The organism is Undibacterium sp. TC9W (genome assembly GCF_049339865.1).
GTDB lineage: Bacteria > Pseudomonadota > Gammaproteobacteria > Burkholderiales > Burkholderiaceae_D > Undibacterium.
This window is the reverse complement of record NZ_JBMPPJ010000004.1, coordinates 115,344-346,029: the sequence shown is the minus strand read 5'-3', so window position 1 is coordinate 346,029 and position 230,686 is coordinate 115,344. Positions and strand designations below refer to the sequence as shown.

The 230,686-nt window shown below is 51.8% G+C and carries 209 protein-coding genes and 4 pseudogenes (2 of these 213 only partly in view); 107 read left to right on the top strand and 106 right to left on the bottom strand.

Translation table 11 applies throughout. From position 1 onward, the window contains the following. From ACO0LN_RS07540 to ACO0LN_RS07525, 4 genes are all read left to right on the top strand, one after another. Window positions 1-1,574, top strand: partial view of a TonB-dependent receptor plug domain-containing protein gene (locus tag ACO0LN_RS07540; RefSeq protein ID WP_422972432.1) — the 3' portion only. 1,144 nt of this gene lie to the left of the window's left edge; the window shows 1,574 of its 2,718 coding nt (coding positions 1,145-2,718); the start codon falls outside the window, past its left edge; the stop codon is at window positions 1,572-1,574. 505 nt (window positions 1,575-2,079) lie between these two features. After that, complete coding sequence (locus tag ACO0LN_RS07535) at window positions 2,080-2,562, top strand: hypothetical protein (protein WP_162043091.1); 483 nt, start codon at window positions 2,080-2,082, stop codon at window positions 2,560-2,562. 11 nt (window positions 2,563-2,573) lie between these two features. Beyond that, complete coding sequence (locus tag ACO0LN_RS07530; RefSeq protein WP_422972430.1) at window positions 2,574-3,662, top strand: phospholipase effector Tle1 domain-containing protein; 1,089 nt, start codon at window positions 2,574-2,576, stop codon at window positions 3,660-3,662. Further along, complete coding sequence (locus ACO0LN_RS07525) at window positions 3,616-3,849, top strand: hypothetical protein (RefSeq protein WP_422972428.1); 234 nt, start codon at window positions 3,616-3,618, stop codon at window positions 3,847-3,849. The genes ACO0LN_RS07530 and ACO0LN_RS07525 overlap by 47 nt, the downstream gene beginning before the upstream one ends. Window positions 3,850-3,913: 64 nt before the next feature. Here ACO0LN_RS07525 and ACO0LN_RS07520 read toward each other — a convergent pair whose 3' ends face one another. From ACO0LN_RS07520 to ACO0LN_RS07500, 5 genes are all read right to left on the bottom strand, one after another. Beyond that, window positions 3,914-4,357 (bottom strand): thioesterase family protein, encoded by a 444-nt coding sequence (locus ACO0LN_RS07520; protein ID WP_422972426.1) that lies wholly within the window; start codon window positions 4,355-4,357, stop codon window positions 3,914-3,916. 67 nt (window positions 4,358-4,424) lie between these two features. Then, window positions 4,425-5,129: a hypothetical protein gene (locus ACO0LN_RS07515; protein ID WP_422972424.1), complete on the bottom strand. Its 705-nt coding sequence runs from the start codon at window positions 5,127-5,129 to the stop codon at window positions 4,425-4,427. Window positions 5,130-5,357: 228 nt separating this feature from the next. Beyond that, window positions 5,358-5,828 (bottom strand): nuclear transport factor 2 family protein, encoded by a 471-nt coding sequence (locus tag ACO0LN_RS07510; protein WP_422972422.1) that lies wholly within the window; start codon window positions 5,826-5,828, stop codon window positions 5,358-5,360. A gap of 17 nt (window positions 5,829-5,845) precedes the next feature. Then, window positions 5,846-6,454, bottom strand: a complete 609-nt coding sequence (locus tag ACO0LN_RS07505) for a transglutaminase-like domain-containing protein (protein WP_422972420.1) — start codon at window positions 6,452-6,454, stop codon at window positions 5,846-5,848. Between the two features lie 57 nt (window positions 6,455-6,511). Further along, complete coding sequence (locus ACO0LN_RS07500; RefSeq protein WP_422972418.1) at window positions 6,512-6,925, bottom strand: GNAT family N-acetyltransferase; 414 nt, start codon at window positions 6,923-6,925, stop codon at window positions 6,512-6,514. A 353-nt stretch (window positions 6,926-7,278) separates the two neighbouring features. On the opposite strand from ACO0LN_RS07500, the gene corA reads away from it, so the two are divergent. The 3 genes from corA to ACO0LN_RS07485 all read left to right on the top strand — a co-directional run bounded on the left by corA (window position 7,279) and on the right by ACO0LN_RS07485 (window position 9,450). After that, window positions 7,279-8,247, top strand: coding sequence for a magnesium/cobalt transporter CorA (gene corA, locus ACO0LN_RS07495; RefSeq protein ID WP_162043097.1), 969 nt, complete (start codon window positions 7,279-7,281; stop codon window positions 8,245-8,247). Window positions 8,248-8,470: 223 nt separating this feature from the next. Continuing rightward, a complete protein-coding gene (locus tag ACO0LN_RS07490; RefSeq protein WP_422972416.1) occupies window positions 8,471-8,866 on the top strand; it encodes a VOC family protein in 396 nt (131 codons plus the stop codon). A 173-nt stretch (window positions 8,867-9,039) separates the two neighbouring features. Continuing rightward, window positions 9,040-9,450 carry a VOC family protein gene (locus ACO0LN_RS07485; protein ID WP_422972414.1) on the top strand — a complete coding sequence of 137 codons (411 nt, stop codon included), beginning with the start codon at window positions 9,040-9,042 and terminating at the stop codon, window positions 9,448-9,450. A gap of 3 nt (window positions 9,451-9,453) precedes the next feature. Here ACO0LN_RS07485 and ACO0LN_RS07480 read toward each other — a convergent pair whose 3' ends face one another. The 3 genes from ACO0LN_RS07480 to ACO0LN_RS07470 all read right to left on the bottom strand — a co-directional run bounded on the left by ACO0LN_RS07480 (window position 9,454) and on the right by ACO0LN_RS07470 (window position 12,322). Further along, the gene (locus tag ACO0LN_RS07480) at window positions 9,454-10,653 is read right to left on the bottom strand and encodes a DUF4272 domain-containing protein (RefSeq protein WP_422972412.1); all 1,200 of its coding nucleotides are present in this window, start codon (window positions 10,651-10,653) and stop codon (window positions 9,454-9,456) included. Between the two features lie 216 nt (window positions 10,654-10,869). Then, entirely contained in the window at window positions 10,870-11,685 is an 816-nt protein-coding gene (locus ACO0LN_RS07475) for a substrate-binding periplasmic protein (protein WP_422972410.1), read from the bottom strand. 172 nt (window positions 11,686-11,857) lie between these two features. After that, window positions 11,858-12,322, bottom strand: a complete 465-nt coding sequence (locus ACO0LN_RS07470; RefSeq protein WP_162060557.1) for a MarR family winged helix-turn-helix transcriptional regulator — start codon at window positions 12,320-12,322, stop codon at window positions 11,858-11,860. Between the two features lie 123 nt (window positions 12,323-12,445). On the opposite strand from ACO0LN_RS07470, the gene ACO0LN_RS07465 reads away from it, so the two are divergent. From ACO0LN_RS07465 to ACO0LN_RS07450, 4 genes are all read left to right on the top strand, one after another. Next, window positions 12,446-12,868 (top strand): nuclear transport factor 2 family protein, encoded by a 423-nt coding sequence (locus ACO0LN_RS07465; protein ID WP_422972408.1) that lies wholly within the window; start codon window positions 12,446-12,448, stop codon window positions 12,866-12,868. Further along, on the top strand, window positions 12,865-13,230 hold the full coding sequence (locus ACO0LN_RS07460; RefSeq protein ID WP_422972406.1) for a hypothetical protein: 366 nt from the start codon (window positions 12,865-12,867) through the stop codon (window positions 13,228-13,230). Before ACO0LN_RS07465 ends, ACO0LN_RS07460 begins: the two co-directional genes overlap by 4 nt. A 134-nt stretch (window positions 13,231-13,364) precedes the next feature. Then, window positions 13,365-14,405: a YHYH protein gene (locus ACO0LN_RS07455; protein WP_422972404.1), complete on the top strand. Its 1,041-nt coding sequence runs from the start codon at window positions 13,365-13,367 to the stop codon at window positions 14,403-14,405. A gap of 109 nt (window positions 14,406-14,514) precedes the next feature. Then, a complete protein-coding gene (locus ACO0LN_RS07450) occupies window positions 14,515-15,177 on the top strand; it encodes an SCO family protein (protein ID WP_422972402.1) in 663 nt (220 codons plus the stop codon). 89 nt (window positions 15,178-15,266) lie between these two features. On the opposite strand, the gene ACO0LN_RS07445 is transcribed toward ACO0LN_RS07450, so the two are convergent. Then, window positions 15,267-15,518: a hypothetical protein gene (locus tag ACO0LN_RS07445; RefSeq protein ID WP_422972400.1), complete on the bottom strand. Its 252-nt coding sequence runs from the start codon at window positions 15,516-15,518 to the stop codon at window positions 15,267-15,269. Window positions 15,519-15,758: 240 nt separating this feature from the next. Here ACO0LN_RS07445 and ACO0LN_RS07440 point away from each other — a divergent pair, with 240 nt between their 5' ends. The 6 genes from ACO0LN_RS07440 to ACO0LN_RS07415 all read left to right on the top strand — a co-directional run bounded on the left by ACO0LN_RS07440 (window position 15,759) and on the right by ACO0LN_RS07415 (window position 20,660). Beyond that, window positions 15,759-16,775: an SPFH domain-containing protein gene (locus ACO0LN_RS07440; RefSeq protein ID WP_422972398.1), complete on the top strand. Its 1,017-nt coding sequence runs from the start codon at window positions 15,759-15,761 to the stop codon at window positions 16,773-16,775. 14 nt (window positions 16,776-16,789) lie between these two features. Next, on the top strand, window positions 16,790-17,767 hold the full coding sequence (locus tag ACO0LN_RS07435; RefSeq protein ID WP_422972396.1) for a sugar kinase: 978 nt from the start codon (window positions 16,790-16,792) through the stop codon (window positions 17,765-17,767). A 129-nt stretch (window positions 17,768-17,896) separates the two neighbouring features. Next, window positions 17,897-18,835, top strand: coding sequence for an ADP-ribosylglycohydrolase family protein (locus ACO0LN_RS07430; RefSeq protein WP_422972395.1), 939 nt, complete (start codon window positions 17,897-17,899; stop codon window positions 18,833-18,835). After that, window positions 18,832-19,290 (top strand): macro domain-containing protein, encoded by a 459-nt coding sequence (locus ACO0LN_RS07425; RefSeq protein ID WP_422972393.1) that lies wholly within the window; start codon window positions 18,832-18,834, stop codon window positions 19,288-19,290. Before ACO0LN_RS07430 ends, ACO0LN_RS07425 begins: the two co-directional genes overlap by 4 nt. Window positions 19,291-19,368: 78 nt before the next feature. After that, a complete protein-coding gene (locus ACO0LN_RS07420) occupies window positions 19,369-20,034 on the top strand; it encodes an immunity protein Imm33 domain-containing protein (RefSeq protein ID WP_422972391.1) in 666 nt (221 codons plus the stop codon). Between the two features lie 92 nt (window positions 20,035-20,126). Next, window positions 20,127-20,660, top strand: coding sequence for a hypothetical protein (locus ACO0LN_RS07415; RefSeq protein ID WP_422972389.1), 534 nt, complete (start codon window positions 20,127-20,129; stop codon window positions 20,658-20,660). A 258-nt stretch (window positions 20,661-20,918) separates the two neighbouring features. Here ACO0LN_RS07415 and ACO0LN_RS07410 read toward each other — a convergent pair whose 3' ends face one another. The 3 genes from ACO0LN_RS07410 to polA all read right to left on the bottom strand — a co-directional run bounded on the left by ACO0LN_RS07410 (window position 20,919) and on the right by polA (window position 24,927). Further along, complete coding sequence (locus tag ACO0LN_RS07410; RefSeq protein ID WP_422972387.1) at window positions 20,919-21,326, bottom strand: hypothetical protein; 408 nt, start codon at window positions 21,324-21,326, stop codon at window positions 20,919-20,921. A gap of 38 nt (window positions 21,327-21,364) precedes the next feature. Further along, window positions 21,365-21,892, bottom strand: coding sequence for an REP-associated tyrosine transposase (locus ACO0LN_RS07405; RefSeq protein ID WP_422972385.1), 528 nt, complete (start codon window positions 21,890-21,892; stop codon window positions 21,365-21,367). A 248-nt stretch (window positions 21,893-22,140) separates the two neighbouring features. Continuing rightward, on the bottom strand, window positions 22,141-24,927 hold the full coding sequence (gene polA, locus ACO0LN_RS07400) for a DNA polymerase I (protein WP_422972383.1): 2,787 nt from the start codon (window positions 24,925-24,927) through the stop codon (window positions 22,141-22,143). Between polA and ACO0LN_RS07395 the strand changes: the two genes are divergently transcribed. The 3 genes from ACO0LN_RS07395 (at window position 24,928) to ACO0LN_RS07385 (ending at window position 27,236) form a co-directional block, all read left to right on the top strand. Further along, complete coding sequence (locus tag ACO0LN_RS07395) at window positions 24,928-25,665, top strand: TIGR00730 family Rossman fold protein (protein WP_422972381.1); 738 nt, start codon at window positions 24,928-24,930, stop codon at window positions 25,663-25,665. Window positions 25,666-25,911: 246 nt separating this feature from the next. Further along, entirely contained in the window at window positions 25,912-26,469 is a 558-nt protein-coding gene (locus tag ACO0LN_RS07390) for a GNAT family N-acetyltransferase (RefSeq protein ID WP_422972379.1), read from the top strand. Beyond that, entirely contained in the window at window positions 26,466-27,236 is a 771-nt protein-coding gene (locus tag ACO0LN_RS07385) for a hypothetical protein (protein WP_422972377.1), read from the top strand. The genes ACO0LN_RS07390 and ACO0LN_RS07385 overlap by 4 nt, the downstream gene beginning before the upstream one ends. Before the next feature lie 7 nt (window positions 27,237-27,243). Here the strand turns inward: ACO0LN_RS07385 and ACO0LN_RS07380 are convergent, their stop codons facing one another. After that, window positions 27,244-27,576, bottom strand: a complete 333-nt coding sequence (locus ACO0LN_RS07380) for a carboxymuconolactone decarboxylase family protein (RefSeq protein WP_422972375.1) — start codon at window positions 27,574-27,576, stop codon at window positions 27,244-27,246. Between the two features lie 259 nt (window positions 27,577-27,835). Between ACO0LN_RS07380 and ACO0LN_RS07375 the strand changes: the two genes are divergently transcribed. After that, entirely contained in the window at window positions 27,836-28,324 is a 489-nt protein-coding gene (locus ACO0LN_RS07375) for a hypothetical protein (protein ID WP_422972373.1), read from the top strand. On the opposite strand, the gene ACO0LN_RS07370 is transcribed toward ACO0LN_RS07375, so the two are convergent. After that, on the bottom strand, window positions 28,228-28,590 hold the full coding sequence (locus tag ACO0LN_RS07370) for a carboxymuconolactone decarboxylase family protein (RefSeq protein ID WP_422972371.1): 363 nt from the start codon (window positions 28,588-28,590) through the stop codon (window positions 28,228-28,230). The two genes, ACO0LN_RS07375 and ACO0LN_RS07370, sit on opposite strands and share 97 nt — an antisense overlap. A 218-nt stretch (window positions 28,591-28,808) precedes the next feature. On the opposite strand from ACO0LN_RS07370, the gene ACO0LN_RS07365 reads away from it, so the two are divergent. Then, window positions 28,809-29,369: a hypothetical protein gene (locus tag ACO0LN_RS07365; protein WP_422972369.1), complete on the top strand. Its 561-nt coding sequence runs from the start codon at window positions 28,809-28,811 to the stop codon at window positions 29,367-29,369. Between the two features lie 135 nt (window positions 29,370-29,504). On the opposite strand, the gene ACO0LN_RS07360 is transcribed toward ACO0LN_RS07365, so the two are convergent. The 8 genes from ACO0LN_RS07360 to mpl form a co-directional block, all read right to left on the bottom strand. After that, window positions 29,505-30,053: a hypothetical protein gene (locus tag ACO0LN_RS07360; protein ID WP_422972367.1), complete on the bottom strand. Its 549-nt coding sequence runs from the start codon at window positions 30,051-30,053 to the stop codon at window positions 29,505-29,507. After that, on the bottom strand, window positions 30,050-30,745 hold the full coding sequence (mtgA, locus tag ACO0LN_RS07355) for a monofunctional biosynthetic peptidoglycan transglycosylase (RefSeq protein WP_422972366.1): 696 nt from the start codon (window positions 30,743-30,745) through the stop codon (window positions 30,050-30,052). The genes ACO0LN_RS07360 and mtgA overlap by 4 nt, the downstream gene beginning before the upstream one ends. Continuing rightward, window positions 30,745-31,581 carry a shikimate dehydrogenase gene (gene aroE / locus ACO0LN_RS07350; RefSeq protein ID WP_422972364.1) on the bottom strand — a complete coding sequence of 279 codons (837 nt, stop codon included), beginning with the start codon at window positions 31,579-31,581 and terminating at the stop codon, window positions 30,745-30,747. Before aroE ends, mtgA begins: the two co-directional genes overlap by 1 nt. Continuing rightward, complete coding sequence (locus ACO0LN_RS07345; protein WP_422972362.1) at window positions 31,578-32,669, bottom strand: TonB C-terminal domain-containing protein; 1,092 nt, start codon at window positions 32,667-32,669, stop codon at window positions 31,578-31,580. Before ACO0LN_RS07345 ends, aroE begins: the two co-directional genes overlap by 4 nt. A 2-nt stretch (window positions 32,670-32,671) precedes the next feature. Continuing rightward, window positions 32,672-34,774 carry a ribonuclease catalytic domain-containing protein gene (locus tag ACO0LN_RS07340; RefSeq protein ID WP_422972360.1) on the bottom strand — a complete coding sequence of 701 codons (2,103 nt, stop codon included), beginning with the start codon at window positions 34,772-34,774 and terminating at the stop codon, window positions 32,672-32,674. A gap of 594 nt (window positions 34,775-35,368) precedes the next feature. After that, complete coding sequence (locus ACO0LN_RS07335) at window positions 35,369-35,935, bottom strand: chorismate--pyruvate lyase family protein (protein WP_422972358.1); 567 nt, start codon at window positions 35,933-35,935, stop codon at window positions 35,369-35,371. Between the two features lie 34 nt (window positions 35,936-35,969). Next, window positions 35,970-36,542, bottom strand: a complete 573-nt coding sequence (locus ACO0LN_RS07330; protein ID WP_422972356.1) for a YqiA/YcfP family alpha/beta fold hydrolase — start codon at window positions 36,540-36,542, stop codon at window positions 35,970-35,972. Beyond that, window positions 36,539-37,966, bottom strand: a complete 1,428-nt coding sequence (gene mpl, locus ACO0LN_RS07325; protein ID WP_422972354.1) for a UDP-N-acetylmuramate:L-alanyl-gamma-D-glutamyl-meso-diaminopimelate ligase — start codon at window positions 37,964-37,966, stop codon at window positions 36,539-36,541. Before mpl ends, ACO0LN_RS07330 begins: the two co-directional genes overlap by 4 nt. Window positions 37,967-38,137: 171 nt before the next feature. Here mpl and ACO0LN_RS07320 point away from each other — a divergent pair, with 171 nt between their 5' ends. The 3 genes from ACO0LN_RS07320 to ACO0LN_RS07310 all read left to right on the top strand — a co-directional run bounded on the left by ACO0LN_RS07320 (window position 38,138) and on the right by ACO0LN_RS07310 (window position 40,806). Continuing rightward, window positions 38,138-38,740, top strand: coding sequence for a hypothetical protein (locus ACO0LN_RS07320; RefSeq protein WP_162043130.1), 603 nt, complete (start codon window positions 38,138-38,140; stop codon window positions 38,738-38,740). A 160-nt stretch (window positions 38,741-38,900) separates the two neighbouring features. Beyond that, a complete protein-coding gene (locus ACO0LN_RS07315) occupies window positions 38,901-40,445 on the top strand; it encodes a hypothetical protein (protein ID WP_422972352.1) in 1,545 nt (514 codons plus the stop codon). A gap of 79 nt (window positions 40,446-40,524) precedes the next feature. Then, window positions 40,525-40,806: a hypothetical protein gene (locus ACO0LN_RS07310; RefSeq protein ID WP_422972350.1), complete on the top strand. Its 282-nt coding sequence runs from the start codon at window positions 40,525-40,527 to the stop codon at window positions 40,804-40,806. Window positions 40,807-40,835: 29 nt separating this feature from the next. Here ACO0LN_RS07310 and ACO0LN_RS07305 read toward each other — a convergent pair whose 3' ends face one another. The 11 genes from ACO0LN_RS07305 to ACO0LN_RS07255 all read right to left on the bottom strand — a co-directional run bounded on the left by ACO0LN_RS07305 (window position 40,836) and on the right by ACO0LN_RS07255 (window position 54,804). After that, window positions 40,836-42,527: a DUF1444 family protein gene (locus tag ACO0LN_RS07305; protein ID WP_422972348.1), complete on the bottom strand. Its 1,692-nt coding sequence runs from the start codon at window positions 42,525-42,527 to the stop codon at window positions 40,836-40,838. Between the two features lie 122 nt (window positions 42,528-42,649). After that, window positions 42,650-43,696 (bottom strand): M48 family metalloprotease, encoded by a 1,047-nt coding sequence (locus tag ACO0LN_RS07300; protein WP_422972346.1) that lies wholly within the window; start codon window positions 43,694-43,696, stop codon window positions 42,650-42,652. A gap of 7 nt (window positions 43,697-43,703) precedes the next feature. Beyond that, window positions 43,704-44,963 (bottom strand): YjgN family protein, encoded by a 1,260-nt coding sequence (locus ACO0LN_RS07295; RefSeq protein ID WP_422972344.1) that lies wholly within the window; start codon window positions 44,961-44,963, stop codon window positions 43,704-43,706. A 129-nt stretch (window positions 44,964-45,092) separates the two neighbouring features. After that, complete coding sequence (locus tag ACO0LN_RS07290; RefSeq protein WP_422972342.1) at window positions 45,093-46,967, bottom strand: DUF3426 domain-containing protein; 1,875 nt, start codon at window positions 46,965-46,967, stop codon at window positions 45,093-45,095. Between the two features lie 7 nt (window positions 46,968-46,974). Next, the gene (prmA, locus tag ACO0LN_RS07285) at window positions 46,975-47,886 is read right to left on the bottom strand and encodes a 50S ribosomal protein L11 methyltransferase (RefSeq protein WP_422972341.1); all 912 of its coding nucleotides are present in this window, start codon (window positions 47,884-47,886) and stop codon (window positions 46,975-46,977) included. 507 nt (window positions 47,887-48,393) lie between these two features. After that, window positions 48,394-49,761, bottom strand: coding sequence for an acetyl-CoA carboxylase biotin carboxylase subunit (gene accC, locus ACO0LN_RS07280; RefSeq protein ID WP_422972339.1), 1,368 nt, complete (start codon window positions 49,759-49,761; stop codon window positions 48,394-48,396). A gap of 109 nt (window positions 49,762-49,870) precedes the next feature. Further along, complete coding sequence (gene accB, locus ACO0LN_RS07275) at window positions 49,871-50,323, bottom strand: acetyl-CoA carboxylase biotin carboxyl carrier protein (protein ID WP_422950912.1); 453 nt, start codon at window positions 50,321-50,323, stop codon at window positions 49,871-49,873. Window positions 50,324-50,468: 145 nt separating this feature from the next. Next, window positions 50,469-50,906 carry a type II 3-dehydroquinate dehydratase gene (gene aroQ, locus ACO0LN_RS07270; protein WP_422972337.1) on the bottom strand — a complete coding sequence of 146 codons (438 nt, stop codon included), beginning with the start codon at window positions 50,904-50,906 and terminating at the stop codon, window positions 50,469-50,471. A gap of 78 nt (window positions 50,907-50,984) precedes the next feature. Beyond that, complete coding sequence (locus ACO0LN_RS07265) at window positions 50,985-51,521, bottom strand: redoxin family protein (protein ID WP_422972335.1); 537 nt, start codon at window positions 51,519-51,521, stop codon at window positions 50,985-50,987. Between the two features lie 289 nt (window positions 51,522-51,810). Further along, on the bottom strand, window positions 51,811-54,321 hold the full coding sequence (locus tag ACO0LN_RS07260) for a VIT and vWA domain-containing protein (protein WP_422972333.1): 2,511 nt from the start codon (window positions 54,319-54,321) through the stop codon (window positions 51,811-51,813). A gap of 54 nt (window positions 54,322-54,375) precedes the next feature. After that, window positions 54,376-54,804: a MerR family transcriptional regulator gene (locus ACO0LN_RS07255; RefSeq protein ID WP_422972331.1), complete on the bottom strand. Its 429-nt coding sequence runs from the start codon at window positions 54,802-54,804 to the stop codon at window positions 54,376-54,378. A gap of 141 nt (window positions 54,805-54,945) precedes the next feature. Between ACO0LN_RS07255 and ACO0LN_RS07250 the strand changes: the two genes are divergently transcribed. Beyond that, window positions 54,946-55,455, top strand: coding sequence for a hypothetical protein (locus ACO0LN_RS07250; RefSeq protein WP_422972329.1), 510 nt, complete (start codon window positions 54,946-54,948; stop codon window positions 55,453-55,455). 139 nt (window positions 55,456-55,594) lie between these two features. Here the strand turns inward: ACO0LN_RS07250 and ACO0LN_RS07245 are convergent, their stop codons facing one another. The 4 genes from ACO0LN_RS07245 to ACO0LN_RS07230 form a co-directional block, all read right to left on the bottom strand. After that, window positions 55,595-57,154 carry a DHA2 family efflux MFS transporter permease subunit gene (locus ACO0LN_RS07245; protein WP_422972327.1) on the bottom strand — a complete coding sequence of 520 codons (1,560 nt, stop codon included), beginning with the start codon at window positions 57,152-57,154 and terminating at the stop codon, window positions 55,595-55,597. After that, window positions 57,154-58,407, bottom strand: coding sequence for an HlyD family efflux transporter periplasmic adaptor subunit (locus ACO0LN_RS07240; RefSeq protein ID WP_422972325.1), 1,254 nt, complete (start codon window positions 58,405-58,407; stop codon window positions 57,154-57,156). Before ACO0LN_RS07240 ends, ACO0LN_RS07245 begins: the two co-directional genes overlap by 1 nt. Then, entirely contained in the window at window positions 58,404-59,936 is a 1,533-nt protein-coding gene (locus ACO0LN_RS07235; protein ID WP_422972323.1) for an efflux transporter outer membrane subunit, read from the bottom strand. Before ACO0LN_RS07235 ends, ACO0LN_RS07240 begins: the two co-directional genes overlap by 4 nt. A 70-nt stretch (window positions 59,937-60,006) precedes the next feature. Continuing rightward, entirely contained in the window at window positions 60,007-60,492 is a 486-nt protein-coding gene (locus ACO0LN_RS07230; RefSeq protein ID WP_162060596.1) for a MarR family winged helix-turn-helix transcriptional regulator, read from the bottom strand. Window positions 60,493-60,991: 499 nt separating this feature from the next. Here ACO0LN_RS07230 and ACO0LN_RS07225 point away from each other — a divergent pair, with 499 nt between their 5' ends. Next, complete coding sequence (locus tag ACO0LN_RS07225) at window positions 60,992-61,876, top strand: sensor domain-containing diguanylate cyclase (protein WP_422972321.1); 885 nt, start codon at window positions 60,992-60,994, stop codon at window positions 61,874-61,876. A 12-nt stretch (window positions 61,877-61,888) separates the two neighbouring features. On the opposite strand, the gene ACO0LN_RS07220 is transcribed toward ACO0LN_RS07225, so the two are convergent. Beyond that, complete coding sequence (locus ACO0LN_RS07220; RefSeq protein ID WP_422972319.1) at window positions 61,889-62,302, bottom strand: hypothetical protein; 414 nt, start codon at window positions 62,300-62,302, stop codon at window positions 61,889-61,891. A 123-nt stretch (window positions 62,303-62,425) separates the two neighbouring features. Next, a complete protein-coding gene (locus ACO0LN_RS07215) occupies window positions 62,426-64,354 on the bottom strand; it encodes a phosphatase PAP2 family protein (RefSeq protein ID WP_422972524.1) in 1,929 nt (642 codons plus the stop codon). Window positions 64,355-64,589: 235 nt separating this feature from the next. On the opposite strand from ACO0LN_RS07215, the gene ACO0LN_RS07210 reads away from it, so the two are divergent. From ACO0LN_RS07210 to ACO0LN_RS07190, 5 genes are all read left to right on the top strand, one after another. Then, the gene (locus tag ACO0LN_RS07210) at window positions 64,590-65,669 is read left to right on the top strand and encodes an endo-1,4-beta-xylanase (RefSeq protein WP_422972317.1); all 1,080 of its coding nucleotides are present in this window, start codon (window positions 64,590-64,592) and stop codon (window positions 65,667-65,669) included. A 168-nt stretch (window positions 65,670-65,837) separates the two neighbouring features. Continuing rightward, window positions 65,838-66,635 carry a DUF4019 domain-containing protein gene (locus ACO0LN_RS07205; protein ID WP_422972315.1) on the top strand — a complete coding sequence of 266 codons (798 nt, stop codon included), beginning with the start codon at window positions 65,838-65,840 and terminating at the stop codon, window positions 66,633-66,635. Window positions 66,636-66,644: 9 nt separating this feature from the next. Beyond that, window positions 66,645-66,968: a hypothetical protein gene (locus ACO0LN_RS07200; protein WP_422972313.1), complete on the top strand. Its 324-nt coding sequence runs from the start codon at window positions 66,645-66,647 to the stop codon at window positions 66,966-66,968. Further along, on the top strand, window positions 66,899-67,543 hold the full coding sequence (locus ACO0LN_RS07195) for a hypothetical protein (RefSeq protein ID WP_422972311.1): 645 nt from the start codon (window positions 66,899-66,901) through the stop codon (window positions 67,541-67,543). The genes ACO0LN_RS07200 and ACO0LN_RS07195 overlap by 70 nt, the downstream gene beginning before the upstream one ends. Before the next feature lie 19 nt (window positions 67,544-67,562). Continuing rightward, on the top strand, window positions 67,563-68,072 hold the full coding sequence (locus tag ACO0LN_RS07190; RefSeq protein ID WP_422972309.1) for a hypothetical protein: 510 nt from the start codon (window positions 67,563-67,565) through the stop codon (window positions 68,070-68,072). A 164-nt stretch (window positions 68,073-68,236) separates the two neighbouring features. On the opposite strand, the gene ACO0LN_RS07185 is transcribed toward ACO0LN_RS07190, so the two are convergent. Beyond that, window positions 68,237-69,388: a hypothetical protein gene (locus ACO0LN_RS07185; RefSeq protein ID WP_422972307.1), complete on the bottom strand. Its 1,152-nt coding sequence runs from the start codon at window positions 69,386-69,388 to the stop codon at window positions 68,237-68,239. A 248-nt stretch (window positions 69,389-69,636) separates the two neighbouring features. On the opposite strand from ACO0LN_RS07185, the gene ACO0LN_RS07180 reads away from it, so the two are divergent. Beyond that, a complete protein-coding gene (locus tag ACO0LN_RS07180) occupies window positions 69,637-70,080 on the top strand; it encodes an NIF family HAD-type phosphatase (RefSeq protein ID WP_422972305.1) in 444 nt (147 codons plus the stop codon). A 78-nt stretch (window positions 70,081-70,158) separates the two neighbouring features. Here the strand turns inward: ACO0LN_RS07180 and ACO0LN_RS07175 are convergent, their stop codons facing one another. From ACO0LN_RS07175 to ACO0LN_RS07155, 5 genes are all read right to left on the bottom strand, one after another. Further along, window positions 70,159-70,392: a hypothetical protein gene (locus ACO0LN_RS07175; RefSeq protein ID WP_422972303.1), complete on the bottom strand. Its 234-nt coding sequence runs from the start codon at window positions 70,390-70,392 to the stop codon at window positions 70,159-70,161. A gap of 27 nt (window positions 70,393-70,419) precedes the next feature. After that, window positions 70,420-71,070: a YdcF family protein gene (locus ACO0LN_RS07170; RefSeq protein WP_422972301.1), complete on the bottom strand. Its 651-nt coding sequence runs from the start codon at window positions 71,068-71,070 to the stop codon at window positions 70,420-70,422. A 9-nt stretch (window positions 71,071-71,079) separates the two neighbouring features. Further along, complete coding sequence (locus tag ACO0LN_RS07165; RefSeq protein WP_422972299.1) at window positions 71,080-71,772, bottom strand: hypothetical protein; 693 nt, start codon at window positions 71,770-71,772, stop codon at window positions 71,080-71,082. 91 nt (window positions 71,773-71,863) lie between these two features. Next, window positions 71,864-73,129 (bottom strand): M56 family metallopeptidase, encoded by a 1,266-nt coding sequence (locus ACO0LN_RS07160; RefSeq protein WP_422972297.1) that lies wholly within the window; start codon window positions 73,127-73,129, stop codon window positions 71,864-71,866. Then, window positions 73,119-73,496 carry a BlaI/MecI/CopY family transcriptional regulator gene (locus tag ACO0LN_RS07155; protein WP_422972295.1) on the bottom strand — a complete coding sequence of 126 codons (378 nt, stop codon included), beginning with the start codon at window positions 73,494-73,496 and terminating at the stop codon, window positions 73,119-73,121. Before ACO0LN_RS07155 ends, ACO0LN_RS07160 begins: the two co-directional genes overlap by 11 nt. Window positions 73,497-73,727: 231 nt before the next feature. Between ACO0LN_RS07155 and ACO0LN_RS07150 the strand changes: the two genes are divergently transcribed. From ACO0LN_RS07150 to ACO0LN_RS07125, 6 genes are all read left to right on the top strand, one after another. Further along, window positions 73,728-75,380 (top strand): glycoside hydrolase 43 family protein, encoded by a 1,653-nt coding sequence (locus ACO0LN_RS07150; RefSeq protein WP_422972293.1) that lies wholly within the window; start codon window positions 73,728-73,730, stop codon window positions 75,378-75,380. Window positions 75,381-75,657: 277 nt separating this feature from the next. Beyond that, complete coding sequence (locus ACO0LN_RS07145) at window positions 75,658-76,386, top strand: response regulator (protein ID WP_422972291.1); 729 nt, start codon at window positions 75,658-75,660, stop codon at window positions 76,384-76,386. After that, window positions 76,383-77,915 (top strand): sensor histidine kinase N-terminal domain-containing protein, encoded by a 1,533-nt coding sequence (locus ACO0LN_RS07140; protein WP_422972289.1) that lies wholly within the window; start codon window positions 76,383-76,385, stop codon window positions 77,913-77,915. The genes ACO0LN_RS07145 and ACO0LN_RS07140 overlap by 4 nt, the downstream gene beginning before the upstream one ends. After that, window positions 77,912-78,178 carry a DUF4212 domain-containing protein gene (locus tag ACO0LN_RS07135; protein WP_422972287.1) on the top strand — a complete coding sequence of 89 codons (267 nt, stop codon included), beginning with the start codon at window positions 77,912-77,914 and terminating at the stop codon, window positions 78,176-78,178. The genes ACO0LN_RS07140 and ACO0LN_RS07135 overlap by 4 nt, the downstream gene beginning before the upstream one ends. Window positions 78,179-78,182: 4 nt before the next feature. Further along, window positions 78,183-80,219 carry a sodium:solute symporter family protein gene (locus ACO0LN_RS07130; protein ID WP_422972285.1) on the top strand — a complete coding sequence of 679 codons (2,037 nt, stop codon included), beginning with the start codon at window positions 78,183-78,185 and terminating at the stop codon, window positions 80,217-80,219. 13 nt (window positions 80,220-80,232) lie between these two features. Then, window positions 80,233-80,577 carry a hypothetical protein gene (locus tag ACO0LN_RS07125; RefSeq protein ID WP_422972283.1) on the top strand — a complete coding sequence of 115 codons (345 nt, stop codon included), beginning with the start codon at window positions 80,233-80,235 and terminating at the stop codon, window positions 80,575-80,577. 147 nt (window positions 80,578-80,724) lie between these two features. On the opposite strand, the gene ACO0LN_RS07120 is transcribed toward ACO0LN_RS07125, so the two are convergent. Further along, complete coding sequence (locus ACO0LN_RS07120; protein WP_422972281.1) at window positions 80,725-81,747, bottom strand: GlxA family transcriptional regulator; 1,023 nt, start codon at window positions 81,745-81,747, stop codon at window positions 80,725-80,727. Between the two features lie 95 nt (window positions 81,748-81,842). On the opposite strand from ACO0LN_RS07120, the gene ACO0LN_RS07115 reads away from it, so the two are divergent. Then, a complete protein-coding gene (locus tag ACO0LN_RS07115; RefSeq protein ID WP_422972279.1) occupies window positions 81,843-82,454 on the top strand; it encodes a LysE family translocator in 612 nt (203 codons plus the stop codon). Window positions 82,455-82,535: 81 nt separating this feature from the next. On the opposite strand, the gene ACO0LN_RS07110 is transcribed toward ACO0LN_RS07115, so the two are convergent. After that, on the bottom strand, window positions 82,536-83,633 hold the full coding sequence (locus tag ACO0LN_RS07110; RefSeq protein ID WP_422972277.1) for an MBL fold metallo-hydrolase: 1,098 nt from the start codon (window positions 83,631-83,633) through the stop codon (window positions 82,536-82,538). A 226-nt stretch (window positions 83,634-83,859) separates the two neighbouring features. On the opposite strand from ACO0LN_RS07110, the gene ACO0LN_RS07105 reads away from it, so the two are divergent. Continuing rightward, on the top strand, window positions 83,860-84,471 hold the full coding sequence (locus ACO0LN_RS07105) for a TetR/AcrR family transcriptional regulator (RefSeq protein WP_422972275.1): 612 nt from the start codon (window positions 83,860-83,862) through the stop codon (window positions 84,469-84,471). Between the two features lie 43 nt (window positions 84,472-84,514). Here ACO0LN_RS07105 and ACO0LN_RS07100 read toward each other — a convergent pair whose 3' ends face one another. Then, a complete protein-coding gene (locus tag ACO0LN_RS07100; protein WP_422972273.1) occupies window positions 84,515-88,408 on the bottom strand; it encodes an NACHT domain-containing protein in 3,894 nt (1,297 codons plus the stop codon). A 149-nt stretch (window positions 88,409-88,557) separates the two neighbouring features. After that, window positions 88,558-89,064, bottom strand: coding sequence for a MarR family winged helix-turn-helix transcriptional regulator (locus ACO0LN_RS07095; protein ID WP_422972271.1), 507 nt, complete (start codon window positions 89,062-89,064; stop codon window positions 88,558-88,560). Between the two features lie 204 nt (window positions 89,065-89,268). On the opposite strand from ACO0LN_RS07095, the gene ACO0LN_RS07090 reads away from it, so the two are divergent. Both ACO0LN_RS07090 and ACO0LN_RS07085 read left to right on the top strand, forming a co-directional pair. After that, on the top strand, window positions 89,269-90,150 hold the full coding sequence (locus tag ACO0LN_RS07090) for an EamA family transporter (RefSeq protein WP_422972269.1): 882 nt from the start codon (window positions 89,269-89,271) through the stop codon (window positions 90,148-90,150). Window positions 90,151-90,186: 36 nt separating this feature from the next. Then, entirely contained in the window at window positions 90,187-90,804 is a 618-nt protein-coding gene (locus ACO0LN_RS07085) for a nitroreductase family protein (RefSeq protein WP_422972267.1), read from the top strand. 14 nt (window positions 90,805-90,818) lie between these two features. Here the strand turns inward: ACO0LN_RS07085 and ACO0LN_RS07080 are convergent, their stop codons facing one another. The 5 genes from ACO0LN_RS07080 to can form a co-directional block, all read right to left on the bottom strand. Continuing rightward, on the bottom strand, window positions 90,819-91,532 hold the full coding sequence (locus ACO0LN_RS07080) for an SDR family NAD(P)-dependent oxidoreductase (RefSeq protein WP_422972265.1): 714 nt from the start codon (window positions 91,530-91,532) through the stop codon (window positions 90,819-90,821). Then, on the bottom strand, window positions 91,529-91,768 hold the full coding sequence (locus tag ACO0LN_RS07075) for a TIGR02450 family Trp-rich protein (RefSeq protein WP_422972263.1): 240 nt from the start codon (window positions 91,766-91,768) through the stop codon (window positions 91,529-91,531). Before ACO0LN_RS07075 ends, ACO0LN_RS07080 begins: the two co-directional genes overlap by 4 nt. A 30-nt stretch (window positions 91,769-91,798) precedes the next feature. After that, on the bottom strand, window positions 91,799-93,346 hold the full coding sequence (locus ACO0LN_RS07070; RefSeq protein WP_422972261.1) for a cryptochrome/photolyase family protein: 1,548 nt from the start codon (window positions 93,344-93,346) through the stop codon (window positions 91,799-91,801). A 26-nt stretch (window positions 93,347-93,372) separates the two neighbouring features. Further along, entirely contained in the window at window positions 93,373-93,540 is a 168-nt protein-coding gene (locus ACO0LN_RS07065) for a DUF2256 domain-containing protein (protein WP_422972259.1), read from the bottom strand. A 114-nt stretch (window positions 93,541-93,654) separates the two neighbouring features. After that, window positions 93,655-94,323 (bottom strand): carbonate dehydratase, encoded by a 669-nt coding sequence (gene can / locus ACO0LN_RS07060; RefSeq protein WP_422972257.1) that lies wholly within the window; start codon window positions 94,321-94,323, stop codon window positions 93,655-93,657. A 180-nt stretch (window positions 94,324-94,503) separates the two neighbouring features. Between can and ACO0LN_RS07055 the strand changes: the two genes are divergently transcribed. After that, a complete protein-coding gene (locus tag ACO0LN_RS07055) occupies window positions 94,504-95,199 on the top strand; it encodes a hypothetical protein (RefSeq protein WP_422972255.1) in 696 nt (231 codons plus the stop codon). A 38-nt stretch (window positions 95,200-95,237) separates the two neighbouring features. Here the strand turns inward: ACO0LN_RS07055 and ACO0LN_RS07050 are convergent, their stop codons facing one another. The 3 genes from ACO0LN_RS07050 to ACO0LN_RS07040 are packed head-to-tail and all read right to left on the bottom strand — an operon-like array spanning window position 95,238 to window position 97,696. Continuing rightward, the gene (locus ACO0LN_RS07050) at window positions 95,238-95,810 is read right to left on the bottom strand and encodes a hypothetical protein (RefSeq protein ID WP_422972253.1); all 573 of its coding nucleotides are present in this window, start codon (window positions 95,808-95,810) and stop codon (window positions 95,238-95,240) included. Between the two features lie 39 nt (window positions 95,811-95,849). After that, window positions 95,850-96,989 carry a hypothetical protein gene (locus ACO0LN_RS07045; protein WP_422972251.1) on the bottom strand — a complete coding sequence of 380 codons (1,140 nt, stop codon included), beginning with the start codon at window positions 96,987-96,989 and terminating at the stop codon, window positions 95,850-95,852. Continuing rightward, window positions 96,986-97,696, bottom strand: a complete 711-nt coding sequence (locus ACO0LN_RS07040) for a glutathione S-transferase N-terminal domain-containing protein (protein WP_162060634.1) — start codon at window positions 97,694-97,696, stop codon at window positions 96,986-96,988. The genes ACO0LN_RS07045 and ACO0LN_RS07040 overlap by 4 nt, the downstream gene beginning before the upstream one ends. A gap of 165 nt (window positions 97,697-97,861) precedes the next feature. On the opposite strand from ACO0LN_RS07040, the gene ACO0LN_RS07035 reads away from it, so the two are divergent. Then, entirely contained in the window at window positions 97,862-100,024 is a 2,163-nt protein-coding gene (locus ACO0LN_RS07035; RefSeq protein WP_422972249.1) for a DUF7133 domain-containing protein, read from the top strand. 84 nt (window positions 100,025-100,108) lie between these two features. Next, window positions 100,109-100,849, top strand: a complete 741-nt coding sequence (locus tag ACO0LN_RS07030; RefSeq protein ID WP_422972247.1) for a hypothetical protein — start codon at window positions 100,109-100,111, stop codon at window positions 100,847-100,849. Window positions 100,850-100,894: 45 nt separating this feature from the next. Here ACO0LN_RS07030 and ACO0LN_RS07025 read toward each other — a convergent pair whose 3' ends face one another. The 8 genes from ACO0LN_RS07025 to ACO0LN_RS06990 form a co-directional block, all read right to left on the bottom strand. Next, window positions 100,895-101,707, bottom strand: coding sequence for a TOBE domain-containing protein (locus tag ACO0LN_RS07025; protein WP_422972245.1), 813 nt, complete (start codon window positions 101,705-101,707; stop codon window positions 100,895-100,897). 22 nt (window positions 101,708-101,729) lie between these two features. Continuing rightward, a complete protein-coding gene (locus tag ACO0LN_RS07020; RefSeq protein ID WP_422972243.1) occupies window positions 101,730-102,413 on the bottom strand; it encodes an ABC transporter ATP-binding protein in 684 nt (227 codons plus the stop codon). 9 nt (window positions 102,414-102,422) lie between these two features. Then, window positions 102,423-103,097, bottom strand: a complete 675-nt coding sequence (modB, locus tag ACO0LN_RS07015; RefSeq protein WP_422972241.1) for a molybdate ABC transporter permease subunit — start codon at window positions 103,095-103,097, stop codon at window positions 102,423-102,425. A gap of 16 nt (window positions 103,098-103,113) precedes the next feature. Beyond that, complete coding sequence (gene modA / locus ACO0LN_RS07010; RefSeq protein ID WP_422972239.1) at window positions 103,114-103,872, bottom strand: molybdate ABC transporter substrate-binding protein; 759 nt, start codon at window positions 103,870-103,872, stop codon at window positions 103,114-103,116. Window positions 103,873-104,065: 193 nt separating this feature from the next. After that, window positions 104,066-104,413, bottom strand: coding sequence for a hypothetical protein (locus ACO0LN_RS07005; protein ID WP_422972237.1), 348 nt, complete (start codon window positions 104,411-104,413; stop codon window positions 104,066-104,068). A gap of 400 nt (window positions 104,414-104,813) precedes the next feature. Further along, on the bottom strand, window positions 104,814-105,158 hold the full coding sequence (locus ACO0LN_RS07000; RefSeq protein ID WP_422972235.1) for a hypothetical protein: 345 nt from the start codon (window positions 105,156-105,158) through the stop codon (window positions 104,814-104,816). Between the two features lie 140 nt (window positions 105,159-105,298). Then, window positions 105,299-105,901, bottom strand: coding sequence for a chalcone isomerase family protein (locus ACO0LN_RS06995; RefSeq protein WP_422972233.1), 603 nt, complete (start codon window positions 105,899-105,901; stop codon window positions 105,299-105,301). Window positions 105,902-105,971: 70 nt separating this feature from the next. Next, window positions 105,972-108,950, bottom strand: coding sequence for an EAL domain-containing protein (locus ACO0LN_RS06990; protein ID WP_422972522.1), 2,979 nt, complete (start codon window positions 108,948-108,950; stop codon window positions 105,972-105,974). Between the two features lie 159 nt (window positions 108,951-109,109). On the opposite strand from ACO0LN_RS06990, the gene ACO0LN_RS06985 reads away from it, so the two are divergent. Continuing rightward, window positions 109,110-109,241, top strand: a complete 132-nt coding sequence (locus tag ACO0LN_RS06985) for a hypothetical protein (protein WP_422972231.1) — start codon at window positions 109,110-109,112, stop codon at window positions 109,239-109,241. A 26-nt stretch (window positions 109,242-109,267) separates the two neighbouring features. Here the strand turns inward: ACO0LN_RS06985 and dnaJ are convergent, their stop codons facing one another. The 3 genes from dnaJ to grpE all read right to left on the bottom strand — a co-directional run bounded on the left by dnaJ (window position 109,268) and on the right by grpE (window position 113,208). Further along, window positions 109,268-110,389, bottom strand: a complete 1,122-nt coding sequence (gene dnaJ, locus ACO0LN_RS06980; RefSeq protein WP_422972229.1) for a molecular chaperone DnaJ — start codon at window positions 110,387-110,389, stop codon at window positions 109,268-109,270. 134 nt (window positions 110,390-110,523) lie between these two features. Next, window positions 110,524-112,464, bottom strand: coding sequence for a molecular chaperone DnaK (gene dnaK, locus ACO0LN_RS06975; RefSeq protein WP_422950840.1), 1,941 nt, complete (start codon window positions 112,462-112,464; stop codon window positions 110,524-110,526). A gap of 141 nt (window positions 112,465-112,605) precedes the next feature. Continuing rightward, window positions 112,606-113,208 carry a nucleotide exchange factor GrpE gene (gene grpE, locus ACO0LN_RS06970; protein WP_422950839.1) on the bottom strand — a complete coding sequence of 201 codons (603 nt, stop codon included), beginning with the start codon at window positions 113,206-113,208 and terminating at the stop codon, window positions 112,606-112,608. A 595-nt stretch (window positions 113,209-113,803) separates the two neighbouring features. Here grpE and rfbB point away from each other — a divergent pair. The 15 genes from rfbB (at window position 113,804) to ACO0LN_RS06895 (ending at window position 129,579) form a co-directional block, all read left to right on the top strand. Continuing rightward, window positions 113,804-114,880, top strand: a complete 1,077-nt coding sequence (gene rfbB / locus ACO0LN_RS06965; protein ID WP_422972227.1) for a dTDP-glucose 4,6-dehydratase — start codon at window positions 113,804-113,806, stop codon at window positions 114,878-114,880. Further along, the gene (rfbA, locus tag ACO0LN_RS06960) at window positions 114,877-115,785 is read left to right on the top strand and encodes a glucose-1-phosphate thymidylyltransferase RfbA (RefSeq protein WP_232063086.1); all 909 of its coding nucleotides are present in this window, start codon (window positions 114,877-114,879) and stop codon (window positions 115,783-115,785) included. The genes rfbB and rfbA overlap by 4 nt, the downstream gene beginning before the upstream one ends. A 17-nt stretch (window positions 115,786-115,802) precedes the next feature. After that, window positions 115,803-116,348 (top strand): dTDP-4-dehydrorhamnose 3,5-epimerase, encoded by a 546-nt coding sequence (rfbC, locus tag ACO0LN_RS06955; RefSeq protein WP_162043202.1) that lies wholly within the window; start codon window positions 115,803-115,805, stop codon window positions 116,346-116,348. After that, on the top strand, window positions 116,345-117,322 hold the full coding sequence (rfbD, locus tag ACO0LN_RS06950) for a dTDP-4-dehydrorhamnose reductase (protein ID WP_422972225.1): 978 nt from the start codon (window positions 116,345-116,347) through the stop codon (window positions 117,320-117,322). The genes rfbC and rfbD overlap by 4 nt, the downstream gene beginning before the upstream one ends. Beyond that, window positions 117,319-117,720, top strand: coding sequence for a sugar 3,4-ketoisomerase (locus tag ACO0LN_RS06945; protein WP_162060650.1), 402 nt, complete (start codon window positions 117,319-117,321; stop codon window positions 117,718-117,720). The genes rfbD and ACO0LN_RS06945 overlap by 4 nt, the downstream gene beginning before the upstream one ends. Before the next feature lie 114 nt (window positions 117,721-117,834). Then, entirely contained in the window at window positions 117,835-118,959 is a 1,125-nt protein-coding gene (locus ACO0LN_RS06940) for a DegT/DnrJ/EryC1/StrS family aminotransferase (RefSeq protein ID WP_422972223.1), read from the top strand. Window positions 118,960-118,961: 2 nt separating this feature from the next. Continuing rightward, window positions 118,962-120,209: an O-antigen translocase gene (locus tag ACO0LN_RS06935; RefSeq protein ID WP_422972221.1), complete on the top strand. Its 1,248-nt coding sequence runs from the start codon at window positions 118,962-118,964 to the stop codon at window positions 120,207-120,209. After that, a complete protein-coding gene (locus ACO0LN_RS06930; protein ID WP_422972219.1) occupies window positions 120,196-121,629 on the top strand; it encodes a hypothetical protein in 1,434 nt (477 codons plus the stop codon). The genes ACO0LN_RS06935 and ACO0LN_RS06930 overlap by 14 nt, the downstream gene beginning before the upstream one ends. A 15-nt stretch (window positions 121,630-121,644) precedes the next feature. Beyond that, complete coding sequence (locus ACO0LN_RS06925) at window positions 121,645-122,436, top strand: glycosyltransferase family 2 protein (RefSeq protein ID WP_162043208.1); 792 nt, start codon at window positions 121,645-121,647, stop codon at window positions 122,434-122,436. Between the two features lie 3 nt (window positions 122,437-122,439). Then, window positions 122,440-123,396 (top strand): UDP-glucose 4-epimerase family protein, encoded by a 957-nt coding sequence (locus tag ACO0LN_RS06920; RefSeq protein ID WP_422972217.1) that lies wholly within the window; start codon window positions 122,440-122,442, stop codon window positions 123,394-123,396. Window positions 123,397-123,404: 8 nt separating this feature from the next. Next, a complete protein-coding gene (locus tag ACO0LN_RS06915; RefSeq protein ID WP_422972520.1) occupies window positions 123,405-123,965 on the top strand; it encodes a sugar transferase in 561 nt (186 codons plus the stop codon). Window positions 123,966-123,983: 18 nt separating this feature from the next. After that, window positions 123,984-125,912, top strand: a complete 1,929-nt coding sequence (locus ACO0LN_RS06910) for a polysaccharide biosynthesis protein (protein WP_422972518.1) — start codon at window positions 123,984-123,986, stop codon at window positions 125,910-125,912. 24 nt (window positions 125,913-125,936) lie between these two features. After that, window positions 125,937-127,313, top strand: a complete 1,377-nt coding sequence (locus tag ACO0LN_RS06905; protein ID WP_422972215.1) for a phosphomannomutase/phosphoglucomutase — start codon at window positions 125,937-125,939, stop codon at window positions 127,311-127,313. A 172-nt stretch (window positions 127,314-127,485) separates the two neighbouring features. Continuing rightward, a complete protein-coding gene (waaC, locus tag ACO0LN_RS06900; protein WP_422972213.1) occupies window positions 127,486-128,481 on the top strand; it encodes a lipopolysaccharide heptosyltransferase I in 996 nt (331 codons plus the stop codon). Window positions 128,482-128,751: 270 nt separating this feature from the next. After that, window positions 128,752-129,579, top strand: coding sequence for a helix-turn-helix domain-containing protein (locus ACO0LN_RS06895; RefSeq protein WP_422972211.1), 828 nt, complete (start codon window positions 128,752-128,754; stop codon window positions 129,577-129,579). Between the two features lie 21 nt (window positions 129,580-129,600). Here ACO0LN_RS06895 and ACO0LN_RS06890 read toward each other — a convergent pair whose 3' ends face one another. From ACO0LN_RS06890 to ACO0LN_RS06870, 5 genes are all read right to left on the bottom strand, one after another. Continuing rightward, window positions 129,601-130,593 (bottom strand): proline dehydrogenase family protein, encoded by a 993-nt coding sequence (locus ACO0LN_RS06890; protein WP_422972209.1) that lies wholly within the window; start codon window positions 130,591-130,593, stop codon window positions 129,601-129,603. Between the two features lie 238 nt (window positions 130,594-130,831). Then, window positions 130,832-131,272 (bottom strand): hypothetical protein, encoded by a 441-nt coding sequence (locus ACO0LN_RS06885; RefSeq protein WP_422972207.1) that lies wholly within the window; start codon window positions 131,270-131,272, stop codon window positions 130,832-130,834. Between the two features lie 53 nt (window positions 131,273-131,325). Continuing rightward, window positions 131,326-132,015, bottom strand: coding sequence for a TonB family protein (locus ACO0LN_RS06880; protein ID WP_422972205.1), 690 nt, complete (start codon window positions 132,013-132,015; stop codon window positions 131,326-131,328). 63 nt (window positions 132,016-132,078) lie between these two features. Continuing rightward, a complete protein-coding gene (gene kdsA / locus ACO0LN_RS06875) occupies window positions 132,079-132,924 on the bottom strand; it encodes a 3-deoxy-8-phosphooctulonate synthase (RefSeq protein ID WP_110256067.1) in 846 nt (281 codons plus the stop codon). A 172-nt stretch (window positions 132,925-133,096) separates the two neighbouring features. Next, window positions 133,097-134,095: a hypothetical protein gene (locus ACO0LN_RS06870; RefSeq protein WP_422972203.1), complete on the bottom strand. Its 999-nt coding sequence runs from the start codon at window positions 134,093-134,095 to the stop codon at window positions 133,097-133,099. Between the two features lie 391 nt (window positions 134,096-134,486). Here ACO0LN_RS06870 and ACO0LN_RS06865 point away from each other — a divergent pair, with 391 nt between their 5' ends. Together ACO0LN_RS06865 and waaA are read left to right on the top strand one after the other, a co-directional pair. Then, on the top strand, window positions 134,487-135,389 hold the full coding sequence (locus ACO0LN_RS06865; protein ID WP_422972201.1) for a DMT family transporter: 903 nt from the start codon (window positions 134,487-134,489) through the stop codon (window positions 135,387-135,389). A 3-nt stretch (window positions 135,390-135,392) separates the two neighbouring features. Continuing rightward, window positions 135,393-136,670: a lipid IV(A) 3-deoxy-D-manno-octulosonic acid transferase gene (waaA, locus tag ACO0LN_RS06860; protein ID WP_422972199.1), complete on the top strand. Its 1,278-nt coding sequence runs from the start codon at window positions 135,393-135,395 to the stop codon at window positions 136,668-136,670. Here the strand turns inward: waaA and ACO0LN_RS06855 are convergent. Continuing rightward, window positions 136,665-141,953, bottom strand: coding sequence for a two-component regulator propeller domain-containing protein (locus ACO0LN_RS06855; protein ID WP_422972197.1), 5,289 nt, complete (start codon window positions 141,951-141,953; stop codon window positions 136,665-136,667). The two genes, waaA and ACO0LN_RS06855, sit on opposite strands and share 6 nt — an antisense overlap. A gap of 699 nt (window positions 141,954-142,652) precedes the next feature. On the opposite strand from ACO0LN_RS06855, the gene ACO0LN_RS06850 reads away from it, so the two are divergent. Next, entirely contained in the window at window positions 142,653-145,142 is a 2,490-nt protein-coding gene (locus tag ACO0LN_RS06850; protein WP_422972195.1) for an adenosylcobalamin-dependent ribonucleoside-diphosphate reductase, read from the top strand. Between the two features lie 828 nt (window positions 145,143-145,970). On the opposite strand, the pseudogene ACO0LN_RS06845 reads toward ACO0LN_RS06850, so the two are convergent. Further along, a pseudogene (locus tag ACO0LN_RS06845) lies at window positions 145,971-146,676 on the bottom strand (IS6 family transposase). Between the two features lie 69 nt (window positions 146,677-146,745). Here ACO0LN_RS06845 and ACO0LN_RS06840 point away from each other — a divergent pair. Together ACO0LN_RS06840 and ACO0LN_RS06835 are read left to right on the top strand one after the other, a co-directional pair. Beyond that, window positions 146,746-146,835 (top strand): annotated as a pseudogene (locus tag ACO0LN_RS06840) (IS6 family transposase); the annotation flags it as partial. 518 nt (window positions 146,836-147,353) lie between these two features. After that, the gene (locus ACO0LN_RS06835) at window positions 147,354-147,752 is read left to right on the top strand and encodes a hypothetical protein (RefSeq protein WP_422972193.1); all 399 of its coding nucleotides are present in this window, start codon (window positions 147,354-147,356) and stop codon (window positions 147,750-147,752) included. A 145-nt stretch (window positions 147,753-147,897) separates the two neighbouring features. Here the strand turns inward: ACO0LN_RS06835 and ACO0LN_RS06830 are convergent. Next, window positions 147,898-148,197: pseudogene (locus ACO0LN_RS06830) on the bottom strand (IS3 family transposase); the annotation flags it as partial. A 105-nt stretch (window positions 148,198-148,302) separates the two neighbouring features. Between ACO0LN_RS06830 and ACO0LN_RS06825 the strand changes: the two are divergent. Further along, window positions 148,303-148,917, top strand: coding sequence for a tetratricopeptide repeat protein (locus ACO0LN_RS06825; RefSeq protein WP_422972516.1), 615 nt, complete (start codon window positions 148,303-148,305; stop codon window positions 148,915-148,917). Window positions 148,918-149,542: 625 nt separating this feature from the next. Here ACO0LN_RS06825 and ACO0LN_RS06820 read toward each other — a convergent pair. The 4 genes from ACO0LN_RS06820 to ACO0LN_RS06805 form a co-directional block, all read right to left on the bottom strand. Next, window positions 149,543-150,460 carry a CapA family protein gene (locus ACO0LN_RS06820; protein ID WP_422972191.1) on the bottom strand — a complete coding sequence of 306 codons (918 nt, stop codon included), beginning with the start codon at window positions 150,458-150,460 and terminating at the stop codon, window positions 149,543-149,545. A 47-nt stretch (window positions 150,461-150,507) separates the two neighbouring features. Beyond that, window positions 150,508-150,942, bottom strand: a complete 435-nt coding sequence (locus ACO0LN_RS06815; protein WP_422972189.1) for a hypothetical protein — start codon at window positions 150,940-150,942, stop codon at window positions 150,508-150,510. Between the two features lie 230 nt (window positions 150,943-151,172). Continuing rightward, on the bottom strand, window positions 151,173-153,251 hold the full coding sequence (locus ACO0LN_RS06810; RefSeq protein ID WP_422972187.1) for a multicopper oxidase family protein: 2,079 nt from the start codon (window positions 153,249-153,251) through the stop codon (window positions 151,173-151,175). Between the two features lie 272 nt (window positions 153,252-153,523). Beyond that, entirely contained in the window at window positions 153,524-153,802 is a 279-nt protein-coding gene (locus ACO0LN_RS06805) for a hypothetical protein (protein WP_422972185.1), read from the bottom strand. A gap of 18 nt (window positions 153,803-153,820) precedes the next feature. Here ACO0LN_RS06805 and ACO0LN_RS06800 point away from each other — a divergent pair, with 18 nt between their 5' ends. The 3 genes and pseudogenes from ACO0LN_RS06800 to ACO0LN_RS06790 all read left to right on the top strand — a co-directional run bounded on the left by ACO0LN_RS06800 (window position 153,821) and on the right by ACO0LN_RS06790 (window position 154,737). After that, a complete protein-coding gene (locus ACO0LN_RS06800; protein WP_422972184.1) occupies window positions 153,821-154,210 on the top strand; it encodes a tautomerase in 390 nt (129 codons plus the stop codon). A gap of 219 nt (window positions 154,211-154,429) precedes the next feature. After that, window positions 154,430-154,513, top strand: a pseudogene (locus ACO0LN_RS06795) (MarR family transcriptional regulator); the annotation flags it as partial. Window positions 154,514-154,602: 89 nt separating this feature from the next. Next, window positions 154,603-154,737: a hypothetical protein gene (locus tag ACO0LN_RS06790; RefSeq protein WP_422972528.1), complete on the top strand. Its 135-nt coding sequence runs from the start codon at window positions 154,603-154,605 to the stop codon at window positions 154,735-154,737. A gap of 1 nt (window position 154,738) precedes the next feature. On the opposite strand, the gene ACO0LN_RS06785 is transcribed toward ACO0LN_RS06790, so the two are convergent. After that, window positions 154,739-155,854 (bottom strand): catalase family protein, encoded by a 1,116-nt coding sequence (locus ACO0LN_RS06785; RefSeq protein WP_422972182.1) that lies wholly within the window; start codon window positions 155,852-155,854, stop codon window positions 154,739-154,741. Between the two features lie 247 nt (window positions 155,855-156,101). On the opposite strand from ACO0LN_RS06785, the gene ACO0LN_RS06780 reads away from it, so the two are divergent. Next, the gene (locus tag ACO0LN_RS06780; protein WP_422972180.1) at window positions 156,102-156,626 is read left to right on the top strand and encodes a hypothetical protein; all 525 of its coding nucleotides are present in this window, start codon (window positions 156,102-156,104) and stop codon (window positions 156,624-156,626) included. Between the two features lie 134 nt (window positions 156,627-156,760). On the opposite strand, the gene ACO0LN_RS06775 is transcribed toward ACO0LN_RS06780, so the two are convergent. The 4 genes from ACO0LN_RS06775 to msrB all read right to left on the bottom strand — a co-directional run bounded on the left by ACO0LN_RS06775 (window position 156,761) and on the right by msrB (window position 161,500). After that, a complete protein-coding gene (locus tag ACO0LN_RS06775) occupies window positions 156,761-158,203 on the bottom strand; it encodes a coniferyl aldehyde dehydrogenase (RefSeq protein ID WP_422972178.1) in 1,443 nt (480 codons plus the stop codon). Window positions 158,204-158,373: 170 nt separating this feature from the next. Then, window positions 158,374-159,081, bottom strand: coding sequence for a peptide-methionine (S)-S-oxide reductase MsrA (msrA, locus tag ACO0LN_RS06770; protein WP_422972176.1), 708 nt, complete (start codon window positions 159,079-159,081; stop codon window positions 158,374-158,376). Between the two features lie 24 nt (window positions 159,082-159,105). Further along, window positions 159,106-160,983 (bottom strand): cytochrome c biogenesis protein DipZ, encoded by a 1,878-nt coding sequence (locus ACO0LN_RS06765; RefSeq protein WP_422972174.1) that lies wholly within the window; start codon window positions 160,981-160,983, stop codon window positions 159,106-159,108. Between the two features lie 40 nt (window positions 160,984-161,023). Further along, entirely contained in the window at window positions 161,024-161,500 is a 477-nt protein-coding gene (gene msrB, locus ACO0LN_RS06760) for a peptide-methionine (R)-S-oxide reductase MsrB (RefSeq protein ID WP_422972172.1), read from the bottom strand. A gap of 153 nt (window positions 161,501-161,653) precedes the next feature. Here msrB and ACO0LN_RS06755 point away from each other — a divergent pair, with 153 nt between their 5' ends. The 3 genes from ACO0LN_RS06755 (at window position 161,654) to ACO0LN_RS06745 (ending at window position 164,646) form a co-directional block, all read left to right on the top strand. Next, on the top strand, window positions 161,654-162,370 hold the full coding sequence (locus ACO0LN_RS06755; RefSeq protein WP_422972170.1) for a response regulator transcription factor: 717 nt from the start codon (window positions 161,654-161,656) through the stop codon (window positions 162,368-162,370). After that, window positions 162,325-163,878, top strand: a complete 1,554-nt coding sequence (locus ACO0LN_RS06750; RefSeq protein WP_422972168.1) for a HAMP domain-containing sensor histidine kinase — start codon at window positions 162,325-162,327, stop codon at window positions 163,876-163,878. Before ACO0LN_RS06755 ends, ACO0LN_RS06750 begins: the two co-directional genes overlap by 46 nt. A 126-nt stretch (window positions 163,879-164,004) precedes the next feature. Further along, window positions 164,005-164,646 carry a phosphohydrolase gene (locus ACO0LN_RS06745; protein WP_422972166.1) on the top strand — a complete coding sequence of 214 codons (642 nt, stop codon included), beginning with the start codon at window positions 164,005-164,007 and terminating at the stop codon, window positions 164,644-164,646. A gap of 87 nt (window positions 164,647-164,733) precedes the next feature. Here ACO0LN_RS06745 and ACO0LN_RS06740 read toward each other — a convergent pair whose 3' ends face one another. Continuing rightward, complete coding sequence (locus ACO0LN_RS06740) at window positions 164,734-165,285, bottom strand: fasciclin domain-containing protein (RefSeq protein ID WP_422972164.1); 552 nt, start codon at window positions 165,283-165,285, stop codon at window positions 164,734-164,736. A gap of 396 nt (window positions 165,286-165,681) precedes the next feature. On the opposite strand from ACO0LN_RS06740, the gene ACO0LN_RS06735 reads away from it, so the two are divergent. The 11 genes from ACO0LN_RS06735 to ACO0LN_RS06685 all read left to right on the top strand — a co-directional run bounded on the left by ACO0LN_RS06735 (window position 165,682) and on the right by ACO0LN_RS06685 (window position 180,494). Beyond that, window positions 165,682-167,745, top strand: coding sequence for a TonB-dependent receptor (locus tag ACO0LN_RS06735; RefSeq protein ID WP_422972162.1), 2,064 nt, complete (start codon window positions 165,682-165,684; stop codon window positions 167,743-167,745). Window positions 167,746-167,806: 61 nt separating this feature from the next. Beyond that, window positions 167,807-168,262 (top strand): nickel-responsive transcriptional regulator NikR, encoded by a 456-nt coding sequence (gene nikR / locus ACO0LN_RS06730; RefSeq protein ID WP_422972160.1) that lies wholly within the window; start codon window positions 167,807-167,809, stop codon window positions 168,260-168,262. A 412-nt stretch (window positions 168,263-168,674) separates the two neighbouring features. After that, complete coding sequence (locus ACO0LN_RS06725; protein ID WP_422972158.1) at window positions 168,675-171,113, top strand: TonB-dependent siderophore receptor; 2,439 nt, start codon at window positions 168,675-168,677, stop codon at window positions 171,111-171,113. 4 nt (window positions 171,114-171,117) lie between these two features. Beyond that, window positions 171,118-171,414, top strand: coding sequence for an iron uptake protein (locus ACO0LN_RS06720; protein WP_422972156.1), 297 nt, complete (start codon window positions 171,118-171,120; stop codon window positions 171,412-171,414). Between the two features lie 14 nt (window positions 171,415-171,428). Further along, on the top strand, window positions 171,429-173,102 hold the full coding sequence (locus ACO0LN_RS06715; RefSeq protein ID WP_422972154.1) for a PepSY-associated TM helix domain-containing protein: 1,674 nt from the start codon (window positions 171,429-171,431) through the stop codon (window positions 173,100-173,102). Continuing rightward, complete coding sequence (locus tag ACO0LN_RS06710; protein ID WP_422972152.1) at window positions 173,095-173,406, top strand: DUF3325 domain-containing protein; 312 nt, start codon at window positions 173,095-173,097, stop codon at window positions 173,404-173,406. The genes ACO0LN_RS06715 and ACO0LN_RS06710 overlap by 8 nt, the downstream gene beginning before the upstream one ends. Window positions 173,407-173,546: 140 nt before the next feature. Beyond that, window positions 173,547-174,623, top strand: coding sequence for a ligase-associated DNA damage response exonuclease (locus ACO0LN_RS06705; RefSeq protein WP_422972150.1), 1,077 nt, complete (start codon window positions 173,547-173,549; stop codon window positions 174,621-174,623). Then, a complete protein-coding gene (locus ACO0LN_RS06700; protein WP_422972148.1) occupies window positions 174,616-176,262 on the top strand; it encodes an ATP-dependent DNA ligase in 1,647 nt (548 codons plus the stop codon). The genes ACO0LN_RS06705 and ACO0LN_RS06700 overlap by 8 nt, the downstream gene beginning before the upstream one ends. Further along, window positions 176,246-178,708 carry a ligase-associated DNA damage response DEXH box helicase gene (locus ACO0LN_RS06695; RefSeq protein WP_422972146.1) on the top strand — a complete coding sequence of 821 codons (2,463 nt, stop codon included), beginning with the start codon at window positions 176,246-176,248 and terminating at the stop codon, window positions 178,706-178,708. Before ACO0LN_RS06700 ends, ACO0LN_RS06695 begins: the two co-directional genes overlap by 17 nt. Then, window positions 178,705-179,355 (top strand): ligase-associated DNA damage response endonuclease PdeM, encoded by a 651-nt coding sequence (gene pdeM / locus ACO0LN_RS06690; RefSeq protein ID WP_422972144.1) that lies wholly within the window; start codon window positions 178,705-178,707, stop codon window positions 179,353-179,355. Before ACO0LN_RS06695 ends, pdeM begins: the two co-directional genes overlap by 4 nt. Window positions 179,356-179,495: 140 nt before the next feature. After that, window positions 179,496-180,494, top strand: coding sequence for a Ku protein (locus ACO0LN_RS06685; RefSeq protein WP_422972142.1), 999 nt, complete (start codon window positions 179,496-179,498; stop codon window positions 180,492-180,494). An 85-nt stretch (window positions 180,495-180,579) separates the two neighbouring features. Here the strand turns inward: ACO0LN_RS06685 and ACO0LN_RS06680 are convergent, their stop codons facing one another. Next, window positions 180,580-180,756: a DUF3606 domain-containing protein gene (locus ACO0LN_RS06680; protein ID WP_422950786.1), complete on the bottom strand. Its 177-nt coding sequence runs from the start codon at window positions 180,754-180,756 to the stop codon at window positions 180,580-180,582. Window positions 180,757-180,817: 61 nt separating this feature from the next. After that, on the bottom strand, window positions 180,818-180,973 hold the full coding sequence (locus tag ACO0LN_RS06675; RefSeq protein ID WP_422972140.1) for a hypothetical protein: 156 nt from the start codon (window positions 180,971-180,973) through the stop codon (window positions 180,818-180,820). Window positions 180,974-181,218: 245 nt separating this feature from the next. Between ACO0LN_RS06675 and ligD the strand changes: the two genes are divergently transcribed. Further along, window positions 181,219-183,834, top strand: a complete 2,616-nt coding sequence (gene ligD / locus ACO0LN_RS06670; RefSeq protein ID WP_422972138.1) for a DNA ligase D — start codon at window positions 181,219-181,221, stop codon at window positions 183,832-183,834. Between the two features lie 240 nt (window positions 183,835-184,074). Further along, window positions 184,075-184,281: a hypothetical protein gene (locus tag ACO0LN_RS06665; protein WP_422972136.1), complete on the top strand. Its 207-nt coding sequence runs from the start codon at window positions 184,075-184,077 to the stop codon at window positions 184,279-184,281. 128 nt (window positions 184,282-184,409) lie between these two features. On the opposite strand, the gene ACO0LN_RS06660 is transcribed toward ACO0LN_RS06665, so the two are convergent. From ACO0LN_RS06660 to ACO0LN_RS06645, 4 genes are read right to left on the bottom strand one after another with little or no spacing between them, the layout of a single operon-like run. Next, window positions 184,410-185,873: an efflux transporter outer membrane subunit gene (locus tag ACO0LN_RS06660; RefSeq protein ID WP_422972134.1), complete on the bottom strand. Its 1,464-nt coding sequence runs from the start codon at window positions 185,871-185,873 to the stop codon at window positions 184,410-184,412. Window positions 185,874-185,885: 12 nt separating this feature from the next. Continuing rightward, window positions 185,886-189,113 carry an efflux RND transporter permease subunit gene (locus ACO0LN_RS06655; RefSeq protein ID WP_422972132.1) on the bottom strand — a complete coding sequence of 1,076 codons (3,228 nt, stop codon included), beginning with the start codon at window positions 189,111-189,113 and terminating at the stop codon, window positions 185,886-185,888. A 40-nt stretch (window positions 189,114-189,153) separates the two neighbouring features. Continuing rightward, window positions 189,154-190,395 carry an efflux RND transporter periplasmic adaptor subunit gene (locus ACO0LN_RS06650; RefSeq protein ID WP_422972130.1) on the bottom strand — a complete coding sequence of 414 codons (1,242 nt, stop codon included), beginning with the start codon at window positions 190,393-190,395 and terminating at the stop codon, window positions 189,154-189,156. Window positions 190,396-190,453: 58 nt separating this feature from the next. Then, window positions 190,454-191,383 (bottom strand): alpha/beta hydrolase, encoded by a 930-nt coding sequence (locus ACO0LN_RS06645; protein ID WP_422972128.1) that lies wholly within the window; start codon window positions 191,381-191,383, stop codon window positions 190,454-190,456. Window positions 191,384-191,570: 187 nt separating this feature from the next. On the opposite strand from ACO0LN_RS06645, the gene ACO0LN_RS06640 reads away from it, so the two are divergent. Further along, window positions 191,571-192,602: a LysR family transcriptional regulator gene (locus ACO0LN_RS06640; protein ID WP_422972126.1), complete on the top strand. Its 1,032-nt coding sequence runs from the start codon at window positions 191,571-191,573 to the stop codon at window positions 192,600-192,602. On the opposite strand, the gene ACO0LN_RS06635 is transcribed toward ACO0LN_RS06640, so the two are convergent. Both ACO0LN_RS06635 and arsA read right to left on the bottom strand, forming a co-directional pair. Further along, window positions 192,599-194,593: an ATP-binding protein gene (locus ACO0LN_RS06635; RefSeq protein WP_422972124.1), complete on the bottom strand. Its 1,995-nt coding sequence runs from the start codon at window positions 194,591-194,593 to the stop codon at window positions 192,599-192,601. The two genes, ACO0LN_RS06640 and ACO0LN_RS06635, sit on opposite strands and share 4 nt — an antisense overlap. Window positions 194,594-194,765: 172 nt before the next feature. Beyond that, window positions 194,766-196,529, bottom strand: a complete 1,764-nt coding sequence (gene arsA, locus ACO0LN_RS06630; protein ID WP_422972121.1) for an arsenical pump-driving ATPase — start codon at window positions 196,527-196,529, stop codon at window positions 194,766-194,768. A gap of 463 nt (window positions 196,530-196,992) precedes the next feature. Here arsA and arsC point away from each other — a divergent pair, with 463 nt between their 5' ends. Then, the gene (arsC, locus tag ACO0LN_RS06625) at window positions 196,993-197,421 is read left to right on the top strand and encodes an arsenate reductase (glutaredoxin) (protein ID WP_422972119.1); all 429 of its coding nucleotides are present in this window, start codon (window positions 196,993-196,995) and stop codon (window positions 197,419-197,421) included. A gap of 10 nt (window positions 197,422-197,431) precedes the next feature. Beyond that, a complete protein-coding gene (gene arsH, locus ACO0LN_RS06620) occupies window positions 197,432-198,124 on the top strand; it encodes an arsenical resistance protein ArsH (RefSeq protein WP_422972514.1) in 693 nt (230 codons plus the stop codon). Between the two features lie 77 nt (window positions 198,125-198,201). On the opposite strand, the gene ACO0LN_RS06615 is transcribed toward arsH, so the two are convergent. After that, window positions 198,202-198,555, bottom strand: coding sequence for a CZB domain-containing protein (locus ACO0LN_RS06615; protein ID WP_162060718.1), 354 nt, complete (start codon window positions 198,553-198,555; stop codon window positions 198,202-198,204). Between the two features lie 567 nt (window positions 198,556-199,122). On the opposite strand from ACO0LN_RS06615, the gene ACO0LN_RS06610 reads away from it, so the two are divergent. The 5 genes from ACO0LN_RS06610 to ACO0LN_RS06590 all read left to right on the top strand — a co-directional run bounded on the left by ACO0LN_RS06610 (window position 199,123) and on the right by ACO0LN_RS06590 (window position 204,630). Then, window positions 199,123-199,581, top strand: a complete 459-nt coding sequence (locus ACO0LN_RS06610; protein WP_422972117.1) for a hypothetical protein — start codon at window positions 199,123-199,125, stop codon at window positions 199,579-199,581. Between the two features lie 238 nt (window positions 199,582-199,819). Next, window positions 199,820-200,977 carry a hypothetical protein gene (locus ACO0LN_RS06605; RefSeq protein WP_422972116.1) on the top strand — a complete coding sequence of 386 codons (1,158 nt, stop codon included), beginning with the start codon at window positions 199,820-199,822 and terminating at the stop codon, window positions 200,975-200,977. Between the two features lie 190 nt (window positions 200,978-201,167). Next, window positions 201,168-202,277 carry an aminoglycoside phosphotransferase family protein gene (locus ACO0LN_RS06600; protein ID WP_422972114.1) on the top strand — a complete coding sequence of 370 codons (1,110 nt, stop codon included), beginning with the start codon at window positions 201,168-201,170 and terminating at the stop codon, window positions 202,275-202,277. Then, window positions 202,274-203,296: a T3SS effector HopA1 family protein gene (locus ACO0LN_RS06595; protein ID WP_422972112.1), complete on the top strand. Its 1,023-nt coding sequence runs from the start codon at window positions 202,274-202,276 to the stop codon at window positions 203,294-203,296. Before ACO0LN_RS06600 ends, ACO0LN_RS06595 begins: the two co-directional genes overlap by 4 nt. Continuing rightward, a complete protein-coding gene (locus ACO0LN_RS06590; RefSeq protein WP_422972110.1) occupies window positions 203,293-204,630 on the top strand; it encodes a lanthionine synthetase LanC family protein in 1,338 nt (445 codons plus the stop codon). Before ACO0LN_RS06595 ends, ACO0LN_RS06590 begins: the two co-directional genes overlap by 4 nt. A gap of 136 nt (window positions 204,631-204,766) precedes the next feature. On the opposite strand, the gene ACO0LN_RS06585 is transcribed toward ACO0LN_RS06590, so the two are convergent. The 3 genes from ACO0LN_RS06585 to ACO0LN_RS06575 all read right to left on the bottom strand — a co-directional run bounded on the left by ACO0LN_RS06585 (window position 204,767) and on the right by ACO0LN_RS06575 (window position 207,164). Next, on the bottom strand, window positions 204,767-205,066 hold the full coding sequence (locus tag ACO0LN_RS06585; RefSeq protein ID WP_162060724.1) for a DUF1843 domain-containing protein: 300 nt from the start codon (window positions 205,064-205,066) through the stop codon (window positions 204,767-204,769). Window positions 205,067-205,185: 119 nt separating this feature from the next. Next, a complete protein-coding gene (locus ACO0LN_RS06580; RefSeq protein WP_422972108.1) occupies window positions 205,186-206,655 on the bottom strand; it encodes a GDL motif peptide-associated radical SAM/SPASM maturase in 1,470 nt (489 codons plus the stop codon). A gap of 56 nt (window positions 206,656-206,711) precedes the next feature. Next, a complete protein-coding gene (locus tag ACO0LN_RS06575; protein WP_232063093.1) occupies window positions 206,712-207,164 on the bottom strand; it encodes a DUF1843 domain-containing protein in 453 nt (150 codons plus the stop codon). Window positions 207,165-207,390: 226 nt separating this feature from the next. Between ACO0LN_RS06575 and ACO0LN_RS06570 the strand changes: the two genes are divergently transcribed. Both ACO0LN_RS06570 and ACO0LN_RS06565 read left to right on the top strand, forming a co-directional pair. Next, window positions 207,391-208,008, top strand: coding sequence for a class I SAM-dependent methyltransferase (locus ACO0LN_RS06570; RefSeq protein ID WP_422972106.1), 618 nt, complete (start codon window positions 207,391-207,393; stop codon window positions 208,006-208,008). A 119-nt stretch (window positions 208,009-208,127) separates the two neighbouring features. Beyond that, a complete protein-coding gene (locus tag ACO0LN_RS06565; RefSeq protein WP_422972104.1) occupies window positions 208,128-209,213 on the top strand; it encodes a hypothetical protein in 1,086 nt (361 codons plus the stop codon). A 1-nt stretch (window position 209,214) separates the two neighbouring features. Here ACO0LN_RS06565 and ACO0LN_RS06560 read toward each other — a convergent pair whose 3' ends face one another. The 6 genes from ACO0LN_RS06560 to ACO0LN_RS06535 form a co-directional block, all read right to left on the bottom strand. Then, window positions 209,215-209,649, bottom strand: coding sequence for a hypothetical protein (locus tag ACO0LN_RS06560; protein WP_422972102.1), 435 nt, complete (start codon window positions 209,647-209,649; stop codon window positions 209,215-209,217). A 31-nt stretch (window positions 209,650-209,680) separates the two neighbouring features. Continuing rightward, window positions 209,681-210,580: an EboA domain-containing protein gene (locus ACO0LN_RS06555; RefSeq protein WP_422972100.1), complete on the bottom strand. Its 900-nt coding sequence runs from the start codon at window positions 210,578-210,580 to the stop codon at window positions 209,681-209,683. 23 nt (window positions 210,581-210,603) lie between these two features. Next, a complete protein-coding gene (locus ACO0LN_RS06550; protein ID WP_422972098.1) occupies window positions 210,604-211,563 on the bottom strand; it encodes a UbiA family prenyltransferase in 960 nt (319 codons plus the stop codon). Further along, on the bottom strand, window positions 211,560-212,780 hold the full coding sequence (eboE, locus tag ACO0LN_RS06545) for a metabolite traffic protein EboE (RefSeq protein ID WP_422972096.1): 1,221 nt from the start codon (window positions 212,778-212,780) through the stop codon (window positions 211,560-211,562). Before eboE ends, ACO0LN_RS06550 begins: the two co-directional genes overlap by 4 nt. A gap of 7 nt (window positions 212,781-212,787) precedes the next feature. After that, window positions 212,788-214,071 carry a 3-dehydroquinate synthase gene (locus ACO0LN_RS06540; protein WP_422972094.1) on the bottom strand — a complete coding sequence of 428 codons (1,284 nt, stop codon included), beginning with the start codon at window positions 214,069-214,071 and terminating at the stop codon, window positions 212,788-212,790. Window positions 214,072-214,223: 152 nt separating this feature from the next. Next, entirely contained in the window at window positions 214,224-216,902 is a 2,679-nt protein-coding gene (locus ACO0LN_RS06535) for a ferritin-like domain-containing protein (protein WP_422972092.1), read from the bottom strand. Between the two features lie 363 nt (window positions 216,903-217,265). On the opposite strand from ACO0LN_RS06535, the gene ACO0LN_RS06530 reads away from it, so the two are divergent. From ACO0LN_RS06530 to ACO0LN_RS06520, 3 genes are all read left to right on the top strand, one after another. Next, window positions 217,266-218,738: a nucleotide pyrophosphatase/phosphodiesterase family protein gene (locus ACO0LN_RS06530; RefSeq protein ID WP_422972090.1), complete on the top strand. Its 1,473-nt coding sequence runs from the start codon at window positions 217,266-217,268 to the stop codon at window positions 218,736-218,738. Next, a complete protein-coding gene (locus tag ACO0LN_RS06525; protein WP_422972088.1) occupies window positions 218,735-219,856 on the top strand; it encodes a TatD family hydrolase in 1,122 nt (373 codons plus the stop codon). Before ACO0LN_RS06530 ends, ACO0LN_RS06525 begins: the two co-directional genes overlap by 4 nt. A 102-nt stretch (window positions 219,857-219,958) precedes the next feature. Continuing rightward, window positions 219,959-222,733 (top strand): tetratricopeptide repeat protein, encoded by a 2,775-nt coding sequence (locus ACO0LN_RS06520; RefSeq protein WP_422972086.1) that lies wholly within the window; start codon window positions 219,959-219,961, stop codon window positions 222,731-222,733. 39 nt (window positions 222,734-222,772) lie between these two features. Here ACO0LN_RS06520 and ACO0LN_RS06515 read toward each other — a convergent pair whose 3' ends face one another. Continuing rightward, the gene (locus ACO0LN_RS06515) at window positions 222,773-223,351 is read right to left on the bottom strand and encodes a 5-formyltetrahydrofolate cyclo-ligase (protein ID WP_422972084.1); all 579 of its coding nucleotides are present in this window, start codon (window positions 223,349-223,351) and stop codon (window positions 222,773-222,775) included. A 33-nt stretch (window positions 223,352-223,384) separates the two neighbouring features. Here ACO0LN_RS06515 and ACO0LN_RS06510 point away from each other — a divergent pair, with 33 nt between their 5' ends. From ACO0LN_RS06510 to ACO0LN_RS06495, 4 genes are all read left to right on the top strand, one after another. Further along, entirely contained in the window at window positions 223,385-225,343 is a 1,959-nt protein-coding gene (locus ACO0LN_RS06510; RefSeq protein ID WP_422972082.1) for a transglycosylase SLT domain-containing protein, read from the top strand. 18 nt (window positions 225,344-225,361) lie between these two features. Beyond that, window positions 225,362-226,075 (top strand): glutathione S-transferase family protein, encoded by a 714-nt coding sequence (locus tag ACO0LN_RS06505; RefSeq protein WP_422972080.1) that lies wholly within the window; start codon window positions 225,362-225,364, stop codon window positions 226,073-226,075. Between the two features lie 34 nt (window positions 226,076-226,109). Next, window positions 226,110-227,246 (top strand): multifunctional CCA tRNA nucleotidyl transferase/2'3'-cyclic phosphodiesterase/2'nucleotidase/phosphatase, encoded by a 1,137-nt coding sequence (gene cca / locus ACO0LN_RS06500; RefSeq protein ID WP_422972078.1) that lies wholly within the window; start codon window positions 226,110-226,112, stop codon window positions 227,244-227,246. Window positions 227,247-227,433: 187 nt separating this feature from the next. Next, window positions 227,434-228,120, top strand: coding sequence for a GNAT family N-acetyltransferase (locus ACO0LN_RS06495; RefSeq protein ID WP_422972076.1), 687 nt, complete (start codon window positions 227,434-227,436; stop codon window positions 228,118-228,120). 617 nt (window positions 228,121-228,737) lie between these two features. Here ACO0LN_RS06495 and ACO0LN_RS06490 read toward each other — a convergent pair. Then, the gene (locus tag ACO0LN_RS06490; protein ID WP_422972074.1) at window positions 228,738-229,241 is read right to left on the bottom strand and encodes an Lrp/AsnC family transcriptional regulator; all 504 of its coding nucleotides are present in this window, start codon (window positions 229,239-229,241) and stop codon (window positions 228,738-228,740) included. A gap of 178 nt (window positions 229,242-229,419) precedes the next feature. Here ACO0LN_RS06490 and hppD point away from each other — a divergent pair, with 178 nt between their 5' ends. After that, complete coding sequence (hppD, locus tag ACO0LN_RS06485; RefSeq protein ID WP_422972072.1) at window positions 229,420-230,532, top strand: 4-hydroxyphenylpyruvate dioxygenase; 1,113 nt, start codon at window positions 229,420-229,422, stop codon at window positions 230,530-230,532. Window positions 230,533-230,606: 74 nt separating this feature from the next. Continuing rightward, on the top strand, window positions 230,607-230,686 hold the start of the coding sequence (phhA, locus tag ACO0LN_RS06480) for a phenylalanine 4-monooxygenase (protein WP_422972070.1). 826 nt of this gene lie beyond the right edge of the window; the window shows 80 of its 906 coding nt (coding positions 1-80); its start codon is at window positions 230,607-230,609; its stop codon lies off the right edge, out of view.

The following is a 230,686-nucleotide window of genomic DNA, read 5'->3' as shown; positions in this document are numbered from 1 at the left end:
ACCGCCTGTGGGATGACCAGTCTGCCGGCATCAATCTCGGCATCAAAGGCGTGATCCCCGGCACGCAATGGAATTATGAAGCAGCGTATAGCGCCTCCGCTTACCGCAGCGAAAACATGGCACCGCGCACGCTGGCGAATATAGACCAGTTTTTTCTGGGACCCAAGCTGGGTCTGGATGCCGCAGGCATCGCCATCTATGCACCTGATCCAAAACGCCTGACGCAAAGGCTGACACCGGCAGAATTTGACCAGATCACCTCGGCATCTCGCAGCTCAGACAGTTCACGCACGCAAACACTGAGCCTGGCTGTCAACACTGAATTATGGAAACTGCCCGCAGGCGCGGTCAAGACTGCCGCCATTGCCGAGATAGGCCGCCAGAGTTTTGATAACCTGCCTGATCCCAAGATCAACCAGGGCGTGTTCAACACTGTCACCAAATCAGATGATGTGCGTGGCTCGCGCCAGCGTTATGCACTCGGTGCCGAAGTCTATGTGCCGCTGCTCAAGGAAGTCACCGCCAGCCTGGCTGGCCGCTATGATGATTATCACTTCGCTGGCCGCAAGGATGGCAAGCTGACCTATAACGGCGGCCTGGAGATTCGCCCGACTTCTGAGCTTTTATTCCGTGCCAATTACGCCACCAGCTTCCGCGCACCGGACATGAACTACATCTTCAAGGCGCGTGGCACTGGCTATTATTCCAGCACCACTGACTATTACCGCTGCAAGGCTGAAGGCCAGGAACTCAAGGATTGTGATTATGCGAATTACTCACCAGGTGCCAACTACGTGCAGTTTGGCAGCCCTGACCTGAAGTCAGAAAAAGGCAAATCCTTTGGCCTGGGCGTGGTCTGGTCACCCAGCAATCAGTTTGATATCTCGCTTGATTACTGGAACATCAAGATCAGCGACATGGTCGTCAACCTCAGTGCCGACCAGCTCTTGCGCGATGAAGCTGATTGCCGCACCGGCAAGCGCGATATAGGCTCCAGCCTGTGTGCTGATACCATCAACCGTATCAAGCGCTACCCCAAAGATGCGTTGAGCCATGCCGGTGAAATACAGGAGATTTGGGTCAATCCCATCAATGCGGCTTATCAGGCCACCAGTGGCATCGACATCAGCGGCAAGTATCAGCTCAAAACCAGTGCTTATGGCAGCTTCAGCATCAAGGCCAATTACAGCAAGACCCTGAGCAAAAAATCCAAGCAGTTTGAAGGCGATGCCCTGTATGATGATTTGGCCGACCTTGGCAACACCGACTGGCGCGACAAGCTCATCACCAGCGTCAATTGGGTAAAAGGAGATTTTTCCAATACCCTGACAGTCACGCGCTATGGCAAGATACCGAATGGCTCTGGCCAGTATTACCTGTCACCTACCGGCATCGCCAGCTGGAGCACAGTCTATCAGGCCAATAAAAACCTGAGCGTATCCGTCATCGTCAACAATGTCTTGAACAAGATCAAGTATGACTTTAGCGGTGGCTGGCCTAACTACCCGGTCGGTTCATTCAGCCCGCTTGGCCGCCAGGGCTGGGTGGAAGTCAATTACAAGTTTGGTGCATGATGATGTAGTACTTATTGCTACTCTCCGGCCTGGTGAGTAGCAATTGCTGGCTGATGTACATTTTCCCTTCAATCTCCCAATGTCACTCTGCTACTGGCATGCTGCATGGCTACTCATGATGCAAGCATCTCCAAAGACAGACCGTCTACACGGTTGGCCTTATAAATATCGCATGCTGTAATGATGCATGAAACTCTGGACAATTTCGCACTATCAATGATATAAACATAAGGAATATTTAATGTTGTGCAGGGTGACGCTTGAATTTTCCTGAGGCAACTAATTGATACACTCAATCTGAATGGGCAGTAGTGAGGCGAGAGATTAAAGTAATGTATTTCCACATTCTTTTTCCAGCCTCGCCTGACTCGGATCAGCATGCACTATCACGGTCTAATTGCAAATGTTAACGTTAAAAACTGACACTGTATCAAGAAGAAAAGTGCTGAAATGGACGGCGTCTATACTGACTATTCTTTTACAAACACAAATGGGAAGCCTCGCCATGGCAGCAGAAGATGATGTTTTGAAATTCGATTCACACGATCTGAATATCCAGGTCTACAGTGCTGGCGATTTACGGCTTGTTTATGCGGGCTTGCCGCACGAACTCGCGTTTGGTGAAACTGCCAGAGAAAAAACTCCCGCAGATGCAGCCCGTTACCCTGGGTCTGGCTCAGGCCCCTATTTGAGTTTCGCGAGTTTGGTGGAAATGGAATGGCGTTCAAAAGATGGGACTCATTTTAAACATACGCTTGATCTGGACAGCATTTTTAAAGACAGGAAAGTGCTACATGATGAAAATCCTGCTGACATTTACAAACCCATGCCTATATCAGGCCGTCGCCCCACCCTTATTATTGAAGTAAATGACAGAACTGTGAATGTATATATGTTCACCAGCATACAACTGATTCCCAAAGACCCAAATGCACTTCTGAGAGACGAGCGGGATCATCGCGTTCTCGCCTATTCCAAGACATTTTGACTGACTGAATTATGACGACTGCAGGCAACGACGGCGTGGACGTAAAAATCGCAACGCCTGAACAATTAGCCAGTTATACGAAAGCACAAGAACAGATAGATACATTTAAAGTACCCAATCTGTATGACGCCAAAAATCCAAATGCCAGAGTTTTCGTTGCACTATTTGATGGTACAGGCAACGATGCAATTAATGATCCGGCCCATATTACCAATGTAGGATTGTTCAGCAAGCAACTTGAAAATATCAACGGGAAGAATCCTAATATAGTAAGTCAATATGTGGCAGGTCCAGGAACGCAAAGCGGTGTAATGGGTACTGTTGATGGCGCACTTGGCGTGACATACAACGCACGCATAGAAATGATGTATGAGAAATTTGAACGGCAGAGTAACCGTTGGCTCCAGGAAAATCCGGATGCCAAAATCAGTGTCGTTTCTGTGGGTTTCAGTCGTGGTGCTGAGCAAGCTGCTGGCTTTTCCCGCATTGTTGCTGAGCGTGGTGTTCAGAACATTCTAGGCAAGGTCGATCGCCCAGCAAGCAATAATTCTGAACAGTCTGATATCTCTTATACAGTTCCCGCATTAGTCAAAGGCGACACCATACCGCAAGCCCTGGGTTTGTTTGATCCTGTTGCCACCGGCGTGCCCTCAATGAATGACAGAAGGCCGCCAGATACCGTGATTACGGGTATCCAGATTCGGGCGGCGGATGAGCGCAGGCTGCAATTTCCGGCAACCAATTATAGCAATGACGGCTTGTCGGCAGATGGTAGATTCTTGAAGGTCATGGTCGCCGGTGCGCACAGTGATATTGGCGGTGGCTATGAAAAGAATGGCCTGCCTTACCGTAATTTCAATATGATGTCGCAGTTCCTGAATGGCACGCTGGGCGACAATCTCATCAAGAAACTTGATGTTCCTGCAGACCCTGGCATGAGCGTAATACATGATTCATCACAGCATAAAGTGTACTGGATCAAGATGTCAGAACGTGGGGAAAGTAATAGCCTTGATTTATTCGGTAAAAAAAATGGAGCCCATGAACCCGGCAATGGAGCAGTACACAAAAAATGCCAAAGCCCTGGGTACCCAGAATAGTCCAAATGAGATCAGGCTGGACAGCAAGGACGCCGCCAAAACCTTGCCAGCCACAGCACAGGAAGACAAGAATAATGCCAGGCCAGCAGCAGATACTAGCTTGCTGACGGTGGCTGACAGCCCTTCCAGCCGCATGCTGGCGCAATTCAGGGAAGTGCCCCGGACTCCGGCTCAACCCAAGTTGTAGGAATGTCTCCTTCATCTGCCCACATGTCTTGACCAAAAAAGACATGAGCTGTTTTTCAGGCAAATCAATCCAGAAAATTCACCCGTGCAAACTTGGCCTTGAAGTCTTCCGGCATTTCCACCACGCGCCCGGCGCGGTAATCAAAAAACACAAAACCTGATTTTGCCATGGCGACCAGGGTCTGGTCTGCTGGCCGGGTGATGCGGAAGGTGATGTCGCCACCATATTTGTTAAAGTCCATGACACCGACTTCAAACAGCAACTGGTCGCGCGCATGAGCTTCTGCCTTGTAGGTCGTTGCGAGGTCAGTCACGATGATACCGCTGCCACCAGCGGCAGTTTCGCGTATGCCAAAGTCATACAGGAAGCGTGCCCGCGCTTCAGAAATCATGGAGATCATGGAGTCATTACCCAAGTGGTTGGCGCCATTGATGTCAGTCACCCTGACTGTCAACTGGGTAGTGAAATAATATTGGTCTTCGGGAAAATATAGTTGCAGGCGAGCCATGATAAACAAGAAAACGCGGTAAAAGACGTATTTTACCGCGTCTGCTGTACATCCTTCGCTTTATGCCTCAGCCAGCTATCCAATCCGTGACTGCCTGCCATTGTGGAATTTGCGGCAATACAATAAAACTCAGTTGCTGCAAGATCAGGATGCCCAATACCATCCAGTATGGTGTCTTGAATTTACCGAGACGCAGGTCATAAGCGATAAGGCCAAGCAGGATGATGTCAGTGAAAAAATAGCCTGCATGAAACGCTGCAGGGAATGAATTGATACCAGGAATAAAATTACCAAACACCCTGGCAGCGGCAGGAGGGAAGGCAAGCAAAGCCGTACATGCCATCCAGCGGGAATGCAGTGCGCGGGTGCGGCGATAATGGATGGCCAGGCAATATGCGGTCGCAAAACCTATCAGGGTCGTGATATCGACAAAAGCCAGGCGACTGCCAAATGCCTTGGAAAAACCATTTTTCCCCGACACCATGACCTGCATGATAAGGATGCCAGAGATAATGAATAAAGGCGCAATCACCATCGACAGCTTGCCTATCGTACGGTGTAAGTTCAATTGCCTGTGCGTGGCCAGCCAGCTTTGCAAAACCAGCATGAGCATCCAGACCGTGGCGACCATGCCGTGAAAATGATGCTTGAAATCCAGCTGCGCCAGGCGGCCAAAATAAGAAGGATAAAAACCAATCAGCACCAGCAGGAACAATGATGCAAAATAAATCGGTGACCTGGGATTATTGCTATTACTGATGGCTGTTTGCATGGGACCGTACTCTTTCCGCGAAAAAAATCAGACAGGCAAAAACAGTGCGGCGTCCACTATTCTCTCTCCACAAATGAAGGACGAAAAGGAAATGAAATGCTTAAATTTTAAGCAAAATATCGCACCCCCGAACAGTAGTTCAGAATGTATTAGCTGTCAATTGAGCAAACAAATACTGTGTATGAAAATGCCTGAACACAGGGCTGCCTAGGCATTTTGCATGCACGCTCAAGTGTGTTTTTGCAACACGGATCTCGGGAAGCCAAATAGTGAATATCCATTAGTGAATATCCAGTAGCAGATATCCAGAGCAACTGGACCTGACTCAGGCGTCCAGTATTTTTCCCCCAGAGCGACGGACGCACTCTGTATCAAGCCATTTTTGATTTCATAGATGGCGATCATTTCCATGCGCCCTGTACCTTCTGGAAAAGTGCGTGTGACTTCTTCATGGTCAATGACGATGTGGCCTATCACTTCACGACGCAAGAGCCTGGCATGCAGATTCGGCTCGGCAAAGCGCACCGCCATGCGTGGGCGTATTTCTGCGTGACCTGTTGCCAGCAACTTGCCCGGAAATTCAAATTGCTGTGCATCGATGGCATAGGTCTTGAGTATGGCATCAACATCACGGGCATTATAGGCATCGAGCTGGGCCTGGACGACGGTTTCAGGGCTTAGGTCATTGGTAGTTGTCATGGTTTCAGATAATCGTTTCAAAGTAAATGTGCGAGGCGGACGGGTGTGGGATCATTACTCAAATCACCGTCAGGCAAGTGGGCCATCACCGCTTCTACCGTTGGCTGCGTCAACAATGACTGCAGCACCGCTGCATGCGGCTCTGCCCAGATACCGGCGAAATCCTGTTCGCCTGGCCTGGTAAGGGCAAAGGCCAGTTGTTCTTTTGGCGGACAAAATTCTGCATCCACACCAAGCTTGTTGCCACGTGCGTCCAACCGGTACCAGCCATGTTCTGGTAAGTAAGCGGCATTCAGGCCATGCAGGCAAAATGGCGGTTCTGTACCTATGGTCAGGCGCTGATAGCACAGGCCGGCAGGAATGCCATTGGCACGCAACAGGGCAGCCAGCAAATGGCTCTTAGCATAGCAGTAACCTGTACCGTGGGCCAGCACATCAGATGCCTTGCAGGTCACGGGATTCTGGCGGTAGTCCCAGCTATGCCTGATCTGGTCACGCACAAAATGAAAGCAGCGTCGCGCGATATCAGCCTGCCCGCCACCGGCGGCTGCCAATTCTTGCGCCTGCGCCAGCACGGCGGGGTGCTGCCAGTCGATATAGGTGGTACTTGCCAGAAATTCTTGCATGCGAGCTTTCGTAAAAAATAGGTTCTGAAATGGATTCTGAATTGGCTCTGAATTGCGTCAGATTTTATAAGCCATGCCCACCGAAGCGGGTGCCGTGTGCAGGAATCCAAATTGCGCGTACAGATGCTGCGCCGGACCATCCGCAATGAGACTGACATAGGCTGACTCTGGCGCATTCTGCTGCAGGTAGTGGGTGATCTCACGCATGATCATCTTGCCCAGGCCCTTGCCCTGATGCTCCGGCAAGACTGCGATATCGACGACATGAAATGAAGTACCACCATCACCAACAACACGCCCCATACCAACGACCAGCTCACCTAACATGATTTGCACGGCAAACAGGCTGGCAGGCAAACCACGCGCCGCCGCTTCTACTGTCTTGGTGCTTAAACCGGATGCCTTGCGCAAGTGGCAGTAAGTGGCAATATCAGGGATGGCGGCAACCGCCTGGTAAGTGTTTGTGCTCATGCTGTTCTTCAGATTAATTTTTACACTGGTTTGTTGATTTCAATGAGCAGGGAAATTTATCACAGATAGGCGAGAAATGTGTGCCAGCACCCAGCAGGGTGCGCCATGCGCACAGGTTCGTATCAAGCCCAGTAGTTCGCCCCGGACATCTACGCAAGTTAAAAGACACGGCAATGGTGCGCGCGGCGCACCGTACGAAAATGCCAAATCCCCTTCAATGAGAAAAAATTAAACAAAAGACATATAAATCCTGACCAAAAACCCAAATAAAATCCCGCACCAACTCGCCCACAGGCATAAAACAGGTTTACAATCCAGCCAAACCAAAGACTTTGCTTTCCTGGAATTTGCCTATGATTAATGTCTTCGTCTTGCATAACGGCCGCCTGAGCCAGATCAATGTGGAAAACCGTGCTGATCTTGAAAATACCCTGCCTATCTGGGTCGATCTGACTGACCCCAATGAAGAAGAGCGCGAATGGGTAAAGAGTATCTATGGCGTGACCTTGCCGGGGGAAGACGAGGTCAAGGATATCGAGGCATCAGCACGGTATTACGAGGCCGATAATGGTGACCTGCATTTGCGCACCGACTTTCTGATTGACGATGACGATGAACCGGCGCGCACGGTGACGGTGGCCTTCATCCTGGCGCGTGATATTTTATTCTCTGTTCATACGATCGATTTGCCAGTGTTCCGCCTGGTGCGCATGCGTGCGCGTTCGCGTCCTGGTTCGATTGCTGATTACAAGGATGTGCTGCTGGACCTGTATGCGACCGATGCCGAGTATTCTGCCGATGCGCTCGAAGGTATTTATCAAAACCTGGAAGACGTCAGCCGCAGCGTGCTGCAAAAAAACTTCAGCGATCAGGATGCCGCCGCCGCGCTGAACTCGATTGCTGTTGAAGAAGATTTGAATGGCCGCATACGCCGCAACATGATGGACACGCGTCGCGCTGTCAGCTTCTTGATGCGCGGGCGTTTGCTCAATGCCGACCAGTTTGAAGAAGCCCGCCAGATTTTGCGCGATATAGAATCACTTGATGGTCATACCTCCTTCCTGTTCGACAAGATCAACTTCCTGATGGATGCGACCGTCGGTTTCATCAACATCAACCAGAACAAGATCATCAAGATTTTCTCGGTCGCCAGCGTGGCCTTCCTGCCGCCTACCCTGATCGCCAGTATCTATGGCATGAACTTCAAGGGCTGGTTCCCGGAACTGGACTGGCAACTCGGTTACCCGTTCGCGCTGGCGCTGATGCTGGCTTCAGCGATTACGCCGTTCTGGTACTTCCGCCGTCGCGGCTGGCTGAAATGATAGGACTTACGCAAAACCGCCCCAGCTGCGTTGCAGCTCCGGTAGTTAGTAAATACTGTACTAAAGTACTGTCTTCGTCGCTTCGGTGTAGTCGGGGTTTCAGGCAACATGTTGCCTGCCGACTTAACGGGCATCCCTTGCAAGGGATGCCTCCTAACGCGATAGCCTTGCTGGGACAATTTTGCATAAGCCCTATTAAAAACAGATTTTAGGAAGAGCGCATATGCCCGCCATCGCCCTTGGTCACTACAATTTGCGTGGCGACCGTGCCACGCTGGAAAAACTTAAGGATTTTTATATCCACTATGTGGGTCTGACAGAAGGCCCTCGCCCGCTGAAGAGCTTTGGTTTCTGGCTTTATGCCGGTAACCGTGATGTCTTGCACCTGTCAGAAAACCGACCCGGAGAAACCCGCCAGACCGCGTTAAAAACCGGTTTCGACCATGTGGCTTTCGCCTGCACCCATCTGCCTGCCATGTTGGAAAAATTGCAGGCCGCTGGCATTGTGTATCGCCATGCCACGGTGGAAGCATCCGCAGGTTTTGCAACCCAGCACCAGGTGTTTTTTAGCGACCCTGAAGGCAATGGCATAGAGCTTAATTTTTCTGAAGGTGCTTGAGTAATCTTCTGTGTTCGTCCGACAAATACGCTCTCAGTAAGGTGCACCATGCGCACCGATTATGTACGCGGCCATGATGCTGTAGCGTGCGTCATGCGCACCCTACCAGGCACCAGCAAAATTCATCAAACAGGTTTAAGATAAGAAATCGCCACTACTGACGAATCTTAACCATGTTCAAGATACGCGAGATCGATCATCTGGTGCTGAGGGTAAAAGACCTGGACAGCATGCTGCATTTTTATTGTGATGTATTGGGCTGCACTATCGAGCGCAGGCAGGAAGAAATTGGCCTGACACAGTTGCGTGCAGGCAGGTCACTGATAGACCTGATCACGGTTACAGGTAAACTGGGCCGCATGGGTGGAGCTGCACCTGGCAAGGAAGGCCATAATATGGACCACCTGTGTCTGCGCGTTGAACCCTTTGATCTGTCCAGCATACAGGCGCATCTGCGAAGCCATGATGTCAGCGTTGGAGAGGTCGGCCAGCGCTATGGTGCCGAGGGTGAAGGCTTATCGATCTACATCACTGACCCGGAAGGCAATGTCGTTGAATTGAAAGGGCCGCCAGACAGCCCATAAAGATCAGGTCGGTGTATCCACCTCATCCCAGTCTGCATTTTCAAAATTGACCAGCCAGCTAAGAGCATAGTGCCGCTCATAGATGACACCGGCTTCCAGGTTCAGCGGTAGCGCTTCTTCTTTCATCCTGTTCTGGCGTACCAGCCAGTGCAGGCGATAATGCAGGTCCAGCGCATCGAGTATCTGGCTGGCCGGGCGTGTTTTTGCCTTTGCCATGGCGGCGTCAAAATCCATGTTCATGATGGTACGTGCCGTCAGCGGCACATCGCAGATATCGTCGGCAAAAGGTAATTCTTCCTGCAAGCCCAGCGCCCATTCCAGCACATACAGGGATTCATAACGCCAGGCAAATTGCGGCAGGATATCTTCTGTCGGTTCTTCTGTCTCGAGAAATTCGCGCTCTACCGGTGACAACCATGCATGCACCTGCGGGAAGCGCTCCGTCAATTCATAAGCAGGAATGGGCTGGTTCGTTGCCACAGATTCTGCGCGCAAGGCGACGACATACAAGGCCAGAGCCCGCCCCAATATCTCAACCGCCGGACGTAATTGCAACTCGGCCTCGCTGACCAGTGGCGGCAGATGGGCAGGCAGTTGTATGCCCATTTCAGCCAGCAAGGTATCGGTACGCGCCTTTCTTTGCCAGGCCAGTGCCGGATAAGGGATGGCCGCGCCGGTTTCGATACCGCCATCAGCAGCGCCCAGTAAGACATAGCCATGCGGGTCGCGGATATCACCATCAGGCATGAAGGCGATGGCATTTGCCGCCACGGCCCAGTCGGAATAGGCATCAAGCTGGCTTTCATCCAGCCACAGGCTAAGGTGTTGCTGCACCCGCTGGATATGGCGCATCACATGATAACGCTGATGTGTCATCTGCCCGTCACCACGCTTGAGTACATAGCCGATAAAGCCTTGCAGATGCCCATGCAGCTCCGGGTCGCTCATATCGCGCTGGCTATTGAGCTTGTGCGGGAAATTCAGGGGTGGTAATTGCGCGCAGGTGCAATAGGCATTGATCAGTATGCTGCTGGCGCTGTCAGCATCAATCTCGGTTTCTGCTACCGCTGTTACTGTTGCGCTTGCTTCTGCAGTTGCTACTGCCGCTACCTCTGCCACCGCCAAACTTGCAGAGCCTGGTGATGGTACCTGTTCTACAGCAGAAGATTTTCCGGAAATGAGATTCTTTAATTTTTTCAGCATGACGCAAACAGAAATGGAGATTAATCTGCTGATTCAGCATTGACACTTGTTACGCAGCCAAGATCACTGTTCAGCATGAAAGCGTAACAGGATAAGGGCAATGTAAAAGCCGTGGGCCAGCTTTTACATGTAGAAACAGAATTGAAAACAGGCAATGTTTTGCACGAATGCCTTGCAGGCAAATACAGATTGGCAGGCACGCGTCTGGTGCAGGAATCAATGCCCACCCTCTACCCTGTGCACTTCCATGGGAGGGGCTTCGCCGGGTAACCATTTCTGGTGTATTTTTTGAAAGCTGCCATCCTTCTTCATTTGCCGCAGGGCGTTTTCCCACAGGGTGATGCTTGCTGCCGGGGTTTTAAGGGAAAACGCCAGATACAGTTCCAGGCTATCCAGCACCATAACTTCTTCTACATCGGCCACGCTGCGGCCACTTTCCTGAAGTACAGAGTTGACAGCCAGGCTACCCTCCACCCACAAGTCAAAACGCCGTGCAAACAGCATCCTTGAAGAATTGAGCGGGGAATCAGCCTGGGCCAGATTGATGAAGCCCTTCTTTTTTGCGGCATCAGCAAAGATGCTGCCACGGTAAGCACCGATTGGCAGCTTGTAGATATCCGTATCGAGGGCCTTGAGTCTTGCTGCTTCACCCTTGCGTGTATAGACAGCGGTCTTGGATATCGCTATCGGGCCAAGCATATGCATGAGTTTTTCGCGCTCTGGCGAGCGACCAAGGCTGAACAGCAGCACGTTGTCATCTTCCAGCACGGCCTTGTAGCCACGTGCCCAGGGCACCAGTTGTATCGATTCCTTATTGCCCGTGATGGCTTGCATGGCCTGGACGATATCGACTGCCATGCCATCAATACCCGATTTGGTCTTGAAGTTCATCGGTGGCCAGTCTTCCGTGTAGATTGTGAGCTTTTGCGCTTGCGCTGCATGGGCAAACACAAGACACAAGATGCCAAACATCAGCGCCGGCAAGCGCCGTGCGCACATCTGCTGCAAAAACAAGAGAGCCTGGCTGAGCATATTTCTCCTGAAGCATGGCATGCCCCTACGTGGACATGTGCTTAATAGTACGCCCGTGCTTCACTGCGGAAAATGTCAATATGGCGATTTAAGAGCCCATGAAACGATTTTTTACTTTTTTATTGATATAAATTACATCATCAGTGCGGATCAGGACGAATTGCATGAACAGCTATTTGCGTCCATCACCAGACTCCTCCAGGTGCTGATAAATCTCTTGCAAGATATTCCTGAGCTGTTTGATCTTGCCCTCGCCCACCAGTGTCGAAAGATAAGCCTCTCCCTGCCGGGATAATTCTATGCTGGCATTCACCACCTCTTCGCCACGCGCTGTCAGCTTCACGGTATTGGCCCGTTTGTCATGCGGGTCCGGCGCAATTTCCAGCAAGCCGGCAGCCTGCATCTGATCGACCAGATATCCCATGCTTTGCTTGGTCATGCCGGCACGCGCCGCCAGGTCCACCACGCGCGCGCCTCCCAAAGGCATATTGCGCAATACCGCACTATAAGCAGGACGCACATCATCAAAGCCCAGCTTGGCAAGTTCCGCATAGAGCCAAACGGACATATATTCATACGGCCTGCGCAGCAGTGTGCCCAGGGTTGCATGGATTTCTGGTAAGGATTTGGAATTCATTTAGTGAGTATTGCACAAGACAGAATGACTGTCTATAATAGGCAGACGTTCTGTCTATTTGAATTAAGACAAAATACCTGTTGTGCGGGCAGCATCCGCATTTGCTTGATGACTGGAGTAGTAATGAACACCATAGAACATAATCTGGATGTCGTTGATCGCCATATACAGGGCGAGGCACGCGACGTTGATTCCATACTTGATTTATACACTGACGATATCGTGCTGGAAGTCCCGGGGCGTGGTCTGCATTTTGCCGGGCGTGACGCCATCCGCGCCAACTACCTCGCCATGTGGCCCTCCATGGCGGAAGTTGAATTACAGCCGCTAGATCGCTTCGCCACTGAACATCGCGTGGTTGATGACATGATAGTGCGCATGCGCCTGGTTGGCCCTGGCATGACGAATGCACCAGTGCCCATAGGCAGCCGTGTTGAGCTCCGCCTGATTCATCATTTCACCATGCGCGATGGGCTGATAGCGCGCGAACAAGTATTTGAACTGTGGCGAAATCTGGATGAAACTGATGCAGGAGTGCGGCCATGAGCAAATTCTTTATCCGTATCGCCGTGCTGTGGATGCTGGCTGGCATTTTGCTGGGTATCTACATGGGTATATCGCACCAGCATCTCGACAAACAATTGCATGTGCATGGCTTGCTGCTCGGCTGGGTCAGTTGCGCCCTGTTCAGTCTGGTGCATTTTGCCTGGCCGCAGTTGCAGACCATGCTGACGGCACGCGTGCATTTCTGGTTGCATAACCTGGGACTAGTCGCCCTACTGGCTGGCCTATTCATGGAAAGGCGCGAACTCGCACTGGCAGGGCCATTCCTGGGTAGTGGGTCGATAACACTGGCAATCGCTACCGCATTATTTGGCTGGAGTGTATGGCGGGAAACGGCGAAGTAAGTACTACTGTCTTGCTCGCTGCAGGGCGGCTGTAAAAATCGTTTTCACTTCATATTTCCTCCATATTTGGATCGCAAGCTACATCTATTGCCATAGATGACGATTTGCGCTGCCATACGCAATCAGGAGAAAATATGAAACACGCCAAGTTGCAAACCAGAGTGCCAGCCATCTTGCTCACCAGCCTCATCTTCAGTATTGCTGCCTGCGGCGGCAGCTCTGGCGGGGCGGCGGCAACTGGCAGCAGCACTACACCTGCCACGACTGGAACAAGCACTGGAGCGACTGGCTCGACTACGGGTACAAGTAGCGGAACAACTGGTGGGACAACTAGTGGGACAAGCAGTGGGACAACTACTGGCATATCCTCTGGCAGCACCAGTGTTGATGCCAGCAAACTGCCTCTGGGCGATGGCAAGTTCACCCGCACCACTCCTGCGGTTGGTTATGTCTATGCCTGCTATACCGCAGGCTCGGGTGGTGCGAGTAGCAAGGGGCCATGGTTCAATGCCGATGGCATGACCTGGAATTCACTGAGCAAGATCAGCGTACAGGGTGCTGTCAGTTGGGTATCGAGTTTCATGGTGACCCTGGGCAGCACCTTGGGCATCACGGGTAATGGCCTGCCGCCTAATCCCACCGGCACCTTCCCCATCGCCAGCACTGATCCAGCCTACGTATATGATCGCAATCCCAACAGCATCAGCCAGGCCAACATCGCCTGGGGCTTGCCTGCCAACCCTGTCGTCGCCGCACAGCCCACTTGTACCAGCCTCGGTGCAATTGGCGTACTGCTGGATGGCGTGCGACTCTACAATGCCGACGATGGCGGCTACCGCGATGCCGTCGCCTGGGAAATCCAGGATGCCTGCCAGGGCCACCCAGAACGCACGGGTCAATACCATCATCACAACATCACTTCCTGCCTGACACAAAAAGATACCCCGGGCCAGCATTCGCCGCTGGTCGGCTACATCGCCGACGGCTTTGGCATCTATGGTAATCAGGGTGAAAACGGCAAGGCGCTGGCCAATGCCGACCTCGACGAATGCCATGGACATACCCATGCAGTAGAGCGCAATGGTGTCATGGTCACGCAATATCACTACCACCAGACCCGGGAATTTCCATACACCATTGGTTGCTACAAGGGGACGCCAGCGACTGTGCATTAGTGCAGCTCCAGTAAAACAGGAGCAGAAGCAGAAGAACATCCTGTGCTTGCTTGGCGCTGCGCTCACCGGGAAATAAAGACCGCACAAAACTTACTCAGCCTTACTCAATATGTCCCTGCTAAAATCATTGCTCTTGTCAATGCTCAGCTTCATCGCCACCGTCGTGACTCTGGGCTGGCTGACAGGTGCGTTCGCCGCACCACAAAATGCCCTCAACAACGACAAGCTACCCTACTACTATCAGCAAGACCTGCAGGCGCATTGGGACACCTGGGCATCCCTGCAGCGCATTGCCAGCTTTGAACTCATCAACCAGCATGCGCAAGAAGTCGATCACAGCCTGCTGCGCGGCAAATCCAGCTTTGTCGGTTTCTTTTACGCAGGCTGCGTCACACTCTGCCCCATTTCACTCGAAGTCATGCGTGAACTGCAAACACAGATCAAACAAAAATCCATCGCCACACCCCAATTCATTTTACTGACTGTCACTCCAGAACAGGACGATGCCAAAACCATGGTCGCCTATGCAAAAAAACTGAAATTGCCTGCGGACTGGAACATGCTCACAGGTGATTCCAGGCAAATGCAAAAGCTCACCACCAGCCTGATGACCGACATCAACGCCCGCGCCAGCAATGGCGAACCCCTGCACGGCCAGCGCACCTTCCTGATCGATGCGATGGCCCGTATCCGCGGTATCTATGATGCATCGTCGATGCTGGAATTGCGGCGTATGGCAGGGGACTACGAGAGATTGATGAGGGAGGAATAGAAAACATTGTTGCTCTTAGCCTTAGTGTGTCCCGGAATTAATTCATGTCGCTGATTCAAATGCTTATGCCGCAACTGCCCTACCCCGCTTTATAGAATCGCTAAGCAATCAATCGTTACACAAAACGAAAACCCGGAATAATACGCTGCATCTTCATCGTCTCTGGTATCGCCAAATCCCAGCCAGAAATAGCCGTATTTATCGATATCGGTAACTGTCGTCGTTTTGCCAATGTATGAAATGATTTTTCTCTTTTCTTCTTCCGGCAAATCATGGGTGAGCCAATCTGGCACACCCAGCAATCTGACCTCATCGCCCATCTTGATTGTTTTTGCATTCATTCCTGTCCTTTTTTTTCATAGTCTAACCGAGAAAATGTTAACAAGTTTTCTATGCCAGTATGGTGCGCCATCTGAAAATTACCTGCGACCCAACTTAGTTCAAATAAAAGACTAACTTAGTTGCATTTTATATTTAAGTAGATTATTCTATATTCAAGCAAAGGAAAAGAATCATACCGAGATCAAAATAAACGCTCCAAAAACACTTCAGCGCACCTGAAGACAAGAAAAGGAATAGTCATGTTCAGCATCAAATTCATCAAGTTCCAGCCCACCACCTATGTGCTGCAATTCAAGAATGGCAAGCTCAGGCGCGAGGGTGCCGGGCTGGCTTTCTTTTACTATGCGCCTACCACGTCCATGCTGGCGATACCCATGGCAAGTACCGACACGCCGTTTATCTTTGAAGAAAATACCGCTGATTTCCAGACGGTTACGGTGCAAGGCCAGGTCACTTACCGTATCAGCGACCCGCAAAAAGTCGGTGCATTACTCAATTTCGCCATCAACCCTGTGACCCAGCAATACATTTCTGATGATCCGCAAAAACTGTCGCAGCGCATCGTCAATCTCGTCAAGGTGTTAACCCGCAAGGGCTTGCAAAGCCTGGCGCTGCGTGATGCCCTGAAAGCGGCTGATACGCTTGGTGCAGCGGTCAGCATGGCAGTGCGCGACAGCAAGGAATTACAGGCACTGGGAGTGGAATTGCTGGGCCTGAATTTTCTGGCCCTCAAGCCCACGCCAGAGGCAGCCAAGGCGCTGGAAGCACAGGCGCGCGAGCAAATCCTAAAATGCGCCGATGATGCCATCTATGAGCGCCGCAATGCCGCCGTCGAGCAGGAGCGCCGCATACGTGAGAATGAATTGAATACCGAAATCGCCGTAGAAAGCAAAAAGCGCCAGATACGCGAAACCCAGATGGAAGCCGAGAAAAGCATACAACAAAAAGAAAGCGAGCTGAAACTCGCCCAGGTACAGGCCAGGATAGCCGAAGAAAACCAGCAAACCACACTCGTCAAACTATCGACAGAAAACGCCAGGGCAGAAGCCGACAGCCGCGCCTATGCTGCTCAAACTCTGATGAATGCTTATAGCGGCGTTGATCCAAAAGTCTTGCAGGCGCTGGCCATGGGCAATATGCAATCCGGCCAGCTGATCGCCCTCGCCTTCCAGGAACTGGCAGAAAAAGCTGGCTCCATAGGCCAGTTGAATATCACACCAGACCTGTTGCGTGAATTGATGAACCAGCCTGGATAAACCGGGGAAATGATATGAGCAGCATCCATAGTACAACAACGCGCCAGACAGAAAACAAGATCATTCTGATCACCCGCAAGACCAGGCTCGAAGAGCTCATCGCCAAGTACAACACGGTTGGACAGGCACGGTTTTATATAGAGCATCTGGGTGGGGACTTTGCCGCCTACCAGGCCGAGCATGACAATTACCTGGCCTGTGTCAGCGCGGCAGAAAGCAGTCTCACACAACTTGCGCGCCTGCAAAAAATAGATCGCAGCTTCTTGCCCAACATGATCTTTGGCCGTGACGATATCGTCATCGCTGTTGGGCAAGATGGCCTGGTCGTCAACACCATGAAATATCTGGATGGTCAACGTCTTATCGGCGTCAACCCTGATGTACAGCGCTGGGATGGCGTGCTACTGCCTTTCCAGGTCAGGGATTTACCCAAAATCGTCCCTGAGGTACTGCAACAGCGCCGCCCGGTGCGCGAAGTTACCATGGCCATGGCCAGGCTGAACAACGGCCAGACCATGCTGGGCGTGAATGACATCTTCATCGGGCCCAAATCCCATATCTCTGCCAGCTACACCATACAACTGCAAGAACGCCAGGAACGGCAGTCATCCAGCGGCATCATCATCTCCACTGGCATGGGTTCCACAGGCTGGATGAAGAGCATACTGACAGGCGCAGCAGCGCTGCAAGAGAGATTTGATGATCCGCGTCTGATGATATACAACATCGCCGCCGAGCCGCCGACATATAGCACAGACTGGGATGCCCGCGAACTGATGTTCGCCGTACGCGAACCCTTCCCCAGCAAGACTTCCTCTGCGACTTTAGTCCGTGGTCAGATACTGGAAGGCAGCAAGCTGCAAGTCACCTCCCTGATGCCGGAACATGGTGTCATTTTCAGCGATGGCATAGAAGCGGATTACCTGGAGTTTAACGCAGGCCTGACAGCCGAAATAGGCATAGCTGACAGGCGGGGGTATCTGGTGGTGTAGATGATCCGTACAGGCACCATTCTTTTATTCAAAATAAAACTAAGATAGTTGCAATTAAATACTAACGAGCATATTATCTATCGCATCAACTACACAAACACGCTATCAGCATCAGGAATTGGAAACCTCATGGGCATCACATTGGAACAGCGCTATCTCGGTACACTGGCTGGCCTCGCCTGCGGTGATGCCGTAGGTACGACGGTAGAATTCTCGGCGCGCGGCAGCTTCACGCCTGTGACTGACATGATTGGCAAGGGCCCCTTTGGCTTGCTGCCTGGCGAATGGACAGACGACACCTCGATGGCGCTGTGCCTGGCAGAAAGCTTGCTGACGAAAGATGGCTTCGACGCTAAAGACCAGATGGGACGTTACCTGAACTGGTGGAAATGGGGTTACCTGAGTTCTACCGGCATCTGCTTTGACATAGGTAATACCGTGCGTGCTGCCCTGTCGCGTTATGCCAGTAGCGGTGAGTCCTACTGCGGCGTAGAGCATCCTGACACGGCAGGCAATGGTTCACTGATGCGGCTTGCCCCTGTTGTGATGTTTGGCTACCCCGATATAGCCGCAGCCATCCACTATGCAGGAGAAAGCTCGCGCACTACCCACGCCGCGCCAGAAGCCATACAAAGCTGCCAGTTGCTGGCGGCGATATTGTGCAAGCTGTTTGCTGGCCATGCCAAGGCTGACTTATTTACTGACCTGCCTTTCACACCGACCGAGCCAAAAATCGTAGCTCTCAGCAAGGCCGGCTTCATTGATAAAGACAGTTCGCAAATACGCGGCAGCGGCTATTCGGTTGAATCTCTCGAAGCCTCGCTGTGGTGCTTCATGCACACCGACAGCTTTGAAAGCGCCATCCTCACCGCCACCAATCTGGGTGACGATGCCGACACCACCGCCGCGATCACAGGGCAAATAGCCGGTGCCTATTACGGGGTGGAAGGCATACCTGCAAAATGGCTTGATCGCCTCGCCATGCGAGAAGAAATATTGCGCATGGCGCGGGAGTTGTATCAGCGGTTTGGTAGCAGGAACGTTTCGCAAGCGAGAGAATCTGTATGAAAGAATGCACAGGAGATTTATTGGCACTCGCCCTGCATGGCGAGTTTGATGTCATTGTCCATGGCTGCAATTGCTTTTGCAACATGGGGGCAGGCATCGCCAAGAGCATCAAAAAGCAATTCCCTGAAGCCTATGCAGCAGATCAAACCACCTTGCCTGCCGATCATGCCAAGCTGGGCAGTTATAGCCAAGCCCGGATACAAAGAGACGACAGGCAGTTTGTCATCCTAAATTCCTATACCCAGTTTGACTGGCGTGGTCAGGGTGTGAAAGCTGACTATGCAGCAATACGCAAGGCATTTGCCGCAATACATAAAAAATTCGATGGCTTGCGTATTGCGTATCCATTGATAGGTGCTGGCCTTGCTGGTGGAGACTGGGTAACGATCGCAGCCATCATTGATGAAGAACTGGATGGCATGGATCATACCTTGGTAAGACTACCGTCAAACTGACATAATCAAGGCGGAAGAGTTTTTTCAACATCACACAATGACGGTATTCAATACTAATTACCGCCTTCGTAAAACTCCATGAATAAAATTTATACTTCACATTGCAAAGAATTTGGACATCCAGAATTTTGTCTGCAATTTGATCCAGACATAGCTCTGGCTACCGATGCTGAGTTTGTTGCCAGCCTGCTTGAATCCATGGTCAGCAAGGGTAGTTGTTTTCAGGATGGGCAATCAATGCAGCTGGGCTGGTCTTATCTCATGCTAAGCACACAGCAAGACGGCAGCCTTGGTTTCAAAGAAGCTGATTTTCAGACCATGCCCCTGGTCTGGAATATTGGCATCTCCAACACCTTGCGCCACTTGCGTCTGCATAAGGATATTGTCGAGAGCGTCGTACCCACGGAATATCTGTCCATCCCTTCACTTCGTGCAGAGTGTATCGTCTGCAATGAATTGAAGACTGCAAATGGACAGATCATGATGGTCCGGCAAGAAGAGAAAAACCTCGACAGTGGCTGGTTCTTTGGTTGCTGCGAGGAAGAACATGATCACAATAACGTGGACAATCTGGCACGTATCTCATTGTACGAAGCAGTAGTCATGCAAGCATCTGCATGTCTGCCATATCTTGGATTTCCGCAAGGTATGACGATATTATTGGGCGAAGGCGGACCCATCTTTTTCTATGAGGATAAGGAACTCGCCATACTTGAAGGTTCTTATCTGGACATTGCGATCTGATTTACTGGTTCGTCTGATGAAAGAATTGGAGCATAGAAACCAGATGTGTCATGCATAATTGCTGCACTCCGTATTTAAAATCTAACCTATCCATGCGCTCACGTCTTTTTCAACTGGCAGTTCCCATATTGCTGCTCTCTGCCTGCCAGGCCAGTACCGAAATCTCCGCCTACCTTTTACCCGGTGCTTCGCAGGAATTGGTTGCGTCCTCACTGAAATTGAGCAAGTGTGATCCTCAAAAAGTAAGCAAGGACATCAGTTATTGTGATGTCAAGGAAGCTGAATTTGGTGGTGCACCAGCGTCATTCAGATTGAGTTTACAGAACGGCAAGCTGATCAATACCACTATCACTTTGCCCGCCGACGAGTTTTCAGCCACGGTTTCCAGTATGACTAAGCGCATGGGCGAATCCAGCTATGAGCGGGAGTTTGAAGTATATGGAGTCAAACACAAGTCCATACATTGGGGCAGCAAAGACCTGTATGCCACCGCCAACAGATATGCCTTTGGCGATACCAAACACAGTATGTTGATCTTGATGTTGCCAGAGGCAACACCAGAAATAGCGCGTCCTTTGTTTTTGAAGAATGACGCAAAGCCATCAAGCAATGCCGCTCGTCAGTAAATGACCAGATCACCGTAAGGCATCAGTAAGTAGGTTGGGCTACGCTTCACCAGCCCAACACTCGGCATATAAATAACGTAAATTTTAATTCTGGATAAGGCATAGATTTATTGAACTTCGTGTTTCGAAACATGCTTAATTTGAGGCCCAGTGTTGGGCTGGTGAAACGTAGCCCAACCTACGATACTACATCTTTGAGCCTTAATTCCACTATGCAGCAACAGAGGCTCGCCTTTTAAAAGGTATTTTCAACAGAAACTACCAAGTGAAAATAAACACCTTTACGTCATCATGCAGACAGGTGATATATGAAAGGCCTGCCCGTTCATAGTCATTCATGTCCACCGACTGTAGTCTTTCTGGCGGGTAGGCTTTTTTGACATCTTTAGCAAAAATGTAGAGGAGTTCTTTTTCGACCGCCTTGCCAAACATGACATGACCGTAGGGTCCGCCGATATACGGCAGATCAAATGGCAACTGCTCAAGAATGTTTTTAGGGACAGGAACAAAAGGCCAATACACTTTAGCACCGGGATAACTATGCCGCTTCATTTCGCAAAAAGGTCCAATGACTGCATTCAAGTCAAGCTCAAATCCTTTGGTGCAGACCAGCTCACCATCGTCATGTTCAAAATCTACCGGGACAAGGCAGAGATCAACTCCCATGGTTTTCCTTTTTTAAAGCTATAACAATTGAGCTTGACTTACTCATATCCTGGCAGATCAAGCGAAGAAACATTGTCGCCCCAGCTAGTATCAAGCAGGCCTTTTTCTACAAATTTATGCAATGAAGAATAAGGCCAGTCGCTGGCGTTATCTACATAGCCGTGCTTTACTGGATTGTAGTGCAGATAAGCGACGTGTTTTTCCAAATCGTCGTCATCTCGTATCATATGCTCCCAGAATCGACGCTGCCAAATTCCACGTTCACGCTTTCTCTCGCGGCTGGAGCTGATGTTTTCCTGTTTGGGCAAGGCTTTCGAAAATGCTGCCTTGATCAGTGACCAGCGTAAGGAAAAATCTACGTCGCCTTCGGGTAGTTGCCAAATGCTATGCAGATGTTCAGGCATGACAACCATGGCGATGATTTCGAAGGGGTATCTTATTTGTACTGTCCGGAATGCATTTCGCAACGCGTCTATGTGGTCTGTGAGGAGCTGACTCTGTCGGTCTTGCAAATTGACCGTGAAAAAGTAAGTAGCACCGGGGACATTGGCGCGGCGATAGCGCATGGTATTAAATTAGAAAGAATTAAAGAGTACATCAAAATTATCGCAGATTCGTAGTATGTCGTAGGTTGGGCTACGCTTCATCAGCCCAACACTCAGCTTATAAATAACGTACCCCCTAACCCTGGTGGAATACAGATTTATCCTACATTTTATTCAGATACATACGTTTATTAAAGGCCGAGTGTTGGGCTGATAACCCGTAGCCCAACCTACAAGGTTCACAACCTACGGAAGCACTCGATACTCTCTCAATGCGCCTCTTCCCAATTCCCGCCCACGCCAACTTCTGCAAGTAAGGGCACATCCAGTTTCGCCACATTCGCCATCAACTCTGGCAATTTTTGTTTGACGAGTTCCAGCTCGGCTTGCGGTACTTCGAGCACCAGTTCATCGTGTACCTGCATGATCATTTTTGATTGCAGCTTGTCTTTTTCCAGCCAGTTTTGTACGGCTATCATGGCGAGTTTGATGAGGTCGGCTGCTGTGCCTTGCATGGGGGCGTTGATCGCTGCGCGTTCAGCGCCGGCGCGGCGGGGGCCGTTGGGGGAATTGATCTCGGCCAGCCACAGGCGGCGGCCGAAGACGGTTTCTACATAACCGTGGGCCTTGGCCTTGGTGCGGGTATCGGCCATGTATTGGGCGACACCAGGGTAGCGCTGGAAGTATTTGTCGATATAGCTTTGTGCGGCGCTGCGTTCTATGCCGAGGTTGCCAGCCAGGCCAAAGGCGCTCATGCCATAGATGAGGCCAAAGTTGATGACCTTGGCATAGCGGCGCTGCTCGCTCGTTACTTCTGTCAGTGGTACGGCAAAAATCTCTGAGGCAGTGGCGCGGTGGATGTCTTCGCCATTGGCAAAGGCAGCCAGCAAGCTGGCGTCGCCAGAGATGTGGGCCATGATGCGCAATTCGATTTGTGAATAATCGGCGGAGATGATGACATTGCCCGGCCCGGCGACAAAGGCTTCACGTATACGGCGGCCTTCTGCAGTGCGCACGGGGATGTTTTGCAGGTTGGGGTCATTCGATGACAGGCGGCCAGTGACAGCCACGGCTTGCGCATAATTGGTGTGGACGCGGCCTGTGCTGGCGTTGACCATCTTGGGCAATTTGTCAGTGTAAGTCGATTTGAGTTTGGCCAGGCCACGGTATTCAAGCAAGACCTTGGGCAGGGGATAATCCTCGGCCAGTTTTTGCAAGACTTCTTCATCGGTCGATGGTGCACCGGAAGGTGTTTTCTTGACGACGGGCAGGCCCAGCTTGCCAAAGAAAATCTCGCCCAGTTGTTTAGGGGAATTCAAATTGAAGGGTTGCTCAGCCAGTTCATAGGCCTTGTTTTCAAGTTCAATGAGGCGCTTGCCAATTTCATGTGACTGGACATCGAGCAGGTCTTTGTTGATGTGTACACCATTGCGTTCTACCTTTTGCAACACGACTGAGGTGGGTATTTCTATCTCGCGATAGACGCGTAGCAGATTGGCATCCGGCTCTATCTCTGGCCACATGGCGAGGTGCAGTTGCAGGGTGATGTCGGCGTCTTCTGCCGCGTAGGCGGTGGCGCGCTCTATATCTACCTGGTCAAAGCCAATCTGGCTGGCACCTTTGCCGCAGACTTCTTCAAAGCTGATGGTTTTTTTGCCGAGATGGCGCATGGCGAGGCTGTCCATGTCATGCGATTTATGGGATTCAAAGACATAGGATTGCAGCAAAGTGTCATGCACTATGCCGCGCAAATTCACGCCCTGATTGGCAAAGATGTGGCTATCGTATTTGAGGTTTTGGCCGACCTTGGCTTTGCTGTCGTCTTCCAGCCATGGCCTGAGTTTGTCCAGCACCAGGGCCTTGGGCAATTGATCAGGTGCGCCTGGGTAGTTGTGGGCGACAGGTATATAAGCCGCATGACCAACTTCGCAGCACAGCGAGATGCCGACCAGTTGCGCCGTCATCGGGTCCAGCGAAGTGGTTTCTGTATCCACTGATGTCAGTGCAGCGGCGTTGATGCGGGCCAGCCATTCGTCCAGTGCGGCCTCAGTCAACACCGTTTCGTAATTTTGGATCACGGGCACTGCGGGGTTATCAACATCGCAAGCATCATCATTGAACAGACCAGCCTGTACTGAATTACTGCCACTGGTGGCCGCTTTGGCAGCAGGCAGCGGTGTCGCACCAGCGGTGGCGTCACCAGTCAGTTCACGCAACCAGGTCTTGAAGCCCCAGCGGCTGGCAAAGCCGACCAGTTCTGTCTTGTCTTCTTCTTTCGCGACCAGGCTGTCCTGTATCGATGTGTAATGTCCTGTCAGGTCGCAATCAGTCTTGACGGTAATCAGCACACGGCCTTGTGGCAGCCATTCCAGCGCACTACGCAGGTTGTCGCCGACCACGCCCTTGATCTTGTCTGCATTGGCGATAACACCATCGAGGCTATCGTATTCTGTCAACCATTTGACGGCTGTCTTGGGGCCGCATTTGGCAACACCAGGGACGTTATCGACGGTGTCACCTATCAGTGTCAGGTAATCGATGATGCGGTCGGGCGGCACGCCAAATTTTGCCAATACACCGGGCTCGTCGAGCTTTTCATTACTCATGGTATTGATCAGGGTGACATTGGCATTGACGAGTTGCGCCAGGTCCTTGTCGCCGGTAGAGACGATGGTGTTCATGCCCAGCTTGGTGGCTTCAACGGCCAGCGTGCCGATGACGTCGTCAGCCTCTACCCCTTCCACCATCAGGATAGGCCAGCCCATGGCCTTGACGGCGACGTGGATAGGTTCTATCTGCAGGCGCAGGTCGTCTGGCATGGAGGGCCGCTGAGCCTTGTACTCGGTGTAGAGGTCGTCACGGAAGGTTTTGCCTTTGGCATCAAACACACAGGCGATGTATGCTGCCGGGTAATCCGTACGCAAACGGCGTAACATATTGATCATGCCGTGTATGGCGCCGGTCGGTTCTCCTTGTGCATTGCGCAGGTCGGGCAGAGCATGGAAGGCGCGGTACAGATAGCTAGAGCCATCAACTAACAAGAGAGTATTTTGCATATGAACGGAAACAGAAAAGATGTAACGAGGTTGCGCCAGATTATCGATCAGGAAAAAGCAACTTCGCTGAAGGCGCGCGAATCATGGCATATGTTCACGATTATGGCAGAATTTATCGAGTCCACCGAGCGGCTTTCATCAATCCGCCCTGCAGTGACGATTTTTGGGTCTGCCCGCACCAAGGATGATCACCCGGATTATGCCAAATGCGTGGATTTGTCGCGCCGTCTGTCGGACGAGGGCTTTGCCGTCATCTCTGGCGGCGGCCCGGGCATCATGGAGGCGGCCAACAAGGGCGCTTTCGAGGGCGCATCGCCCTCAGTCGGGCTGAATATAGAATTGCCACACGAACAACGTAGTAACCCCTGGCAAAACATTAGCCTGTCCTTCCGCCATTTTTTTGCGCGCAAGGTGGCCTTTGTCAAATATGCCGATGCCTATGTGGTCTTCCCTGGTGGTTTTGGGACGCTGGACGAGGTCAGCGAGGTTTTGACATTGATACAGACTGGCAAGACTCGCAATATCCCAGTGATTTTGGTGGGCACCAGCTTCTGGCAGGGTTTGCTGGACTGGATCAGAGTGCAAATGGCAGGCAACGGCATGATCAACCATGATGATCTTTATCTGGTACAACTGATCGATGAACCAGCGAATATCGTCGATGCCATTTTTGCGTTTTATGAGGCCAGGGATATTAATTTATCTGAAGATGAGCGGCAGAAGATGCTGTATTTGTAAGGCAAACGCATCTCACCTTGTTTATGAAATGAGTTCTAGCATTGATGCGTTTGCGCTCATATTTCTGCAGCGCAGACGCATAATAAAAGCACGACCCATAGTCAGACCAGTCAGCTGCGACTAATGGAAAGTTGTGGGGCTTGAATGGCAGATAAGTACGATAAACAGAACCGCAGACTTTAGTCTGTATGGTCGATTTTGGCATGCGGTTACAATGGCGTCATATCATCAATTCAGCCAACGCGCATGCACTATCATCTCATCAGCATCACGCCAGAAGATTTACGTGCCCTGGCAGGGTCCACTCTGCCAGGCATGCATGGGTATAGCTGCGCCACGGATGCACTGCCCCCGCATTTTGTCGCTGCCCGGGCGCTGGAACAAATGGCTGCAGGCGTACCAGCCAGCTGGTGCAGCACTTTTTATATAGTCGCCACAGCAAACCAGCACATCGTCGGCAGTTGCGGTTTCAAGCATGCGCCCAGGGATGGCATGGTCGAGATAGGTTATGGCATTTCACCCGATTGCAGGAAACTTGGTGCTGCCACAGCAGCCGTGCAGGCTTTGCTGCAACTGGCTTTTGAGGGTGGTGCCCTGCAAGTAATGGCGCAAGTCAATCCAGAAAACCTGGCCTCAACGCGGGTGGTACAAAAGCTGAGCTTCGTGAATACTGGCAGTTATGTTGATGATTCACAAGAGACGCTGGTGCGCTGGTGTTTTAACAGACACATGGGTGACAAGGCATTGGCTAACGCTTACACAAACGCATACGCAAACGCAAACGATGTGAAACACAGACCATGATACGCACACTGCTTTTAATCATCAGTATATTGGGTGGCCTGGTATTTGGTGCTGCGTTTGTACTGTCTTATACCAATCCTGTCATGGTAGAAAACATGGCACGTGAAGTTGTACGCATGGAAGTAGAAAAGCGTGTGACTGAAAAAATTGATACGCTGCAAGACAGTAAAATCACAGGGTTGGCAAGCCGCATTGTCACTCACCAAAATGCCGAGATAGAAAACATCAGGCAACAGCTCGCTGCAGGCCTGCCTGCGAAAATTGCCGGCATCGTGGCAGAGATGGGCAAGCTTGACTGCCAGTGCCGTCAAAAGATAGAAAAATCCATCACGACAGGCCTTGAAGATCGCAGTCTGAGACTGACTCAGCTCAATGAAAAATTGAGCGACCTGATACGCGGCAAGTACATGGAAGTGGCGCAAGCCTTGACGAGAGAATTCCGTATATTTACCGCTGCCAATGCCCTGGTGTTTATCTTGCTGGCGGCCACAGTCTATTTGCGCCGACGCGCCTGCGTGCAATTACTACTGCCTGCTGTGGTACTGCTCGGTGCTGCCACTATCACTGGCTTTTTCTATCTGTTTAAACAGGATTGGTTGCACACGATTGTTTTTGCCGACTATGTGGGTCTGGCTTATTTTTCCTATCTGTCGTTGGCAATAGCCTGTCTGGCCGATGTGGTATTCAACAAGGCAAGGATATGCAGCGCAACCATCAACGGTGCGGCGCAAGTTGTGGGTGCTTCATTCCAGGTCCTGCCTTGTTGAACCATGTTCAGGCAGCCTCGTCAAATAGGCGCAAAGCCAGCAAGCCATGTCCGACCGCTGCGCCTGCACGCAGTGCGGCTGCAATGAAGACCGTCTCAGCAATTTCTTCCCGCGTTGCCCCTGCTCTGGCGGCATTCTTGCTGTGCGTATCTATGCAATAGGCACACTGGGTAGTCAGGGCAACGGCGATGGAAATCAATTCACGGTATTTTTCGGGAATCGCGCCATCGACCCGCTCGGCCGTGGTCTTGAGTGCCAGAAAAGCTTGCGCTTCTTTGGGAGCAAGGCTGATGAGATCTTTGGCTTTGGCAAGGTCTTGCGGATTTTGGTAGTTGCTCATGCTTATTCCTTTTAGGGGCTGGTTAACATCTGCTTGCCATGACAAGAGTGCGCTGCAAGCCAAAAGGATTCATTTAAAAAAGCATTTCATAAATATACATATCTTACTAAGATATAATCTTCGAACTGCTGTACGCACCCAGCGTGTATCAACATCCAGTCATACAGTTTTATATTCACTTGTTTATGATTTTTTTGGGCAAAATGTTTCCGTGATAGTGACGCCAAGCTGATACTGCTGTCGAAATTGGGAGTGCGCAATGAAAATGAGGATATTTCGCCTGTTCTTTGGATTGTTGCTGACAGGTTGCGGGATAGAGGCAATCATGAGGGCCAGGTCCGAAGATCCGGCAGGCCCAGAAGCCGCAATTATTCTGGCGGCTCTCGGCGTATCCTATCTTTTGGGCGGCATTGCACTTTTGCGAAAAAAAATGTTCGCAAGTCAGACTGCAGCGCGATATTTACTGGTCTATGCCTTGCTGGTATTCTCGTTGACCTTGGCAATCCCACTGCTGACGATCTATAGTGAAAATATGAAGGTGCCACATACCCTTTATTTTTTTGGGGATTTTTATGCTTATGGACCGATGATATTGGCGCTGGTTATTGCCGTGAATTTAAGGGAAGCTGACAAGGTTCAATTCAAGTCTTACTATGTGAAAGTATTTAAACTTTCTGGATTGGCTGCCCTGTTTGTCGTCTTTCTGGCATTGCATGAAGTGTTACACGTCATCGCACACTTGGCTTGAGTATCGTGACTTGTCGTTTGTACCACGCACACCGTTGCTGACCTAGTTTCTAAAATGAATGGTGCGGGTGGCGCATCTATGCAATAAGCGCACTGGGTAGTCAGGGCAACGGCGATGGAAATCAGCTCACGGTATTTTTCAGGGATGACACCATCGGCTCTTTCTGCCGTGGTCTTGAGTGCCAGAAAAGCCTGTGCTTCTTTAGGGGCGAGGCTGATCAGGTCTTTGGCTTTGGCCAGGTCTTGCGGGTTTTGGTAAGTACTCATATTGATTCCTTTCAGGGGCTGTTTGACATCTGCTTGCCATGACAAGAGTCAACAACGGCCCAAAAGGATTCATCAGAGACGATCTTTTTTGCATCTGCGTGTATATTTGCTGAAGGTATAATTATCAGACCAACGCGCGCAGGTTCTTAGCAGCCTTCCGAAAATTTTTTATCAATGCAGCTTTTGCAGTGCCCCAGAAACTACATGACTACCGGACAATGACTACCAACCAGTTCCCGCAAATTACTTCTACATTATTCCCCCATGAACGCCTGCTATGGTCAGGCCAGCCACGCCAGGGCATCATGTTCCAGCTCACTGATTTGTTCATGGTGCCCTTCAGCCTGCTATGGGGTGGCTTTGCACTGTTTTGGGAATACAACGTCATCACTTCTGGCGCTCCCCTGTTTTTTTGCTTGTGGGGCATCCCTTTTGTACTGATAGGCTTGCACATGATAGGAGGCCGCTTCTTTCTTGAAGCAAGACAAAGAGCTGGCACTTATTATGCCGTCACCAGTGAACGCATACTGATAGTCTCCGGCCTGTTTAACAGCAATCTGAAATCACTGGACCTCAAAAACCTGGGTGAAATCAGCCTGACTGAGGCTAAAGAGGGTGAAGGCAGTATCGTGTTTGGCAATAACCCACTGGCAACCCTGTTTGGCGGACTCTCAGGTCTGCCTGGCAAGATAAATGCGAAGACGATGACGCAGTTTCAATCCATCGCCGAGGCGAAACAGGTATTTGAGCTGATACATCAGGCCAAAAGAATGGCTTAAGGCTAAAGAAGCCAGGCTTTAATTTGCAGGGTGCGCGGTGCGCACCGTCGTAGATTTATCGCTGTAAAACGAATGGTGCGCATGGCGCACCCTGCGAATCAGTAAAGGTATGGGCATGTAAGCAGCCCTGCAAACCTATTTCGTTGCCTTATCAATCGCCCGGTTCATGGCCTTCAGATGCAGGTCTTCATCGGCACTGGATGCCGGGGCGCTTTTGCCCAGTGCCTGCTCCATGATTTTTTTCTTCATTTCTTCATTGCTCATGGAAGCCGGATAATTATTATCTGCACCCTTGCCGCCATCTTCTTTGGCGACGGCAGTTTTTGGCGGCTCCATGCCTTTGGAGTCGTTGAGCTTGATTTTTTTGGTGGTAGGGTTATTGTCCAGGCATAAGGTGTCTGAATACACGGTCTTGCCATCAATGGTGCAGCGACGCACGCCTTCGCTGGTGGTGGCGGCCTGGCGCATGCCGGGGCCTTCATTGCTGCCGGTTGGCAGACCCGTGGTTTCTTTGACGTCATTGCTGATGACGGCAGCCGCCTTGCCAAAGCGCGCCCACATATCATGCATGGGCAGACGGCCATAGCGCATGTAGTACAGGAAACCCATGCCCAATGCAGCAATCAGCATGGAAAGGAAGGCGACGGCAATCAGGCTCAGCCCGCGTTGTTTTGTATATTTCATGGCAGTTCGGAATTATTCATGCGCTGCAGGATGACTTCGCTACGTCTTTGCAAATAGCCAGAGCCCGGGTTTTTATAAAAATAGCGTGGTTTGGGCAGCATTACGGCCAACCTGGCTGCCTGGGCAGGGCCGAGATTGGCGGCACTGGTATGGAAATAATTTTGTGCAGCAGCTTCTGCTCCGAACACGCCTACACCCCATTCTACAACATTGAGGTAGATCTCCAGAATGCGTTGTTTGTCCATGCATTTTTCCAGCATATAGGTAATGATCAGTTCTTCGCCCTTGCGGAAATAACTGCGGTCAGGCGAAAGAAAAAGATTTTTGGCTAACTGCTGGGTAATGGTGGAACCACCAGAAACGACCTTGCCTTTTTTCTGGTTTTTTTCGTAAGCGGCTTGCATGGCTTCCCAATCCACGCCTTCATGATCGACAAAGCCATCATCTTCTGAAGCGATGACGGCACGCTTGAGATGATTGGAGATACGGTTATACGGCACCCATTTATGCTTGAGCTGGAAGTCGGGCTTTTTCTCTTGCAAGACACTGAGTTGCTGGCGCATGAAGCTGGTGGATGTCGGGTTGTGGTCTATCCACCACCAGACATGCGCCAGATAATAAGCCTGCAAAAGCGTGAACAGCAACAGGGGTACGAGTACCAACCAGAACAGGATACGGCCAAATAATTTCATCACAGGCTCGCTTGCAATGCTGCGCGCATTTCTGTCAGTACCGGTGTAGATGGCGGGCGCACGCCGCGCCACAGGGCAAAGGCTTCTGCTGCCTGCTCGACGAGCATGCCCAGACCATCACGGCATTGCGCACCGTGGCTGGCAGCCAGCCGCAGGAACGCGGTCGGTGCGGCGGCATACATCATGTCATAGGCCAGTGTGGTTTTGCCAAAAACTATTGCAGCCAGTTGTGGCACATCATCATTGATGCTGGCCGAGGTGGCATTGATGATGACATCAAAAGGCTGTTGCAAGTCTTCAAAACGACAGGCTTGCAGCTCACAACGATCACTCAGGCTGCTGGCTTGTTGCTGCAAATCCTGTGCTTTGGCAAGCGTGCGGTTGGCAATCGTCAATGAAGCGGGTTCTTCCTGCAACAACGGCAGCAAGGCACCACGGGCTGCACCGCCGGCACCCAGCAAAAGCAGGCGCTTGCCGTGCAGGTTGACACCGGCATTGCGCACGATATCTGCCACCAGCCCTATGCCGTCGGTATTGTCGCCATAGATATGGCCGTGCTCAAACTTGAGGGTATTGACAGCACCAGCAATCCTGGCGCGTTCACTGAGTTCAGTCGCCAGTGCAAAGGCGTCGAGCTTGAATGGCAGGGTCACATTGGCCCCCTTGCCACCTTGCGCGATGAAGTCATGCACTGCCTGGGCAAAACCGTCCAGCGGTGCCAGCAGGCGCTGGTAATCAACTTGCTGGCCTGTCAGTTCAGCAAAGCGGGCATGGATAGCCGGCGATTTGCTGTGCGCAATCGGGTTACCGATGACGACGTAGTGGTCGGCGCTCAATTTGGCCTCTTTTGTAATTCAGTTTCCAGTTGCTGTTCATGTGTGAACTTGAATCTCGCGAACATGATGAAAACTTCATTGCTGTCCGGCCCCAGGCTGGCTTTTGGATAGCGTCCAAAAGGTGCAGAGCGGCGGACAATACGCAGCGCCGCAGCATCAAGTGCCTTGTCGCCTGAAGAGACCTCTATGCGCGGGCCGCCTTCTTTTTCATAGATGGTACCATCCTGAAAAATCGGTATGGAGACAAACATTTCTCCATACAGTTTTTTACCATCTTTCTGTGGAAAGTTTAGCGTACCGGTATCTTCTATGCGCTTTTGTACAGCCTTGTAGTAGATGGCATGGTCAAGACGCTTGGTACTGGGAGTAATATAGTTTTTTTTCGGGCGCTTGTTCTGATCTTCTATGGTTTGAGAAATCTCGGCCGCCATACGGGCCAGGGCCTTGGTGGTCTCGACATTATCGTTGCCTGTGGAGGGTTTGGGCGCGTCGTCGGTATTTTTCTTTTCCTGCTTATCTTGCCGGAAATTGTCCTTGAGCTTGGCCTGGTCCATCAACTGCTTTTGCTGTTCTTCCAGATCGGCGATTTTGCGGGTATTGGTTTGCAGGGCATCGCCATCTTCACTGCGCTTCATGTCAGGCAAGGGTGATTTACTGCGACCAGTGTCGTGTGCGCCACCACCGTCAAGATCAGCCTGCGCTAGCGCTTCGGCTTTGGCCGGGGGTTTGGCATGCCTGGAATTGACGAGGATGATTTCCAGGTCAGTATCGCGCGGTTTACTATCCACCGTCTGGGGTGCGACAAAATGTACCAACAAAACTGTACCCGCATGCAAAACCAGAGAAGTGGTGATGGCGATCGTAAAAATCAGTTTTTCAAAATTAGCCTTGCCTGGACTCAAGCGAGCGGAAGAAGGCTTGGCGGTACTGCTTTTGACCTTGCTGCTGGAAGCACTGCCAGTCCCAACAGGGGGGGCAGAGACGGTGGGCGCGACTTCACCCGCCTTGACAGCCTGCTCTTGCCCGCCTGGCAGTTGTTCTTGTTTGACCTGTTTCGCAGGTCTGGTTTTCTTATTCTGACTTTTCATTACTAGGCTTGTGGCTGTTCTTCGTCTGGAGTATTCGCGTCATCATTGGCAAGTTCAGTTGCCACCTCTGCTGTCGCGCTCTCCGCCTCTGCTACTGTCTCTGCTGCAGGTGCTCCTTCTTCTGCGCTGAAGTCTTCTGCAACTTCAGTGCTGGTTTCGTCGTCCAGTTCTTCTTCCTCAAGTTCGGTGACGGTAGATAACAATTCCAGCAGGCGCGCTTCGACTTCAAGATCGACTTCGTCCCAGCGCAGGATATCCAGGCGCACCTGGGCACCGCGTGCTGTCTGTGGCATGCCCGGCAAACGGATGATGAGCGGAATATCGACGAGGCGCAAGACTTCGTCTTTCAAAACAACAGCTTCGACCTGGCGCTGCTCTTGCTGGCCCAGCCAGCGCAGGCACCAATAGCGTTCCATATTGTTCTGGAAATCAGCATAGGCGGCATAAGCAGCATCAAAACCGGAGACTATCGCAAACAGGTCGGCATCCTTGGGTTTGAAGGTGGCGACCAGCGGCGCAGTGATGCCATGTTGCACGCAGGCGATGATTTGCCATTGATTAACCAGATCGGTATAGCGGCGCAGTGGCGATGTGCTCCAGGCATATTGATCGACACCGAGGCCCTGATGCGGCGCTGCATGGGTCAGCATGCGTACCTGCATGCGCGCTGTCCAGGCGCCGGGGCCACGGCCACCAGCCACACCCTGGGCGCGGTAGATGCCGGGGATACCATGGTCAGCCATGAGTTTGCCCCAGGTGCTATTCGCAAAGATCATCAGTTCAGCGACGATCTTGTCCAGCGGTGCGCCACGCTTGCGGCGCACGATGGAAACGACATCATCTTCCACATAGAAATTGAAATCGACGCGGTTGTTTTGCTCGGGCTTCATGCCAAAGCTCTCGCGTTTGACCATACGGCCTTGTTCGAGCACCAGCGCCCATTTCCACAATTGGGCGATGTCGGCCTTGTGCGGATATTCACCGGCGTCGTTGGCGAGATTGTCTTCTGTCACCAGCGCATCAAGATCATTGTGACGCAGATTGCTGGCCATGGGCACGGCTTCTACCTTGGTCTCGGTACTGATGACGGACCAGTCTTCGGTATTCAAAGTCGCATACAGTGATACTGCCGGGCGGGTCTGGCCGGCACCGAGGGTATAGACATTGACAAGTTCATCCGGCAGCATGGTGATCTTGTCGCCAGGCATATACACGGTGGACATGCGGCCACGTGCCATCTGGTCTATCGCATCACCGCGCTGTATACCCAGGGCTGGCGCGGCAATATGTATGCCGACCCGCAACTGACCATTGCCAAGATCGACGACAGAGAAAGCATCATCAATCTCGGTAGTGGTAACGTCATCGATGGAGAAAGCCTTTACATCTGCCACGGGCAAATCAGTGGGCAAAACTGGCAAGGTAATCGCCGGGAAGCCCACGCCTTTGGGGAAATGCTCGTAATGAAACCTGGCCAAGTGCAAATGCTTGGGACTGGCAATACCACCGACGGCAAGCATCAGACGTTGCGGTGACATTTGCATGGCATCGCAGGCTTCTGCCAGGGCCTTGTATTCTATGCTGTTCTTATCTGGCTTGAACAGCAATTGCAGCGCCAGCGATTTCATTGCATCTGGCAGATGGTTTTGCTTGAGTTCTTCGACATAGCCAGCCTGTATCAGGGCTTGCTGTTTTTTCTTTTCTATACCGGCCAGTGCGGCTTTTAAAGATGCCTCAGGCGCAGCCTTGTAGCGGCCACGGCCTTTTTTGTAAAAATAAACGGGGGCGTTATGCAGGGCATAGATGAGGCCTGCCGCTTCTACCGGTTGTGGTGCATGGCCAAAGTATTCGGTACCCAGTTCAGCAAAACCAAATTCTTCCTGTCCGGCGACTTCCCACAGAAATTCCAGGTCTATCTCAGCCGCAGCGGCCTTGGCCTGTTCGATCAGGCTGGCAGGATCGGGAGAGGCAAATTGCAGCAGCACATCCTTGGCTTTCACCTTCGTGCGCTTGCCGCTGGCCATCTCGACCTGATAAGCCTCACCAGCATGCGTCATGATGCTGCCTGCTTTGAAATCACCGGATTCTTCGAAAAATAAATTCATTCAATACTTCTTTATGTTTTAAGACCAAAAAACTCAACACTGAGGCACGGAGACACAGAGGTGGCACTGAGAAAATCTTTGTCATTTACTCGTTCTGTTTTTGCTCTACGTCTCTGCTTGAGATGTCTGCTGTTCTATATTTACTTTGCTTTTATCAGCAAAGCGGGAAATCATTCATATACCTATTTCACTTCCCTCCCCTTCAAGGGGAGGGTTAGGGTGGGGATGGGGTTCGGTTGATTAGCTCCTTACTTCGTTTGCTGAAGAACCCCATCCCCATCCCAACCTTCCCCTTGAAGGGGAAGGGGTTTACACATTGCAGCTTGCGTTTTGGCTGTATCAGTTTGCCACGAACGCCGCTGGATTCCTGCCTTCGCAGGAATGACGACTTTGAGAGTGCAGCTTCAATCGAAACGTGAGTCACGCTAATTGCTCTCTTTCGCGCTCTACTCCCAACTCTTTAATTGCTCTCTGTGCCCTCTTGTGACACCTCTGTGGTGTAGCAGGGATTTCGAACGGCATGCCGTTCGCCTGCGTAACGAAGGCTGCCTGCAAGCAGCCTTTCCCTCCTCGGTGTCTCTGTGTTGAGAGGTCTTAACGCTTTTCAATAATCCTCAAATCCTCAACCCCCGGCAAAAACACTTCCGTCACCTGCAAACACCCGCCCTTGCGCCAGAACAAAGACCGGCGAGCGAGCATGCTGTGCACACCTGCCAGCTCCGGCTGTCTCGCCACGATACGGCGTATCAGCGGGTGGCTCTGTCTTAGCCTGGCGTAATGCAAATCACCGCGGCGCACCAGCGGGTCATTAAACAGGGTGCTGCCCAAAGACTTTTCACCCAGCGCATGAAACAGCGGCCATTCATTGGCAGTGGCACTCAGCGGTACTATCGTATGACCATACACCATGGCCTCGCCATCGCAACGCAAAAACACTTCGCGCTCATGCACCTTCATGGCGCGCGGTAAACCTATCGCAGCGTATTCATCCTGCAGGCACACTGCCTTGTGCTGCGACAAACGCTGCACGCGAAACTGCTGGCACCTGGCCACCAGCCTGGCCGTCAGCGAATCGCGGTTGCTGAGCCAGTCTTCCATCAGCACACTGGTATCGACAGCATTCACATGCGCATACCATTGTGCGGCTTGTGGGCGCTGCATTTGCTTACTTGTCTGCAAAATCGCTTCGTCCAAATCAGGCCCTGCCATCCGCAAAGGCCATCACCTGATCCAGGTAATCAGCAAATTCTGCTATGCCATGATCACTGCCTTCAATCACGAACTGTCTGGCTTGCGGATAGTGAGCGACCATTTCGCGCCAGTCCAATACTTCATCGCCAGTCGCGGCAATCAAAAAATAGCGCTCAGGCTGGCTGATCTGTTCTACGGCCAGGGCACGCAGTTCAGCCATGTATTCTGCCTTGAATTCAAAGACTCTATCGCTATGGTAATAAGTCGTTACACCTACATAGCTTTCCAGGTCGCGCGGTGGCTTGACGGCAGGGTTCAGCAGTATGCCTTTGCAGCCGTATTTTTCTGCCAGCCAGGTCGCATAATAGCCGCCCAGAGATGAGCCTATGATGCAGATGTCTTCTGCCTTGTGCCCGGCCAGCAAGGCCTCAGCCTGTTGTATCGCCAGCGCCGGCGATGGTGACAGGTCGGGGCAGGCTATCTCTTCACTGCGGCCCAGCTTCGCCATATGCGCAAGCATGACACGCGCCTTGTAAGAATCAGGCGATGAGCGAAAGCCGTGCAGGTAGAGAATCATGCTGCAATCGCCCTATTACCAGCTTGACTACCGGCTTCATTACCAGCCTGCTGTGCGCGGTATTGCAGCGCATCCAGCAATTTTTGGTGTATGTCGCCAAAGCCGCCATTACTCATGATGAGTACATGGTCGCCGGCCCTGGCCTTGCTGACGATGTCCTGCACCAATTGATCTATCTTGTGATGGCAGGCGACCTTGTCGCCCAATGGCGCCAGGGCTTCTGCCAGGTCCCAGCCTAAAGCTGATTTGCCATCCGCCTCGCCAAAACCAAATACCAGATCAGCTCGTTCCAGGCTGCCAGGCAAGGCCTGTTTCATGGTGCCCAGCTTCATGGTGTTTGAGCGTGGTTCCAGGACGGCCAGGATGCGGGCATTGCCGACCTTGTGGCGCAATCCTTCAACGGTCGTGGCAACGGCGGTGGGATGATGGGCAAAGTCGTCGATGACGGTGACGCCGTCGGCGACACCGCGCACTTCCATACGGCGCTTGACGCTGACGAACTGGGCCAGGGCTTCTATCGAAATTTCTGGAGTGACACCGACATGGCGGGCGGCAGCAATCGCGGCCAGTGCATTCTGGCGGTTATGTTCGCCGTTCAAATTCCATTGCACCCGGCCTTGCAACTGGTCGTTGAAATAGACATCAAAGTCTTCACCGTCTTGCATGAGCAGACGCCAGGCCTGGTCGTTGCCAAAGAATTCTTGTTCGCTCCAGCAACCGCGCTTCAGGACACGTTCCAGCGAGTCATTGTTGCCATTGACGATAAGGCGGCCTACACCGGGCACGGTGCGCACCAGATGGTGGAACTGGGTTTCTATGGCGGCAACATCGGGGAAGATGTCGGCATGGTCATACTCCAGATTGTTTAGTACAGCTGTCTTGGCATGGTAATGCACGAACTTGCTGCGCTTGTCGAAGAAGGCGGTATCGTATTCGTCAGCCTCGATGACAAAAAAGTCAGAGGCATGGTTGCCCCACAGACGGGCAGAGATACCAAAGTTCAGCGGCACGCCGCCGATCAGAAAACCAGGCGCGTAACCGGCATATTCGAGTATCCAGGCCAACATGGCAGATGTTGTTGTTTTGCCATGAGTACCAGCGACAGCGAGTACCCACTTGTCATGCAGGATATGTTCGCCCATCCATTGTGGGCCAGACACATAGGGCAAGCCACGGTTGAGGATTTCTTCCATCAGCGGGTTGCCACGCGAAACGACATTGCCTATGACATATAAATCCGGTTCCAGTGCTATCTGCTCAGCCTCAAAGCCCTGCGTCAGGCTGATGCCCTGGGATTCGAGCTGGGTGCTCATGGGCGGATAGACATTGGCATCACAGCCCGTCACGGTATGACCTGCTTCTTTTGCCAATACGGCCAGGCCACCCATGAAAGTGCCGCAGATACCTAAAATATGAATATGCATAATTGAACCAAATTCCAGAATCCCGCAATTCTACCTGAGAGAAGGCATGTTCTTGTCACCACTCGTAACAGAAGCTGAAAACCTATGACTACATAGGCAAAAAATTGGCATTTCTCTGGCTTGAGGGGCCTTGTTTTTGGATTTCCCCAAGGTTTCAGTTATGATTACCCCATGATGATCCATACACCGAATGAAGCAGAGAGCCTGCGGGCTGAGATTGCGGCGCTGGCGGCGCGCATGATCGCCGAGGATGGCGCCGACTATGCCTCCGCCAAGCGCAAGGCAGCCAAGCAGTTGCTGGGCAACCATAAAGTCAAGGGCGATGTCCTGCCTGACAATGCCCAGATTGAGCAAGAAGTACGCGAATACAATGAATTGTTCTTTGGCGATACCCAGCCACAGCGCTTATTGCATTTGCGTCAACTCACCCTTGAGCTGATGGAAGAGCTGGAACGCTACAACCCTTATGTCGTAGGTGCGGTACTGAATGGCACGGCTGGCAACCATTCCGACATCCATTTACACCTGTTTGCTGACAATACCAAAGAAGTTGCCATTTACTTATTAAACAAGGATGTGCAGTTCGAAGTTTCTGAAAATTTCAATAACCGCAATGAAAGCATAGAAACCCTGAGTTTCATGTACAAGAATGAAGGCGTACACCTGATCTTGCGCGATCAGGACGATATCCGCAGTGGTCATGGCAAAGCTGCCGAGCGGGCCAATGCCTCAGGCTTGCGTGCCATCATGGCAGAAGCCGGGGCAGAAGAATAAGCCTGGCAACTTGGGATAAACAGTAAAGCGGGATGGCGCTCAGCAATCCAGAGCAATTCTGCACCCGCTCCTGCAGCGATATCGCGCCACTCCCCCCACTAAACACCCTCCTTCAGGGGGTAGCTGAAATACAATAGCGTTTTTTCATTTTCTGCCTGCCATGAGTTACACGCTGACGATTCTCGCTACCCAGACACCGGCCAGCGATGCAGAGACCTACACCTGGCTGAACGACAAGCGGGAAAGCTATTACAACAGTGATGCGGCGGCAGTACCAGTGCTGGTCAAATTTCATGATGCCATTACGCGCCTGTTCCCCTGCCTGTCCAGTTGCACAGATGACGACGCCATGGATGCCTGCCCGTGGTCGGATGGCCCTTTAATCAACAATTTTATTGGCGACATGGGTGTCGTCGGCATTTCGCAGAGACATGAAGAAGTCATCCAGCAGATATTGCGATTTAGCAATACGCTGGGACTGACCGTGATTGATGAGCAAGAAGGCGTAATACACAGGCCGCAGCGCTATCGCATCGTGCCACAGGGTGTCAAAGATGGCATGACTGTGAATGCTGTAGCTGACAAACTGGCCCCCTTGTTCAAACGCACGCCGGCGCAAGTTGCTGACATGCTCGCACAACCAGGCCTAGTGTTGAAAAAAAACCTGACGCAGATTGTCGCCCAAAACTATGTGGCTAGCCTGGCGCAATACGGCTGCGTCTGTATCATGGAGCCAGACATCGTCATCACCAGCGCCACTGTACCTGAAGAAAACCCGCAGCAAGCAGCAGCAACGGCGACGGTGACGCCGGCCGCAGGCACAGACGAAGCAATGCAGCGCTGGATAGCCTATAACAATACGGGCAAAAAGAAAGAAGCGGCTGACAAGCCTGAACCGGAGATCGTTAACTACGACGATATCCGTATTGCTGAACTGGCTGATGGTCAAAAGCAGTTGATTTATGCTGTGGCGCTGAATTTTGCTGTACTCAGCATGAAGAGCGATGTTATCGGTTTTTTCACGATTGCATTTTGCCTGCTGCCCATTGAAGTCATGTTCTTTGCCGGTTATTTAAAACTGGCTGCCAATATGGGTTTCAACAACACCATGAGAAAGCTCATCGCTTACGGCTCCATGGTGCCGCTGGTAAATACCTTTATCTTGCTGGCCATTAATGATGAAGTCAATCGCCAGCTCAAGGATGCTGGCTTGCGGCCAAGTATCCTGGGCCTGTCTGCAAAACAGCGCGCCAGCCTGAATGAGGATATATGCCCCCCGCCTGGCCGCCCGCTAAAATGGGCGATAGGCACGGCAATTTTCATCGCTGCCGTGATAGGCATCGCGCATTGGAGAATCAGCATACCCAAAGATAAGCGCCTGGATTCCAGTTTGCCGTGCGCGATGATGGGTAAATGGGTGTTTACAGGAACCAGCACCCAGAAAATATTGCGCCTGGATAAGGATGGCAACATGCAAAGCAGTGTTGGTATCATGGGCACTTCTCCATACAGCGGCCTGGACGGTACATGGAAGGTACAAGACAAGCACCTGCTGCTGCAAGGTAAAAATGATCGCCCGGAGAAACAAGGCAAGCCTGTCATTCTCAGCAAGGATGGTAAAACCATGACGCTGATCGATGAAGAAAATGAAAAGCAAGACTATATGTTGATCGAAGCTCTGGCACCTTACAACTGTAATCATTAATTGTTGTCGATTGACCTCTTGCCGACCTTGTTACTCTGGCGCAGGCAACCACATCGCTGTAGCCCCGGTTTGTATTTGCATGCCTGACAGTTTTTATGAACTTATGGATTTATTTTCTCTGCCCTGCACTTTTGACATAGGCACAGGAAATAAAGTCAATGGTTCTCGTAAATTGATATTGCGTTTTTCTATGCAAGCTGTTGGCTTAACTTGCTTTAAGTGGATTTACTCAATCGCATTTCAGCCGCTGAATAGCGGAACACAAAGCAAATTTGGCAGAAATAATCCAGGCCCAGTTTTTGTGCTTCATGTTCAGCCTGAGTTCGCCTGTCTTCCTTTTTTACGCTGGACAAGTAAGTAATCAATCTTACTCAGTTTTTTTACAAACAATTATCTTGGGCTAGCTAGCTCCTCAACCGGCACTTCACGCAGGATTTTTCCTGCGATGAATTTGTCCCCGCCCTCTGTCTCGCAGTGATAAGCCCACAAGACTACAGGCTCTTCGGTATTGCCTGAATAACTGACCTGCTCTTCTGGCTCCAGCCACTCTGCACGACCGCCATATTCTTCCCTGAATTGAAAATCGGAAGAAAAATTTCCTGTCGCAGATTTCAGCTTCCATAGTTTGTCTTTCAAGATATAACTGCCAAACCTCAGCACCCTGATTTTTTCTTTGGAAATATTGCGCAAGACAATTACATATCTGGTTTCGCCATCTTGAGTGAATTTGCTCTTGGCAAAGTTAATGTTAAGGAATTTGACGCCGTTGACAAGTGCGCTGACGGCGAGTGAAGTCTTGATGATATTTACAGGAGCAAACTGTCTGTGTACGCCAAAGGGTAGCAATGCAGCGAGAATATCGCTGATGCCTTCTGCCTCTTTCAGTTCGCCGTAAGAATTGCAAGCATAAAAACTTTGAATGCGATGCAGTTGCATAGACACTTTTACATTCACAGCAAATTGGGAGGCATAATTATCATCCAGACTGACCCAGCCATCTTCTATCTGCTTGACCCTGGCCCATTGCAACTCGCCATCCGTAGTTGTCGGGATAAAAATTGAATAGTCAGGGTGCGCCTCGTAAATAGATAGCAAGCGCTGTGCCGTTTTTGACAAACTGCGAGGATTCATCGCCAAATTCATCGTATAAAAACCGAGTATGGAATCACCACTCTCAGGTTCATTCTGGAATTGCTTGACTACCTTGGTCCAGGGAAAGGCAATATTCCCATTTTCCAGCCGGATACCTGGACTGCCATAATGTTTTATCCACTTACCACCCAGATTGCGTCTTAAACATTCGCCTAAAAAACATCCTATCAATTGCCATAACATGCCGATGAGATTGTCATTTCCCAATTTGCGCAGATAATTAATATAGTCATCTGTCCAGCGCACACTTTCAAGCTCATAGCTGAGATCGATTTGCTTGTGCTCCTTGCAAATCTCGCGAAACGATTCAGCCCTGTCAATGGCCCAGGCCTGGAACTTGGCCACCCCCAGTTCCAATACCTTGAGCTCTTCAATATCTGTTTTGATTTCTACCCAACGCATGTTTTGCCGGCGGTAGAGTGATGTACTGATCAGTTCCGAGGTATGACTGATATCCCTGCTGATCACCTCCCTGAGCAGAGCTATGCCTGCTTCAGACTGGCTGTCACAAAAAGCCAAGGCGTCGCGCCGGGGGATGGCGATGATAAAGCCATTATTGACACAGTTCGATAATTCGCTATCCCAGAGATCGTCCAGCAGCATAGAACTTGCTACAAAACGCATGTCGGCAAAAACGCCGTATAGCGGTGCGCTGTCATGCAAGCCAAAAGTCCGGTCTATCCTTTGCTTGAGGTTGGACATTGCGGACTGGTGCAGTGTCGCCAGGGTCCATCGTTCTGCCCGCAAATGCTGCTCTTTAATAAAAACATAGCCGTTATTATCTTCGACCAGATAGGCAATCCCCAGGCCATTTCCCAGGTCCTGGATACAAGCGCCATGGGTATCTTCACTGTCATGTTCGCCGCTTTTAATGACACCCGCTTCTACTACCTGTACATAAGCAATGGCTCTGCTACAAAATGAATTCATTTACTTTATCCGGAATAATTAGCCAGGCTATTTTTCTGTTTTTTTGTTTGGCTCTTTGTTTGCCGTTTATAGCGCTGCTGGTATAGCCGTTATTTATAGGTGCGCAAACCACCACGACTTTTTTACCGTGCCGCCGCCCTGAACCTTGCCACCCTGTCTTCAGTCGCCGGATGGCTGGACATGTATTGGGTGATACGTTTGGTGGTGGATTCTTGTGCGGCTTCACGCTTGTGCATTTTCTCCATGCGTTCCAGCGCATCCGCCAGGCGGGCGGGTGACAAGCCTGTTTCCTTCATGCGCCTGATCGCATAGTCGTCGGCTTCGGTTTCCATTTCACGCGAAAATTCCATATTCACGACCCCGGCAGACGCCAGGCTGACAACGGAACTGAAATCAGAAAACAGGCTGCCCGCAATCACAGTCACCATGGCGTCACGCACCAGGCGGCGCATGCCATGATTTCCTTCGACGTGGCCGATCTCATGCGCCAGCACGCCCGCCAGTTCTTCGGCCCCTGCCGGACTCAGGCCACGGTCCTTACTGGTACTGAGCATCTCTATCATGGCGTCCGTAACGACTATGGTGCCGCCTGGCAGGGCAAAGGCGTTGGCACCGATATTCGGGGCATTCCTGATTTCCAGCCGCATGGGTATGCGGCCATGTTCGGGCATGACACGCTCTATCGCTTCCTTGGCCTGGGCTATGCGTTGATCACTTAAATGGCTGCGGCTCAGCACGGATTTGTCCAGCAGTTTCATGACTTCGTCGCCAAGGGCCTGTTCATACTTGCCAGGCAGGCGCGCAGCGATCTTATCAGCCAGCAAAGGCACACCCCATTCACGCGCTGCCAGCAGCAAGGCCGCCATGACGATGATTGCTGCCAGCGCCCATTTCCATTGTCTTTGCCAGCGCTGCACCAGGCTGGGCCGGTAATCAAGAAAATCCAGCAGGGTTTGCTGGTCTGCCCTGTCATGGATTTCGCAATGGCTGCCGTCTGAAAAACTGAGTATGCAGGGCGCATGTTCAAAGGGCTCTGACACCTGCAATCTCTTTTTCCTGACGGGATATTGCTTGCCATCAAAAATGACATTCACAATATCTTGTTGCAAATCCAGCTGGATGGGTTGTATCCGGCTCTGGTGATGGTCGAAATAATTGGCTTTAATCATGTGGCAATTACCAGGATAAATCAAAGCCAAACATGTCGGCAGAACTGTCGCCAGTGGCTTGCGTCTGCCCGGCTCTGCTGATGGCTTGCACCTGATCCAGTTCTTCTGCCAGCAGACGTACATACGCAAGGCGAAAGCGATACACGGCCACGACAGCAAATGGCCGGTACAAGCCAAGGCTGAACAAGGTGAAGAAAAAATTTTTCACCTGCAAGCGCCAGTAAGGCCAGTATGGCAGTGAAGAGTCTATGTCTATACCTGGGAAGCTGGTGTTGTCCCAGGATTTATTCCAAGCAACGGCCTGTATATAGCTCAGGCACCCGATTGCGGCCAGCACCGCAGCCAGCATCATGAGAAATCCTATGACCAGAAAAAAAACGTCTTTGGTACTACGGATGTATTGCAACAGGCTGCCACCATTTTTTTCTATGATGACGGCAACTATGCCACTCAGAAAAATGCCGACAATCAGGGAACAAAACAGTGCCAGCAATACGCCGACATAACTCCAGCTAAAGGCCCCGCTTTTCATGTCGCAACTGGCGCGCAAATTACCGTAGCTGATATTGTCATGCTGGTAGATACGCATTCTGGCATGCAGCCAGGGCCAGAAAATGTAACCCAGGAAAGCGAAGAATGCCATATAGCTTTCTTCAGGAAACAGCGCACCAAACAAGCCAGGCAAGAGGATCACGAGAGCAACCGGTGCATAGGCCGCATAGGCATCCTGTACCGAGCCATGAAATTGGAAACGCAAGCCTCGGTAACTGGTCTGGTGCAAGCGAAAACGCAAGGCGCTGCGCATCATGAAAGGCAGACCCAGCACGAATATGACGAAAAACAGCAATGCCAGGTTCTTTGACAAGGTGAACAGATAGTGATAACAGAACAGTAAAACCACGGCAACAAGACGGCCACGCAAGATGGTTTTTGCCTCACCATGAAAATTGAAACTGGCACCGGCGAGACTGGTATTGCGGTCAAAATATTCCAGCCGTCTGACCTTGGCCCAGGCCGAATAAATACCCAGCGTTGCCAGACTCAGGCAAAGATTGACTACCCAGATACGAAAATACTCTTTGCCAGTGCCGCTGAAGCTGAGTTGATACCAGTCAGGCATGCGTGGCTGTTCAGACTTGCTGGCAATGGCTGCGGCTGTGGCGGGCGCCTCAGGCAAGGGATCGATGTCTAAGTCGTTCGTCCATTCCTGGTATTCGACAAGGGGGACGGTGGATAGCCAGACTTCGGCTTCTTGATGGATTTGCATTGCTGAACGTGGGTGTAGTGTTTATCTGTGATCAGATGCAAATAGATTTTTCCAGCTTCGCTGTATCGAGTATATGGATCAGGATATATTGATGAGTATGGTTTTATCAGTCTATCGGTGTCAAGGACATCAAGGATAAAACACACCTACGTGAAAACCCGCAGGTTTAAGTACAGGCAGCTCAAAATACAGCTTGATGCTTTGTTCGCCTCCAGCAGCAAAGCCTTTTGCCAGCTTGTCTTTTTCGGTCAGATAGTCTGCCGGGGTAAAAGCGCGCTGCAACAGGGGCTTGTCTTTGACGTCGTTCAAGACCAGTTCTATATTTGGCCAGGTCTGCGCAACGTCGCTCTGGTTCTGGATTTGCATGACCAGCATGAAGACATTACGCTCTGGTGCCAGGTTTTGCAATTCATTTGAATCAACGGCAATTTTTTCTATCTGTGCAGGCAAAGTCACCTGGCAATTCAGGTATTTGCATGCCTGCAGCAACCAGGGTTTGGTTTCTGGCATGCGGACAGCGAGCTGGTTACGGAAGATATAGGCAGACTGGCCCAGCAATAAAGGTAGCAGCAAGCCAACCATCAGGCCCAGCATGATGTTGGCCATGCGTTTGCGGGAACGCTGTTTTTCTGCCTGGATCACAAAATTGGGTTTGGCCGGCTCTTCTTCAGGATCACTGCTGGAGTCTTCATTGGCGGCGGCCTGCTGCGCGAGCGCGGCTTCGGCCTCGCCTATGTAGGCTTCGCCTTGTATGCCATCGACAGTATTGCCGGTGGTAGCCGTTGCAACCTCATCATTGATGGACACAGCATCATCTGGTGCGGCCACATCGGCATGATCTTTGTGGCGCCAGACCTTGCTGGCACTATGTGCATCGGCTATTTCAGTGGCCGGGAATTCTGGCAGTTTTTCTTTGCCGTCCGCCGCGTCTTCTGCACCTTCGCTGACTGACCAGTCGGCAGTTGGCGGGTCCATGAGGGCGGCACGGGTTTCCAGTTCCATGCGGGACAAATCAGCTTCCTGCACTTCTTCAGATGGCAACAAAAAGCCACCATCACCGAGGTCAAAATCAAGAGCAGATGAGCTAGTGATGACAGGTTCTTTTTTTAAACCTGCCGGTTCAGGGTCTGCCTTGAGCTGGCTGAGTGGGTCCAGCACAGGTTCAAGCTTTTGCGGCTCTGCGGTGGTGGGCGCCGTGCTGACTGGAGTAACAGCGGCAGGAGTAACAGCGGCGGGAGTAAGCACGGCGGGCCTGGTTGCCGGAGGAATATCCCTGGGCATGTCAAAAGCTTCTGCCTCAAATTCCAGCTCGGCCTTGCTGATGGCGGCCAGCACTTTTGTTGCGGGCCTGGCAGTAGCGCTGCTTGCTGGCTTGCCGACAGCTGCGGGCCTTTCTGGTGGCACCAGACTGTCTGACAAGAGCATGTCTTCTTGCGGCAACGCATCGGGCGGGAAGAAGCGGCCCACAGGAGTGACGGGAGACGGCGGCACTATACGCGTCTGCTCGAAATTGGGCTCAGGTTCTATCAGGGACGACAGATGTTCTGCCGGCACTGGCTTGGCGTCCTGCTTGAGTTCCGGCTTGGATTCTGGCTTGCTTTCTGCCACAACTTCGCTTGCCGTGGCAGACGTGACTGGTTTTGCTGCTGGCGCTGGCACCGATGCACTGACTTGCGGCCTGACAGGTGCAACAGGTTTGTCAGGTGCTGCTGGTGTGACTGGTGTGGCTGGTGTGACTGATGCAGCACTGGCCGCCGCTGGCACGGTGGCTACCGTTGGTGTCGCCTGAGTTGCGACACTCGTCATAGTTGCTGGTCTGGCAGGCGTTGGAGAAGGTACCGGTGCCGGTACAGGTTTTTGCCCATCGCCAGGTAACAGGTTTTCTACCGCATTAAAAGTTTGCTGGCATGAGCCACAACGCACCAGGCCCGCATGCAATTTCAACTGATCATTGGCTACCTTGAAGGCAGTCTGACAGTGGGGGCAGCGGGTCGCCAGTGCCATAGTCGCCTCAGTTAGCCAAAGAGCCTGACAACGCGACCCAGCCTTCATGCTCAGCCCAGACGGTGAGCTTGATGAAAGGTTCGTATGCTGCTGCCACTTCTTCGGCCTGCCTTGCCAGCACGCCCGAGAGTATCAGCGAGCCGCCAGGGGCTACACGACCCGCCAGCATTGGGGCCATCAACTTCAATGGGCTGGACAAGATATTTGCCACGACCACATCAAATTTCTGCGATGCCGGATGAGCCGCACCAAAACCTTCTGGCAGCGCATATTCAATCTGGCAGCTATTACGCTCAGCATTGAAGTTCGCAGACTCAATTGCTTGCGGATCAATATCCACACCAATGACGCTGGCGGCACCCAGCTTGCTGGCGACCATGGCCAGGATGCCGGAACCACAGCCATAATCGAGTACAGACAAATCCTTTGGCGCGTGCGCTTCCAGCCATTCCATGCACAGCTTGGTGGTTGGGTGACTGCCAGTACCGAAGGCGAGACCAGGATCAAGTTCCAGGATCAAAGCATCAGGATCAGGCGCGTCATGCCAGCTAGGCACGACCCAGATATTCTTGCCGATATGAATAGGGGCAAACTGCGATTGCGTCAGGCGCACCCAGTCTTGCTCTTCGACATTACGGGTGATGTAGGCTGGCACGACAGTAAGGCCAATCGCAGCGGCAGCTTCAGCCACCAGTTCTGCGTGATCGGCGTCGATATCAGCGAGGGCAACCACGCGGCTGCGGTCCCACGCGGCTTCATCAGGCTCCATGCCTGGCTCGCCGAACAGCGGACGTTCAGCATCCGTACCTTCATCGGCATCTTCCACGGACACCGACAAGGCCCCCGCATCCATCAAAGCATCAGACAAAGCCTCAGCCTGCTCACGCGCTACTTCTATGACTATTTCTATCCAGCCCATATTGCTACTTTCTTACGTTCTATATACAGCGTTATTACTTCCAGAAACTTCAAAGTACTTCAAAACCAAAAGGCTCACCACAGAGGAAGGAAAGGCAGCCTGCATGCTGCCTTCGTTTCGCAGGCGAACAGCATTGCCGTTCGAAACCCCTGCTACACCACCGAGGCACAGAGAAAATCAAGAGAAACAAATTCCTCATCGACAATGCGTGCATAAACATGGATATGCGGTATGAGTTTAATTTAATGCATTAAAACTTCTCAATAGCAAAAAGCTTACCACAGAGCCTCCGTAACAAAGCCAAAAGCACAGGGAAAAACTTGTGTTTTCTCTGTGCTTCTTTTTCAACTTCGTAGGTTGGGCTACGTTTTACCAGCCCAACACTGCGCCTTCGATTAACGTCTGCACAGAATCAGATGCTGAGTGTTGGGCTGGTAATGCGTAGCCCAACCTACAGAACTCCAGCGCTTTCCTCCGTGTCTCTGTGCTTAGAGGTCGTTACTTCGATTACTTACTTTTTTTAGACAACTCCGGCATGTCCGCCAATTTATGTTCAAGGTAATGAATATTCGTACCACCTTCAATAAATCGCGCATCTATCATCAGTTCGCGGTGCAGCGGGATATTGGTTTGTATGCCCTCCACCACCATCTCTGACAAAGCGATCTGCATGCGTCGGATAGCCTGTTCGCGGGTTTCGCCATAGGCAATGACCTTGCCTATCATGGAATCATAATTTGGCGGCACGAAATAACCTGCGTAGGCATGCGAATCCACCCGTATACCAGGGCCACCCGGTGTATGCCAGGAGGTGATGCGGCCTGGCGAAGGGATGAACTTGAACGGGTCTTCGGCATTGATACGGCACTCAATGGCATGGCCCTTGAGCATGATATCGGTTTGCTTGAAGCGCAGTTTTTCATTGAAGGCAATACGGATTTGCTCTTGCACGATATCAACACCAGTAATCATTTCTGTCACTGGATGCTCAACCTGCACGCGGGTATTCATTTCTATGAAATAGAATTCGCCGTTTTCGTACAAGAATTCAAAGGTACCAGCGCCACGGTAACCGATCTTGCGGCAGGCGGCAGCGCAGCGGTCACCGATTTTTTCTATGATCTTGCGTGGGATGCCTGGTGCAGGTGCTTCTTCGATGACTTTTTGATGGCGGCGCTGCATGGAGCAATCACGCTCACCGAGCCAGATGGCATTGCCATGCTGGTCAGCAAGGATCTGGATTTCCACGTGACGTGGGTCTTCCAGAAACTTTTCCATATACACTTCTGGATTACCAAATGCTGCACCGGCCTCTGACTTGGTCATGGTGACTGCATTGAGCAAAGCTGCCTCAGTATGCACCACGCGCATGCCACGGCCACCACCACCGCCAGCGGCTTTGATGATGACAGGGTAACCAACCTTGCGGGCTGTTTGCACGATGACTTTAGGGTCGTCTGGCAATGCGCCTTCAGAGCCTGGTACACACGGCACACCAGCCTTGATCATGGCGTGCTTGGCCGATACCTTGTCACCCATCATCCGTATGGATTCAGCACGCGGGCCGATGAAGACAAAACCGGATTGCTCTACACGTTCAGCAAAGTCGGCGTTTTCAGACAAAAAACCATAACCGGGGTGGATGGCCTGGGCATCAGTCACTTCAGCTGCGCTGATGATGGCTGGCATGCTCAGGTAACTTAAATTCGACGGAGCAGGGCCTATGCAAACAGATTCGTCGGCCAGCTTCACATATTTTGCTTCGCGGTCAGCCTCAGAGTGCACGACCACGGTTTTGATACCCATCTCGCGGCAGGCGCGCTGGATACGTAGCGCGATTTCACCACGATTGGCGATAAGAATTTTTTCAAACATGATTTAACTTTGCGGTGGCAATGGTTGCAATTGCGTGAGCAGAAAACCTGTCCGGTATGATCGCCCTCAACACGGGCAGCGGACTTCAGTTCGCGCACGCGCGCCTGGATCAGCCAATCACGAACAGCGGCTGGCCGTATTCAACAGGCTGACCATTTTCAACCAGAATCTGTTTGATCGTGCCTGTGAAATCGCTTTCGATTTCATTCAGCAATTTCATTGCTTCGATAATGCAAAGAGTGTCGCCAGCATTGACGCTCTTGCCGATATCAGCAAAAGGAGCGGCACCTGGGGAAGACGAGCGGTAGAAAGTACCGACCATAGGAGATTTAACAATATGACCATCTGGCACCACTGGTGCTGCTGCAACAGGAGCGGCAGCGGCTGGAGCAGCGGCAGGCATCATCTGGTGCTGGGGTTGCTGCATCATGACTACCTGGTTTTGCGGCATCGCAGAAGATTTGACGATGCGGACTTTGCCTTCACCTTCAGTTACTTCGAGTTCAGCGATATCTGATTCTGCTACGAGGTCGATCAGGGTCTTGAGTTTTCTTAAATCCATGTGGAATCCCCTTGAAAAAAGTGGTTCTGAATTAATTGGGACGCGCAATGCTGAGCAGGAAAACAGCTCTACAATTGCCGCCGAAGTTTGGATTATATACGAAATAAGCTGGCATTATCAGCAAATTACGCGAAGATGCGAGAATTTAAATATTTTTCAGGGAAAAGTCAATCGCCAGGCGGTAACCTTCAGTACCGAGGCCGCAGATGACGCCTTTGGCAATTGCAGACAAGTATGAATGATGTCTGAAGGCTTCTCTTTGATGTACATTCGATATATGTACTTCTATAAACGGGATCGCCACGCCAGCAAGCGCATCCCTCAGGGCAACACTGGTATGCGTCAGGCCGCCCGGGTTGATGATAATAGCATCGACTTGCTCATTGCGGGCAGCATGGATGCGGTCAATTAATGCGCCTTCATGATTACTTTGAAAAAATGACAACTCTGCGCCAGCTGTTTTTGCCTGTTCCTGCGCTGCAGCCTCTATCGCGGCCAAGGTAGTGGCGCCATAGGTAGCAGGCTCGCGGGTACCGAGCAGATTCAGATTGGGGCCATTCAGCAGCAATAGTTTGCGCGCCATAGTCACTTACAATTTGACGAAGATGGCCGCATTTTGCCGCTAATCGACGCAGATTGGCAAGGAAAAACGACGCTTCTTTTATTTTTCCAAAGAATATTTGGCAATATCGGTATGCAATTCATCCATTTTCAGGCGACCAAGATAGGATTTTACGACCTTGCCTTCCGCATTAATCAATACGGTAAAGGGCAAGCCGCCACCGGTATTACCCAATTGACGCGATAACTCAGAACCTTCCATGCCCGTAGAAAACAAGGGATAGCTGATTTTATATTTTTTTGCAAAATCAGCAATATTTGTTGGACTATCTATACCCAAACCCAAAATCTGTATGGACTTGCCTTTGTATCCATCTTGCATGGCAGACAACTCAGGCATTTCCTGCACACAAGGCGCGCACCAGGTCGCCCAAAAATTCACGACCAGGAACTTACCCTGCCATTCCACCATGGATTGCGGTTTACCTTCGCTATCCTTGAACTGCTGCGCCATCAATTGCGCGACCGACTTATCGGCAGGTGGCTTGGGCGTGGTCTGGCGGTTGCCCGCGTAGATACCCAAACCCGCAAACAGCAAACCCAGCGCGACTGCCAGGCCAACAAACTTCTTATTCATAAATACACACTCACATAAATCCAAAATCACGGCTCAAGGCAGGGATATTAGCCTAGCTGGGAGATTTATGCTGCATAAGTAAGTGATGCGGGATAGATGGTGAACCGTCATCAGGCCCCCTTCCCCGAAACTCTATTATGCGTTTGACATTAAAGAATGAATAAATCAGACCTGCAGGACTCTATTTACCTCAACCACATCTACAGGAATATCCGTTTAATGAGAGAGCAGGACACCATGCCTTGCACAATGCCCCTGCTCCTCCCTCCCAAAGTCTGACACGGCTTGCCTACCCTTCCATATCCATCAAAAAGATAGACTCCGACCAGGTTACAGCATCAAGCTCACGCACTGTTTTGCGTAGCTGGGCTTCCAGCCTGGCACTGGCAGCAGGGTTTGCTGACACACCGAGCAATTGCGCAGTATCTGCACTTGTCCTGCCACTAGCCTGCAACCCTGCCCACTGCTCTTGCGATTGCAGCAGACGTTCCACCATTTCTGGTTCGGCCATGATGCTGAAGAAGAGTTTGATGACTTGCTGTGCGCTGAGCTGGTCTTTGCAGTCTTCCCAGATTGCCAGTTCCAGCCATTCGATGACAGCTTCACCCAGCTGTATCTGTCTGAGCCCGGCAAAACTGTCTGGCCACAATTGCTCGTCGAAGTATCTGAGCAAGAGAGTCAGGCCCAGCGGTGTCAGCCCCTGATAATGCATGTCACGGCGGATTACCCTGTCTGCCCCAACAGCGCTGGCGTATTCAAAAAACGCTTGCATTGCCTCTGCATCAAGTACCAACCATTTTGCGACAGGCGATGGCAGATTACTGGCGTCCATGTAGCGGTCGCCCGATTCACCAGCCATGTCCAGAGCGGCCCGTTTCGACAATTTCCAGGTCGCCAGCCTGCTTCGCAGGTCCGGCGGCGCAGCAGCCACAGGTGCTGCCAGCATGGATAAGGAATAGGCCGCACCACCGGCGGCAGCGGGCGCAGCCATGACCGGCGCGGAGCAAACACCGCCCGCGATAGCCCCCAGCCCACCCCAGCCTGCCGGCAACATATGCGCTACCTGCATCAGGGCAGGCATATCCAGTGGCTTCTCATCTTCGGCTCTTTCCTCGACGATCAGGAAACTGGTTTCTGTGGAGATCAATTGATATTGCACCGCCAGTTCCTGCACGACCGATACCTGCTCCGCCAAGCCTTGCATGCCGGACAAATAAGTCGCTGCAGCCACGCGTGACAAGCTGGTTTCAGCCTGCAAGTCAGCTGTCAATGCAAGGCTGCCCAATTCGACTTCTTCAACCTGCCCTGACAAGCGGCCAAAAAGCTTCATCTGACCCTGAGGCTTTTCTGGCAAAAGGTAAAACATGTTCAGGGTTTCACCTTTGAAGACACTTGCTGGCATAGCCGTGGACCACAGTGGTTGACCGGCAAAGCCGGTGTCGATGCGGATATCCTGCCAGACTGGCGAGCGCAATTTCATGAACATGCGCAGGATGGCGGGTGCCACGTCTTCGCCCGGCGCCACATATTCACAAGAGCCACCACTGGCCCTGGCCAGACGTTCCAGATGCACTTCTGCCGGGCTGGAACCTATACCAACAATAAACACCCTTTGCCCGGCAGCACGGGCACTGCTGATGAGGCTATCGACGCTGTCGATTTCTCCATCGGTAATCATCAGCACATCGCTGCGCCCACTGCTCTGAATGGCAAAGGTAGATTCCAGCGCCAATGCCATCTCGGTACCACCAAGGCTGGCATCAAGCTCATCTACCCAGCGCAGCGCTGCTGCCTTGCTGGGTTTGGCAAACTTCCACATCGCCGGCGAACGGTGCTGCACTTCACTACCAAAGCGTGACAGGGAAATATGATCCCCGGCACTGAGTTGTTCGACTATCTCTTTCAGGGCCGTGCGTGCCGCCCTGATGCTGTCTCCATTCATGGAACCAGAACAATCAACCAGCAGCTTGACGGCCACATCAGTCATGTCAGCAGCCGCAATTTGCGGGCAAAAACTGGCCAGCAAAGCGACATGCTCAGGCTGATGATAGTCCCATCCCAGGACGCTGAAAGCCTGCTGGCTGAACTGGTCCAGGCACAGCACAAAGTCGCGGTCGAGATTACCCTTGCGTGACAGGCTGACTATCGTACCGCCATCGCCAGGCATGACGCTGATGGGATGGCTGGGCGAGGCAATACGCGCACCCGCCACCGCAGCCGCCAGGCGCAAGCTGATCTCAAACGGATACTCGACCCGTATATCATGCCTGGGGGTTGTAAGGCGCTCAAACAGGTTTTGCTTTTTGGTCGCAACTGCCTCTGTCATTTCATAGCGTGGCGCAATCACTGTTGGCACACAAATGCGCAAGGCATTCATGCCATCCATCTCGGCAAAGCGCAGGCTTTGCGCGTAATGCATGCTCAGCGTGCACGCTTCACCCGGCGCCAGGTTGCCTATGCTGAGGCTATAACTGCGGTCACCATTTTCTTGCAACATGAAAGCCGTATTGCCTTCAGAGATGGCTTCTTCATAATCGATCTCAGCTTTTTTCCTGGGTACGACAGCGCCGGATAGCTTCTTGCCATCCAGCTCGACTTCTATATCCAGCAAAACTGCATCCACAGGCAAAGGGAAGGTATATAACACCTCCACATGTTCTTTGTCCGATGGATTGATAAAACTTTGGGTAAGCTGCATGTCCAGTAGCATGCCTTGTATGACACCCGTCGCCCTGACCTTGGTCAAGGCCATTGCCTGTCCCTGGCTGGATTGTATTGTGGCCGTATTTTGGTTAAACATATTCATCCTCTCTGTGCTAGCCATTCGCATTGATGTGTGTTGTTATGCGTGCTGTCATGCGTCCTGGTTGTTTTTCATACGCTCTGCCAATTCGATAGCCTGCCTGACGAATTCCCTGAGCTGCTCCGGGGTCCAGCCTGCTTTGCCGGCATCGATCACCAGCTCCACCCCCTGCGCTACCGTCAAATGTGTACAGACAGAAATTGACCCGATTTGCTGTTGTTTCATCTCTACCGGGGCAGGTGCGCCGTGCAGCAATTCACGTATGCGCTCCAGTGAGACCCCCGCTGAACTCCACTTCTTGATCAGCAACAATTGTTCGAGATGCTGCGCTCCATAGCGCGCCGCCCGCGTCCCGCCTTCAGGCTTGCTGACCAGACCTATCTGCATGTAGTAACGCACAGTGCGTACTGACATCTCTGCCATCAAACAGAGTTCAGGGAGCAGATAGCTGCTGTCTTTTTTATCAGAAGTAGTATTCATACAGTACTTTATAACAGTTAAACTGTAATTATTCAAGTTTACTTTTTTGGAAAATGTTTGGCGCCCGATCAATCCAGGGATTGAATCAGTATAAAATCAACAACCATGAAAGAATTAATCAAGCAAAACACAGGACTCAACTTGCCACTTAAATCTCCAGGAGCAGAACAGTTTAAAAAGAGGGCTATACCTCTCTCCTTGTTACTGGGTATATTTTCTGCTGCAATCTGTTATATTTTTTTGCTGTTGCAACTGACTGTCATGTCAGGCACCAACAACATCAGCAAGCAACTGGTGGTGATTGCCAACTCCCCTCAGGTTTCAGCAACTTTGAATTTGTCACCCAATTGCAGTGTCTGGACTTTGCAAGCATTAAGGCTTGAATGTGGTGAAGTTCAAGTGGCAGAAGAATATGTCAACAAGGGACAACTCCCTCAATTGATAGCTACACTGACAAATCCTTGTGAAAGCATGCAGGGCCTGACAGAAGCAGACCAGTACGAAGCACGCCGCTACTTTCAATGCGATGGAAATCTCATTCCCTACAAGGCAACGGTCAGCATCGTCAAAATCACTACCACGCACCCTGAATCAGGAACAAGTGTCAACAAGAAAGAAAAAGTTGGCGAAATTGTGATCAACAAGTTTTAGCTTGCTGTAGAAGCGATAGATTCCAGCCACGCACACCTGAATTACCCTGATATGCCCCGACTGAAATGTGACAGGCATGATAAAGAAAAAGGCTTGCAAGTTTATACCTGCAAGCCTTTTTGTAATCTCAACACTGAATCTAATGCGCCCCACCTGCATCCACAGGTACCGCCGATTTTTTTGGTTTGGTCAGCCACACCAGACCTATCAGGCCAATGAACATGTAAGCCGACATCCAGAAAATATCCGTCGCGGCCATGGTGCTGGCCTGTACGCTGATGGTGCGGTCTATGATGGCATAGGCACCTTGTTCTGGTATGCCTTGCTGCATCAGGCTCTGCACGGTTTGCACAAAGGTCGGAAAGCTGCTGCCAGTGTTTTCTGCAATCTGGGCATGGTGCAGGGTGCTGCGGCTGTCCCAGATGGTGGTCATGATGGAGGCTCCCATGCCGCCGCACATGATACGCACAAAGTTCGACAAGCCCGATGCCGCCGGGATTTTATCCGGTGGCTGGCCTGACAGGATAATCGAAGTAAGCGGGATGAAGAACATCGACATCGCTGCACCCTGTATCAACGTAGGGATCAGCAGGGTATAAGTATCCACCTCGGTATTGAAACGCGAGCGCAGGAAGAACACTAGCGCAAACCCCATGAAGGCAGCAGACGCAACCTTTCTGGCATCCACCTTGGGCAATATCTTGCCTATGATGGGTGACAGAATAATCGCGAAGATGCCAACTGGTGCCATGACCTTGCCCGCCTCAGTAGCGGTGTAAGCCAGCTGCGTCTGCAACCATAATGGCATGATGACCAGGCTGCCAAAGAACAGGCCATAACCTATCGAAATCGCCACCACACCGGCACTGAAATTACGTCCCTTGAACAGCGACAGATCAACCACGGGATGGTCTTGCCCCAGTTCCCACACGACAAAATAAATCAGACCGATGACAGCAATCACAGTCAGCAGGATGATCTCGCCAGAATTGAACCAGTCCAGCTCCTTACCCTTGTCGAGCATGATTTGCAAAGCGCCCACCCAAACCACCAGCAAGAACAAACCAACCTTGTCGATAGGCAGGCTCTTGATGGCAGATTCGCGTTTGCGGTAGATGGACCAGGTAGCCCAGGCAGTAAACAATCCTACCGGAATGTTGATATAGAAAATCCAGGGCCAGGAATAATTATCTGATATCCAGCCACCCAGCAAAGGCCCCATGATGGGCGCGACGAGAGTGGTCATCCCCCATAGCGCCAGCGCCATGGAGCTTTTGGCGGGCGGGTAACTACCCAGCAACAAGGCCTGTGACAGCGGGATCATGGGGCCGGCAACTGCGCCCTGCAAGATACGCGCAGCAATCAAAATCTCGATATTCGGTGCCATACCGCACAGCCACGATGAAATGACGAACAGCAGGATAGATGACAGAAACAACCTGACCTGGCCAAAGTGCGTAGTCAGCCAGCCTGTCAGCGGTACAGAGATCGCATTCGCTACCGCAAACGAGGTGATAACCCAGGTGCCTTGCTGCGGGGAGACACCAAGGTTACCGGAGATGGCCGGTATCGACACATTGGCAATCGATGAATCCAGCACATTCATGAACACCGCCAGCGACAGGGCCAGCGTGCCCATTGCCAGTTGCCCACCTTTCAGTGGCGGATGCGGTGCCTGTGGACGTGGGGGCGCGCTCATTACATACCCTTGGTTTTAGAATTGACCGCAGTTGCCATGGCAGCAGTCTTGCTGTCTTTACTTGCTGGCAGATTCGCTGCGATAATCTCGGCGATGCGCTTGTCAGCATCTTGACCATTTTGTTCAAACACAGCAGTCTGGTAAGCAGGTGCGGTGCGCGCGGCAGCAGTCACAGGTGCGCCCTGCTGTTGCGAAATATTAACCTTTACCTGCATGGAGACACCGATACGCAAAGGATGGGTTTCCAGCTCTTTAGGGTCGAGGCTGATACGCACTGGTACGCGTTGCACCACCTTGATCCAGTTACCGCTGGCATTTTGTGCTGGCAGCAAGGCAAAGGCAGAACCCGTACCTGCTGACATACCGAGCACCTTGCCGTGATAGCTAATATCACTGCCATACAGGTCTGAATGCAATTCCACATCCTGGCCTATGCGCATGTGAGCGAGTTGCACCTCCTTGAAATTAGCATCCACCCACAAGGTATTCAAAGGCACAATGGACAGTAAAGGTGAACCGGGAGCGATGCGCTGACCGACTTGCACGGCACGTTTGGCGACAAAGCCATTCATGGGTGCTGGCAGGCTGGTGCGGCTCAGGGCCAGCAGGGTTTCACGTACACGGGCAGCAGCACGCAAGACATTCGGGTGCTGGGTGACGGTGGTATTTTCTGTCAGTGTGCGGTTGGATGTCAGTTGTTCATTCGCAGCTTGCAATGCGGCTTCTGCACTCTTGACGGCATTGCGCGCATGTTCCAGTTCTTCGGCAGAGACTGCGCCAGTGCTCAGCAATTGATTACGGCGTGCCAGGTCAGATTTGGCTCTTTCTACTTCGCTACTGCGCAGGCTGACATTGGCTTGCAGGCTACCATTATTGGCAAACAATACGCGCACTTCGCGCACGGTTTGTGCCAACTGGGCTTCGGCCTGATCGACGGCCACTTTGGCATCGGTCTTGTCGAGTTCGACCAGTGGCTTACCTGCCTGTACCACGTCAGTATCGTCAGCATGGATGGCAACCACAGTACCGGCAACTTGCGATGTCACTTGCACGACATTGCCGGCCGCATAGGCATCTTCAGTATGTTCAAAATTGCGGCCTACTGTGTACCACCATGTCGCATAGGCTGCAATAGCCACCAATACGATGAGGGTAATGATAATCAGCAGCACGCGCCGCTTGCCGCTTTTATCTGGTGCATATTCAGGCTGAGCAGGTACGCTGACGGTTTTGTTTTGATCTGGGGCGTTCATAACGCAGCCTCCGGTGTGTTTTTAACTAGTGATTGAGTGACGGTTTGATTGGTGCTGGCGGCAGTAACATTGGTCGCAGGCAAGGCCTTGCTCTCATATCCACCGCCCAATGCCTTGATCAGGTTGATGCGTGCTTCGGTATGGCGCACTGCCAGATCCAGCGAGAGTTTTTGTTGCGACAGCACGGCACTTTCAGCAGCCAGCACTGGCAGCTTGTTGGCAGTGCCCGCTTTTTGTCTTTGCTGCGCCAGTTGCAGGCCAACGCGGGCAGCCTGCTCGGCGGCTTGCTGCTCAGCCAATTGTGACTGACTGGCCTGTAATATCTGCACCTGGTCAGCGACTTCATGCAGGGCATCCGTGAGGCTCTGGTTATACGTCGCCACCGCCACATCATAAGCGGCGACCTTGCCTTTTAATTGCGCACGCAGGCGGCCACCTTCGAATATCGGCAAGCGTATGGCCGGGCCTGCACCTATGATGCCGCTGCCACTATTGGCCAGATTGGAGAGACCCAGGCTGGACAAACCAACGAAGCCAACGATATTGATGTTGGGATAGAACTGGGTCTTGGCGACATCAATGTCACCCTGCCCTGCTTCTACGCGCCAGCGCGCCGAGACGATATCAGGACGACGGCCCAGTAATTCCAGTGGCAAATTACCCGGCAAAGCGACATCTGCCACAGGCGCGAATTTTGGTGTGGCAATCAGCTTGCCTTCCTCCGGACCCAGGCCCTGCAAGGCAGCGATCTGGTTACGCGTCAGCGCCATCGCTTCCTGCCACTGGGCGATGTCGTTTTTAAGGCCAGACAATTGCACCAGGTTTTGCTGCACTTCTACTTTAGTGTCAAGACCAGCCTTGACACGTTGCTGCGTCAGGCTATCAAACTGTTCACGCACAGCCAGTTGCTGCTTGCTGAGTTCCAACTGTGCATTCTGGCGTGCCAGTTGTAACCAGGTACGGGCGATGGCATTGCTGAGCATCAGGCGCACGCTTTGCGCTTCGGCTTCTGCCACTTTTTCCTGCGACAATGCACCACGCATTTCGGCACTGTGCTTGCCCCAGAAGTCCAGTTCATAAGTGGCATTGAAACTGATCTGGTTATTTGTATTGTATGTACCTGCCAGTGGCGGCGGCACCAGGCCATGCTCGGTAAAGCGCTGGTAAGTGCTATCGACACTCAGATTAGCCGATGGCAATTTGTTGGCACCTACGAAAGCAGTAGCAGCCTGCGCTGCCTGCAAACGCGCAGCAGCAGCCTGGAGGCTGGGGTGGTTGGCCAGCGCACGGTCTATCAATGCCTGCAACTCTGCGCCACCTATACTGCTTGCCCATTGCAAATCCGGCCAGGCAGCATTGCCGCCCTGGTCAGGGAAGGCACCCGCTTGCGCCGTCAGTGTCTTGAGTTGCGCCTGGCTTTGTATGCCCTGATAACTGACGCAAGCCGACAGCAGGCACAATGCAGAGGCACTGAGCAGCAGGCGCAGGCTGGATGCGGCCGTAGCTGGTTTGAAAAGAGATTTTTTCATATGGATGATGTCAAAAAACGATGTCAAAAATGATGACTAAAATTGGCTAACGAATTTATTGCCCAAGCAACTAATTATTCTTTGCCATCCATGCTTCAAGGGTAGATCTGTTGGCCAGCAATTTGCGCAAGAGATACTTGAGAAAACTGATTTCTTCAGGAGCAAACCCGGTAAAACCCACATCCAGTACTTCTGAATACACGGCGGGCAATTGCGCCGCCAGTTGCTTGCCGCTACTGGTCAGCGCGAGCTTGAACAGGCGCTTGTCATTCTCATCGACGATGCGCTGCACATAACCCTTGCTTTCAAGTTTGTCCAGCGTGCGTTTCATAGCGGCAGAATCAATAAACAACTCGCGCGCCAGGTCAGCCGCGGTATGGCAACTCCCCATGGACAGCATCATGAATACACTGCCCTGGGCATGGGTAATATCCAGGCGACGCAGGGATTCATCAATGGCACGTGACAACATGGTGCGGGATCGGGCAAGCAAGTAACCCACGCTTTCTTCAACCTGATGAGCAAAAAACTCTGAATTTTGATTTTCGGGATTCATGGAAGCAACAATATTCATTGACTAGTCAACAGTTTATACCAGTTTAAAATTTTTTGCAGAGCTGCATGGAAATTGATTGCAGCAACAAATAAATATGTCGCTGTCATAGGAGAAATTGACCGAAATTGGCCCAAAAATAGGGATAAGAATGGAGTAGTTCTCTTTCTGCGTCACAAAAAATAACAATCGCGGCACAAGTAATAGCATGCTGATAGCATGCAATACGGAAATAGGCTTGCTGGCAAAAAACAGAGAGAGTCACGGCACAGAATTGAAGAAAATCATATCTGATTGCTAATGCGCTCTATAATCAATCTCTATAATAATTATCTATTTTGCACTGATTTTGCCGATTAAGATAATGAGACTCTTGTCACTTATTGCAGGTGGCCTTAAACAATGATGGAAGGTGCCTCTTCATGACAACCATGACAGCCATAATTACCGAGCGCCCAACCCAGGCATTATTTTATGACGGCGTCCGTTTGAAGAAAAAACTTTGGGCAAAGTTATTTCGCAGTTCCACTTGTTCCGTGAGTATCTCCCCCAGGCCAGGGCTGCGACGAAAACATTTACTTCTGCCCAGGACGGTGTTGTCCGCATCAATAGTTACCGTCAACTCGATGAATACCCGCTGGTAGTTTCTGCCGCCCTGTCACGCAACGAAGTATTGGCGGACTGGAAATCTAACGCCATTATTTACGCCATAGGTGTGAGCTGTCTGATCATCGTACTGGCATTCATAAGCTCACGCCTGATACGACAGATCGCATTGCGTATGCAGGCAGAAGCCGAGCTGGTCAGGGCACGCAACTCTCTCGAACAATTAAACCGGACACTGGAAAAACTCACCATGCAGGATGGACTGACGGGTCTGGCCAACCGGCGTCAGTTTGATATTGCCCTGAGAGATGAATTCAGCCGCGCCATGCGCAATGCCAGTTCCCTGGCTTTGATCATGATCGATGTAGATTGCTTCAAACAATATAACGACATCTACGGCCACGCAGCCGGTGATGAATGCCTGCGCGCGATCAGTAAAGTAGTGGCCGCCGGTAAACACAGGCCAGGGAACTTGAGCACACGGTATGCCGGTGAAGAAATGGTCGTTTTATTGCCAGGCACCGATGTTGCAGGTGCCATGAAGGTCGCTGAAAGCATCAGACAGGCAATTTACCCGCTGGAACTCAAGCACTCAGGCAATGCCACCGGCGTAGTCACCATCAGCGCTGGCATCGATGCCTTTGTCCCCGTCAGGGAAAACAATCAACCACTGGAATTGATAGAGGCGGCCGACAAAGCACTGTATTACGCCAAGTCTCGGGGCGCAATTGCATACGCGTCAGCAACGGACATCCAGTCTGAGCTAGTCCTTGCGACCTGAGACTGTGCGGTTTCAAGACTTCACCTTCCTGCGCCAGATCGTGTAATAGATCAGCCAGACCGGCATGATGAGCGCATTTGAAATCAGGAAGGCAAGACCAGGACTTTCCATATCACCATTGATGCTCAGGCCTATCGCAAATAACTCTGCATAGACTAGCGGCCCGACAACAAACAGGGCAAACCAGGTTTTCTTGACCCAGCTTTTTTGGCTGCTGCTGATACTGGCAATTGCGCGGGCTTCGTCTATTGATGCCTGGAAGGGATCATTTGGGCGATAGACGTATTGCGCCTCTTCCAGGGGCTCGGGTGTGTCCGGCTTGTCTGCTGTGACTGGCGCAGCAGCTGGGTCGGCAGAGAAGGAACTGCCTTTGGGCAGCTCCAGGTAAAAATCGCCTGCTTTAAAGCGTTGTGGTGTTTCGCTCATGGTGCGATGTGGTACAAATCTGTACTGAAAAAGAATGTCCACATCTTACACGCGTGCGCAGCAAATTTAAATCCTCAACATACATTGCTGCGCAAACCAAAAACAAAACGACTCACTAGCGCATCAGGCAGTCAGCTTCAGTTGCAGACTGGTCGCAGTGTAAGTCGGCGTCGCAGTAAATCCATCCACCGTGATGCTGGTGAACTTGCCTTTCAGGCTGCCTGCATTGATAACGGTAAGGGTGTCGCCAACGCCGGGTTTGTAGCCATTCTGGAAGCGTATGCGCAAGCTGCCGCCAGCGATGGTGACTGTGCTGCCAACCTGCATCTGGCTTTGCGCGCTGCGCAGGTTGATCTCCAGTGTGCCGCTGGCTAACTGCGTGTATTTGCCTGCGATTGCCAGATTGCCTGCAGTATTGACGATGACGCCAGCGCCGCTATACACATCGCCATTACCAAAGGCCGTGGCTGAATTGGCTTCGATTGTACCGGCATCAATTTGCGTGCCACCGGTCCAGCTATTATTGCCTGCCAGCTTCAATGTGCCGCTACCGAGTTTGCTGAGTTTGCCGTTGCCATTGATGTCATTGCGCCAGATATCCATGATATTGAAACCACCTTTGGTGGCATCCATGTTGACAATGACATTGCCAACAAAACTGCCATAACCATCAGCGGCAGCAAACAGGTTAAGCCTGCCCCAGCCTTCAGCATCATCCATGACGGGGTAACCAGACGCCATGGCCGTGGTTTTCAAGACCACGCGCCGTTGTACATCGCTCAAATAAGGCAAGCGGGTTTCCAGCAAGACTTCTGCCCCCTTGGGTACGACAGGGGCAGCATTAGTGGCCGCAATCGGCGCAAAGCCATAGGTCATGCGGCGCAGGTAGTTGGCCTTGTTGCTGGCATAGTCAGCAAAACGGTCTGTCGTTGCAGTGGCAGAATGAGCATAGGCATTGAAGCTGTCTGCCGTGGTATTGGTTTGCGTCATCAGCGTGGCGTGAGCCTGTGCATAAGCTGCGGTTTTCTTCGCTGTATTGGCAGCATCATACAAGTTAGCGGCGGCTACGGCCTGTGCCTGTATGCGGCCACTCATGACGTCGAGTGGTGAATGCATGCCTGCCATGATGCGGTTTTCACCGAGTTCCAGGCCACGGCTCAACAATTCCTGAAAACGCTCGGGCACCATATAAGCCATGGCAATGACGTCGCGGGTCGCTTCTGCCGAGTGGCCGCTGGTGAAACCACCATCGGTTGCTGGTGTCGTGCTCTTGGCTGGTACCAGTGATGGCACGACGATGACCTGGCTGCTCCAGCGGTAAGGGCGGGCATATTTATAAAAGCGCTTGGCCGGTTCGGTGGAGCCGTTATTACCTATCAGCGACAACAGATCGACGGCATTGCCAAAGCTGGTATTGGCCGTGCCACCCACACCTGTATTATTGCCGCTGTCATTGTATAAAACCGTGCCTGCATCAGCCGGGATGGCAGTGATGCTGGTAGTCTGCTGGGCTGCACTACGCCATGCGGCTGTCAGTGGTCCCAGGCCATCGGTCACGCTATAGCCTTTGCCGCGACGGTCATCGAGGTAGGCAGCCAGCTCCTGTTCAGGCGTGCGTTTGCCAGTCAGGTTCGCAACGTAACTGATGTTGGCATCATGCACTGCTCGGTTCAGGATAGTGCCATCTGGCGTGCCGTCATTTGGCACACCTGTCCATTTGGAAGTGACTACTGCCGGGAAATTATCTACCGCAGGTGCGGTCACACCAGCATCCACGATCAGGGTCAGTGGCTGCCAGATGGCGAGAAAGCCAGACAATACGCGCACACCCGCATTGGTTTCCAGCGTCGCATATCTGGCGTCCCCGCGCTGGTTGCTGGCGACATTATCGACAAAGGCGGGCACACCGGCAGGCACCGGTGCGCTATCAACCGTGCCAGGATCAGCAGGCGGTGCCGGTATCACCAGCGGACCTTCGATGACGACGGTATCGGTCGCCACGGTGTTCGAGCCGCCACCACAAGCCATAAGAGTAAGTGCGGTGCTGATCATTAAAGCCAGCGGCAGGCGTTTCAAGCAGTGTTTCAAGCGATAAGCAGAGGTCATGATGCAGGTCTGATCTGAAGTGGAAAAGTCCGGCGATCATAAAGTATGCACATGACTGTTGTATGACAACCGATCACAAAGCACATGAAATTTGCCAAGCCTCATCAGAAAAACATGATTATTTAGCCGCTTCACTGGTATTTACATGGCAATGTTGTAGGATGACCACCTTGCAAATAACATGCCCGACATCATGTCTTACCGCTTTACCGCGACCTTGCTCGCTTTGATCTGCTGTTTCTGCCAGCCTGATAGCCGGGCGCAATCTGCAGCACCTGTGCCCGCATTGAAAGACAATGCCAGGTTTCCCATCGGAGTCGCATTGAATGTGGGCAATGAACCTGGTGATATGGCCGACATCAGGGAAAGTGCTGCACTCATCAATGCGCAGTTCAACAGCATCGTCGCAGAAAATGGAATGAAAATGCGCTTCCTGCACCCCGCCATTGATACCTATGATTTTGCAGCGGCGGATGCGCTGGCAGACTATGCCAGCGCACATGGCATGATATTGCATGGCCATACCCTGATCTGGCACCATGATTACCAGCTACCTGTCTGGATGAAAAACTATCAGGGTGACTGGCAAGCGATGCTGCGCGAGCATATACAGCAAATTTGCAGGCATTTTGCAGGCAAGGTCAAGAGCTGGGATGTCGTCAATGAAGCGATAGATAACAAGCATCCCAAACAATACCGTGCCACCCTCTTTCTTGAAAAACTGGGCCCCGCCTACATAGAACAGGCCTTCATCGCCGCCCATGAAGCCGACCCTGCCGCAGTGCTGTACTACAACGACTTTAACATGGAGAGCAAGTCCGACAAATTGCAGTTCATGCTGGATATGGTGGATGACTTCCAGCGCCGTCACATCCCCTTGCATGGCATAGGTTTTCAGATGCATGTTAGTATCGATAGCCCGGATATCGCGCAGATCAAAACTGCACTGCAGGCGGTGGCTGCACGTGGCCTGCAGGTACGTATTTCAGAACTCGATGTCAGCCTGAATCAACAACAGAAGGCAGCCAGTCTTGACCCGGCACGGGCACAACTGCAAAAAGCCAGGTACCGGGACATCGTCAGCGCTTACCTGCAAAGCGTGCCGCCTACCCAGCGCGGCGGTATCACCTTCTGGGGTTTGCTGGACAAGGACTCATGGTTGCTGGACAACAAACCTTATCCGGACTGGCCGCTGCTGTTTGACGACAAAGGACAGGCCAAACCAGCGTACTTTGGCGTACTGGAGGGTTTGCAGGAGTAACAATGGCCGGGGCATGATGCCATCTGCTTTTCATATCTGTCTCCTGCTCAAAAATTCTATTCTCCAGGTATGACGCAAGGCTCAGGTAATTTTTTGAAACAGTTTCGTGATTGTTAAATCAGGTCGCATCCCGTATCTTTGCTGGATCTTCTCTCATCACTGATTGCCATGACACCATCCCGCCTTGCCCTTGCTGTAAGCACCTGCCTTTTCATCAGCGCCAGCCCGGCGTGGGCGGCTGACCTCGCCTATAAAAAACTCTCAGGCACAAGCTTTGAACTGGTGCTCAGCAGTGACACCAGCCTGACAGTAGATCAGGCGCAAGCCATGATGGCCGAACCTGCGACCAAACTATGCAATGGCAAAATACCAGAATTTGGCAAATACAAATTCAACCGCGATGAACCCCTGGCGGGCCAGGTTGCAGAGGGCAAGACCAGCTTCAGCATGGTACAAATATTGAATTGCGTGGCCGACATCCCGGAACGCCCCAAACTGGCCAGCAGCAAACTCAGTGAAGATGACATCGCCAGGTTCAAGATAGAAGGCAAAAAACTCAGCAATGCCTATATGTCAGCCATCGACAATGGCTACTATGAAGTTGCCTACAATATGCTGAGCAAGGGTTTGAAGAACACCAGCACGCTGGAAGAATGGCAAACCCGCATCTCAGCCTACCAGACGCAAATAGGCAAACAAGTGAGCCGTGACCTCTGGCGCATCACCGTCTATGACAACCCTGCCAATGCACAACAGGCTGGCACCTATATCGCCGTCGATTATGAAACCAGGCAAAGCATCGCCCCCGTCACCTGTGGCTACCTGATGTGGTTCCAGCCCGCCGGTGCCAAAAATAATTTCACTCTCATGCGTGAAGAATATGGGCACATCCCTGAAGACATCCTGAAAGCGACAGCGGCCGGTGATGTAGTCAAGTTGCGCAAGCAGATGGGGTGCAAAATTTAGCATGAAATCATGATAAGAACCGCGCATCTGGAAAACCTGATTCTTCAAGAACTGCATTGCTATTACCACGCGAATGTAGTTGTTTGGAGCAAAGAGGGATTTTCTTCACTCGCAGAACAAACAGCTTTCAGGTTGCATGATGGTGCCCCAAAAGAAATGGATGCACTGATTTCTTTACTTGACGAAGTAAGATCAAATCGTCAGCATGTATTTCTGGATTTTCTGATTGAAGAAACCTGGATAGAATGGCGGGAAGATTCATCTTGGCACTGCCTTCAGATACACTTGAAAAAAATGACTCAACATCTGAAGCGACTCATCAATGCTTCATAAATAGCAATCCTTACTTTGCTTTTAAGAAGCGTCGAAAACAAAGCACAAATACAAAAAATGAAATTCAACCTCCGCCGCCGCGACCTGTATGCCGTCAGTATCGTTTCATTTGCGGACGTAATCATCTCTGCCTGCCTGGGCAGATTGCTGCCTGCGCTTGCATTTGCAGTCTTGGCGCTGGTATTCTTTTTCTGGGCCAGAAAAGCGTGAGCATATCGTTGGCACTGGCATGGCTAATACTGATTGGTATCTGCGGCGCAGCCGTATATATACAATTATTTGTTAAAAACTGGAGCTCTGTTGCCCGCTGGTTTGGTGTTGCGACTTTGTGGATGTTTTTATCAAGAGGCTTTTTCGAGATCATTTATTGCGGTGACCTGCTATCCAATGCTTGTGCTCTCACGCTCATCTGGACTTCGCTTTTTTTCATTGCGCCTGTTGCCTATATAAAAATCTGCGGTGACAAGATTCGCTTAAAGAATATGCAGCTAGTCCTGTATCTGGCAGGCGCCACTGGGATATTGCTGCCTGTGCTATTCATACAACTGACAAAATTCAGCACATCGGTTTGCTGAGCTTTTCTTCAATTCTGCTATGACGCAGCTTTATCATTATGTAGGCCCCGTAGAAATTGCCACCGCAGTTGCAGCCATCCCCATAGGTTTTGCGATACGCCAGTTGCAGGATGTCATGCGCTGGGTAAAGGAAACTGAACAACATATCAACCGTGACGGGAGCATAATTGCGACCTTCACCATTGACCAGCATGGCACCCTGCACCTCGCTGACCGGCACAGCGAACATGTCGCTTGCGCCGGTGGCAACCCGGTATTGTCTGCTGGTGAAATCACTTTTGTCATCAATGGAGAAAAGCTCGAAGTAAGTGCCATCACCAATCAATCCACTGGCTATTGCCCGCAAACCTCGTCATGGCCGGATGTGGCAAACGCCTTGCAATTCGCAGGCCTCGCTGCGCCCGGACATTTCAGCAGCCACTATGAATTTCGCCGTTGCAGACTATGCCAGGCTATCAACATCATCAAGGACGATGTGCTTGAATGTTCGCTTTGTGAAGCTGCATTGCCTCAGGATTGGAATTTTTGAAATTATTTAGCAACCTCAGTAATTGTAGATACGATGAGTGAATCGTAATCGTACGCTTGCAAGGCTTTGAAGCCACAACGATCTCAATAATGTGGCGCCAGATAACTTCAATATTACCTTGATATTGTTTTTAATTTTGCTGATAAGTTTTTGCTACAGTAGCTTCAAACCTGCCCCTCCCCGGCCAGCCTGTTAAGCCTGAACCACTCAGCAAATCCCAGATCTTCCAAAGCATAGATACCGCGCGATTGTTTCCAGACCAGGTTTTTTTCGCGCAAGCCATCGATGGCTGTTTGCACCGTTGCCTTGGATAAGCGTCTGGTTTTGGTGATGGCCATATAGGCCGCCATGGACTCATCAGAAAACGGTATCCACTGTTCGCCCTTGTTGATGAGTACGCTGAGCACGGCTTTCTGTATTGTAGTCAGGGCATCGAACTCGCTGGCGAATTCTTCCCACAGGCGGTTATTGATTTTGCGGGCACCGTCTTCAAGTATCTCGGACAGGCTTTGTGCCTGGCCTTCCAGCGCGATGTGGGCGATCAGGTCGCGCAGCATTTCTGGTCTGTGGCCAAGCAACTGAAAGGCGGCCCACACACTCTCGGCGCGCAGCTTGTTACCCCTGGCCAGATTGCCATTTGCCCATTTGGTGAAGGCATCGGTGTATGACTTGTTGAGCAAGGGAAAAGCCGTGATGCTGGAACCAAAGAAAGGCTGGGTGCGGTTCAACACGAGGTGAGCCAGTTTGTCACGGTTGGAACCGGTGAACACCAGCATCAATGCGGGCAGCTCAGCACTGAAGTTCAGGGTGTCGCGTGCTGACTTGAGTGCAAACATGGCATTCAGGCCTGCTGTCGTACTCAGTGCATGCTGGGCTTCATCGACGATGAGCACTATTGGTTTTTTAACCTGGTGACTGAGTTCGGCAATCACATCTGAGAGCGTGACATTGTCTGGCAAACCCGGCTGATTGATATCAATGGTCAGCGTGCCCATGACATTGACTTTGGACAGGCCCACGGCCTTGGCCGCCTTGCTGATGATGCCTATGGTGTCAGCCAAATGTTTTTTGATGGCCTCGGTAATGATGAGGGCGGGGTCACGTTCTTTGTTGGCCCACAAATCCACATACACTGGCAGCCAGCCGCGCTGGCTGATCTCTGGCACCAGGTCTTCGCGCAGGAAGGTGCTCTTGCCGACACGCCTTGGGGCCGCCAGGAACAGACCTGAACGTGCATCACTCAAGCCTTTGCCCTGCAATCTGTTGCAAAGATCCTGTGCCAGCTCAGGGCGGCGAAAAGTGAAGGATAGACTCATGGCTGATACCCTTTATTTGCTTTATTTAATCTTTATTATGCGTAATTATGTTAATTTACATAAATTATGTACTCAAACATAATAAAGCATAAATTACTGCAAATGCAAGACAATTTCGTATTTAGACGCAGTTCCGCACAATCGGAGGGAGCGCCATCCGCACCAACTATGGCCAAAACTTCAAGTACAATGGTAACCCCGCTGCAAAAATCACGTTCATACACTCGCTGAAATTGAGCTTCAGTCAAATGAAAATACCCCTGCCCTCCGTACTAGCACTTGACCTTGAAGGCACGCTGATTTCCAACGCCATGAGCCAGATACCACGCCCTGGCCTTTATGCTTTTCTCGAACGCTGCGCTGTATTATTTCCACGCCTGGTCATGTTCACGACAGTAAAAGAAGACAAGTTCAGGCAAATCGCCCGCTTGCTGGTAGAAGAAGGCATGGCACCAGCCTGGTATGCAGACATGGAGTATGTGCATTGGCATGGCGAAACCAAGAATCTGGAATTTGTACCTGATGCATCAGTCAGCGATATCATCCTGGTGGATGACTTTGAAATCTATGTCCATCCGGGCCAGGAGGCGCAATGGATGCAGATAGCGTATTTTGACTATCCCTATTCTGAAGACGACAGGGGTCTATTTGTGATGCTGGAAAAGCTGGAGCCGCTTTCTAACAGAGCTTGATTGTGGAAAGAAAGTCCTTGCCATGTTAAGTGAATAACACTACAACGCTGCTGTCGCCTGACAGACAGCGTACCATGCCTATCTGCCATCCCGCAATGTATGCCACATCATGTACACACCAATGACAATGATTCCCAGGCCAAGCAGACTGACTCCTGTATGCTGACCGAACAGCATAATCACCTGATGCTCGAATGCACAGCCCCTCCTGCAAGACAACTTCACGCTATCTGGGGCATAGAGCATGGCCACGCCAGTCAGCACAGCGATCAGGCCCAATATGGTAAATCCTGGCTTCATGAACACATTCATTTGATCAATCTCCTGTGCTGCGACTGTTCAACAAGCATGATCTTCCTCTCGCAACAATTGATGCTTCACATAAAAGAAGCTCTCATACAACAACGACTTCGCTTTTGAGCGCCAACTGATATAACGACTGGTCGGTGTAGCAGCAGAAATGGCATGGAGTTGCAGTTCATTCGCCATCGTCATCGCCCGCTTCATGTGCAAAGGGTCACTGACTATCATTACATTCTTTAATTGATGCGCGCGCATGGGCTTGCAGGCCTGCACCAGATTTTGGTAGGTATTTTTCGATACCTCTTCTGTCAAAATATTTTCAGCAGGAACACCCTCGGCAATCGCATATTGGCGGGCAGCGGCTGATTCAGAGAGAGTGTCGCCTTCACTCACACCACCTGTAAAAATCAGATACTGCACCTGACCGTTTTTGTACAGGTGTATGCCATGCTTGATGCGTTCTGCAAATACGGGCGAGGGCCTGTCTTTCCATACCGATGCGCCTAAAATGATCGCTGCATCAGCCTTGATTTTTTCAGGCGTGGCAGATTGTTGCGCTAGCATTGCAGGATAAAGAGCAATGCTCAGCATGACCTGAATAAAGCCAGCCAGCGCGATGATCAATGCCAGCAACAGAACATACTTGATACGGAAGTAGCGGTGCAAACCAGAAAAATGAAGCTTCACGCTGGCCTGCTACTTTCTTAACACGCGCCAGGGCTTGCTGGTATTTGGATCGACGGGCACACGTTTTTCATTACTAGCATAATCGTCTTCAAATACTACCCATGCATCTCCACGCCTGACCAGATACCAGAACGGCAGCTTGCGGCCTTCAACACGCAATGGCGTGCCATACAAATCCAGCTCAGACAAATCCAGGGACAATCTGGCTTTATCCGGTTTGCCATTGATGCTGAGCTTGCCGTCTGCGAAACACCATTGCTCTTTTTCTTCGCTGACAAAGCAGCCTTGTATGATGCGTGCCAGATAAAGGTCGGCCTGGTTCTGCTCAGGTGTGCCCAGGCGTTGATAAGGCCCCTGCTCTGCCCTGTGCTTGCCGTCACCCACTAACCAGATTCTATCGCCTGCTACGCGCAGGCAATATGCAGTCTCGTCACCCTCATGCCAGGCCAGGTTCTGTTTGATGAGTCCGTCCCTGATTGTGAGCGCAACTTGCTGGCTGTCAGTGGCTTTCATGGCCCCTGTCCAGTTGCCATGCTTTTTCAACAGACTTACGAAATGATCGGTAGTCCAGTAACCATCGAATTTGCTCAGAGCAGTGTCGCCTGTGCAGATTTTAGTTGATGCTGCCGTGGCAGCAGATGCGCATAACAGCAGCAGGGGAAATAACAATAAGGCAGTAAATCTGGGAAATGTGAATTGCATATAATGCCTGCTCTTTTGCTATCAATAAGAATTGAATATTTTACCAGAGCAGGCAGATGAGTCCTGACTAAAGCTACACGGATCATTGCGCCTATTTGACGAGATTAGCCGTCATCGCAATATCAAAATCCTGCTGTTTGTCTGGCGTTTCTTTTTGCAGCTTCGCTTGCTGGCCCAGGCCGGTGATCAGTTTTGGCTTGGCGATCACTTCATCGCCTTTTTTGACGATCATGTCTATGACGACCGAATTTTTATATTTGTCTGCAGGTGCTGGAGTAAGCGTAAAACTGAAGTCCCATTTTGCCTGACCGTCTTCAGACTGAATGCCGATGGCGGCTGGCGTACCTTGCTTGACTACAACACGGGGGGAGCTTTTTATACCAGCAACCTTGATATCCATCGCCACGGAATAACTGCCCACTTCTGACTTGTCCGCGTCCTGGCCAGTCTGTATGGGTGCGGCAACACTGCTCACTGGTGTCGCAGCCCAGGCACTGTAGGCACTAACACTGCACAGGCAGCTCAATACTGCGTAGGCGAGAACACGTTTCAATTTACTTGGATTGTTCTGTTGCAATTGCATGATTCTCTCCTTTAAGGGATGACGAGAAGGCCAATGGCAGGCCAGGGCGCTGGGGGTGAGACTTAACTGGGTTTTGAGCATGGCTTCGGCATAGGTGCGCCTGGCCTGTGGCTCTTGCGCAATCACGCTGGCATCGCAGGCCAGCTCCTGGTCGAGGCGAAAGCAGCGGGCAGCGACATGCACGAGCGGGTTGAACCAGAACAGGCATTGCAGCAACGCAAACAGGATATTGGCAATGACATCACCACGGCCTTTGTGCACCAGTTCATGGCGGATGATGAGTGCCCGCTCTGCTTCGCTGTAACGTTCATAAAAATCGGCGGGGACGATGATCTTCGGCCTGAAGCAGCCTGTCAGCGCCGGGCCGGTATCAACATCGCTGGCGAGATAGACACCCTCGCTCTCGGTCAGTTTGCCCAGCCTGCGCAAAAAATGCAGGTGCTGCATGCCAAGCAGGCCCAGCAGACACAGGCTGCCTATGAGCCATACACTGACAAGAATTATTGGCCAGGTGCTGGCAGGCTGTATCTCCAGTAAAGTTGTGCCGGAGATGAGCTGGTTTGCGGGTGCCATCGACTTATCAGCGAAGTCCAGAAATTGCCGGTGCGGCAAAAACATGGCGAGCAGGGAGAGTGGCAAGACCGCCCAGAGCTGGTAGGCAATACTGGCACCTGCCAGTTTGCGCAAAGGGTTTCTGACCAGCAGAATGAGCACGGTCAGGCCGCTGATGACGAGGCAGGCGAGTATTGCTGGCTGCAAGAAATTACTGATCATCACCGAGCTCCTTGATGAGACGTTTGAGTTCAGCGATATCCTGCTTCGATAATTTCTTTTGTTCGCTGAAGTGCGCCACCAGTGGTGCGATGCGGCCATTGAACATGCGGTCAAGAAAACCCTTGCTCTCTGACATCAGCCATTGTTCACGCTGCAGGATGGGCGAATACAGAAAACGTCTGCCATCCTTCTCGGCAGCGATCGCCCCCTTTTTGAGCAAGCGGTTCAGCAGGGTTTTGACGGTGGCTTCCTGCCAATCCTGTTGCTGTGCCAAAGCGGCGCTGACCAATTCGGCTGACTGAGGATGCTGTTTCCACAGGGTTTCCATGACCAGCGATTCTGCTTCGCTGATGGCGATGTTTTTCATTGCTGGCTCCAGAGTGAAATTAGCATGAGACAATCATTTACAGATGTAATCGACAATGAATGATTACACGCGTAATCAATGAAGTCAACAAAAAAATGCAGCTCGCTGGTTTGCGCAATCCACTGATTTTTGTCACGCACCTGCAAACCACGCTTGCACAGCACAACTTTGCATCGCATAATTGGTCTTACCAATTTAAATTTGGTCAACCAAAACCTAAGGCAATACATGATGACAAGAAAAACTGGACTATTGCCCCAACTGCTGGCTGCCTGTCTGCTGGCACCCGTTTTGACTATACCGGCGCATGCCCAACATGCTGCCCATGCCGACCGGGCGCAATACCAGAACCCCATCATCCACGCCGATTATTCCGACCCCGATGTCATCCGTGTAGGCAAGCACTATTACATGACGGCATCAAGCTTCAATAGTGCACCCGGCCTGCCTTTGCTGGAATCGGCAGACATGGTGCACTGGCAACTGGTGGGGCATGCCCTGCCCCAGCAATTGCCACTCGCGGATTTTGCCCGACCACAGCATGGCAAGGGAGTGTGGGCGCCCTGTTTGCGTTATCACGACCAGCGCTTCTGGATTTTTTATCCTGACCCTGACCAGGGCATTTATGTGATGACGGCAGACAATTTCAGTGGCCCCTGGACTACGCCCCACCTGCTGCTGGCAGGCAAGGGCATCATTGATCCCACGCCCTTGTGGGATGAGGATGGTCAGGCTTATCTGCTACACGCCTGGGCAAAAAGCCGCGCAGGCATCAACAATATGCTGAGCCTGCGCCGCATGAACAAGGAGGCGACACAGATACTGGATACCGAAGGCAAGGTCGTTATCGATGGCAACAAGCTGCCTGGCTACAAGACGCTGGAAGGCCCTAAACTCTACAAACATCAAGGCTACTACTATGTATTCGCCCCGGCTGGTGGCGTGGAAGAAGGCTGGCAATCGGTATTCCGCTCACGCCATATCGAGGGCCCTTATGAAGACAAGATCGTTATGGCGCAAGGCAAGTCAGCCACCAATGGCCCGCATCAGGGAGCCTGGGTACAGACACCAGCAGGCACTGACTGGTTTTACCACTTCCAGGACAAGCGCGCCTATGGCCGCATCGTGCACCTGCAACCCATGCACTGGAAAGATGGCTGGCCCGTCATCGGTGACGATGTCAACAATACCGGAACAGGTGAACCCGTGCTCAGACATGCGATGCCAGTAGCAGGCACTTTCCAGCAAGTGCAGCCCGCGACTACCGATGAATTCAAGGACAGCAAGCTGGGCTTACAATGGCAATGGAATGCCAACTGGAAACCAGCATGGTATTCATTGACAGCCAGGCCACAGCACCTGCGCCTGCACACTCAAGCTGACAGCAGCTATGCAGAACGCAACAACCTGTGGGACGTGCCCTCCTTGCTATTGCAAAAACTGCCTGCCGAACAATTCACGGTAGATACCAGACTGGATGTGAATCATCTGCAAAACGGCAGCAGCACTGGCCTCATCATGTATGGTTTCAACTATGCCTGGTTGGGCGTGCGCCAGCAAGACAAGGCAAGACAGTTACTCTTATCGACTTGCGACAAGACAGAAGCAAAATGCGCAGAAGTGATACGCGCCAGCCTGCCATTAAACAGCAGCACTGTCTATTTGCGCATGGTGGTGCAGGCAGGTGGCAAAACGCAATTCTATTACAGCACCGACAATCAGCAATTTAATGCGATTGGCGATGAGTTCAATGCAACGATGGGCCGCTGGGTTGGTGCACAGATGGGTTTGTTCAGCGTGCGGCCAGATGTATCACCTTCTGCTGACGATGATTATGTCGATGTGGATTATTTCAGGGTGGCGATAAACAAGCAGTTACCATAATTCAAACGCCCGGACGGTGCGTCTTGACGCACCGGTTCTGGCTTTGATGTCGTCCACAACTGATCCCCTGATGCCGCTCAACGACAAATCCTTGTCATGGCGCAAATATATCCCCACCTGACTCCAGCAAAACCTGATATTGAGGTAAAGTTCATCCTGCACGCAGCGCAAATCTCAACTGCGTGACAAAATAGAAAGAGATGTCGCCGGGCAAAGACCATTGCCACGTATGCTGACATCCGATAACAGAGACAAACCACCGTAAAACGAATTCATCATGCGTATTTTGCTAGCAGAAGACGACAGTGTACTGGCCGACGGTCTGACCCGCTCGCTCAGGCAATCCGGCTATGCCACTGATTGTGTCAATGATGGGGAAGCGGCAGATACTGCGCTGACTACCCAGGACTTTGATTTGCTGATCCTTGATCTGGGCTTGCCCAAATTGAGCGGACCAGAAGTATTGCGCCGCTTGCGGGCGCGTAATTCGCGTTTGCCGGTGCTGATACTGACAGCGGCAGATTCGGTCGAACAAAGGGTCAAGGGACTGGACCTGGGCGCAGATGATTACATGGCCAAGCCCTTTGCCCTGTCTGAACTCGAAGCACGAGTGCGAGCACTGACGCGGCGTGGTGCAGGTGGCGGGCCTACCGTCATCAAGCATGGGCCGCTGACTTATGACCAGGTCGGGCGTATTGCTTATATTCATGAACAGATGCTGGACTTGTCTGCGCGTGAGCTGGGCTTGCTGGAAGTACTGTTGCAGCGTACCGGGCGGCTGGTATCGAAGGAACAGCTGGTCGATCATCTGTGCGAATGGGGTGAAGAAGTCAGCAACAATGCCATCGAAGTCTATGTGCACCGCCTGCGCAAAAAAATAGAGGTAGATGGTGTGCGTATTGCGACAGTGCGCGGTCTCGGTTATTGCCTGGAAAAATTCTTCGTCCCTGCTGCGCCCACAGTCACGGCCACACCTACTGCTACCGCCAGCACTGAACAAAAATGAGTCAACAGCCAGGCAAGGACGACAGCGACGCAGCAGCGCCTGACAGCCTGGCTGGCAAGCAGCCCGAAGAAAAAACGCAACGTTCCCTGTTTGGCGAAATCCTTGACTGGATGCTGGCACCGCTCTTGCTGTTATGGCCGATGAGCATTGCCATCACCTACCTGGTGGCAAAATCCATCGCCAACCAGCCCTTTGACCGCGCGCTCGAAGATAATGTGCTAGTACTGTCACAGCAGGTCAAAGAGATAGACGGCAAGGTCGTGACCCAGCTCAGCAATCCTGCAAGAGATATCTTGCGGGCAGATGATCTCGACAATATCTATTTTCAGATCAAGGTCAGCAAAGACCAGCTCATTGATGGTGACCGTGACCTTCCCGCTCCCATTGAAGAAGACAAACCGACCATAGGTACAGTCCAGTTCAGGAACGCCGTCTTGCGCGGCATAGATATACGCATTGCCTATAGTTATATCGACCTCAACAAGACAGGCAAACCCGGTCCGAATACAGACCCGCATTTAGCCTTGGTACAGGTCGCCGAGACACTGGAAAAACGCGCCCTGCTGGCCAATGAAATCATCAAGGGCGTGATCCTGCCGCAGTTCATCATCTTGCCGATTGCTCTGGCGCTGGTCTGGTTTGCATTGAGCCGCGGCCTGTCACCTCTGGCAGAACTGCAGCAGCGCATACGCGCGCGCAGGCCAGATGACCTCAGCCCCATTGATTCACGCCATGTGCCGGAAGAAATCACACCACTCGTCAAATCACTCAATGAAATGCTGGAAAGGCTGGCACAAACCATCGCCATCCAGAAACGCTTTATCGCTGATGCCGCCCACCAGATGAAGACGCCACTGGCCGGTTTGCGCATGCAGTCAGAGCTGGCCTTGCGCCAGACTGACCAGCAAGAGATACATCAATCATTAACGCAACTGGCCACCAGCTCAGAAGCAGCCACACGCCTGGTCAACCAGTTGCTGACACTGGCACGCGCAGAAAACCTGGCCCCGGCCAATCAGCCACGCGAACAGATAGACTTGAATATTCTGGCCCGCAATGTGGTGCAGGACTGGATACAGGCATCTTTTGCAAAAAAAATAGATCTGGGTTTTGAGCAGGATAAAAATGCGGTACTGATTTTTGGCAGCCCGCTGATGTTGCGTGAAATGCTCAGCAACCTGATCGACAATGCTTTACGTTACACCCCACAAGGCCATAGTGTGACAGTGCGTGTACGCACCGACCATGAACAGGCACTGGCGGTACTGGAGGTCGAAGACAATGGCCGTGGCATACCGATTGAAGAACGCGGGCACGTGTTCGAGCGTTTTTACCGCATCCTCGGCAGCAATGTGCAAGGCAGCGGCCTGGGCCTGGCCATCGTGCGTGAGATCGCCAGCCAGCATGAGGCCAGGATAGAAATACTCGACAATCCGCAACCGCAAGACCCGGCCTACCCCGGTTGCGTATTCCGCATCTCTTTCCAGTTGAACCCTTACGATGAACTTGCCATGGAGGGCTTGTCATGAGCGCAGCACCTGAGCAGGCTGGCAGTGTCAGCAAACAATACTGGCGGCATACCCGGCGACTGACCGTGGCCCTGATGGCTTGCTGGGCTGTGCTGTGCTTTTGTGTACTGTTCTTTGCGCGTGAATTGTCCAGCGTGGTTTTCTTTGGCTGGCCGTTTTCTTTCTACATGGCGGCGCAAGGCCTGACGCTGAGCTTTGTGCTGATACTTGCCATCTATTCACTCAGCATGGGCTGGATAGGCCGCAGGAAGGCAGAAAGCTGATCACATGGGACAAAAAATTTTCACACAAAGGTTGACGGTTTATTACCTGTGGTACACGCTGCTGTTTTTCATCTTCCTGATCAGTCTGGCTATCCTCGAAAAAGAAGGTGTGCCGCGCGCCTGGATAGGCTATCTGTTCATGTTTGCCACCATCGTGCTGTATGCAGGCATAGGCGTGGTCAGCCGTACGGCTGACATCAGCGAGTATTATGTCGCCGGGCGGCGCGTGCCTGCGGTTTTCAATGGCATGGCGACGGCAGCCGACTGGATGTCTGCCGCCAGTTTTTTGAGCCTGGCGGGTGGCCTGTATTTGCAGGGTTTTGATGGCCTTGCCTACATCATAGGCTGGACCGGCGGCTTTTGCCTGGTGGCGATGCTGATTGCACCTTATCTGCGCAAGTTTGGTCAATACACAATTCCTGATTTTCTCGGTGCACGCTTTGCTGGCAACCCGGAAAACAATATGGTCAGGATACTGGCTGTGATTGCCACGGTATTCATTTCCTTCATCTATGTGGTCGCGCAAATCTATGGTGTGGGCCTGATCACCTCGCGCTTTACCGGTGTGGATTTTTCTGTCGGCATCTTCCTCGGCCTGGCCAGCATACTGGTGTGTTCTTTCCTGGGTGGCATGCGTGCCGTAACCTGGACCCAGGTCGCGCAATACATCATCATCATTGTCGCCTTCCTGATCCCGGTTGCCTGGCTGTCAGTCAAACACACCAATAACCCGGTCGCGCCGCTCTCTTACGGGGCGGTGCTGCCAGAGCTGAGAAACAAGGAAAAGATTTTTGAGTCAGATCCAAGGGAAAAAGAAGTCAGGGCCATCTACCGCCAGCGTGCCGACGAGCTGCAAAAGAAAATTCAACAATTGCCGCAATCATGGGAAGACGGCCGTTTTGAATTGCAGCACAAACTTGAAGAATTAAAATCAGGCAATGCCTCGCTGCTGGAGATCAAGGCTGCAGGGCGGGTGCTGGCGAATTACCCCAAGTCACCACAAGAAGCACAAAACCGCTGGAACGAGGTACGCAATAATTATCTCGCCAAGGCGCAACCCGGCTTTTCCAAATACACGCCGTATGCGGCAAAGGACAAGAAAGAGTCTGACAGCAAGCGCAATAATTTCATGGCACTGGTGCTATGCCTGATGATGGGTACTGCCGCCCTGCCGCATGTGCTGGTGCGCTACTACACCACGCCCACGGTCAAGGAGAGCCGCGACTCGGTGTTCTGGTCACTGTTCTTTATCATGCTGCTGTACATCACGATACCGGCACTGGCGATACTGGTCAAATACGATATCTATAATTCCCTGGTCGGTACAGAATTTTCCAAACTGCCCGCCTGGGTCACTTACTGGGCCAATATAGACCGCAACAACCCACTCGTGAATATCACCGACATCAACCATGACGGCATAGTCCAGCTCGCCGAGATTGTGCTCGATGGTGACATCGTCGTGCTGGCCACACCCGAGATTGCTGGCCTGCCGTATGTGGTATCTGCGCTGGTGGCTGCGGGCGGCCTGGCGGCTGCGCTTTCTACCGCAGATGGCTTGCTGTTGACGATATCGAATTCCCTGTCGCACGATATCTACTACAAGATCATAGACCCGCAAGCCTCAACACAAAAGCGGGTGACGATATCCAAGCTGCTGCTACTGGTGGTGGCGCTGGTGGCGGCCTATGTGGCTTCACTCAAGCCTGCCGATATTTTGTCACTGGTCGGCGCGGCATTTTCAGTGGCTGCTTCAGCGCTGTTCCCCTGCCTGGTACTGGGCATATTCTGGAAGCGTGCGAATCGCCAGGGTGCCATCTGCGGCATGATTGCTGGCTTTGTCGTCTGCGTGTTTTATATGCTGTATACCCACCCTATATTTGGTGGCAGCCCGGCGAATCAGTGGTTCAGCATCGCACCTATATCTGCTGGTGTATTCGGCGTCCCGGCTGGGTTCATCACCATGATGGTGGTGAGTTTTTTCACGCCCAGGCCGGATCAAAAGACCTTGGATCTCGTCGATTTTATACGGCAGCCTTGAGAATATTAGTAATATGAAGAACTCATTCACGCAGAATTTGAACGAATTCGAGACACATAATCCTGAAACACGTTTCCCTGAGGCGCGTAAATTAATTAAACTGGCGAGATCATATACTGCTGGTGAAATACACTTTTCTTTTGTATGTTCCGCGGCAGGTGAATTTCGCGATGCGGCGAAACTATATTCCGCACCTCCGGCAATTAAAAAAATGGCAGATGAGTGGGCAATGATGGCTGTACGCCTTTGGCCAGGAATGCTGCCAATTGATAATCCGATTTCTGAAGATGAATTCAAACGATGGGTAATCCTGCAACTTCAAGTATTTGAGAAATCAGATTTCCCCTACATATCGTAAGTTGCGTTGTAACGCGCCGCATACAAGCAACGCATGCCGTACTGGCGTTTTCCCAAATATGCAACGATCTCATGCGGCGCATTGCAATGCGCCCTAGGTCACGGTATTTCTGCACTCATATTTGTTGATCATGGTCCGGATACGTGGCTAGAGGACTGGCGGCACACCCGGTGATGTCTTTCGAAATAGCGCAGGCGACATACCAAAACGCTTGCGGAATATTTTCCCCAGATAACTGACTTCGGCTATGCCTGCTTCATCTGCGATGACAGCAAGGCTATGCCCAGAATTCAGCAAGCGCCATTGCACATGCTGCAGTCGCAACTCATTCCAATAGTTCTTTGCCGTCATGCCATGCTCAGACAGAAACTGGCGGTCTATTTGCCGCCTGCTGATACCGACCATGCCCGCAAGTTCATCGATGGTCTTGCTGGCGCTGAGCAGGCTGCGCATCAGGGCAATGGCACGGCCTGTGTGGCGGCTCGTTGCAGCTTCTATATCAAGTGAGCGCAACTCATGACCGCTGCTGCGTGCCTCATCGACCAGCATGTCGGCCAGGCCCTTCAGCGCACGGCTGCGGCCACAGGCACGCGCAAGCATTTCTATCGCCAGGTCTATCGCTGCCATGCCACCGGCGCATGAAATTCGTTCACCGCGCTCACCATCAAAACAATACATCTGCCCGCTGACGACTTCTATACGTGGGAATGAGGCACGGAATTCAGCTTCATGCCGCCAGTGCAAGGCAACTTTATGCCCAGTCAATAAACCACAGGCAGCCAGCAGGAAGCAGGCATTATCAATACAGACCAGCTTCACGCCATGCCCTGCCGCTTTACGCAGAAAGTTTTTGTAGCGCGGTGCCAGCGCCTGCGTTGCCTGCGCGCTCCTGCCACCAAAAACCACCAGGTAATCAAAGTCTGCATAATTAATTTCTGCCGGGGTAGTCTGAACTTGAATATCGATGCCACTGCTGGATTTGATACTGCCCGCTTCCAGTCCCAGGATTTGCCAGGTGCAATACCGCTGGCGACTGTAGTCTGCCTCATCTGCGGTAAAGCGCAGCTTGTCGAGAAATCCCCCAAACGGCAGCATCGCAAATTCAGGCAAAGGCATGATCAGCAGGCGTATGTCTGCCACAGTCGTTTCAGTATGCACATAGCTTGGCATAATCGATGTCCATAAATTACCTAAATAAGTCCAGATCATACCATTTATAAAACATGATCCTGTTTACACTGACTTCATGGAAAACAGGAGAAAACATGGCTTTAAACATCTGGATTATTTACGCAATCACAGTATTGGGACTGTCGCTGACACCGGGGCCAAATGGCTTGCTTGCGATGACCCATGGTGCAATGTATGGCGCACGAAAAGCCTTGTGGACCATCACGGGCGGCGTGGTGGGTTTTACTGCCCTGATTGCCTTGTCCATGTTTGGCCTCGGCGCCTTGCTGCAGGCAGCTTCACATGCCCTGCTGGTGCTCAAGATAGGCGGCGGGCTTTACCTGGTCTGGCTGGGTATACAGTTATGGCGCGCACCTGCGCTGCATCTCTCGCTGAAAGACAACAAGGGCATTGCGCACGGAGACATCCTGTTCCGCACTGGCTTGCTGACCGCTATTGCCAACCCAAAAGTGATCTTGTTCTATGGCGCTTTCCTGCCGCAGTTTATTGATCTGCAGCGCTCTTTGCTGACACAATTCCTGATCATGACGGCGACATTTGCGGGTATGGAATTTGTGGTCGAATGCCTGCTGGCCAGATTGGCCCACCAGATACGCCCCTGGCTGGAGCGCGGCGAGAAACTTTTTAACCGATCCTGTGGAACTTTGTTTGTACTGGCTGGCGCGGCCTTGCCAATCATCAAGTAAGGCCAGATTTTTGAATAAAACCTGGCCCTGCCTTTGTAATCGTTTTGTGTGTGATAGTCTCTGCGCGCTTGCTGTGTAATATCACTCGGCAAGTGCAGACTGCAAAGACACAGGCTTGCTGGCCTGCGCCATGGGGAACAACCACCAGCGTTTGCCCGTTTGCGGCTCAGCGATATCGACTTCTTCACCCATCTGTGGCGTGCTGATGCGCACATCATGCTGCTTGGCCAGCGCGACGATGCGCTCAAACGGCTCGAACCAGCTATGCAGTGATAAATCAAAGGTACCATTGTGGATAGGCAGCATGGTCTTGCCACGCAAATCGATATGCGCCTGCAGCGATTGCTCTGGCTGCATGTGCACATCAGGCCACATCTTGTTATAGGCACCGGTTTCTATCATGGTCAGGTCAAAGGGGCCGTATTTGTCGCCTATCTCTTTGAAGCCCTTGAAGTAGCCAGTGTCGCCACTGAAAAATATTTTCAGTTCAGGCGTCAGTATGCTCCACGATGCCCACAGGGTCTGGTCACGGTCATGCAGGCCACGGCCAGAAAAATGCTGGGCAGGCGTCGCTACAAACTGTATGCCATTGACCCAGGTGCTTTGCCACCAGCCCAGTTGCTGGATTTTGTCTGCAGCTATACCCCATTTGATGAGGCGATCACCCACGCCTGTCGGTGTCAGGATATGCTCAGTCTTTTTCGCCAGTTGCAAAATAGCAGCGTAATCAAGGTGATCATAATGATCATGCGACAGGATGATGCCCTTGATGGGCGGCAGGTCAGCAATGCTGATCGGCGGCTGGTGAAAACGCTTGGGGCCCATCCACTGGAAGGGCGAAGCACGTTCAGAAAACACCGGGTCAGTCAGCCAGAATTCACCCTGCAATTTCATCAGCATGGTTGAATGGCCAAGGCGGTAGAGACTATTGTCCGGTGCAGCCAGCAACTGCTCTTGAGTCAGATCAAACACGGGTATGCTGCCGCCCGGTACAGTATCTTTGGGCTTATCAAAGAAAAACTTCCACATGATTTTGAGGCTGCCCCGCAAGCCTGGTTCGCGCATCTCTTTGTCATTGACAAAACCGCCTGTAGTAGCGGGAGCTGGTGTTGCTGGCGCAATTGCAGAAGCAACGACGGGTAAATTCTGGGCATTGCTGGGGTAAGAAACATAAGCCATGATGATCAACACTCCTGTCATGAAGAGACTGAATACAAACCGCGAAATTCGGGGCATAAATGATTGCGCCTGATGACTGCACAAAACTACACAAGAAAAATACTGCATCGAATATTTACACTACACAGTGTAGTTTCTAAATCTAAAAAAGTAAACTACTTAGTGTAAAATTCTTTTATCGCAGCCAGACAGGCTCAACCAGCACATCAGATAATAAAATTACAAAATGTCAGAACCCGTACGCCAGACCGACCGCAAGCGCGAAGCCATATTGCAGGCAGCCATCCATGAATTTCGCCTCAATGGTTTCGATGCAACCAGCATGGACAAGATCGCCGCCACGGCAATCGTCTCCAAACGCACGGTGTACAACCACTTCCCTAGTAAAGACGATTTGTTCGCCGCAATATTGTTAAAATTGTGGCAAAGCGCTGTTTCTCAGGATGATTTTCGCTATCAGGCCGATAAAAACCTGCGCGAACAACTGGAAACTTTCCTTGGCAACAAGATGCGCCTGATGAGCGACACCAATTTCATCGACCTCGTACGCGTCGCCGTGGCTGCCACCATCCACACCCCGGACCGCGCCCGCGACATGGTAGAACGCATGAGCAAACGCGAAGAAGGCATCGTCGCCTGGATCAGGGCGGCACAGGCAGATGGCAAACTCAAAGCTGGCGACCCCTATTTCATGGGCGACATGCTGCAAGGCCAACTGAAGTCCCTGGCCTTCTGGCCGCAAGTCGCGATGGGGCAGCCCATGCTGGAAGAGCCGCAGCAAAAGGTGTTGATAGAACTGACGGCAGGGATGTTTTTGGGGTATTACGGGGTGGCTTAAATAAATTCTGCTCAAGGTATTCATTAAGTTCACAAAGATAATTTTAGAGTTCGTCAATGACACGGTAAGCACGTTCTCTAATTTCATTTTCAGAATCTTGGATCATCATTTGCGCATAAGATCTTATTTGCATCGTGTTCAAATAAGTATCACGAAAAACCGACATCGCATTTAGTCGTATTTTAGCGTTTTTACTTGCCAGCAATTCGACAACAGAATTAATCTCTACCGCGTTCAAAGATACTTCAGCTCGCAATACCTTTCCCAATAAGTTCACAGGTAACACTTGATTGGAGATATCGCTTAGAAATTCCAGAATCGAAACATCGCCTTCTCGAAGAGAATCAATAAGTAATTCTTCCGCAGTATCTCTAACGTCTGGTCTAGAATCATTAACAAAAATCTTTAACTTCTGGAAGCTGAGTGGGCGAATTTTTTTAAGTACCTTAATAAGAGTAGCTCGGGGACTATTTGGAATGGGGCCGCTTGACTTTGGATATGGGACCTCATTTACGATCCAATAGCTCAAAGCGTCTTCAATAAGAGATAACTGATCTGGATGATCACTTATAACGAATTTATCAATAAGCGTGACAGTCTCAATGGCAATATCAACATCTCCATTTAGCCCAATCCTTGATATTTTGGATAATGAATCGTCCCATACAAGATTGAAGTTTTTTAAGTGACTTATCAAATGTTCACAACCATGGACATGAGGCTCAGACAGTCGCTCAAGCAAGAGAGCAATGGAGCGATCCGCTTCAAGACATGAGGTTAGCGCGGCTGCCGCCCACAATGCGTGTCCCTCTCCAGTTTTCATAAGTCGGCACAAAACGGAATTCATTTCTGATGCGGTTAGCATATTTGCCAGAAGATTGGCACCTAGCCAAACAATCCATCGGGAGGGATGGTAAAGGGAGCTTTCAATTTTTGCATTATCTAAGCCTAACGTCTTAGCAGCAGACCAATCCACTTCCGCTGGATCAACCTTAGTGATCAATCGGAAAAGTGACCTATCTTCTAAGTCCGTTGACACGGCCAAGTAATCACGTGCGACTTGCATTTCAAGACGAAGTAATTCGGGATTAATTTTACATATCCCGACAAAACCTTTCAGTGTTTCACGAGTAACCAATTTATCGTAAAGCTTCGTCCATGCCCATGTATCCGACATTTCGATATTATTAAAATTACTTGCTTCAAGAAAAGCGCTGAAATGTAGTAAGGTGCTAGGTATTTCCTTTCTCTCCAGACTTGCCAGCGGTAGATCGAAAGCATCAAAAATAGCATTAAAGGCAAGCAATTCTGCTTCAACATATTCCGGCCCCGGATGCATTGAGTGCCGATTGAAATTGTGTAATTCTTTAAGTTCAAGAGATCGCCCATTAGACTCAAGTACCCTCCTTGCATTCAATTGAAAGCTCACTTCACGCAAAAGAGGATGATCCAATATCTCTTTGAAAAATTGATCAGAGACCTGGCTAGAACTATGCGTTAGAAGTTCTGATATTGCATCCAGCGCAAATGTTTTAATTAAGTCATAGTCGCCATCTCCCCCCAAGCTAATACCTCCAGCCAGAGACGGTTTAAAACCTGATCCAAGTTTACTTATGAAAAATAGAGTAACTTCAATGAGCTGCTCCTGACGATAATGTGGTGCTCCCGCTGCTACTGAACTAGACCATGCAACAAGTCGTGTCCAGTATTGTTCATGATCAAGTAGAGAATTAGAGGCAGGTCCAACCTCCTCAGGGAAACGGCGAGCTGCTGCCACAAGTAATTCCCCAACTTCGAAGACTAGCGAACGCCGATTTGAAGATACAACCGAAAATGTCGCATCAACGATTCGTTTTCGCAGTGCACGGGCAGGTGCTGGATTTGCTTCTACCAACAGTTCAACGAGTTGAAGAATTTTCTTGGAGTCGAAGGAAGAATTTTCTAACTTCGAAAGCAACGCATTACTTACCACATCTGCGAGCCCCAAAAGGCCAGAGAATTGAAGAACTTCAAACCAATCTGAATTATCTATAATGTTGGCAATTGTAGATTGCTGTTCATCAACTGCCATTGAACAAAGATATCGCGCTGCAGAAAATTCACCGAAACTTTTATGTATAAAAGTCAATGCGTCTTTGTGCCCATGTCCTATGCGCTCAATTATTCCAACATCTTGCCAATATTGTAGATATTCATTAGATTTTTCTTGTGCTTGAAACTCTGTATAGCCAAAATCGTTTGCAACGATTTCAGAAGCTTTCTTAAGTATATTTGCGACAGAATCTAGGGGGTATTTTGTTATTTGCCACCCAAGGATATTAAGATAGCGCTGTAAAATTGCTGGAGAACCGGGCACTTCCGGTATTCGACCATTTGGCACACTATCAATTAGTTTGAATATTTGTTCATACAACTGTGCTTTGGTTGTGCCTAAACTCTCCCCCAGAGCTACTATAGATGCTGCGAGCACCAAAAGTAACGGGCTTCGTGAAACAACTTTGCGTACTGAACTTTCATCAATTGCCGCCTTGCATATTGAATATGCATTTTGTTTTTGTGGAGTTTCTTCATTTGCGATCTCTTCAACTAAATTGGCAAGATGAAATACTGTACGGGAGTCTTCAAGTGGTGCTAAATGGTAATGACGCCATTCGCTAAAATGTGCGACGGCATATCCCACCGGCCTCGTAGTCACTAATATTGTGCATCCAGGATGTCCTGCAGAAAAGCGAGCTGCTCCCTCCGCTACGTTCTCTTGTTGTCGACCACATTCATCAAGTCCATCGCATAATAGTAACCAATTTGAAAATGAAACTTTTTTAATTTCCGTAATGGAAATACCACTACTATCGAATCCATGCTCGAAGATGGCATTTTCAAAACTGCTTCCATTTTTCATGCTTGCTGCCACAGCAGATAGACGCACACGCATGACAGGTATTTTATCTTCACTGTAACGACGTGCAATCCGCTTCAAAAGCGTGGTTTTTCCCATGCCAGGCCCGCCAATGATTACTGCACGGGTAATGAATCGCCCCAACGTTTCCGGATCAATGATCTCCGCATCACGAGGTATGTTTCGATCCTCCCAAGCTTGATAGCTCTTTATTGCATCTGCTAGATCTTCGTTCACGACATCTAAACTCTCTCGCACTATCGCTCTTAAGGGAATCCATGCCTCGTCAATTTGCAACTTTTTTTCAACACCAAAGATTGAAAAATTAGCGCTAGTCTCTATCGTCCATTTCACTAATTTTTCGAGCAACAACATGGGTGCAGTTGATTTTTTCTCTACCAGGTTAATACCACTAGCACAAAGCAGGGCAAGTACTGATGACACATCTCGCCGACCACGATGCTCAATTAAGGCTGAAGAATCTTTATATAAAATATCCCATGTTGATCGCAATTGATCATGATCCGCACAAATATGACCTAACTCGGCACGCGCTGCTTGTATAGAGGCTTGATCCCATTCAAGCGCAGAGATTGTTTGAATGCGGATACGCTTGCAACTTTCTTCGATGCCTAACCCCAGCGCGGTTAGCCTTGACACGAATGTTTTGGATATTTCAGAAAGATTGTCTGAACGCCCTTGCCCTAGACGTATGACATCATTTGCAAGATGCGTTTTAATCGTATTGCTACTCGAAGGTGAAACAACTAAAACCCCATAGACATTAATATTTGAATGACAAATCTTCGCGAGTGCGGTTAACGAACTCCACAGGTCCTCCCCAGATTGCAGTCCTCTCTTAACCTGAATTTCTACTACCTGATCCAGCCTGAGCGAAAGTCGCAAATCATCGCCAGCGCCACCAGTTTCAGCCTCTACTGCAATCGGCGTATCGTCCACCAAACCATCAAGCCAAGAGAGGCGCTGCCCCCTAGCCATGTAGACATATGCAATTGCAGATACAGCTGCTTGAAAATTCATTCCGCCACCAGTTGCAGCACCTCCCGCATTTCGTCGCATCATCTTTTTGGGCGTCGTTAGTAATCTCACTTGTATTCCAATACTATGATTTTATTAGTGTATCAAAATGAGAGTTAGTTGTAAGAAATCTCATGAGGAGCTTAAGCTGGTTACTCAAAACTCTCCAACACCGCCAACATCGCCCTCAACCCTTCATTCAAACGCTGCATATCCGCAGCACTCAAACCAGCCATGATGCGTCTCTCGTTCTCTACATGAGCAACCAGCGCTCGGTCTACCAGGTCTTCACCTGTATCCGTCAATTGCACCAGCATACTGCGGGCGTCGTCGGGGTTTTGCAGGCGTAGTATCCAGCCGCTGGCTTCGAGTTTTTGCAGTCTGTGTGTCATGGTGCCTGAGGTGACCATGAGTTTGGAGAACAGGTCAGTCGGGCTCATGCAGAAAGTGGCGCTGGAGCGGCGCAGCGTGGCCAGCATGTCGAATTCCCAGGCGCTCATGCCGAAGGTATTGAAGGTGCCCTCAAGCGCGCGGCTCAGCAGGTCACTGCAACGGCGCAGGCGGCCTATGTTTTCCATGGGGCTGCAATCGAGGTCTGGTCTGGCATTGCTCCATTGTTCCAGAATCTTATCGACTGCATCCATCTTCTTTTCCGCCATCTTGCTCCCCTGATTATTCATTCGCGCATCAATTATTCGTTTGCGCATAGCTCGCCATTATATGGGCAGCCCTCTGGCGATTCATGTATTTACGCTCTTTCAACTCTTACTGCGAACTTAAAGACCACACAAGGCATGGGCATTTATCTTGATATCAAGATAGTTTATGCTAAGATGGATTTATCTTGAACTCAAGACATTATCATGAAAACTGCAAATATGCCTTCCCGACTTGGCTTTTGGCTCGACACCTTGCTGACTGCGCTGGCACCTGCCATCTGGGGCTCGACTTATATCGTCACGACACAATTCCTGCCGCCAGACCGGCCCTTTACTGCCGCCCTGCTGCGCTGCCTGCCTAGCGGGATTTTGCTGGTGCTGTTTTGCAAGCGCCTGCCCTTGTCGCGTGAATGGGGGCGCTTGCTGGTGCTGGCTGCGCTGAACATAGGTTTCTTCCAGGCGCTGCTGTTCATTGCGGCTTACCGCCTGCCGGGGGGCATGGCTGCAGTGATTGGCTCTATACAGCCCTTGTTGATCATGGCCATGGCCTGGTTACTGGACAGGCGCAGGCCAGCCGCGCTGGCGATCACAGCCAGTGTCGGTGCCGTATTGGGGATGGCGGCGCTATTGCTATCAGCCACGGCGGTCATGGATGCCGTGGGTCTGGCAGCCGCTGCGGCTGGGGCGATCTGCATGGCGGGCGGCACTTATTTGTCGCGGCGCTGGCAAAGCAGTTTGCCGGTATCGGCTTTCACTGGCTGGCAACTCTTGCTGGGAGGCTTGATCCTGCTGCCTTTTAGCCTGCTGGTGGATGCGCCGCTGCCCGCGCTGAACATGACGCAAATACTGGGCTATGCCTATCTGTCCATCGTTGGTGCCTTGCTGGCCTACAGTCTGTGGTTTCGCGGTATAGCACGCTTGTCACCGGTGGCCGTGTCTTCACTGGGTTTGTTAAGCCCTATTACTGCCGTCATCCTGGGCTGGATTGTGCTTGATCAAAGCATGCGCGGACTCTCGCTGGCAGGTTTATTGATCGTTCTTGCCAGCGTCATCGTCGTGCAAAAAAGCATGCGTAGCCAGGCCTGAATTTTTATCACTCTCATCTTTATCAAGGAAAATAAAATGCATGCATCCATACAAGAAATTATTGAGTCGCGCGTCTCGGCGAATAACTATGACAGCAGCCGCAAGCTCAGCCATGACGAGATCACCGAGCTCGTGCGGCTGGCAACGCTGGCGCCTTCTGCCTATAATTTTCAGAACTGGAAATTCCTGGCGGTTGTCAGCGACGAGGCTAAACAGCGCTTGCAGGCAGCAGCTTTTAATCAGCAAAAGGTCAGCGATGCTGCAGTGACTTTCATCATCTGCGGCACCCTGAATGCCCACGCCCAGCTCGAACCCGCTTTGCGCCCTGCTGTTGCTGCCGGGATCATTGACGACAAGATGTTGACGACATGGGTAGGCATGGCTGAGCAAAGCCACACCAATAATGCGGTGCTGCAAAGGGATGAAGCCCTGCGCTCAGCATCGCTGGCGGCAATGACCTTGATGCTGGCAGCACAAGGCAAGGGGCTGGCATCTTGCGCGTTGAGCGGTTTTGACGCAGATGCGGTGGCGCGTGAGTTTGATCTGCATGCCACGGAAATCCCGGTCATGCTGATCACGGTGGGTCATGCCGCCGTTGGCAATTGGCCGCAAAAACCACGCAAGCACGTGCATGAAGTGATGCAACTGGTTTGAGTATCTGCCGATCATCACCAGGGCAGCGTCTCACCGGCATAAGTATAAAACTCACCCGATTGTGCAGGCCGCATGCTGTTGATCACCGCCAGCATTTCATTGGCTGCCTGCGTGACATGGCGGCCTATGCTGGCACCGCGAAAAGGTTGCGACAAGGCGGTGTTGACCGTGCCGGGGTGCAAGGCAAATAAGACTGCATCGGGATGGGTGCGTTTGAGTTCTATGGCGGCGGTCTTGATCATCATGTTCAGCGCCGCCTTGGATGCGCGGTAGCTATACCAGCCGCCGAGGCGATTGTCTTCTATACTGCCGACCTTGGCAGATAGCATGGCCATGACACCTCTCTGTTTGTCGAGCATAGGGGCGAAGTGACGCAGGAGCAAGGCAGGGCCAAAGGTATTGACGAGAAAGGTCGCCTGCATTTGTGCATACTGCAAATCGGCCAGTTTTTTCTCGGGCATGAAGTCAGCGGTATGCAATACGCCAGTCGCATTGATGATGAGATGAAAAGGGCCACGCTCTTTCATCTCGCTAGCTGCTGCAGCAATGCTGTCTTCACTAGCAAAGTCCAGTACTGGCTGGCTTTGGCGATGCAGACTTACAACCAGTCCACAATGTTCCTGCGCACGCAATAGTTCTACAAATGCCGCACCTATGCCGCCAGATGCGCCAATCACCAGCGCCCTGAAGCCCTGTGGGAAGGAGCTTAGCAAACTATCAGCCATCATACCCACCCTTGCTTCCACATGTTCGTGTCAGCCAGTTCACGCCAGGCGATCTTGCGTTTGGCCTTGCTATAGACAGCTTCAAGCTCAACAAATTCGACCTGGGCATTCATGACAAGCTGCCCTTCTTGTTGCTCAGGCAAATAGACTTTACTGACCAGAAAATGCTTTTGTTTGGCAACGACTTCTACCGCAGTCCATTTGGAGAGCATGAGCTTATTTGGTTGTATGGGGTTCATTTTCTGGCTTTCAAATGGTGCTATATCTGCTTAAAGATCATCAAGTCTGGCACGTATATCTGTTGCCCTATCGCGCAACGCCTGCAAGGTGTCTTTATCCATTTTTCTGAGCTGAGGATACACCATGCCTATGCGAGGATTACTGGATAACTTGTCTTCGTTACGGGCAAAAAAATCCCAGTACAGAGCATTGTAGGGGCAAGCTAGTTCGCTTGTACGTTGCTTTTTATCGTAATGGCAACCCTTGCAATAATCGCTCATTTTGTCAATATAGGCTGCGGCAGACACATAGGGTTTAGTGGCCAGCATACCACCATCAGCAAACTGGCTCATGCCCAGGGTATTGGGTAACTCTACCCACTCAAACGCATCGATATAAATACCCAGATACCAGCGATGGAGTTGCTGTGGCTGCAAGCCCGCGAGCAAGGCAAAATTGCCTATGACCATCAGGCGCTGTATGTGGTGGGCATGGGCTTGCTCCAGCGACTGGCTGATGGCGCTGGAGAGGCAGCGCATTTTTGTTTTGCCAGTCCAAAACCATGCTGGCAATTCTGCCTCATGGCCAAAGAAATTATGTTCTTCATAGCCAGGCATTTGCGCCCAGTAAATGCCGCGTACATATTCTCGCCAACCCAGTATCTGCCGTATATAACCCTCTACCGCAGGCAGTGCGGCATGGCCGGCCCAGAGTGCCGCCTCGACCTTGCTAACCACTTCTTGTGGCTGCAGCATTTTGACATTCAGGGCGAAAGAAATCAGTGAATGAAACAAGCGCCAAGACTTGCTGCTCATGGCATCCTGGAACTCGCCAAAATGCGGCAGGGCATGCTGGATGAAAGCATCAAGTTGTGCCAGTGCTTCTGACCTGTTCAGCGGCCAGGCAAAATTTGCCGCATTCGCTTCACCAAAGCTATTGATACCTGCCTGCTGTATGGTTTCCCACAAGCCTGAATGATCATGTCGAGGCCGGAAGTCTGCCGGTTCCCAGGGTATGCCGGGCCAGGCTTTGCGGTTGTCGTGGTCATAATTCCATTGCCCGCCGACTGGTTTATTGGCTTCCTCCAGCAAGACCTGGTGCTTGACGCGCATGTGCCGATAGAAATTTTCCATCAGCCATTTCTTGCGACCTTCGAACAGGATGACGGCTTCATCACGGCGGGTAAAAAAATGTTCACTGCTGCACATGCGGCAATTGATCTTGCTGGCATCGCAATAGGCGGCGAGTTGTGCATCGAGCCTGAATTCGTCAGGCTCCTGGTATTCAAATTGGCTGCACTGATAACGTGCCAGCAGCCAGTCGAGATTGGCTGTCAGGGATTGTATATTGTCTGCGTCATCGATAGTCAGATAATGCAGGCGATGGCCAGCAGCCTGGAGTTGCGCAGCCAGCGCGCGCATGGCGGCAAAGATGGCGATAATTTTTTGCGCATGATGGAGCACGTAATCTGTCTCTTGCCGGATTTCCATCATGACATAGACGACATCGTCAGAAGTTTGGCTAAACCAGCTATGCGCAGGATAGAGCTGGTCACCGAGTATCAGGCGTAATGTGGTTGCGGGTGCGGCAGTTTGCATGGCGTTCTCCGATTTGGTGGCGGCTCTCAAGTCTGTGACTTGCCACTGCGACTGCTCTGGCTGTTGCTGCGGCAGCGCTGGGAACAGTATTTGACCTCGTCCCAGTTTTTTTCCCATTTCTTGCGCCAGTTAAATGGCAGGCCGCAAGTCTGGCAAAGTTTGCTGGGCAGGTCCGCCCTTTTTCGCATTTTCATCTGAATTTCATCTGAATACGACCATCAGGAAGATGCCTTGATCTTGCAAATGATGAGATGGCTGCATTGTGCAGCCATCTGTATTGCTACTGACTGATTCCAAAAATGGCGTCTTTATTGATCATAACGTGCCAGGCTGGCTGCGTGATGCGTAGTCAGTTCATCAGCAGAGCTGATGGTCATGCCTAATTCGCTCAGCAAACCGTCGCGCAGGCCATACACCCAGCCATGCACGGTCAATGGCTGGCCACGCTCCCAGGCGTCTTGTACGACAGTGGTGCGGCAGAGATTGACGACTTGCTCAATGACATTGAGCTCGCACAGGCGTTCGCTTTTCTCTTGCACAGACAATACTTCGCCCAGGTATTTCTCATGTTTTTGATGCACATCCTGGACATGGCGCAGCCAGTTATCGGCCAGGCCAACACGGCGGTTGGTCATGGCAGCATGCACGCCGGAGCAGCCATAATGACCGCAGATGATGATATGTTTGACACCGAGTACATCAATCGCGAATTGCAATACAGAAAGGCAATTGAGATCAGAATGCACGACCACATTGGCGATGTTACGGTGGACAAACAGTTCGCCGGGCAAAAGGCCCAGCAATTCATTGGCTGGAACGCGGCTGTCAGAGCAGCCTATCCATAGGTACTCAGGGCTTTGCTGTGCCGCCAGCGTCTTGAAGAAATTGGCGTCTTTTGCCGTGATGGCAGCAGCCCATTTGCGGTTGTTTTCAAATAATTGCTGTGGAGTCAATCCTGTGTTGCTTGTTGCGCTCATGCTCTCGACCATTTATTCTAGACAGGCGAGATTCTACCTGCAATGCGAGCTTGCTGCATGATTAGCCCATAATATATCCGGGCATGGTCTATCTGACATGAGCGAAATATTCATATTGCATGACAAACCTCTATCGCCAATACTTGATCAAAACCAACACCCGAAAACGGAGTTCAGGGCATGACCTCAGGCAAGCGTGACAAAACCGCGGCGAAGTGGCTAGTTGCATTCAGCATTTTTTGTCTGCATGCTGCTTGTCCTGTCCTTGCGCAACAAGAGAGCATACGCATCGCTACCTTTGGCCAGGGCGGCCCCATGGAAAAAACCGCTGCAATCCAACTGACCGAGCTTTATAAAAAGCTGGGGATAAACCTGGAGTTCGTCAACCTGCCGGGTAACCGTGCCCTGCAGGAATCAAATAGCGGGCGCCTGGATGGTGAACTCATGCGCAAGGGAGGGCTGGCTGTGGAATATCCCAATCTCCTGCAAATCATGGTGCCGCTGGCAACCACCAATACCGTCGCCTTTGCCATGGATAAGAACATCGATCTCGACAAAGGCTGGGCCAGCCTTAAAGAACATACGTTTTCTTATGAGACCGGCACCAAGGTCATAGAACAAAACACCCAGGGGTTCAGCACAGGCCATGCCGAGCACAATATCAAGGCTGCCTTCAGGCAGATGCTGAACCGCCGGGTAGAACTGATCGTCATTGATGAACAGTCAGGTTTGCAACTGGTCAAAGAGATGAAGCTGGAAGGCACGGTACACATGCTTACTCAACCCATCAGCACGATACCTCTTTACCATTACCTGCACAAGAAACATGCGGACCTGGCCAGCAGGCTGGAAGCTTTGCTACGCAAGAATCATTGAACCATGCAGGCGCGTATTTTGCCTGCATGGGTCAAGAATCAGTGACAGAATTCCTTCATCATTTCATTCAATCTCAATGGCAGCCCGGCATCAAGCCTTTGCTCGTCGGTGACGTCGGGATTAATGGTGCACACCTTGAAAGGTGTTGTTGACACCAGTTCCAGCCCATAATCCCTGGGTATGCCGCTGGCCTTCAGATAGCGGTCAATACGGCCAACCATGCTTCCGGCCTGCTCAAATAGGCCTAACCTGGCAGCCTTGCGCGCCATAAAGAAACTCAGCAGGTGATTTTCCTGTGAACGCCAACTCTCGTTTTCTTCGGATTCGCCACCGGTATTGGTGTGCTGAAAAACAACCGACGCCAAAGCAAGATTCCTCGCTGTCCATGGCAGATCATCGACCATCATTTCAAACAGGCGCATGCGGTTGGCAGCGTCCGACTTCAATTCAGCCGGTCTGTCATAGATATCACCGCGTTTAAACAGTGAACGGGTCTTTTGATCTTCCTGATAAATCTTGTCGATTTCGGCAGACCTGCTCATGCTTTCAGCGCTGGCAGCAGCATTAAAAGCAAGGGCTAGTAACAATAATCCGGTTTTTAATATCTTCATTGGGTGTCTGCTGGTTAATATCCTGGATATGTACAGAACTCAAGGTGATGCTTCGAAAGCCAATGTCTTACCTGCCCCGCGCCACTGCCCCAGTAATTTATTGCCTTCCCGGCGATAACTGATGGTTGCGCTTGGTTTGCCCTTGCCGTCAAATTCAGTCAGCTCGGTTACATCCTTCTTGCGCGCTGCCTTGAGCGGTATGGATTGGCGATGTTTGTCATAAAAGTAGCGCGAGCTTGAGTAATATGCACCTTCAACACTATCTGTCAGCATCAGGGTAATGGGCGTATTACCATTGATCTTGCTGCGAAAAACCTGGGCATAGGGATTGATGTCAGCAATCGCTCCATCCCCCTCACCGAGCAAAATATATTTCCCATAGCTGCTGAGGTAAGCTGTCAATTGCGGTGCTTTGAGTGTCATGACCAGATTGCCCAGATCATCAATGGCGCGGTTCACATGTGCTGAACACGTACCGCTATCAAAACTCAGTGCACCATCAAGTATGCTTATCTGACCGGGATACTTCAGATAAAAATCATAGTGGAGGCCAGTTTTGGTATAGCGCTCTTCCAGGCAACGCTCGTATAGCTCGATCTGGTCAGCCACCGTTTCTTTGTCGCGCTCTTTCGTACCCTTGTTACGCAATTTTTCCAGACGAGCTATTTCAGTTCGCAAACGCCTCGCATTGGTTTTTTGCGCCAGTATCGCCAGGGCCTTTTTACCAGGCTCGTTTAATAACTCCACAGGCGTGATGACACGCCCTGTCCTGGCATCAAAGTCAAAACGTATTTCATTCAGGCTGCAATACGCGCCGCAGCCCTCAGTACTGACAACGATGGCATAGTGTCGCTTGCCATTCAGCAGGTCAGAAGATGCTGGCTCCATGGACTCAAGAGGAAGCTCCAGCTCTATCAGTGCCATCTTTGCAGCAGTGTCTTCTTTCGCAGGTGGCAAAGTATTCAATAACTGTATGTGCAAAAAGTTATTGATACGATCTGCCACCTGCCTATCCTCAGTCGAGATGAAAGGTATCGTCAGTTCTACCTTCTCTCCCATGTTGTTCTTGCTGGTGTACTTGAGCGGTTTGTCGCTGAAAGTAGCACCCAGGCAAGTGCCAGACAATAGCAAGGCACTGCCTGAGAGACTGAAGAGCTTGATATTTTTAGCGAACATCATCCGCGTGCCGGTATCAACAAGCCCCTCTGCACTGCCGGGCGCCCGACAAACTCGGCCAGGGCGCGTTGCACATGCGGGAAGTCATTGATGCCTACCAGATCACCTGCTTCATAGAAACCGATCAGATTACGTATCCATGGGAAGATCGCGATGTCGGCGATAGTGTAGGTATCACCCATGATCCACTTGCGGTCTGCCAGGCGCTGGTTGACGACAGACAGCAGGCGTTTGGATTCTGCCACGTAGCGGTCGCGCGGGCGTTTGTCTTCATAGGCCTTGCCAGCAAATTTATTGAAGAAACCAAGCTGACCAAACATCGGGCCTATGCCACCCATCTGGAACATCAGCCATTGCAGGCATTCATAACGCTCTGCCGCATCGGTGGGGATGCACTGCCCAGTCTTGTCTGCCAGGTAGATCAGGATGGCACCAGATTCAAACAGCGCCAGTGGCTTGTCACCGGGGCCTTGCGGGTCGATGATGGCGGGGATTTTATTATTCGGGTTCAGCGACAAAAATTCTGGCGAAGTCTGGTCATTGGTCTCAAAGCTAACCAGGTGGGGCTCATAGGCCAGGCCGGTTTCTTCGAGCATGATGGAAACCTTCACGCCATTCGGTGTCGGCAGTGAATACAGTTGCAGGCGCTCAGGATGCTGGGCTGGCCATTTTTTGGTGATAGGGAAATTATTGAGAACAGAGCTGGACATGGTGTTTCCTTCCTGGGTTGATCTGATAGCGGCCTTTCAGGCGCAGAAGCCAGATGCTAATCCATTTATGAAATTTCTGCGCAGGGCCATCATATCTGTGATGGCGAGTGGACGACATTTGGGCTAAGCTGCACGACTTGTGCCGTACATACTATTATTTGCCTCATGCTCAGAACCATCCTCATACGCCTGCTGTTTGTTATCGCCTTGATCGCCATAGTCCTGGGGCTGGCACGCTATCTGGGCAAAGACAGCAGTAATGTTGCGCCCGATAACTTACTGGCGAAAGTAGGTATCATCAAAAAACCGGCAGCAACTTCATTTGACTGGCAGGCTGAAGTGGATGTGTATGCAGGCGTGCCAGACGTTGATAGCAGTTATTTTTCTGACCCTTATGCAGTCGCGATAGACAAGCAGGGCACTATTTTTGTCAGCGATGCAGGTGAGCATAATCAGATATTGAAGATCAGCGTTGATGGCGCAGTTGTGCCCTATGCCGGTTCTGTCGAAGGCTTTGCCAATGGCAAGGCTGATCAGGCGGCTTTCAATACTCCATCTGGCATAGCTCTGGATGGCAAGGGTAATTTGCTGGTGGCTGATACCGGCAATCATGCGATACGCTGCATCAGCTCTGAAGGCATAGTGACGACATTAGCCGGTAATGGCAAACCCGGCTATCGCGATGGCATGGGTGCTGAGGCACAATTCAATGGCCCGGTAGGCATAGCCGTAGATGCTGCTGGCAATATCTACGTAGCCGACACCTACAATGACCGCATACGCAAGATCAGCCCTGATGGCCAGGTCAGCACAATCGCTGGCAGCAATGGCTCGGGTTATCTGGATGGCGAGGCGGCCGCTGCGCTGTTTGATACGCCAACAGGGCTGGCAATCAATAGCAAGGGCGACATCCTCATCGCCGACAGCAAGAACGACGCCATACGCAGGCTGAACAAGGACGGTCAAGTCACCACCCTGGCCCGTGCACTGGATGATGAAGAAAAACCCCTGATGCGCCGCCCTTTGAGTATTGTTGCCACTTATGACGATCATCTGTACATAGGTGAAGGTGGCAAGGGCCGCATCATACAGATTTCTCCCACAGGTGAAATGCGTGGTCTCACAGGTGTGGGCATCAGCTTTGAAGCCGGGGATGACAAGGCACAGCGCTTCGCGCAACCTACAGGCATTGCAGTCAATGACAAAGGGGCTTTGCTGGTCAGTGATTCAGTGCGACTGCAAGTGCTGAGCATACAGGCCAAAGGGCAGACAAGCGCCATTACCGGACAAAAACCGGCTGCACCAGCGCCTGTGCGTGAAATCAAAAATACCCGCACCGATGATAAAATCAAATCCTACCCCTGGCCCATCAAGCCACAAAATTCTCCGCATGAAGTGGTAGGAACCATGGGTGAAGTGCGTGGCAATTATGATGGTGAAAGTCGCGATCACTTCCACGGTGGCCTTGATGTACAGGCCAACATGGGCACAACCGTATATGCCATCGCCAGTGAAAAAGTACGCGGCACCAGCAGCAGCTGGGGCTACAGTGGTCTCAGCGAAGGCATCAAGCTCGACAGCATGGCTTATATCCACATGAAGGTGGGGCGCACCGCCAAAGATGCGCTGATCGATGACGATAAATTCCAGCTACAGACGCTGGCAGATGGCAAACCCTATGCAGTGCGCGTCAGGCGCGGCACCCGCTTCAAGACTGGCGAAGCGCTGGGCAGCATCAACCGCATGTTCCATGTGCATCTGGAACATAATCACGCAGGTCTTAAAATCAATCCTTTGAAATTGAACTTCCCCGGCCTGGTTGATACTGTCGCGCCGGAGATAGAAGACATCACTATCGTTGATGGCAGCGGCAAAGAGATCAGGGACAAACAACAGGGCCGCTTGCTCCTGTCCAGCCAGGTCAAGGATTATGGCATCGTCGTCGATGCCTATGACCAGGTCGATGGAAATGCCAAACGCCGTCGTCTGGGTCTGTACCAATTGGGTTATCAACTCTTGTACACCGACGGCAGCCCCGTGCCCGGCTATGAAAACCCGCGCATGACGATGGAATTCAACGCCTTGCCACCCGACCGTGAAATGGTCAAATTATTGTATGCAGAAGAAAGCGGCATCACCGTGCATGGTGCAAAGAAAACCCGGTTTTTGTATATGGCCAGCAATACGGTCAAGGATGGTATTGCGAAGAAAGGCAGCTGGGATGTCAGCAAGCTGGCCCCTGGCAATTATGTCTTGCGTATCCATGCGGCGGACTTTGCGGGGAATGTGGCGAAGGATAATCGGGACTTGAGATTCACCTTGGAATAATGCTTTTGCAAGCACACTGTAGCTAATAGTAGCTAAGCACTTGGCAATCATCTACCACATTAAGGATAGTACAAATTCTTCACGATGATGCATATTCACATAGTACGTTTACTTTTTCTCGCTGCTTTGATGCAGCTAACTTGCCCTGCATTGGCAGAGATTGTTCCCGAGTCATCTAGACACGGTAGTGTCTATTTCGGGAAATACGAACCGAAAGAACCAAAATCGCTGGCAGATATCCCACAGCCTGTAGCTGCAAAACTTATTGAGTACCTGAAAAAACGCCTTGGTGAAGCGCAATATGCACATTTGAAATTTGCAGGTGGCCAGGTGATAGACGCTAAAGAGCTGCGTAAAACAGAACCGGACTCCAGAGACTATCAATGGGAAATTCCGGCCTATATATTGCAATTCGATTTTGAACTGCCTGGTACACCCAAAGTCATTTTTCCTGTTGAAATTTCACTCAGGGCCAATGCAAGCGTAATGAAGGAGATAAACCTACCAGCTTATGCCGATTCAACAGACAAACAAGTATTTCATTCTTTCAAAGATTTAATGGGAGTCATAGCCAGAAAAGGTTTTCTCGAAAAAAACATGGCTTACAAGCTCGAATACGATGAAGATGGTGTCATCGTCAAGAAAGGTTTGTTCGAAAACAATATGACTGTAAGGCTCGAATACTATGAAAAACTTGATACTCTCGTTTGGAAATATACCAAGGTATTATCTGACAACGGCTATGCGATAGAGATGAAATCCATTGTGGTCAATGCATATTCTGGCAAAATTATCCGCACCACTAAATCCAGGGCTATACGTTGAAGTAAGGTGCCAGGTCTGACACCTCTTGCACCAACTATCAAACAATCAGCCAGCAACACCCAGTATCACACTGGAAGCCTTGAACAGGCCAGTCACTGTGCCACCTACTGCCAGACCCATGCCAGTCGCGCTTTCATTGGTGATGATGGCGGCCAGTGTCGCGCCACCTGGCAATTCAAGCACCACTTCGGTATTGACTGCACCTGGCAGGATGCGGCTGATGTTGCCTGTCAATTGGTTGCGGGCTGAGAGTCTGGCTTTGCGGTCTTCTTCCATGAGGATGATGGAAGATGCTTTGATGAGTGCAAAGGCTTCTGCACCGATTTGCAAACCCAACTCCTGCGTGCTCTCATGGGTGATGATGGCGACGATCTTTTGGCCGCCAGCTATTTCGAGTTCAATTTCATCATTGATGGCACCGGTTTTGACTTGGCTGACTTTGCCAAGGAACTGGTTGCGCGCACTGGTTTTCATATTCATTTTCCTGATCAATAAAAAATCGTCAGCAATGCCCTCTGCCTGCCGGTCTAGCTGGGCAATGAAGTCGCGGTGTTCTTTTTCTATGATCTTGAAATTGCTGACCAGTTGTTCGCCGCGCTTGGTCAGCCTTGTACCACCGCCCCCCTTGCCACCTGTCAGGCGCTCTACCAGGGGTTCACCTGCGAGATTGTTTATGGTGTCGATGGCATCCCAGGCGGCTTTATAGCTCATCTTGACGGCTTTTGCGGCCTGGGTAATGGAGCCGCTTTCGGCCAACTGGGCCAATAAGGCGATGCGGCTTTTTCCGCCAAGGTTTTCTCCATCGACGGTCATCCAGACTGCGCCTTGCAGAGTAATTTCTTTATTCTTTGCATTCATCTGCTACAGTCCTCATTGGCTTTCATGCTGCATATTTTGTGCTTTCGACGAGTCTGCCATCCTGCAAATTCAATACATGCTCACCAAACACCTGGGCATCTTCTGCATCATGGGTGATGAGTATCATGGGGATATTCAATTGTCTTTGCAGGCCGTCGAGTTCTTTGCGCATGCTGATGCGCAGGGGCTGATCAAGCGCCGCAAAGGGCTCATCGAGCAAAAGCGCCCGCGGCTCGGCGATCAGGGCGCGGGCCAGGGCGGTTCTCTGTTTTTGCCCGCCCGATAATTCATGCGGCATCTGCCTGGCCAGGGCTTTTATATGCAGGGCTTCGAGCCAGTATGCAACTTTTTCATCCTGCACTTTGGCAGAAGGGTTGCGCCAGCCCTGACTGAGGCCAAAGGCAATGTTCTGCGCCACGTTCAGGTGCGGAAACAAGGCATAGTCCTGGAACAGGTAAGCCAGTTGACGGCGCTGTGGCGGCAGGTTGATGCGCGCAGTATGGTCAAACAGGGTGTTGCCTGCCACGTGAATATAACCGGTATCAGGCGTCATCAAACCTGCGATGGCTTTGAGCACCAGACTCTTGCCTGCGCCGGATGGGCCGAGTATAACGAGGCGCTGGCTATCGCTGCGAACCACAACATCCAGTTCAAAACGACGCTGGCCAGATTGCAGAGTCTTGTGTATGTGCAGGTCAAATTCCATCGTTTCCTTTCACATGCGGTTAGCTATGCGGCCAGGTGTCAGCTTGCCCGCCAGCAGCAAGACGGTAATACAGACTGCCGAAGTCAGCAAGACCAGGGAATTGGCGACATCGTCCTGCCCGGCCTGCACTGCTTCATAAACGGCAATCGACAAGGTCTGGGTCTTGCCGGGTATGCTGCCCGCCACCATCAGGGTGGCGCCAAACTCACCCAGGGCGCGGGCAAAGGCCAGCAAGACACCCGCCAAAATGCCGCGCCATGCGAGCGGCAGAGTCACGCGAAAAAACACGGCCATTTCAGAAACGCCCAACACCCTCGCCGCCTGCTCCAGTTGCCCATCAACCGCTTCAAAAGCCGCTCTCGCCGGTTTGAATACCAGCGGGAAGGCGACAATGGCTGCGGCAATCACAGCACCCTGCCAGGTAAAAATAAAGCTGAAGCCAAAGTGATCTTGCAGCCATGCACCGAGCGCACTACGCCGCCCCAGCAAGACCAGCAGGTAATAACCGAGTACCGTGGGTGGCATGACCATGGGCAGGGTCAGTATGGTATCGAGCAGGTCACGGCCAGGAAAGCGTTTGCGTGCCAGCAGATAGCCCACGCCTATGCCAAAAATCAGGTTCAGCAGCGTAGCCCAGCCCGCGACTTTCAATGACAATAGCAGCGCTGTCCATGCTGGGTTCATCTATAACCTTATTTTTTTATGGCTTCTGGAAGCCGTATTTAGTCAGGATAGCCTGGCTTTGCGGCAGGAACAAAAAGGCGATAAAGCGCTTGGCTTCGTCCGCGTTCGTGCTGGCCTTGATCTTGGCAACTGGATAAGTGATAGGCATGTCCAGCGGCACTTCCAAGCTGACCTTGACCTTGTCTTTCATGATGGCTGCATCTGTGGCATACACAAAGCCGCTTTCAACTTCTCCACGGGCGACATAGTCAAGTGACTGGCGCACATTCTGGGTGTAGATAGCCTTGGCTTCCAGCGCGGGCCAGAGTTTGGCTGCCGTCAGCGCATGCTGGGTATAACGTCCGACCGGCACGCTGGCTGGGTTGCCGATGGCAATGCGCTTGACGCCAGCCTGGCTCAAATCTTCCAGACGCTTGATGAGCAAGGTGCTGTCTATGGGCGCAATCAGCACCAGGGTATTTTTGACGAAATCGCGGCGGTCTGCGGCGACGACCAGGCCCTGCTTTTGCGCATCATCCATGCTTTCCTGGTCAGCTGAGGCAAACACATCGACCGGCGCGCCTTTGGCAATTTGCTGCAAGAGTGCGCCAGATGCGCCAAAGTTCAGCGATACCTTGGCCCCAGGATATTGCGCCTGGTAATTTTGTGCGATTTCCTTGAAGGCATTGGTCAGGCTGGCAGCGGCAGAGACTGTGACTTCTGCAGCAAGGCTGGCAGCAGAAATTGCGCAGAAAGCAATACTGGCAATGAGTTTGCCCATAGTCTTGATTTGCATGAGGTATCCAGAAGAATAAGTATCGAACAAGAAGCGTAATATACACTTATATATAGCGACTGAGAAATAAGCAGTTTTGAATACTTGATATGTGTCACGAAAATACCCGCTTCACGGTATTTCTGCGCAAAAAAACATGTGATTTTTACAGGAATGAGTAATTAAAAACGCATGGGTCTGCATCTACCTGAGCCTAAGCTATCATTAGTTCCAATCCATGATCAATTGCATAGCTTATTCCATCCATCAGTTCATTTATGCGCTGAAAAAAATCTTCAGGCACACCTACTCTGGGGTCGCCATCAGTCCAGTATTTTTCTAATTGCTCTACTTCATTTCTAAAAAGAACTAAATTATCAGAAGAGAGTATCAATCCTTGTTCAAAATCTGCGCTTTCTGTCAATGTAGAAATAATTGGCAAATTCAATTTGCGTCCGACAGATTCCCAGTAAATATCAATAGTCCCTGCCGTTCCTAGGAAAAAATCAAGTATTGGCTCATCAGAAGGAGAATCACCAAAAATAAATATGTTGTATGCCATTTTTTGATAGTCCTTATCGGGAAAACTTGGATGAGGCCTTACACTGTGACATACTTAAGCAGTTCATTGTCTCTGATGTTTATACATAGTGAACCCAAAAACGGCGCCTTCTGCCATGAAATACGTACCTGAGCGATATGGCTGGAAAATTCCTACGTTATCGTCAGCACATTTTTCCTGTAGCTACGATTAGTGCTTACGTAATTGTACGCATGGCTAACCATTACCCGTCATTATGAATTAAAGATAGCATCAGATATCCACGCAGCTCATTTTGGGATGGATAAAGCGCGGTCAGGGAGAAGCTGAGACTATTTGTTATTTGCGGCTCATCATGCGTACGATTACGTTTCACTAATCGTACCTACAAGGGCTGAACACCTGAGACGGCAGCAGAAAATTATGAGAATTGCCCCTTTGCATTATCCAGCTCAGCGATCAATTCGTCTGCGCTTATCCTGACATCATCCAGATTTGCTATATTTTCCCATGACTCGTTATACGCTATTTCAGCAACGAAGACAGGCAAACCAAGTTTTTCAAGTCCATTAACTAGCAGCCTGATATTTCGATCGACCTCCACATGATCATTTAAAAATAGTTCTGCTGTATAGAATGAGCCTGCTTTACCAGCAGCGAGCCTTTTCTCTATCGATATTAAAGCAATACCTGTCACTTCTCTTATTAACTTAATAGCATTGATATTGTGACATGGATCTGCAACTGCGATTGATATCCTGGACATAAATATTTCTGGGACGTTTTAAGAACCTGAATAGTTGCTCAAGCACCTCATGGCAACTGAAGCAAAAGAATGGTGCACGCGCAAAAAAAGCGCAAGGATTTGCATCCCTGCGCTTTCTAATTGCTACCGACGCTGAAACATCAACGACCGCGCGTATCTTCCTCAGCCAGCATGGCTTTCTTGAGGCTGCGATCTACCGGGGATTCGCCCAGCCAGATACGCAGCAAGGCATTGTAGAAACCGAGGTCCGGATAAGGGTCGCCCATTTTCTTGCCATTCAGTGCTACAACGGTGCCGACACCGGGTATCCAGTCATTGGTCATGACATCGCCTTTTTTAAGTTCAGGCACGGAGGCAAACAATTCACCGAAACGGATGAATTGTGAAGTCATTTTGGACTTTTCTGCCTTGTCGGTGTTTTGTTGAATGCCGGTCATGAAGCCACGCCCGAATTCTTCATTACTCAGGTCGCGCAGCATGACGATAGTCACACGACGTGGTCCTTGTGATGCCAGTACTTCTGGTACTGTGGTCTTTTTCTCTTTCAGATACAGTCCCGCTGCATAGACTTTGAAAATGGCCTTGTAACGTATGCCAGCACCGTTCAATTTCAGATAAGTGCCACCTACCTGTACGCTTTCATCAAACTTAACCCCGGCAACTTCGGTGGCACTGGCCTGCACACTCATGCATACGGCCAGCGCCAGACCTGCCAGGCGCATTACTGTTTTGTTCAATCGCATTTGTCTCCCCTTTTATTTTAATACCACTTGAAAACTGCCCGCCTCGCTTTGGGTTACGAAGGCGGTGCCACTAGCTTACCTGAATTTCAACTTTTGGGCTGTCGGCTTTTTGCAGTGCGTGGCGGGCACTGATGAAGCGGTCAAATTCGTCTATGGGAATTGGTTTGCAGAACAGGTAGCCCTGATAAGCCTGACAACCAGCCTGCAGTAAAAATTCGCGCTGCTGTTCGGTTTCCACACCTTCTGCAATGACGTTCAAATCGAGGCTGGCACCAAGGCTGATTATGGTGCGCACGATGTTGGCATTGTTCACATCATCAGGCAGATTGTGCACAAAACTGCGGTCTATCTTGAGTTGCGTCAAAGGCAAACGTTGCAGATAAGAAAGGGATGAATATCCAGTACCAAAATCATCCATGGAAAACCCGACACCGAGTTTCTTGATGGCATGCATTTTTTCTATGACGATGGCGACATCTTCGAGAACGACACTCTCTGTCAGTTCCAGTTTCAGCAAGACCGGGTTGGTCCCTGTTTCATGCAAGATGCGTTTGACGTCATCGACAAAACCGGGATGGCGGAACTGGCGGGCACTGACATTGACTGCTAGCTGCATGCCGGATTTAACCGGGTCGTCGGCCCAGATGGCGATTTGTTTGCAGGCTGTTTCCAGTACCCACAGGCCTATCGGTAGAATGAGGCCGGTTTCTTCTGCCAGCGGGATAAAGTCCAGCGGCGACACCAGCCCGCGTGCAGGATGGTGCCAGCGCAGCAATACCTCTGCCCCTATCGGGTCGCCAAGCGCACTGACCTGTAGCTGATAATGCAGGACAAACTGCCTGTGCATGAGGGCATGACGTAAATCGGTTTCCATTGCGGTGCGGAATTCCAGCGCGGCCTGCATGCTGGGATCAAAGAAGCGCACACTGTTTTTACCGAGCGCCTTGGCCTGGTACATGGCCATGTCGGCGCGGCGCAATAATTCATCGATGCCAACAGCTTCGGCACCAAACATGGTGATGCCTATGCTGCCTGAACTTTCATAATCAATATGTCCAAGATTGATGGTCTGGCTCAGGGTAATGCGAATTTTTTCTGCGACGTTTTCAGCCAGGCCTGCAGCATATTGCAGGTCTTCATGCAAGCCTTCGAGCAAGACTACGAATTCATCACCACCGGTGCGCGAAACCGTATCATCGGCACGCACGCAGGCATGGATGCGCTTGCCTATCTGGGTCAGCAGCAAGTCACCCATATTATGGCCCTGGGTGTCATTCAGGGTTTTGAAGTTGTCCAGGTCTATCATCAAGATCGCACCGTAGCGCTGGTGCCTGCGGCTCAGCGACAAGGCGCGCGCCAGCCTGTCGAGCAAGAGGCGGCGGTTAGGCAAACCCGTGAGTGGGTCAAAGAAAGCCAGTTGATGGATTTTTTCTTCCGAGACCTTGTGCTCGGTGATGTCATTGAAAGAACCAACGTAATTACTGACCTTGCCGTCTTCATCGAGTACTGCAGAAATGACCAGGCGCTCGGAGTAGATTTCACCATTCTTGCGGCGGTTCCACAATTCGCCTTGCCAGTGGTGATTACGGCGTATCTCTTCCCACATCTGGCTGTAAAAAGACTCGTCGTGGCGACCGGATTGCAACAGCCTGGTGCCCTGGCCTACGGCCTCGCTGGCTTCATAACCGGTAATGCGGGTAAATGCCTTGTTGACACGCAGGATGACCAGATTGGCATCGGTGATCAATATGCCTTCTTCGGTTTCAAAAGCCATGGCAGCAATTTCGAGTTCCTTGTCGGCCAGCTTTTTATCTGTGATGTCACGCAACAGGGCAACGTATTGCTGCAAAACATTTTTCTGGTCATACACGGGGGTCAACAACAGCTCCAGCCATGACAACTGGCCATTGTCGGCCTTGCGGCTGTATTCCAGCGTCAGCGGTTTTTGCTCCTGATTGTCTTGCGCCAGCATGGTGGCAACAGCAGGTGTGAATAAGTCGCCGAGTTTTTTTTCATATAAGGCGTGCTCATCATAGCCACTTAAATGACAGGCAGCTTCGTTGACGTAGTTGATATGACCATCACGTGCGGCGATCATGACGCCTTGCGAAGTTGCGCTCAGGGCTTCATTGCGCAGGCGTAGCAGGGCTTCACTTTCCCGCAATTCTTCGGCATTGAGTTCGCGCTGACGGCGTTTGATGGTTGATTGGTAACTGAGCATCCATGCCATCAGGCAGACGATGAGACCGAAAACTTCGATGAATCTGGATAGCCTGGTTGTGCCTTGCCAGCCGCCGTGCGGCAAGGCAGCCAGTTCCCAGCTACCGCCCGGCAAGATGATGCTCTGTCTGACAGCATCACCAGTAAACAAATTGGCTTCACCGAGAAATACTTCACCCTTGCTGCCCTTGGCATCGCGGCCACGTATGGCAAGATTGATTTCATTTTGCACTTGGGCGATACCAGCCTGCTCCATCAATTGGTCATAATTAACGACCATGGCGATAGAACCCAGGAACTCGTCGCGGTTTTCATGCTGATAAACAGGAATGCGCACCACCAGCCCGACACCGCCCTGCACCAGGGTCAGCGGCCCGGCTATCTGTATGGTGTGTTCTTCTATCATGCGCTGATAGACTGGCCATTGCTTGGGCAACTGGCGATAATCAACGCCAAGGATTTTTTCATTCCCTTTATAAGGGTAAACATAGCTGGCTACGGTGCCTTTGACGAGCACCAGATTGCGTATGCTGGGATTGGCACTGGCCACTTCAGCCGCCAGTACTTTGAATTCCTGATCAGATAAATCCGGCTTGGTGGCGAAGGTGACAGCCAGTACGCGGGCGGCAGAAATATTTGAAGTCATACCAGTACCGAGCTTGGTACGCAAGACCACCAGTTTTTCTATGATGTCGACTTTTTGCTTTTGTATTGCCAGTTCGCGTTCATTATTGTCCAGGGCCCACAAACCCAGGAACACAATCAGGGCTACCCCCAAGGCAAAAAGCCTGGGGTATCTGGATGACAAGCCGATATATGATTTATCCATCAAGGCGATAAGTGTCCTGAAAACAGGCTGAATGTGCCGCTTTCTTGATTTAAGCCATTGCTCGCTGCTGAATTTTTACTTATTTCCTGCCTGTTTCTGATCAATCTTTTAACTCAGGAGCAACAATAAATTGCTTTTATCATAGTAGCAGAATGCCATATGAGTGACAGGCAGAATTACACCCTTGATGCGCAAGAAATGGTTAAGCTGTCTGGCAACAACAAAAAAGCCTGTCCAAACAAGTTTGAGCAGGCTTTTTCAGTTTATTTTGCAGGTCTTTTTGCAAAATAATCAGGATGCGGCTTTATTCTGCAACTTCATTCAAAGAATTTCTTGACCTTGTCCATCCAGGTTTTGCTTTGCGGATTGTGCTTGGAGCCGCCTTCTACCGTCAGCTTTTCAAAGTCACGCAAGAGTTCTTTTTGCTTTTCTGTCAGTTTCACCGGTGTTTCGATGACAACGTGGCAGAACAGATCACCCGCATAACCGGAGCGCACGCCCTTCACACCCTTGCTGCGCAGGCGGAAAGTCTTGCCTGACTGAGTACCTTCAGGCACGGTGAAAGATGCCTTGCCACTCAGGGTTGGTACTTCGATATCGCCACCCAGTGCTGCCTTGACAAAGGAGATAGGGATTTCGCAATGCAGGTCATCACCTTCACGCTGGAATACCGGATGCTGCTTGATATGGATTTCTACATACAAATCACCTGGCGGACCGCCATTGACGCCTGGCTCACCATTGCCGGATGAACGTATGCGCATGCCGTCATCAATACCGGCTGGTATCTTGACTTCCAGGGTCTTGTTACGCTTGATACGACCAACGCCGGAACAGCTAGGGCAAGGGTCAGGAATCATCTTGCCTGTTCCATGACATTTGGGACAAGTCTGCTGTATGCTGAACAAGCCCTGCTGCATGCGTACCTGACCATGTCCGGCGCAAGTAGTACAGGTAACCGGCGAAGTGCCAGGCTTGGCACCAGAACCATGACAAGTCTCGCAAGAATCCCAGCTAGGTACGCGGATAGTGGTATCAAAACCGTTGGCAGCCTGCTCCAGCGTAATTTCCAGGTTGTAGCGCAAATCGGCACCACGATATACTTGCGGGCCCGCATTGCGGCGGCCACCGCCACCAAAGATATCGCCGAAAATATCACCAAAGGCATCCGCAAAACCACCTGCGCCACCACCACCGCCGCCACCCATATTCGGATCGACACCGGCGTGACCATAGCGGTCATAGGCATCGCGCTTCTGGCTGTCGGAAAGCATCTCGTAAGCCTCTTTGGCTTCCTTGAACTTTTCTTCCGCGACCTTACTGTCCGGATTGCGGTCCGGATGGTATTTCATCGCCATTTTGCGATAGGCCTTCTTGATTTCTTCTTCAGTGGCGTTTTTGCCTAACTCAAGAATCTCGTAAAAATCACGCTTCGCCATCTCTTGTTAACCTCAGTATTGTTCTTGAACTTAAGTCCAGGACTTAAGCATCAAACTTAAGCGCAAACGCCGGGCAGGCACCGCAATGCGAGCCACCCGGCGCGTCATGACGGGCAAGCCCGTCAAAGTAGATATTACTTACTGTCTTTGACTTCTTTGAAGTCAGCATCTACGACATCATCATCTTTAGGTTTGGCATCTGCACCGGCAGCGCCTGCACCACCGGCCGCACCTGCTGCTGCCTGTTGTGCCTGCATGTCGGCATAGACTTTTTCACCCAGCTTTTGTGATGCGGTGGACAATGCGCCCAGCTTGGTATCAATCTCAGCCTTGTCACCGGATTTCAAGACATCTTCCAGTTCCTTGATGGCGACTTCGATTTTCTCTTTTTCGCCAGCTTCGAGCTTGTCACCATGTTCAGCCAAGGCTTTTTTGGTGGAGTGAACCAGCGCATCACCCTGATTGCGGGACTCGGCCAGTTCCTTGACCTTTTTGTCTTCTTCCGCGTTCAGTTCAGCGTCTTTGACCATTTTCTGGATTTCATCTTCGGTCAAACCAGAGTTGGCCTTGATGGTGATCTTGTTCTCTTTGCCTGTGGCTTTATCTTTTGCACCTACGTGCAAGATACCATTGGCGTCGATGTCAAAAGTCACTTCAATCTGTGGTGTGCCACGTGCTGCTGGTGGAATACCTTCGAGATTGAATTCGCCCAGACCTTTATTGCCGGCAGCGATTTCGCGTTCACCCTGATACACCTTGATCGTCACCGCAGGCTGGTTGTCGTCTGCAGTAGAGAACACCTGGCTGAACTTGGTCGGGATGGTCGTATTTTTCTGGATCATTTTGGTCATGACGCCACCCAGGGTTTCGATACCCAGGGACAAAGGTGTCACGTCCAGCAACAACAAATCTTTACGGTCACCAGACAGGACAGAACCTTGAATCGCTGCACCAACGGCAACGGCTTCATCAGGATTAACGTCTTTACGTGGTTCTTTACCAAAGAATTCTTTGACCACGTCCTGCACTTTAGGCATACGTGTCATACCACCAACGAGGATGATGTCGTCGATGTCAGTTGTCTTAACGCCTGCATCCTTGATCGCCATGCGGCAAGGATCAATCGTTTTCTGGATCAGTTCTTCTACCAGGGCTTCCAGCTTCGCACGGGTGATTTTCAAATTCAAATGCACAGGTGCGCCATTTGCCATGGCAATGTAGGGCTCGTTGATTTCTGTCTGTTGCGAGCTCGACAATTCAATTTTTGCACGTTCGGCAGATGCCTTGATACGTTGCAAAGCGATAGGGTCTTTGGACAAGTCCAGACCATTGATCTTTTTGAATTCGTCGATGATGTAATCGATGATGCGTTGATCGAAATCTTCACCACCGAGGAAAGTATCGCCGTTTGTGGACAATACTTCGAATTGCATTTCGCCATCTACGTCAGCGATTTCAATGATGGAGACGTCGAAAGTACCGCCGCCCAAGTCATACACGGCAATCTTGCGGTCGCCTTTTTCTTTTTTGTCCAGACCAAAGGCCAGCGCAGCAGCTGTTGGCTCATTGATGATGCGTTTGACATCCAGACCGGCGATACGGCCAGCGTCTTTGGTTGCCTGACGTTGTGCATCATTAAAGTAAGCAGGAACAGTGATGACTGCTTCTGTCACTTCTTCACCGAGGTAATCCTCAGCGGTTTTTTTCATTTTGCGCAAAACTTCTGCAGAGATTTGCGGTGGAGCCAGTTTTTTGTCGCGCACGGACACCCATGCGTCGCCGTTGTCAGCTTTGGAAATAGAGTAAGGCATCAGACCGATGTCTTTTTGCACTTCTTTTTCTTCGAACTTACGACCGATCAAGCGTTTTACCGCAAACAGTGTGTTCTTAGGATTTGTAACAGCCTGGCGTTTGGCGGACGCGCCAACCAGGATTTCGCCGTCTTCTTGATACGCAATGATCGAAGGCGTAGTACGTGCACCCTCTGCATTTTCTATCACTTTTGGCTGACCGCCTTCCATGATAGCAACGCAAGAATTGGTAGTACCCAAATCAATACCAATCATTTTTCCCATGATAATTCCCTCAGAATGTAGATTTTTTTGTCAATGTTGGTGAGTCAGTGCATTTTTAAGCTGCAACTAACTCGTCTGTTTCGGATATATGGTAAAAAACACGCTTTTCAAGCCACTTTTGCGTGTATTTTTACGCTTTTCTTACTTTCCTTGCGCTACTGTCACTAAAGCCGGGCGCAATAAACGGTCGGCAATGCTATAGCCTTTTTGCAATACCGTCACGACGGTATTTGCCTCTTGCTCGGCAGGCACCATGGAGATGGCCTGGTGTTTCATCGGGTCCAGCTTATCGCCCTGAACCGGGTTGACTTCAGTCAAACGATTCTTTTCAAATGCTGAACTGAGTTGCTTCAAAGTCATTTCCACGCCTTCTTTCAGCGCTTCTATGGATGGTGTATCAATCTTCAGAGCCATTTCCAGGCTGTCCTTGACGGGCACCATGGCTTCGGCAAAGCCTTCTATCGCAAACTTATGCGCCTTGCTGATATCTTCCTGGGCGCGGCGGCGGATGTTTTCACCCTCGGCCTTGGCACGCATGAAAGAATCTTGCAATTCTTGCACTTTTGCTTCCAGTTTGGCAATGACTTGCTCGGCGGTGTCCTGTACAGGCGCTGCAGCCTGGGCAGCTTCTGGTGCGGATGTCTGCACCGTTTCACCTTGAACTACGCCGTCCAGTTGAACTTCCGGCGCGGTGGCTTCTTTTATTTCTACCTTTTCCGCTTGCTGGTTTTCTTGCTCTTGCATACTTACTCTCCCAATCAAAAACGTACATTACCTCTGCATCTGGGGATATATCCTTACGATTTCAAGGCTTTATCTGCAAATTTTCCTGAACTTCCCATATTTGCGCCTGTTTGCCAGAACATGGGGGCTTTTGAGCTTCCTGCAAGCCACATTATTTAATGTACAAACGAACACATTTCGTAACAAAGTCAGAACAATTCATTACTGGCATCTGCTGCGCCGCCTCCTAAAATGATGATTAAGAAATATCTCCCCTGGAGGTCTCATCATGAAACTCTCACTCATCTCCCTGCTCTTGCTGGCTTACATCCTTGCCACCGTTGCCTGGATCTGCCTGTCGCAGACAAACCCGCTGGCCTCTTAATCCATAAAGACATAGCAAGATTTCCATATTGACAAGTTTATAAGCCCGCCCGCTACTTTGCTGCGCGCTGTTACACGCTGCCTCAGACGGCCTGTACATAAACAATTGCCCAAATATATTAAATAAACGCATAGATTCGCAGGCCCCTTCAACGAAAGCACGCTCTTCTCAAGTAAAATCGCCTGTTGCGAGCAATTCAGCAGATTTCAGCGATTATTAGAGGAGTGAGGCATGATTTTTGTCACAGGGGGCGCAGGTTTCATCGGTGCCAATTTTGTTCTGGACTGGCTGGCCCAGTCAGATGAGTCCGTACTCAATTACGACAAACTGACCTATGCCGGTAATTTGAACAACCTGGCCAGCCTGAACAATGACGCACGCCATGTGTTTGTCAAAGGTGACATCGTTGATAGTGCGCATTTATGCGGCTTGTTTTTTGAATATCAGCCCAGGGCTATCGTCCACTTCGCAGCAGAAAGCCATGTAGATCGCTCCATCCATGGCCCGGCAGCTTTTGTGACGACCAATGTCAACGGCACCTTCAACCTGCTGGAAGCGGCACGCACTTACTGGCAAAGCCTGGAAGGCGAGGACAAGGCCAACTTCCGCTTCCTGCATATTTCTACTGATGAAGTGTATGGCACGCTGGCTACAGATGATGCGGCATTCAGCGAAACCACGGCTTACGCACCGAACAGCCCTTATTCAGCCACCAAGGCAGCCTCCGACCATCTGGTACGGGCATATCATCACACCTATGGTTTGCCGGTACTGACGACCAATTGCTCAAACAATTACGGCCCTTACCATTTCCCGGAAAAACTGATACCGCTGATCATAGCCAATGCCCGCGCCGGCAAGGATTTGCCGGTGTATGGCGATGGCTTGCAGGTACGTGACTGGCTGTATGTCAAAGACCATTGCGCCGCAATCCGCCGCGTGCTCGAGGCTGGCAAACCCGGTGAAACTTATAACGTTGGTGGCTGGAATGAGCAAACCAATTTGAGCGTGGTGCATACCCTTTGTGAATTGCTCGACGAGCTGCAACCCAAGGCGCAAGGCAGCTATAAAGACCAGATCAAACATGTGACCGACAGGCCAGGTCATGACCGTCGCTATGCCATTGATGCCCGCAAGATAGAAAAAGAACTGGGCTGGAAGCCGCAAGAGACTTTCACTACCGGACTCAGAAAAACCGTGGAATGGTATCTGGCCAATGATGAATGGACCAGGCAGGTACAGTCTGGCGAATACCTGAAGTGGGTAGCGCTGCAATATGAAGAAGATGAAGACGGGGACGTAGTATGAGTGGCAACAACATGGCCAGTACTTCGGCACGCAAAGGCATTATCCTGGCCGGTGGTTCAGGCACGCGACTGTATCCGGTAACCCAGGCGATATCCAAGCAATTGCTGCCTGTATATGACAAGCCCATGATTTACTACCCGCTGACATCGTTGATGCTGGCGGGGATACGCGACATCCTGATTATTTCTACACCGCAGGACACGCCGCGCTTTGCCGAATTGCTGGGTAATGGCAATCAATGGGGCATACAACTGAGTTACGCCGTCCAGCCCTCTCCCGATGGCCTGGCGCAAGCCTTTATCATAGGCCGTGAATTTGTAGGCAATGCCAGCACAGCACTGATACTCGGTGACAATATCTATTACGGCCATGATTTTGAGCCGCAAATGCGCCAGGCTGATGCACAGCAAAGCGGTGCCACCGTATTTGCCTATCATGTACAAGATCCTGAACGCTATGGCGTCGTTGAATTCAATGAAAAACGTCAGGCTATCAGCATAGAAGAAAAACCGAAGACACCGAAATCGAATTACGCCGTCACTGGCCTGTATTTCTATGACAACCAGGTCTGTGACATCGCCGCCAGCATCAAACCTTCGGCCCGGGGTGAACTGGAAATTACCGACGTCAATAATGAATATTTGAAGCAGGGTACGCTGAATGTGGAACTGATGGGCAGGGGCATGGCCTGGCTTGATACCGGCACCCATGAATCGCTGCTCGAAGCCGGGCAATTCATCGCCACCATAGAAAAACGCCAGGGCCTGAAAGTAGCCTGCCCTGAAGAAATTGCCTACCGCCGCCATTACATCAGTGACGCCGACCTCGAAAAACTCGCGCAGCCACTGAAGAAGAATGAATATGGCCAGTATCTGTTGAAGTTACTGGACAAGAAAGCGTACTGATAGATGAGAGTTTTACGATGAAAGTGGTAGAAACCGGCTTGCCCGGCGTATTGATACTGGAACCCCGGGTTTTTGGCGATGACCGTGGCTTTTTCTATGAAAGCTTCAATGCCCGCACTTTTGCAGAGTTGACAGGCCTGGATGTCAATTTTGTGCAGGACAATCATTCCAAATCAGCTAAAAATGTCTTGCGCGGCCTGCATTACCAGATACAGCAAAGCCAGGGCAAACTGGTGCGTGTGATTGCCGGTGAGGTGTTTGATGTCGTGGTTGATCTGCGCAAGTCTTCACCGACTTTTGGCAAGTCTGAGGCTGTCGTCCTGTCTGGCGAAAACAAGCGCCAGTTGTGGATACCGCCAGGTTTTGCCCATGGCTTTTTAGTCACCAGCGACAGCGCAGAATTTTTGTACAAGACCACCGATTACTGGGCACCGGAGCATGAACGCTGCCTGCTATGGAATGACCCGGTACTGGACATCAACTGGCCCTTGCAGGATGCACCACTGCTGTCTGGCAAAGACCAGTTAGGCAAACTGCTGGCAGATGCCGAGGTCTTTGCATGAGGATATTATTGACAGGCACGAGTGGGCAATTGGGCCATGCCCTGCTGCCGCACTTATCACGCCTGCCTGCAACTGCGATCATCCATGCGCCGCAAAGAGCAGAACTGGATTTAAGCAATGCCGCGCAATTGCGACTGTGCATCAACGACTTCAAACCAGATCTGATCATCAATCCTGCTGCTTATACAGCGGTAGATCTGGCCGAAAGTGAGCCAGAAAAAGCCCATGCCATCAATGCGACTGCACCTGCCATCATGGCAGAAGAAGCTTACAAGCTTGGTGCTGGCCTGATTCATTATTCAACGGATTATGTCTTTGCCGGTGACAAGGCAGATGCAGAAGGCAACTGGCAAGCCTTTGCAGAAACCGATGCAACAGCCCCCTTGAATGTGTATGGCAAAACCAAACTGGCAGGCGAACAAGCCATTATCGCCAGTGGCTGCCAGCACCTGATCTTGCGCACCAGTTGGGTCTATTCAAACTTTGGCAAGAATTTTTTCCTGACCATGCTGAAGCTGGCGCGTGAACGCGATCAATTGCGCGTTGTCAATGACCAGTGGGGCACGCCCAATTCGGCTGACTGGCTGGCTGCTGCTACTTGCGAAATACTGGCTCAGCTACAGCAATCCACAGATGCGGCGGCATGGTGGCAGCAATTTGGTGGCATCTATCATCTGAGTGCTACAGGCGCGACCAACTGGTTCGCCTTTGCCACCGCCATCATAGAACTGGCAGACCAGCAAAACAAACTGGGCAAGGCTGCGCCGCAGATCAGCGGCATACCAGCCAGTGAATACCCTGTGCCTGCACGCCGCCCTCACAACTCTTTATTGAATACAGAAAAATTGCAGGCTGCTTTTGGATTGTCCATACCAGACTGGCGCATCCCCCTGGATGCCTGCATGCAAAGCGTGCAAGCTCCCGCTTTTGCATCACTCCATACAACAACTCAAGCTCAAGGTCAGACCACGTGAAACTGCAAATGATACCTATGCGCGTGCTCGGTGATGAGCGCGGCAGCCTGGTCGCCGTTGAGGCCAATCAGGACATCCCTTTCCCTATCGCCAGGGTTTACTATATTTTTGGTACGCTGGAAGGTGTGGAGCGTGGCTTTCATGCCCACAAGACCTTGCAGCAAGTGGCAGTGGCAGTGCGAGGTTCTTGCACCATGGTGTTTGATGACGGCAAAGAGCGTGTAGAACTGGAACTTGATTCCCCGGCCAAGGGCGTTTACATAGGCACGCGCATCTGGCATGAAATGAAAAATTTCACTGAAGATTGCGTACTGCTGGTGTTTGCTGACCAGCATTATGACGAGGCAGATTATTTGCGCAAGTATGATGAGTTTTTGAAGTTCATAGAAACCACCTGAATTAGTAAATCACAAAAAACCTCTCACCACAGAGGCACAGAGATATAGAGAAATTCGTAAGAGAAAATCCATGCAAACTCTCTGTGTCTCCATTCTTTTGAACGAATGGACAATATGAAACCTATACCTTATCTGGAACTCAAGCCTCAGCATCAGGATTTGCGTGCCGAGTTGAATCAGGCTTTTAATGAAGTATTGGATAGCGGCTGGTTTATCCAGGGCAAGCAGCTGGAAGCCTTCGAAGCTGAATATGCTGCGTACTGCGGCAGCCAGTATTGCGTTGGTGTCGGCAATGGCATGGATGCGCTGCACCTGATCTTGCGTGCTTATGGCATAGGTGAAGGTGATGAAGTCATCGTGCCTTCGAATACTTATATCGCCAGTTGGCTGGCGGTGTCGTATGCGGGCGCCACGCCAGTGGCGGTAGAACCGGATATGCCAACCTACAATATCGATCCTGCCAAAATTGCGGCTGCCATTACACTCAAGACCAAGGCCATCATGGTCGTGCATCTGTATGGCCAACTCGCAGACATGGACCCGATTATCGCCATCGCCCGTGAACATGGTTTGAAGGTCATAGAAGATGCAGCGCAATCGCATGGCGCAACATATAAAGGGCGCGTTTCCGGCGGCCTGGGTGATGCTGCTGCACATAGTTTTTATCCGGGCAAGAACCTCGGTGCACTGGGCGATGCGGGTGGTGTCACCACCAATGATGCAGAGCTGGCCAAGCAACTGAAAGTCTTGCGCAATTATGGCTCGCAAATCAAATACCATAATGAAGTCAAAGGCTATAACTCGCGCCTTGATGAATTACAGGCGGCTTTGCTGCGGGTAAAACTGCACAGGCTGGATGGCTGGAATGTACAGCGCCGTGCACTGGCGCAGCAATATCATGAAGGTTTGAAAGACTTGCCCGGCCTGGTGATACCGTTTGTGCCTGAGTGGTCTGAACCGGTCTGGCATATCTATGCCGTACGTCATGCGAAACGTGATGCCCTGCAAAAACACTTGCAGGATGCAGGCATAGGCAGCCTGGTGCACTACCCTATCCCACCGCACCTGCAACCAGCTTATGCTGAATTGCAACTGGGTGTGGGCAGTTTCCCGTTGTCTGAGCAAATCCATGCAGAAGAACTGAGCCTGCCGCTTGATCCTTATCTTGCACCGGAAGATGTCAGCCGTGTCATCGCTGCCGTGCGCGATTTCGTCCTGCAAGCTAGCTCAACTCTCTGACAATGACACTGGTACGTACCAGCCTGTTGAATGCAATTGCTGTCATGGTCAGAATGCTGACCATGCTGGGCCTCAATAAATTGCTGGCGGTGTATGTGGGTCCAGGTGGCTATGCCGTCATAGGGCAATTCCAGAATGCTGTGACCATGATTTTGTCATTTGCCAGTGGTGCGATTTCCACAGGCGTGACCAAATATACTGCTGAGCATGGCGACGATGCCGCAGCCCAGCAAAGAGTATGGGCCAGCGCGGCGCGTATTTCTATTTATTGCTCGCTGGCTGCTTCTGCAGTCATTACGGTATTTCATCAGCAACTGGCGGTATTACTCTTAAAAGATGCGCAGTATGGCAGTGTGTTTTTATGGCTGGCTGCCAGCCTGGTGCTGTTTGTCTTGAATACACTCTTGCTGGCGATTTTGAATGGCAAGAAAGCAGTCGCCGCTTATGTAGGCGCGAATATCGCGACCAGCATAGTCACCCTGCTGGCAACCTGGTTGCTGGCCAGCGTCTGGGGCCTGTATGGTGCACTGGTCGCGCTGGCGGTGAACCAGTCTTTCGTCGCCATCATCACCCTCATCCTCTGCTTGCGCAGCAAATGGTTCAACATTGACATGCTGTTTGCAAAAGCAGACAAGGACATGCTGCGCAAACTGGGCGCATATGCGCTGATGGCCATAGTCACTGCCACGGTCGTGCCGCTGAGCCAGATGCTGATACGCAACCACCTGGTGCAAGACTTTGGCTGGCAAGACGCTGGTTACTGGCAGGCGGTGACACGCATCAGTGATATTTACCTGATGCTAATCACTACCACGCTGACGGTGTATTACCTGCCGCGCCTGGCAGAAATCAAGCTTGCGGCAGAATTAAAAAAAGAGATCAACCGCGTTTATCGCTTCGTACTGCCTTTGACTGCACTAGGTGCAGTTATGGTCTACCTCTTGCGTGATCTCATGCTGTGGCTGGTATTTACAGAAGAATTCCGTCCCATGTTGCATCTACTGGCCTGGCAACTGGTAGGGGACTTTATCAAGATAGGTAGCTGGGTACTGGGCTTTGTCATGCTGGGTCGGGCATTGACGAAACCGTATGTGATTACCGAGATCGTCTTCAGCCTGTCGCTGGTTATCCTGACTTATCTGCTGACCCCGGCATTTGGCTTGCAGGGTGCGGTCATTGCTTTTTGCATTAACTATGTATTGTATTGGGCATGTATCGCCTGGATTTTGAAAAAATATGCCTACCGCTGAACGCCCACTCAAGCTCGCCAGTTTTATACAGGCATGCGTCGCCCGCGTGCTCGCGGTGGGCGAACTCGATAGCTGCATGCGGCGTGCCCGCGCGCTGGGCGAGCTGCTATGGAAAAACAATCTGGGGCAATATGCCTTGGTTGAACTGGAACAGACTTTGCTGCAACGCTACCAGCATTTGTTCACTACGCCAGCACAACGAGACATCAAGGCAACTTATCTGCATGTATTGAGCCAGGCTTACACCGCCAGCGGCCATACCCGCGTAGCTGAACACCTGATCGCCAGCCAGGCCTTGCAGGATTCTGCAGTACTGGTGACAGAAAAAGCGCCACCTGCTACCTGGGAGAAGCTGAGTACGCCCGGCCATCCATGCATCTGCCTGCCCAGGTACAGCGACAGGCAAGAAAAGATACAGGCCTTGCTGAATCATTTTGCACAATACAAAATCCTTGTGCTGCATATCCATCCCTATGACATCGATGCTGTCATCGCGGCAGGATTAGCCAGGCAATTGTGCGGCACCCGCATTTATATTTACAACCATGCAGACCATGTATTTTCTTATGGTCACGGCACCGCAGATGTAGTGCTGGAACTCAGTTATTTTGGCTGGGAACTCAGCAAACTGCGCGGCACGCATGAGAAATGCGTGTTTGCCGGTATCCCGCTCAAGTTGCCGGATACCACTGCCGAAAGGCAGGAAAATGCCACCGGCCATATCGCCAGCGCAGGATCAGCCTACAAATATAAACCGGGCGGAGCGTATTCATTCCCTGATTTTGCAGTGCAGCTACAAGCCAGAACAGGCCGCAAACTGATGTTGATAGGCCCCAACCTGAAAACCAACTGGTGGTGGTGGAAGCCTGCGCGGCAGATGGGCGAGCAGGCGATTTTCCACAAACGCATGGCATATCAGGATTATCTGGCCTGCATGCGCGATGCCAGTGTGTATGTCGATAGTTTTCCGCTGACCGGCGGCACAGCCTTCCCGGAAATGGCAGTCAAAGGCCTGCCCTGCTTTGGCATATTGACAGGCGCGCACGGCTATTCCCCGGCAGACCAGCTCAAATCAGGCAGCCAGGACACCTTGCTGGATGATATGGATTATTATCTGGAACAAAAGCAGCAACAGCAGCAGCGCCCTGGCATAGACCAGGCTGTCATCCTGCAAGAAATCAGGCAAGCGCACGGCATAGAACAGGTTGCACGCCGCATCAGTATGGCAGAAACAGCGAATGCGCAAGAAAAACAGCCGCCATGGTCAAATCCGGCACCTATAAACTGTGATTTCTATGAGAAAATCTGGTACACAAGGAAATTGTTCACGCCGCCCATCCATAATTTCCCTGACTGGAAACTGGGCGTATTATTTTTAAAGTATTGGATACAAAGTCGGCAGACTGGTCATCAGACTTAGAGCTGCAGCTAATTTATGATACATGTCGCAATCGTCAGCCACGGCCATGAAAACCTGCTTATCGCAAGCGGCGTGGGTGGCCTGCGCGATGCCGCTGAAGGCATGCATGTATGGATCAAGGATAATCAGCCTTCGCCGGAGTTGAAAGCCTATTGCCTGCAACATGGCGTGTCTTATATAGACGATAAACCTGGCCTCGGCTTTGGTGAAAACAATAATTACCTGTTTGACCTGATCAGCAGCAGTATAGGTTTTGCCGAAGGTGACAGCTTTATCGTCATGAATCCTGACATCACCATCAATGCTGACACGATCTTTACCCTGGTAGAGAACATGCGGCGCGATGCTTTTCCGGTAGCGACCATCAACCTCTACCGTGATGATCAGCACCTGTATGTAGATGCGAATGTACGCCGCTTCCCGAATGTGATTTCCCTGTTGCGCATGGTGGCGGTACGCTCCCTGTCCGAGCCTTACGACAAGAAAACAATGACAGAAACCTGCCATGTCGATTGGGCTTCTGGTGCCTTCCTGGCTTTTGATGCACTGCACTACCAGGCCTTGCAAGGTTTTGATACCCGCTACTTCATGTATTTTGAAGATGTAGATATCTGCTACCGCTCCAAGCAATTACTGGGCAAGGGCATACGTTTTTATCCGCAACTCGATGCTACCCACACTGCCGCCCACAAGAACCGCAACCTGGTATCACGCCATGCGAGCTGGTTTTTCCGCAGCTTCCTCAAATTTTTGTCGCGCCGCTATTTTGTCTATGACAGGCGGTCGAATTTGCCTGCTGCCAAATAAGGTATGAAGCAGCAAATTTTGTTGACCGGTGCCAGCGGCTTTGTCGGCCAGGCTCTTGCCCGTGCCTGCCTGGCTCAGGATGTTACCCTGATTTGCCCCAGCCGCCGTCCCCTGGACTGGCAGGCCGCAAATATGCGAAATCCCATTGTCAGCGATATGAAGGCGGACACTGACTGGTCTGCCCATTTGCAAGGCGTGGATATCGTCGTACATAGCGCAGCGCGAGTACATGTGATGCAAGAGACAGCCAGCGACCCTCTCGCGCAATTCCGTGCAGTGAATGTCGATGCCAGCCTGCAACTGGCACGCCAGGCAGCAGCCGCGGGCGTCAGGCAATTTATTTATTTGAGTTCAGTCAAGGTGAATGGCGAAGCGACCTTGCCAGGTCATCCATATACCGCTGATGACCAGCCCTTGCCGCAAGATGCCTATGGCATATCCAAAATGGAGGCAGAGCAGGCTTTGCTGCAACTGGCACAGGCAACGGGTATGGCTGTCACCATCATACGCCCGCCGCTGGTGTATGGGCCGGGTGTCAAAGCCAATTTCCTGAGCATGCTGCGCATGGTGCGCCGTGGCCTGCCTTTGCCCTTGGGCAGCATACACAACCAGCGCAGCTTTGTGTATCTTGGCAATCTGGTCGATCTTGTTCTGCATTGCCGATTGAACGACGCGGCGCGCAATCAGGTTTTCCTCGCATCCGATGGCAGGGATTTATCGACGACAGAATTATTGCGCCTGTGCGCGCAGGCCTTGCAAGTCAAGTCGCGGCTATTACCGTTCCCTGCAGTTTTGCTGACACTCGCAGCCAGCATGCTGGGCAAGAAAAATGTGGCTGACCGCTTGTGCCAGTCTTTGCAAGTCGATATCAGCAAGACCCGAAAGCTGCTGGCCTGGTCACCGCCCTATACCGTAGAACAAGGCTTGCAGGCCACAGCCGCAGCCATACCCGTTGAATGAAGAATATGTTGAAGCGCCTTTTCGATCTCGTCCTTGCTCTGACAGCCAGCCTGTTTTTGATGATACCTTTGATCATCGTTGCCATCTGCGTCAGGCTGACCTCTCGTGGGCCTATTGTGTATTGGTCTGACAGGGTCGGGCGCAATAATGTCATTTTCAAGATGCCCAAGTTCCGCAGCATGCTCATCGACACACCGGCGGTTGCCACGCATTTGCTCGCCAATCCTGATCAATACCTGACGCCCATCGGCTCTTTTCTGCGCAAATCCAGTCTCGACGAATTGCCGCAGTTGTGGAGCATACTGCGTGGTGACATGAGTTTTGTCGGCCCGCGCCCTGCCTTGTACAACCAGCATGACTTGATTGCCCTGCGCACTGAAAAGCAAGTGCATACTATCCCACCTGGCCTGACGGGTTGGGCACAGATCAACGGCAGGGATGAGTTACCTATTCCTGTCAAAGTGGATCTCGATGCGTATTATCTACAGCATCAGTCCTTCATGCTGGATATCCGCATCTTGTTCCTGACCTTCTACAAGGTGGTGCGTCGTGATGGTGTAACTCATTAATAAGGGCTGGCTATCATGATGCAATCCGTACTCAATCTGCCCCGCCTGCAAAAACAGTTGATAGCTGCCCTGGCTGACGCCATCTGCCTGCCGCTGATGTTTATCCTGGCGATCTGGCTGCGTTATGAAACCTTTAATGCCAGCCTGTTCAATCATTACTTCTGGCTCATCGTTTCTTCTTCCCTGATCGCCATACCGGTATTCATACGCATAGGTTTGTACCGTGCCGTGATCCGTTTCATCGACCAGAAAATCATCAGCGTAGTGGTCTTTGGCGTCACCCTGTCGGTGCTGTTCATGGCCTTTGTGGCGGTGATGTTGCATATCACGCCTTTGTCGCGTGCCGTGTTTGGTTTTTTCTGGGCGGGTTCCATTCTGTACGTGGGTGCCAGCCGCTTCCTGGCCAGGGCCTGGCTGTTGCAGGCCGACATGGCCGAGAACGCCACCCGCATTGCCATCTACGGTGCGGGCAAGGCTGGTGCGCAACTGGCCACTGCCCTGCGTGCCGGCGGTGAATATGTTTGCACCGCCTTCATCGACGACAACAAATCCATACAGGGTTCCACCATAGGCGGCGTCAAGGTATTTGCACCTGAATTGTTGAAGGACCTGGCTGAGCGCCACGATATACGCGAAATCCTGCTGGCCATGCCCAGCATCAGCAAGACCCGGCAAAAGCAGATACTTGACCAGCTCGAATCGCTAAAACTGAAGATCAAGGTCACGCCATCAATACAGAGCCTGGTGAATGGCGAGCTGCGCTTGCAGGATATACGCGAAGTAGAGATAGAAGATTTGCTGGGCCGCGACCAGGTAGAACCTGATGCCCGCCTGCTGAGCATCTGCATCACCGGCAAGCGTGTCATGGTGACGGGGGCTGGTGGCTCGATAGGTTCTGAACTATGCCGCCAGATCTTGCGCCAGCGCCCGGCCAAACTGGTCTTGCTGGAAATGTCGGAATATGCCTTGTACGCGATAGAGCAGGAACTGACTGGCCTGCGACAGCAACTGAAGCTGGATGTCGAGATACTGCCGTTTCTCGGTTCCATACTCGACAGCGCCAAGCTTGACCGCATATTCACCACCTGTGAAGTTGAAACCCTGTACCACGCTGCCGCCTATAAGCATGTGCCACTGGTCGAACATAACCCGGCTGAAGGCATACGCAATAATGTGTTTGGTACGCTGTCCGTAGCGCAAGCGGCAATGGCGGCAAAGGTAAAGAATTTTGTGCTGATCTCGACTGACAAAGCGGTGCGCCCGACCAATGTCATGGGTGCGACCAAGCGTCTGGCCGAACTGATCTTACAAGCCTGTTCACGCCGCCAGCAGCACACGCGTTTTTGCATGGTGCGTTTTGGCAATGTGCTGGGTTCATCCGGTTCGGTCGTCCCCTTGTTCCGCAAACAGATCATGGCAGGTGGCCCCATCACTTTGACCCATCCCGAGATCACCCGCTATTTCATGACCATACCCGAGGCCGCGCAACTGGTCTTGCAGGCCGGGGCCATGGGCGAAGGCGGTGATGTGTTTGTGCTCGACATGGGCGAACCGGTACGTATCATTGACCTCGCACGCCGCATGGTACATCTGAGTGGCCTCGAAGTGAAAAGCGAAACCACGCCCGACGGCACCATAGAAATCCAGCACGTAGGTCTGCGCCCCGGTGAAAAACTGTATGAAGAATTGCTGATAGGCGACAATGTTGAAGGCACCTCCCACCCGCTGATCATGCGTGCCCAGGAGAGCGAGTTGCCATGGGATCAACTGAATGCCTTGTTGCAAGAATTAAATACTGCCTGCTCCGCTTTTGATTATGAGCAAATCCGTGCCCTGTTGCTGCAAATAGTGGCAGAATATGAGCCACAATGCGGTATTGAAGACCTGATCTGGCAAGCCCAGCAAACTGGCCCCAAAGACCAGACAGCTACCGGGCTGCTCCACTGACTCTTTTACTATAGAAAAATAATCATGTCCCTACTCTCCCCCAGCATATTCAAAGCCTACGATATTCGCGGCATCATCGATAAAACCCTGGATGCAGAAGTTGCCCATCTGATAGGCCAGGCTTTTGGCAGTGCCGCCATCGCCAAGGGCGAGAAAGCTGTGGTCATAGGCCGCGATGGCCGCTTGTCCGGCCCCGACCTTATCACGGCACTGGCCAAGGGTTTGCAATCGACTGGCGTGGATGTCATCGACCTCGGTGTAGTCGTCACCCCCATGGTGTATTTTGGCACCAATGTGCTGGGCGCGACATCCGGCATCATGGTCACTGGCAGCCACAATCCACCTGACTACAATGGTTTCAAAATGGTACTGGCTGGTGAAGCAATTTATGGCGATGCCATACAAGCCTTGTACCAAACCATATTGAACAAGGATTTCAAACAAGGCAGCGGCAACTACCGCACGCATGACATCAAGGCGGCTTATCTTGAACGCATCATTGGTGACGTGAAAGTTGCCCGTCCTTTGAAAATTGCCGTCGATTGCGGCAATGGCGTGGCTGGTGCATTTGCCGGAGAGTTGTATCGCGGTATGGGTTGTGAAGTCATCGAACTGTTTTGTGAAGTCGATGGCACTTTCCCCAACCACCATCCTGACCCAGCTCACCCGGAAAACCTGCAAGACCTGATACGCTGCCTGCAAACCACTGATGCAGAAATAGGCCTGGCATTTGATGGCGATGGCGACCGTCTCGGTGTCGTTACCAAGGATGGCCAGATCATCTACCCAGACCGCCAGCTCATGCTGTTTGCCGAAGACGTATTGACACGCAACCCCGGCGCGCAGATTTTATATGACGTCAAATGCACACGCCATATCGCCCCTTGGGTAAAAGCCCGTGGCGGTGTCCCGCTGATGTGGAAAACCGGTCATTCCCTGGTCAAGGCCAAGTTGCGCGAAACCGGCTCACCTCTCGGTGGCGAAATGAGTGGCCACATTTTCTTCAAAGACCGCTGGTATGGTTTTGATGATGGGCTGTATGCTGGTGCTCGCCTGCTGGAGCTCGTCAGCCGCGTGGCTGACATGACAGCCACGCTGAACAACTTGCCACAATCCACCTCGACACCAGAACTGCAATTGCAACTGGCTGAAGGCGAAAACTTCAAGATCATCGCCGCCATGCAGGCGAATGCCAGCTTCCCTGGTTCCGATGAAATCATCACCATCGATGGCCTGCGCGTGGAATACCCCGACGGTTTCGGCCTGGCCCGTTCATCCAACACTACTCCGGTGATTGTCATGCGCTTCGAAGCCGAAAACCCTGAAGCACTGGCACGCATACAGGGCGCAATGAAGCAGGCTGTGCTGGCTGTGAAGCCAGATGCTGTCTTGCCATATTAATTTCCAAGACCGAAAAGATCACCACAGAGACACCGAGACACAGAGAAAGGCAGGAGAAAATCTTTTAAGATAAGAGTGTTTAGTAAGAACTCTTCACATCTTTAGTTTTTCTCTGTGCTCCTCTGTGTCTCTGTGGTGAGCAGTTAGGTCTTCACCCGTATCTACTATCCAAGTGAAAATCCTTCTTGTTCGTGTCTCGTCGCTGGGCGATGTTTTGCATAATATGCCCATCGTGGATGACTTGCGTCGCCAGTTTCCGCAGGCGCGTATAGACTGGGTGGTGGAAGAGGCCTATGTGCAACTGGTGCGGCTCAATCCAGGTGTGGATCAGGTCTTCCCCTTCGCCCTGCGCCGCTGGCGCAAGAGTCTGGGACAGGCAGCGACACTGCAGGAGATCAAAAATTTCTTTCGCCAATTACGGCAAGAGCAATATGACCTCGTGCTTGATACCCAGGGCTTGCTCAAAACCGGCATCATCATGGGCCTGGCAAAAACCGTCAAAGGCGGCAAGAAAGTCGGCCTCGCCAATGGCACTGAAGGTTCGGGTTATGAAGGCATTTCCAGAATTTTCCACGACATCAGCGTACCGGTAGATAAGCGTACTCATGCCGTCCTGCGCGGCCGTCTGGTTGCTGCCGCTGCTGGCAGCTATACCGTCAACACACCTGCCAGCTTTGGCTTGCAGGCACCGGAGATACCCGCTGACCAGCATGCATGGTTGCCAGCTACACCATATGCAGTGTTCTTTCATGGCACTGCAGGTGCAGCCAAGAAATGGCCGCGTGAAAACTGGCAAGCGATTGCCGCCGAATTAAAAAACTACGAATTGCCGATACTGCTCCCTTGGGGCAGCGCAGTTGAAAAAGCTGAGGCCGAAGCGATGGCTGCTGTCATGCCTAACGCCAGCGTCTTGCCTGCACTATCCATGCAGGCAGCAACCCTGCTGGCGCAAAAGGCGCATTTGGCAATTGGTGTCGATACCGGCCTGACGCATATCGCCGCAGCTTACGAAACACCCACAATAGAAATCTATTGCGCTTCACCGCGCTGGAAGACTGAGGGCAACTGGTCAGACAAGATTATTAATCTTGGGGATAATGGGGAGTCTGCAACTGTTGACGAAGTCAGAGCAGCGATCAGTAAATTGCTAGGATCAGCAAACAAGTAATAATGTCCAAGATGGTCCAATGATTCGCCAATCTGAGCAACGTCATTCCAGCGTGCTTTTGGCTGGAATCCTGCGGCGTTCATGGCATACTATGCGGCAAATTAATTTCAGAGTTGTACTTCACGAACTCGCTTTTCAAATACCTTCGTAAGCAATTTAAGGCCACAGGCCGGGGTAGCCCGACAGCCCCCTTCTCTTGCATTCGCCAAGACGTCAGGAAAATGCCAGATACGGTAAAATAAAACCCCGCCTGTCAATATACCGCGAACCATGGCATCCCCTTCCAGCCACAGCGCTTCACCCAATTTCTGGCATGACGAAAAGCTGCCATTTATCGAGATGCGGTCTATCAAGGGAGCGCGCAGCATAGGCTACGCGAAGCACTCGCATGAGAGCTTTTCCATCGGCGCAGTTACTGGCGGAAAGAGTACCTACCTGAACGGCAAAATGAAAGAGCAGGTAGGTGCGGGGACGGTCGTCATTATCAATCCTGAAGAGATGCATGCCTGCAATCCCGTTGTTGATGAGCCCTGGTCTTACCACATGTTGTATGTCGATCATGCATGGTTGGCGGCGCTTCAGCACGAACTTGGTTTTAGTGCCAATGCTGATTTCAGACCGTTTTCGACAATATCGACCAATTCCCTGTTTGTGGAATTGACCTCTCTATGTGCGATTTTAGCGGATGAACATGTGGATCAATTGCAAAAGCATGGCGCTGTGATCGACTTTTTCTCGGTGCTGCAAAACCGGCTTGATCCGATATCCACCAGCAGCAAGGACGCCAACGTCAAGCTCATGCGTGCGGCGGAATTCATCAAGGAAAACTTCAAGCGTAGCCTTAAACTTGAAGAAATCTGCGCCGCTGCCGAATTGTCGCCTGCCTATCTGATACGCGCTTTCAAGCATCAATTCGGCATGACGCCTCATGCCTATCTGATCAATCACCGTATTCAACAGGGCCGCGCCCAGCTCAGACGCGGCCATGCCATAGCCGACATTGCCATCGACATTGGGTTCTCGGATCAGGCGCATTTTCAACGCGCTTTTAAACAACATCTGGCAGCCACACCCGGTCAGTATCGGGGTCGCGGATAGACTCATACCTTCATAAGCGAATTATGATGATGCTTCCATGACGTCGATCACTGCCTGATATAGCCGCACAGGTTCCTCCGCAATACGGTTGAGTACGTAAAGAAAATACTCTTCGCCAAACACCGCATATTCCCGTGTCGGGAAACCCTGCTTCTGCAAGCTATCAAGCAAATCAGTGCCAAGACCGATCAGGGATTCAAATTCATAGCTATCGCGACGTACATGCTCGCTTGATATAAAGGCAGATAATTCCTCTTGAATTTGACCATCATGGGTCGCTATCGAACATAGATGGCCGGTCGTGAGCAAGGCCTTTGCGTAGCGTCGATAGCTGGCTGCCAGTTCAGTGCTATTGCGGCTGTAAGCAATATTTTCTGCCTCCAGAAATGCGCCCTTGACCAGGCGTATCCGCCCAGGATACGCCATCAACGCCGGAAGATCTTGCGCGCTGCGATGCAGCTTGGCGGGCACGGTAATGCCAACATTGCTCAGGCCCGCCTCCGTATGCAAGCGGCCATAGATGGCATAAATATTGTCAGCACGATCCGATCCCTCCATGGAAATCATGACCTCACGCCCCACCGCTGCTGCGGCTGTGGCGATACGCTTCATATTTTGGAACCCAAGTTCGGCATCAATCACTGATCCCACGTGTGACAGGTCCAGGGAAATCGAACAGCGCAAGCTCTGCCTATCGATAGCCGCAATCAATTCAAGGAATATGGCTGTTTCTGCCATCGCCTTGCCTTCGTCCCGGCAACTCTCCCCCATGTATTCAGCCGACCCGGCATGGCCTCTTGCATTGATTTGTTCTATGCGCCGCAGCAAATCTGGAATTGTCTCGCCTGCGACATAGCGCCTAGCCACGCGTTGCATATAGGGACGTAAGATTGGATCGTAACAAAACCGCGCCTTGGCTTCTTCATCCAGTGCCAATTGGCGAAGTTCATTCGCCGCCTGCGCAACCAGTGGCTGCCATGCCGCTGGAAATGTTGGCAAATTTGATTCTTTCATACTTAACTCCGATCGAAAAATGGAAAGGAGTCAATGGTGGCGGGATACTGCGCCAAAGTATTGAAGAAAACTGCCCTCTTCCTGAGTCCGAGTCAAAGCGCAGGTGCGCAACACTGCCAGGTAACGCGATGATGATTGCCGCACCAGGTAATAAATGTGTAATTGCCCGCTTAACAGACGTCCGCAGCCAGCTTTAGCTTCTCACATCCATCTGGACCGCATGCGGTTGACGCTAAACTCAAATAGGCGAACAAATGGCAGAGAATTTTTCCTGATGTCGTAAAAGGATGGGCCGGATAAATGGGGTAATCGACCATGCGTCGCTCAAATCCTCAGTATCAGTGCATGACCAATACCAGACAAGATGAATATGTATGTCAATATCTCGCTCAAGCAAGTCCAGAAACTGCTTCCAGCTCTCGCTACGCAGAAAATTCTCTTTTCTATCTATGGCGTCGCAAGATGATTGCACTAACATAGCCATGAGCGTGAATTTTTCGTCTTCGCTCAACTCGCCACTATCATAGGCAACAAGAAATTCATCTATCCTGTTTGCATCAGCAACTTCATATTCCCAATCCTGCATATTTTTTGTATTGGGCAAATTGAAGCGTATTACCAGTGCCTCTATGGCGGCTCTGGTGGGGAAGCGGTAAAAATGATCGAGGTCTGCGAACATGTTTGTTTTAAACATCTTTACCGGAAAATACACTCGCCAATGATGCCGGATATTTAATTTGAACGCAGGGGTAAAAGGCGCAAGGAAATATATGATGAGCGGTTTCTTTTGTTATTCATGCCTGGCGTGAATTTGCAAGAGTTGACGAGCTTCATACTCTCTTCGTTTAATTTGGAGTCAATTGGCCATTCAAGATTGGTTTTATCTATAGTACCATCCACGTTCAGACGAACGCCTATGACGATGCCACGTCCAGGCTCATCGTCCTTTGCAAAACTGACAAACTCGGATTTGATGCAGGTGTCGGCCAGCACTTCTGGTCTCTTTTCAGGTTGGTCTTCAAGGCTCCACATAAACCTTACTCTGATACGATTTTTTCCTTCGCCAGGGCTTTCATAAATCTTGCACCCTCTCAGAGCCATCAACACAGCTTCATCCAAAATCCGCCAGCCGCTGCTACGGGCTACTTCAGCCATCACCACATGTCCGGTAGAACTTATAACGATGTCAACTACCGTTTTACCATCTATCCCGGAGAGCGCTATGCCTCGCGAATATTCAGGTGTTCTGCAACGATCAAGTAAAGAAGCTTTTTCTGGAGCAGTTCCCTGAACCTGACCAGTCTTTTCATTGTTCGTGTCCGCCTTTGATTCAGCCTGCGGTTGAGCATTTGCTATTCCATAATGTACATTGAACAGTGTCAGTAAAACGAAACAGGAAGCAGAGATTTTATTGTTGAGCATTTTTTTAAAAGTATCAGATCAAGACCAGGCAAGGCCAACAAAGCCCTCAAATGGACTTTGAGATCAAATCTCCAGCTTGGCAAACGACTTCACCAAATCATCCAGCGACTTCAATTGCGCCAGGAAAGGTTCCAGTTTATCCAGCGGCAAGGCGCTGGGGCCATCACATTTCGCTTGCGCCGGATCAGGATGCGCTTCGAGGAACAGGCCTGCCAGGCCAGTTGCCATGCCAGCACGTGCCAGTTCGACGATTTGTTCGCGACGGCCACCGGAGGCTGCTGCGCCAGCTTCGCGTTGTTGCAGGGCGTGGGTAACGTCGAAGATGACAGGCAGGTTGTTGGTGACTTTTTTCATGACAGCAAAGCCGAGCATATCGACCACCAGGTTATCGTAGCCAAAGCAGGTGCCGCGATCGCAGAGTATCAGTTGGTCATTGCCTGCTTCCCTGAATTTCTCGACGATGTTTTGTACTTGTGAAGGGCTGAGAAATTGCGGCTTCTTGATGTTGATGACGCGGCCAGTTTTGGCGAGTGCGACCACGAGGTCAGTCTGGCGTGCCAGGAAGGCGGGCAGTTGCAGGACATCCACCACTTCTGCCACTTGCGCGGCTTGCCATGGCTCATGCACGTCGGTAATCAGGGGTACACCAAATTCTGCCTTGATGGCTTCAAATATCTTCAAGCCTTCTTCCAGGCCAGGGCCACGGTAAGAATGGATGGAAGAACGGTTGGCCTTGTCGAAACTGGCCTTGAAGACATAGGGGATGCCCAGCTTGCTGGTGACGCGCACGTATTCTTCGGCAACGCGCAAGGCCATGTCTTTGGATTCCAGCACGTTCATGCCGCCGAACAGGACGAAGGGGCTTTGGTTGCTGGCTTGAATTTGTGGGGTGATGGCTACGGTAGTCAAGATGATTCCAGTTCTTAAAAATAGGCTGTTAAAACTATATGTACAAGCGATTTATTTTCAGCAATACCTTAGAGGCTGTTGCAAAGTTAAGATGGCTAGGCGCGGCCGACGCAGACAGTACTTTAGTACGGCAAGGAGGCGCAACAACGCCAGATTAATTTTGCAACGGCATCTAAGAAACCCAGCGTAAATAATCTTGCCATTGCGGATCAAATTCGCTGCTAATATCAAACTCCAGCTGGGCAAAGTTTTGTGCCAGTTTGCGCGCCTTGGCCAGGGCGGTTTCTACATCGCTGACATGCCAGTTCATGCTGCGCACATTGCCGTGCAGGGTGATCTGGCTGGTGATGCCCTCCTGGGTTTGCGCGAGCAGGGTTTCAAGCTGGTCTTCAAACTCGCGGGCGGCTTCAAGATCATCTTTATTGTCCAGTGTCACATCAACCTGCACGCGCCACAGCATGTCGGCCCTGCCAACCAGCGCCATGGCAGATTCATTGCGTTGTACCAGCAATTTGTCGTCAGGGTCGGTATTGCTGACGAGCTCAAAACCTGTCCATTCATTTTCACCGGTCGGGAACAGGGCCGTATGCCCAAGCTCATCGCGCCAAAAATGATCAAGCACAGCCGGGAAGGCAACCAGGCTGACCGTGTCTTGTCCAGCTTCGTCTTCCATGAATTCTACCGGGCCTATCTTGATGGCAAAATCATATTCACCGATGGCATGGTCCAGCAGGATGAAGGACATGTGCCTGGCATGATCGACCATGTCTTGCGGTATGGGTTTGGCAAACCATAATTGCAAACCCACTCTGCCTGCGTCGGCATAATGACCGACCAGCACATCGGCAGGGCTGAGACTGAAATTATCCATGGACATGCCAAACTCACCCATTTCTGTGCGCGCCCGGAAGGCCGTTACATTGCTGAACATGGTCAGTTTGGGCGCTGTCTGCGTCAGCGTCATAACATCCTGGAAATGTTCGGTCGCGCCATGGGCCGTGATGATCAGGTCATAGACGCCATCTTCAGTCTTGCCTTGCAATTCAGCAGCCAGCTTGGGGAAATGGGGTTCCAGCAATGCATTGATGGCTTCCATGACATCGCGGATTTCCATTTGCTGTAATTGTGGCTGTGCATTTGCCAGTGCTTGCCAGAAAATATCTGTGCTCATCTATTCATGTCCAGGATGGTGAAGGGCTCAACATGTCCTTGCATGTTGTTTAAGAGGCATAGGATATCATTTTATGGGGGTGGTTTTATAGAAGTGCAAAGTGCCTTTCAGCTTTGCTAAATTTTCAAGCAACATGTTTAGCGACGAACGCCACCAGGCTCCTGCTTGCGCAGGAGCGACGATTTTAGAGTCTTGCCTGTATCAAATTACCCTCTCTGCAAGGTCAAAGAACTTGCATTAGAGACAAATAATTACAAAATTTGGAAAGACTGCAACCCTTGTTGATAAAAAACACACATCCTCTGCTATGTATTAAGCTCCAGCAAGACATACACCCCTGCACACCGTTTTCAGGTATATTCCCACCTCTTCGCCCACACTCCCAAGCTTGATGTCTGCTCATCGTAAAAATCTTGATGGTTTTGCCATTTCCCTCATGCTGGTGCTGTGCCTGTGCTGGGGTTTGCAGCAGGTGGCGGTTAAATTGGCGGCGCCTGTTATCGGTGCCACTATGCAGCTGGGTTTGCGGTCCGGGCTGGCGGCGGTGCTGGTGTTGCTGCTGATACTTATCAAAAAGCTTCCATTTTCTTTGCGCGACAAACATCTCATGCCCGGTATTACGGCGGGTGTTTTGTTCGCTGTTGAATTTTTATGCATATCGCTGGGGTTGAAATACACCACGGCTTCACATATGTCGGTGTTCTTATATACCGCCCCTATTTTTACCGTGCTGGGCCTGCACTGGTTGATCCCGGCTGAGCGTTTGCAATCGACACAGTGGCTGGGTATCTTGTCGGCATTTGCGGGTGTGGCCATCGCTTTCTCTGGTGCCTTCAGTAGCAGCCAGCGCGATGTGGCTGACATGCTCATCGGTGACAGCTTTGGTGTGGCGGCAGCGGTGTTGTGGGCAGCGACGACGATTACCATACGCAAGTCCAGCCTGTCCGAGGCAGAACCAACGACCACGCTGTTTTACCAGTTGGCGGTGGGCGCAGCGATCCTGCTGGCATTTGTCACGCTGCGTGGCGAAAGCCTGCCCACGCAATGGGATATAACCAGCATCGTCAGCCTGGTTTTTCAGACGGTGGTGATTGCCTTTGCCAGTTACCTGACCTGGTTCTGGCTGATGCGGCGTTATCTGGCTTCGCGCCTTTCTGTGTTTTCTTTCCTGACACCCTTGTTCGGCGTGGCCGCTGGTGTCATTCTTATGCACGATCCCATTAGCCCGCGCTTTGCGCTGGGTGCAGTGCTGGTCTGTGGTGGTATTGTATTGGTGAATTTCCGTCGGACATAAAGCATGCGTCTTCTTTACTCCCTGGTATGGGGCCTGTCCCTGCCGTTTGCCCTGTTCCGCCTCTGGTGGCGTGGCCGCCTTGAGCCCGGTTATCGTCAGCATATCGCCGAACGCCTGGGCTTTTACCAAGCTTCTGCAAGCGTGCCAACGATCTGGGTGCATGCTGTCTCAGCCGGTGAAACACGTGCGGCTGAACCGCTGATACGTGCCCTGCTGGCACGCTGCCCTGAGCACCGCATCCTGCTGACACACATGACTGCCACCGGGCGTGAAACTGGCTGCAAGCTGTTTGCCGATGTCGGCCCGCGCCTGCAACAGGCATTTTTGCCGTATGACATCAACTGGATGATCGTGCGCTTCTTGCGACATTTTTCGCCGCAATTGTGCATATTGATAGAGACAGAAGTCTGGCCCAACCTGATTGCCCAGTGTGAGGCCAAGTCCATCCCGGTAACGCTGGTGAATGCCCGTTTGTCAGAAAAGTCTTTGCGCAAGGCACAGCGTCTGGCTTCGCTGATACTGCCTGCGGCACGTGCCATCAGCAGTGTGGCGGCACAATCTAATCCCGATGCCCTGCGTCTTCATGAGCTGGGCATAGAACAACCGGGTGTTACTGGCAACATGAAGTTTGACGTGACACCGCCGCCATTGATGGGTGAGCGCGGTGCAGCCCTGCGCCGCAGCTTTGGCGAGCGCCAGGTGATCTTGTGCGCCAGCACCCGCGATGGCGAAGAAGAACTGATACTGCAAGCCTTTGTTGAGCAGGTGCCTTTGCTGCAAACCAACCCGCTGCTGATCATCACGCCACGCCACCCGCAACGCTTTGACCATGTGGCCGGCCTGCTGGAATCACATGGCATTAAATATCTGCGCCGCTCCAGCCTGAACCATGAAGAAATTGCCCCCATAGGTGAAGACATACAAGTCGTGCTCGGTGACAGCATGGGCGAGATGTATATGTACTATGCGGCCTGCGATATCGCCTTTGTCGGTGGCAGCCTGGTACCACTCGGTGGCCATAACCTGATTGAAGCCTGTGCCATGGGCAAGCCTGTACTGACAGGCACGCATACCTTCAATTTTTCCGAGATCACTGACCAGGCTATTGCCAGCGGTGCGGCCTTCCGTGTCGATGGTGCGCTGAGCCTGTTCCGCCAGGCTCATGCCCTGCTGGCTGACAAGCCAAAATGCCAGCGCATGGGTGAGGCAGCCTACACGTTCTTTTTGCAGCATCAGGGCGCAACTGCACGTACCATGCAGATGCTGGAAAAATATCTATGATGCGATACTGCCGACAGGGCTGACATTATCGAGTATCTGCAGAGCCGCCTCAAAGTCAAACGCCTGCAGGGCCCGCACAAATTCATCAGCCTGCGCCCCCAATACCTGGTGCATGCTGAGCTGGTGGGTGTTGAAATAATCCAGTGCTTCACTGTCTGAGTCTTCGAGATACTGGCGCAAGGTCGTGAACAAATCAGCGATTTCTGCTGCATCAGTAGTATTTCGGCCTCGACCTGTCTGCTCTGCCTCCTTCTCCTGCATCGCGGCTTTGCTCGCCTGATCTTGCAAAGCCTGTTTGAGCGCATTGATAAGCTCTGCACTGGCCGCACTGAATTTTTGTAGCAGTGCCTCATTCTCTTCAGAATTCTCTATGGCCAGCTCCAGTTCGGTGGATACTGCAGCCAGGTCATTTGCACCGATATTGCCAGCCGCACCGCGCATGGTATGTGCTTCGCGCTCTGCCGTGCCACGGTCACCCCGCTCCAATGCCTGCCTGATCTTGTCTGGCGTACTTGCAGCACTCTCAACAAAGATTTGCAGCAGGCGCAGGTAAAGATCAAGATTCTGGCTACAACGGCGCAAGGCAGGGGCAACATCGACACCAGGGATAGTCAGATCGTGCACGGGGGCTTCTGGCTTGACAGGCTCCGCCTTGGTGGCTGGTGTGGCAGGTGTATCGGGTGCGGTACCAACAGCCGCTGCAGTCACTGCTGGTGCTGATGCCGAGTCTTCAGCCTGATAACCTGGCATACGCTGGCCACACCAGCGGGCAAGAGTGGCAAAGAAACTGTCAGGGTCTATCGGCTTGGCGATATGGTCATTCATGCCGGTATCAAGGCAGCGTTGCCGCTCTTCATTCATGGCGTGCGCGGTCATGGCGATGATGGGCAAGTCCAGCCATTCGGGGTAAGAGCGGATGACGGTAGTGGCGGCATAGCCATCCATCTCCGGCATTTGCAAGTCCATCAGCACGATGTCATACGGGTTGCCCTGGTTCAGCTTGTCGATGGCAATACGGCCATTGTCGGCCACATCGACGATCATGCCTGCCTCAGTCATCAGCTCAGCAGCAATTTGCTGGTTGATATGATTGTCTTCGACCAGCAGGATGCGCATGCCTTCAAAGCGGCAGTCGCTATGTGTCTCAACTGCAGTGCTGGCAGGCGCCTCACGCGATGTGGCACTGATACGCAGCAAGACCTCCAGCAAACCGGCCATGCCTGTGGGCTTGGACAGATAGGCGAGCGGTGCATAAATCCTGGCCTGCATGGTGGTTTCATCAAAACTCATGGTGGTCAGCATGATGACCTGGGGTGCTTCCTTGCCCATGCTGGCGGCGATGGCATTCATGGTGGCAGCACCATCCATGTCTGGCATGTGGGCATCAAGCAACAGCAGATCATATGGCTGAGCATGTACCCTGGCTTCGCTCAGCATGTGCAGGGCCAGCTTGCCGCTGTTGGCGGCGTTCACTATCAGGCCAAGTTGCTGGCCCAGCTTTTGCAAATGCATGCGGGCAACGTCATGGTCATCCACGACCAGCAGTTTCAGGCTTTGTACCTGTTCAGGCAAGACGATTTGCGGAGCCGGGGTAGCAAACGCGAACCAGGAAGTGAAATGAAAATTGCTGCCCTTGCCTACCTGGCTTTCAACCCAGATCGTGCCACCCATGAGTTCAACCAGGTGCCTGGAGATAGTCAGGCCCAGCCCGGTGCCACCATATTTGCGGGTAGTGGAACTGTCGGCCTGGGTAAAGGCCTGGAACAGGTTGTCCTGCTGCTCTTCTGTCATGCCGACGCCGGTATCCTGCACGCTGAATTGCAGTTGCACCTTGTCGACTTCTGCCTGCACCTGCTTGACCAGGATAATGACAGAACCCTGATCGGTAAACTTGATGGCATTATTGACCAGGTTGGTAATGATCTGGCCCAGGCGCAAGGGGTCGCCGCGCATGCTGTGCGGTACATGGGTATCGATATCAAATACCAGTTCTATGTCTTTTTCTGCGACCTTGTGGGCAACGATGGTGGCAACATCGTCGATGACATCGGCCAGTACAAATTCGGCAGATTCTATATCGAGCTTGCCTGCTTCTATCTTGGAAAAATCCAGGATGTCATTCACCACGCCGAGCAGCGAAGTACCAGCGCTGTGGATTTTGTCGATATAGTCGCGCTGCTTGATGCTCAGGCGGGTTTTCTTGGCCAGGTGCGAGAGACCGATGATGGCATTCATCGGTGTGCGTATTTCATGGCTCATATTCGCCAGGAAATAGGACTTGGCAATGGTAGCCTGCTCGGCCTGCTCCTTGGCTTCGCGCAATTCATCTTTTTGCAGATAGGTCTCGGTTTCATCTATCCAGAAACCGTTCCATATCCAGTCACCATTGACGCGTTTGGGATTCACGGTTTGCGAGCGTAGCCAGCGCACCTTGCCATCGACCAGGACGCGCTGGTGGAAATTGCTGGAGGTACGGTTATCAACGGCCCGGTTCAGGCTGGCCTCGGCAATTTCACGGTCTTCTGCCAGCGTAGTGCGCCAGCGGGCGTCCTTGTCGGCCAGCAAGTCTGCTGCTGGCACACCCATGACGTTTTTCACATTCTCGCTGACATAGGCATACTCTCTTTGCCCATCCGGCCTCTCACGGTATTGATAAACCGAGAGTGGCAAGACATCGGTGAGATCGGTCAGGCGCTTGCGTTCACGGTCCGCCTCGGCAGTTCTCTGCCTGACCAGTTCTTCGAGCTGGCTTTGCTGGTAAGAGAAACGGCTGACACGCCAGCGATAGACCAGGAAAATCAGTCCCAGCAGGATAAGGCTGACAATGATCCTGAACCACCACTCCATCCAGAATGGTGGCGTGATGGTGATGAGCAGGCTGGCCCCTTCTTCGCTCCACTCGCCATCCTTGGTGGCGGCACGCGTCCTGAACACATATTCGCCTGCGCCCAGATTGGTATAGTTGGCAGCACGGTGGGCACCGTCTATCTGTACCCAGTCCTGGTCAAAGCCATCGAGCTTGTAGGCATAGCGATAATGCAGAGGGTCGGAATAATTCAGCGCGGCAAACTCTATCGATACGACACTGTGCTTGTAAGATAGGGTGATGGATCTGGCATCAGAAATATTGCCGCCCATCTTCACTCCTGCAGGCAATTTGCCGCCACGTACGGACTGGTTGAAAATCAAAAAATCAGTAATTGTTGTGACAGGTTTGGCAGTGTTATCGCGTATGGCTTTAGGATAAAACCAGGCCATGCCCTGGAAGCCACCAAAATACAATGCACCGTCAGCATCGCGGTGGCTGGCCCCTACCGTGAATGTGCCATCGATGAGGCCATCATCGGCGGAATATTTTTTGATGGTATTCCTGTCCGGTCCGAGTTTGTACAAACCGCCATCGGTGCTGATCCACAGATTGCCAGCTTCATCTTCAGCAAAACCGGCGGTCGCATCATTCCCCAATGCACCACCGTAACGAATAAAACTGATCTTGCCATCAGCGCCCTGCACCATCTGGTTCAGGCCACTGGCCGTGCCTACCCAGATCACCCCGGCCTTGTCTTCATACACGGCATATACGCGGCTATGGCTAAGGCTATCCGGGTTATCGGGATCGTGGGCATGGTGTTCAAAGCGGCCTGTGCTGCGGTCCAGCCTGTCGAGGCCGCCAAAGCTGCCCACCCAGAACTGGTCGCGACGGTCAAACAGGATGGACACTACCCGGCCATGGGCGAGGCTGTCGCTGTCCCTGGGATTGTGCATATAGCGCTTGAACTTGCCGCCCTGCATGAGGTTCAGGCCATCATCGCTGCCCACCCACAGATTGCCCGCCCTGTCATAGGCCAGTGAATGCACGATGCTGGAACTGATGCTGTCTGCCTGCTTGGGGTCATTCTGGAAATGCTGCGCACGCGCGGTCACGGTGTCGAACAGGTTCAGGCCATCCTGGGTGCCGACCCAGAGCTTGCCCTCAGGTGCCAGCTTCAAAGCCCTGATCTTGCTATTACTGAGACTGTTTGGCACGCTGTCGAGGTGATAATAGGCGCGCACCTGACCGCTGGCCTTGTCGAGACGGTTCAGGCCATCGCCGGTACCTATCCAGACCACGCCGTCCTTGCTGGTGATGGCTGAGACTGTATTATTGCTGAGGGTCTTGGCTTCACCCGGCAAATGCAGCAGGCGCTCGAACCCACCACTGGCAAGATTGGTGCGGCTGGCACCACCAAGCCAGGTGCCTACCCACAAAGTGCCGGTACGGTCTTGCAACAGCCGCGTGACGCGGTTGTCAGCCAGACTGTGCCTGTCACTCGCATGATGGCGGTACGACGAGAATTTGTTGTCAGCAGTGCTCCAGCGTTTGAGGCCATCATCGGTGCCTGCCCAGATCACGCCATCTCGGTCTTCCAGCAAAGAAGTGACAGGGCCAGGATCAAGACCTTCAGCCTGCCCAAAGCGGCGTTTTTGCTGATGGTCACGGGACCACAGCTCCAGCCCTGCCGAGGTGGCTATCCACAGGTTACCCTGTTTATCGCTGAGCAGGGCCTGTACATTATTGTGGCGCGGGTCTGGTCTGGCATCGCTGTCCAGGCGAAAATTCTCGAAGGCGGTCTTGCCCCGGTACATGACACTGAGACCAGCATTGCTGCCTGCCCACAGGTTGCCATCCTTATCCAGGTTCAGTGCACTGACCTGGTCACTGGCGATGCTGGTGGCATCCTTGTCGTCATGACGCAGAATCTGGAAACGGGCAGTATCCGGGTCAAAATGCGCGAGGCCATCACCTGTTGCCAGCCACAGGCCTGAGCTGCTGTCACTGATGATGGCCTGTATCTGGTTGCCGCCAGAGCTGCGGATATCGGCAAGGTTGCGCTTATACCTGACCATGGTCTCGGTTGCCATGTCATAACGGTGCAGGCCGCCATTGCGGGTGCCCACCCATATCCTGCCCTTGTCATCCTGATGCAGTGCCCAGACCCAGTTATCGGTGAGGCTGTCTGTACGGCTAGGGTCATGGCGGAAAAATACCACCTTGGCACCGTCATAGCGATGCAGCCCCCCCTGGGTGCCAAACCACATATAGCCCTGGCGGTCTTGCAGCATGGATTGCACGGATTCATGCTGGAAACCCTGGTCACGCCCAACCTGCTCAAAACGCAGGCTCTGCAGACTGACAGCATGGGCAGGCTGGCAAAACAAAAGGAAAACCAGGCACAGCAAGCTAGTGCAGGCGAACAGGAACTGAGGAAAAGTATATCGCCTAGCCAAACTGCCCTGCCTCATTATGTGCCCTCTGTTTTTATTGAATTTCTTGGATCAAATTTTGTTCAAGTATATGTTATACAGTCATTAAGAAATCACTGTTAGCCCTGAGATTCGCAGAGTTTTTCACAGTTTGTAGGGAATTCGCTAAAAAGCGGCAAGTTTGGCTAGACTTACTGACATCAGAGCCCTGTCTGGACGCAAGTGGAAACAAAAAACTAAACATTCAAGTAGCAAAAATACATATATGGCTGGCAAGCCGGATGAGGAATTTTTTTATCGCTACAAATCTGCTCATGCCATACAGACATGATTGCCGGAAAGATAAAGTCCGGCCCAACTCCCTGCATTTTTATCCAAAAATCGTGCATCGTTCAGGCAGTTTTCACCAGGCGCGAACGTGGCGCATTTCTTTGCGAAATTCTGGCTTGGCAATTTTGTTATGCCTTGCTGACAAGATTGCCCTTATCTAGATTCAGCTCAAGAAAAATTGTCGCGGCGGGGTTTATAATGGGAGCCATCAGACATCAGGATGGTTAACATTGCGATGCCTTAAATTCAATAGGGCAATACTTCGCAATACTTCTTTCAATAAGGACTACACCATCCTGCTTCCCATCTAATACCCAGGAAAATCAACCTGGCACCCTGTCTGTTTTCTTTAACAGGCAAGGTTTAGGATTCATCTCTGCAACAAAGTAACAAAGAAAAATTATTCATATGAACGCAAACGAAAAAATTTTAGGATTGACAGAAATGTCTCCTCAAGAAATCTCCCTTGATGTCTTGCTCGAAAAATATGCAAAAGGCGATGAAGTCACCATCCATGATGTGCAGGCTCGCGTTGCCAAAGCACTCGCCAGTGTAGAGCAGCCAGACTTTCAGGCGTACTACGAAGAAAAATTCTTGTGGGCACAAAAGAATGGTTTCGTCCCAGCAGGCCGTATCAATTCTGCCGCTGGCATGGACTTGCACGCCACCCTCATCAACTGCTTCGTACAACCGGTAGGTGATTCTGTTTCCAGCGCCACCGATGGCAAGCCCGGCATTTATACTGCCCTGGCCGATGCAGCAGAAACCATGCGTCGCGGTGGTGGTGTAGGCTATGACTTCTCGACCATACGCCCCAAGGATGCACTGGTGCGCGGCACGCGTTCGCGCGCTTCTGGCCCCGTGTCATTCATGCAGGTCTTCAATGCCTCCTGCTCGACCGTTGAATCTGCCGGTGCCCGTCGTGGTGCGCAGATGGGCGTTTTGCGTGGTGACCATCCTGATATCCTGGAATTCATACGCTCCAAGGATCAAGGGGGGTTGACGAATTTCAATATCTCCATCGGCGTTACCGATGAGTTCATGGAAGCAGTGGCCAAAGACACGGATTACTGTCTGGTCCACAAAGCTGAACCTGGAGAAGACAAAAAAGAAGCCGGCGCTTATCAGCGTGAAGATGGCCTGTGGGTATATCAAACGGTGCGCGCGCGTGACTTGTGGGATGAGGTCATGAAATCAACCTACGACCATGCAGAACCGGGCATCCTGTTTTTGTCGCGCATGAATGCAGAGAATAATCTTTACTATTGCGAAAAAATCGAAGCCACCAATCCATGTGCAGAGCAACCGCTACCTGACTACGGTTGCTGTTGCCTGGGTTCTATCAACCTGACCCGCTTCATCAAGGGTGCATTCACTGATGCTGCCGAGTTTGATTTTACTGCGTTTGAAGCAGTGGTGACTGTGGCGACACGCATGCTCGACAATGTGCTCGATGCCACTGCCTGGCCTTTGCCTCAGCAAAAAGCAGAAGCCATGTCCAAGCGCCGCGTCGGTCTGGGCTTCCTGGGTCTGGGCAGCAGTCTGGTTATGCTGGGCCAGCGTTATGATTCCGACGCTGGTCGCGCTTTCGCGCAAAAAGTATCTGAAGTCATGCGCGATGCTGCTTATCTGGCATCAGCAGAACTGGCGAAAGAAAAAGGCCAGTTTCCATTGTTCGACAGCACAAAATATCTGTCCGGTGCTTTCGCCAAACGCCTGCCAAAAAATGTACGCAATGCGATTTCCAAACACGGTTTGCGCAATTCCCATTTGCTGTCCATCGCCCCTACCGGCACCATCACCCTGGCCTTTGCCGACAACGCATCGAACGGTATAGAACCGGCTTTTTCCTGGGTGTATAACCGCAAGAAACGCATGGCAGTTGGCGATGCTAAAGTCTATGAAGTGGCTGACCACGCATGGCGCCTGTACCGCCATCAGGGCAATGACGTATCTGACGACAGCAAGCTGCCAAAACAGTTTGTCACAGCCCTCAATATGTCAGCCAGCGACCACATGAAGATGTTGCAGGTCGTGCAGCCTTACATTGATTCTGCGATTTCCAAAACTGTCAACGTTCCGGCAGATTATCCTTACGAAGATTTTCAGAACCTCTACATGGATGCCTGGCGCGCTGGCCTCAAAGGCCTGGCAACCTATCGCCCGAATAGCATCCTTGGCAGCGTCCTGTCTGTCTCTGCTGAGCCAGCACCAGAAGTCAAACAGATACCTGACGATGACCTGCTGCGCAAGCAATTCGATGGCCGCCCATTTGGCGACCTCGAATCTGTGACTTCCAAAGTGCAGTACATGACGTATGAAGGCAAAAAGACGGTCTATCTGACAGTCAGCTTCATCCACATAGACGGCATGGTCGGTGGCGAGCGCGTGACTATCGAGCGCCCGTTTGAATTCTTCATGCCTGCGGGCCAAAAGAATGATGGCCAGCAATGGATATCAGCCAGCATGCGCCTGCTGTCGATGGCGGCCCGCTCAGGTGGTTCCATCGCCAAGGCACTGGCAGACATGCGTGAAGTGGTGTGGGACAAGGGTACAGTACGCTGCGGCATGATCACCAAGGACGATGGCTCACAGGCACCGCTGTTCCATGAATCCGAAGTCGCCGCCATAGGCTACTCGCTGCAACGCATACTGATGAAACGCGGCTTCCTCGACGCGGCCGGTAACCAGATCCCTATCACCGTGCTGGCAGAAAAATTCAAACAAAGAAGCCATCACTACGGCATGGATGACCTGGCCTATGAAGGTGAAAATGCTGCGCCTATCAGCTATATCCCCACCGGCAAAAAATGCCCGGATTGCGGCGCACATGCCTTGCAAAAAATAGACGGCTGCAGCCGTTGTGTTTCTTGTGGCTATGTTGGGGCTTGCGGTTAATTTCAACTAAGGTCATTGATCTCATTAATGTGGGTAACACCATAAGCTGCAAGTATTTTAAATATCAAAATAGTTGCGCAAAGCCGTCCAATTCAAATTGGACGGCTTTTTTTGCATAATCACTCAATAAATTTCATCTTCTTACTCACCATTAATTTTTGACAAACAAATGTGACTGCATCGTAAGCTTCCAAAAGCATTTGAAAAGCTTTTAATCCTTCCACATTCTGCATTGCATGTGCAGGCGATTCCCCAAGAGTCGGGTGGAACGTTGTTAACCAAATCTTCAGCAAGTCCGTTTAGCCAAATAGTTTAACTAGTCTTTCCAAAAGCTTATGGGGTCAATCTTCAGTGCAAATCAACACCACACCTCCATTTTTCTATGTTGTGTAACTGCCTCAGTATGATCGGACAAGTCATTGTTTGTAAATTGAATGACGCAGTCACGCGAAATGGCGAAATATGCTGAGAATTCGCGGACAAATTTTCTTTCCACTATGCCCATGAAAAAGGCCATCTTTGTGATGGCGTTTTTTTGTCGAAAAATCTGTAAAGACTTCCTATTTGACCCCGTATCGCGAATGCCGTTGGATGGGCCATGTCATTGATAGTCAACTGTTCTGTTGACTCTTCAGAAAGGCAAGTCGAACTGGCTTGGCTGGAAGCTTGTGGTTCGCGGTGTATGACTAATTTCACTCTTCACAGATTATTGTCAAATGCTTAACCGACTATGTACTTTAACAGGTATTGTCAACTTGCTGAACCGGGGCGGCGAATTGTACAATTCCAGGCGAACTTGCATCTGCCCGGGCAACACGGTGTCACGGATTAGGCATTTTTTGCTACGTCGGTGACCTCATTCCATATAAAAAATGCCTGTTTACGGACGTGTCGGTACTGTTCCGCTGTCAAGTGGTTCCGCTGACACCGTAAAGCATTGTTGATCGGGCCATGCGCCGACAAAAACGTTGAGCATGGCCGCATGACTTGAAGCGCCGCATTTGTCGTTCTCGTTGCCGCGTCGATTGATGCGAGAGTTCAGCCCGGTTATTGAGACCTTTGTGTTGGCGATGCCATACACGCGGCAAGATTTGCGTCTTCGCCGCAGCATAGCTCTTCAACTTGTCGGTGATTAGCACCCGCGGTGCGTTACGCAAGCCCTTGAGCAGCTTGCGAAAAAAACGTTTTTCTGCTTGTCGATTGCGCCGACTCTGCATCAGAATATCGAGCACATGACCGTTCTGAGCGACTGCACGCCAGAGGGAATGGTACTTGCCCTAGATTGTTAGCACCACCTCGTCGAGATGCCATTTTTCCTGCGCTCAGGTTGACGCCGACGAAGTTCATTGGCATAGCCTTGTCCGAACTTCAACGTCCATTGGCGAATCGTCTCGTACGTGACGATGATGCCACGGCTTGCCATCAGTTCTTCTATGTCGCGAAAACTCAGCGCGAACCGTAAGTAGAGCCAGACAACATGACTGATGATTTCTGTCGAGTAGCGGAAGTCGCGGTAAAGTGGGGATTTTTTTATCCCGCTAACTAACAAAATTTTCCAGTCTCCGTAAGTTGACAATACCCCAAACTCATCGCCTGCATCTAAACCATACATATGAACAAAAAGGGCCAGCTCAATTATCCCAAAGGAAATGTTGCGTCCCCTGCTGAGCAATTTTACAGTCTTGCGTTCTAATTTTCTAAAATAACCGACATCTCTACTTGTTCAACGCTCTTATTGCGAAATATCCTTATTCGCACCTACGCGACTGCATGTAAAAACACTATTTAACATGCAAATTAACATGTAAATAATGCATACAATAGCCTTAATTAAAGTTAGATCTTCAATCTGCTCAAGGGCGAATTCCAACCCGGCCTACTTTAAATACTGGCACGGACATTGCTAATATTAAATCATCTAAAAATAGCAAGCTTCGAAGTGCCTGTCGTAGCCTGAGCTTGGTGTAGGGCAGTTAATCGCCTAGACGAGCTGGGCTGTTTCTTTAGGTACTTTCGTCAAGATGTGATGAAGTTATGTAGCTCGTGTGAGCAATTCTATTGAGGTCAATGCAATTTCACATTAAGGAACCTTTGATCAAGTCCGGTTTGCCATTCGTAAGTCATTGATTTTTCCAGAATTAATATTACGATTTTGGACTTAATCAGAGGTACCTTAAGTCTTTTATTTTGAATTTTGCAAAAGGAAGTTTTATGTTGAAGAAAAAAAGTTTTTTGGGGAGTGTCGTAACGGCGACAAGTGTTTTTTTATGTCTGTTTATTATTGCAGAAGCGCACTCAGAAAATATTGACCTTATTTGCAAGCTGGACGATGTCGGCAAAGTCTCCATTCAGATTGACACTTCAAATGGAAAATATACAAAATTATGGCCATCCCGGCCGCCTGCTGAACAAGAAATTGTGTCAATCGATGAGAACACTATAGTACTGTCAACCCCCAAGACAAGCTTTATACATAATATTTGGATCGATAGAAAATCAGGAGAATATTTTCATAGAATCGACGAGAATTCGTGTAAAGGCGAAAAGTGGTGTCAAGGTTTTTACCATCATGGGCTTTGCCTACAAAGCGAGCGAGAAGGAAAATTTTGATTTCAACGCATTGACGCATTTCAAAGTCAATCGCCACCTTAAGAACATTCACCAAAATACGCGCCGCTAAGCAACGAGCGAATGGAAGGTGTAATTGAAAATAATATGAGCTTCCCTAGGTAATTAGTTCACCAATAGGTGAACTTCATCCGGCCAGATTCACTTGATTTTGATTCTTCATCCAGTCTCCCAGAAATTGCGCCGGCGAGCGGTAACCTAATGTTGAGTGTTGGCGGGTTCGATTATAAAACACTTCAATATATTCAAAGCTTGCTGCCTTCATTGCGCAATGGGTTGCGTAACGAATCCCATGATAGCGTTCATTCTTGAAGCTATTGAACCAACTCTCGGTGGGTGCATTATCCCAACAATTTCCTTTGCGGCTCATCGAGCAAATCATGCCATATTCCTTGAGCTTGCTCTGGAACGCATTGCTACCATATTCTACTCTAATGGAAAAGGTGTGCCCAAAGACTTGCAGCAGGCGGCCAGTTGGCATCGCAAGGCGGCAGAGCAAGCTAATGATAGAGCACAACTGAGCATTGCTAACATGTATGAACATGGTCATGGCTTGCCCAGAGATGAGCAGCAGGCGGTGCACTGGTATCGTAAAGCAGCGAAGCAAGGCAATCCAATTGAACAAGACTTTTTGGCGACCATGTACAGCAATGGCAAAGGTATCACCAAAGATAAACAACAGGCTTTTCACTGTTATGAACTGGCCGCACGGCAGGGTAATGTCAATGGGCAGTTCAACCTAGCTGTGATGTACTTTCTTGGAACAACGGTGCCCAAGGATGAAACTCAAGCTGCGGGCTGGTATCGTAAAGCCGCCGAGCAAGGGCACGCTCAGGCGCAATCAAACCTGGGCCTGATGTACGCGAATGGTCTTGGTTTGCCCAGAGATGAAAAACAAGCGGTGTGCTGGTTTCGTAAATCGGCAGAGCAAGGTGAGCCAAGGGCGCAAAACAGTTTGGGACTGATGTATGCCAATGGCCGTGGTGTGGAGCAAGATCAAGAACTTGCTTATTTCTGGCATTTGATGGCCAGGGCTGGCGGTAACGACGATGTGCAAAAAAATATAGACCTGCTTGAAAAGAAACTGACAGCCCTGCAAATTCGCAAGATACGGGCAGACGTCAGCTCCAGGAAAGCGCTTAAATAGTTTCAGGCCTTCAAACCGTAATGCCAGATGCGACTAAGCAAACCAACTGGCACTAGGATGTAGTCCCACGAAACATTCCGCTATCACTAGGCACCAGCGATATAAATGCGTGAAAGCAAGTGAGTGCCTCACCGAAGATGGATTTATTGCCGATAATTTTCATTGATTTTCAGTAGTATTAATTGACGTTGAGTCTGGTAAATTAATGGAAATGACAATTTTCCCCAAGTGGCAAGGAGAGCAGAAATTGAGCCTATGATGATAATCAGTCCAGATGCGGCTTCAAAATTAGTACATATAAATATCGGATTTCCTATCCTTATTCGTCTATGGAGTTAATCTGGATCAAGATTCAGGTTTCATCAAAAACCGCTCTGACGCATTTACTTGACCGTACCAAGTCGGCCAAGGCATTGAGTTTGGACATCGGTGATGCGGATATGGCGCAAGACAATTCACTGTTGAAATTACTTTGCTTGCGCCAATGGAACCCGACAAGGGAAATCTTGCAACATGGCCTATTCAGTCACCTAAGGACTTGAACGGTCATTGACCCGATGGAACGAGAGCTATCCGATCGCGCCTCCAAAAACATGTCGCCATGTTATTGATGAAACGAATCAATTCATTTCAGAATCTTATCAATCTCCTTCTGAGGCAACACACCCGCATAGACCGGAATACCGTTTTTGTCCAGTTTCGCGACATGAATCTTCCAGGCGATTTTATTGTCTGCAGAAAAGTTCAACTCCAATGCCCAGCCGGTTTGTGAGGCTTCGGTATGAAAGCCGTTGAAGACGAAATTGCCCAGGCTGTAGAAAATAGGTTTGCCTTTGTAGGTATCTATGTTTTGCGTCACATGTGGGTGACCGCCGACTACAGCATCGGCGCCTGCATCAATCATGATACGGGCCAGTTCTTCCTGGTGCCTGGATGCATCCGGCTCATGTTCCCAGCCCCAGTGTGGATAGGTGATGACAATATCAGCGCCTAGCTTTTCTTTCGCATTGCGGATATCAAATACCACCTGATCAGCATCGGCCCATGCAACGCCGGGTCTGTCTTCCAGGGCTTCAAAGCTGCGGGGAAAGAAATTGTCATAGCCTAATATGGCAATTTTATGACCATTCTTTTCGACCAGATAAGGCGCATGCGCTGAACGCAAATCACGGCCTCCACCAAAGTAAGGAATCTTTTCTTTTTCTAATAGGCCCAGCATCGTAGCAAAGGTATCTGGACCATAATCACCGGTATGATTATTCGCTAAAGATACGGCTGAAAAATGTGACTTGACGGTTTTTAACACCCTTGGATGGGCTAAAAAGGTAAATGGCTTGTCTTCTTTTTTTCCACTTGATCCGACTACGCATTCCAAGTTGCCAAAACTGAGGTCAGCCTGCTTGAATTGCTGCTGAAAAGCTGCAAACGGGTCTTTGCCCTGCTGTATCACCTTGCCTGGCAATTCATCGAGCATGAGATCGCCGACAAACAGCATGCGTACGTCCTGCTTTTGCGCATACACATTGCCACACAGGCTTGCCATACAGAGAAGGCCCAAAGAAAGCTGCTTTAGTTTGAAGGATAAAATGTTCATTGGGATGATCCTGTTGCGCATACCGCTTTACAGCTAAAGCTGAGTTCACGTTCGAATTTATGAGAATACACACGCTGCAAGCCAAAAGCATTTTTCGACGTCTGGCAACTGGCAGCGTCGATGCTGGATTCGCTGGCATGGACCAACACGTAGCGATTCTTCGACTGGTGATAGGTAAAGGTCTTTAACTTGCTTTGACCGGTTTTTGGATCCTGATATACCTGTGCACTGAAACGAAAGCCACCCTCGAGGTCGCGGGTATTCAAAGCAAACGGGTCACTGGAACGCTTGATTTCAACGCTGTTTTCTGTACCAGACACTTTGACTTCACAAACGGCGGCATCCTGAGCAATGGCAGGAAAAGCGCAGCATACAAATGCAGCAAAAATACCTGCTGTGATCGGCATTAAACTAGGCGAAGGTGTTGGCATGTTTTCCTCGATAAATATCTCTTAAACCTCAACAAATTTAAAACAGGGCTGTGCTATTGCAAGTTACTTGCTGGTTCGCGCGGGAAAGGTATCTGCACGGATAAATGCGATAACTCCCCCGCATCATCACTATGCTGCAGACCAATGATGCGCTGAATGCTCCAGACAGCAAAATGGCTGCCGTACAGGCAGACATTTTGAGAGTGCAAGATGTGCAATATTACAGCATGTTAGTGATGCGCCCCATGCCCACCTGTGGATGCACCGCCATTACCATCCGGCAGCACGACTTTGACGTTTTGCATCATGCCCTGGTCTTCATGATCGAGGATATGGCAATGCAAGACATATTCGCCGATATAACGCTGATAGCGGGTGCGGGTTTTGACGGTGTAGCCTGGTGTCGCCATGATGGTGTCTTTCCAGACTCCCTGCATACCGGCGTATTGCCCGATTGTTTTTGCTGTCGTATCTGTCAGTGCGCTGACATCAACACCGTTCTTATCGGTGATGCTGATAATCTGGTAGGGATTCACGTGGATGTGAAAAGGATGCTGTATCGGTGCTTCACCTGTGTCAGTTGGGTTGTAAGACTTGATATGCCATTCCTGTACCTGGCCCAAGATCAGAGTCTGATGGACTTCAGACGGTACATAGGGTGCACCGTTGACGTCAAACGCAATTTTGCCGCCGCGCTGATCTATGCCCAGTACCAGGTCAACCGGCTTTTGCGGGTCGGTAAGCTCGGATTCGGGTATCGCTTTATGCGGTACAAATTTGGTCAGTTTCAGGCCATCTTTCAAATCCCTGATGATGGTATCGCGCACACTTTTCGACAACAGGCCGGCTGCACGTACCAGTTCTTTGGTGACGAATTGCGTTTGATCACCGCTGGTCTTATTGCCGACTGCATGGATCACCGTGATCACCTTCGCATTGTTCGGCAAAGCTGAGATAAAGTCAGGCGCGCCTGAATCGCTATAGACGCAATAATCGCCTTTTTCTGGCAGGCTAAACAGGATGTCGCTGCGATAGCCCGGTTGCAAGGTATTGGTCACCTTGGCAAAAGCGCTGGGGCGGGTCAGGCCATCAGTTGCGACTTCAAACTGCAATACATCGATGCCATTACAGGCATTTTTTACTTCAGCCTGTAGTGCCTCGGGTGTGGCGGCAGTTGGTGTCAACTTGCTGACGTCGTTGATTTTGCGGATACGCAAAACGATGGATTCACGTACGCCTGCGTCTATCAAACGCCAGCGATACAGTTTGCCTGCTTCCATCACCAAAGGCTTGGCAGGATTCCGTGCAAAGCCGTTAATAAGCGTGTGACGGCCGGAATTGCCCCAGGCAGTGGGGGCGAATTGCGCTTTGAAATCCTGCACTACACCAATGTCGCCTTTCTTGCACAGCCAGGTTCCATCGGGATTGGTCTGTATCACGTCTATCTCTTTACCCGGGTTCTTGGGGTCAGGTCCCTTGATGAAGCAGGCATAGGGAATCTGCTGCATCAGCATCACTTCACCATAGTTGCCCGCTGCCGGTTTGAAAGGATTGAGCAGAGTATCAAGATCACCATTACTCAGCACAGTAGGCTGCCTGTCACCCTTGACGATCAGCGCGCCGGCCATGCCGCTACCAACTTGCATGGCAGTTGAGCCATGCACATGCGGGTGATACCAGAAAGTGCCGGCAGGGTGATCCGCCGGTACATTGTATTCATATTCAAAATTGACCTTGGGCTTGATCGCCAGCAGCACATTGTCACTATTGCCCGATGGTGAAATCCACAAGCCATGCGAATGCAAATTGGTCGTGTTGTAGCAATGTGGTGTATTGACATTGTCTTTTGCGACCAGCTCACAACCCGGCTCCTTGTCGAGGCGGTTACTGAGGTCAAAGCGCACAGTCTGTCCGGGTTTCATGACTACCGTAGGAGCAACGAAGTCGGGGCGCAGCAGATTAGGTGCACCAGAAACATTACGGCCATACGAACGCAAGGACACCTGGTCATATTCGCCTGTAGAGGGATTGTAGATAAATCCCGATGTCATTTGTATCGGCAGGAAATAACGGATTTCACGACCGGATCTTTCCACCATCTTGCGCTGCTCGCCGCTCAGCAGATTTGCCGCAGGCTTGATCAGGTCTGCCGCTACATCCTTGTCATCAATCTGGCTGGCCAGTGGCGGTGCCTGTGGCGCTTCTTTGGCTTTGGCATCCTGTGCCAGCGCAGTATGGCAAAACAGGCTAAGCCCTGTCATGGTGGCGGCACTAGCCAGGCGGCGCATTTGCTTCAATTGTTTGTGCATGAGATGCTCTTGAATTTGATTGATGAAAAGGAACTTGAGGAAGATTTTTGCAACAAGCTCACTATGTGGATATGAGCTTTGATTTCTTTTATGAGGCAATATTGCCAAACCGAATTATCTGCATCTGGAAAACATGGTTTCGCTGCATAAACATTCATTTTGGTCATTATTTTTTGCCAACTCAAGTTTATAAAACCAACATCTAACTTGCAATAAGCTTAAGCTGCCAAATCACAAAATCGTTGTTTTTTTGATAAATTTTTCAATTTGTTTCAAATTCTTGTTTTACCTGTGTCTAATCCAGCTCCCAGGATTGTTTTCAATGTGGTGTCGCTACTATCAATCAGGTGTGAGTCTCTTGACGGTATTCCTGTTGGCAAGTTTTCCACTACAGCAACGAGAGCACGTACATTCAGGCTTTCTTTACAAATGCTGGCATATGCAAGTATTTTCAAAAATACTTGTGCCAATGATTCACCATGCTGCCTGGCCTGTGACTTGCCGTATTTTGCTGGTGGCCTTAACAACAGCTTACCTTGGCCTTTACTCACGAAACCAGGAGATACTCGATGCCATATTTGCAGTTGGGCGTCAACCACCGCTATCCTGCCGACCTCAAAAAGGCCCTTACCAGACAGATGGCGACCACCTATGCCAGCCTCATGTCGGTTGATATACGCCGCATCAGCATCGCCATCCGCGAACTTGGCCAGGGAGGTGTCTGGAGAATGGTCGGTGGCGAGCCTGTTGCCGTTGCTGTACTGATGTGTGACATCCGCAAAGGGCGCACGCCAGAACTCCGCATGGAAGTCGCCAAGGCGCTGTGTGCTGATTGCATCGCAATCCTCGGCCTGCGAGAAGACCGGCTGAATGTCGAGTTCACCCAGCATTCAGGAGATGAGATGTATCACCCTACACTGGGTGGCTTCAGCCCTGAATGGTCTGAGAATGAAGCATAGACCTGTTGAACCGACTGGAAACGGCATGATGAATAAACCATATGGAGGCAGGATTTGACTCAGCAAAGTGCCAAAGACCCGCTTGTTTGCCATGGTGCTGCGTTACGCAAGGCCAGCCGCCGTGTTACCCAGCTATATGATGCCGTTCTTGCTCCATGCGGGCTGACTATTTCCCAGCGCCCGGTCCTCGTGCATGTGCAGCGTGCGGTATCACCGACGATGTCGGAACTTACCCATGCGATGGTATTTGACCGCTCGGCGCGTGCGCACAATCTGAAACCTTTGGAGCGCGATGGCTATCTCGTACAAACCAGGGACGCCAAAGACGGGCGAAGCAAACGCGTCACCCTGACGCCAACTGGCGCAGAAAAATTGAATGAAGCAAATCTGCTATGGCGAAAAGCACAGACCGCTTTGAAAAAACCTACGGCCCTGAGCGGGCAAAAGCCCTGCGTTTTGCGCTGGCGGATATTTTTACCGACGAATTTGCAGAGGCCTTACTGCAAGACCACACATCTATTTCCTGAATTACTCAGGAAAGTTATCCAGATTTTCTGGCTCGTTCATTTGCAGTCCATTATGCGCCGCACGGAATTTCGTCGACATGTCATAAGCGGCCTTGCGCGCCCGCATGATGGAACCGATAGGCCGATGGGCAGCAATACCGTGCCAGGGGTTGAAAGACATATTGTCATCCACCGCTTTTGAGCGTTGTTCACTCCACGCAAGTTGCGGCTGCATGATAATACGTGCGACCGGCAGATAAGGGCTGATGTCTTCTGGCCAGACGACGGATGCATCCTCCACCGGCATGCTGGCAAGATCGGTACACAATTGCACACGCACTTCCCACTCAGCAATATTGTCCTTGAAAAAATCGATGACTGCATCGCGCAAACCATTGGGTTTGCCATTGACGTTGAGCTCTGCACCGGCAAGCTCAGTCAGATTGGTCGAGACAGGAGCGATGCAGATTTTTGCCATATAGGGGCCAAACAACACCGGTGTCTTGCTAAAGAAAGTCTCACCAAGAATATGTGTCTCAGGATGACCGCCCATGCCGATGATGGTCGCACTTTCACCACCAAATGCTTCAATCACTTTTTCTGTGCCACGCAAGACAGCGGACAAGGCTTTCTTGAGACCAGGGGCTTTATTGGTCGTTGGGGCAAGCAGCTTCAAGGCATTTGAAAAATCCCTGGCACCTGCTGCAGAAAAACCGGGGCCGCCATTGACGAGGACAAAATCCTGGGTGACATCCCCTGCACTTCCATCCAGACGTTCCCCTTCTACACCGACTACTTTGACAGCCATGCCACGCGGTGTCGATACACTGTCATCCAGCATATCGCCTGGTACTGTAGAAAGACGCATGACGATGGGATAACTGCGCGGCGCAGCAAATATGCCCTGCGCCAATATCTGTGGCAAATTATCCATTACCTGCATTTCACCGCGCAACAGGCCGTGGCTTTTCGCATGCACGCTACGTGTTGCATGACCAGAGTCTTTGAACGTGACTTCAGAAATGTGCTTTAGCGACTGCAACAAGTCTGCAATGACCTCTGCCTCACCTTCTTCCGGTACTTCAAAAGAAGGCTGGTAAATCAATGGAGCTAATGCGTTACTGGCTTGTATGCTCATGGCATATCCTTAATAAATGGAGGCAAAGAATCCTGACTACTATCATGCTAATGACAAGATCATTCCCTGCGAGTAGGAAGGTGGGAGTCTTTTCTGTAGGCGGACATGCTGGCAGGCACTAAAGCACTCAAACACGTTGAGGAAGGTTTAAAGCGGTTGAAGGAACGGCAGCCAATCCTCAAGAGTATGGTATTGTCTTGGCAACTCGTGAAGCACAGGTTTTTATTCCCTCATCAAAAGGAGTCTTATGAAACTGCCCCGTTCTCTCATTACTGCTGCATCACTGGCAGTATTCAGTATGACGCCTGCCTTGCTGGCACATGCCAAGACACCGCAGCAGTTCAGTGCAAAAATTGATGGGAAGTTATTCGAGAGCGATGATGATGGCATTACCTATCTGATACCGACCAAGGGTGTACTGAACCTGATCGCTTCGACCAAAGGTGCATCTGCTTATCCCCCACCCAAGACACTGACAGACCGCCTGAGTATTATCTGCAGGAATTTTGACGGCAAGCCGGTCAAGTATCAGGCCAGGGATTTTAGTAATAGCGGCTGTGAAGTCAAATTCATCAAGGGTGAAAGCAAGAAGCCCTTTGGCGAACCGGTGGCTGAATACACTGCGCGTGATGGCAAGAACATGCTGGAGATTACTGCTGTCAATGGCAAACTCATCGAAGGCAAGTTTTCTTTTGAGCTGAGAGATACAAAGACCAAGGCAGTGCTAACGATCACTGAGGGTACGTTCAAGGCGGAAGACCGGCAGTTATAATCCGGTGTTTATAGTATTTATAGCGCTTATTGAAACTGATCAGCCACATATCGAACATGATGCAGTTAAGCAGTTCCCTGCGGTATTGCTTAAGCTATCTTTCAAAAATCTACCGCAGAACACAATTGGCGATATCAGGCTATCGCTTTCAGTAATTTCAACATGCGGGCAAATGTTTTTCCATACGGTGGATACAGCAGGCTGATGCCATTCAGCCTGCTTTGGTAAAACACTGGCTTTTCCTTGCTCAGACCCCGGAAGCCCCATTCGCCATGATAAGCTCCCATGCCGCTGGCACCAACGCCGCCAAAGGGTTGTGATTCCTGGCTCAAATGCCACAGGCAATCATTGATAGTCACGCCGCCAGACACGGTTTGTTGCAGTACCTGATCACGGTTGTCATTGTCGGTGCCGTACCAGTACAGTGCCAGCGGGCGCTCCCGGTTGTTAATGAATTCTATCGCCTCTTTGACGTTGCCTTGATAAGTAACGATGGGCAGCAAGGGGCCAAAAATTTCTTCCTGCATGATGCGCATGTCTGGCGTGGCATTCAAGACCAGCACAGGCGCCTGTTTGCGTGCGGCTGTCATGCCTGCAGACTGGGCAGTGCTGGTGAGTGGCAGCAATTGCGCACCCTGCTCTACTGCGTCATTCAATAAGCCTTGCAAGCGCTGGTAATGATGGTCGTTGATGATGGCGGTGTAGTCTGGATTCTCTTCCAGCACCGGATACATCTTGCCAGTGGCAGCTACCAGCGCGGCCACCAGTTCATCGCGCTTGTCTGCTGGCACCAGCACATAATCCGGTGCCACGCAGGTCTGGCCGGCATTAAGTAATTTGCCAAAAGCCAGGCTGGCTGCGGCAGTTTTGATGTTGGCGCTGGCATCCACAATTGCCGGGGATTTGCCACCCAGTTCCAGCGTTACCGGCGTCAGGTTCTTGGCTGCTGCAACTGCCACATGCCTGCCGACTGCGGTCGAACCGGTGAACACCAGATGATCGAAGCGCTGTTCAGAAAATGCCTTGGCCACGTCTGCACCGCCAGTGACGACCACCATTTCATCTTCAGAGAAATAATCAGCAACCAGCTTGGCCAGCAGTGCTGAATAATGTGGAGTCAGCTCTGAGGGTTTGAGCATGACCCGGTTGCCTGCGGCAAAGGCAGCAATGGCTGGCCCCAGCGCAAGTTGATGCGGATAATTCCATGGCGAGATGATGCCGACCACACCCAGCGGCTGACTCAGCAACCTGTTCTTTGCAGGCAGGTATTGCAGGGCAGTGGCAGCACGACGCGGCTTCATCCAGCCAGCAAGGTGGCGTCTGGTGTGCTTAATGGAAGAAACGATGAGCGATAAATCGGCCAGTTCAGTTTCGTGTGCTGAGCGATGTCCAAAATCCTTACAGATCGCCTGATTGATTTCTGCACCATGTTGCACGGTTATTTTTTCGAGACGGCTGAGCCAGTCCAGCCTTTGCTGCAGATCAGGGTGAGGCTGGGTACGACAGGCAGCCCGCAAACGCTTGAGCGTGGCTTCCAGGGTTTGCGCAATGACTTCGGGTGCCAGATTCATTTCCATACCAGTCTCCTCAACATAATGATCATTTATGTAATTTTTGCCATTATGCGTCAAATTTCAAGGGGATCAAGGTATAAATGTATGAGGAACCTTTGATATCAAAAATAGACATGAAAACCGGCCAGTATCAGTTGACCAATACCTGACCGGTTTTTTTTAATACTAGCTACTCAAATGCCTTTACGCACAAGCACTGGATCTGCCCGATATACCGCAGGAATGACACGCTTGAGGTTTTCAACCTTGGGCAAGTCGTTGATGGCGATGTATGGCTCATTAGGATGCAGGGTCAGGTAATTCTGGTGATAGGCCTCTGCCGGGAAAAAGCCTGTGTCTGCTTCCAGGGTGGTCGCCAGTTTGCTGCGAAAAGCGCGCGAGGCGTTCAACTGGGTGATGTATTTTTCAGCCACATCGCGTTGCGTTGGCGTGGCTGGGAAAATCGCGGAACGGTATTGCGTGCCACTGTCCGGCCCCTGGCGATTCAACTGGGTTGGGTCATGCGCGACTGAGAAAAATATCTGCAGCAACTTGCCATAACTGATCTGGGTAGGATCATAGGTCACCTGCACTGCTTCTGCATGACCGGTTGCACCAGAACCTACCAGTTCATAATGCGCAGTTGCTGCCTTGCCACCGGCATAGCCGGAGACTGCATTGGTGACACCGCGCACATGCTGGAATACACCTTGCACACCCCAGAAGCAACCACCGGCGAAAACTGCAGTTTCTGTCTTGGCGCTACCTGTTGGTACATCCACCACTGGCGCGGCAATGACTACTGCCGCTTCGCCGGCACGCACCTGGCCATTCAAAACCAGTGCTGCGGCGACACCACCTATGCCCAGTACCAGGGCTGTGAAACTGTTTGCTATTTTCATGTCGTACTCCTTGTAGAAGGAAAATCAACCAAAAGTGAAGGCGTAGGCTTCCACGCCAGGATCAAGAAACTCTATGCTGAAAGTATGCTCAACGACTTTGCCGGATTGTCGCACCAGTTGGTACAAGCGCTGACCAGTCACCGTACCAGTACCGTCTGCGGCGATGTCACTGCCATGTGCAGCACCTGGCGCAGCACCGTCGATAGTGACGCGGAAACGCACAGGCTTGCCGTCTTTGCCGGGCCCCAGCACCAGATGCAGGTCACGGGCCTGGAAGCGGTAAGTGATGCGCCCGTCCTTTTGCGTCAGGGCGGCATGTTCTTCCTGCACCTTCCAGTTACCTGCCAGACCCCATTGATTCAGCGCGAGTTGCGCTGGCAGGCTGTAATCCGCATTGCGATTTTGCTGTACACCGCGAGCTGAAACAAAGTTTTGCACGCGGCTGTAACCAAGATAGGTTTCTGGCGATTTCACCTGGCTATCGTCCGCAGCCATTTGTGCACCGGCCGCCCCCGTCTCGATGACGACATCATTGGCGACATTTTTCTGGCCTGCTTCTTCCAGCAATTGCTGTATCACCTGTTCGGATTGCACATACTCACCTTCACCAAAATGATGGTGGCGTATGCGGCCAGTGGCATCGATGAAATAATGCGCAGGCCAGTACTTGTTGCCAAAGGCACGCCAGATTGCATAGTTGTTGTCGATGGCAACCGGGTAGCTGATACCCAGGTCGCGCACGGCCTTGCTGACATTGGCAGGGTCACGCTCAAACGCAAATTCAGGCGCATGCACACCAATCACAACCAGACCCTGGTCGCGGTATTTCTTGGCCCATGCCTGCACATACGGCAGGCTGCGCAGGCAATTGATGCAAGAGTAGGTCCAGAAATCGATGAGCACGACCTTGCCTTTGAGCTCCCGCGCAGTCAGTGGTTTGGAATTGAGCCATTGTGTTGCACCATCCAGTGGCGGCATGCTACCCTCTTCTGGCAAAGAACCCGTTGCTGCATTATTGCCATGCGCAGACATCGTGGCATTCGATGGTGCCATGGTGTTGGATGTCATTTGCTTGTTCGATGCCATCATGGCATTGGAAGCCATCATTGCATTCGAGGCCATCATCGCCCCCTGCTGCGGTGCGGTCTGTGCTGGTGCCGGATTGGCTTGTACATCTGGTGAATTTGGCGCATAGCGGTCTATCAATTGCTGTTCCAGACCTGAGGTGGCAACAGTAGATAAGCGTGTCAGCAGGCCAGTATCCAGACCCAGCGCAATCGCAGCAACACCGGCTATCATCGCAGCACCCAAAATGCGGCGTACCCATTCACCAGCACCCAGTGAGCGTTTCATCGCGGCAAATACCTTGCCACCTATCAGCAAGGCCACTGCCAGTGAAGTCGCGGCACCGGCAGCATACGCCAGCAGCAGGAAAGTTGTCTGTGCACTCGCACCATTGAGTGCTGCGCCAGTGAGCAGCAGACCAAGTACTGGCCCGGCACAGGGTGCCCACAACAGACCAGTCGCCACACCAAGCAATAACGATGAACCTATGCCAACGCCATCTGCCTGTGCCGTACTTGATAAACGGTCACCAGCAGCCACCAGTGGCTTGGTGAGCTTGTCAGCCAGGTGCGGGAACAATAACGTCAGGCCAAAGAACGCCAGCAAGGCCATTGCAAGCCAGCGGCCATATTGATTGGTCTGCAACACCCAGTTACCGCCAACCGCAGCTAGCGTGGCAACCGCGGCGAAAGTCAGCGCCATGCCGACCAGCAATGGCAAGCCACTGCGGCGGAAAGGCTGACCAGTGCGGGCGAAGACAAACGGCAGCACCGGCAGGATGCAGGGGCTGAGTATGGTCAGCACGCCACCAAGATAAGAAATAAGTATCAACAACATGTTTGCTTTCTGTATGCCGCTCAGGCTTAATCAGGCTTAATTACGCTTTACCCGGTGTGAATGTCATGGCTACACCATTCATGCAATAGCGCAGGCCGGTAGGACGCGGGCCATCATCAAAGACATGGCCGAGATGACCACCGCAGCGGCGGCACAGCACTTCTGTGCGCAACATGCCAAAGGTAGTGTCGGTCACATTGCTGACGGCGCGCTCCAGTGGCGCATAAAAGCTGGGCCAGCCAGTGCCGCTGTCAAACTTGGTTTTTGATGAAAACAGTGGCAACTGACAGCCAGCGCAACTGAACTGGCCGCTGCGGTGTTCATCATTGAGCGGGCTGGTGAAGGCACGCTCGGTCGCGCCACGGCGCAAGACCTCGTATTGCATGCCGGTCAGCAGACGACGCCATTCGGCATCGGTGCGTTGAACTTCAAACACATTACCCACAGGGGCGGCTGACAACATGCGGCTCATGGCGAGCATGCTGCCAGCCAGTAGAAATTGACGTCGGTTTTGCATATATCCTCCTTGGTGTATGTACAGCATCTGTGCCACTGTTCTTATTGTGCGCCTCAATCGCTGTCCAAGTCTTCACGTAAAGTTAAACGATTTGTGATACTTTTTTACCCGCAAATCCTGCACAATGACAACATTCGGATGGCGGGGAAAAGCGTGGATACAGCAAAAAATATACTGATCGTGGAAGATGACATGCCCATCGCCGACCTGCTGCGCCTGCACATGAAGGACGAGGGTTATCAGGTCACGCATTGCGCCGACGGCAGACAGGGCCTCGCACAATTGCGCACTGGTAACTGGGATGCCCTGATCCTCGACATCATGCTGCCCGGTGTGGATGGTCTGGAGATTTGCCGCCAGGCACGTGCCATGGAAAACTATGTGCCGATTATCATCATCAGTGCCCGTTCCAGCGAAGTGCACCGCATCCTGGGTCTTGAACTTGGCGCTGACGATTACCTGGCTAAACCTTTCTCGGTACTGGAACTGGTGGCCCGCGTCAAGGCCATGCTGCGCCGTGCCGATGCGATGGACAAGAGCCGCCGTACTGAAGCCGGGGATGTCGCCGTAGATGGCGTGGCCTTGTCACCAGTGACACGGGTTGCCACTGCCGATGGCAAGTTGCTGGACCTGACCCCGCGTGAATTTGATCTACTGTATTTTTTTGTGCGCCACCCCGGCCAGGTCTATTCACGTCTGGATTTACTCAACAAGGTTTGGGGTTATGAACATGAGGGGTATGAACATACCGTCAATACCCATATCAATCGCCTGCGTGCCAAGATAGAAACTAACCCAGCCGAGCCGCAGCGCATATTGACGGTATGGGGCAAGGGTTACCGTTATGCTTTGCCGGGAGAAGTCACTTGAAGCTGACGCTGTCCCAGCGCCTGTCGCTGGTTTTTTCTGTGTTGTTGCTGGCCAGTTGTGGCGTCTCTGCCTGGTTGCAGATACGCGCGAATGACATGCGCGAGATGGAAGTGGTGCAGGGCCTGTCGCGCGGACTGGCAGGCAGTATCGCTGTCAATGCACAATTGACGGGCACAGAAGAGATGGGGCCGGATTCTGTACGCCGCCTGTTTGACCAGTTAATGAGCGTCAACCCCAGTGTGGAAGTTTATCTGCTCGATGAAACCGGCAAGATCATCGGCAATGCGGCACCAACTGGCCGTATGAAGCGCGAGCAGGTTGATCTGACACCTATACGCAAATTCCTTGATGGCCGTATGTTGCCCATACTCGGTGACGACCCCCGCAGTATCACCGGGCGCAAGGTATTCAGCGCGGCGGCATTGCGCAGTAACAAGTCTGAGTCACATTACATCTACGTTATTTTGCAAGGCGAAGAACATGACCGCTATGCTGCGCATGCGGGTATCAATGCGGTGTTGCGTGTCACCCTGTTATCGATGGCACTGGTAGCATTGCTGACACTGGTGGCTGGCTGGGCTGCACTGCGCTGGGTCACCCGACCTTTGCACAAGCTGGCAGACACCATGCGCCGTTTTGATACCCAGGCTGAACAGCCCGTCGTACCTCCACCGTCAGCACAGGCTACCAACCAGCGTGATGAAATTGCCGTGCTGGAAACCAGTTTCGGGCAAATGGCGACGCGCATCAATGAGCAATGGCATACATTGAAGCAGATGGACCATGACAGGCGCGAAGTGGTCGCCAATATCTCCCATGACCTGCGCACGCCGTTGACATCCATCCACGGTTACCTGGAAACCCTGACTGCCAGAGATGCGACGCTGGATGCTGCTGAGCGCCAGCGCTACCTGGCGATTGCGCTGGGCCAAAGCCGCAAGGTTGGCCGTCTGGCGCAGGCGCTGTTTGACCTCGCGCGTCTCGAACATGGCGGCGTAGCGCCAGAGCCTGAAGCCTTCATGCTGAATGACCTGATACAGGACGTGTTCCAGAAGTTTGAGCTACAGGCGCAAAACGGCCAGGTCAGGCTGGAAGCAGAGCTGGATGGCAATGCCATGGTCATGGCAGACCTGGGCATGATAGAGCGGGTGCTGACCAACCTCATCGACAATGCCATACGCCATACGCCGGCAGGCGGCGCGGTGACTGTGGCGGTAGCAAAACGCTCGCAGGCAGTGGAAATCTGCATACGTGATACTGGCCCCGGCATACCCGCTGAATTACTGGACAAGCTGTTCAAGCGGCCGTTTGCACTCAGCGGTGCAGGCCACGGTGGCGGCCTGGGTTTGCTGATCGTGCACCGCATCCTGCAATTACACCATAGCAGTATAGAATTACGCACAGACCCTGCTGCAAACAGCACGGGAGCCTGCTTCTGCTTTGCCCTGCCACTGGCAACTGGCGCTGCGGGTAACATTAACTCATCGATAAATAAACAGATTAAGTAGGACTTACGAAAAATTGTCACAACCAGGCGTAGCGACTAAGACAGTACTTTAGTACGCGGCTCCTAGGAGAGGAGCTGCAACGCAGTTGGGGCGGTTTTGCGTAAGTCCTATTAAGGAAAAGCACCATTGAAAACTAGAGCATGGATCAGGCTGCCGTCAGGCAAACACCTTGACCTGATCAACCCCGATCCCCAGGCCTGGCTGGATAGCGACCTGGCAGACAGACTGTCGAGAACTTACCGCTGGGGTGGCGAATCCTGTTGGCCACGACCACTGTCAGTAGCCCAGCATAGCCTGAACGTACTTGCCCTGCGCAGTACCATGACAGAAACACCCATGAGCGCAGGAGCTGCCTTGCGCGAACTCTTGCATGATGGTGAAGAAGGCCTGCTGGCCTTCGACTGTATTTCACCGCTGAAAGCCGTATTAGGCGCGCCGTTCAAGGAAGTCAGCGACAGGCTCACAGATGCGATCGTCAGACGCTATCAGCTACCCGCCTGGGATGATATGGATTACCGCCTGCATAAGCTTGCGGATGAACTGATCGCCGCCTCAGAAGCCGTACATTGCGCCGGCTGGCCGCGCAATGAAGTACTGGATGTGCTGGAAATCAAACTCCCCATCCTCGAAGAAGACCCGCTGGCAGAAATCTATGATTGCCAGCCATGGGAACCATGGACACCGGAAGTGGCCTGTGAGCGGTTTTTGGAAAAACTTATTTCGCTGAATTCCTTGAATTCACTGAGCATTACTGTACCGGGAATATGAAAATCAATGCCGGAAAAATCCGGCATTGATACTGCACCATTCACTCCGGCCATCTCTGATACTTCTGTATCGGATACAGCCGCATCATCACTTGGGCATCAAGACGGTATCAATGACATTGATAACGCCATTCGATTGATACACATCATAGGTGCTGATGCTGGCGACATTGCCGCTTTCATCCTTGACGCTGATGTTATGCGGGCCATTCATCATGAACGATAATTTGCCACCACTGGCTGTCGCCAGTTCTATGGGGCCGCCCTGCTTTTTGATCTGGGTAGAAATACTCATGAAATCATGTTTGCCTGGTACTACGTGGTAAGTCAATATCTTGGTCAACGTGGTTTTGTTTTCTGGTTTGACCAGGGTTTCCACGGTACCTGCTGGCAGCTTGGCAAACGCAGCATTGGTTGGAGCAAACACCGTGAACGGGCCTTTGCTTTTCAGCGTATCGACCAGGCCTGCTGCTTTGACTGCGGCGACCAGCGTGGTGTGGTCAGCAGAATTGACGGCGTTATCAACGATGTCTTTGGATGGCATCATACTCTGGCCACCGACCATGACATCAGCAGCACTGGCGATGGATGTTGCAGCCATGGCGGCGGCGAAGACAAGAGCGTAGTTAAATTTGCGCATGATCATTTCCTTTTAAGATAAGTGCGAGTTCGCATCAAGTTCTACGGATTAAAAATCATATCGGTTTCAACTATTTCAAATAATCCCCATTTAAGCCATTTCCCAGTTTCAACCCTGTTTCGCACATCCACAACAATCATCCTGCTGCTCCCGGCATCATTTGAAGAAAACATGTCGATATGAAGATGATAAAAAAGCTTCACGCCCGCAATAGATTCTTTGCTGCCACATTGATGACATAAAAATATTTAGTGGCTGTTGCAAAATTATGAATCCATTTTTTTGTTTCCTGCGTATTAAGAATTGCTAGCGGAAGTTGTCGTACTCGTTCGCTGAAGCAAAGTAATGCAAATACTGCAAATGAATTCAGCACAAAAGTATACTAATGGAGCAACAATGCAAAAAACCAAGATAAACCGTGCTCTGCTTTCCTGCTTTGGTTTTTTGCTATTGCAAACTTTTCAGACCGTACAAGCAGACGAATCGGAAAAAGTCGCTACCGTGCAAGTATTGGGAAATTACGATAATGCCGTAGGCAGCAGCAATGCCGCCAGCCAGGGTTCAGTGACATCCAATCTTGTCAGTAACCGCCCTGCCCTGCGTACTGGTGAATTGCTGGAATTTGTACCAGGCATGATCGTCACTCAGCATAGTGGTGATGGCAAGGCCAACCAGTATTTTTTGCGCGGTTTCAATCTTGACCATGGCACTGACTTTGCCACCTTTGTTGATGGCATGCCGGTCAATATGCGCACCCATGCGCATGGCCAGGGTTATTCTGATTTGAATTTCCTGATTCCTGAGCTGGTACAGCGCATTGACTACAAGAAGGGGACGTATTTTGCTGATGAAGGTGACTTTGCCTCTGCCGGTGCTGCTCATCTTCGCCTGGCTGACAAGCTGGGGGCTGGCATCGCCAGCCTGTCTTTAGGGGGCTATGGCTATCAGCGGGCAGTGCTGGCAAATTCAGTGGCACTGACGAATGGCAATTTGCTGTATGGACTGGAAATCAACCGCAATGATGGCCCCTGGGTTAATCCTGAAAATGTGCGCAAATATAGTGCCGTGCTGCGTTATAGCCAGGGCAATCATGACGATGGTTACAGCGTGACAGCCATGGCTTACAAGAATAACTGGAATTCCACAGACCAGATACCCTTGCGTGCTGTGCAGTCTGGCCAGATCAGCCGCTTTGGTGCGCTTGACCCTACGGATGGTGGACAAAGTTCTCGTTACAGCCTGTCTTATGCCATGAAGAAGCGCAGCCAGGATGGCATGTTTGAAATGGATGCCTATGCCGTGCAATCCAGTCTTGACCTGTTCAGCAACTTTACGTATTTCCTGGCAAACCCTGATACGGGTGACCAGTTCAGCCAAAGTGAGAAGCGCCAGATACTGGGGATGAATATCAGCCAGACCTGGCCGCTGACTGTGGCTGATCTTGAAATGCATAACAAGATAGGTGTGCAGTTGCGTTACGATAAACTGTCACCCGTCGGCATTTATAACACCATCGCACAGCAACGCATATCAACAATACGCGAAGACAGCGTGAAGGAAGCCAGCGCTGGTTTTTATGCAGAAAATTCCATACAGTGGCACCCCAAATTCCGCACTATTGCAGGGCTGCGTTACGATGCTTATCGCTTTGATGTCAATAGCAGCATAGACGGCAATTCAGGCAAAGCCAGTGACCATATCGTCTCGCCCAAATTGTCATTGATCTTTGGCCCATGGAACAAGACCGAATATTTCATCAACTACGGCAGCGGCTTTCACAGCAATGATGCGCGCGGCACCACGCAAACACGCTTGCCTGATGGCGGAGCCTCCACACCGGTGACACCGCTGGTAAAAACCAGGGGCGCAGAACTGGGTATGCGCACAGAAATCATCCCAGGTCTGCAAAGCTCGCTGGCACTGTGGCGGCTGGATATTGCCTCTGAACTCTTGTTTGTCGGTGATGCTGGTGAAACCGAACCCAGTCGCGCCAGCCGCCGTACCGGCATAGAATGGAACAACCATTACATCGCCAGACCATGGCTGTTGTTTGACCTTGACCTGGCAGCATCCCGGGCTCGTTATACACAAAATGATATGGCGGGTAATTACATCCCGGGCTCTATCGACAAGGTGGCCTCTTTTGGCGTAACGGTGACTGACCTGGGCCGCTGGTATGGTGGTTTTGAGCTGCGTTATTTTGGCCCACGTCCTTTGATTGAAGATAATAGCGTACGCTCTTCATCGACCACGCTGGCCTATGCCCGCATGGGTTACCGTATCAATGCCAGGACCAAGCTGACGGTGGATGTATTCAACCTCTTCAACAAGCAGGCCAGCGACATTGATTATTATTACCAGTCGCGTTTGCCACGTGAAAGCATGGAAGGTGCCAGCGATATTCATTTTCATCCGGTCGAGCCACGCTCTGTCAGGCTGACGCTGACTCATAATTTTTGACACAGGATGACAATGCCTGCGTGTATGATCACATGCATTATTTTTCACGGCGAGGTAGATAATGCGCCGCCTGACCATTTCCGTTGACGAAGACCTCGCTGATGCCTTTGATGCACTGCTAACGCGCAAAGGCTATCTGAACCGTTCAGAGGCTTTTCGCGATGTGGTGCGCAAGGAGTTGGGGCAAACCGATGTAGCAGAAGGCAAGACCAAATGGTGTGTCGCGACTGTCAGATTTGTGTATGACCATCACGAGCGCCAGTTATCCAATCGTCTGACCCAGATGCAGCATGAACATCATGACCTGACCGTAGCTTCGCAGCATGTACACCTGGACCACGATAATTGCCTGGAAACCCTGATCCTCAAAGGCAGGCTGGCAGAAGTGCATGCCTGCGCCAATGCCATCATTTCTCAAACCGGCGTCAGGCATGGCAATGTGCATATCGTTCCGGTAGAGATGAAAAAAGAAAAATACACCCAGGTCGGGCATACCCATATTCATCCGCATCGCTGAATCAGCGAGCGGCATTCAAGCAACGATATATAGATATCAGTTTAGCTGAATCCGTTTTATTTGATACACCATACTTCCAATACAGTTATCGTTACCTGTCTTATCCTCACCCGTCCAATAGCATTCCCTCAGCATCCCCCCATAAGCGTCTGCACATACAAAATTTCAGAAATTATTAAAACTGGAATGTCTGTTAATTGATCTGCCCTGCCTTCCATATTTGGCTCCGGCCAGTACACTCAATATGGAATCAAACTTGCTAAAAATCTGCAAATTCCCCTGAAGTTTATCGGCGGATCACGCATAGGTCTTCGACAAAAACCCAGACATAGTTTGTGGAATATCAAAACATTTCCCATGATTAATATATAATACGAATCATTCTCATTCTCATTAATATAAAAAAGAAAACATGCGCCGTTCTTTCTTACTCCAGCCACTTCCCTCAGCACATTCATCGCGCCGTGCGCCCATCACCGCCTCCCTGACTGTCTGCGCAGCCCTGGTTGCCAGCACCTTCATGGCAACAACTGCATTTGCACAAACGGCAGCAACGGCTGCCCGTTCCTATGATATCGCTGCCCAGCCTCTGGGTGATGCGCTGACTACGTGGGCACGCCAGACCGGTGTGCAACTGAGCTTGCAGGCATCCCAGGTCACAGGCAAGACTGCGCCTGCGGTACAAGGAACGCTGGCAGACCGTGAAGCGCTGGATTTGCTGCTGGCTGGCAGCGGCCTGGTGGCGACAAAGGATGGCAACTCTGTGGTCATCAAAGCCGCTGTCGCAACAACTACCAGCACAGCAACACCGTCTGTCAGCATGCAAAGCGTGAATGTGACTGCCAACAGACTGGGGCGTATCACTGAAGGCAGCGAGTCTTATACACCTGGCACCATCGCCACTGCGACACGTATGGTACTGACACCGCGTGAAACGCCACAGACCATCAGCGTGGTGACAAGACAAGAGATGGATGACTTCAATCTCAATTCCATCGACCAGGTGATGATGCACACGCCTGCCATCAGCATCGTGACTTATGACAGTGAACGCACTGAATACTATGCACGCGGCTTCGCCATCCAGAATTTCCAGTATGACGGCATCCCCATGACGCGCAATTCCTCCTACTCTGCGGGTAATACGCTGAGTGACATGGCCTTGTACGACCGTGTGGAAGTACTCAAGGGTTCGACCGGTTTGCTGACAGGCAGCGGCATGCCTGGTGCGACAATCAACCTGATCCGTAAAAAACCGACACGCAAGTTCAGCGGCAATGCATCCGTCTCGGCTGGCACATGGAATACTTACCGTGGCGACGTTGATGTCGGTGGCGCAGTCAATGAGAGCGGTAGCGTGCGCATACGCGGCGTGGCTGCGTATCAAGACCGCCAGTCCAATCTTGACCGCTACTCACGTTCAACATCGACGCTGTACGGCATCATGGAAGCGGATATTGCCCCCGGCACATTGCTGACCATCGGTGGCGATTTCCAGAACAATGAACCCAAGGCATCTACCTGGGGCGGCATCCCTTTGCTGAACTCAAAAGGTGAGTTCAATGACATGCCACGCTCTCACAATAATGGCACCAACTGGAGCCATTGGGATCAATATACCCGCACTGTCTTCGCTACGCTGGAGCACAAATTCGCAAATAGCTGGATCGCCAGATTGCAATACAACCACCAGATCAACGGCTATGACGCCGCATTGGGTGCCGCCGCCAGTGGTTACCCCAATCCGGCCGATGGCAAGGGCGTATCAATGTGGGTAGGCAAATATGTAGGCCGCACCACCAGCGATGCTTTTGATGGCTATGTCAGCGGCCCTTTCACTCTCGGCGGGCGTGAACATGAGCTGGTGATAGGTGGCAGCCTCTCCAAATCCCGCTGGACCAATAATGGCTATAGCGCACCATCCAGCTACAGCACCACGGTGCCGGATTTTTATCACTGGCAAGGCAATGTTGCTGAACCGGCCTGGCCGTCAACACCCAGTTTTGGCAATGATGAAACCACGCGTGAACGTGGCCTGTATGCTGCAGCCCGCTGGGATTTGCATGACAGCACAAAGCTGATCACCGGTGGCCGCTGGTCCAGTTACCGCAACCGCGAACAAGGTATGGAAGAATCCGGCGTATTCGTCCCTTATGTCGGTGCCGTAGTCGATATCAATAAAAACTACTCGGCCTATGCCAGCTATACCAATATCTTCAGCCCGCAATCCAACCAGGATACACAGGGTCGCACACTGGCACCGGTTGAAGGCAAGAATTATGAAGCCGGTGTCAAGGCTGCTTTCTTTGGTGATCGACTGAATATTTCAGCAGCCGTGTTTGAACTGGTGCAGGATAACTTTGCCATAGAAACCAGTGGCTTGACCCCATCGGGCGGCATCGCATACCGTGCAGCACAAGGCGTCAAGACCAAGGGATATGAAATGGAACTGTCAGGCCAACTGGCAGCAGGCTGGCAAATGCATGCAGGTTATTCACACAATATTTCACGCCAGCAGGGTCAACGTGTAGCTACCCTGACGCCATCCAACCAGTTCAGCCTGTATACCAGCTATAAACAAAATGCCCTGACACTGGGCGGCGGCGCGCGCTGGCAAGACAAAACCTGGGGTGACATCAGCAAACCTACGGGTGAGACCATACGCCATACGGTCGATAGCTACTGGCTTTTTGATGCCATGGCGCGCTATGAGTTCAGCAAACAATTGTCTGCGTCAGTCGGCGTGAAAAACCTGTTCGATAAAAAGTATTACACCATCTTCAATTGGTATAGTACCTATACCTGGGGTGAGCCACGCAGTGTGAACCTGAACATGAACTATAAGTTCTGATGCCATGGCAAGCCAAGCGCCTGCCAGGCTGGTTCTGGCCCATCGTTTTGTAGCCGCCATATTTGGTGCCTACATTTTTTCCTGGGGTTTCATCACTCTGGGAATGGCTGGCTTGTTTGCGCTTGGCATATCCTTTCATGATGCCGAGCACCTGAGCAGCATGCTGGTTTTTTTGGTGTATCTGGGTGCCTTCCTGTGGGCATTCATCGCTAAAAGCATGTTGCGCCTGTGGCTGTTGCTGGGTGGTGGCGGTGCCTTGATGGCCGTATGTGCATCAGCGCTGCAACACACCCTGGTTTGAAGAGAGAATTCACCATGTTCCAAAATTCCCGTCTTGCACTGGCCTGGCTGCATACCTGGCTGGGTCTGCTGCTAGGCTTTGTTCTTATCGTGGTGTTTTTCTTTGGTGCCCTGTCGGTATTTGACCGTGAGATAGACCGCTGGGCCATTCCGCAATCACGCTTTGCACCGCAGCCCATGCCGTCTTTTGACAAGGTGCTGCGCCCGGTGTTTGAAAGCATGCAACCCACGCAAGCCAGCGTCAACTCGATGCGCGACCGCGTCAATGGGGCCATGCCTGAGCGTTTTGATACCGTACGCCGCTGGGGTGCCTACACCACACACCGCGACCCGGTGCTGGGCATTTTCTCTGGCTATGAAATTCCCAATGCCAAAGACCCTGAAGATGCGGTCTGGGGTTCGCGCACCATAGACCCGCGCAATGGCAATGCGCTGCCAGATGACCTTCTCAAAATCGGCAGCCAGTTTTTTTACCCGCTGCATTACAGCCTGCACCTGAACTGGCTGAGCCTGGGCTACTGGATAGTCGGGTTCTCTGCCATGGTGATGCTGATTGCCTTGGTCAGTGGCATCGTCATGCACCGTAAGATATTCAGGGAATTGTTTACTTTCCGCGCCAAAAAACGTGGCCAGCGCCGTGTACTGGATTTGCATAACCTGACAGGTGTGGTCGCCCTGCCCTTCCATTTTTTCTTTGCCCTGACAGGCCTGATCATTTTTGCCGGGATCTATTTCCCTGTCACCCAGACCCAGCTTGCCCCTTTACATGAACTGCATGAAAAACTCGAAGCCCAGGAAACCGGCCTGCCGCAACATCGCTCTGGCATTGTGACTCCACTGGCGTCAGTAGATGCCATGATGGCCGAGGCGCAACGCCGCTGGGCCGGCCGTGGCATGGCAGGCGAGATCGGCTTCCTGGCGCTACAGCATGTTGGTGACAGCAATGGCTATGTCAGCATTTACCGCGCCGGCACAGACCGTATTGCCCTCACTGGCGAAGGCATACACTTCAAGGCATCGACAGGTGCAGTCTTGCGTGAAGATCCGCCGCAAACTGCAGTAGCTACCGTCAATGAATTTCTGACTGGCCTGCACCTGCAACATTTTCGCCACTGGCTGTTACGCTGGCTGTATGTATTTGGTGGCCTGTCAGGCTGCGTCTGCATTGCCACAGGGTTTATCTTCTTCGTTGAAAAGCGCAAACTGCAACATGCCAAACAGAGTAGCCAGGGTGTGCGCATTGTCGATGCGCTGGCAGTGACCACGGTCACGGGCACCCTGCTTGCCACCCTGGGCATGCTGACAGCCAACCGCTTGCTGCCGGATCAGCTACCTAATGGCTGGCCCGCACGCGGCGATCTTGAGCAATACCTGTTCTGGGCTAGCTGGGTATTGGCTATGGCACATGCATTCTGGCGTTCTGCCCCGGTCGCCAAAGCTGGCATTTCACCCGCATGGCAGGAACAATGCCGGGCAATAGCAGCAATGGCGGTGACAACTGTCTTGCTGAACTGGATCACGACAGGCGACCACCTGTTGCGTACTCTCGGCAATGCTTACTGGCCAGTAGCCGGTGTCGATCTCTTCATATTAGCCAGCGCTACTGTGGCAGTGTTGGCTGCCCATAACCTGAGACAACGGGCAAGCAGTACAGCATCTGCGCCAAACAAGGAAACCGCCCATGCCTGACACCCTGTTCTTGATTGCCGCCCTGGCTGCCAGTATAGCGGGCATGGGATGGCTGGCGCTGGCCATGGAAGTGCACTGGGAACAGGTACGCGGTACTCTTCCCCAGACACCGCAACTGGTCATACGCTTACGCTGCCTCGGTGCGGCAAGCTTGTTTGTCTCGCTGCTGCTATGCCTGAAAGTCGATCATGCATCCATGGCAGCTCTGGTATGGATCATGGCGCTGGCGTTTGCAGCCATCAGCACAGCCTTTACCCTGACATGGCGGCCGCACTGGTTGCGGGTGTTGGTATTCTGGGTATAAATCAACCTTGAGGATCACATCCCCCCATAAAGTACGCTGTCGAACAGAGACACCCGCTTATCTCTGACATCATCGATTCAATTTATAATGACCTGTCAGCATGCGGGCTATCAATTGAATGGATATGCAAGGGGAATTTGGTGGGTGATCTGGTTGTTAACCGTAAGGAAGGCCTGTATTGCGTGCCGGGTGATTTCTACATTGACCCCTGGCGCCCGGTGCCGCGCGCCATCATTACCCATGCACACTCTGACCATGCCAGGATAGGGAATGAACACTATCTGACTGCAGCGCCTGGCGTCGGCGTGCTGAAATCAAGGCTGGGTGATATCAGCATAGAAGGGCTGGAATATGGCGAGCAGCGCTTACATAATGGCGTGACGATCTCCCTGCACCCTGCCGGACATGTGCTGGGTTCTGCCCAGGTCAGGATGGAATACAAGGGCGAAGTCTGGGTGGCCTCTGGCGACTACAAGGTAGAGGCCGATGATACCTGCGCCCCGTTTGAATCCGTCGCCTGCCATACCTTCATTACTGAATCCACCTTTGGCCTGCCCATCTACCGCTGGCAGGCCCAGCAAAGTATTTTTGATGACGTCAACCAGTGGTGGCGCAATAATGCAGCGCAGGGTAGGACCAGCGTGCTGCTTTCATATTCATTCGGCAAGGCACAGCGCATTTTGCATGGGCTCGATGCCAGCATAGGCAACATTATCTGCCATGGCGCAGTCGAACCGCTGAACCATGCTTACCGCGAAGCGGGCATACGCTTGCCGACCACAAAAATGGTCAGCGATGTCAGCGACAAAAATGAACTCAGACGAGCCATAGTCATCGCCCCGCCTTCTGCCGGCAATTCACCATGGATAAAACGCTTTGGCGATTTCAGCGATGCCTTTGCCAGCGGCTGGATGCAGTTGCGGGGTGCACGGCGCAGACGTGGCGTGGACAGGGGCTTTGTCTTGTCTGATCATGCCGACTGGCCGGGTCTGATGCAGGCGATCAATGCGACAGGTGCCTCACGTATTATCGTCACCCATGGATCAATACCCGTCATGGTGCGTTATTTGCAGCAGCAAGGCTTGCAGGCGTCTGGCTTTGAGACTGAATATGGGGACGAAGACGAAGCCTCTGCAACAGCAGCTGCAACAACAGCAATAGCAGCAACAGCAGCCGTAGCAGAACCATCAACATCCGAAGAAGGCGATCATGCGTGAATTCGCCCAGCTCTACGCCCAACTCGATGAAACTACATCCACCAACCGCAAGCTGGATGCCTTGAAAACGTATTTCAGCCAGTCACCGCCTGAGGATGCGGCATGGGCAGTGTATTTTCTGGCGGGCGGCAAACCACGCCAGGCGGTACCCAGCAAACTGCTGCGGCAGTTTGCCATGGAATATGCCAACATCGAAGAATGGCTGTTTGAAGAATGCTATCAGGCGGTAGGCGACCTGTCGGAAACCATCGCCCATGTCCTGCCACCACCTGTACGACAAGCGCACGTTGGCCTGGCAAACTGGATGCTGGAAAGAATCGCCCCTCTGCGTGGCGCAACACCAGAGGTGATACGCAGCGCCCTGTTTTCTTTTTGGGATGAACTGACGACACCTGAACGCTTTTTACTGGGCAAGCTAATAGGCGGCGGCTTTCGTGTCGGCGTATCGAAACTGCTGGTGACGCGCGCACTTGGCGATGTCGCCAAAGTCGATAACAAGCTGATTGCCCAAAGACTCATGGGCTGGACAGATGGCCGTGTAGCTCCAACAGCAGATGGCTTCATGAAGTTGATAGCCCCCCAGTCAGACCAGGAACACAGTTTGCGCGGTGGTCAGCCCTACCCGTTTTTCCTGGCTCATCAATTGTCCGCAGCACCAGAATCCCTGGGCGACATCACTAGCTGGCAGGCAGAATGGAAATACGATGGCATACGTGCACAACTGCTGCGCCGTGACAACCAGACATATCTGTGGTCGCGTGGTGAAGATTTGATTACTGAACGCTTCCCGGAAATAGCCGCCGTGTCTCTGCCAAACGGCACCGCCATTGATGGCGAAATCCTGGTGTGGACTGAAGACCGACCTGCCCCGTTCGCAGATTTACAAAAACGCATAGGCCGCAAGAGCCTGACGGCAAAACTCTTGTCCGAGCTGCCAGCGGTACTGGTAGCCTACGATTTGCTGGAACTGGAACAGGCTGACTTGCGCCATCTGCCACAGCATGAACGACGCGCCTTGTTGGAAAAATTGGTCGCTAGCATCGACAACCCCATGCTCAGGATTTCTCCCGTCTTGCAAAAATCAGACTGGCAGGACCTGGCCCAGCTACGCCAGAACTCCCGTGCACTGGGTGTCGAGGGCATGATGCTCAAGGCTGTCAATGCCCAATATGGCGTGGGCCGCACCAAGGATGTAGGCATCTGGTGGAAATGGAAGATCGATCCTTATTCCATCGACGCAGTACTGATCTACGCCCAGAGCGGCCATGGCCGTCGTGCATCGCTGTATACCGATTATACTTTTGCAGTGTGGGATGAAGATGCCAGCGGCAAACGCATCCTTGTGCCTTTTGCCAAAGCCTATTCCGGCCTGACGGATGCAGAAATCGCCCAGGTTGATGCCGTGATCCGCAAGACCACCATAGAAAAATTTGGCCCTGTACGCAGCGTCAAACCCAGCATGGTGTTTGAAATCGGTTTTGAAGGTATCTCGCTTTCCACGCGGCACAAGGCTGGCATTGCAGTACGTTTTCCACGCATACTGCGGCGACGTGAAGACAAGCAGATAGAAGAAGCCAATACCCTGAACGATTTGAAAAATTTACTGGCTACTAGCAATGCGCATGAGCTTGGCAACTAAGGCAGTCAAAGACTGGTTTGCTGCAAAGGGATGGAAAACTTTCACCTTCCAGCGTGAAGTCTGGAAAGCAGCGCATGCCGGACAATCCGGTATTTTGCATGCGAGTACAGGCTCGGGTAAAACCTATGCCGTCTGGTTTGCTGCGCTGTTGCGGGCCATGGAAAGAAAGCCAAATAAAACAAGCGCAGCAGGTCTCAGGGTATTGTGGATCACGCCCATGCGGGCGCTGGCAGCAGATACCTTGCGCGCCTTACAAGAGCCAATGAACGAGTTATTACCGCAGTGGAGTATAGGTGCACGCACAGGTGATACCGGTTCTGCCGAGCGCGCGCGTCAGGCCAAGGCCTTGCCTGCGACCCTGATCACCACACCAGAAAGTCTGTCGCTGATGTTGAGCAAGAACGACGCCCAGGCCCAGTTTGCCCAGCTTGACATGATCATCGTCGATGAGTGGCATGAACTGATGGGTAACAAGCGCGGCGTACAAACCCAACTGGCCATCGCCAGGCTGAAGGCATGGAATCCACAATTGCTGGTCTGGGGTTTGTCAGCAACCCTTGGCAACCTGGAACAGGCACGCGATGCCTTGCTGGGTGTCGGCAATGGCTTGCTGGTACAGGGCCACACACAGAAGAAGATCAAGGTCGATACGCTGATACCAGCGAACCCCTCACGCTTCCCCTGGGCCGGTCATCTGGGTCTGCAAATGTTGCCAGCCGTTGTCGCAGAAATTGACAAACATCAAAGTACCCTGGTCTTTACCAATACCCGCTCACAAGCAGAAATCTGGTACCAGAACCTGCTGGAAGCGCGCCCGGACTGGGCAGGTATCATCGCCCTGCATCATGGTTCGTTAGACAAACAAGTGCGGGACTGGGTTGAGCAGGGTCTGAAAGCAGGGCAATTGAAAGCCGTCGTATGTACATCCAGCCTGGACCTGGGCGTGGATTTCTTGCCGGTGGAACGGGTACTACAAATCGGCAGCGCACGCGGCGTCGCACGCCTCATGCAAAGAGCCGGGCGCAGTGGCCATGCTCCAGGGAGTGTATCACGGGTGACACTGGTGCCTACGCATACGCTGGAATTGCTGGAAGCTGCAGGTGCTAAACAGGCCGTTGCCCTGCGCCAGATAGAAGCCCGCCAGGTACCTGACAAGCCGCTGGATGTGCTCGTACAGCATGTGGTGACAGTGGCGCTGGGTGGCGGCTTTCGTTCACAAGACCTTTATGCAGAAGTCAGGGCGGCATATTCTTACCGCAATCTGAGTCACGATGAGTGGCAATGGGTGCTCGACTTTGTCGCCCGCGGCGGCCAAAGCCTGATTGCCTATCCTGAATACCATAAAGTGGTGGAAGATGAAGATGGTATCTATCGCGTGCCAGATCCCGCCATAGGCCGCAGGCACCGCATGGGCATAGGCACCATCGTTTCTGAAGCATCGATCAGCGTTAAATTCATCAGCGGCAGCCGTATAGGGACGATAGAAGAATCCTTTATCTCGCGTCTGAAAAAGGGAGATCACTTTTTGTTTGGCGGGCGGATACTGGAGTTTATCCGCGTTTATGAAATGACAGCCTATGTCAAACGTGCCGTGGGTAAAAAGGGAACCATACCGCGCTGGCAAGGCGGTAAAATGCCTTTGTCTTCTGAACTGGCCCATGCAGCACTGGAGCAATTGCGTCTCGCCGCCAGGCAGGAATTTGATGGCCCTGAAATGAAAGCCCTGAAACCCTTGCTCGACATACAGCAACGTTGGTCTGCTCTGCCAACGCCAGAGATACTATTGATAGAAACCATGCAAAGCCGCGAAGGCTTTCACCTGTTCATGTATCCGTTTGAAGGGCGCGCCGTCCATGCAGGCCTGGCCGCGCTATTAGCCTACCGCATGGCAAAGCAGCAGGCCAATACTTTTTCCATAGGCTTCAATGATTATGGCTTTGAGTTGCTGGCACCGCAATCGACAGACTGGGCTTTACTGTTTCATGCAGGATCAGGCAAAGAGACAGCCCTGTTCAGCACCGACATGCTGCTGGAAGATGTCTTGCTGAGCCTGAATGCGACTGAGTTGTCGCAGCGACGCTTTCGCGAAATTGCCCGCATCGCCGGGCTGGTATTCCAGGGCTACCCTGGCCAGCCAAAATCCAACCGCCAGTTGCAGGCATCATCGAGTTTGTTTTTTGAAGTATTCCGCAAGCATGATGCTGACAATCTGTTGCTGACCCAGGCCCAACGTGAAGTACTGGAACAGGAACTGGAATTGACACGTTTGCGCCAGACCTTGCAGCAGCTACAGCAAAAACAAATCGTTTTGCGTGAAATAGCCAGACCCACGCCGTTTGCCTTCCCGCTCATGGTGGAACTGTTCCGCGAAAAACTCAGTACAGAAAAACTTTCGGACCGTATCGCCCGTATGGTGCGTGAGCTTGAAAAGGCGGCGCAATCATGATGGCACTGGAACTTGAGCTCGCAGGTGAATTGCTCATGCTGTTACCACAGAAAGCCATGTACTGGCCCAGCAATTCAACACTGATCATTGCTGACATTCACTTTGGCAAGGCTGCCACATTCCGCCGCCTGGGTGTGCCCGTGCCGCATGGTACTACAGCACAAAATCTTGAATTGCTGGATGAACTCATGACGCTCTACCCTACCCAGCACATTATTTTTTTGGGGGATTTTTTGCATGCGCCTGATATTTCAGCAGCCACGCTGCAAAGCCTGCTCAACTGGCGCACTAGCCATCCTGCACTTGAAATGACGCTGGTACGTGGCAACCATGATGTGCGGGCAGGCGACCCACCGCAGGAATTAGGCATTCATATCGTCAATGAACCTTTCCGTAGTGGTCCATTCGCCTTTTGCCATTATCCCGATGTCGAAAGCGATGGCTATGTACTGGCCGGTCATGTACACCCGTCTTTTCATTTGTATGGCAAACGTGATTCACTGCGCTTGCCCTGCTTTGTCGTCGGTGAGCGTCGCACGATACTGCCAGCCTTCGGCGCTTTTACGGGTACCTATTCCATGTCCCCGCAAGTGGGAGAACAGATATTTATTATTGCAGACGACAGGGTCATGAAAATCGGTAATTGAATTCTTGCCTTGCTATCGCAGCATACGCCTACAAGATTTTCGGGTCTTTCTTACATCCCGTGCGCAGAATGCAGCGCAGCATGGAGTCTGCACTCTAAGAATTTTATTCGCGGCAGGAACATAATCAAGCAGGAGTCAACATGGCACATGCAATATGGAAAGGTGCGATCAGCTTTGGTCTGGTCCATATACCGGTAGAGCTTTTTTCGGCAGTGGCCGACAATGCACTTGATCTGACCATGCTGGACAAGCGCGATTTTTCTCCTATTGGTTTCCGTCGCTATAACAAGGCAAGCGGCAAAGAGGTCAAATGGGAAGACATCGTCAAGGGCTATGAATACAAGCCGGATGAGTATGTCGTGCTGTCAGATGAAGATTTGAAACAGGCCAATGTAAAAGCGACGCAGACTATTGATATACAGTCTTTTGTCGATGCCAGTGAAGTACCGCTGACTTATTATGAACAGCCGTATTTCCTGGTGCCTGACCGAGGCGGCGACAAGGTATATGCCCTGTTACGTGAAACCTTGCGCAAGGCAGAAAAGGTGGCAATTGCAGAAGTGGTGATCCGCACCAAACAGCATCTATGCGCCTTGCTAACCATAGATGGTGCGATCGTTCTCAATACCTTGCGTTACAGTGATGAAATACGCGATACGGATGAATTGAAATTGCCCGCCAAAAGTGCAAAGACTGCAGGCATTTCCGACAAGGAAATTGCCATGGCCATGTCATTGGTGGATGGCATGACAGAAGCATGGAACCCCGCACAATACCATGATACTTACCGCGAAGATGTACTGGCACTGGTCAAAAAAAAAGTAAAAGCCAGGCAAACCAAGACCATCACCATGCCAGAGGCAGAGAAAGAAGAAAAACCGCGTAGCGCACAGGTGTATGACCTGGTCGGTTTGCTACAACAAAGCCTGGGTAAAAAACCTGCAGCTAAAACGACAAAAACTACAGCCACAGCCAGGACGACCAAAGCGGTAGCTGACAAGGCCAGCAAACCGGTTTCTATCCGCAAAAAGACCACCGCAGCTGTCAGTAAAAGCAAGGCAAAACCAGTAGCAAAAACGAGCAAAACTGCGACAATCAAAGCCAAGGCTGCTGCTCCCAGACAAAGACGCAGCGCCTGATACCCGGCAAACAGGCAATGTGAAAATTTAACCACCTGGCGAGTATCAAAGATACTGCCAGGCTGTTTAAATTTATTGTTACAAACTAATGCTGCAAATGCTTTTCTACCGCCACAGCACTGGTACCCACTTCTTGCACGGCAGTGACCAGTTCATCTTTGGTACAGTCAAATTTCCTGGTCCAGTAAGCGACTTCCCAGGGTTCACTCACGTTCACCCTTGAAGCGTCTTGCGGACCACGGTTTTGCAGATTGTCGGCCATGTCAGCCTCCTTGGTTTGTTGTTGACAGCAACACCCTGCGCAGTACCCTGCGTAGTACCTGTTACGGTGCTGGCTGGCCTTTTACGGCATTACGGTATTTAGCCTTGGCGGCCAGCTTCTTTTCTGCTTCTGCGGCGATATTAGTGCGCTTGATGTCGCGTTTTTCCTGTTTGCCACGGTGTTGCGCTTCGTCTTTGTTGCCTATGCGTTTTGTCATAAATTTCTCCTGAAAAATAATTTAATGATGTCAAGCATCCAGAACAGCAGATGTCGTGAAGTGCCAGAGTAGACAATGCCATTCGCCTTGTATGTAGGAGGATAAATGAAGCAGATGTAGGATAGCTAGGCTTGTTCCTACATGCTTTTAATCACCTGGCTGATAGCCCATCTGTCTCCATGAATTTATGCTTTGCGCTATCACATTTGATCAGTACAAGCGTATTTCACGGCAGAAAGTTCATCATGGCAAAACCAGACGCTCTACAAAAATACAAGTCCAAGCGCGATTTTTCCATCACATCCGAACCTGCAGAAGGTGGCTCGCCTAACGAACAGGCGCGGGCTTTTGTTATCCAAAAACACTGGGCCAGCAGCCTGCATTATGACTTTCGTATAGAGCTCGATGGCACCATGAAAAGCTGGGCCATACCGCGCGGCCCGAGTTTTGACACACATGACAAGCGCATGGCAGTGCATGTCGAAGATCATCCTATTTCTTATAACACTTTTGAAGGCACTATCCCGGCCAGACAATACGGTGCGGGCAAGGTCATCATCTGGGACAAGGGTTACTGGAAACCCCTGGGCGATGCGCGACAAGGCTATGACAATGGCAATCTGAAGTTTGAGCTGTTTGGTCACAAGCTGCGCGGCAAATGGGCACTGATCAAAATGCGCAATGCCAAAGGCAAGCAGGAAGCCTGGCTGCTGATCAAGGAAAAAGATGCGTTTGCCCGCCCTGCCAGTGAATTCAGTGTTGTTGATGAACAGGCAGAGAGTGTCAAGGCGCTGGGTATGCCTGCCATGGAAAACGATGAATCGAATACAGGAACAGCAGAGACAGAAACTGTAAAAAAAGAAGCCAGCACCAACGGGCCCCCTGCACTGGCTAAAACAGCCAGCTTACCGGCGGAGTTCAAGCCGCAGCTCGCCACACTGGTCAGCAGCGCACCGACGAATGTGGATGAATGGCTGTTTGAAATAAAATTTGATGGTTACCGGCTGTTAAGTCGTATAGAAAACGGCGCTATACAATTATTCACGCGCAATCAGAATGACTGGACAACAAAGCTGCAACGCCTGCACAAGGAGTTGCTAGGCATGGATTTGCCCGATGGCTGGTATGACGGTGAAATTGTGGTACTTGATGACGACGGCAAACCAGACTTTGGCGCGCTGCAACTGGCTTTTGATGAAAACAATACCCGGGACATCAGTTATTTTATCTTCGACTTGCCCTATTGTGCAGATTACGATCTGCGCGATGTACCCTTATGGGAAAGACGTCAGGTGCTGGAACGCATCATGCAAAGACAAACGTCTGAACTCGTGCGCTTTAGCGGCATATTCGACCATGATCCTGGCGAGATTGTCACTGCGGCTTGCCAGATGGGCCTGGAAGGCGTCATTGGAAAACTTAAATCATCAACCTATGTATCAAGGCGCAGCGATGACTGGATCAAGCTGAAGTGCGCCCAGCGTCAGGAGTTTGTCATTGGCGGTTTTACCGAACCGCAAGGTTCACGCATAGGCATAGGTTCATTATTGCTCGGTGTATATGCCAAAGACGGCAAGCTACACTATGCCGGCAATGTAGGTACTGGCTTCAATGACAAAAGCCTCAAAAGCTTGCGTAAACAATTAGATGGACTGGTAAGTGAAAAGCGTCCGTTCGCCGGCGATACCGGCATAGACAGCAAATCACACTGGGTAAGGCCTGAGCTGGTTGCCGAAGTCAGTTTTGGGGAGTGGACCAGTGCCGGGCATATACGGCATTCGGTCTTCCAGGGTCTGAGGACAGATAAACCAGCCAGTTCCATCGTGCGCGAGCAAGCGGTAAATCCTGCACATGCAGCATCAGCAGAAAAAACACGGCCCGGCAAATGGCAAAGAATCAGGAATGCAGCAAAACCAGATAAAGAAGCGACAGCGAAGACAAGTAGCAATGCAGATGTGCATGAGAGCCTACCAACAGATTTCAAGATTACCCATCCTGAGCGCATCATGGACGAAGAAAGCGGCACCACCAAACTGCAACTGGTGCGTTACTACGCACTGATCGCGCCCTTGATGATGGAACACCTGAAAAACCGGCCACTGGCACTGGTACGTGCCCCTGCCGGTGTCAATGGCGAATTATTTTTCCAGAAGCATGCAGATACACGTGCCCTGCCCGGCGTCAGCCAGACGCAGGATAATTTACTGTCGGGCCACCCCGGTTTGCTGGTGATCAAGAAGCCGGAAGGCTTGATTTACTCAGCCCAGTGGAACACCATAGAAGTGCATACTATGAATGCTACTGCGGCTTCATTCGACAAGCCAGACCGCATGGTGTTTGACCTTGATCCTGGCGAAGGTGTCGATTGGAAATCAGTGCAGGAAGCGGCCAGTTTAATGCAGGCCATGCTGGTGGAGCTCGAACTGCTGCCATTTTTAAAAACCAGCGGTGGCAAAGGCTTGCATGTCGTGGTGCCGATCAAGAAACGCTATGACTGGGACACGGTCAAGGATTTTTCTCAAGCCATCGTGATCCATATGGCCAATACCTTCCCCGAGCGCTTTGTTGCAAAAAGTGGCCCTAAAAACCGTGTGGGGAAAATATTCATCGATTATCTGCGCAATGGCCTGGGTGCAACCACTGCCTGCGCCTGGTCCGCACGTGCCAGGCCGGGGACGGGTATATCCGTGCCAGTTACCTGGGAAGAGCTGGACAAACTGCAGGGCGGTAATCACTGGACAGTGCATACCGCGCATGAACGCCTGGATGTGGGAAATGAGCCCTGGAAAGACTATATAGACTCAGCCAGATTATTAACGAGCAGTATGAAAAAACTGGGATTTAAACCTGCGCGTAAATAGTATAAATTTTTTTTGCTCCGGTTCGCTACTCATGCGATTCTGAAATGGGTGGTGACGGTGGCGATGGGAGCAGCCATGGCTGCCATAGCGCTCTCGCGAATGACATGTGGCGCTCGTAAAATATCATTCATATAAGAACTAGCAGGTACTTCTCTTACAAGAGCTAGCACCACAGTCCGATGGCTGCAATACAGGCTAGCACCTAAGATGAGTTTGCATACAAGATAAGTGGAGGTTAAAGTGATTATTGTCAAAAGCATAGGAAAAGGTATTTTGCGAGCGACCGTCCGTCTCGAAACGGTAGAATATGGAAATGGCTGGACAGTGGGTGTAGAAATCAACGGTATCATGGTGCATCATCCGGACAAGGATTTATACCTCACTGAACAGGACGCGCTGATTGCTGGGGATGAGCTTGTTGATGCCATGGTGCCGACACTGCATTGATGATGAAAAAAAACAGCGTACTCCTTGAAAGAAATACGCTGTGAAAACCAGAACTTGTTCTGGGAGGGTGGAAATTGCGGTAGAAGTTATTAGTCGGCTTTTGCCACGACTGACTTGGGATTAACTTCCTATAGTGTTGAGGATGCCACTGGGACAGAATTACGTGCATCCCAGCCACCACCTATGGCACGTATCAAACTCACTGCTGACCTGGCACGCGCACCGTCCAGTTGAGCAGAGATACGCTGTTGCTGTAATACCGTGCGGTCAGCATCGATCACATTCAGGTAACTGACTGATCCTTCGCGGTATTGCACATGCGAGAGTTTTGCTGCCCGCTCCGCCGCCTGTACCGCATTGTCTTGTGCCTGAGTCTGGTCGCGCAAAATGCGCAAGTCAGCCAGGTTGTCTTCGACTTCCCTGAAGGCGTTCAGCACGGTCTGGCGATAATTGGCCACATCTTCTTCATAGACTGCACCTGCCTTTTCCACACTGGCCTGGCGGCGGCCACCATCAAATAGTGGCATGGACAACAAAGGCCCCAGCAAAAAAGTACGGCTACTCCAGTTCAGCAAGTCACCCAGGCTGGCAGATTCATAACCGGCAGAACCTGTGATATCCAGCCTGGGGAAGAAAGCAGACCGGGCCACACCAATGCGGGCATTGGCGGCAGCCATGCTGCGTTCTGCTGCGGCAATATCGGGGCGACGTTCCAGCAAATCTGAGGGCAAACCTGCCGGGATATTGACAGCAATGCGTGACAAGGGACGCGGCAAGAAATTGAATTCTGCCGGTGTCTTGCCCAGCAAGACTGCCAGTGCATGCTCTGCCACTGCACGGCTGCGTGCCAGGCCTAATGATTCAGACTGTGCCGTTGCCAGTTCTGCTTTGGCGCGTGCCAGATCAAGTTCGCTGATGTCACCTTCATTAAAACGGGTTTGCACCAGCTTCAGGGTTTTTGAGCGTAGTTCTACCGTGGCTGCATATAAAGCCTGTTCTGCATCCAGTTCACGCAGCAAAAAGTAGGCTTGCGCCACGTCGGCTTGCAAGGCCAGTTGCACGGACTGGAACAGGGCTTCGTTCTTTTGCGTATCTGCCGTTGCCGCATCTATGCTGGAAGCCACGCGACCAAACAGATCCAGTTCATACGAGGCGCCAAGCTGAGCATTGTAAGTCGTGGAAGTCGGCATCCTGGTATTGTCAGGCAAACCCTGGGACGCCGGTGCAGCACGCCCACGGCTGGCACCCAGGCCCGCATTCACTTGCGGGAACAGGCCAGCACGCGCATCCTGCCGCAAGGCGCGGGATTGCTTCAGGCGGGCAGCAGCAGCTTTAAGGTTCTGGTTGGCTGCCATGGCCTGGCTTTCCATCTCGTTCAGGCTATCGTCTGCAAAGATTTTCCACCAGTCGCCACGGGCGACTTCTTCTGAGGGCTGGGCTTCTTTCCAGTTGCTGTTTGCTTGCACTTCTTTATAGGCAGCGGGAGTTGTCACTTCCGCTTTCTGATAAGTTGGTGCGACTGAACAGCCAGCCAGCACCAGCAATAACATCAAAAGGGATGAAGCAGACTTCAGGGGTTTGATTGTATTCATCATCATGCTCTCTCAAACTTTAACTACGCTGTGTGCATGCTCATGATCGTGACCATGGGCAAGGTCTTGTGCAAGAGCGGGCGCTTCATGCACGACAGCAGAATGCAGCTTGCGGCCACCTGCAAGAGTACGCAGCAATACATAAAATACCGGTGTCAGGAACAGGCCAAACAGGGTCACGCCCAGCATGCCAAAGAACACTGCCACACCCATCGCATGACGCATCTCGGAACCTGGGCCACTGGAAATCACCAGTGGCACCACACCCATGATGAAGGCGATGGATGTCATCAGGATAGGACGCAGACGCAAGCGGCTGGCATCTATCGCTGCCTGCAGTGGAGTGCTGCCCTGCAGTTCAAGCTCCCGCGCAAATTCCACAATCAGAATCGCATTCTTGGCCGATAACCCCACCAGCACCATCAGACCTATCTGGGTGAAGATGTTATTGTCACCACCTGTCAGCCAGACGCCAGTCAAAGCCGCCAGCAAACTCATGGGCACGATCATGATGACAGCCAGTGGCAAGGTCAGGCTTTCATACTGCGCCGCCAATACCAGGAAGACCAGCAAGACACTGATAGGGAATACCCAGACACCGGCATTGCCCGCCAGGATTTGCTGGTAAGTCAGGTCCGTCCATTCAAACTTGATACCGGCTGGCAGGGTCTTGGCAGCAATACGTTCTGCCGCAGCCTGCGCCTGATTCGATGAATAACCGGGGGCAGGGCCACCATTGATATCCGCCGCTGTGTAGCCGTTGTAACGCACTACCATTTCCGGGCCAAAGCTAGGTGTCACTTTGACGAGGGAAGACAGCGGCACCATTTCACCAGCCGTATTACGGGTTTTCAGTTGCAGGATATCTTCAGGCTTGGCACGGTAAGGCGCATCTGCCTGGGCACGTACCTGATACACACGGCCAAAGCGGTTGAAGTCATTTACGTACAAAGAGCCAAGATAGATCTGCATTGTGTCAAACACATCAGTCACAGGCACACCGAGTTGCTTTGCCTTGACGCGGTCAAGATTGACATCCAGTTGCGGCACATTGATCTGATAGCTGGAAAACATGGGCCCCAGTTCTGGCGCTGTTTTGGCAGCTGCGATAAAGGCTTGTGTTGCAGCATCCAGTTCAGCATAGCCGAGCGCACCCTTGTCTTCGATCTGCATCTTGAAGCCGCCAACTGTACCCAGGCCCATGACAGGAGGTGGCGGGAAGACGGCAATGAAAGCATCCTTGATGCCGAAATACTTCTGGTTCAGCTTGCCTGCAATCGCATTGGCAGAAAGCTCGGCACTACGGCGCTCTTCAAACGGCTTCAGCGTCACAAAAACAATGCCGGCGCTGGAGCTATTGGTAAAGCCGTTGATGGACAAGCCAGGGAAGGCAACTGCACTCTCCACACCCGGTTCTTTCAAGGCGATGGCAGACATGTCACGGATGACTTTTTCAGTACGGTCGAGTGTCGCACCATTGGGCAATTGCGTGAAGCTGATCAGGTATTGCTTGTCCTGCCCCGGCACAAAACCACCCGGCACGATATAGGAAATACCAACGGCTGCTGCCAGCAATACCACATACACTACCATGCTGGATGCCTTGCGGGAGATGACGCCAGCCACACCCTTGGAATATTTTTCAGAACCGCGATTGAACATGCGGTTGAAGGCATTGAAGAAGCGGCCAAACAGGCGGTTCATGACTTTGGTCAGCCAGTCTGGTTTTTCATCATGGCCTTTGAGCAAAATCGCAGCCAGTGCTGGTGACAGGGTCAGCGAGTTGAAGGCCGAGATCACAGTCGAAATCGCTATCGTCATCGCAAACTGTTTGTAGAACTGACCGGTCAGACCTGTCATGAAGGCCAGTGGTACAAATACCGCAACCAGCGTCAGGGCGATAGCGATAATAGGGCCGCTGACTTCACGCATGGCGCGGTAAGTTGCTTCTTTCGGTGACAGGCCAGCCGAGATATTTCTCTCCACATTCTCCACCACCACAATCGCATCATCAACGACGATACCGATGGCCAGTACCATGCCAAACAGTGACAAGGCATTGATGGAATAACCAAAGCCCAGCATCAGCGAAAAAGTACCGACGATGGAGACTGGCACAGCCAGCAGCGGAATCAGCGAAGCACGCCAGGTTTGCAAAAACACGATGACCACCAGCACCACCAGCGCAATCGCTTCCAGCAAAGTCTCAACGACCGCATGAATACTGGAGCGCACGAATTGCGTAGGGTCATACACGATCTTGTATTGCACTGAACTGGGGAAGTCCGTCGCCAATTCTTTCATTGCCGCACGCACCTGGTCAGACACATCCAGCGCATTCGCACCAGGTGCCTGGAAAATAGGTATAGCTACCGCCGGTTTATTGTCGAGCAAAGAACGCAAGCCATATTCAGAGGCATCCAGTTCTATACGCGCCACGTCCGCCAGGCGGGTGACTGCACCATCGGCAGAAGTCTTCAAGATGATTTCGGCAAATTCTGCTTCTGACTTCAAACGGCCTTGCGCATTCACATTGAATTGCAAAGGGGTGCCCGGCACATTTGGTGATGCACCGATGACGCCCGCCGCTACCTGCACGTTTTGTTCGCGTATGGAGTTGACCACGTCAGAGGCAGTCAGGCCACGCTGTGCAACTTTTTGCGGGTCCAGCCAGACGCGCATGGCGTAATTGCCAGAGCCAAACAAGCCCACTTCACCGACACCCTTGATACGTGCCAGACGGTCTTTGACGTTCAGCACCGCATAATTGCGCAGGTAGGTCATGTCATAGCGGTTATCTGGTGAAATCAGATGCACCACCATGGTCAGCGCAGGTGAACTCTTGATCGTCGTCACCCCCAGGCGTTGCACATCAGCAGGCAGGCGTGGCAAGGCTTGCGAAACCCGGTTTTGCACCAGTTGCTGCGCCTTGTCGGGATCGACACCCAGTTTGAAGTTGACGGTCACCGTCAGGTTGCCATCACTGTTTGCCTGTGACTGCATGTACAGCATGTTTTCCACGCCATTAATGGATTCTTCCAGCGGAGAAGCCACGGTTTCTGCAATCACCTTGGGGTTGGCACCGGGATATTGCGCCCGCACCACGACAGAAGGCGGTACCACCTCGGGATATTCCGAGATGGGCAACTGGAACATGGCCAGCGCACCGGCCAGCAGGATAATTACCGACAATACCCCGGCGAAGATGGGGCGGTCGATAAAGAATTTTGAGATATTCATGATGTTTTTCTATCTGCGTTTATATTTGTGTACGCGATGATCAAGACTTGTTAGCAGCAGGTTTTTCTGCAGCAGCACTGGTATCAGGAGTTGCCGGAACTGCCGCGACTTTACTCATAGGCACCATGTTTGGTGTGATGGCGTCTCCTGGTCGTGTACGTTGCAGGCCATTGACGACAATGCGTTCACCGGCCTTGAGGCCAGCTTCCACGATAAGCATATCTTCCTGCCTGTTACCGAGACGCACTTCGCGGTAGGCAGTGTGATTGTCTTTGTCGACTGCCAGCACAAAACGCTTGCTCTGGTCTGTGCCCACGGCTTTTTCATCTATCATCAGGGCTGCATGCGGTGCACCACCACCGAGGCGTACACGGGCATACAGGCCGGGCAAGAGCAAGCCATCCTGGTTTTCAAATACGGCGCGTACACGTACGGTTCCTGAAGAAGTGTCCACACGGTTGTCGATGGAAACCACCTTGCCCTGGCGCGAATAGCCATCTTCATTCGCCAGGCCCAGGAAGACTGGCACCTGGGTATTTTTGGCCTGCGCCGGGTTCACGTATTTCAAGAAACTTTGCTCATCCACATCAAACGATGCATACACTTGCGAGACAGATACCAGAGTGCTCAGGGCAGGCGAGCTGGCACCAACGGCAATGACGTTGCCAACGGTGACTTCGGCACGCGAGATGCGGCCAGCAACCGGTGCGGTGATCTGGGTATATTCAAGATTGAGTTTTGCGGCTTTCAATGCCGCCTGTGCCGCCAGTACATTGGCCGCTGCTTCACGCGATGCATTTTGTTTTTCTTCAAAGTCACGGCGGGCGATGGCGTTTTCACCTAGCAGTCTTTCACCGCGGGCCACGTCAGAACTGGTATAGGCGGCGCGTGCTTCGGCGGCAGCCAGTTGCGCCTGGACGCGTGCTACTTCAGCCGCATACGGGCGTGGGTCTATGGTGAACAGCAAATCACCTTTCTTGACCAGACTGCCATCCTTGAAATGCACGGCAGTCAGTGTGCCACCAACCAGGGGGCGTATCTCAACCCTATCGACGGCTTCGAGTTTGCCAGAATAATTTTGCCAATCGACGATATTGCGGCTGACGACTTCAGCGACATCAACCGTCGTTGCTGGCGGTGCAGCCTTGGGGGCGTCATTGGCTTCGACATTGATGGCGCCTATGGTGCCAGCAGCAGCAATCAACAGGACGATGGCGGCGCTGATCGCGATGGATTTACGACTTGGAGCCGTGGATATAGTGGAGCTGGTAGATTCAGACATGATATTCCTCGTGGATGTAGTATGTAAATTACTGAGTTCTTGAGAGTCTTTTGTTTTGTCAGACATTTTGTTTTTCCTCCAGAGATACGAAAGCAGATGTGTTCAAATCGTTAGTAATAGCAAGCCGGCGGCGCAAGAAATCCGCTACTTCCACCAGCACCGGCTGATGCTCAGGCAATGAGGCATGCTTGATCCCGGCAAAGCGGGCAACCTGCACAGGCACACCTACCGTGATCAGGGCTGCTGCATATTTTTCTGCTTCCACATGCAGGACATCATGTTCAGCAGTAGCGATAAAAGCGGGTGACAAACCACCGAGGCGGCTGGATTCCAGCGGCGCAGCGTATGGGTGCAGGCGCTGCAATGAGCGCGGCAGGTACTGGCCATAGCAATGCGCACATTCTTGCGGGGTCAGGTCAGATTCCAGTTTCTTGGCGTCACCGAGGCGTGTCATGCTGGGGTCCAGCATCGGACCTATCAGCGCTTGCGCCAAAATTGGCGGGGCATTGCGGTCGCGTGCTATCAGCGTCAGGCAAGTCGCCAGGTTGCCGCCGGCATCGTCACCCGCTACTGCCAGGCGGCTGGCGTCAGCCTTGATGCTGGCGGCGTTCTTGATGGCCCACAGCATGGCGGTGTAGGCATCTTCCGGCGCTGCCGGAAAAGGCTTGGCCGGGGCCAGCGAATAACCGACGGACAAGACGATGACATTGCTGTTACGCGCAATAAAACGCGCTGGTACATCGGCATCATTCAAGGAGCCGCTGATAAAACCGCCACCGTGGAAATACAGCACCACCGGCAAAACTGCATTGCCTTGAGGGCGGTACAGGCGCACAGGAATGACCCCAAGCGGGCCAGGGATAAGGAAATTGTCTATCTGCAAAGATGGCTCAGCCGTCTTTGTGGTTTTCTTTCTTTTCTTGACGGTGTTGCCGGGGTTGCCGGAGTTGCCATAGATATCGGGAATTGTTGCCGTTTCGTCCATCATATTGTCGCCAATCGCGCCAGAGCTTAGTGAATGGAGCGAATAGTAGGCGCGATGCGCTTTCGGATAAACGCCTATAATCCAACATGACTATTCCGTCAGGCCGACTAATCAAGCTTCAAATTAGGTTTATACTTCGTTCAGACGAATAGTCCTTGACTATGCCAACCAGTTATTCAGGAGTACCGCGATGGACCGCTTTCAGGCAATGCAAGTCTTTACCCGCGTGGTAGATAGCAATAGTTTTACCCGCGCCGCCGACAATCTCGGCTTGCCGCGCACCACCGTCACGACCATCATCCAGAACCTGGAAAGCCTGTTGCAGGTGCGCTTGCTGAACCGCACCACCCGCCGCCTGAGCCTGACGCCAGACGGTGCAGCCTACTATGAACGCTGTGTGCGCATCCTGGCTGACGTGGATGAAACTGAATCCTCATTCCAGAACGTCGCGCGCGGCCCTAAAGGCCAGTTGCGCATTGATGTACCGACCTCAATAGGCAGGCTGATCCTGTTGCCGCAAGTCTGTGAATTTTATTCGCGCTATCCTGATATCAAGCTGGTCATGGGCATGGGTGACCGCATGGTTGATATGGTGCAGGAAGCGGTCGATTGCGTAATACGGGTAGGGGAATTGCAGGATTCCAGCATGGTGGCCCGCCGCATAGGCACTTTCCAGAGCATCACTTGCGCCGCGCCAGATTATCTCGACACCCACGGTGAGCCACAGAGTCTGGAAGACTTGCAGCACCACCAGGCTGTGCATTATTTTTCCAGCCGCACAGGCCGCAACCTCGACTGGGATTTTGTCGTCGATGGCAAGACCGTCGATGTCACGGTCAATGGCAAGATATCCGTCAATGATTCTGAAGCTTATATCGATTGCGCCGTCAAGGGTTTTGGCCTGATACAGGCACCGCGCTTCATGCTGATGCCGCATCTGCAATCCGGTGCATTGCGTGAAGTATTGCCGCAATGGACACCCGCCCCCATGCCTATCTCGGTGGTCTATCTGGCCAACCGCCATCTGTCACCCAAGGTGCGCGCCTTTGTCGATTGGGTCGCAGAACTGTTCCCGCGCTGCCCGCTGTTCAGCGGCCGCGATGCAGAATTGCTCAGCGGGATGGGCGAATGTACTTTCGCTGGCAAACCTGAGCAACGCCCTACCCACAATACCTTGCGCTCTGTCATCGAGCAAAAGAATATTGCCGAGAGTGTGTTTTAGGCTGACAAATCGCCGCCACGCTGTGCAGCAGCAGGCAGGGTAAACCAGAACACGGTACGCACACCAGACTCTGATTCAAAACCTATACTACCGCCCATGGTCTCTAACAGGTTCTTGGTGATGTTCAGACCCAGGCCAGCGCCGCCGAGATTTTTTTCCCCATGTTCTTCTGCCTGGGCAAACTTGCCAAAAATACGCGGGCGGAATTCGTCAGGAATACCTGCACCATGGTCTTCTACCTCTATCCTGAAAACCTCATCCTCATGCCTGAGGCGGATTTCAACTTGCACATGCTCGGGTGAATATTTGGCCGCATTCGACAAGAGGTTGGCAAACACCTGCATGATGCGCTCAGAGTCACCCATGACCCAGGCCGACCTTGGATATTCGGTCAATACAAAAGATGTCTGGCGTTCCTGTGCATAGCCGGTATTTGCTTCTATCGCCTGCAAGGCCAGGGCGGCCAGATCGACGCGCTGAATTTCAAAACGCATGTGACCAGAGCTGATTTTTTCCATGTCGAGGATATCGTTGACCAGGCCAGTCAGGCGCTTGCTGTTGTTATGGGCTATGCGTACCAGTTGCAAGGCCCTGGGAGTGAATTCCATCAGCGCGCCTGATTCCAGCAAACCCAGTGCACCCCTGATGGAAGTGATAGGAGTACGCAATTCATGGCTGACCGTAGAAATGAAGGCCGCCTTCATATTATCTACCTGCTTGCGCTGGGTAATATCACGTGCAATAGTGGAAGCGCCTATGACGTTTTGCTCGCCATCATGTACTGGTGACATGGCAATCGAGAGCTGGATTTTTTCACCATTCTTGCGCAAGCCCGTGACTTCAAAATGACTGACCCGCTCTCCCCTGATGATGCTGTCCAGATGCGCAGCACTGGCAATCACATCATTGTCCGCATACAGTAGCCTGGAAGAACGGTCCAGCACTTCAGCCGCCTGGTAGGCAAACAACTTCTCTGCTCCTGCATTCCAGCTGGTGATGATGCCTTCCAGGGATACACCGATGATGGCGTCTTCCGAACTGTCTATGATGGCAGACAACTGGGACAGCTTTGCAGCCGCTTGCAACTGCTTCTCAAATTGCCGGACGATGATACCGCCAAAGATCAGCAGCATGATGATCAGCACAGCATTGCCTATGCCTTGCACGATGGCACTGGAGCGCCAGGCCTCCAGCACTTCTTCCCTGGACAGGGCAGCCACAGCTATCAACGGAAATTGTTCAAGACGGCTATAACCAACGATGCGTTCTATGCGGTCAAGCTTGGAGGTTGTAGAAAATGTGCCGAAATTATTGACAGCAATCTGCTCACGGAAGATGGGGCTGTTAATGTATTTTTTCCCGAGTGCGCCAACGATGAGCGGCCTGCGCAGGATCAAGGTACCGTCATCTGTCAACATGGCGACGGAACCTTTTTTGCCAAGGTTAATGCTGTTGAAGTATTTGAGCAGAAAATCAACATCAATATGTGCCAGCACCATGCCCGCATATTCGCCATTTTTATGGTCGAAACGGCGCGACATCAAAAAAACCCAGCTGCCATCCTGCACCACTTTGGCTGATTTGCTGATATACCAGCCAGCCCCGGCATGTTCCTGATGATAAGCAAGATTGTCACGCTCCAGTTCACTGACCTGGGTAAAACCGGCATTGCTCGATGCCATGAGCTTGCCATCGGCATCGATTACCGTCATGAGTTTTAACTGGGGCAGGTTGTCCATCTCACGCTTCAGGGTCAGCGTGAGTTTGTCGCGCTGATGCAGGTAATTGGCATCCTGCTCCAGCCTGTCCATGACAGAAATGATGGCAGCATCCACCGCCTTGAGCGTATCACCCGAATGCTGGGCCATGGCCTGCGCCAGATTACCGGCTGCAATATCGCCGGCTCGTACAGCCATCTCATGGGTTTTCCACATCTGCCAGATACTATTGCCTGTCAGTACCGTACAGACCAATACAATGAAGATGTACATGGCCAGTTTGATGGGTAGCCTCTTTACAGGAACTGCAGTTTTCATACGTGATAGTGAGCGACAAAGGCAACCGCCTGGATGGCAATGTCGGCCATTGTATGTTGTCTGGCATATTGTGAGCAAACTTTCATTGCCCGCCTAAAGCACTATCGAGAAGAAGCCTTGCCAATACTTAACTCACTGCGTGTAATAATTTTTTGAGTCGCTCCAATCCCACTGGCTCTTCTGCCTGCAAGGGTATTACAGCCCAGCGCTGGGCATATTTTTTTGCTACTTCATCAATCAGTGGTAGTTCACTACGTGCACGTTGACGCAGCAAACCAGAAACCGGATTTGCCAGGGCCAGACTGTTATTAATGATCCAGGCCCAGGGCTCTATACCTGCACGGCGCAATTCATTTTGCAGGCCCGCGGCTTCCAGAACTGGCGTAGTCTCAGCCAAGGTGATGATGACAACTTTGGTTTGAAGCGGATCTTGCAACTGCATCATGGGCGTTGTGAAATGTACCTTGGTATTGAGCATCTGCCGTTCAATTTCTCTATGGTAGGCGCCTGTCGCATCAAGTAACAGCAGCGAGTGGCCAGTCGGTGCGGTGTCCATGACCACAAATTTCTTGCCGGCTTCGCGTATGACACGTGAAAAAGCCTGGAACACGGCAATTTCTTCTGTGCAAGGTGAGCGTAAGTCTTCTTCCAACAAGGCGCGCCCACGATCGTCCAGATTCTTGCCCTTGCTTTTCATTACCTCCGCGCGGTAACGTGCAGTCTCTTTATGTGGATCTATACGGCTAACGGTCAAATTTTCCAGGCTGCCGTCCAAGGTCTCAATCAAATGTGCCGCAGGATCCGAAGTCGTCAAATGTACTGGATAGCCGCGATCGGCCAGTTCCAGCGCAATGGCTGCTGCAACTGTGGTTTTACCCACACCACCTTTGCCCATGGTCATGATCAGGCCATGACCGTTGCCAACCAGACCGTCAATAAAACCAGCGAGACTGGGAACAAGAGGAATATCTACCGGCGCAACATCGCTCCGTTTTTTCTGCGTGTTCGCTGGTGCCAACAAGGCCCTTAGTGCCTCCAGTCCGACCAGATTAAATGCTTTCAGCGGTAGATAATCAGTAGGTGCGTCTTTCAATACGCTGGGTATGGCTGATAAGGCTGCCTGTTCGCGTTTCCATACTGCAGCAGCCAGCACATCCCCGGCAAGTTCGTTTTCTGGCAGTACCCCATTAATCACAAGGTATTGGTGTTGGAAGCCGATATCAGCCAGTTCCTGATGGGTACGCGCAGCTTCACGCAAACTTGCGCTCTGCGCGCGTGCGACCAATATCATTCGGGTATGCCGCGGGTCAGAAAGCGCGCTGACCGCTGCATGGTATTGCTCGCGCTGCTTTTCCAATCCTGCCAGTGGCCCCAGGCAGGAAGCATCGCCCTTTCCTTCCTCCAGAAAACCAGACCATGCCCCAGGCAATTGCAACATGCGTATGGTGTGACCGGTAGGAGCAGTATCAAAGATGATATGGTCAAAGCACTTCGTTATAGTGGGATTAGTCAAGAGATTGGTAAATTCGTCGAATGCGGCAATCTCGGTTGTGCAGGCACCCGATAATTGCTCTTCCATGCTTTTTAGCACCGCATCAGCTACACGTCCACGGGCAGGTCCGACAATGCGGTTGCGGTAGATTTGTGCAGCCGCCTGTGGATCAATCTCTAATGCGGACAAATTCGCGACATCGGGCACTGCAGTAATGGCGTTGCCAATGCTGATACCAAACACCTGTCCCACGTTAGAGGCCGGGTCTGTACTTACAATCAAGACACGTTTGCCTGAGTCAGACAGCATAATCGCACTGGCACAGGCCAGCGAAGTTTTGCCGACACCGCCTTTACCAGTAAAAAATAGAAACTGCGGTGCTTCTGTCAGAAATAACATGGCATTCCTTGAGGTGGGTTCGGTCTTCATTTCAGATTGTCAGTCCTGTCACAAAAAGCCGCAGTTGCGTTGCAGCCAGTGCGAGTACAAAATCTGCACATTGAAGCAGCAATTTTTATATACCCTTTCAATTTAATCAGTTGGTCAGATACTGCATTGTCTAAGAACAAACAAAATCTATCTTACTTTACTTTGATTCCACATTTCCATTATTATTGAAATATAGAATCAAAGTAAAGTTCCATTTTGATATCAAGCTTCCCGGTAGAAGCCACATTCAAACGCCTGTTACCAGTTGACTGGAAGGCAGTGAATGCAAATTGCGAGCATGCTGGTCAGCTTAACGCGTACTCACTTGGGCGTAAACGCAGCGGTACTGAGGGTGTGATGGCAACGGTGGCATTTTTGCTGCTTGTATCGACTTCTACACTCTGCAAACGCTTAACTTTTTCTGGTAAGATATATGACGATTACCATTTACCATAATCCTGAATGCGGCACATCCCGCAATACCCTTGCCCTGATACGAAATAGCGGCGCTCAACCGCAAGTGATTGAATACCTGCAGCATCCGCCAGGGAAAGCAAAACTGCTGCAACTGATCGCGGCAATGCAGGTGCCGGTAAGAGACGTCTTGCGCAAAAAAACTGGGCCTTACGAAGAACTGGGGCTTGAAGATGAAAAATGGTCTGATGATGATCTCGTCAACTTCATGGTCGCGCATCCGATATTAATGAATCGCCCTATCGTAGTCACGCCGCTTGGCACGAGGCTATGCCGCCCTTCAGAAGTCGTACTGGATATTTTGCCATTACCGCAGCAAAGCGAATTCTTCAAGGAAGACGGCGAGAAAGTCGTCGACAAGGAGGGTAATCGTGTTCACCAAAAATGACTTTCCCAGCCTGCACCTGGACTTGTTCAGGCAGCCGGAAACAGAGCAATTGTTTGCACCTGTACGAGCAGGCCACGCGCCGCGAATACTGCTCCTTTATGGCTCTTTGCGCGAGCGTTCGTACAGCAAATTACTGACCCTGGAAGCGGCCAGGTTACTAAAGGCAATGGGCGCAGAAACACGGATTTTTGATCCACATGGTTTGCCATTGCCTGATGAGGTACCTGACAGTCATCCCAAAGTGCAAGAATTGCGCGAGCTGGCGCTATGGGCTGAAGGAATGGTCTGGACTTCGCCTGAACGTCACGGTGCAATGACGGGCATCATGAAGACGCAGATCGACTGGATTCCCCTGTCCGTTGGTGCCGTGCGCCCTACGCAGGGCAAGACACTGGCGGTCATGGAAGTATCAGGAGGATCGCAATCATTTAATGCCGTCAATCAAATGCGCATACTTGGCCGCTGGATGCGCATGATCACGATACCGAATCAGTCATCGGTCGCGAAAGCTTTTCTTGAATTTGATGAGACCGGACGCATGAAACCATCGGCTTACTATGATCGCGTAGTCGATGTCATGGAAGAGTTAATGAAGTTCACTTTACTGACACGTGATGTAGCCACTTATCTTGTGGATAGATATAGTGAACGCAAGGAGACCGCAGAGGAACTGTCCAGGCGCGTCAATCAGCGTGGCATCTGATAGTTGCCCCCCATTAGCCCGGCGACAGACTAATGGGGGTAAATGAATGTCATCCATTAATAAAAGCAGAATTCACTTCATAATCCCGCCTCTTTTTTGAATTTCATGATGGCCACTCCTACCGCACTTGATGCTGCCGAATAATTCGTGCCAGCATTAATCATTGCTTCTGCCTCGGAATATTTCTTCGCATTGATAGCCTGTGCCACTTTACCAGCTTCAATATGAAATGCCGCATGCCTGGCAACGCAATCCGCATGCGTTGCCAGATTGCCGAATAAGGATTTGCCCTCGCCGTGCAAATACTTGCCCAACTCGCAGCAATTGTCCCTGGCGATAGTGGCAGCATCCATGGCTTCTTTTTTACTTATTGCCATGCGGAATTTTGTCTTCCATTCTGAATGTTTAGCTACAGCATCTTCAAGATCCATGTCTTCTCCTCATTATTTTTTTACTTCCAGTTCAGGATAGATGTGCCTCACTTTCACGACTTGATGCAAATCAAGCTGCAGGCAAAGCTGGACAGAGGTCATAAAGCAAAATTTCTCGACATCAACCACTATTCTCACATCGTTACGTAAAGCAAAAAGATACTTATAAAACAAGATAGTAATAAATTGTTACGCATTTCGACCTTGACAAATATTAATAATAAATTAACCTTGAATTATTGACATGCAAATAAAGTAATAAGCATATGTAATAAATTTCCTCGCCTGCAATCTTTCCCTTTTTGTGATTTTTGAGTGTTTGAGCCCGTTTCCAAACGGCTCAGGGTGGATTGTTGTCGCCGTCTTTTTGCATGTACGGATTTGCATAACTTCAGGGGTTTGAACGTGTCATCCGGCTGTAACGGTGGTGCGTGTTGTAGCTGCAGAGCAGGGGCCTGGCTTCTGTTTGTTGAATATTGTTGTCCAAATTTTTCTGGAACAGTAATCGGGTATCAGCAAAGCCCTATGCCCGTTTGTGTTTCAGTGCCAACCGAATGGAGAATTGTGATGGCGAAAGACAAGTATTTTGTAGAAGTATTGGCTGCTGATCCTGCGAATATTCCTGATGTGGTTTTGCTCAACGGCTTTTTGGGTAATTCTGCACTGGAAGGCTATACCCGGCTGTACCTGAATGCAGTCCTGAATGAATATTATGAAATCCCCAGCGTCGCAATCTTGCACACGGCGGCGGCATCCGCCAGCAGCAATAATCCACTGGAAACAGCCTATGTATGGATCAAGGCCGATGCCGAGCTCATACGCAAGGGCAAGAGCGTGTCTGACACCAAGCTCAGTTTTTTCAACGGGCCCATACAAAGTGCGCAGGCAGCATCCGCCGCCAATGCTGCAGCCCAGGCAGCCCAGGCAGCGGTGGCTGGCGGCCCTACCGGCGTGCTGAACTGCACGCAGGCCCCGGCGCAATGCGGCAACACTGCATGGCCAGGTTGCCCTGACACCCCGAAATAATCTGACAGAAATTCCGACAAGAATTCAGACCGAAATACCCGAATTGGAATATTCGTGATGTGAAGGGCTCTTGTTTGACTGGCCTTTTTCTCATGCGAATGTGTGAAGAATGGCGCATGTCATTGCCCTGTTTCTTTTATCAGAGGCATGCATTGCTGCCATTAGTTTGTTGCTTTGTTTTTCCCTGGTTTTCTTTTTTGTTCATGAAATGCAGTACCACTCTTAGGAGAGTTTTGCCATGACTACTCAATTACCGATTTGTCACATCAACACATTGATTCCTCAATGCCTGCCTGTGACTATTCCGGCCGCATGTCATCATCTGACACAACCACCACAATGCCTGCCACAAACCTCACCTGTCGTCTGCCATGTGACGCAACCGCCACAATGCTTCCCGCAGACTCTGGCTGGACCAATTTGCCAGCATGTCACCAGCCCTGCGATATGCCACTTCACCCATAATCAACCTCAATGCGGCATACAATGTCAGGCGAATACACGCTTGCCTATCACTACGACCTTCGATCCGACCATATTCCAAACCCACACACCGGTACTCCACAATCAAACACCGGTACTCCATGGTGGTGTGGGCGGTGCAGGTGGCGTAGGTGGCGGCCTGGCCGCACCAGCGCAGGCGCAAAATTTTGCCGGTGCAGCAGCGCCTGCCCAGCAATTTGCAGCACAAGCCAATGTCGGACCAACCGGCGTACAGCATTGCACAGCCGCACCACAATTTTGCGGTAACACAGCGTGGCAGCCTTGCCCGCCCATCGGTCCAACCGGCGTGCAACATTGCACCGCTGCACCTCAGGTTTGCGGCAATACGGCATGGCAGGGTTGCCCGCCACCACAAGCACCACAAGCACAACAAGCACAACAGGCACAATTCCCTTTCCATCCAACGACAAACCCTACTGCCAATACCCATTGCTTCATTTGCCCACCGTTCACCATTGAGGCGCAGCAGGCTGCACCTCAGCAAGCACAGGCAATGAACCCAACGAATGCGACACATTGCTTTGTTTGCCCTCCACACACACTGGAAGCGCAACAACAAGTCGGACCAACCGGCGTACAGCATTGCACCGCCGCACCGCAATTTTGTGGTCATACCGCGTGGCATGGTTGCCAGCCACCACTGTCGGCACCACCACATTGCCCAACCGTTGCTGCCGCTGTTTGCCACACTGCTGCCACAGTTTGCACACAAACGGTAGCGCCTACGCATCTGCTGGGTTGCACTTGCTTGCCCATGACGGTGGGTCCGGTACATCCAACCAACCATATGCAAGTTTGTGGCAACACTTGCCTGCCAATGACGGTAGGGCCTGTTATTCCTACGAATAACATGCCGATTTGCGGCAATGTCACTGCACCTGGTTTTTGCTAAACAGGAAGCTACAGGGAACAAGTGAACTAAAGCAGTACAGAGCAGTTTGATCAGCCCTGGTAAAAACGGTCGGGATACATTCCCGACCGCGGGTTGACTCATTCTTTGTAAACCCCAGGTGCAATTTTGCACCTGGGGTTTCGGCATACTGGCAAGCGTAAGGCTGCCGCAATACCAGGAGTAATCAGGAATGTTTTTGACCGCATCCAATATGGCCCACTATCTGCTGGCGCGAGGCACGGTTCCACCAGGCGTGATTGTCGATGGTGATTTCATGGTGGTAGAGGCAGGCCGCCGCAACCGCAATTACAAGATCATACGGCGCGATGGTTCAGGCTTGTTCGTCAAGCAGATCAAGGAAGTCGAGCCTATGGCAATCTCGACCATGCAACGCGAAGCAGCCTGCTACCGCATGGCGCAAAAAAATGGCTATGAAGCATTAGCAAGACTCATGCCCGGCTTTGTCGATCATGATGCTGGCCGTCATTGCCTGACCATCAGCTTGTTACCTGGCGGTGAAAACCTGACAGAATTTCATGCCCGCAAAAAAACATTCCCGGCTGAAGTTGGCAAGTTGCTAGGAGCTGCACTGGGGAGCTATCACCAGACTCTGCGCGGCAAGTCGCTGCAGACAGAAGACCTCAGCAACTTCCCGCGTATGGCGCCCTGGATTTTAAGTTTTCATCTGAACAGTGTGCAGGCTGGCGCCACCCTCAGTGGTGGCGTGCAACAATTGGGCGCACTGATCCGGCAATACCCTGACCTGCAGCAAAACCTGGCACGGCTGGCACAGGGCTGGCGCTATGACAGCATTATCCACGGTGACATGAAATGGGATAACTGCGTGGTCTATCCTGGCCCCAATGGCGAACTGGCATTACGCATCATAGACTGGGAACTCGTTGATTATGGGGACGCCAGCTGGGATATAGGGGCAGTGTTGCAAGCCTATCTGACCTCTTGGATTTACTCCATGCCGCTGTATCAGGAATTTGACCCTGCCCGCTTTGTCGATAAGGCTGTTTATCCACTGGAGGGCATGTACCCGTCCATCCATGCTTTCTGGCACAGCTATGTACAGACGGCAGGCATCGATAAATCGCAAACCTATCCCTACCTGTTGCGCTGTATAGAATATGGTGCTGCACGCATGGTGCAGACTGCGTTTGAATCACTGTATTATTCGCCCGTCATGACCAATCATGCAGCGACCTTATTGCAAGTCAGCCAGAATATTTTGCGCGATTCACGGCAGGCAGCATCTGCCCTGTACGGGTTTAGCGGGGAGTTGTCATCATGAGTGACGCATCTACAAACAATGCATCCATACACGAAGAATTAAATGGCATCTATGCTGCCTTGCAAATTCACAATCAGCATAGCTATGCACTAGGCAGTAATGCACCCGTCCCCGTCACATCGACTGGCACCCCAACCAGCCCTGCCCAGGCATTGATCGCCGCCATCAATAACAGCCTGTATGGCATGTACTATGTGCGTGACGCTGCGGACGAACCCGCACTGCCATCACAAAACCTGGTAGCCAACCTGAGCCAAGCCAACCAGACCTCAGACCGCTGGGACCCTGGCTGGAAAATTTACCAGCAAAGCCCCGATGGCCGCGTGATGATACAAAAAGGTGAACGCAGCCGCACCGCAATGGCGGGCGAATATGCCGCCAACAAATGGCCGGGCATGCCTGCGCTGGCCGGTGAGATGGTGAACTTGCGTGTGTATCCCGGCACTGCCGACATGCAACAGGGCTTTTACTATGCGTTTGGCAGCAACCTGTCTGACCAGTTTGACGACTATGAACTGATACGTTTTTACTTCAATGTACCAGCCCCTGCCGCAGCAGAATTACTCTACGGTCTTACCGCGCAGTTGAACCGTTATGCCCTGCCCTTCCGTTATAAAACCTTGGTTGATGCCAGTGCCTATCGCCGCGCTGATGCCGCTGTGCTGTATATCGCCAAGCGCCACTACGCCATGGTCGCCGCGCTGATGCAGGACTTGCATGCCAGCCTGGGCAGCAAGCTGCGTGCAGCCACACCAATGTTTTGTAAATCCCTGATGAGTGGCATAGGTGTGGCAGAAGAACCGGGTACCGGTGAAAGCTTTGGCATGCATAGATGCAGGCTGGTGGCAGAAGGCATGGTCGATGCATGGCTGGCAGGCTCACAGAGCGTGAGCGCACGCGCAGACGCCGTGCAAAAACGCTTTGCCACGAATGGCATAGACATGCGCACCCCCTACCTGAACCGCAATTCAGTCAACCTGTTTGAAACACCCGTCTTTAACGGAGGCTTGCTGTTATGAATGCACCGATCAATGTACCTATGACTACACCTGTAACTGCGCCTATGACTGCACCCATCAATGCGGTCATCAATCCTTACAAAGAAGTTTATCTCGACGTTGCCGACCGCATAGGTCGCAATTTATGCCGTGATGCGGTCTGGGATGGTGCGCGTTGTAACTGGCTAGGCTGGTCCATGGAAGCCGTGAATCAAAACTGGGTACCAGCTTACCGCTCCTTTGCCGGTGATCTTTATGGCGGCACCAGCGGCATCGCCCTGTTCCTCGCTGAACTGCATCAGTTCAGCGGCGACAAGCAACAAAAACGGATACTCGAAGGCGCATTGAACCAGGCACTGTCGCTGTCTGACAAAATGCAGGGCCCAGCCCGCAGCGGTTTTTACGCAGGCAGCAGTGGCTTTGCCTATGTGCTGGTACGTATAGGTACATTATTGAAAAATGAAGCCCTGATCGCCCGTGGCCTGCGCGAAATGGCCAGCCTCAAAGAACAGGTGCCGGATGCGATGTTTATCGATGTCATCGGCGGCAGTGCCGGTGCAATACCGGCGATGCTGAAACTCGGCCTGGAACACCAGCGCCCCGACTTTATCGCCATGGCGCAAAGCCATGGTGATTATTTACTGACACATGCCAGCAAGAGTAATGCTGGCTGGTCATGGGAAACCATGCATGTGCCCGGACAAAAACACCTGACCGGTCATTCACATGGTGTGGCTGGCATCGTCACTGCCTTGCTGGAACTGTATCGCGCCACAGGAGAAAAGCGCTACCTGGATGGGGCCAACGAAGGCTTGCGTTATGAACGCGGCCTGTTCAGTGCCCAGCACAATAACTGGCCAGACTTGCGCATCATGGATGCCAGCCAGACCGATGCACCTCCGGTGTATAACATGGCCTGGTGTCATGGTGCGCCCGGCATAGGATTATCACGCCTGCGCAATGTCGCCCTGATGCCGGATGATGCCATGCTCATGCAGGAATTGCATGCCGCCGTACAAACCACCGCGAGTTCGTTGATGCCAGCCTGGGTACATGGCATAGGTAATTTTTCGTTATGCCATGGTGCCTGCGGCAATGCCGAATTGATGATCATGGCCGGACAATATCTGAAACGCCCTGACCTGACACAGGTCGCCGAAAAGATAGGGCAGGAAGGTTGGCAGCATTACGGCCAGTCCGACATGCCCTGGCCTTGCGGCGTGGCAGGTACGGGTGAGACGCCTAACCTGATGCTGGGAACAGCGGGGATAGGGTACTTCTATTTGCGCCTGTATAACCCTGAGGCTGTGCCGTCAGTGTTGATTGTGACGCCGCCGGAGAAGGTGGGGAGTTGATTGAAATTTTGTAGGTTGGGCTACGCTTCATCAGCCCAACAGTTGGCCTCAAAATACGTATACGTTATTTAAACGCGGAGTGTTGGGCTGGTAAACCGCAGCCCAACCTACAAGTTCAACCCAACCTACGAAAACATTAAAACAAACGATTATAGTAAGCCACTTGCGCTTTCAGACGAGAAATTTCAGCCTGATCACCACGTGTCACTGCATCTTGTATCGCCACACCATACAAGGCTTGTGGCGGCAAGCCCTTGGCCTTCATGGCTGTTTCCAGCGACGGTAAGAGGCGTTCTATTTCTGATGCGGCTGCCAGATAGTCCAATGCCTGATCGCGGACGGTGGACATTTTTTTGACATCGCCACTGGCGATTGCTTCATGCATGGGTACTGCATACAAGGCGGCCAAGGGTGCTGCATGTGTTGGGGAAACCATATCTACTCCTTCGAGAAATCCTGGCATCAATATAAAGCCAGGCGGATTAAGGAAAATATTCATCAATACAAAATTTTCCCCGGCAAACCCCAAAAAATTTGGAGGCCGGGCTTTGATCGTTACACTGTGCTGGTCAGCACATGCAAGCGATCGAGTACGCTCTTGAGTTCTGTCATGACGGCTTGCCGTCTAGCTTCTTCAATGGCATATTTTTGTGCGGCGGTAACGACATCGGCATGGCAGTGCGGGCACTCGGTCTCATCCTGCCAGATGTACTCATGACAGTTGCGGCACAATCCCAGTTCAGGCAAGGGATTGCTGCTGGTGCGTTCTGCCACACGTGGTGCTGGCGCAGGTTCCTCAGGCAGAATTTGCCTGCCGGGAATCGCTTCTTCATACAGTTCAAACCTGCCTATGGCAAAAGGCTTGTCAGGCGCTGGTGCCACTTTGCGGATTTTTTCATGTATGCCGCGTTTCTCCAGCTTCAATGCGCGGTAGTGGCAATAGGGATTATTGCCGGGCTTGCCGAACAGGGAATCTGAAGTCCAGGTACAGCCACCACGGCAAACATCGGCGTAGTAGCAGGTGCGACAATGACCCCACAGTGAATCGATATTGCGCATGCGGCCAAAGTGCAGGGCCTCAGACGTGTTCCACAATTCTGCCACGGCAGTGTCACGGACATTGCCACCACCATAGGTTTCTGTTGCCAAAGATGGACAACCCTTGATGGTGCCGTCCGCCTCAAGACCGATGACATTCTGGCCGGCAGCGCAACCTGTCCAGTGCAGGGTTTCATCACCGAGGCCACGCCAGTGATGCTCGAAAGGACCGAAGTAACCTAGGTTGTTGCCAAAGGTCAGCAACAGGCCGCGTTGCTGGCCTTCATGATAAAGGCGGTTCAGCAGCGGCATGAGTTCCAGCACGCGGTGTGGTTGCAGCAACAGGTGGTCATTCTCTACCGCATTGCCCATGGCCACGGTGATCTGTAATTGCCAGTGAGTGGCACCCGCTTCGATGATGCGGTTGAACAGGGGCTCCAGCTGATCTATGGTCTCTGCACCTATCTGGGTATTACAGCTGACACCCAGACCCAGGGATTTTGCAGTTTCCATGGCACGCAGGGCATCATTCCAGGAACCGACCACGCCACGCACCCTGTCGTGATAATCCTTCATGCCATCGATGGACACGCCTATGCCAAACAGACCAGCCTGCTTGCCAGCTTCCAGCCTGGCGGTATTGAGGTTGCGGGCACCGGTTTGCATGCCTACCCGTATGCCGTGACCAGCAATACGTTCCACCATTTGCAGCCAGTCCTTGCGCAAGAAGGCTTCGCCACCTATGAGGGTGATTTCACGCGTGCCCAGGGCGGCCAGTTGATCGATCACGGAGAAGGCTTCTTCGGTGGAAAGCTCACCCACCCTGCGCTTGCCTGCGCGAGAACCGCAGTGGCTGCATTTGAGATTGCAGGCAAGGGTAATTTCCCACACCACATGCACAGGCGTATGGCCGTTGAGATCAGACAGCGTACGCGCCCTGGCGGGTTGGGATGCTTGAGAAGATTGAGATACCTGAGTTTGTTCCATACTTGGCTCCGGTGGCAAATGCCAGCAAGCTGGCATCCGGGATCATGCGGCTGTACTTATTTGCTGGCGTTGAGCTGTGCCAGCAGGCTTTGTGCGAGTTCTTTCAGGCGATCGACTTCGGCCTGATCACCACGCGCCTGCGCGTCCTGAATCGCGACGCCATAAGGTGTGACAGGGTGAAAAGCGGCGGCAGAGTTGCTGACACCACCGAGCAAATTGCCATAGGAAGCGAGTTCGGATTTGATGCGGGCGATTTCAACCTGGTCGCCGCGGGCGACGGCGTCTTGTATGGTAACGGCATACAGGGGACGGATAATACCGCCCTTGCTTTTGATGGCGCTTTCCAGTTCAGGCAACAGACGGGCCACATCGGCGGCAGCCGCCAGGTGGCTGAAGGCGGCATCACGCGCTGCGCTCATTTTTGCTGCGTCGCCACTGGCAATTGCATCGCTCATTGCGACTGCATACAGGGGGATGAAACCGCCATAAGATTCTTTACTGGTAGTCATAAAATTACTCCTTTAAGTGAGTACGGGTTATGAAACTGGGGTGGGTATCTATAAAATTCTGGAAACCTGCCTGCTATCAATATGGCAAGCTTACTTAGTATATTTTCAATTATTTAAAAGTCAATGAAATTATTCTTTTTTTAATTAAATTAAATGAATAAAGAAATCATCAAGGCCGATGCTTTACACTTAGCAATCCTGCCAAACACTAAACCAGAACATAAATGTGAACAAAGTCAGTGGCACCGAAGGCTATGCAGAGATGGCGGATTACCTGATACAGCAATGGCAGGAAATTTCTTTCAAAGAACATCACGCTGCCGTCTTGCACCTGCTGCCGGTAACACCTGGCCGTGTGCTTGATATTGGTTCTGGCATAGGTAGTGACGCTGCCGCTTTTGCAGCAATGGGACATCGTGTTGTCGCCGTAGAACCGGTCAGTGAATTACGCCTGCCGGGCATCGCCCTGCATGACTCAACACTGATCACCTGGCTGGATGACAGCCTGCCAGACTTGTCATCACTCAGCGCCAGGAATGAGAATTTCGACCTTATCATGTTGAGTGCTGTGTGGATGCATCTTGACGAGCTTCAACGCCAACACGCCATGCCTAGACTGGCAAGTTTGATGAATACATCCGCGACCCTGATATTGTCGCTGCGCCACGGCCCTGTCCCTGCGGGACGACGAATGTTTGATGCCAGCGCCGCAGAGACCATAGGACTGGCTGCGCTTCAAAACCTGGAACCTATCTTGCACGCAGAGACACCGTCAATACAAAAACTCAACCAGCAAAGTGGAGTGACATGGACACGGCTGGCGTTCAGGCATGCAACATCGTAAAGCGACAAAAATACCAAGATGCAAAGATGCAAATATACATATCATATTGACCACAATTATCTTTTGTGAAACACTGGCCTGTATTGAATTCAACTCAGACTCATCTTCAGGCTCATTACATGGCAAACCCGCTACCCATCGTTGTGCCGCAACTCATGATGCAGCAGCGATGCGCATTCAGCATTGTCTTGCGTGGCCTGAATAATCCGCGCGGCATCAAACTCAAACAAGATGGCAGCCTGTTGCTGGTAGAAGCAGGCAGCGGCGATGCAGGGCAGCCTTTCTCTGGACGACTACTGCAATTCAAACAGGATACTGATGGCGGGTACGCAAGGTGTGAGGTACTTGCTGATGGTTTTCGCTCAATGAATATGCAGGCACGCATGTGCAGGGATGAAATATTTGGACTTGCCGATATTGCCTACGGCGATGGTCGCTGGTTGCTGAGCCAAACTGATTATGTGTCCGGCTCGCGCATACTTGATTTAAGCAGCCTGCCACCACGAGCAATCATCCATAGCCGTGGCAACCTGAATGCACTTTGCTATCATCCGCAAAGGCATAGCTGGCTGACGGTAAAACCAGATACCAACCAGGCGATAGAATTTATTGATGATCAGCCGGAAGCGGTAGTCGGTGTACTGGCAGATTTGTCTGGTGGCCAGCATGCGGTGCCAGTGACTATCATCCTGGATCAAAGCTCAACAACAGATGAGGCTAATCAGCCAGTCTTGATTTCCCTGTTCTCTGGCGAGTTGCAAGGCGATGCCGACAAGATGGGTATCAACTTTGAAAAAGGCGTCAGCCAGATCGTCAGGCTGGACCTTGCTACGGGTGAAGTCAGCACAGTCATAGCGGGCCTGACGCTGGCGACTGGCATGGCATTCACTGAACAAGGACAATTGCTGGTGCTGGAATTATGTGAGGATTTTTTAGAACCCATGCCTGCAAATGCAGTGCCAAAAACTGCCTGGCATGGTGGCTTCAAGCGTTATTCCGGTCGCCTGCTTTGCTTTGATCTGGGCAAGCGCACGGTAACTTGCCTTGCAAGGCATCTGGATACACCATCGAATTTATGCGTGGCAGGCAACACTGTTTTCATCAGCGAAGGGATGGGCCTACCCGGCCGCCCCATCGCCAATGCAGATGGAGAAACCGTGGCTCTCGAAGGCTATGTGCGCAAACTGATATTACCCGTCAATTAATTCAGGCAGACTGCAAACGCGCAGTCAGTTCAGCCAGTTTGGCAGGGAAAGGTGCCTGCGCCACCCAATGTGCCGGATCACCTTCTTTTTGCCAGGCAAAACCAACCACGGCCATGACATCGCCCGCTTTGCTGAGCAGGGGAATGGCAATTGCCGCCTGTGCACCAACAGCCTTGGCACCGGGTCGTATATTGCCACTTTTATCGTCTTGCAGATTACAGGTTTGCACAGGTGTCTTGCTCAACTGCGCGGCACCTGCCATGCCCTTGCCATGACTGACATGGGCGACGATGGCGAGTACTGGCTCGGGTATACGCAAGGCCGCACTCAGGTATAAATCTTCACCGCGCTGTACATGGATAGTACCAGCGGAAGCATCGAGATTGGCGATGCTGTCTTCCAGCCATTGCTGGTGTTCTGTGTTTTTTTCGAACATATTCATTCTCCTCAGTTTATGAGTATTGCTATCAATGTGAATCTTGCAACAGCTCTTGCCAGCTCTGGTCTTTGGCTGCCGTGATCAGATTTTGTTGCTGGCACAGTGAGCGAATCTTGCTGTCATGGGTAGGCAGGCTTTTGGCAATCGCCAGCTTTTCTGCCATGCTGCCTTGTTCAAGCGCACGCAATAATTCTGGTTCACCGAGCAATACCAGTTGTGGTGTTACGCAACGCCATAATTCAGGACTGATGGCTCGTCCTGCTGCCCAGCGTTCATGGGCAAGGTCAATCAGGATAGCGGCCAGGGCAGGATTATTCCTTTGATCCAGGCCTTGTATTGGCCATAGCGGGCTGTCGAGAAAAAAACATTTGACGACCATCTGGTTCCAGGCAGCCTCATCAAACGCCTGCATGGGGTAAGGATTGCGGTGCGCCATTGCTTCAAAAATGGGACGCATGCTGGAGCGTATCGCTTCACGGGCGCGGTGCTCTATCGCCACCGCTGCGGGATACAGCGGAAAGCCGGAATACAGGGCGATCAGTTCATTGATCTCGGCACTGTCAGCGATGCTGTCCAGTTGCATGGCAAATTGCGCTTCATCACCGGCATAGCTGGCGAGTAGGAAAGCCACCCTGGCTGCGATATCGACGCTCCAGGCCGAGGGGTCAAAACCAGGGCGTAGTGCATGCGCTGCGGCCAGTTCATCAGTACTCAAATTCAAATCCTGTTTGCCGAGTTTACGCGAGGCCATGCCCATGGCGCGATATACATCACGCTCCTGTTTCGCGGTACTGATTTGCTGGCATTGCAGGCGGTACCATAGCAAGGCTTCTGGCGTACTGCGTGCGGCTATCCAGATATCGAGTTGCGACAATGCTGCAGCAGTTGGTGTAAGTGCCTGCATTTCTTCTAAAGATGGATGTCTCATGATGGCCGCCTTCAAATGATGGATCAGGTTCCGGGAATGACACGCTGCAAGACCCTGGTCAGGATAAAGGCGCCCAGGCAAAATGCTACCGCGGCAACTCCACCACCAGCAATAGCGATTACCAGTGCATCCAGCAAGGATGTTGCAGCAATCAGTTGCGCTACGGCCCTGGGTACCGAACCTGCCAAATGGCGGGTAATCAATAAACGCACAGCGATAACGTCTGCAACGATCAGGGCCAGCAACATCAGCAAGGCCAGCCCGCCGTCGGCCCAACTGCTGACCGAGCGGCTGCCATACAAAAGCACAGGCAAGGCCAGTATCAGCAAGGGCCACAGGCTGCCAAGACGGTTCAGGCTCTCTTGTTTTGCTGCATAAGTCAGGCCCACCACATGCGCCCAGATAGCCAGTGCTGCCAGCACCACGGTAGTATTGAGCAATACAGTGCTGGTCAGGGACGGTTCAACAGCAGTCTCAACAGCAGTATTCAATTCAACCATCATGACACTGGCGGCGGCAACAAAGTAAACGAGCGCACGACACAGACCCATGATCAGCGGGCTCAGTGGATTGCCCTTGTGCCAGACGTTGTACAGCAGGATGGTGGCAGCCAGTGCGCAGCCACAAACAATGGCCCAGGTGCCGTAATAACTGAGTATGGCAATGCCTGCCACTTGCAGGACAAAGCCTATGGCAAACACTGCCCTGGCGCTGATCTGGCCAGAAGGAATCGGTCGGCCCGGTCTTTCGCGGGCATCTATTTCACGGTCAAAGGCATCATTCAAGTACATGCCCGCACAATAAAAAGCCGATATCGTCAGCATCACCAATAGCGTATGCATGAGGGATAAAGGACGACCAGTAATGCTGCCAGCAACGATGGCACCCGCCAGCACATTGGTCCATACCGTAGGCAGGTTGGATACCCGGCCCAGCCGCAGATAAATACTCATGCGACTGTTATTCATGACTATAGTATTCATGTCAGCAGTTCTTTCATGATAAAGCTCAACTCACGCGCAATGGCGTGAGCCTTGGATTCAGTCTTCAAATGGGCAGGCAAGACATCCCAGGTATAAGTCTCGACTTCCAGATGCCCTGAAAAGCCTTGCTTGCGCAAAGCTCGCAAAGTCGCCAGCAAATCTGCACGGGTTGATCCCAGTGTTGAAGCTTGCTGTTGTTCACTATCCCAGAAAATAGGCACATGGCAGTGCACACGCCATTCACCATCCGCATGTCCAGCCTGGTAAGCTGACAGCGCGGCAGGCAGGTCGGTATAACGTTGTAACTCGTCTTCATTCTGGATCACGACCTGATGCAGATAAACACCGTCATCAAAACGCCGCAATTCACTCAGCAAATCTGCATGCATGACAGGAATGCGCAAGGCACAAGATAACTGTATCTTGGGTATGCGTATGCCGAGAGCGGTGAGGGTCTGCATGGCATGGACGGGGTCTTCAAATTCGACAGCAGCATGACAGACGTCATAGCACACACCCAGATGACGGCGCATCAGGCGCTCAGCTTGCGCTTCTGTGCAGGCCAGCAATGCAGCCAGCTTGCTGATGCTGTCTTTTGCCCATAGCTGGCCGCAGAAAAAAGCGGTGGTCTCGCTCATGGTTTCCAGAAAACAGCAGGGTTCTGGTTCCAGTGCCAGGGCTATGCATTTCCCTGTATCTTGTTCGATTTGGGCCAGTATGGAAACTGCCTGTATGAGCTGATCAACAATTTTCTGTTGTGCATCTGCAGTTTGTGTTTCAGATTTGTAGGCACCAGGGACGGTGGAAATACTACCCTCCATATCATCAGGCAGGAGCTGGCTCAAAATCGTGGCGCATTGCCTGGTGTAGCGCAAACGTTCAGCATCGCGCCAGTCTGGCAGATAAACTTGCTCCTTGACCCTGACGGTGTGAAAAGGCCCATAAGGAAAAGCATTGATGGTGAATACATAGGCACCCAGGTCTTGTAGTTGCGTCTTGAATTGCTGCAAGACTGCTGGCTGGGCCAGGCTGTCAGCCGCAATCGCCGACAGGCGCAGCCCTATGCCGAAGGGCTGGTCTTCAAGCAGCTCCAGCTTTTTCCTGAGTACGGGGATAGTTTCATCAAGACTGCCGCTGATTTCTTCCCAGCTTTCACCCGCATGGATATTCGTGCAGTAAGTCAGGTGCACGTTTTGTGGTGGCAGGGATATCAACATATCAGTCTCAGCCTGCGATTGTGATGGATGCTGCGGTTGATATTGCGGGTGATATTGTTAGCTGTGCGCTTGTTTGCAAGCTTTGCAGCCAGTCTATCGCTGCCCGCACCAGTCCGGCATCCATCTCATGTACTTCTACACCACTGCCTATCGCGGCCAGCAGGGTGATGGTCAATTCGCCACCGAGGTGTTCACGGAATTCTCGCAAGCCTTGCAGCACCAGCAATTCGCCTTGTGCATTCTGTGCCAGTAATTGTGGGTGCCACAAATCAAAACCCAGTTTCGTCAACAAGCGGTGGATGCGCGCATCTTCTCCTGCTGGCAATAAACCTGCGAGACAGGAATAACGGGCATCCAGCGCTAGGCCTATCGCCACCGCCTCGCCATGCGACAGCGCATGTGCAGTCAGGCGTTCAAGTTTGTGGGCGACCCAGTGACCATAATCAAGGGGCCGGGCGGAGCCGCTTTCAAACGGATCACCACCGTGCGCGATCTGGTGCATGTGCAGGCTGGCTGAACGGGCAATGACGTTGTTCAGGATTGCGCTGTCAAATGCGGCCAGTGCGGTTAGCTGTTTTTCCATCATGAGGAAGAAGGCATGGTCACGTATCAGGGCCACCTTGACAGCTTCTGCCAGCCCTGCCCGTTTTTCACGCGCAGGCAGGATATCAATGAAAGCCGCATCATTAATGACCGCCCAGGGTGGTGCGAACGTGCCGATGAGATTTTTCTGCCCCTGCCAGTTGACGGCGTTCTTGACACCGACACCGCTGTCATCCTGCGCCAGCACCGTAGTCGGGAAGCGTATATGGCGCACCCCACGGTGGAAAATCGCAGACGCGTAACCGACTGCATCGAGCACCGCACCGCCACCTATCGCGATGGCATAGGAATGCCGGTCTATCGCCCGCTCTGACAACGCCTGCAATAGTGTTTCTACGAGGGCGGGATCATTTTTGCAGGCTTCGCCACCGGGCATCATGAATATCTCACCTATCAATTCCATCGCTTCATAATGGAAGTTGATATAAGTCAGTATCTGTTCGGCGAGACCAGGCATGGCTCTGGCCACACCCTCATCGAGAAAAATGGCGAGGCGGTGGCGGCGTTGCGGTTCGCGCAAAGTCACAACCGCACGAAAATCAGGATTGGCAATATCAAAGGCATCGCGGGTGGATACCACTGGGAAGGAATAATCGACGCGCACATGTTGCTGTTGCCAGGCACCACGCAAGGCAGATGGTGCCGTCACATCGAGATCGGGCAGCCTGTTGAGTTCAGCCAATTTCACGATAAGTCCTTTTCATGGATATCCACATCCAGTTCACCATCATGCTGTAATTGATTATAAAACTGATATGCATTTATTTGCAAATTTATCAATCCCTCCAAACAACATCGACAATATTGGCAACACTGTCTGGAGGAAACACAAGGGCTCATTCACTCAGGAAAAGGGAGCTGGAAGCTCGGCCCTGCTGTCGTGCCATCGTTCAAACCAGAAGGCGTCTCCATCAATTGCTGCGCTGCCAAACCCAGCGAGAACATCAGGCCAACTGCCTGGCCCAGCTTGTCCGGCTCCCCATTGAAGGCGATGTGCAAGCCATTCAGCAGTGCCTGATAAGTACTGGCAAACTGCTCCTGCAAGATGCGGGCGCGTGAACCCTTGGGATAAACCGCCAGATTAGGGTCATCCATCATCGGCCAGACACCATCAGGGTCAAACGGGATTTTTTCGCCACTATAGGCAAAGCCATGTTCGCTCTTTACAAGGCGATGACCATTGACGATCTCTGCATATTTGTAATAGTGCGACAACTCACCATCGCCATCACCGGGATGACGTGCACTTGCCCCCTCGCCCTGGCGCTTGATTTCATCGATCGCACGGCAGGCATCCGCCAGCGATGTGATGGCGAACAGTTTGCCGGTGCCATGCCATTCCGTGACCTGTTTCTCTGCATTGCCAAAACTGATCTGCCCGGCATTGCTGAGATCCGTCAGGGCTTGTTTGATTTCATCGTAGAACCAGCCTATGGTGTATTTAGAGGTATCAACAGGATCACCTCTCTTGGCGCGATAATGCACGGGCTCTATGGTTTTTTCTGGTTGCTCTATGGACATGAAGGCACGCAACTGGTCTATCGAGCATTTGCGCAGGCGTACATTCAGGTCTGCTCTTAAACCACCCGGCAAGGAGCCAGGATAGACAGGGACGAATTTGGGGCGGTTGAAGCAGGGCTGGCCACCTATGGAGATGAAGAGATTTGATACCAGTGCCATGTGCAACATCTCTTCCATGACCACGCTGCGTATCAGTTGCGCCACCTCGATATTGGCATTTGGCTTGATACTGTAGAGCGCAGTCAAATACGGTGGTATGGTTGCATGCTCAAGTTCTATCGCCTGTTGCAGGGCGCGGTGCAGATCAGGAACAGAATCGAGTTCCATGTAGAGCGGGCTTTCCAGCCACTTCAACAGCATCTCGCGCTTTTTGGTAGAAAGGTCGCGTGTCACTGGCATGTAATTGGGGTCGGATACCGGAGCCTTGAACACATTCTTGAGCGCATAAATCTTGTTCGTCAGACTCGCATAATTCGACAGATCGACGATCTTGTGCATGATGGGATAGAGGTCGGCATATTGCTGGAAGATGGGCCGCACATCACACATCCAGTCTGGTTTGTCAGGTATCGTGTAGCCGCTGAAGACCAGGGCATTCAGCGTCAGTGCGCCATTACCCACGCTGCCCAGCGGCGGTGGCGCACTTCCTATCTGGTAGGTCACGCAATACACCTGGCCATCAATATAGCCGCGTGGATTACCGGGGTCTGTCGCTTTCAGTGTCAATTCTGCCCGGCCATCGCTGCCCGTGGTAATGCTGGTCTGGAAAGCCAGTGCTTCGGTAGGTGTGCCGACTTGTTGTGGGCCCGATACCGGCCCCTGGGTAACCTGGCCTTGCATCGCAGACGGATCATAGCCGAGACTGATCTGGGTATTAGCCAATGGCTGCCCGAAGCTGCTTGCATAAAAATGCACGCTGGTGTTTTCAGGTGGATTAAACCTGAAGACGAAATTGTCTGCCCTCACCCATTGACCATTCGGTGCTTCTGCCAGCAGGGGTTGGGTAGCGTTTTTGACGAGGCCCAGCGGGGTATTACCGGCAGCGGCGAGCTGGGTGCTGCTCAAGGGAATGGAGACTATGCCTGCCGTGCTTTCATACCAGTGCTGCCCTTGGTAATTGACTTCCGCCAGCAATTGCGGCGGGCCATCATTCGGCAGCAAGGCTATAGTCAGGCTGCCAGAATCTGCACGGGCACCGCCCAGTTCTGCGATAGGCAGGCTATTACCCAAATCCAGTGTCAGCACATTGCCGACAATTTGCCCGATGGCGTCATTGGCTGTTTGCCCTGGCACTGCCCACAGGCGGCGGCCAGGCACGAAATGCCGGGGCTCACACGCATCATGCAAGCCTATGCTGCCGACCACACGGCCAAAGGTGAAATTGGGCGAAGACATGGTGTCGTCAAAACTATCGACATTGAACTTGATACTGAAATTGTCTGGCGTTTTATTCTCGGCCAACAACTCTTGCAAGAAGCGCGAAGGTCCGGCCCCGGTGATGCTGATCTGTTCCAGCACTGACTGGTAATAAGCGCAAAAGAATGAATCTGGCTCACCTGGCGGGTAATTGACCCAGATGTCCGCAAACGGCGCGACCGCAAAACGGCTACGGAAACCCATGCCGGAAGCCTCGCTGCCAAGATTGACCGAAAAACCCCAGATCTGAGACACCATCTGCTGTTCACTATCGAGATCAACCAGCTTGCCTTCTACCCTGCTGTCGGTGCCATTCACTGCCAGGCCGATGATGGGATCAAGACTGGGGTCGCTGCAAGTGCTGCCATCCTTATACACCACGCTGGTCACTACGCACTGACGGAAACGCCACGAGCCAGTGCCATTCGGGTTCCACCAGCCATTGCTGGCACCTGGCCCCGGCATCTGGTAGTTCGAACGGAAACGCGCTGTATTGAAATGTTCAGGGTCATTATTGACCGTGGATACATCCGCTTGAAACTGCCCGGCAAAAACCAGACGGGGAAGGCTTAGATAACTCATGGTGACTCCTGGGGTAGATATCAAGTGAATTGACGGGCTTACCTGGGTTTGCCGGGTTTGTCTTGGCGATAATGGTGACGCCTGATAGTGATACTGAGGGCGTTCCGCTAATGCTCGCAGACAACCGCTGTGCCAGCCTGAACAGGCAGCACACAATTACAAATATTGAAACATTAATGCAAAATAATCAATGAATATTTGCAAACAAATGTTGAATTATGATGACATTTCGAAATTATTCAAAAAGAAACATTTTTTACATAAAGCATATTGCAGTAAACGATAGATAAGATAATAATCAGGCAACAAGAGGGACCAGCAAGGAGCAAGACAAGGGCAGGCTTTGCAGCGCAAACCCGTTTCATGCTTACCAAACCTGCCCAACTCAGCCGACCCAGCCACATAGCCAATGAACAAAGATTTGCCATGCAAGCCCAAACCCTGTTGATACTGAATATCGTTGGACTGACACCTCGCCTGATTGGAACCTACACACCAAGGCTAAAGGCTTTTGTTGAACAGGGCAGGCTGCTGCCCCTGCAAACCGTGACACCAGCAGTCACCTGTACCGTACAGGCCAGCATGATGACGGGGTTGCCACCACAACAACATGGCATAGTCGGGAATGGCTGGTTATTCCGAGATCTGGCAGAAATCTGGTTCTGGCGGCAATCAAACAAGCTCATCACCGGAGAAAAAATCTGGGAAGCAGGCAAGGCGCGCGACCCCAGGTTCACTTGCGCAAACCTGTTCTGGTGGTACAACATGGCCTCCAGCCATGACTATGGCATTACGCCCCGGCCTATCTACAAGGCCGATGGCCGCAAGCTGCCCGACTGTTATACAACGCCACCAGAATGGCGCGATGAGCTGAGCCAAAAACTCGGTGCCTTCCCGCTGTTCCAGTTCTGGGGGCCGGCCACCACGATCAAGTCCAGCCGCTGGATAGCTGATGCCGCCAAGCTGGCGATCACGGAAAAAAATCCCACCCTGACCATGGTCTATCTGCCCCACCTTGATTATGACTTGCAGAGACATGGGCCAGACCTGGCAAGCCAGGCGGTACAGCAATCGCTGCGTAATATAGACGAAGTGGCCGGAGACCTGATCGCCCATGCACAACAGGCCGGGCGTCGTGTCATGATACTGTCTGAATATGGCATCACGGCGGTCAATCGCCCGGTGCACCTGAACCGCATACTGCGTGAAGCCGGTTATCTGGTAGTACGCCAGGAAGATGGTGCAGAACTGCTGGACCCGATTGCCTCCAGCGCCTATGCGGTGGCTGACCACCAGTTTGCCCACGTGTATATCTCCAGGCCAGAACTGATTGCGCCGGTGCGCAGGCTGCTGGCCGGGGTCGCTGGTGTAGAAGGTATCTGGGCAGGTAGCGAGCGGACAGAAATAGGGTTGGATCACCCTCGCTCTGGTGAACTGGTCGTCATGGCAGATCAGCGCTCATGGTTCACCTACTATTACTGGCAAGATGATGCGCTGGCGCCTGACTTTGCGCGCACGGTAGACATACACCGCAAACCCGGCTATGACCCGGCTGAATTATTTGTCGATAAAAATATCCGTTTCCCCAAACTCGCCGTTGCATGGCGGCTGGGCAAGCGCCTGCTGGGTTTGCGCAGCCTCATGAATGTCATCGGCCTCGATGCCAGCCTGGTCAAGGGTTCGCACGGCAGGCCGGTGGATGATGTAGCCGATGGCCCCTTGCTGATACTGGATCAGGCAAAGGCCGATGGCGTGAACGAAGTCCACGCGACAGATATCAAGGACATCGCCTTGAAAATCATGTTTAAAGATGCACACTCAGGAGCAGGCAAATGAACGAGAATGGCACCCCCCAAGATAAGTACCCTGGCAACTTCGTCGCCGACAGCACGATAGTCGATGAAATGTTTTCTGACCGTGCCGTCACCTGCCCCTGCTGCAATGGCACGATCACGCCGCAGATGCTGCAAAACCTGCTGGCCCAGGCTGGCCAATTGCAACAGGGCCAGGCAGCCTTCCGTCAATTGCCTAGCGGCGGCAATGGCATGATGATAGACCCGCATGCCCACATGATCGCCCGCACTACCGATGACTATGAAGCCATGGCCAAGGCCGGCATTGTCGCCGTTATAGAACCGGCGTTCTGGCTAGGGCAATTGCGTACCAATGTCGGCAGTTTCATCGATTATTTTTCTACCATCACCGGCTTTGAGCGTTTTCGCGCCGGGCAGTTTGGCATACGCCATTATTGTGCGATAGGTCTCAACCCCAAAGAGGCAAATAACCCGGCACTGGCAGAAGCGGTGCTCGATATCATGCCACGCTACCTAGGCAAGGAAGGTGTGGTCGCACTTGGTGAAATTGGCTACGACGAGCAAACCGAACTCGAAGACAAGGCCCTGCGGGCGCAGATCGCCATGGCAATAGAATTTGAACTGCCCATCATGATACACACGCCGCACCGCGACAAAAAACGCGGTACCACCCGCACCATGGATGTGCTGGAAGAATGCGGCTTCGACCCGGCGCGCTGCGTCATCGACCACAATAATGAAGAAACCGTGCAAGAGGTACTGGACCGTGGTTACTGGTGCGCCTTCACGATCTATCCGTCCACCAAGATGGGTAATGAAAGGCTGGCTGACATCGTCAATCAATATGGCCCTGAGCGCATCATCGTTAATTCGGCCTGTGACTGGGGCGTGTCTGACCCGCTGGCGGTACCCAAATCAGCGCGCCTGATGGCCAGCCGGGGAATTTCTGCCGAGGTGATACATCAGGTCGTGTATGCCAATGCCTTGTCTGTCTATGGGCTGAACCAGGAGATGCAGGAAGTTCACTGGTGCCAGCCTGCCAAGATAGACCAGCGTACCCTGTATAGCGGCAATTCCGTGCTGCGTGGACAGACGCCACGTGTAGATGAAGAAGTCTTGAATCCGGATATTATTCGCTGAGTTGTCCGGGAGCTTGTCATTTGCTGAAGTCGATTTGCCGCCAGTAAGCCTGATTACTGGTTAAAATACCTGAACTTGAGACCAACCAGATGACCAGCTCCCATGTTGAAATGGCTTAAAAACACTTTTTCAAAGTCAACAGAAACTTCCCAGCAACGATCTGTAGAAACCGCAGTTGAGCAACATGCTCAGGCACCTGCGCCAACATCTCCGACAGAACAGGCTGCGCCTGCTGCATCAACAGTCGTCACCATGGTTGAGGGCGACCAGAATGCGCTAATCGTTGCCTACCAAAAACTGGCCCTGGACCCGGCAGAAAACCTGCCCGCCGATATCCTGGCTGACAAGTTGTATGAAAAAATGCTGTTGCCAGAGGCGGAAGCAGTGTATCGCCTGGTGTTAAAGGCCAGGCCAGAATCGCTGGAAACCTGGACCAATCTGGGCTTGACCCTGGATGGGCAGTCACGCTCTGCCGAGGCGATACCGTGTTACCAGCACGTCATTGCAAAAGATCCTGGTAATACGATTGCTCATTTCAATCTTGCGGTCAGCCTGTCATTGCTGGGAAAAAATCCTGAGGCTGAGCAGGCTTATCTGCGCGCACTGGAAATCAATCCCCAAATGACGCATGCGCATTTCAACCTCGGCATACTTTTCCAGCAGCGCGACCATTTTAGCGGAGCCATCCATCACTATGAAGAGCTGCTGAAACTGGAACCACAACATTACTACGCCTATTGCAACCTCGGCATGATACTTGCCAGCCAGGGCCGCATGGCAGAGGCAGAATCCCGTTTCCAAAAGGCGATTGCTGCGCAACCTGAATTGTTCAATGCAGATTTATTCCTGATCAATCTGTACCAGCAGCAAGGCAGGCAGGCTGATGCAGAGACCCTGCTCAAGAATCTCTACCAGCGCCAGCCTGAGAATACCAATGCGCGTGACAGCTTGCTGAATCTGTACATGCAACAAAGGCGTTTTGCTGATGCTGCCAATATTTATAAGCAGATGCTGAAGCAGGCACCGGCAGAGCCAATTCATCACTACAACCTGGCCGTCGTACTCAAGGAACAAGGCCTGGTTGATGAAGCCTTACAGCATTATCAGCAGGCAGTACAACTCAAGCCCGACTTTACCGAAGCGTACTGTAATCTTGGTGTCGTCTTGCAAGAGCAAGGTAAATTGAAAGAGGCGCAAGCCAGTTATGAGCGCTGCCTGGAATGCAATCCCTGCTTCAGCATAGCCTTGAGCAATCTTGCGCACATTTACAGCGGCAGCGGAAAGTTTGCACAGGCAGAAACAAATTATCGCAAGGCACTGACGCTGGAACCGGGCAATGCAGACCACCACGGCAACCTGGGAAGTTTGCTATACCAGCAAAATCGCTATGCCGAAGCCGAAGCCAGTTTTCAACAGGCACTGAAACTCAATCCCAATTCCTTTAACGCCCTGCACGATTATGGCAAGCTGCACATGCACTTCAGCCGTCAGACAGCAGCGCACCAGTGCTTTGAGCAGGCGATCAAACTCAAGCCGGATTTTGCCGATGCCTACAATAGCCTGGGTGCCCTGTTTGATGACCAGGGCATGATTCCCGAAGCAGTAAATGCCTATCGCCAGGCACTGGAATACCGCCCGAATTTTTCTGAAGCCTATGGCAATTTGCTGTTTGCCCTGAACTATCACCCAGACCTGAGTGCAGAAGATATTTTTGCCGCTTACCGTGAATATGAACAGCGCTTTGCCGCACCGCTGTATCAGTTGCAGCGACCCCATGCGAATAACAAGACCACTGAGCGCCGTCTGAAGATAGGCTATGTTTCACCAGACTTGCGCCGCCACCCGGTACAGCATTTCCTTGAACCGCTGATGGCGCATCATGACAAAAACCAGTTTGAAGTTTATGCCTATTCTGAATTGCTGACTGAAGATGCAGTGTCAGAGCGCTATCGCAGCTACGCCGATCATTGGATACCTACGACAAATTTAAATGATGACGCACTGGCAGACCGAATCCGTGCAGATGGCATCGATATCCTGATAGATCTGGCCGGGCATACCAGCAATAACCGCCTGCGCGTATTTGCCCGCAAACCTGCGCCGGTATCCCTGTCCTGGCTAGGCTTTGGGTACACGACCGGCTTGCAGGCTATCGATTATTTCCTGGCAGATTCATCTACCGCCCCTTACCGGACGGAAGCGCTGTTTGCTGAAAAAATCTGGCGTGTCGATAGCCCGGTGTTTGCCTACAGACCCAAGGAAGGCATGGGCGCAGTCTCCAGTCTGCCAGCCCTCAAGAATGGCTATATCACGCTGGGCACCTTAAGCCGCGCAGTGCGCATCAACCATAAAGTCATAAGTACCTGGGCAAAAATATTGCAACGACTGGAAAACGCCAGGCTGGTGATAGACAGTAGCAACTTCAGCGATGCGGCCACGCGCAAGGCCATGGAAGACAAATTTGTTGCCCTGGGCATAGACACGAGCCGTCTGCAAATTGGTGTACATAGCCCGCCATGGGATGTGCTCAGGGGCATGGATATAGGCCTGGATTGCTTCCCGCATAATTCTGGCACGACTCTGTTTGAAACCCTGTATATGGGTGTGCCTTTTGTAAGCCTGCTGGGTAGGCCAGGTGTTGGTGGCATAGGGGCCAGCATACTGGAAGGACTGGGGCGGCCAGAATGGATAGCCCGCACAGAAGATGAATATGTAGAAAAAGTCGTCAGCCTGGCATCGAACCCAGATTACCTGAGCACCCTCCGCATGAGCCAGCGCAGCCAGATGCAAAACAGCAGGCTCATGGATGAAACCGGCTTTTGCCGCAAGGTGGAAGCAGCTTACCGTTCCATGTGGCAAACCTGGTGTGAGAAATAAAACTGAAAATAAAACTGAAAATAGAACTGAATACGGGGCCTAAGCCCTGATGATGAAATCCATCGCAATATCATGCGGCTCTGAGGCAAATTCAGCCTCGGTGCAGGCATAGGCAATCCCTATCGCCACAGGGCGTGGGCTGGAGGCCAGAGTACGGTCATAAAAGCCGCCGCCATAACCCAGGCGATAGCCTGCTGCATTCCAGCCCAGACAGGGAATGATCAGGACAGGCGGCTGGCTGACCAGCCTGCCATGGGCAGGAATGGTGAGGCCATAACTATCGATCGCCATGGCATCTCCGGCTTGCCAGTCAAGAAAACTCAAAGCCATGTCCTTGCCCGTCACCAGTGGCAAGGCCAGGCGCAAGCCACTGGCCTGTAATTCTCGATAGTAAGTACGCAAATCCGGTTCCGCCTGTATCGGCCAATATACGCCCAGGCTGGCTGACCGGTTTTGCTGACACCATGCAAGTAATTGCCTTCCTATCTCTGCATCCAGCACCTGCTTTTGTTCTGCCGTGATCTCCTGGCGTTTTTTACGCAGGAGCTTGCGCAATTCGGAGCGACTTTGCGCTGTTTCAATGCTGAGTTTGTGTGCGCTATTCTTGGGCTGTGTCATACTGTCAGAAATGTAATCTCAAACTGTCAAAAGATGTCTGTGAAAAAAAGTTTAGCTAGTCTTGGCCTGATGATCTTAGCAGGTTTTGCAACAAGTCCTTTCGCCTATGCAACGCCAGCGAAGAGGAGCCTGATTGCCAATGATGATGACCGTTTCATGGCGCTGCGCGATGCCTCCATGCATGATGACGCTGCCAGCGTCGAGCAATATGCGGCGGCGCTGAAGAATTATGACATTCCTTCCTACATCGATTATTACCGCATACGCTCGCGTCTGGTAAAAACCAGCAATAGTGAATTCCGTGAATTTATTAGCAAGTATGAAGGCAGTGCCATCGCTGATCGCCTGCGTAATGACTGGCTGCTCATGTTGGGCAGGCGTGGTGAGTGGGACTTGTTTGATCAGCAATATCCGCAATTTGTAGTTGCCGATGATAATCAGCTGCGCTGCTATTCCCTGTTATCGAAGGCAAACAAACAGCAAAAAGTGGCAACAGAAGCACGCAATTTGCTCAATAGTCCGCGTGACTATGGCGAAGGCTGTTATGCGCTGGTGACTTATCTGTCTGCTAACGGGCAATTCAACCAGTACGATTTATGGGCGCAAATGCGCATGGCGGCAGAAAACGGTGCCATCCCCCTGGCGCAACGTATAGGCAAGTTACTTAATCTACCAGAAAAACAAGTCGCAGAAGTCATCGACAAACCTGCCGGCCTGTTGAAAAAAGCACCGGATGCCGGCCATGCAGCACATGAGCTTTACCTGATTGCCCTTGGCCGCCTTGCCAAAACTGATCACGAGCAGGCTGCAGCCACCCTCAGCCGTCATACGGCCCTGTTCACTGACAATGAAAAAGCCCTGGGTTGGGCGCAAATCGCCATGCAAGCTGCACTGAAGCTGGAGCCAGAAGCTTTAGGCTACTGGCAAAAAAGCGAAGGCGCACCGCTGACGCTGGAAGCCTATCAATGGCGCACCCGCACTGCCTTGCGTGAACTGGACTGGAAACTGGTGAAATCCAGCATCACCGCCATGCCTGCCAGCCTCAGGAGTGAACCAACCTGGGTCTATTGGTATGGCCGCGCCCTGAAGGCAGAAGGCAAGAATGAAGAAGCACGTCAACAGTTTGCCAGCATCGCAGATCAACTCCATTTTTACGGGCAGCTTGCGCTCGAAGAGCAGGGTCAGAAAATCGGTTTGCCCGCCACAGTCAAGCCTGTGACACCAGAAGAACTGGCACCGATGGAAAAAAATCCCAACCTGCAAAGAGCCTTGAGATTTTATGCCATGAATTTGCGCTTTGAAGGCACGCGTGAGTGGAATTGGGAATTGCGCAAGATGAGCGAACGCCAGCATCTGGCGGCGGCGGAACTGGCAAGACAAAACAATTTGCTCGACCGCATGGTGAATACTTCGGACCGTACCAAGGGTGAACTGGATTTCAGCCAGCGCTACCCTACCCCGTTCAATGACAGCATGTACAAGACTACCCAGGCACTCGGTATGGACATGGCCTGGGTGTATGGCTTGATACGCCAGGAATCACGCTTCATCATGAATGCCAAGTCCCATGTGGGTGCCTCTGGTCTCATGCAACTGATGCCAGCGACAGCGCGTTATGTTGCCAAGAAAATTGGTCTGGGTAACTTTGTGCCCAACCAGGTCAATGATGTGGAAACCAATATCGCCCTCGGCACAAATTACCTGAACATGGTCCTGACTGACCTAGGTGGCTCGCAAGCACTGGCGTCAGCTGCTTATAATGCAGGCCCTGGCCGCCCGCGTGCCTGGCGTTCCAAGCTCAGCAAGCCGGTGGAGGGGGCAATTTTCGCCGAGACTATTCCCTTCAATGAAACCCGTGGCTATGTCAAAAACGTCTTGTCGAATGCGACTTACTACGCCGCCCTGTTTGAGAAAAAACCACAATCACTGAAGACACGCCTGGGCGTCGTCGTGCCCAAGGGCATGACTGCTGGCGACCCTGATCTTCCTTAATTTTCAAGTGTAGACATCATGCAAGATACAGAAATGCAACCCGCCCTGGCCGCCCTGCTGGACCAGCACCGTGCCGGTTTGCGACTGGTGATAGGCAATAAAAATTATTCCTCCTGGTCCATGCGCCCATGGGTGCTGATGAAGGCCTTTGGCATTCCGTTTGAAGAAATACGCATCATACTGAACCAGCCGGATACCACCAACCGCATTGCCGAATATTCAGCCGCTGGCCGCGTACCTGTCTTGCTGGCAGGTGAAATCACTATCTGGGATTCGCTGGCAATCTGCGAATACCTGGCCGAGCAATTCTCCATACTCAACCTGTGGCCGGAAGATGTCGCCGCAAGAGCGACCGCCCGCAGCATCTGTGCCGAAATGCATTCCGGTTTTTCTTCGCTGCGCTTTGACATGCCCATGAATATCCGTGCCGACCTGTTTGGCAAGGGCCGTACCATAGGTTCACAGGCTGACATAGGCCGCATCTGCGAAATCTGGGAAGATTGCCTGGCCCTGTATGGTGCGCATGAATTCCTGTTCGGCGCATTCTCGATTGCCGATGCCTACTTCGCACCGGTCGTCATGCGTTTCCGCACCTATGGCGTGTCGCTGGCCCCTGCGCTGCAAGCCTATGCTGACCGCGTCATTGCCCATCCGGCGGTAACCCTGTGGGTCAGAGAAGCCTTGATGGAAACCGAAAACATGCCTGGCCATGACAATCGCCATGGCGATTAAGCAATAGCTGCATGAAGACATCGATGAAGACATGATGAAAACATACATCGTAGGCGGCGCCGTGCGCGATGCCTTGCTCGGCTTCCCGGTGCAAGACCGCGATTTCGTCGTCGTCGGTGCTACTCCTGAAGACATGCTGGCCCAGGGTTACCTGCCGGTAGGCAAGGACTTTCCGGTATTTCTGCATCCCAAAACCCATGAAGAATACGCACTGGCCCGTACTGAACGCAAGACGGCTGCGGGTTACAAGGGCTTTGTCTTTCATACCGATGCAGAAGTCACACTGGAACAGGACCTGATACGCCGCGACCTCAGCATCAATGCGATGGCGCAGGATGATGACGGCAATATCATCGACCCTTATGGCGGCGTGCAAGATATCAAAAACCGCGTATTCCGCCATGTATCGATGGCATTTTGCGAAGACCCGGTACGCATACTGCGTCTGGCCCGCTTTGCCGCCCGCTTTGCCATGCCACCGCAAGACTTTAGCGTCGCAGAAGAAACCACAGCACTGATGCAAAGCATGGTCGCTGCCGGTGAGGTCGATGCGCTGGTGGCTGAGCGGGTGTGGCAGGAAATTTCGCGTGGCCTGATGGAAGCCCGTCCTTCACGCATGTTCGACGTCTTGCGCAGTTGCGGCGCACTGCAGCGCTTGTTGCCGGAAATTGATGCCTTGCCAGAAGCGCAAATGCAGCGTCTCATGCAGTTACTCGATGCCGGTGCCCAGGCAAATTTGGCCCTGCATCTGCGCTATGCCGTGCTCTTGCATGATTTGCCAGGCAAGCTCGTTGATGGCATCTGCCAGCGCCTCAAAGTCCCGGCTGAATGCCGTGATCTTGCCGTCATGCTGGCACGTGAGCATATACATATCGCGCAAGCAGCGAGCCTGTCTGCGGCAGATACCGTCGATTTATTCGGACGCTGCGATGCCTACCGCAAACCCCAGCGATTCCTCGAACTATTGCATGCAGCAGCCTGCCTGTATGCCCGGCCGGAACAACCATATGCACCACTAGCCAGCCTGAGCAAGTCGCTGGAGGCTGTACAGCAAGTCAATGGCGGCGAGATTGCCAGTTTGCATACCAGCACCCCGGCACAAATTCCGGTAGCGATACGGGCAGCCAGAATAGCTGCACTGGAAGCCATGAATAAGCAGATAAATAAGTAAATAAATAAGTAGGTAAATAAGAAACATGAAAAGCCCGGCCAGCGTCTGACTTCATTCCGGTTTCATTCCGGCTCCACTGAACGGAATAGAAGGTTTATTCTCAAAAACCGGGCTTTTCTGGAATAATCAGGGCAGATCATCTACAATGCATTGTGCAGTGCACAAAAGCTACCCATAAGGAGCTGATATGAATGCGTCTGATATGTTTCCTGAAGATCCCAAACACTTGCTCGACTCCTCCAACAAGCCCTCCAAGCCCACTATTTTTGTCAAGGAATTGTCAGAAAAAGACCGGCACCGCATCATGAAACACTTTCTCGGCCTCGAAGAAAGTGACCGCCTGCTACGCTTTGGCACCTACCTGCCCGACGCGATGGTAGAAAAATATGTCGATGGCATAGACTTTTCCCGCGACAAGGTATTTGGCGTCATCAGTCACAGCTTCAATATCGTGGGGGTTGGCCATCTCGCCTATGCTCCCCGCAGTGAAGACGATGAGCACACCGACAAGGACAAGGTCGCAGAATTTGGCGTCTCCGTCTCAGGTAATGCACGCGGCAAGGGCATAGGCTCCAAGCTGTTTGAACGCGGTGCCATCCACTGCCGCAATGATGATGTTGATACCCTATACATGCATTGCCTGTCGTCGAACCAGACCATGATACACATCGCCAAGAAGGCGGGCATGGAAATCCACCGCGCCTATGGCGAAGCCGACGCCTACCTCAAGCTCATGCCAGCCGACGCAGCCAGCATGCTCAAAGAAGCCATGCAGGAGCAGGTCGCCGCGATAGATTACAGCATCAAGGCGAATACCCGTGCTGCGGCAAAATGGCTGAGGCATTTGCCGGGGATACGGGATAAATCGAAGTAAGCTTTCAAACTGGGTTGCAGATCGTAAGACCTCTCAACACAGAGACACAGAGTCACAGAGAAATTCAGGAGAAAAGCAAAATTTGATTTCTCTGTGCATCAATTGTCGAGTAACTAATATCAAAAAAATCTGAGTGCAAGTCGCATTGACGTTGCTTTTGACTTTTGCCGTTCCCGTGTGTCGGCGCCGTTTGTGCTGTACAGAAAATGGAAAAAGAAGGACCGCTGTTTGAGGTGTAGCAGGGGCTTCGTGGTGCATGTACCACGCCTGCGTAACGGCAATCGCTTGCAAGCGATTGTGCGCCCTGCAAGGGTAGCGAGTTTCGGGCCTTCCCATTTTTTGTACTGCACAAACGGGAACCCCCTTCAGGGGGCGACGACGCCTGGGTCGCCTTTCTTTGAATTCTTTCTTTGGCGACGCAAAGAAAGAATTTCGGCTGCCGGGCCGAGACCCGGCTTGTATCCACGAAGGGCAATCGCTTTAATCAAAGTACGGCAATGCAACGAACGCCGCTGGAGCGCCAGCCCGGTAGCCTACTGCCTGCTAAGGAGCGACGATTTGAAGGCTAACTATATTAAGGATGTCGCTGCAATCACACTCATCCAAACACCTAGCCCTTATACCCCAACCACCACCGGCAATGCCGTCGTATCCTTAATCTGCTGCAAGGCAAAGCTGGACTTTACATCCAGCACGGCAGGATGACGTAACAGCGTCTCCATCATGAAGCGTGAAAAGTGGTTCATGTCTTCCACATGCACGCGCAAGAGATAGTCCATTTCCCCGGTCATCGCATAACAGGCCACCACCTCGGGCCACTGTCCTACCGAGGCCGAGAAGTCATCGCGCGGCGAGCGTGATGCGCCCTTGCCAGGGGCATCACTATGCTTTTCCAGGCGCACATTGACGTAGGCGAGCAAACCCAGGCCTATCTTGGCGGGTTCCAGCAAGGCTACATATTTGCGGATGACACCGCTGTCTTCGAGGCGCTTGATGCGGCGCAGGCAGGGCGAGGGCGAGAGATTGACGCGTTCGGCCACCTCCTGATTGGTCAGTCTGCCATCGGCCTGCAAAATCGCCAGTATCTTGCGGTCAATCTTGTCCAATTCAATTTCAAGCATAATCTGCCCCATATCAAATAATTTAAGCAATATTATTGCTCAAATTAATCAAGTATTGGGTTATTTTGCAATTATATGGCGCGTTTCGCAGACTATACTGAGAACTTGAGCTATATCAAAACCAGCCGTAAAAGCGGTGGATATAGCAAACACTGATGATCACACTGAGGAGACAGGCATGACTTTCCAAACTTGGGAAAACCCTATGGGTACCGATGGCTTTGAGTTTATCGAGTACGCGGCACCCGATCCAAAAGCACTCGGCGACTTGTTTGTCACCATGGGTTTTACTGCGATAGCCAAACATCGCACCAAGGATGTGACCCTGTTCCGCCAAGGCGGTGTGAATTTCATCATCAATGCAGAACCTGATTCTTTCGCACAAAAATTTGCCCGCAAACATGGTCAGTCTGTTTGCGCATTCGCTTTCCGCGTCAAGGATGCCAATGCCGCCTACAAGCGCGCACTGGAACTGGGTGCCTGGGGTTTCGACAATAAAACCGGCCCTATGGAATTGAACATCCCTGCCATCAAAGGCATTGGTGATTCCCTGATTTATTTCGTCGATCGCTGGCATGGCAAAGATGGTGCAGATGCAGGCGCCATCGGCAATATCAGTATCTATGATGCTGACTTTGTAGCTATCCCTGGTGTGGATTCCAACCCGGTTGGCAAGGGTCTGACTTATATCGACCACCTGACCCACAATGTACACCGTGGCCGCATGAAGGAATGGGCAGATTTCTATGAAACCCTGTTCAACTTCCGCGAAATCCGTTACTTCGATATCGCTGGCAAACACACAGGCCTGAAGTCCAAAGCCATGACTTCTCCTTGCGGCAAAATCCGTATTCCCATCAACGAATCTTCGGATGACAAATCCCAGATCGCTGAATACCTGGACCTGTACCACGGCGAAGGCGTGCAACATATCGCCATGGGCACAGACAATATCTATGACACAGTTGGCGGCATGAAAGCCAATGGTGTGGTATTCCAGGACACGATAGAAACTTACTATGATCTGGTAGATCGCCGCCTGCCTGGCCATGGCGAAAACCTGGAAGAATTGCGCAAGCTGCGTATTCTGGTGGATGGCAAGAGCACAGAAACATCGCGTGAATTGCTGTTGCAGATTTTCACGACGACAGTTATCGGCCCTATCTTCTTTGAAATCATACAGCGCAAGGGCGACCAGGGTTTTGGTGAAGGTAATTTCCGCGCCCTGTTTGAATCTATTGAGCTCGATCAGATCCGTCGTGGCGTCATCAAAGACGAAACTGTTGCGTGATTTTTGTCAATAGCTAATGGAGATATGAAAGAGGCTGGTTATCATCTTGATGCCGGCCTTTTTCACTGAAAAATATGGATACTATCGCTACTCCCGCTACTGCTGACACAACCGTCAGCAACGACGATTTTCTGGCCACCGTTGCCGAAAAATC

What these genes read in the sequence shown, in the direction of transcription:
- grpE (WP_422950839.1), bottom strand. Translation starts at nt 113,208, where the DNA reads ATGCAAGAGCAAGAAAACCAGCAAGCGGAAAAGGTAGAAATAAAAGAA.
- ACO0LN_RS06635 (WP_422972124.1), bottom strand. Translation starts at nt 194,593, where the DNA reads ATGTACATCTTCATTGTATTGGTCTGTACGGTACTGACAGGCAATAGT.
- ACO0LN_RS07125 (WP_422972283.1), top strand. Translation starts at nt 80,233, where the DNA reads ATGAAGAACTCATTCACGCAGAATTTGAACGAATTCGAGACACATAAT.
- can (WP_422972257.1), bottom strand. Translation starts at nt 94,323, where the DNA reads ATGAGCGCAACAAGCAACACAGGATTGACTCCACAGCAATTATTTGAA.
- ACO0LN_RS07260 (WP_422972333.1), bottom strand. Translation starts at nt 54,321, where the DNA reads ATGTTTAACCAAAATACGGCCACAATACAATCCAGCCAGGGACAGGCA.
- ACO0LN_RS07210 (WP_422972317.1), top strand. Translation starts at nt 64,590, where the DNA reads ATGCCCGACATCATGTCTTACCGCTTTACCGCGACCTTGCTCGCTTTG.
- dnaJ (WP_422972229.1), bottom strand. Translation starts at nt 110,389, where the DNA reads ATGGCGAAGCGTGATTTTTACGAGATTCTTGAGTTAGGCAAAAACGCC.
- ACO0LN_RS07245 (WP_422972327.1), bottom strand. Translation starts at nt 57,154, where the DNA reads ATGAGCGCGCCCCCACGTCCACAGGCACCGCATCCGCCACTGAAAGGT.
- ACO0LN_RS06585 (WP_162060724.1), bottom strand. Translation starts at nt 205,066, where the DNA reads ATGGTTTCCCCAACACATGCAGCACCCTTGGCCGCCTTGTATGCAGTA.
- ACO0LN_RS06810 (WP_422972187.1), bottom strand. Translation starts at nt 153,251, where the DNA reads ATGCACAAACAATTGAAGCAAATGCGCCGCCTGGCTAGTGCCGCCACC.
- ACO0LN_RS07380 (WP_422972375.1), bottom strand. Translation starts at nt 27,576, where the DNA reads ATGAGCAACTACCAAAATCCGCAAGACCTTGCCAAAGCCAAAGATCTC.
- ACO0LN_RS07385 (WP_422972377.1), top strand. Translation starts at nt 26,466, where the DNA reads ATGATACGCACACTGCTTTTAATCATCAGTATATTGGGTGGCCTGGTA.
- ACO0LN_RS07415 (WP_422972389.1), top strand. Translation starts at nt 20,127, where the DNA reads ATGCGCTCACGTCTTTTTCAACTGGCAGTTCCCATATTGCTGCTCTCT.
- ACO0LN_RS07205 (WP_422972315.1), top strand. Translation starts at nt 65,838, where the DNA reads ATGACACCATCCCGCCTTGCCCTTGCTGTAAGCACCTGCCTTTTCATC.
- ACO0LN_RS07110 (WP_422972277.1), bottom strand. Translation starts at nt 83,633, where the DNA reads ATGGCTTATGTTTCTTACCCCAGCAATGCCCAGAATTTACCCGTCGTT.
- ACO0LN_RS07490 (WP_422972416.1), top strand. Translation starts at nt 8,471, where the DNA reads ATGCCCGCCATCGCCCTTGGTCACTACAATTTGCGTGGCGACCGTGCC.
- ACO0LN_RS06920 (WP_422972217.1), top strand. Translation starts at nt 122,440, where the DNA reads ATGAAGCAGCAAATTTTGTTGACCGGTGCCAGCGGCTTTGTCGGCCAG.
- ACO0LN_RS07080 (WP_422972265.1), bottom strand. Translation starts at nt 91,532, where the DNA reads ATGATGGCTGATAGTTTGCTAAGCTCCTTCCCACAGGGCTTCAGGGCG.
- ACO0LN_RS07465 (WP_422972408.1), top strand. Translation starts at nt 12,446, where the DNA reads ATGAACACCATAGAACATAATCTGGATGTCGTTGATCGCCATATACAG.
- ACO0LN_RS06565 (WP_422972104.1), top strand. Translation starts at nt 208,128, where the DNA reads ATGGCAAACCCGCTACCCATCGTTGTGCCGCAACTCATGATGCAGCAG.
- ACO0LN_RS07105 (WP_422972275.1), top strand. Translation starts at nt 83,860, where the DNA reads ATGTCAGAACCCGTACGCCAGACCGACCGCAAGCGCGAAGCCATATTG.
- ACO0LN_RS06505 (WP_422972080.1), top strand. Translation starts at nt 225,362, where the DNA reads ATGCAAGATACAGAAATGCAACCCGCCCTGGCCGCCCTGCTGGACCAG.
- ACO0LN_RS07050 (WP_422972253.1), bottom strand. Translation starts at nt 95,810, where the DNA reads ATGAAGATATTAAAAACCGGATTATTGTTACTAGCCCTTGCTTTTAAT.
- ACO0LN_RS07200 (WP_422972313.1), top strand. Translation starts at nt 66,645, where the DNA reads ATGATAAGAACCGCGCATCTGGAAAACCTGATTCTTCAAGAACTGCAT.
- ACO0LN_RS06490 (WP_422972074.1), bottom strand. Translation starts at nt 229,241, where the DNA reads ATGCTTGAAATTGAATTGGACAAGATTGACCGCAAGATACTGGCGATT.
- ACO0LN_RS06905 (WP_422972215.1), top strand. Translation starts at nt 125,937, where the DNA reads ATGTCCCTACTCTCCCCCAGCATATTCAAAGCCTACGATATTCGCGGC.
- ACO0LN_RS07475 (WP_422972410.1), bottom strand. Translation starts at nt 11,685, where the DNA reads ATGCTCAGCCAGGCTCTCTTGTTTTTGCAGCAGATGTGCGCACGGCGC.
- ACO0LN_RS07405 (WP_422972385.1), bottom strand. Translation starts at nt 21,892, where the DNA reads ATGCGCTATCGCCGCGCCAATGTCCCCGGTGCTACTTACTTTTTCACG.
- ACO0LN_RS07000 (WP_422972235.1), bottom strand. Translation starts at nt 105,158, where the DNA reads ATGTCCAGGATATCAATCGCAGTTGCAGATCCATGTCACAATATCAAT.
- ACO0LN_RS06550 (WP_422972098.1), bottom strand. Translation starts at nt 211,563, where the DNA reads ATGAATACTATAGTCATGAATAACAGTCGCATGAGTATTTATCTGCGG.
- rfbB (WP_422972227.1), top strand. Translation starts at nt 113,804, where the DNA reads ATGATTTTTGTCACAGGGGGCGCAGGTTTCATCGGTGCCAATTTTGTT.
- ACO0LN_RS06615 (WP_162060718.1), bottom strand. Translation starts at nt 198,555, where the DNA reads ATGGATCTTGAAGATGCTGTAGCTAAACATTCAGAATGGAAGACAAAA.
- ACO0LN_RS06835 (WP_422972193.1), top strand. Translation starts at nt 147,354, where the DNA reads ATGTTGAAGAAAAAAAGTTTTTTGGGGAGTGTCGTAACGGCGACAAGT.
- ligD (WP_422972138.1), top strand. Translation starts at nt 181,219, where the DNA reads ATGGCAAAACCAGACGCTCTACAAAAATACAAGTCCAAGCGCGATTTT.
- ACO0LN_RS07460 (WP_422972406.1), top strand. Translation starts at nt 12,865, where the DNA reads ATGAGCAAATTCTTTATCCGTATCGCCGTGCTGTGGATGCTGGCTGGC.
- ACO0LN_RS07185 (WP_422972307.1), bottom strand. Translation starts at nt 69,388, where the DNA reads ATGAGTCTATCCTTCACTTTTCGCCGCCCTGAGCTGGCACAGGATCTT.
- ACO0LN_RS07240 (WP_422972325.1), bottom strand. Translation starts at nt 58,407, where the DNA reads ATGAACGCCCCAGATCAAAACAAAACCGTCAGCGTACCTGCTCAGCCT.
- rfbC (WP_162043202.1), top strand. Translation starts at nt 115,803, where the DNA reads ATGAAAGTGGTAGAAACCGGCTTGCCCGGCGTATTGATACTGGAACCC.
- ACO0LN_RS07335 (WP_422972358.1), bottom strand. Translation starts at nt 35,935, where the DNA reads ATGCAGCGCCCACAAGCCGCACAATGGTATGCGCATGTGAATGCTGTC.
- ACO0LN_RS06575 (WP_232063093.1), bottom strand. Translation starts at nt 207,164, where the DNA reads ATGACTACCAGTAAAGAATCTTATGGCGGTTTCATCCCCCTGTATGCA.
- ACO0LN_RS06725 (WP_422972158.1), top strand. Translation starts at nt 168,675, where the DNA reads ATGCGCCGTTCTTTCTTACTCCAGCCACTTCCCTCAGCACATTCATCG.
- ACO0LN_RS07370 (WP_422972371.1), bottom strand. Translation starts at nt 28,590, where the DNA reads ATGAGTACTTACCAAAACCCGCAAGACCTGGCCAAAGCCAAAGACCTG.
- ACO0LN_RS07340 (WP_422972360.1), bottom strand. Translation starts at nt 34,774, where the DNA reads ATGAATTTATTTTTCGAAGAATCCGGTGATTTCAAAGCAGGCAGCATC.
- ACO0LN_RS07190 (WP_422972309.1), top strand. Translation starts at nt 67,563, where the DNA reads ATGACGCAGCTTTATCATTATGTAGGCCCCGTAGAAATTGCCACCGCA.
- ACO0LN_RS07470 (WP_162060557.1), bottom strand. Translation starts at nt 12,322, where the DNA reads ATGAATTCCAAATCCTTACCAGAAATCCATGCAACCCTGGGCACACTG.
- ACO0LN_RS06930 (WP_422972219.1), top strand. Translation starts at nt 120,196, where the DNA reads ATGCCTACCGCTGAACGCCCACTCAAGCTCGCCAGTTTTATACAGGCA.
- arsA (WP_422972121.1), bottom strand. Translation starts at nt 196,529, where the DNA reads ATGTTATTTCTGACAGAAGCACCGCAGTTTCTATTTTTTACTGGTAAA.
- ACO0LN_RS07230 (WP_162060596.1), bottom strand. Translation starts at nt 60,492, where the DNA reads ATGAATCCCGAAAATCAAAATTCAGAGTTTTTTGCTCATCAGGTTGAA.
- msrA (WP_422972176.1), bottom strand. Translation starts at nt 159,081, where the DNA reads ATGAAAATAGCAAACAGTTTCACAGCCCTGGTACTGGGCATAGGTGGT.
- ACO0LN_RS06925 (WP_162043208.1), top strand. Translation starts at nt 121,645, where the DNA reads ATGATACATGTCGCAATCGTCAGCCACGGCCATGAAAACCTGCTTATC.
- ACO0LN_RS06555 (WP_422972100.1), bottom strand. Translation starts at nt 210,580, where the DNA reads ATGAGACATCCATCTTTAGAAGAAATGCAGGCACTTACACCAACTGCT.
- ACO0LN_RS07520 (WP_422972426.1), bottom strand. Translation starts at nt 4,357, where the DNA reads ATGGCTCGCCTGCAACTATATTTTCCCGAAGACCAATATTATTTCACT.
- ACO0LN_RS06825 (WP_422972516.1), top strand. Translation starts at nt 148,303, where the DNA reads ATGTATGAACATGGTCATGGCTTGCCCAGAGATGAGCAGCAGGCGGTG.
- ACO0LN_RS06780 (WP_422972180.1), top strand. Translation starts at nt 156,102, where the DNA reads ATGAAACTGCCCCGTTCTCTCATTACTGCTGCATCACTGGCAGTATTC.
- ACO0LN_RS07410 (WP_422972387.1), bottom strand. Translation starts at nt 21,326, where the DNA reads ATGGGAGTTGATCTCTGCCTTGTCCCGGTAGATTTTGAACATGACGAT.
- ACO0LN_RS07530 (WP_422972430.1), top strand. Translation starts at nt 2,574, where the DNA reads ATGACGACTGCAGGCAACGACGGCGTGGACGTAAAAATCGCAACGCCT.
- dnaK (WP_422950840.1), bottom strand. Translation starts at nt 112,464, where the DNA reads ATGGGAAAAATGATTGGTATTGATTTGGGTACTACCAATTCTTGCGTT.
- ACO0LN_RS07045 (WP_422972251.1), bottom strand. Translation starts at nt 96,989, where the DNA reads ATGATGTTCGCTAAAAATATCAAGCTCTTCAGTCTCTCAGGCAGTGCC.
- ACO0LN_RS07175 (WP_422972303.1), bottom strand. Translation starts at nt 70,392, where the DNA reads ATGAATGTGTTCATGAAGCCAGGATTTACCATATTGGGCCTGATCGCT.
- ACO0LN_RS07150 (WP_422972293.1), top strand. Translation starts at nt 73,728, where the DNA reads ATGACAAGAAAAACTGGACTATTGCCCCAACTGCTGGCTGCCTGTCTG.
- mpl (WP_422972354.1), bottom strand. Translation starts at nt 37,966, where the DNA reads ATGCATATTCATATTTTAGGTATCTGCGGCACTTTCATGGGTGGCCTG.
- ACO0LN_RS07165 (WP_422972299.1), bottom strand. Translation starts at nt 71,772, where the DNA reads ATGCAATTCACATTTCCCAGATTTACTGCCTTATTGTTATTTCCCCTG.
- ACO0LN_RS06715 (WP_422972154.1), top strand. Translation starts at nt 171,429, where the DNA reads ATGTTCCAAAATTCCCGTCTTGCACTGGCCTGGCTGCATACCTGGCTG.
- ACO0LN_RS06880 (WP_422972205.1), bottom strand. Translation starts at nt 132,015, where the DNA reads ATGCTCAACAATAAAATCTCTGCTTCCTGTTTCGTTTTACTGACACTG.
- ACO0LN_RS06510 (WP_422972082.1), top strand. Translation starts at nt 223,385, where the DNA reads ATGTCTGTGAAAAAAAGTTTAGCTAGTCTTGGCCTGATGATCTTAGCA.
- ACO0LN_RS07500 (WP_422972418.1), bottom strand. Translation starts at nt 6,925, where the DNA reads ATGAGCACAAACACTTACCAGGCGGTTGCCGCCATCCCTGATATTGCC.
- ACO0LN_RS07055 (WP_422972255.1), top strand. Translation starts at nt 94,504, where the DNA reads ATGACCTCAGGCAAGCGTGACAAAACCGCGGCGAAGTGGCTAGTTGCA.
- cca (WP_422972078.1), top strand. Translation starts at nt 226,110, where the DNA reads ATGAAAACATACATCGTAGGCGGCGCCGTGCGCGATGCCTTGCTCGGC.
- ACO0LN_RS07290 (WP_422972342.1), bottom strand. Translation starts at nt 46,967, where the DNA reads ATGGCACTGGCGACCCGCTGCCCCCACTGTCAGACTGCCTTCAAGGTA.
- ACO0LN_RS07160 (WP_422972297.1), bottom strand. Translation starts at nt 73,129, where the DNA reads ATGATCAGTAATTTCTTGCAGCCAGCAATACTCGCCTGCCTCGTCATC.
- ACO0LN_RS07425 (WP_422972393.1), top strand. Translation starts at nt 18,832, where the DNA reads ATGAAAGAATGCACAGGAGATTTATTGGCACTCGCCCTGCATGGCGAG.
- ACO0LN_RS07535 (WP_162043091.1), top strand. Translation starts at nt 2,080, where the DNA reads ATGGCAGCAGAAGATGATGTTTTGAAATTCGATTCACACGATCTGAAT.
- ACO0LN_RS06800 (WP_422972184.1), top strand. Translation starts at nt 153,821, where the DNA reads ATGCCATATTTGCAGTTGGGCGTCAACCACCGCTATCCTGCCGACCTC.
- ACO0LN_RS07430 (WP_422972395.1), top strand. Translation starts at nt 17,897, where the DNA reads ATGGGCATCACATTGGAACAGCGCTATCTCGGTACACTGGCTGGCCTC.
- ACO0LN_RS07435 (WP_422972396.1), top strand. Translation starts at nt 16,790, where the DNA reads ATGAGCAGCATCCATAGTACAACAACGCGCCAGACAGAAAACAAGATC.
- ACO0LN_RS07085 (WP_422972267.1), top strand. Translation starts at nt 90,187, where the DNA reads ATGCATGCATCCATACAAGAAATTATTGAGTCGCGCGTCTCGGCGAAT.
- ACO0LN_RS06710 (WP_422972152.1), top strand. Translation starts at nt 173,095, where the DNA reads ATGCCTGACACCCTGTTCTTGATTGCCGCCCTGGCTGCCAGTATAGCG.
- ACO0LN_RS07255 (WP_422972331.1), bottom strand. Translation starts at nt 54,804, where the DNA reads ATGAATACTACTTCTGATAAAAAAGACAGCAGCTATCTGCTCCCTGAA.
- ACO0LN_RS06675 (WP_422972140.1), bottom strand. Translation starts at nt 180,973, where the DNA reads ATGACAAAACGCATAGGCAACAAAGACGAAGCGCAACACCGTGGCAAA.
- ACO0LN_RS07065 (WP_422972259.1), bottom strand. Translation starts at nt 93,540, where the DNA reads ATGAAAATGCGAAAAAGGGCGGACCTGCCCAGCAAACTTTGCCAGACT.
- ACO0LN_RS07235 (WP_422972323.1), bottom strand. Translation starts at nt 59,936, where the DNA reads ATGAAAAAATCTCTTTTCAAACCAGCTACGGCCGCATCCAGCCTGCGC.
- ACO0LN_RS06895 (WP_422972211.1), top strand. Translation starts at nt 128,752, where the DNA reads ATGGCATCCCCTTCCAGCCACAGCGCTTCACCCAATTTCTGGCATGAC.
- ACO0LN_RS06645 (WP_422972128.1), bottom strand. Translation starts at nt 191,383, where the DNA reads ATGATGGACGAAACGGCAACAATTCCCGATATCTATGGCAACTCCGGC.
- ACO0LN_RS07455 (WP_422972404.1), top strand. Translation starts at nt 13,365, where the DNA reads ATGAAACACGCCAAGTTGCAAACCAGAGTGCCAGCCATCTTGCTCACC.
- ACO0LN_RS06695 (WP_422972146.1), top strand. Translation starts at nt 176,246, where the DNA reads ATGAGCTTGGCAACTAAGGCAGTCAAAGACTGGTTTGCTGCAAAGGGA.
- eboE (WP_422972096.1), bottom strand. Translation starts at nt 212,780, where the DNA reads ATGTTGATATCCCTGCCACCACAAAACGTGCACCTGACTTACTGCACG.
- ACO0LN_RS07485 (WP_422972414.1), top strand. Translation starts at nt 9,040, where the DNA reads ATGTTCAAGATACGCGAGATCGATCATCTGGTGCTGAGGGTAAAAGAC.
- ACO0LN_RS06660 (WP_422972134.1), bottom strand. Translation starts at nt 185,873, where the DNA reads ATGAATACAATCAAACCCCTGAAGTCTGCTTCATCCCTTTTGATGTTA.
- ACO0LN_RS07215 (WP_422972524.1), bottom strand. Translation starts at nt 64,354, where the DNA reads ATGATCAGCACCGCACTTACTCTTATGGCTTGTGGTGGCGGCTCGAAC.
- ACO0LN_RS07360 (WP_422972367.1), bottom strand. Translation starts at nt 30,053, where the DNA reads ATGAAATATACAAAACAACGCGGGCTGAGCCTGATTGCCGTCGCCTTC.
- ACO0LN_RS06820 (WP_422972191.1), bottom strand. Translation starts at nt 150,460, where the DNA reads ATGGCAAGCCTGTGTGGCAATGTGTATGCGCAAAAGCAGGACGTACGC.
- ACO0LN_RS07075 (WP_422972263.1), bottom strand. Translation starts at nt 91,768, where the DNA reads ATGAACCCCATACAACCAAATAAGCTCATGCTCTCCAAATGGACTGCG.
- ACO0LN_RS07145 (WP_422972291.1), top strand. Translation starts at nt 75,658, where the DNA reads ATGCGTATTTTGCTAGCAGAAGACGACAGTGTACTGGCCGACGGTCTG.
- ACO0LN_RS06855 (WP_422972197.1), bottom strand. Translation starts at nt 141,953, where the DNA reads ATGAGGCAGGGCAGTTTGGCTAGGCGATATACTTTTCCTCAGTTCCTG.
- ACO0LN_RS07070 (WP_422972261.1), bottom strand. Translation starts at nt 93,346, where the DNA reads ATGCAAACTGCCGCACCCGCAACCACATTACGCCTGATACTCGGTGAC.
- ACO0LN_RS07035 (WP_422972249.1), top strand. Translation starts at nt 97,862, where the DNA reads ATGCTCAGAACCATCCTCATACGCCTGCTGTTTGTTATCGCCTTGATC.
- ACO0LN_RS07265 (WP_422972335.1), bottom strand. Translation starts at nt 51,521, where the DNA reads ATGAATAAGAAGTTTGTTGGCCTGGCAGTCGCGCTGGGTTTGCTGTTT.
- ACO0LN_RS07450 (WP_422972402.1), top strand. Translation starts at nt 14,515, where the DNA reads ATGTCCCTGCTAAAATCATTGCTCTTGTCAATGCTCAGCTTCATCGCC.
- ACO0LN_RS07140 (WP_422972289.1), top strand. Translation starts at nt 76,383, where the DNA reads ATGAGTCAACAGCCAGGCAAGGACGACAGCGACGCAGCAGCGCCTGAC.
- ACO0LN_RS06750 (WP_422972168.1), top strand. Translation starts at nt 162,325, where the DNA reads ATGGGGCAAGGGTTACCGTTATGCTTTGCCGGGAGAAGTCACTTGAAG.
- ACO0LN_RS06640 (WP_422972126.1), top strand. Translation starts at nt 191,571, where the DNA reads ATGGACCGCTTTCAGGCAATGCAAGTCTTTACCCGCGTGGTAGATAGC.
- ACO0LN_RS07345 (WP_422972362.1), bottom strand. Translation starts at nt 32,669, where the DNA reads ATGAAAAGTCAGAATAAGAAAACCAGACCTGCGAAACAGGTCAAACAA.
- ACO0LN_RS07030 (WP_422972247.1), top strand. Translation starts at nt 100,109, where the DNA reads ATGATGCATATTCACATAGTACGTTTACTTTTTCTCGCTGCTTTGATG.
- ACO0LN_RS06995 (WP_422972233.1), bottom strand. Translation starts at nt 105,901, where the DNA reads ATGCGATTGAACAAAACAGTAATGCGCCTGGCAGGTCTGGCGCTGGCC.
- ACO0LN_RS06890 (WP_422972209.1), bottom strand. Translation starts at nt 130,593, where the DNA reads ATGAAAGAATCAAATTTGCCAACATTTCCAGCGGCATGGCAGCCACTG.
- ACO0LN_RS06935 (WP_422972221.1), top strand. Translation starts at nt 118,962, where the DNA reads ATGACACTGGTACGTACCAGCCTGTTGAATGCAATTGCTGTCATGGTC.
- nikR (WP_422972160.1), top strand. Translation starts at nt 167,807, where the DNA reads ATGCGCCGCCTGACCATTTCCGTTGACGAAGACCTCGCTGATGCCTTT.
- ACO0LN_RS07100 (WP_422972273.1), bottom strand. Translation starts at nt 88,408, where the DNA reads ATGAATTTTCAAGCAGCTGTATCTGCAATTGCATATGTCTACATGGCT.
- ACO0LN_RS07115 (WP_422972279.1), top strand. Translation starts at nt 81,843, where the DNA reads ATGGCTTTAAACATCTGGATTATTTACGCAATCACAGTATTGGGACTG.
- rfbA (WP_232063086.1), top strand. Translation starts at nt 114,877, where the DNA reads ATGAGTGGCAACAACATGGCCAGTACTTCGGCACGCAAAGGCATTATC.
- ACO0LN_RS06815 (WP_422972189.1), bottom strand. Translation starts at nt 150,942, where the DNA reads ATGCCAACACCTTCGCCTAGTTTAATGCCGATCACAGCAGGTATTTTT.
- ACO0LN_RS06720 (WP_422972156.1), top strand. Translation starts at nt 171,118, where the DNA reads ATGGCAAGCCAAGCGCCTGCCAGGCTGGTTCTGGCCCATCGTTTTGTA.
- ACO0LN_RS07480 (WP_422972412.1), bottom strand. Translation starts at nt 10,653, where the DNA reads ATGCTGAAAAAATTAAAGAATCTCATTTCCGGAAAATCTTCTGCTGTA.
- ACO0LN_RS06735 (WP_422972162.1), top strand. Translation starts at nt 165,682, where the DNA reads ATGCAAAAAACCAAGATAAACCGTGCTCTGCTTTCCTGCTTTGGTTTT.
- ACO0LN_RS07320 (WP_162043130.1), top strand. Translation starts at nt 38,138, where the DNA reads ATGATGATCCATACACCGAATGAAGCAGAGAGCCTGCGGGCTGAGATT.
- aroQ (WP_422972337.1), bottom strand. Translation starts at nt 50,906, where the DNA reads ATGGCGCGCAAACTATTGCTGCTGAATGGCCCCAATCTGAATCTGCTC.
- arsC (WP_422972119.1), top strand. Translation starts at nt 196,993, where the DNA reads ATGACGATTACCATTTACCATAATCCTGAATGCGGCACATCCCGCAAT.
- accB (WP_422950912.1), bottom strand. Translation starts at nt 50,323, where the DNA reads ATGGATTTAAGAAAACTCAAGACCCTGATCGACCTCGTAGCAGAATCA.
- ACO0LN_RS07390 (WP_422972379.1), top strand. Translation starts at nt 25,912, where the DNA reads ATGCACTATCATCTCATCAGCATCACGCCAGAAGATTTACGTGCCCTG.
- mtgA (WP_422972366.1), bottom strand. Translation starts at nt 30,745, where the DNA reads ATGAAATTATTTGGCCGTATCCTGTTCTGGTTGGTACTCGTACCCCTG.
- ACO0LN_RS07295 (WP_422972344.1), bottom strand. Translation starts at nt 44,963, where the DNA reads ATGCAAATCCATCAAGAAGCCGAAGTCTGGCTATCCACCGTCCCCCTT.
- ACO0LN_RS07395 (WP_422972381.1), top strand. Translation starts at nt 24,928, where the DNA reads ATGAACGGAAACAGAAAAGATGTAACGAGGTTGCGCCAGATTATCGAT.
- ACO0LN_RS07120 (WP_422972281.1), bottom strand. Translation starts at nt 81,747, where the DNA reads ATGCCAAGCTATGTGCATACTGAAACGACTGTGGCAGACATACGCCTG.
- ACO0LN_RS06595 (WP_422972112.1), top strand. Translation starts at nt 202,274, where the DNA reads ATGAGTGACGCATCTACAAACAATGCATCCATACACGAAGAATTAAAT.
- ACO0LN_RS07445 (WP_422972400.1), bottom strand. Translation starts at nt 15,518, where the DNA reads ATGAATGCAAAAACAATCAAGATGGGCGATGAGGTCAGATTGCTGGGT.
- ACO0LN_RS06525 (WP_422972088.1), top strand. Translation starts at nt 218,735, where the DNA reads ATGAACGAGAATGGCACCCCCCAAGATAAGTACCCTGGCAACTTCGTC.
- ACO0LN_RS07300 (WP_422972346.1), bottom strand. Translation starts at nt 43,696, where the DNA reads ATGATTAAAGCCAATTATTTCGACCATCACCAGAGCCGGATACAACCC.
- ACO0LN_RS06590 (WP_422972110.1), top strand. Translation starts at nt 203,293, where the DNA reads ATGAATGCACCGATCAATGTACCTATGACTACACCTGTAACTGCGCCT.
- waaA (WP_422972199.1), top strand. Translation starts at nt 135,393, where the DNA reads ATGCGTCTTCTTTACTCCCTGGTATGGGGCCTGTCCCTGCCGTTTGCC.
- ACO0LN_RS07180 (WP_422972305.1), top strand. Translation starts at nt 69,637, where the DNA reads ATGAAAATACCCCTGCCCTCCGTACTAGCACTTGACCTTGAAGGCACG.
- ACO0LN_RS07095 (WP_422972271.1), bottom strand. Translation starts at nt 89,064, where the DNA reads ATGGCGGAAAAGAAGATGGATGCAGTCGATAAGATTCTGGAACAATGG.
- ACO0LN_RS07135 (WP_422972287.1), top strand. Translation starts at nt 77,912, where the DNA reads ATGAGCGCAGCACCTGAGCAGGCTGGCAGTGTCAGCAAACAATACTGG.
- ACO0LN_RS06600 (WP_422972114.1), top strand. Translation starts at nt 201,168, where the DNA reads ATGTTTTTGACCGCATCCAATATGGCCCACTATCTGCTGGCGCGAGGC.
- ACO0LN_RS06680 (WP_422950786.1), bottom strand. Translation starts at nt 180,756, where the DNA reads ATGGCCGACAATCTGCAAAACCGTGGTCCGCAAGACGCTTCAAGGGTG.
- ACO0LN_RS07130 (WP_422972285.1), top strand. Translation starts at nt 78,183, where the DNA reads ATGGGACAAAAAATTTTCACACAAAGGTTGACGGTTTATTACCTGTGG.
- ACO0LN_RS07510 (WP_422972422.1), bottom strand. Translation starts at nt 5,828, where the DNA reads ATGACAACTACCAATGACCTAAGCCCTGAAACCGTCGTCCAGGCCCAG.
- ACO0LN_RS06650 (WP_422972130.1), bottom strand. Translation starts at nt 190,395, where the DNA reads ATGTCTGAATCTACCAGCTCCACTATATCCACGGCTCCAAGTCGTAAA.
- ACO0LN_RS06785 (WP_422972182.1), bottom strand. Translation starts at nt 155,854, where the DNA reads ATGAGCATACAAGCCAGTAACGCATTAGCTCCATTGATTTACCAGCCT.
- ACO0LN_RS06775 (WP_422972178.1), bottom strand. Translation starts at nt 158,203, where the DNA reads ATGGAAATGAATCTGGCACCCGAAGTCATTGCGCAAACCCTGGAAGCC.
- ACO0LN_RS06765 (WP_422972174.1), bottom strand. Translation starts at nt 160,983, where the DNA reads ATGTTGTTGATACTTATTTCTTATCTTGGTGGCGTGCTGACCATACTC.
- ACO0LN_RS06535 (WP_422972092.1), bottom strand. Translation starts at nt 216,902, where the DNA reads ATGAGTTATCTAAGCCTTCCCCGTCTGGTTTTTGCCGGGCAGTTTCAA.
- ACO0LN_RS07365 (WP_422972369.1), top strand. Translation starts at nt 28,809, where the DNA reads ATGACTACCAACCAGTTCCCGCAAATTACTTCTACATTATTCCCCCAT.
- ACO0LN_RS07155 (WP_422972295.1), bottom strand. Translation starts at nt 73,496, where the DNA reads ATGAAAAACATCGCCATCAGCGAAGCAGAATCGCTGGTCATGGAAACC.
- ACO0LN_RS06520 (WP_422972086.1), top strand. Translation starts at nt 219,959, where the DNA reads ATGTTGAAATGGCTTAAAAACACTTTTTCAAAGTCAACAGAAACTTCC.
- ACO0LN_RS06530 (WP_422972090.1), top strand. Translation starts at nt 217,266, where the DNA reads ATGCTTACCAAACCTGCCCAACTCAGCCGACCCAGCCACATAGCCAAT.
- prmA (WP_422972341.1), bottom strand. Translation starts at nt 47,886, where the DNA reads ATGGGCTGGATAGAAATAGTCATAGAAGTAGCGCGTGAGCAGGCTGAG.
- ACO0LN_RS06910 (WP_422972518.1), top strand. Translation starts at nt 123,984, where the DNA reads ATGCAATCCGTACTCAATCTGCCCCGCCTGCAAAAACAGTTGATAGCT.
- ACO0LN_RS06655 (WP_422972132.1), bottom strand. Translation starts at nt 189,113, where the DNA reads ATGAATATCTCAAAATTCTTTATCGACCGCCCCATCTTCGCCGGGGTA.
- ACO0LN_RS07330 (WP_422972356.1), bottom strand. Translation starts at nt 36,542, where the DNA reads ATGATTCTCTACCTGCACGGCTTTCGCTCATCGCCTGATTCTTACAAG.
- ACO0LN_RS06940 (WP_422972223.1), top strand. Translation starts at nt 117,835, where the DNA reads ATGAAACCTATACCTTATCTGGAACTCAAGCCTCAGCATCAGGATTTG.
- ACO0LN_RS06560 (WP_422972102.1), bottom strand. Translation starts at nt 209,649, where the DNA reads ATGTTCGAAAAAAACACAGAACACCAGCAATGGCTGGAAGACAGCATC.
- ACO0LN_RS07310 (WP_422972350.1), top strand. Translation starts at nt 40,525, where the DNA reads ATGCCTGACAGTTTTTATGAACTTATGGATTTATTTTCTCTGCCCTGC.
- ACO0LN_RS06740 (WP_422972164.1), bottom strand. Translation starts at nt 165,285, where the DNA reads ATGCGCAAATTTAACTACGCTCTTGTCTTCGCCGCCGCCATGGCTGCA.
- ACO0LN_RS07315 (WP_422972352.1), top strand. Translation starts at nt 38,901, where the DNA reads ATGAGTTACACGCTGACGATTCTCGCTACCCAGACACCGGCCAGCGAT.
- rfbD (WP_422972225.1), top strand. Translation starts at nt 116,345, where the DNA reads ATGAGGATATTATTGACAGGCACGAGTGGGCAATTGGGCCATGCCCTG.
- ACO0LN_RS07505 (WP_422972420.1), bottom strand. Translation starts at nt 6,454, where the DNA reads ATGCAAGAATTTCTGGCAAGTACCACCTATATCGACTGGCAGCACCCC.
- ACO0LN_RS07305 (WP_422972348.1), bottom strand. Translation starts at nt 42,527, where the DNA reads ATGAATTCATTTTGTAGCAGAGCCATTGCTTATGTACAGGTAGTAGAA.
- ACO0LN_RS06685 (WP_422972142.1), top strand. Translation starts at nt 179,496, where the DNA reads ATGGCACATGCAATATGGAAAGGTGCGATCAGCTTTGGTCTGGTCCAT.
- ACO0LN_RS07005 (WP_422972237.1), bottom strand. Translation starts at nt 104,413, where the DNA reads ATGGCATACAACATATTTATTTTTGGTGATTCTCCTTCTGATGAGCCA.
- ACO0LN_RS06865 (WP_422972201.1), top strand. Translation starts at nt 134,487, where the DNA reads ATGTCTGCTCATCGTAAAAATCTTGATGGTTTTGCCATTTCCCTCATG.
- ACO0LN_RS07515 (WP_422972424.1), bottom strand. Translation starts at nt 5,129, where the DNA reads ATGCAAACAGCCATCAGTAATAGCAATAATCCCAGGTCACCGATTTAT.
- hppD (WP_422972072.1), top strand. Translation starts at nt 229,420, where the DNA reads ATGACTTTCCAAACTTGGGAAAACCCTATGGGTACCGATGGCTTTGAG.
- corA (WP_162043097.1), top strand. Translation starts at nt 7,279, where the DNA reads ATGATTAATGTCTTCGTCTTGCATAACGGCCGCCTGAGCCAGATCAAT.
- modA (WP_422972239.1), bottom strand. Translation starts at nt 103,872, where the DNA reads ATGCAAATCAAGACTATGGGCAAACTCATTGCCAGTATTGCTTTCTGC.
- ACO0LN_RS06580 (WP_422972108.1), bottom strand. Translation starts at nt 206,655, where the DNA reads ATGGAACAAACTCAGGTATCTCAATCTTCTCAAGCATCCCAACCCGCC.
- ACO0LN_RS06610 (WP_422972117.1), top strand. Translation starts at nt 199,123, where the DNA reads ATGGCGAAAGACAAGTATTTTGTAGAAGTATTGGCTGCTGATCCTGCG.
- ACO0LN_RS06985 (WP_422972231.1), top strand. Translation starts at nt 109,110, where the DNA reads ATGAGTGACAGGCAGAATTACACCCTTGATGCGCAAGAAATGGTTAAG.
- ACO0LN_RS06850 (WP_422972195.1), top strand. Translation starts at nt 142,653, where the DNA reads ATGAACGCAAACGAAAAAATTTTAGGATTGACAGAAATGTCTCCTCAA.
- ACO0LN_RS07040 (WP_162060634.1), bottom strand. Translation starts at nt 97,696, where the DNA reads ATGTCCAGCTCTGTTCTCAATAATTTCCCTATCACCAAAAAATGGCCA.
- modB (WP_422972241.1), bottom strand. Translation starts at nt 103,097, where the DNA reads ATGAACCCAGCATGGACAGCGCTGCTATTGTCATTGAAAGTCGCGGGC.
- msrB (WP_422972172.1), bottom strand. Translation starts at nt 161,500, where the DNA reads ATGCAAAACCGACGTCAATTTCTACTGGCTGGCAGCATGCTCGCCATG.
- ACO0LN_RS06495 (WP_422972076.1), top strand. Translation starts at nt 227,434, where the DNA reads ATGAATGCGTCTGATATGTTTCCTGAAGATCCCAAACACTTGCTCGAC.
- ACO0LN_RS07020 (WP_422972243.1), bottom strand. Translation starts at nt 102,413, where the DNA reads ATGGAATTTGACCTGCACATACACAAGACTCTGCAATCTGGCCAGCGT.
- ACO0LN_RS06790 (WP_422972528.1), top strand. Translation starts at nt 154,603, where the DNA reads ATGGCGAAAAGCACAGACCGCTTTGAAAAAACCTACGGCCCTGAGCGG.
- ACO0LN_RS06885 (WP_422972207.1), bottom strand. Translation starts at nt 131,272, where the DNA reads ATGTTCGCAGACCTCGATCATTTTTACCGCTTCCCCACCAGAGCCGCC.
- pdeM (WP_422972144.1), top strand. Translation starts at nt 178,705, where the DNA reads ATGATGGCACTGGAACTTGAGCTCGCAGGTGAATTGCTCATGCTGTTA.
- ACO0LN_RS06515 (WP_422972084.1), bottom strand. Translation starts at nt 223,351, where the DNA reads ATGACACAGCCCAAGAATAGCGCACACAAACTCAGCATTGAAACAGCG.
- ACO0LN_RS06870 (WP_422972203.1), bottom strand. Translation starts at nt 134,095, where the DNA reads ATGAGCACAGATATTTTCTGGCAAGCACTGGCAAATGCACAGCCACAA.
- ACO0LN_RS07525 (WP_422972428.1), top strand. Translation starts at nt 3,616, where the DNA reads ATGGAGCAGTACACAAAAAATGCCAAAGCCCTGGGTACCCAGAATAGT.
- accC (WP_422972339.1), bottom strand. Translation starts at nt 49,761, where the DNA reads ATGTTTGAAAAAATTCTTATCGCCAATCGTGGTGAAATCGCGCTACGT.
- ACO0LN_RS07375 (WP_422972373.1), top strand. Translation starts at nt 27,836, where the DNA reads ATGAAAATGAGGATATTTCGCCTGTTCTTTGGATTGTTGCTGACAGGT.
- ACO0LN_RS07025 (WP_422972245.1), bottom strand. Translation starts at nt 101,707, where the DNA reads ATGAATGCAAAGAATAAAGAAATTACTCTGCAAGGCGCAGTCTGGATG.
- ACO0LN_RS07220 (WP_422972319.1), bottom strand. Translation starts at nt 62,302, where the DNA reads ATGAGCGAAACACCACAACGCTTTAAAGCAGGCGATTTTTACCTGGAG.
- ACO0LN_RS07440 (WP_422972398.1), top strand. Translation starts at nt 15,759, where the DNA reads ATGTTCAGCATCAAATTCATCAAGTTCCAGCCCACCACCTATGTGCTG.
- ACO0LN_RS06700 (WP_422972148.1), top strand. Translation starts at nt 174,616, where the DNA reads ATGCGTGAATTCGCCCAGCTCTACGCCCAACTCGATGAAACTACATCC.
- ACO0LN_RS06605 (WP_422972116.1), top strand. Translation starts at nt 199,820, where the DNA reads ATGACTACTCAATTACCGATTTGTCACATCAACACATTGATTCCTCAA.
- ACO0LN_RS07420 (WP_422972391.1), top strand. Translation starts at nt 19,369, where the DNA reads ATGAATAAAATTTATACTTCACATTGCAAAGAATTTGGACATCCAGAA.
- ACO0LN_RS07090 (WP_422972269.1), top strand. Translation starts at nt 89,269, where the DNA reads ATGAAAACTGCAAATATGCCTTCCCGACTTGGCTTTTGGCTCGACACC.
- ACO0LN_RS06990 (WP_422972522.1), bottom strand. Translation starts at nt 108,950, where the DNA reads ATGGATAAATCATATATCGGCTTGTCATCCAGATACCCCAGGCTTTTT.
- polA (WP_422972383.1), bottom strand. Translation starts at nt 24,927, where the DNA reads ATGCAAAATACTCTCTTGTTAGTTGATGGCTCTAGCTATCTGTACCGC.